This window comes from Terribacillus sp. JSM ZJ617 (assembly GCF_044383785.1).
Taxonomy (GTDB): domain Bacteria; phylum Bacillota; class Bacilli; order Bacillales; family Amphibacillaceae; genus Terribacillus.
The window spans coordinates 804,543-1,025,628 of sequence record NZ_JBISEQ010000002.1 but is presented as its reverse complement, the minus strand read 5'-3'; the positions used below and the strand labels follow the sequence as shown (position 1 = coordinate 1,025,628).

At 43.3% G+C, this 221,086-nt stretch carries 216 protein-coding genes, 2 tRNA genes, 1 rRNA gene, 2 pseudogenes, 1 riboswitch and 6 other annotated features (1 of these 228 running past the window's edge); of the genes and pseudogenes, 170 read left to right on the top strand and 51 right to left on the bottom strand.

Going from position 1 to position 221,086, the window contains the following annotated elements:
- Nucleotides 1–311 precede the first annotated feature (311 nt).
- Both rrf and ACH6C1_RS11500 read left to right on the top strand, forming a co-directional pair.
- Nucleotides 312–424 (top strand): 5S ribosomal RNA (rrf, locus tag ACH6C1_RS11505).
- A gap of 69 nt (nt 425–493) precedes the next feature.
- On the top strand, nt 494–1,015 hold the full coding sequence (locus ACH6C1_RS11500; RefSeq protein ID WP_374077151.1) for a GNAT family N-acetyltransferase: 522 nt from the start codon (nt 494–496) through the stop codon (nt 1,013–1,015).
- 47 nt (nt 1,016–1,062) lie between these two features.
- Here ACH6C1_RS11500 and ACH6C1_RS11495 read toward each other — a convergent pair whose 3' ends face one another.
- A complete protein-coding gene (locus ACH6C1_RS11495; RefSeq protein ID WP_366247431.1) occupies nt 1,063–2,331 on the bottom strand; it encodes a BaiN/RdsA family NAD(P)/FAD-dependent oxidoreductase in 1,269 nt (422 codons plus the stop codon).
- Nucleotides 2,332–2,436: 105 nt separating this feature from the next.
- Between ACH6C1_RS11495 and ACH6C1_RS11490 the strand changes: the two genes are divergently transcribed.
- Both ACH6C1_RS11490 and ACH6C1_RS11485 read left to right on the top strand, forming a co-directional pair.
- A complete protein-coding gene (locus ACH6C1_RS11490) occupies nt 2,437–4,083 on the top strand; it encodes a putative polysaccharide biosynthesis protein (protein WP_374077149.1) in 1,647 nt (548 codons plus the stop codon).
- A gap of 3 nt (nt 4,084–4,086) precedes the next feature.
- A complete protein-coding gene (locus tag ACH6C1_RS11485) occupies nt 4,087–4,809 on the top strand; it encodes a pseudouridine synthase (protein ID WP_374077200.1) in 723 nt (240 codons plus the stop codon).
- A 61-nt stretch (nt 4,810–4,870) separates the two neighbouring features.
- Here the strand turns inward: ACH6C1_RS11485 and ACH6C1_RS11480 are convergent, their stop codons facing one another.
- Nucleotides 4,871–5,089 (bottom strand): DeoR family transcriptional regulator, encoded by a 219-nt coding sequence (locus tag ACH6C1_RS11480; RefSeq protein WP_093879353.1) that lies wholly within the window; start codon nt 5,087–5,089, stop codon nt 4,871–4,873.
- A 168-nt stretch (nt 5,090–5,257) separates the two neighbouring features.
- On the opposite strand from ACH6C1_RS11480, the gene pepV reads away from it, so the two are divergent.
- From pepV to ACH6C1_RS11455, 5 genes are all read left to right on the top strand, one after another.
- Complete coding sequence (gene pepV, locus ACH6C1_RS11475; RefSeq protein ID WP_374077147.1) at nt 5,258–6,673, top strand: dipeptidase PepV; 1,416 nt, start codon at nt 5,258–5,260, stop codon at nt 6,671–6,673.
- Entirely contained in the window at nt 6,673–7,857 is a 1,185-nt protein-coding gene (locus ACH6C1_RS11470; protein ID WP_374077145.1) for an MFS transporter, read from the top strand. Before pepV ends, ACH6C1_RS11470 begins: the two co-directional genes overlap by 1 nt.
- Nucleotides 7,854–8,405, top strand: coding sequence for an RNA 2',3'-cyclic phosphodiesterase (gene thpR, locus ACH6C1_RS11465; RefSeq protein WP_374077143.1), 552 nt, complete (start codon nt 7,854–7,856; stop codon nt 8,403–8,405). The genes ACH6C1_RS11470 and thpR overlap by 4 nt, the downstream gene beginning before the upstream one ends.
- A gap of 6 nt (nt 8,406–8,411) precedes the next feature.
- Nucleotides 8,412–9,323, top strand: a complete 912-nt coding sequence (locus tag ACH6C1_RS11460; protein WP_374077141.1) for an NERD domain-containing protein — start codon at nt 8,412–8,414, stop codon at nt 9,321–9,323.
- Between the two features lie 164 nt (nt 9,324–9,487).
- On the top strand, nt 9,488–10,273 hold the full coding sequence (locus tag ACH6C1_RS11455) for a phosphotransferase family protein (RefSeq protein WP_095224562.1): 786 nt from the start codon (nt 9,488–9,490) through the stop codon (nt 10,271–10,273).
- Here ACH6C1_RS11455 and ACH6C1_RS11450 read toward each other — a convergent pair.
- Complete coding sequence (locus ACH6C1_RS11450; RefSeq protein WP_374077139.1) at nt 10,270–10,554, bottom strand: YtzH-like family protein; 285 nt, start codon at nt 10,552–10,554, stop codon at nt 10,270–10,272. The two genes, ACH6C1_RS11455 and ACH6C1_RS11450, sit on opposite strands and share 4 nt — an antisense overlap.
- Before the next feature lie 86 nt (nt 10,555–10,640).
- Here ACH6C1_RS11450 and trmB point away from each other — a divergent pair, with 86 nt between their 5' ends.
- Together trmB and ACH6C1_RS11440 are read left to right on the top strand one after the other, a co-directional pair.
- Nucleotides 10,641–11,279: a tRNA (guanosine(46)-N7)-methyltransferase TrmB gene (gene trmB, locus ACH6C1_RS11445; RefSeq protein WP_374077137.1), complete on the top strand. Its 639-nt coding sequence runs from the start codon at nt 10,641–10,643 to the stop codon at nt 11,277–11,279.
- A gap of 514 nt (nt 11,280–11,793) precedes the next feature.
- Nucleotides 11,794–12,102, top strand: a pseudogene (locus tag ACH6C1_RS11440) (family 4 glycosyl hydrolase); the annotation flags it as partial.
- An 89-nt stretch (nt 12,103–12,191) separates the two neighbouring features.
- Here ACH6C1_RS11440 and ACH6C1_RS11435 read toward each other — a convergent pair.
- On the bottom strand, nt 12,192–12,509 hold the full coding sequence (locus ACH6C1_RS11435) for a PepSY domain-containing protein (RefSeq protein WP_038562329.1): 318 nt from the start codon (nt 12,507–12,509) through the stop codon (nt 12,192–12,194).
- A gap of 143 nt (nt 12,510–12,652) precedes the next feature.
- Here ACH6C1_RS11435 and ACH6C1_RS11430 point away from each other — a divergent pair, with 143 nt between their 5' ends.
- Both ACH6C1_RS11430 and ACH6C1_RS11425 read left to right on the top strand, forming a co-directional pair.
- Entirely contained in the window at nt 12,653–13,720 is a 1,068-nt protein-coding gene (locus tag ACH6C1_RS11430; RefSeq protein WP_374077135.1) for a M42 family metallopeptidase, read from the top strand.
- A gap of 25 nt (nt 13,721–13,745) precedes the next feature.
- The gene (locus ACH6C1_RS11425; protein WP_374077133.1) at nt 13,746–14,273 is read left to right on the top strand and encodes a DUF84 family protein; all 528 of its coding nucleotides are present in this window, start codon (nt 13,746–13,748) and stop codon (nt 14,271–14,273) included.
- Nucleotides 14,274–14,291: 18 nt separating this feature from the next.
- Here the strand turns inward: ACH6C1_RS11425 and ACH6C1_RS11420 are convergent, their stop codons facing one another.
- On the bottom strand, nt 14,292–16,451 hold the full coding sequence (locus ACH6C1_RS11420) for a methyl-accepting chemotaxis protein (protein ID WP_374077131.1): 2,160 nt from the start codon (nt 16,449–16,451) through the stop codon (nt 14,292–14,294).
- Between the two features lie 243 nt (nt 16,452–16,694).
- Between ACH6C1_RS11420 and ACH6C1_RS11415 the strand changes: the two genes are divergently transcribed.
- The 9 genes from ACH6C1_RS11415 (at nt 16,695) to ACH6C1_RS11375 (ending at nt 24,687) form a co-directional block, all read left to right on the top strand.
- Nucleotides 16,695–17,012: a thioredoxin family protein gene (locus tag ACH6C1_RS11415; protein WP_366247419.1), complete on the top strand. Its 318-nt coding sequence runs from the start codon at nt 16,695–16,697 to the stop codon at nt 17,010–17,012.
- Between the two features lie 18 nt (nt 17,013–17,030).
- Complete coding sequence (locus ACH6C1_RS11410) at nt 17,031–17,852, top strand: DUF1444 domain-containing protein (RefSeq protein ID WP_374077129.1); 822 nt, start codon at nt 17,031–17,033, stop codon at nt 17,850–17,852.
- A 1-nt stretch (nt 17,853) separates the two neighbouring features.
- Nucleotides 17,854–18,453 carry a YtpR family tRNA-binding protein gene (gene ytpR, locus ACH6C1_RS11405; RefSeq protein ID WP_374077127.1) on the top strand — a complete coding sequence of 200 codons (600 nt, stop codon included), beginning with the start codon at nt 17,854–17,856 and terminating at the stop codon, nt 18,451–18,453.
- A gap of 178 nt (nt 18,454–18,631) precedes the next feature.
- Nucleotides 18,632–21,346 carry a DNA translocase FtsK gene (locus tag ACH6C1_RS11400; protein WP_374077125.1) on the top strand — a complete coding sequence of 905 codons (2,715 nt, stop codon included), beginning with the start codon at nt 18,632–18,634 and terminating at the stop codon, nt 21,344–21,346.
- 243 nt (nt 21,347–21,589) lie between these two features.
- Nucleotides 21,590–22,894: a UDP-N-acetylmuramate--L-alanine ligase gene (gene murC, locus ACH6C1_RS11395; RefSeq protein ID WP_095224571.1), complete on the top strand. Its 1,305-nt coding sequence runs from the start codon at nt 21,590–21,592 to the stop codon at nt 22,892–22,894.
- A gap of 163 nt (nt 22,895–23,057) precedes the next feature.
- Nucleotides 23,058–23,540, top strand: coding sequence for a DUF948 domain-containing protein (locus tag ACH6C1_RS11390; RefSeq protein ID WP_084160718.1), 483 nt, complete (start codon nt 23,058–23,060; stop codon nt 23,538–23,540).
- Nucleotides 23,541–23,570: 30 nt separating this feature from the next.
- Nucleotides 23,571–24,005, top strand: coding sequence for a YtxH domain-containing protein (locus ACH6C1_RS11385; RefSeq protein ID WP_095224573.1), 435 nt, complete (start codon nt 23,571–23,573; stop codon nt 24,003–24,005).
- Between the two features lie 62 nt (nt 24,006–24,067).
- Nucleotides 24,068–24,403 (top strand): bacillithiol system redox-active protein YtxJ, encoded by a 336-nt coding sequence (gene ytxJ / locus ACH6C1_RS11380; RefSeq protein WP_366247414.1) that lies wholly within the window; start codon nt 24,068–24,070, stop codon nt 24,401–24,403.
- Between the two features lie 11 nt (nt 24,404–24,414).
- Entirely contained in the window at nt 24,415–24,687 is a 273-nt protein-coding gene (locus ACH6C1_RS11375; RefSeq protein ID WP_374077122.1) for a YrhK family protein, read from the top strand.
- A 30-nt stretch (nt 24,688–24,717) separates the two neighbouring features.
- On the opposite strand, the gene ACH6C1_RS11370 is transcribed toward ACH6C1_RS11375, so the two are convergent.
- Complete coding sequence (locus tag ACH6C1_RS11370; RefSeq protein ID WP_374077120.1) at nt 24,718–26,841, bottom strand: cell division protein FtsA; 2,124 nt, start codon at nt 26,839–26,841, stop codon at nt 24,718–24,720.
- 168 nt (nt 26,842–27,009) lie between these two features.
- Between ACH6C1_RS11370 and ACH6C1_RS11365 the strand changes: the two genes are divergently transcribed.
- The gene (locus ACH6C1_RS11365) at nt 27,010–28,104 is read left to right on the top strand and encodes a bifunctional 3-deoxy-7-phosphoheptulonate synthase/chorismate mutase (protein ID WP_366247411.1); all 1,095 of its coding nucleotides are present in this window, start codon (nt 27,010–27,012) and stop codon (nt 28,102–28,104) included.
- A 171-nt stretch (nt 28,105–28,275) separates the two neighbouring features.
- Nucleotides 28,276–29,271 carry a catabolite control protein A gene (gene ccpA / locus ACH6C1_RS11360; protein ID WP_095224578.1) on the top strand — a complete coding sequence of 332 codons (996 nt, stop codon included), beginning with the start codon at nt 28,276–28,278 and terminating at the stop codon, nt 29,269–29,271.
- Between the two features lie 34 nt (nt 29,272–29,305).
- Here ccpA and ACH6C1_RS11355 read toward each other — a convergent pair whose 3' ends face one another.
- Entirely contained in the window at nt 29,306–32,014 is a 2,709-nt protein-coding gene (locus tag ACH6C1_RS11355) for a transglycosylase domain-containing protein (protein ID WP_374077117.1), read from the bottom strand.
- Nucleotides 32,015–32,133: 119 nt separating this feature from the next.
- Nucleotides 32,134–32,339, top strand: a binding site (T-box leader).
- 51 nt (nt 32,340–32,390) lie between these two features.
- Between ACH6C1_RS11355 and tyrS the strand changes: the two genes are divergently transcribed.
- The 11 genes from tyrS (at nt 32,391) to ACH6C1_RS11300 (ending at nt 42,616) form a co-directional block, all read left to right on the top strand.
- Nucleotides 32,391–33,668 (top strand): tyrosine--tRNA ligase, encoded by a 1,278-nt coding sequence (gene tyrS / locus ACH6C1_RS11350; protein ID WP_374077115.1) that lies wholly within the window; start codon nt 32,391–32,393, stop codon nt 33,666–33,668.
- Nucleotides 33,669–33,792: 124 nt separating this feature from the next.
- On the top strand, nt 33,793–34,302 hold the full coding sequence (locus ACH6C1_RS11345) for a general stress protein (protein WP_374077113.1): 510 nt from the start codon (nt 33,793–33,795) through the stop codon (nt 34,300–34,302).
- A 177-nt stretch (nt 34,303–34,479) separates the two neighbouring features.
- Nucleotides 34,480–36,564 (top strand): BglG family transcription antiterminator, encoded by a 2,085-nt coding sequence (locus ACH6C1_RS11340; RefSeq protein WP_374077112.1) that lies wholly within the window; start codon nt 34,480–34,482, stop codon nt 36,562–36,564.
- Complete coding sequence (locus tag ACH6C1_RS11335; protein WP_374077110.1) at nt 36,557–37,045, top strand: PTS sugar transporter subunit IIA; 489 nt, start codon at nt 36,557–36,559, stop codon at nt 37,043–37,045. The genes ACH6C1_RS11340 and ACH6C1_RS11335 overlap by 8 nt, the downstream gene beginning before the upstream one ends.
- Nucleotides 37,045–37,329 carry a PTS sugar transporter subunit IIB gene (locus ACH6C1_RS11330; RefSeq protein ID WP_038562271.1) on the top strand — a complete coding sequence of 95 codons (285 nt, stop codon included), beginning with the start codon at nt 37,045–37,047 and terminating at the stop codon, nt 37,327–37,329. Before ACH6C1_RS11335 ends, ACH6C1_RS11330 begins: the two co-directional genes overlap by 1 nt.
- A gap of 63 nt (nt 37,330–37,392) precedes the next feature.
- Complete coding sequence (locus ACH6C1_RS11325; protein WP_038565897.1) at nt 37,393–38,652, top strand: galactitol-specific PTS transporter subunit IIC; 1,260 nt, start codon at nt 37,393–37,395, stop codon at nt 38,650–38,652.
- Nucleotides 38,653–38,672: 20 nt separating this feature from the next.
- Nucleotides 38,673–39,710 carry a zinc-binding dehydrogenase gene (locus tag ACH6C1_RS11320; RefSeq protein ID WP_366247405.1) on the top strand — a complete coding sequence of 346 codons (1,038 nt, stop codon included), beginning with the start codon at nt 38,673–38,675 and terminating at the stop codon, nt 39,708–39,710.
- A 7-nt stretch (nt 39,711–39,717) separates the two neighbouring features.
- Entirely contained in the window at nt 39,718–40,389 is a 672-nt protein-coding gene (gene deoC, locus ACH6C1_RS11315) for a deoxyribose-phosphate aldolase (RefSeq protein ID WP_374077107.1), read from the top strand.
- Between the two features lie 15 nt (nt 40,390–40,404).
- On the top strand, nt 40,405–40,551 hold the full coding sequence (locus ACH6C1_RS11310; protein ID WP_374077105.1) for a hypothetical protein: 147 nt from the start codon (nt 40,405–40,407) through the stop codon (nt 40,549–40,551).
- 15 nt (nt 40,552–40,566) lie between these two features.
- Nucleotides 40,567–41,610, top strand: a complete 1,044-nt coding sequence (locus ACH6C1_RS11305) for a galactitol-1-phosphate 5-dehydrogenase (RefSeq protein WP_374077103.1) — start codon at nt 40,567–40,569, stop codon at nt 41,608–41,610.
- A 139-nt stretch (nt 41,611–41,749) separates the two neighbouring features.
- Nucleotides 41,750–42,616 carry a DUF2382 domain-containing protein gene (locus ACH6C1_RS11300; protein ID WP_374077101.1) on the top strand — a complete coding sequence of 289 codons (867 nt, stop codon included), beginning with the start codon at nt 41,750–41,752 and terminating at the stop codon, nt 42,614–42,616.
- 40 nt (nt 42,617–42,656) lie between these two features.
- Here ACH6C1_RS11300 and ACH6C1_RS11295 read toward each other — a convergent pair whose 3' ends face one another.
- The gene (locus ACH6C1_RS11295; protein ID WP_095224587.1) at nt 42,657–43,520 is read right to left on the bottom strand and encodes a manganese catalase family protein; all 864 of its coding nucleotides are present in this window, start codon (nt 43,518–43,520) and stop codon (nt 42,657–42,659) included.
- A gap of 185 nt (nt 43,521–43,705) precedes the next feature.
- On the opposite strand from ACH6C1_RS11295, the gene ACH6C1_RS11290 reads away from it, so the two are divergent.
- A complete protein-coding gene (locus tag ACH6C1_RS11290) occupies nt 43,706–44,542 on the top strand; it encodes an STAS domain-containing protein (RefSeq protein WP_374077099.1) in 837 nt (278 codons plus the stop codon).
- 128 nt (nt 44,543–44,670) lie between these two features.
- Nucleotides 44,671–45,420 (top strand): SDR family NAD(P)-dependent oxidoreductase, encoded by a 750-nt coding sequence (locus tag ACH6C1_RS11285; protein ID WP_095224589.1) that lies wholly within the window; start codon nt 44,671–44,673, stop codon nt 45,418–45,420.
- A 100-nt stretch (nt 45,421–45,520) separates the two neighbouring features.
- Here the strand turns inward: ACH6C1_RS11285 and rpsD are convergent, their stop codons facing one another.
- Entirely contained in the window at nt 45,521–46,123 is a 603-nt protein-coding gene (gene rpsD / locus ACH6C1_RS11280; RefSeq protein ID WP_095224590.1) for a 30S ribosomal protein S4, read from the bottom strand.
- 387 nt (nt 46,124–46,510) lie between these two features.
- Between rpsD and ACH6C1_RS11275 the strand changes: the two genes are divergently transcribed.
- Nucleotides 46,511–48,337 (top strand): sensor domain-containing diguanylate cyclase, encoded by a 1,827-nt coding sequence (locus tag ACH6C1_RS11275; RefSeq protein WP_374077096.1) that lies wholly within the window; start codon nt 46,511–46,513, stop codon nt 48,335–48,337.
- 36 nt (nt 48,338–48,373) lie between these two features.
- Here ACH6C1_RS11275 and ACH6C1_RS11270 read toward each other — a convergent pair whose 3' ends face one another.
- On the bottom strand, nt 48,374–48,859 hold the full coding sequence (locus ACH6C1_RS11270) for a GAF domain-containing protein (protein ID WP_374077094.1): 486 nt from the start codon (nt 48,857–48,859) through the stop codon (nt 48,374–48,376).
- Between the two features lie 120 nt (nt 48,860–48,979).
- Between ACH6C1_RS11270 and refZ the strand changes: the two genes are divergently transcribed.
- From refZ to ACH6C1_RS11225, 9 genes are all read left to right on the top strand, one after another.
- The gene (refZ, locus tag ACH6C1_RS11265) at nt 48,980–49,618 is read left to right on the top strand and encodes a forespore capture DNA-binding protein RefZ (RefSeq protein WP_095224593.1); all 639 of its coding nucleotides are present in this window, start codon (nt 48,980–48,982) and stop codon (nt 49,616–49,618) included.
- A 155-nt stretch (nt 49,619–49,773) separates the two neighbouring features.
- Entirely contained in the window at nt 49,774–51,465 is a 1,692-nt protein-coding gene (gene ezrA / locus ACH6C1_RS11260) for a septation ring formation regulator EzrA (RefSeq protein WP_374077092.1), read from the top strand.
- Nucleotides 51,466–51,548: 83 nt separating this feature from the next.
- A complete protein-coding gene (locus ACH6C1_RS11255; RefSeq protein WP_374077090.1) occupies nt 51,549–52,688 on the top strand; it encodes a cysteine desulfurase family protein in 1,140 nt (379 codons plus the stop codon).
- 4 nt (nt 52,689–52,692) lie between these two features.
- Nucleotides 52,693–53,892 carry a tRNA uracil 4-sulfurtransferase ThiI gene (gene thiI, locus ACH6C1_RS11250; RefSeq protein ID WP_374077087.1) on the top strand — a complete coding sequence of 400 codons (1,200 nt, stop codon included), beginning with the start codon at nt 52,693–52,695 and terminating at the stop codon, nt 53,890–53,892.
- A gap of 75 nt (nt 53,893–53,967) precedes the next feature.
- The gene (locus tag ACH6C1_RS11245; protein WP_374077085.1) at nt 53,968–54,162 is read left to right on the top strand and encodes an alpha/beta-type small acid-soluble spore protein; all 195 of its coding nucleotides are present in this window, start codon (nt 53,968–53,970) and stop codon (nt 54,160–54,162) included.
- A gap of 99 nt (nt 54,163–54,261) precedes the next feature.
- Nucleotides 54,262–54,795 carry a DUF2953 domain-containing protein gene (locus ACH6C1_RS11240; protein ID WP_374077083.1) on the top strand — a complete coding sequence of 178 codons (534 nt, stop codon included), beginning with the start codon at nt 54,262–54,264 and terminating at the stop codon, nt 54,793–54,795.
- A gap of 10 nt (nt 54,796–54,805) precedes the next feature.
- A complete protein-coding gene (gene ytfJ / locus ACH6C1_RS11235) occupies nt 54,806–55,243 on the top strand; it encodes a GerW family sporulation protein (RefSeq protein WP_095224598.1) in 438 nt (145 codons plus the stop codon).
- Nucleotides 55,244–55,353: 110 nt separating this feature from the next.
- On the top strand, nt 55,354–56,952 hold the full coding sequence (gene dcuS / locus ACH6C1_RS11230; protein ID WP_374077080.1) for a DcuS/MalK family sensor histidine kinase: 1,599 nt from the start codon (nt 55,354–55,356) through the stop codon (nt 56,950–56,952).
- Complete coding sequence (locus tag ACH6C1_RS11225; RefSeq protein ID WP_366247393.1) at nt 56,945–57,652, top strand: response regulator; 708 nt, start codon at nt 56,945–56,947, stop codon at nt 57,650–57,652. The genes dcuS and ACH6C1_RS11225 overlap by 8 nt, the downstream gene beginning before the upstream one ends.
- A gap of 31 nt (nt 57,653–57,683) precedes the next feature.
- On the opposite strand, the gene ACH6C1_RS11220 is transcribed toward ACH6C1_RS11225, so the two are convergent.
- Entirely contained in the window at nt 57,684–58,658 is a 975-nt protein-coding gene (locus ACH6C1_RS11220; RefSeq protein WP_374077078.1) for an NAD(P)-dependent alcohol dehydrogenase, read from the bottom strand.
- 233 nt (nt 58,659–58,891) lie between these two features.
- Here ACH6C1_RS11220 and ACH6C1_RS11215 point away from each other — a divergent pair, with 233 nt between their 5' ends.
- The 4 genes from ACH6C1_RS11215 to ald all read left to right on the top strand — a co-directional run bounded on the left by ACH6C1_RS11215 (nt 58,892) and on the right by ald (nt 63,913).
- On the top strand, nt 58,892–60,256 hold the full coding sequence (locus tag ACH6C1_RS11215) for a 2-hydroxycarboxylate transporter family protein (RefSeq protein ID WP_374077077.1): 1,365 nt from the start codon (nt 58,892–58,894) through the stop codon (nt 60,254–60,256).
- A 113-nt stretch (nt 60,257–60,369) separates the two neighbouring features.
- Entirely contained in the window at nt 60,370–61,365 is a 996-nt protein-coding gene (locus tag ACH6C1_RS11210; protein ID WP_374077075.1) for a class I SAM-dependent methyltransferase, read from the top strand.
- Nucleotides 61,366–61,470: 105 nt separating this feature from the next.
- A complete protein-coding gene (locus ACH6C1_RS11205; protein ID WP_095224614.1) occupies nt 61,471–62,670 on the top strand; it encodes an acetate kinase in 1,200 nt (399 codons plus the stop codon).
- A gap of 124 nt (nt 62,671–62,794) precedes the next feature.
- Nucleotides 62,795–63,913, top strand: coding sequence for an alanine dehydrogenase (gene ald / locus ACH6C1_RS11200; RefSeq protein ID WP_374077073.1), 1,119 nt, complete (start codon nt 62,795–62,797; stop codon nt 63,911–63,913).
- Between the two features lie 35 nt (nt 63,914–63,948).
- Here ald and ACH6C1_RS11195 read toward each other — a convergent pair whose 3' ends face one another.
- Nucleotides 63,949–65,046, bottom strand: a complete 1,098-nt coding sequence (locus ACH6C1_RS11195) for a M24 family metallopeptidase (RefSeq protein WP_374077071.1) — start codon at nt 65,044–65,046, stop codon at nt 63,949–63,951.
- A gap of 102 nt (nt 65,047–65,148) precedes the next feature.
- Here ACH6C1_RS11195 and ACH6C1_RS11190 point away from each other — a divergent pair, with 102 nt between their 5' ends.
- The 3 genes from ACH6C1_RS11190 to ACH6C1_RS11180 all read left to right on the top strand — a co-directional run bounded on the left by ACH6C1_RS11190 (nt 65,149) and on the right by ACH6C1_RS11180 (nt 68,289).
- Nucleotides 65,149–65,826 (top strand): metal-dependent hydrolase, encoded by a 678-nt coding sequence (locus ACH6C1_RS11190; RefSeq protein WP_095224606.1) that lies wholly within the window; start codon nt 65,149–65,151, stop codon nt 65,824–65,826.
- A gap of 180 nt (nt 65,827–66,006) precedes the next feature.
- On the top strand, nt 66,007–67,323 hold the full coding sequence (locus tag ACH6C1_RS11185) for a DRTGG domain-containing protein (protein WP_095224607.1): 1,317 nt from the start codon (nt 66,007–66,009) through the stop codon (nt 67,321–67,323).
- A 21-nt stretch (nt 67,324–67,344) separates the two neighbouring features.
- Complete coding sequence (locus ACH6C1_RS11180; protein WP_374077068.1) at nt 67,345–68,289, top strand: DHH family phosphoesterase; 945 nt, start codon at nt 67,345–67,347, stop codon at nt 68,287–68,289.
- Here the strand turns inward: ACH6C1_RS11180 and ytrI are convergent.
- The gene (ytrI, locus tag ACH6C1_RS11175; protein ID WP_374077066.1) at nt 68,286–68,789 is read right to left on the bottom strand and encodes a sporulation membrane protein YtrI; all 504 of its coding nucleotides are present in this window, start codon (nt 68,787–68,789) and stop codon (nt 68,286–68,288) included. The two genes, ACH6C1_RS11180 and ytrI, sit on opposite strands and share 4 nt — an antisense overlap.
- Nucleotides 68,789–69,121 carry a sporulation membrane protein YtrH gene (gene ytrH / locus ACH6C1_RS11170; RefSeq protein WP_038562204.1) on the bottom strand — a complete coding sequence of 111 codons (333 nt, stop codon included), beginning with the start codon at nt 69,119–69,121 and terminating at the stop codon, nt 68,789–68,791. The genes ytrI and ytrH overlap by 1 nt, the downstream gene beginning before the upstream one ends.
- Before the next feature lie 126 nt (nt 69,122–69,247).
- On the opposite strand from ytrH, the gene dnaE reads away from it, so the two are divergent.
- From dnaE to ACH6C1_RS11135, 7 genes are all read left to right on the top strand, one after another.
- The gene (dnaE, locus tag ACH6C1_RS11165; protein WP_374077063.1) at nt 69,248–72,520 is read left to right on the top strand and encodes a DNA polymerase III subunit alpha; all 3,273 of its coding nucleotides are present in this window, start codon (nt 69,248–69,250) and stop codon (nt 72,518–72,520) included.
- A 98-nt stretch (nt 72,521–72,618) separates the two neighbouring features.
- Complete coding sequence (gene ystJ, locus ACH6C1_RS11160; RefSeq protein ID WP_374077061.1) at nt 72,619–73,857, top strand: NADP-dependent malic enzyme; 1,239 nt, start codon at nt 72,619–72,621, stop codon at nt 73,855–73,857.
- A 153-nt stretch (nt 73,858–74,010) separates the two neighbouring features.
- Nucleotides 74,011–74,868, top strand: coding sequence for an acetyl-CoA carboxylase, carboxyltransferase subunit beta (accD, locus tag ACH6C1_RS11155; protein WP_095222156.1), 858 nt, complete (start codon nt 74,011–74,013; stop codon nt 74,866–74,868).
- Nucleotides 74,865–75,818, top strand: coding sequence for an acetyl-CoA carboxylase carboxyl transferase subunit alpha (gene accA, locus ACH6C1_RS11150; protein ID WP_374077059.1), 954 nt, complete (start codon nt 74,865–74,867; stop codon nt 75,816–75,818). Before accD ends, accA begins: the two co-directional genes overlap by 4 nt.
- Before the next feature lie 185 nt (nt 75,819–76,003).
- Nucleotides 76,004–76,963 carry a 6-phosphofructokinase gene (gene pfkA, locus ACH6C1_RS11145; protein WP_095222160.1) on the top strand — a complete coding sequence of 320 codons (960 nt, stop codon included), beginning with the start codon at nt 76,004–76,006 and terminating at the stop codon, nt 76,961–76,963.
- 33 nt (nt 76,964–76,996) lie between these two features.
- Entirely contained in the window at nt 76,997–78,757 is a 1,761-nt protein-coding gene (pyk, locus tag ACH6C1_RS11140; RefSeq protein ID WP_374077057.1) for a pyruvate kinase, read from the top strand.
- A 100-nt stretch (nt 78,758–78,857) separates the two neighbouring features.
- Nucleotides 78,858–79,250 (top strand): FxsA family protein, encoded by a 393-nt coding sequence (locus tag ACH6C1_RS11135; RefSeq protein ID WP_374077055.1) that lies wholly within the window; start codon nt 78,858–78,860, stop codon nt 79,248–79,250.
- Here the strand turns inward: ACH6C1_RS11135 and ytvI are convergent.
- Nucleotides 79,247–80,365, bottom strand: a complete 1,119-nt coding sequence (gene ytvI, locus ACH6C1_RS11130) for a sporulation integral membrane protein YtvI (protein ID WP_366247379.1) — start codon at nt 80,363–80,365, stop codon at nt 79,247–79,249. The two genes, ACH6C1_RS11135 and ytvI, sit on opposite strands and share 4 nt — an antisense overlap.
- Before the next feature lie 49 nt (nt 80,366–80,414).
- On the opposite strand from ytvI, the gene ACH6C1_RS11125 reads away from it, so the two are divergent.
- The 17 genes from ACH6C1_RS11125 to thrS all read left to right on the top strand — a co-directional run bounded on the left by ACH6C1_RS11125 (nt 80,415) and on the right by thrS (nt 100,170).
- Nucleotides 80,415–80,879 carry a DUF441 domain-containing protein gene (locus ACH6C1_RS11125; protein WP_374077053.1) on the top strand — a complete coding sequence of 155 codons (465 nt, stop codon included), beginning with the start codon at nt 80,415–80,417 and terminating at the stop codon, nt 80,877–80,879.
- 173 nt (nt 80,880–81,052) lie between these two features.
- Nucleotides 81,053–82,171: a citrate synthase gene (gene citZ / locus ACH6C1_RS11120; protein ID WP_374077051.1), complete on the top strand. Its 1,119-nt coding sequence runs from the start codon at nt 81,053–81,055 to the stop codon at nt 82,169–82,171.
- 73 nt (nt 82,172–82,244) lie between these two features.
- On the top strand, nt 82,245–83,516 hold the full coding sequence (gene icd, locus ACH6C1_RS11115) for an NADP-dependent isocitrate dehydrogenase (RefSeq protein ID WP_374077049.1): 1,272 nt from the start codon (nt 82,245–82,247) through the stop codon (nt 83,514–83,516).
- Nucleotides 83,517–83,537: 21 nt separating this feature from the next.
- A complete protein-coding gene (gene mdh / locus ACH6C1_RS11110; protein WP_374077047.1) occupies nt 83,538–84,476 on the top strand; it encodes a malate dehydrogenase in 939 nt (312 codons plus the stop codon).
- Nucleotides 84,477–84,608: 132 nt separating this feature from the next.
- Nucleotides 84,609–85,304 carry a response regulator transcription factor gene (locus ACH6C1_RS11105; RefSeq protein WP_095222174.1) on the top strand — a complete coding sequence of 232 codons (696 nt, stop codon included), beginning with the start codon at nt 84,609–84,611 and terminating at the stop codon, nt 85,302–85,304.
- Nucleotides 85,304–86,677 (top strand): two-component system histidine kinase PnpS, encoded by a 1,374-nt coding sequence (gene pnpS / locus ACH6C1_RS11100; protein ID WP_095222176.1) that lies wholly within the window; start codon nt 85,304–85,306, stop codon nt 86,675–86,677. Before ACH6C1_RS11105 ends, pnpS begins: the two co-directional genes overlap by 1 nt.
- 91 nt (nt 86,678–86,768) lie before the next feature.
- Nucleotides 86,769–89,405: a DNA polymerase I gene (gene polA, locus ACH6C1_RS11095; RefSeq protein ID WP_374077044.1), complete on the top strand. Its 2,637-nt coding sequence runs from the start codon at nt 86,769–86,771 to the stop codon at nt 89,403–89,405.
- 21 nt (nt 89,406–89,426) lie between these two features.
- Nucleotides 89,427–90,251 (top strand): DNA-formamidopyrimidine glycosylase, encoded by an 825-nt coding sequence (gene mutM, locus ACH6C1_RS11090; protein ID WP_374077042.1) that lies wholly within the window; start codon nt 89,427–89,429, stop codon nt 90,249–90,251.
- A gap of 23 nt (nt 90,252–90,274) precedes the next feature.
- Nucleotides 90,275–90,871, top strand: coding sequence for a dephospho-CoA kinase (coaE, locus tag ACH6C1_RS11085; protein WP_374077197.1), 597 nt, complete (start codon nt 90,275–90,277; stop codon nt 90,869–90,871).
- Nucleotides 90,872–90,969: 98 nt separating this feature from the next.
- Nucleotides 90,970–92,001: a glyceraldehyde-3-phosphate dehydrogenase gene (locus tag ACH6C1_RS11080; protein ID WP_374077040.1), complete on the top strand. Its 1,032-nt coding sequence runs from the start codon at nt 90,970–90,972 to the stop codon at nt 91,999–92,001.
- Between the two features lie 235 nt (nt 92,002–92,236).
- Nucleotides 92,237–92,611: an adenosylmethionine decarboxylase gene (gene speD, locus ACH6C1_RS11075; protein ID WP_374077038.1), complete on the top strand. Its 375-nt coding sequence runs from the start codon at nt 92,237–92,239 to the stop codon at nt 92,609–92,611.
- Nucleotides 92,612–92,784: 173 nt separating this feature from the next.
- Nucleotides 92,785–94,020, top strand: coding sequence for a beta-ketoacyl-ACP synthase II (fabF, locus tag ACH6C1_RS11070; protein ID WP_374077036.1), 1,236 nt, complete (start codon nt 92,785–92,787; stop codon nt 94,018–94,020).
- A 142-nt stretch (nt 94,021–94,162) separates the two neighbouring features.
- Nucleotides 94,163–94,627 carry a transcriptional regulator NrdR gene (gene nrdR / locus ACH6C1_RS11065; RefSeq protein WP_374077034.1) on the top strand — a complete coding sequence of 155 codons (465 nt, stop codon included), beginning with the start codon at nt 94,163–94,165 and terminating at the stop codon, nt 94,625–94,627.
- Between the two features lie 29 nt (nt 94,628–94,656).
- On the top strand, nt 94,657–96,021 hold the full coding sequence (locus ACH6C1_RS11060; protein ID WP_374077032.1) for a replication initiation and membrane attachment family protein: 1,365 nt from the start codon (nt 94,657–94,659) through the stop codon (nt 96,019–96,021).
- Nucleotides 96,022–96,046: 25 nt separating this feature from the next.
- The gene (gene dnaI, locus ACH6C1_RS11055) at nt 96,047–96,982 is read left to right on the top strand and encodes a primosomal protein DnaI (protein WP_374077030.1); all 936 of its coding nucleotides are present in this window, start codon (nt 96,047–96,049) and stop codon (nt 96,980–96,982) included.
- Nucleotides 96,983–97,092: 110 nt separating this feature from the next.
- Nucleotides 97,093–97,902 (top strand): sporulation protein YtxC, encoded by an 810-nt coding sequence (ytxC, locus tag ACH6C1_RS11050; protein ID WP_374077195.1) that lies wholly within the window; start codon nt 97,093–97,095, stop codon nt 97,900–97,902.
- Between the two features lie 321 nt (nt 97,903–98,223).
- Nucleotides 98,224–100,170, top strand: coding sequence for a threonine--tRNA ligase (thrS, locus tag ACH6C1_RS11045; RefSeq protein WP_374077028.1), 1,947 nt, complete (start codon nt 98,224–98,226; stop codon nt 100,168–100,170).
- Between the two features lie 122 nt (nt 100,171–100,292).
- On the opposite strand, the gene ACH6C1_RS11040 is transcribed toward thrS, so the two are convergent.
- A complete protein-coding gene (locus ACH6C1_RS11040) occupies nt 100,293–100,784 on the bottom strand; it encodes a DUF1648 domain-containing protein (RefSeq protein ID WP_374077026.1) in 492 nt (163 codons plus the stop codon).
- A gap of 189 nt (nt 100,785–100,973) precedes the next feature.
- Nucleotides 100,974–101,094 (top strand) — a sequence feature (ribosomal protein L20 leader region).
- A gap of 79 nt (nt 101,095–101,173) precedes the next feature.
- On the opposite strand from ACH6C1_RS11040, the gene infC reads away from it, so the two are divergent.
- The 5 genes from infC (at nt 101,174) to ACH6C1_RS11015 (ending at nt 103,282) form a co-directional block, all read left to right on the top strand.
- Entirely contained in the window at nt 101,174–101,698 is a 525-nt protein-coding gene (gene infC / locus ACH6C1_RS11035) for a translation initiation factor IF-3 (protein ID WP_095222198.1), read from the top strand.
- A gap of 26 nt (nt 101,699–101,724) precedes the next feature.
- Nucleotides 101,725–101,919, top strand: a complete 195-nt coding sequence (gene rpmI / locus ACH6C1_RS11030) for a 50S ribosomal protein L35 (protein ID WP_095222200.1) — start codon at nt 101,725–101,727, stop codon at nt 101,917–101,919.
- Nucleotides 101,920–101,958: 39 nt separating this feature from the next.
- Nucleotides 101,959–102,315, top strand: coding sequence for a 50S ribosomal protein L20 (gene rplT / locus ACH6C1_RS11025; RefSeq protein ID WP_095222202.1), 357 nt, complete (start codon nt 101,959–101,961; stop codon nt 102,313–102,315).
- 55 nt (nt 102,316–102,370) lie between these two features.
- Nucleotides 102,371–102,631 carry a DUF1294 domain-containing protein gene (locus ACH6C1_RS11020; protein ID WP_095222204.1) on the top strand — a complete coding sequence of 87 codons (261 nt, stop codon included), beginning with the start codon at nt 102,371–102,373 and terminating at the stop codon, nt 102,629–102,631.
- Between the two features lie 78 nt (nt 102,632–102,709).
- A complete protein-coding gene (locus ACH6C1_RS11015) occupies nt 102,710–103,282 on the top strand; it encodes a TVP38/TMEM64 family protein (protein ID WP_366247366.1) in 573 nt (190 codons plus the stop codon).
- A 33-nt stretch (nt 103,283–103,315) separates the two neighbouring features.
- On the opposite strand, the gene ACH6C1_RS11010 is transcribed toward ACH6C1_RS11015, so the two are convergent.
- A complete protein-coding gene (locus tag ACH6C1_RS11010; protein WP_374077022.1) occupies nt 103,316–103,690 on the bottom strand; it encodes a sigma-w pathway protein ysdB in 375 nt (124 codons plus the stop codon).
- A gap of 113 nt (nt 103,691–103,803) precedes the next feature.
- Between ACH6C1_RS11010 and ACH6C1_RS11005 the strand changes: the two genes are divergently transcribed.
- Both ACH6C1_RS11005 and ACH6C1_RS11000 read left to right on the top strand, forming a co-directional pair.
- Nucleotides 103,804–104,292: a dUTP diphosphatase gene (locus ACH6C1_RS11005; protein ID WP_374077020.1), complete on the top strand. Its 489-nt coding sequence runs from the start codon at nt 103,804–103,806 to the stop codon at nt 104,290–104,292.
- An 18-nt stretch (nt 104,293–104,310) separates the two neighbouring features.
- Nucleotides 104,311–105,390: a M42 family metallopeptidase gene (locus ACH6C1_RS11000; protein ID WP_374077018.1), complete on the top strand. Its 1,080-nt coding sequence runs from the start codon at nt 104,311–104,313 to the stop codon at nt 105,388–105,390.
- A 34-nt stretch (nt 105,391–105,424) separates the two neighbouring features.
- On the opposite strand, the gene ACH6C1_RS10995 is transcribed toward ACH6C1_RS11000, so the two are convergent.
- Entirely contained in the window at nt 105,425–106,042 is a 618-nt protein-coding gene (locus tag ACH6C1_RS10995) for a lytic transglycosylase domain-containing protein (RefSeq protein ID WP_286160688.1), read from the bottom strand.
- Between the two features lie 81 nt (nt 106,043–106,123).
- On the bottom strand, nt 106,124–106,336 hold the full coding sequence (gene sspI / locus ACH6C1_RS10990; protein WP_095222213.1) for a small acid-soluble spore protein SspI: 213 nt from the start codon (nt 106,334–106,336) through the stop codon (nt 106,124–106,126).
- Nucleotides 106,337–106,431: 95 nt separating this feature from the next.
- Here sspI and ACH6C1_RS10985 point away from each other — a divergent pair, with 95 nt between their 5' ends.
- From ACH6C1_RS10985 to ACH6C1_RS10970, 4 genes are all read left to right on the top strand, one after another.
- Complete coding sequence (locus ACH6C1_RS10985) at nt 106,432–107,172, top strand: TrmH family RNA methyltransferase (RefSeq protein WP_366247361.1); 741 nt, start codon at nt 106,432–106,434, stop codon at nt 107,170–107,172.
- Nucleotides 107,173–107,509: 337 nt separating this feature from the next.
- A complete protein-coding gene (pheS, locus tag ACH6C1_RS10980; RefSeq protein ID WP_374077015.1) occupies nt 107,510–108,544 on the top strand; it encodes a phenylalanine--tRNA ligase subunit alpha in 1,035 nt (344 codons plus the stop codon).
- 15 nt (nt 108,545–108,559) lie between these two features.
- Nucleotides 108,560–110,986, top strand: a complete 2,427-nt coding sequence (pheT, locus tag ACH6C1_RS10975) for a phenylalanine--tRNA ligase subunit beta (RefSeq protein ID WP_374077013.1) — start codon at nt 108,560–108,562, stop codon at nt 110,984–110,986.
- A 161-nt stretch (nt 110,987–111,147) separates the two neighbouring features.
- A complete protein-coding gene (locus ACH6C1_RS10970; protein ID WP_374077011.1) occupies nt 111,148–111,453 on the top strand; it encodes an HNH endonuclease in 306 nt (101 codons plus the stop codon).
- On the opposite strand, the gene rnhC is transcribed toward ACH6C1_RS10970, so the two are convergent.
- Nucleotides 111,450–112,442, bottom strand: a complete 993-nt coding sequence (rnhC, locus tag ACH6C1_RS10965; RefSeq protein ID WP_374077009.1) for a ribonuclease HIII — start codon at nt 112,440–112,442, stop codon at nt 111,450–111,452. The genes ACH6C1_RS10970 and rnhC overlap by 4 nt on opposite strands.
- 117 nt (nt 112,443–112,559) lie before the next feature.
- On the opposite strand from rnhC, the gene zapA reads away from it, so the two are divergent.
- The 8 genes from zapA (at nt 112,560) to ACH6C1_RS10925 (ending at nt 121,037) form a co-directional block, all read left to right on the top strand.
- Complete coding sequence (gene zapA / locus ACH6C1_RS10960; protein ID WP_038562093.1) at nt 112,560–112,835, top strand: cell division protein ZapA; 276 nt, start codon at nt 112,560–112,562, stop codon at nt 112,833–112,835.
- The gene (locus ACH6C1_RS10955; protein WP_095222221.1) at nt 112,828–113,394 is read left to right on the top strand and encodes a CvpA family protein; all 567 of its coding nucleotides are present in this window, start codon (nt 112,828–112,830) and stop codon (nt 113,392–113,394) included. The genes zapA and ACH6C1_RS10955 overlap by 8 nt, the downstream gene beginning before the upstream one ends.
- 64 nt (nt 113,395–113,458) lie before the next feature.
- Entirely contained in the window at nt 113,459–115,174 is a 1,716-nt protein-coding gene (gene polX / locus ACH6C1_RS10950; protein ID WP_366247355.1) for a DNA polymerase/3'-5' exonuclease PolX, read from the top strand.
- Nucleotides 115,175–115,198: 24 nt separating this feature from the next.
- Entirely contained in the window at nt 115,199–117,541 is a 2,343-nt protein-coding gene (locus tag ACH6C1_RS10945; protein ID WP_374077006.1) for an endonuclease MutS2, read from the top strand.
- A gap of 20 nt (nt 117,542–117,561) precedes the next feature.
- Complete coding sequence (locus ACH6C1_RS10940; protein ID WP_038562084.1) at nt 117,562–117,966, top strand: DUF350 domain-containing protein; 405 nt, start codon at nt 117,562–117,564, stop codon at nt 117,964–117,966.
- 99 nt (nt 117,967–118,065) lie between these two features.
- Nucleotides 118,066–118,380, top strand: a complete 315-nt coding sequence (gene trxA, locus ACH6C1_RS10935; protein WP_038562082.1) for a thioredoxin — start codon at nt 118,066–118,068, stop codon at nt 118,378–118,380.
- Between the two features lie 79 nt (nt 118,381–118,459).
- Nucleotides 118,460–120,274: an excinuclease ABC subunit UvrC gene (gene uvrC / locus ACH6C1_RS10930; RefSeq protein ID WP_374077003.1), complete on the top strand. Its 1,815-nt coding sequence runs from the start codon at nt 118,460–118,462 to the stop codon at nt 120,272–120,274.
- A gap of 340 nt (nt 120,275–120,614) precedes the next feature.
- Nucleotides 120,615–121,037: a YxiJ family protein gene (locus ACH6C1_RS10925; protein WP_374077001.1), complete on the top strand. Its 423-nt coding sequence runs from the start codon at nt 120,615–120,617 to the stop codon at nt 121,035–121,037.
- A gap of 86 nt (nt 121,038–121,123) precedes the next feature.
- Here the strand turns inward: ACH6C1_RS10925 and ACH6C1_RS10920 are convergent, their stop codons facing one another.
- Nucleotides 121,124–121,567, bottom strand: a complete 444-nt coding sequence (locus ACH6C1_RS10920; protein ID WP_095222226.1) for a YslB family protein — start codon at nt 121,565–121,567, stop codon at nt 121,124–121,126.
- Between the two features lie 319 nt (nt 121,568–121,886).
- Between ACH6C1_RS10920 and ACH6C1_RS10915 the strand changes: the two genes are divergently transcribed.
- Genes ACH6C1_RS10915 through sdhB form a run of 3 tightly spaced genes read left to right on the top strand, consistent with a single transcriptional unit; the run spans nt 121,887 to nt 125,085 of the window.
- Complete coding sequence (locus ACH6C1_RS10915) at nt 121,887–122,507, top strand: succinate dehydrogenase cytochrome b558 subunit (protein WP_095222227.1); 621 nt, start codon at nt 121,887–121,889, stop codon at nt 122,505–122,507.
- Nucleotides 122,508–122,539: 32 nt separating this feature from the next.
- On the top strand, nt 122,540–124,309 hold the full coding sequence (gene sdhA / locus ACH6C1_RS10910) for a succinate dehydrogenase flavoprotein subunit (protein ID WP_095222228.1): 1,770 nt from the start codon (nt 122,540–122,542) through the stop codon (nt 124,307–124,309).
- A complete protein-coding gene (gene sdhB, locus ACH6C1_RS10905; RefSeq protein ID WP_095222229.1) occupies nt 124,309–125,085 on the top strand; it encodes a succinate dehydrogenase iron-sulfur subunit in 777 nt (258 codons plus the stop codon). Before sdhA ends, sdhB begins: the two co-directional genes overlap by 1 nt.
- A 36-nt stretch (nt 125,086–125,121) precedes the next feature.
- Here the strand turns inward: sdhB and ACH6C1_RS10900 are convergent, their stop codons facing one another.
- Together ACH6C1_RS10900 and ACH6C1_RS10895 are read right to left on the bottom strand one after the other, a co-directional pair.
- The gene (locus tag ACH6C1_RS10900; protein WP_374076997.1) at nt 125,122–125,652 is read right to left on the bottom strand and encodes a TetR/AcrR family transcriptional regulator; all 531 of its coding nucleotides are present in this window, start codon (nt 125,650–125,652) and stop codon (nt 125,122–125,124) included.
- On the bottom strand, nt 125,645–126,352 hold the full coding sequence (locus ACH6C1_RS10895) for an MBL fold metallo-hydrolase (RefSeq protein WP_374076995.1): 708 nt from the start codon (nt 126,350–126,352) through the stop codon (nt 125,645–125,647). Before ACH6C1_RS10895 ends, ACH6C1_RS10900 begins: the two co-directional genes overlap by 8 nt.
- 188 nt (nt 126,353–126,540) lie before the next feature.
- Here ACH6C1_RS10895 and ACH6C1_RS10890 point away from each other — a divergent pair, with 188 nt between their 5' ends.
- Nucleotides 126,541–127,239, top strand: coding sequence for a Type 1 glutamine amidotransferase-like domain-containing protein (locus ACH6C1_RS10890; protein ID WP_374076993.1), 699 nt, complete (start codon nt 126,541–126,543; stop codon nt 127,237–127,239).
- A 9-nt stretch (nt 127,240–127,248) separates the two neighbouring features.
- Here ACH6C1_RS10890 and ACH6C1_RS10885 read toward each other — a convergent pair whose 3' ends face one another.
- The 4 genes from ACH6C1_RS10885 to ACH6C1_RS10870 form a co-directional block, all read right to left on the bottom strand.
- Complete coding sequence (locus ACH6C1_RS10885; protein ID WP_374076991.1) at nt 127,249–127,416, bottom strand: hypothetical protein; 168 nt, start codon at nt 127,414–127,416, stop codon at nt 127,249–127,251.
- A 167-nt stretch (nt 127,417–127,583) separates the two neighbouring features.
- Nucleotides 127,584–128,036 (bottom strand): DinB family protein, encoded by a 453-nt coding sequence (locus tag ACH6C1_RS10880; RefSeq protein WP_374076989.1) that lies wholly within the window; start codon nt 128,034–128,036, stop codon nt 127,584–127,586.
- A gap of 109 nt (nt 128,037–128,145) precedes the next feature.
- The gene (locus tag ACH6C1_RS10875; protein ID WP_374076987.1) at nt 128,146–128,889 is read right to left on the bottom strand and encodes a thermonuclease family protein; all 744 of its coding nucleotides are present in this window, start codon (nt 128,887–128,889) and stop codon (nt 128,146–128,148) included.
- Between the two features lie 102 nt (nt 128,890–128,991).
- Entirely contained in the window at nt 128,992–130,470 is a 1,479-nt protein-coding gene (locus ACH6C1_RS10870) for an aldehyde dehydrogenase family protein (protein ID WP_374076985.1), read from the bottom strand.
- 123 nt (nt 130,471–130,593) lie between these two features.
- Between ACH6C1_RS10870 and ACH6C1_RS10865 the strand changes: the two genes are divergently transcribed.
- On the top strand, nt 130,594–131,346 hold the full coding sequence (locus ACH6C1_RS10865; RefSeq protein ID WP_374076983.1) for an SDR family oxidoreductase: 753 nt from the start codon (nt 130,594–130,596) through the stop codon (nt 131,344–131,346).
- 44 nt (nt 131,347–131,390) lie between these two features.
- On the opposite strand, the gene ACH6C1_RS10860 is transcribed toward ACH6C1_RS10865, so the two are convergent.
- The 5 genes from ACH6C1_RS10860 to ACH6C1_RS10840 all read right to left on the bottom strand — a co-directional run bounded on the left by ACH6C1_RS10860 (nt 131,391) and on the right by ACH6C1_RS10840 (nt 134,546).
- Complete coding sequence (locus ACH6C1_RS10860; RefSeq protein WP_374076981.1) at nt 131,391–132,236, bottom strand: STAS domain-containing protein; 846 nt, start codon at nt 132,234–132,236, stop codon at nt 131,391–131,393.
- Nucleotides 132,237–132,507: 271 nt separating this feature from the next.
- Entirely contained in the window at nt 132,508–133,113 is a 606-nt protein-coding gene (locus ACH6C1_RS10855; protein WP_374076979.1) for an ABC-2 transporter permease, read from the bottom strand.
- Nucleotides 133,106–133,972 (bottom strand): ABC transporter ATP-binding protein, encoded by an 867-nt coding sequence (locus tag ACH6C1_RS10850; protein WP_374076977.1) that lies wholly within the window; start codon nt 133,970–133,972, stop codon nt 133,106–133,108. The genes ACH6C1_RS10855 and ACH6C1_RS10850 overlap by 8 nt, the downstream gene beginning before the upstream one ends.
- A 5-nt stretch (nt 133,973–133,977) precedes the next feature.
- Nucleotides 133,978–134,349, bottom strand: a complete 372-nt coding sequence (locus ACH6C1_RS10845; protein ID WP_374076975.1) for a GntR family transcriptional regulator — start codon at nt 134,347–134,349, stop codon at nt 133,978–133,980.
- The gene (locus tag ACH6C1_RS10840) at nt 134,337–134,546 is read right to left on the bottom strand and encodes a hypothetical protein (protein WP_374077193.1); all 210 of its coding nucleotides are present in this window, start codon (nt 134,544–134,546) and stop codon (nt 134,337–134,339) included. The genes ACH6C1_RS10845 and ACH6C1_RS10840 overlap by 13 nt, the downstream gene beginning before the upstream one ends.
- A gap of 477 nt (nt 134,547–135,023) precedes the next feature.
- Between ACH6C1_RS10840 and ACH6C1_RS10835 the strand changes: the two genes are divergently transcribed.
- The 3 genes and pseudogenes from ACH6C1_RS10835 to ACH6C1_RS10825 all read left to right on the top strand — a co-directional run bounded on the left by ACH6C1_RS10835 (nt 135,024) and on the right by ACH6C1_RS10825 (nt 137,292).
- Nucleotides 135,024–135,920 carry a PhzF family phenazine biosynthesis protein gene (locus tag ACH6C1_RS10835; RefSeq protein WP_374076972.1) on the top strand — a complete coding sequence of 299 codons (897 nt, stop codon included), beginning with the start codon at nt 135,024–135,026 and terminating at the stop codon, nt 135,918–135,920.
- A gap of 73 nt (nt 135,921–135,993) precedes the next feature.
- Nucleotides 135,994–136,896: an aminoglycoside phosphotransferase family protein gene (locus ACH6C1_RS10830; RefSeq protein WP_374076970.1), complete on the top strand. Its 903-nt coding sequence runs from the start codon at nt 135,994–135,996 to the stop codon at nt 136,894–136,896.
- Nucleotides 136,897–137,099: 203 nt separating this feature from the next.
- A pseudogene (locus ACH6C1_RS10825) lies at nt 137,100–137,292 on the top strand (LuxR C-terminal-related transcriptional regulator).
- 196 nt (nt 137,293–137,488) lie between these two features.
- Here ACH6C1_RS10825 and ACH6C1_RS10820 read toward each other — a convergent pair.
- From ACH6C1_RS10820 to ACH6C1_RS10800, 5 genes are all read right to left on the bottom strand, one after another.
- Entirely contained in the window at nt 137,489–138,337 is an 849-nt protein-coding gene (locus tag ACH6C1_RS10820) for an STAS domain-containing protein (protein ID WP_374076968.1), read from the bottom strand.
- A 130-nt stretch (nt 138,338–138,467) separates the two neighbouring features.
- Nucleotides 138,468–138,713, bottom strand: coding sequence for a hypothetical protein (locus ACH6C1_RS10815; RefSeq protein WP_374076966.1), 246 nt, complete (start codon nt 138,711–138,713; stop codon nt 138,468–138,470).
- Nucleotides 138,703–138,885 (bottom strand): hypothetical protein, encoded by a 183-nt coding sequence (locus ACH6C1_RS10810; RefSeq protein WP_374076964.1) that lies wholly within the window; start codon nt 138,883–138,885, stop codon nt 138,703–138,705. Before ACH6C1_RS10810 ends, ACH6C1_RS10815 begins: the two co-directional genes overlap by 11 nt.
- 332 nt (nt 138,886–139,217) lie before the next feature.
- A complete protein-coding gene (locus ACH6C1_RS10805; RefSeq protein ID WP_374076962.1) occupies nt 139,218–139,631 on the bottom strand; it encodes a DUF5412 family protein in 414 nt (137 codons plus the stop codon).
- Between the two features lie 38 nt (nt 139,632–139,669).
- Nucleotides 139,670–140,491, bottom strand: coding sequence for a polymorphic toxin type 44 domain-containing protein (locus ACH6C1_RS10800; protein ID WP_374076960.1), 822 nt, complete (start codon nt 140,489–140,491; stop codon nt 139,670–139,672).
- A gap of 345 nt (nt 140,492–140,836) precedes the next feature.
- Here ACH6C1_RS10800 and ACH6C1_RS10795 point away from each other — a divergent pair, with 345 nt between their 5' ends.
- From ACH6C1_RS10795 to ACH6C1_RS10715, 17 genes are all read left to right on the top strand, one after another.
- On the top strand, nt 140,837–141,268 hold the full coding sequence (locus ACH6C1_RS10795) for an ASCH domain-containing protein (protein ID WP_374076958.1): 432 nt from the start codon (nt 140,837–140,839) through the stop codon (nt 141,266–141,268).
- Between the two features lie 536 nt (nt 141,269–141,804).
- On the top strand, nt 141,805–142,029 hold the full coding sequence (locus ACH6C1_RS10790; protein WP_366247326.1) for a helix-turn-helix domain-containing protein: 225 nt from the start codon (nt 141,805–141,807) through the stop codon (nt 142,027–142,029).
- Nucleotides 142,030–142,241: 212 nt separating this feature from the next.
- Nucleotides 142,242–143,645 carry a M24 family metallopeptidase gene (locus tag ACH6C1_RS10785; RefSeq protein WP_374076955.1) on the top strand — a complete coding sequence of 468 codons (1,404 nt, stop codon included), beginning with the start codon at nt 142,242–142,244 and terminating at the stop codon, nt 143,643–143,645.
- A gap of 210 nt (nt 143,646–143,855) precedes the next feature.
- A complete protein-coding gene (locus ACH6C1_RS10780; protein WP_374076953.1) occupies nt 143,856–144,215 on the top strand; it encodes a hypothetical protein in 360 nt (119 codons plus the stop codon).
- Between the two features lie 448 nt (nt 144,216–144,663).
- Nucleotides 144,664–145,110, top strand: a complete 447-nt coding sequence (locus ACH6C1_RS10775) for a hypothetical protein (protein ID WP_374076951.1) — start codon at nt 144,664–144,666, stop codon at nt 145,108–145,110.
- Between the two features lie 152 nt (nt 145,111–145,262).
- Nucleotides 145,263–146,744: a potassium/proton antiporter gene (locus ACH6C1_RS10770; RefSeq protein WP_374076949.1), complete on the top strand. Its 1,482-nt coding sequence runs from the start codon at nt 145,263–145,265 to the stop codon at nt 146,742–146,744.
- A 12-nt stretch (nt 146,745–146,756) separates the two neighbouring features.
- Nucleotides 146,757–147,242: a MarR family winged helix-turn-helix transcriptional regulator gene (locus ACH6C1_RS10765; protein WP_366247320.1), complete on the top strand. Its 486-nt coding sequence runs from the start codon at nt 146,757–146,759 to the stop codon at nt 147,240–147,242.
- Between the two features lie 2 nt (nt 147,243–147,244).
- Nucleotides 147,245–148,060: a glutamate racemase gene (gene racE / locus ACH6C1_RS10760; protein WP_374076947.1), complete on the top strand. Its 816-nt coding sequence runs from the start codon at nt 147,245–147,247 to the stop codon at nt 148,058–148,060.
- Nucleotides 148,061–148,132: 72 nt separating this feature from the next.
- The gene (locus ACH6C1_RS10755; protein ID WP_095222258.1) at nt 148,133–149,269 is read left to right on the top strand and encodes a GerMN domain-containing protein; all 1,137 of its coding nucleotides are present in this window, start codon (nt 148,133–148,135) and stop codon (nt 149,267–149,269) included.
- Between the two features lie 340 nt (nt 149,270–149,609).
- Nucleotides 149,610–150,011 (top strand): RrF2 family transcriptional regulator, encoded by a 402-nt coding sequence (locus ACH6C1_RS10750; protein ID WP_374076945.1) that lies wholly within the window; start codon nt 149,610–149,612, stop codon nt 150,009–150,011.
- 68 nt (nt 150,012–150,079) lie between these two features.
- Nucleotides 150,080–150,985: an NAD(P)/FAD-dependent oxidoreductase gene (locus tag ACH6C1_RS10745; protein WP_374076943.1), complete on the top strand. Its 906-nt coding sequence runs from the start codon at nt 150,080–150,082 to the stop codon at nt 150,983–150,985.
- Between the two features lie 123 nt (nt 150,986–151,108).
- Nucleotides 151,109–151,708 (top strand): XTP/dITP diphosphatase, encoded by a 600-nt coding sequence (locus ACH6C1_RS10740; protein WP_374076941.1) that lies wholly within the window; start codon nt 151,109–151,111, stop codon nt 151,706–151,708.
- 9 nt (nt 151,709–151,717) lie between these two features.
- Nucleotides 151,718–152,230, top strand: coding sequence for a metallophosphoesterase family protein (locus ACH6C1_RS10735; RefSeq protein ID WP_374076939.1), 513 nt, complete (start codon nt 151,718–151,720; stop codon nt 152,228–152,230).
- Nucleotides 152,231–152,318: 88 nt separating this feature from the next.
- Complete coding sequence (locus ACH6C1_RS10730) at nt 152,319–152,873, top strand: DUF420 domain-containing protein (RefSeq protein WP_374076937.1); 555 nt, start codon at nt 152,319–152,321, stop codon at nt 152,871–152,873.
- Between the two features lie 121 nt (nt 152,874–152,994).
- Nucleotides 152,995–153,068, top strand: a tRNA-Gly gene (locus ACH6C1_RS10725).
- A gap of 1 nt (nt 153,069) precedes the next feature.
- Nucleotides 153,070–153,143: transfer RNA gene (locus ACH6C1_RS10720), tRNA-Arg, on the top strand.
- 24 nt (nt 153,144–153,167) lie between these two features.
- Nucleotides 153,168–153,329 carry a peptidoglycan-binding domain-containing protein gene (locus ACH6C1_RS10715; protein WP_374076935.1) on the top strand — a complete coding sequence of 54 codons (162 nt, stop codon included), beginning with the start codon at nt 153,168–153,170 and terminating at the stop codon, nt 153,327–153,329.
- Nucleotides 153,330–153,636: 307 nt separating this feature from the next.
- Here the strand turns inward: ACH6C1_RS10715 and ACH6C1_RS10710 are convergent, their stop codons facing one another.
- Nucleotides 153,637–153,852: a hypothetical protein gene (locus ACH6C1_RS10710; RefSeq protein ID WP_374076933.1), complete on the bottom strand. Its 216-nt coding sequence runs from the start codon at nt 153,850–153,852 to the stop codon at nt 153,637–153,639.
- A gap of 84 nt (nt 153,853–153,936) precedes the next feature.
- Here ACH6C1_RS10710 and ACH6C1_RS10705 point away from each other — a divergent pair, with 84 nt between their 5' ends.
- On the top strand, nt 153,937–154,677 hold the full coding sequence (locus ACH6C1_RS10705) for a hypothetical protein (RefSeq protein WP_374076931.1): 741 nt from the start codon (nt 153,937–153,939) through the stop codon (nt 154,675–154,677).
- A 14-nt stretch (nt 154,678–154,691) separates the two neighbouring features.
- Here ACH6C1_RS10705 and ACH6C1_RS10700 read toward each other — a convergent pair whose 3' ends face one another.
- The 3 genes from ACH6C1_RS10700 to ACH6C1_RS10690 all read right to left on the bottom strand — a co-directional run bounded on the left by ACH6C1_RS10700 (nt 154,692) and on the right by ACH6C1_RS10690 (nt 156,584).
- Nucleotides 154,692–155,390, bottom strand: coding sequence for a hypothetical protein (locus ACH6C1_RS10700; protein ID WP_374076929.1), 699 nt, complete (start codon nt 155,388–155,390; stop codon nt 154,692–154,694).
- Nucleotides 155,391–155,453: 63 nt separating this feature from the next.
- Nucleotides 155,454–155,666 (bottom strand): hypothetical protein, encoded by a 213-nt coding sequence (locus ACH6C1_RS10695; RefSeq protein ID WP_374076927.1) that lies wholly within the window; start codon nt 155,664–155,666, stop codon nt 155,454–155,456.
- A gap of 99 nt (nt 155,667–155,765) precedes the next feature.
- Nucleotides 155,766–156,584 carry a YiiX/YebB-like N1pC/P60 family cysteine hydrolase gene (locus ACH6C1_RS10690; protein WP_374076925.1) on the bottom strand — a complete coding sequence of 273 codons (819 nt, stop codon included), beginning with the start codon at nt 156,582–156,584 and terminating at the stop codon, nt 155,766–155,768.
- 86 nt (nt 156,585–156,670) lie between these two features.
- On the opposite strand from ACH6C1_RS10690, the gene ACH6C1_RS10685 reads away from it, so the two are divergent.
- The 3 genes from ACH6C1_RS10685 (at nt 156,671) to ACH6C1_RS10675 (ending at nt 158,382) form a co-directional block, all read left to right on the top strand.
- Nucleotides 156,671–157,030, top strand: coding sequence for a DUF3139 domain-containing protein (locus tag ACH6C1_RS10685; protein WP_374076923.1), 360 nt, complete (start codon nt 156,671–156,673; stop codon nt 157,028–157,030).
- Between the two features lie 333 nt (nt 157,031–157,363).
- The gene (locus ACH6C1_RS10680) at nt 157,364–157,882 is read left to right on the top strand and encodes a hypothetical protein (RefSeq protein WP_374076921.1); all 519 of its coding nucleotides are present in this window, start codon (nt 157,364–157,366) and stop codon (nt 157,880–157,882) included.
- A 20-nt stretch (nt 157,883–157,902) separates the two neighbouring features.
- Nucleotides 157,903–158,382, top strand: coding sequence for a hypothetical protein (locus ACH6C1_RS10675; RefSeq protein WP_374076919.1), 480 nt, complete (start codon nt 157,903–157,905; stop codon nt 158,380–158,382).
- 611 nt (nt 158,383–158,993) lie between these two features.
- Here ACH6C1_RS10675 and ACH6C1_RS10670 read toward each other — a convergent pair.
- The gene (locus ACH6C1_RS10670) at nt 158,994–160,007 is read right to left on the bottom strand and encodes a LacI family DNA-binding transcriptional regulator (protein ID WP_374076917.1); all 1,014 of its coding nucleotides are present in this window, start codon (nt 160,005–160,007) and stop codon (nt 158,994–158,996) included.
- Nucleotides 160,008–161,257: 1,250 nt separating this feature from the next.
- Between ACH6C1_RS10670 and ACH6C1_RS10665 the strand changes: the two genes are divergently transcribed.
- The 24 genes from ACH6C1_RS10665 (at nt 161,258) to yihA (ending at nt 187,570) form a co-directional block, all read left to right on the top strand.
- Nucleotides 161,258–162,451, top strand: a complete 1,194-nt coding sequence (locus ACH6C1_RS10665; protein WP_374076915.1) for an MFS transporter — start codon at nt 161,258–161,260, stop codon at nt 162,449–162,451.
- A 71-nt stretch (nt 162,452–162,522) separates the two neighbouring features.
- Nucleotides 162,523–163,275 (top strand): type I 3-dehydroquinate dehydratase, encoded by a 753-nt coding sequence (aroD, locus tag ACH6C1_RS10660; protein ID WP_374076913.1) that lies wholly within the window; start codon nt 162,523–162,525, stop codon nt 163,273–163,275.
- Between the two features lie 103 nt (nt 163,276–163,378).
- Nucleotides 163,379–164,275 carry a quinate/shikimate dehydrogenase gene (locus ACH6C1_RS10655; RefSeq protein ID WP_374076911.1) on the top strand — a complete coding sequence of 299 codons (897 nt, stop codon included), beginning with the start codon at nt 163,379–163,381 and terminating at the stop codon, nt 164,273–164,275.
- Nucleotides 164,276–164,529: 254 nt separating this feature from the next.
- Nucleotides 164,530–165,738, top strand: a complete 1,209-nt coding sequence (locus ACH6C1_RS10650; protein WP_374076909.1) for an MFS transporter — start codon at nt 164,530–164,532, stop codon at nt 165,736–165,738.
- 244 nt (nt 165,739–165,982) lie between these two features.
- Nucleotides 165,983–167,260 carry an ABC transporter substrate-binding protein gene (locus tag ACH6C1_RS10645; protein ID WP_374076907.1) on the top strand — a complete coding sequence of 426 codons (1,278 nt, stop codon included), beginning with the start codon at nt 165,983–165,985 and terminating at the stop codon, nt 167,258–167,260.
- A gap of 77 nt (nt 167,261–167,337) precedes the next feature.
- On the top strand, nt 167,338–168,231 hold the full coding sequence (locus tag ACH6C1_RS10640) for a carbohydrate ABC transporter permease (RefSeq protein WP_374076905.1): 894 nt from the start codon (nt 167,338–167,340) through the stop codon (nt 168,229–168,231).
- Nucleotide 168,232: 1 nt separating this feature from the next.
- Entirely contained in the window at nt 168,233–169,072 is an 840-nt protein-coding gene (locus ACH6C1_RS10635) for a carbohydrate ABC transporter permease (protein ID WP_374076903.1), read from the top strand.
- A 15-nt stretch (nt 169,073–169,087) separates the two neighbouring features.
- Nucleotides 169,088–169,726, top strand: coding sequence for a YesL family protein (locus ACH6C1_RS10630; protein WP_374076901.1), 639 nt, complete (start codon nt 169,088–169,090; stop codon nt 169,724–169,726).
- Nucleotides 169,727–169,751: 25 nt separating this feature from the next.
- Complete coding sequence (locus tag ACH6C1_RS10625; RefSeq protein ID WP_374076899.1) at nt 169,752–171,032, top strand: Gfo/Idh/MocA family protein; 1,281 nt, start codon at nt 169,752–169,754, stop codon at nt 171,030–171,032.
- A gap of 24 nt (nt 171,033–171,056) precedes the next feature.
- Nucleotides 171,057–171,836, top strand: coding sequence for an SDR family oxidoreductase (locus ACH6C1_RS10620; protein ID WP_374076897.1), 780 nt, complete (start codon nt 171,057–171,059; stop codon nt 171,834–171,836).
- 86 nt (nt 171,837–171,922) lie between these two features.
- A complete protein-coding gene (locus tag ACH6C1_RS10615) occupies nt 171,923–172,753 on the top strand; it encodes an amidohydrolase family protein (protein WP_374076895.1) in 831 nt (276 codons plus the stop codon).
- Between the two features lie 97 nt (nt 172,754–172,850).
- The gene (locus tag ACH6C1_RS10610; RefSeq protein ID WP_374076893.1) at nt 172,851–174,629 is read left to right on the top strand and encodes a cache domain-containing sensor histidine kinase; all 1,779 of its coding nucleotides are present in this window, start codon (nt 172,851–172,853) and stop codon (nt 174,627–174,629) included.
- On the top strand, nt 174,604–175,356 hold the full coding sequence (locus ACH6C1_RS10605) for a response regulator transcription factor (protein WP_374076891.1): 753 nt from the start codon (nt 174,604–174,606) through the stop codon (nt 175,354–175,356). The genes ACH6C1_RS10610 and ACH6C1_RS10605 overlap by 26 nt, the downstream gene beginning before the upstream one ends.
- A gap of 31 nt (nt 175,357–175,387) precedes the next feature.
- A complete protein-coding gene (locus ACH6C1_RS10600) occupies nt 175,388–175,987 on the top strand; it encodes an SGNH/GDSL hydrolase family protein (protein WP_374076889.1) in 600 nt (199 codons plus the stop codon).
- A gap of 135 nt (nt 175,988–176,122) precedes the next feature.
- Entirely contained in the window at nt 176,123–176,563 is a 441-nt protein-coding gene (locus ACH6C1_RS10595) for a cell wall hydrolase (protein ID WP_374076887.1), read from the top strand.
- 137 nt (nt 176,564–176,700) lie between these two features.
- The gene (locus ACH6C1_RS10590; RefSeq protein WP_374076885.1) at nt 176,701–177,561 is read left to right on the top strand and encodes a nuclease-related domain-containing protein; all 861 of its coding nucleotides are present in this window, start codon (nt 176,701–176,703) and stop codon (nt 177,559–177,561) included.
- 104 nt (nt 177,562–177,665) lie between these two features.
- Nucleotides 177,666–177,752, top strand: a riboswitch (SAM riboswitch).
- An 85-nt stretch (nt 177,753–177,837) separates the two neighbouring features.
- Entirely contained in the window at nt 177,838–178,575 is a 738-nt protein-coding gene (locus ACH6C1_RS10585; RefSeq protein WP_374076880.1) for a cyclase family protein, read from the top strand.
- Nucleotides 178,576–178,649: 74 nt separating this feature from the next.
- A complete protein-coding gene (locus tag ACH6C1_RS10580; RefSeq protein WP_374076878.1) occupies nt 178,650–179,816 on the top strand; it encodes a glycosyl hydrolase family 28-related protein in 1,167 nt (388 codons plus the stop codon).
- Between the two features lie 108 nt (nt 179,817–179,924).
- Nucleotides 179,925–180,272, top strand: a complete 348-nt coding sequence (locus ACH6C1_RS10575) for a hypothetical protein (protein WP_374076876.1) — start codon at nt 179,925–179,927, stop codon at nt 180,270–180,272.
- A gap of 140 nt (nt 180,273–180,412) precedes the next feature.
- Nucleotides 180,413–181,396 carry a tetratricopeptide repeat protein gene (locus ACH6C1_RS10570; protein WP_374076874.1) on the top strand — a complete coding sequence of 328 codons (984 nt, stop codon included), beginning with the start codon at nt 180,413–180,415 and terminating at the stop codon, nt 181,394–181,396.
- 144 nt (nt 181,397–181,540) lie between these two features.
- Nucleotides 181,541–182,830: a trigger factor gene (gene tig / locus ACH6C1_RS10565; protein ID WP_366247292.1), complete on the top strand. Its 1,290-nt coding sequence runs from the start codon at nt 181,541–181,543 to the stop codon at nt 182,828–182,830.
- A 401-nt stretch (nt 182,831–183,231) separates the two neighbouring features.
- Nucleotides 183,232–184,509 carry an ATP-dependent protease ATP-binding subunit ClpX gene (gene clpX / locus ACH6C1_RS10560; protein ID WP_095222345.1) on the top strand — a complete coding sequence of 426 codons (1,278 nt, stop codon included), beginning with the start codon at nt 183,232–183,234 and terminating at the stop codon, nt 184,507–184,509.
- Between the two features lie 159 nt (nt 184,510–184,668).
- Complete coding sequence (lon, locus tag ACH6C1_RS10555; RefSeq protein ID WP_095222346.1) at nt 184,669–187,002, top strand: endopeptidase La; 2,334 nt, start codon at nt 184,669–184,671, stop codon at nt 187,000–187,002.
- A complete protein-coding gene (gene yihA / locus ACH6C1_RS10550; protein ID WP_095222347.1) occupies nt 186,989–187,570 on the top strand; it encodes a ribosome biogenesis GTP-binding protein YihA/YsxC in 582 nt (193 codons plus the stop codon). The genes lon and yihA overlap by 14 nt, the downstream gene beginning before the upstream one ends.
- A gap of 31 nt (nt 187,571–187,601) precedes the next feature.
- On the opposite strand, the gene ACH6C1_RS10545 is transcribed toward yihA, so the two are convergent.
- Entirely contained in the window at nt 187,602–188,084 is a 483-nt protein-coding gene (locus ACH6C1_RS10545) for a LiaI-LiaF-like domain-containing protein (protein WP_374076870.1), read from the bottom strand.
- Between the two features lie 230 nt (nt 188,085–188,314).
- Here ACH6C1_RS10545 and hemA point away from each other — a divergent pair, with 230 nt between their 5' ends.
- The 8 genes from hemA (at nt 188,315) to ACH6C1_RS10505 (ending at nt 198,008) form a co-directional block, all read left to right on the top strand.
- Complete coding sequence (gene hemA / locus ACH6C1_RS10540) at nt 188,315–189,670, top strand: glutamyl-tRNA reductase (protein WP_095222349.1); 1,356 nt, start codon at nt 188,315–188,317, stop codon at nt 189,668–189,670.
- 16 nt (nt 189,671–189,686) lie between these two features.
- Complete coding sequence (locus ACH6C1_RS10535) at nt 189,687–190,511, top strand: cytochrome C assembly family protein (RefSeq protein ID WP_374076868.1); 825 nt, start codon at nt 189,687–189,689, stop codon at nt 190,509–190,511.
- A gap of 26 nt (nt 190,512–190,537) precedes the next feature.
- A complete protein-coding gene (gene hemC, locus ACH6C1_RS10530) occupies nt 190,538–191,470 on the top strand; it encodes a hydroxymethylbilane synthase (protein ID WP_095222351.1) in 933 nt (310 codons plus the stop codon).
- Nucleotides 191,467–192,252 (top strand): uroporphyrinogen-III synthase, encoded by a 786-nt coding sequence (locus ACH6C1_RS10525; protein ID WP_374076865.1) that lies wholly within the window; start codon nt 191,467–191,469, stop codon nt 192,250–192,252. The genes hemC and ACH6C1_RS10525 overlap by 4 nt, the downstream gene beginning before the upstream one ends.
- The gene (gene hemB, locus ACH6C1_RS10520; RefSeq protein ID WP_374076863.1) at nt 192,249–193,232 is read left to right on the top strand and encodes a porphobilinogen synthase; all 984 of its coding nucleotides are present in this window, start codon (nt 192,249–192,251) and stop codon (nt 193,230–193,232) included. Before ACH6C1_RS10525 ends, hemB begins: the two co-directional genes overlap by 4 nt.
- Before the next feature lie 16 nt (nt 193,233–193,248).
- On the top strand, nt 193,249–194,541 hold the full coding sequence (gene hemL, locus ACH6C1_RS10515) for a glutamate-1-semialdehyde 2,1-aminomutase (protein WP_374076861.1): 1,293 nt from the start codon (nt 193,249–193,251) through the stop codon (nt 194,539–194,541).
- A gap of 129 nt (nt 194,542–194,670) precedes the next feature.
- Nucleotides 194,671–196,971: a LysM peptidoglycan-binding domain-containing protein gene (locus ACH6C1_RS10510; RefSeq protein ID WP_374076859.1), complete on the top strand. Its 2,301-nt coding sequence runs from the start codon at nt 194,671–194,673 to the stop codon at nt 196,969–196,971.
- A gap of 23 nt (nt 196,972–196,994) precedes the next feature.
- Nucleotides 196,995–198,008, top strand: a complete 1,014-nt coding sequence (locus tag ACH6C1_RS10505; protein ID WP_374076857.1) for a hypothetical protein — start codon at nt 196,995–196,997, stop codon at nt 198,006–198,008.
- On the opposite strand, the gene ACH6C1_RS10500 is transcribed toward ACH6C1_RS10505, so the two are convergent.
- On the bottom strand, nt 198,009–198,197 hold the full coding sequence (locus ACH6C1_RS10500; protein ID WP_095222360.1) for a hypothetical protein: 189 nt from the start codon (nt 198,195–198,197) through the stop codon (nt 198,009–198,011).
- Nucleotides 198,198–198,320: 123 nt separating this feature from the next.
- Nucleotides 198,321–198,562: a binding site (T-box leader), on the top strand.
- A 51-nt stretch (nt 198,563–198,613) separates the two neighbouring features.
- Between ACH6C1_RS10500 and ACH6C1_RS10495 the strand changes: the two genes are divergently transcribed.
- Both ACH6C1_RS10495 and ACH6C1_RS10490 read left to right on the top strand, forming a co-directional pair.
- Nucleotides 198,614–201,268 (top strand): valine--tRNA ligase, encoded by a 2,655-nt coding sequence (locus ACH6C1_RS10495; protein ID WP_374077191.1) that lies wholly within the window; start codon nt 198,614–198,616, stop codon nt 201,266–201,268.
- Between the two features lie 63 nt (nt 201,269–201,331).
- Nucleotides 201,332–201,898 carry a GNAT family N-acetyltransferase gene (locus ACH6C1_RS10490; protein ID WP_374076855.1) on the top strand — a complete coding sequence of 189 codons (567 nt, stop codon included), beginning with the start codon at nt 201,332–201,334 and terminating at the stop codon, nt 201,896–201,898.
- A 168-nt stretch (nt 201,899–202,066) separates the two neighbouring features.
- Here the strand turns inward: ACH6C1_RS10490 and ACH6C1_RS10485 are convergent, their stop codons facing one another.
- The 5 genes from ACH6C1_RS10485 to ACH6C1_RS10465 form a co-directional block, all read right to left on the bottom strand.
- Complete coding sequence (locus ACH6C1_RS10485; RefSeq protein WP_374076853.1) at nt 202,067–202,963, bottom strand: glycine betaine ABC transporter substrate-binding protein; 897 nt, start codon at nt 202,961–202,963, stop codon at nt 202,067–202,069.
- A gap of 19 nt (nt 202,964–202,982) precedes the next feature.
- Nucleotides 202,983–203,732 (bottom strand): ABC transporter permease, encoded by a 750-nt coding sequence (locus ACH6C1_RS10480; protein ID WP_095222363.1) that lies wholly within the window; start codon nt 203,730–203,732, stop codon nt 202,983–202,985.
- A gap of 13 nt (nt 203,733–203,745) precedes the next feature.
- The gene (locus ACH6C1_RS10475; protein ID WP_374076851.1) at nt 203,746–204,717 is read right to left on the bottom strand and encodes an ABC transporter ATP-binding protein; all 972 of its coding nucleotides are present in this window, start codon (nt 204,715–204,717) and stop codon (nt 203,746–203,748) included.
- Between the two features lie 13 nt (nt 204,718–204,730).
- Nucleotides 204,731–205,282: an ABC transporter permease gene (locus tag ACH6C1_RS10470; protein WP_437112192.1), complete on the bottom strand. Its 552-nt coding sequence runs from the start codon at nt 205,280–205,282 to the stop codon at nt 204,731–204,733.
- 423 nt (nt 205,283–205,705) lie between these two features.
- Complete coding sequence (locus ACH6C1_RS10465) at nt 205,706–206,206, bottom strand: CarD family transcriptional regulator (RefSeq protein WP_176465678.1); 501 nt, start codon at nt 206,204–206,206, stop codon at nt 205,706–205,708.
- 273 nt (nt 206,207–206,479) lie between these two features.
- Nucleotides 206,480–206,705, top strand: a binding site (T-box leader).
- Nucleotides 206,706–206,749: 44 nt separating this feature from the next.
- Nucleotides 206,750–206,975: a binding site (T-box leader), on the top strand.
- Nucleotides 206,976–207,015: 40 nt separating this feature from the next.
- Nucleotides 207,016–207,240 (top strand) — a binding site (T-box leader).
- A gap of 123 nt (nt 207,241–207,363) precedes the next feature.
- Between ACH6C1_RS10465 and ACH6C1_RS10460 the strand changes: the two genes are divergently transcribed.
- The 7 genes from ACH6C1_RS10460 (at nt 207,364) to ACH6C1_RS10430 (ending at nt 215,421) form a co-directional block, all read left to right on the top strand.
- Nucleotides 207,364–208,728: an amino acid permease gene (locus tag ACH6C1_RS10460; protein ID WP_374076848.1), complete on the top strand. Its 1,365-nt coding sequence runs from the start codon at nt 207,364–207,366 to the stop codon at nt 208,726–208,728.
- Nucleotides 208,729–209,017: 289 nt separating this feature from the next.
- Nucleotides 209,018–210,064, top strand: a complete 1,047-nt coding sequence (locus tag ACH6C1_RS10455) for an iron-siderophore ABC transporter substrate-binding protein (RefSeq protein ID WP_374076846.1) — start codon at nt 209,018–209,020, stop codon at nt 210,062–210,064.
- A gap of 49 nt (nt 210,065–210,113) precedes the next feature.
- The gene (locus ACH6C1_RS10450) at nt 210,114–211,085 is read left to right on the top strand and encodes a FecCD family ABC transporter permease (RefSeq protein ID WP_374077189.1); all 972 of its coding nucleotides are present in this window, start codon (nt 210,114–210,116) and stop codon (nt 211,083–211,085) included.
- The gene (locus tag ACH6C1_RS10445) at nt 211,082–212,113 is read left to right on the top strand and encodes a FecCD family ABC transporter permease (protein ID WP_374076844.1); all 1,032 of its coding nucleotides are present in this window, start codon (nt 211,082–211,084) and stop codon (nt 212,111–212,113) included. Before ACH6C1_RS10450 ends, ACH6C1_RS10445 begins: the two co-directional genes overlap by 4 nt.
- Nucleotides 212,113–212,922, top strand: a complete 810-nt coding sequence (locus ACH6C1_RS10440; protein WP_374077187.1) for an ABC transporter ATP-binding protein — start codon at nt 212,113–212,115, stop codon at nt 212,920–212,922. The genes ACH6C1_RS10445 and ACH6C1_RS10440 overlap by 1 nt, the downstream gene beginning before the upstream one ends.
- A gap of 177 nt (nt 212,923–213,099) precedes the next feature.
- Entirely contained in the window at nt 213,100–214,164 is a 1,065-nt protein-coding gene (locus ACH6C1_RS10435; protein ID WP_374076842.1) for a CdaR family transcriptional regulator, read from the top strand.
- 114 nt (nt 214,165–214,278) lie between these two features.
- Complete coding sequence (locus tag ACH6C1_RS10430) at nt 214,279–215,421, top strand: glycerate kinase (RefSeq protein WP_374076840.1); 1,143 nt, start codon at nt 214,279–214,281, stop codon at nt 215,419–215,421.
- Nucleotides 215,422–215,497: 76 nt separating this feature from the next.
- Here the strand turns inward: ACH6C1_RS10430 and ACH6C1_RS10425 are convergent, their stop codons facing one another.
- The gene (locus ACH6C1_RS10425) at nt 215,498–216,862 is read right to left on the bottom strand and encodes a citrate:proton symporter (protein ID WP_374076838.1); all 1,365 of its coding nucleotides are present in this window, start codon (nt 216,860–216,862) and stop codon (nt 215,498–215,500) included.
- Nucleotides 216,863–217,475: 613 nt separating this feature from the next.
- Between ACH6C1_RS10425 and ACH6C1_RS10420 the strand changes: the two genes are divergently transcribed.
- Together ACH6C1_RS10420 and ACH6C1_RS10415 are read left to right on the top strand one after the other, a co-directional pair.
- Nucleotides 217,476–218,573, top strand: coding sequence for a tartrate dehydrogenase (locus ACH6C1_RS10420; RefSeq protein ID WP_374076836.1), 1,098 nt, complete (start codon nt 217,476–217,478; stop codon nt 218,571–218,573).
- 136 nt (nt 218,574–218,709) lie between these two features.
- The gene (locus tag ACH6C1_RS10415; protein ID WP_374076834.1) at nt 218,710–219,459 is read left to right on the top strand and encodes a GntR family transcriptional regulator; all 750 of its coding nucleotides are present in this window, start codon (nt 218,710–218,712) and stop codon (nt 219,457–219,459) included.
- Between the two features lie 108 nt (nt 219,460–219,567).
- On the opposite strand, the gene ACH6C1_RS10410 is transcribed toward ACH6C1_RS10415, so the two are convergent.
- A complete protein-coding gene (locus tag ACH6C1_RS10410; protein ID WP_374076832.1) occupies nt 219,568–220,458 on the bottom strand; it encodes an AraC family transcriptional regulator in 891 nt (296 codons plus the stop codon).
- A 104-nt stretch (nt 220,459–220,562) separates the two neighbouring features.
- Between ACH6C1_RS10410 and ACH6C1_RS10405 the strand changes: the two genes are divergently transcribed.
- Nucleotides 220,563–221,086, top strand: partial view of a DMT family transporter gene (locus ACH6C1_RS10405; protein ID WP_374076830.1) — the 5' portion only. 376 nt of this gene lie beyond the right edge of the window; only the first 524 of its 900 coding nucleotides appear in the window; the start codon lies at nt 220,563–220,565; its stop codon lies beyond the right edge, outside the window.

The following is a 221,086-nucleotide window of genomic DNA, read 5'->3' as shown; positions in this document are numbered from 1 at the left end:
TGAGGTAGATAGGTTCGAGGTGGAAGCGTGGTGACACGTGCAGCTGACGAATACTAATCGATCGAGGACTTAACTAAAACGAAAAGCGGAGGGAACCGCTTAGAAACGCAGGTATAAGTGAGAGGCCGGAAAGGGTGGTTTTACCCTTGCAGGGCTATCGCTTAGGCTGGAGTTTCTGGTTCCCGGAGCTGGATCTGACGAGTAAGTCAACGCCAAAGTCCAAGCACTCCGGTGCTTGGCCGCATGAAATGTCTGGCAGGACATGTTTCTTATCTAGTTTTGAGGGTTCATTCAATTGAATTCTTGCATTGTCTGGTGGTAATAGTGAAGAGGTCACACCTGTTCCCATGCCGAACACAGCAGTTAAGCTCTTCAGCGCCGATGGTAGTTGGGTTCGCCCTGTGAGAGTAGGACACTGCCAGGCAAGATGAAATCCCTGATCCTTATTGATTAGGGATTTTTTGCTGTAGAAAAGGGGATGGAGGGATGAGAGATGATTCAAAGAGATATTACCATCCGGGAAGCAGAGTTAAAAGATGCCGAAGCTTTAGCCTGGCTGAGAGTGAGAACAGATGGTGAAACAGAATATATGGATAGGGAAGAAGGAGAGGGCTATCTATATCCAGAAGATTTTGAAGAATTGATCTTGAAGGATCGAAAGGAAATGACCAATTTATGTCTTGTTGCTTGTGACAAAGAAAAAGTAATCGGTTATTGCAGATGTGAAGGAAATAGTTTGAAACGGCTATCACATCAAGTTACATTCGGAATTGCTATATTGAAAGAGTATTGGGGATGCGGTCTAGGCAGACAAATGCTTGAGAGGCTTATTGCGTGGTCGGAAAATCAAGGAATACATAAAATCAATTTATCAGTTCTTGCATCAAATGATAGAGCCATTCGTTTGTACGAAAAATACGGTTTTAAGACCGAAGGCTGCTTGAAAGATGATAAAAAATTAAGTGACGGCAAATATCATGATACTATACTCATGGCCAGGTTATCGAACAAGTAAATATATCAATAGCAAAAACCCTCCACCGAAAGATGGAGGGTTTTATTTTAATTTGTAACAGAAGCAGCTTCCCAAGCTGCATGCATACCAGCTACTCTGCCAGTCACCATGGCAGAGGTTATGTTATAACCTCCGGTATATCCATGAATATCCAGGATTTCTCCGCAGAAATATAATCCATGCATAAACTTAGATTGCATCGTTGTCGGTACAACTTCCTTTACAGAAACGCCTCCTCCAGTAACGAAGGCCTTTTCTATAGGCTGTGAACCATTTACAGGGAAAGTAAAGCCTTTGATCAAGCTGACGAACTGTTGCACATTTTCCCGGGAAATATTTGCTGCTTTCGTATCCGGAACTATTGCAGCTTGTTCTAATAGAAAATCCAGATACCGCTCGGGTACGATACCTTTCACTAGATTGCGGAAAGCCTTTTTAGGCTGATCCTCCAACAATTTAGTAATATCTTCCGTCAGCATATGTGCTTTCTTATCAGGAATTGCGTCAATATGAATATGGACTTCGTTCCTGCCTTTCATCAGCTCTTTTACAACATACTGCGAGCAGCGCAAAACAGCTGGACCCGAAATACCAAAGTGCGTAAAAAGCATGTCCATCTGATGTGTGATAATTGCTTTTCCCTTCTCGTTCAGTACACTGACCGCTACATCCCGCAGAGCAAGACCTTGCAGCTGTTTTTGCTTAATGAAGGCTGCTGAGGAAAGCAGAGGCACTTCAGTTGGATACAGAGTTGTAATAGTATGTCCTGCTTTCTTAGCCCATGCATAACCGTCTCCTGTACTTCCTGTATGTGGTACTGCTTTTCCGCCGACAGCAACAATAACAGCACCTGTGCTGATTTTTTCACCGTCTTTTAAGATTATCTCATGCCCATGGTCACCATAATGAATCGCTTTTACAGGTGTTTCTGTCCGGACACGGACGTGAAGTGTATCTAATCGATTGAGCAAGGCTTGTACAACAGACTTAGCTGAATTACTTACCGGAAACATGCGTCCATGGTCTTCTTCCTTCAATTTCACTCCAAGATTCTCGAAAAAATCAATGATATCGTAATTGTCAAAGATAGAAAATGCACTATACAAGAATTTTCCGTTACCAGGAATGTGCTTAATTACTTCATCTTGTGGCAGTCTATTCGTAACGTTGCATCTTCCGCCTCCAGAGATCGCAAGTTTGTTGCCAAGTTTCTTTCCTTTATCAATCAAAAGTGTGGCAGCTCCATGCTCGGCTGCCGAAATGGCCGCCATTAGTCCGGATGGACCTCCGCCGATCACTACTACATCGTAATTCATACTTGTTCTTCCTTTCTGCTGATGGGATCCAAAGGAATTCTTCCATCAGGTCTACTTTATGATAAAATAGATTCATTGGATTTTAAAGAGGAGTTAGGTGAAATAATGGCTTTGTCGACAATGATTCGCGGGACATTGCTGCTGACAGCAGCTACATTCCTGTCGAAGTTACTCGGGATCATCTATGTTATCCCGTTCAATGCACTGGTAGGTGCGTCTGGGGGAGCTTTATTCAATTTTGCATATACCCCTTATAATATATTGATTAGTATCTCCACAATAGGTATTCCGTTGGGTGTATCGAAATTCGTTTCTAAGTATAATGGCCTCGGCGATTATAGGACAAGCCAGCGAGTCTTCAAGACGGGTTTCACCATTATGGGTGTGACAGGTGTCGTGGCATTCCTCATCATGTACTTTGGTGCAGATTGGATTGCGCAGTGGAGTGTAGGTGATGGAAAGTCTGGTTTTACGACAGAAACGGTTGCTTATGTTATTAAGCTAGTCAGCTTCGCCAATCTCATCATACCTGCAATGAGTATCGTCAGAGGGTTCTTCCAAGGGAATCAATCCATGGGTCCTTCTGCGATTTCCACTGTTGTGGAGCAAATTGCTCGTATTGTATTCCTATTGCTTAGTGTCTATCTTGCCCTGCATGTCTTCAATGAAAACATCGCAGTAGCAGTTGGATATGCTACATTCGCGGCATTTGTTGGAGCACTGGCTTCCTGCGCAGTGCTCTACGTCTATTGGCGTGCCCGCAAACCGCATCTCGAACTGATGATGAGACAGCAAACAGTTCGTCCAGCACCTATGTCGGATAGGACAATCATCAAAGAATTGCTTAGCTATGCAGGACCATTCGTCGTAACAGGGATTGCAACATCGCTGTATCAGTTCATCGATCAGTTTACGGTGCCGCGTGCATTGGAAGCTATCGGACAGGGTGATGTGGCTGTTGATATTTTCGGGGTAATCAACTTTTATGGTCAAAAGATCATCACTATTCCGATGACATTGTCGATCGGGTTGTCTTTGGCAGCCGTACCAGCCATTACGCGTGCATTTTTCGCCGATGATCGCAAATTATATTTACAGCAAATCAACCAGTCATTACAAATTGTTCTTTTCTTGATTTTGCCTGCGAGCATCGGAATTGCATTACTGGGCAGCGAAGCTTATACAGCATTCTACGGTACAGAAGCAGTCCTAAATCCAGATATAGACGCAGGAACACTCATGGTCTGGTACGCACCAGTAGCGCTGTTATTTGCTTTATTCACGACAACGTCATCCATTTTGCAGGGTATAAATGAACAGCGATTTTCCGTCATCAGTTTGACAGCAGGATTATTAGTGAAGATATTCTTCAATATTCCGCTTGTGCATGCGTTCGGAGCAAAAGGTGCCATCATTGGAACGGCTTTGGCAGTTGGTATTGCGACGGTATTGAATTTCCTTAAAATGAAGCATGTACTAAAATTTCCAATTCGTCAGCTTACCAAACGTACAATCCTGATTGTGATTTTTACAGCTATCATGGCGGTTGTCGTACTGCTCACTAAGTATTTGCTGGGATTCGCGATTTCGTTCCGGGATGGACAAATTGCGTCAGCTGTTATCATTCTTGTTTGTGCATTGGCTGGAGGAGCGGTTTATATGATTCTTTCGTATAAGTCTACGTTGCTCGAACGTGTACTCGGTAATCGGATTGGGTTCTTGGATCGTCTAATGAGAAGGAAGAAGGGTTAAATGATGAGAATGGATAAGCTGCTTGCCAATATGGGATATGGCAGCAGAAAAGAAGTGAAGACACTCCTTAAACAAGGAGCAATTACAGTGAATGGCTCCCCAGTCAAATCACCATCTATCCACGTGGATGTAAAAAAAGACATTGTACAAGTGAATGGGGAAACCGTCGAATACAGAGAATTCATCTATCTGATGATGCATAAGCCGCCAGGTCTGGTTTCGGCTACAGAAGATAAAAGAGATGAAACAGTTGTTGATATCCTGCAGCAGGAGGATCGGATATTCGAACCGTTTCCGGTCGGCAGATTGGATAAGGATACAGAAGGCCTGCTGCTATTGACGAATGATGGAACGCTTGCCCACCAGCTTTTATCTCCGAAGAAACATGTACCGAAACTTTACTATGCACGAATCGAAGGAGAGGTCACAGAGGAAACGATCAAGCAATTCCATCAAGGCGTGACACTTGATGACGGGTATGTGACGAAGCCTGCTATTCTGCAAATACTGGAGGCTGGTCCGATTTCAGAAATCGAAGTTACCATAACGGAAGGAAAGTTTCATCAGATCAAGCGCATGTTTGAGTCTGTGGGGATGGAGGTTGTCTATTTGAAGCGTCTGCGCATGGGCAGCCTTGCACTGGATGAAGATCTGGAGCTAGGTGAATACAGGGAACTTTCTGATGAAGAGCTAAGCAATCTGATACAGGATACAAAAAAAAGCTGATCTGCGTACAGATCAGCTTGCCTTAAGATAGGTAGGTATTACATAGGTTGTACGATTTGAATCAAGAGATTTTGACTTTTTTTGAGGTTGTTGACCAAACCCCCCGATGAGGACTTTGTACTAAACCGTTATACTCCAGCACGTTTAAATCGCGCTGTACCGTACGGTCCGTAATACCAAATTCTTCAGCCAATTCAGTAGTAGAAACTGTGTCCCTTTCCTTAATGTAAAGATAGACAGCTTTTACACGGTTTAGCATTCGGGATGTTGATTGATTCAAAAAACCACTCCTTAGTTTTACATAAGAATCGGTGGTGCTCTAAATCTCTTTCTACCCGTATTTTACAATAATTAAGCAAAGATGGCTAGGAGATAGGTTTAATTTTCTGTTAATTCTATTCTTAACAAGTAAATAAAATTATTGATAAGAAAATAGGAGGAGAAGGAAATGGAAAAAATCAATTGGTATGAGAAGGCATCTGCTTATAAGGATGACTATGTAGAAGTGCTGAAAGGTCTTGTATCTATTCCGAGTGTATATGATGAATCGACAAAAACGGACAAGCAGCCTTTTGGCGGAAAGATCGACGAAGCACTCCAGTATATATTGCAAGTAGGAAAGAACAATGGATTCCTTACTAAATATGTCGATGGCTATGCAGGTCATATCGAGTATGGGCAAGGAAAGGGCTTAGTAGGCGTACTTGGTCATTTGGATGTGGTTCCTGCTGATGGGGAATGGACACATGGAGCATTCAACCCGACGCTGGCTGAAGATCATCTATTCGGCAGAGGAACATTGGATGATAAGGGGCCCGTTGTAGCAGCTTATTTTGCGATTAAATTGCTGAAAGATTCAGGTTACGAGCCGAAGAAGCGTATCCGTCTGATTCTGGGAACCGATGAAGAGCGCGATTGGCAATGCATGACGTATTACTTCCAGCATGAAGAAATGCCGGATACCGGCTTTACACCAGATGCCGACTTTCCACTTATCTACGCAGAAAAAGGTATCATCGATGGCTATATCTCGCTTCCTCCTGCAGCAGCACAAAGTGACATGCTTCGACTTGACCGTTTTGAGGGAGGAAAAGCTCTGAATATGGTTCCAGGACTTGCGGAGGCGCTTCTTTCCGGAGAAAGCTTGGAAAAGGTTGAAGAAGCTTTCAAGGCCTTCCTTGCTGCAGAAGGGTACAGTGGTAAAGCTGAAGCCAAAGAAAATGCTATTCTACTAAGCCTAACCGGCAAAGCAGCTCATGGCTCTACACCTGAAAAAGGTATCAATGCAGTAGTGGCCTTGGCCAAATTCTTAGTGACCCTTCCATTCCACGGTAATATGACAGACAAGCTAAGCTGGCTTATAGAAAAATTCGGAGATTATAATGGCAATGGCATTGATTTGGGACTGGCAGATGATGTATCAGGTCCGTTGACACTCAATCTTGGGGAATTCAGCATGAAAGATGCGGAGGCGTGGAAAATTGGCGTCAACATCCGTTATCCAGTTACATCTGAATATGATACGGTCACTTCTAAATTGTTTGAACAGCTTGCAGAAGCAGGTGCCGGATTCCAGGAAACTTCTCACTTGGCTTCATTATATGTGGAAAAGGATGATCCGCTAGTTGAGACATTGCTCGATGTATATCGTCGCCAAACAGGTGATCAAACCGATATCTTGGCAATCGGCGGCGGCACCTATGCACGAGCAATGAAAAAAGGTGTGGCATTCGGTCCACTGTTCCCAGGCGGATCAGACAGCGCCCATCAGCAGGATGAGCACATCTTAGTTGAAGATATGCTTCGTTCCATCGCCATTTATGCAGAAGCACTATATTTGCTGACAAAGGATGAGAGCGAGTAATGCAAGCAACGACTAAACAGACCTACAGATCTTTTCAGTACTTTTATTTAGCAGCTTTTCTTTCCAATGGATCATTGTTTCCGCTGCTTGCTGTTTTTCTCCAGGAAGAAAAACAATTGGATCCTGTGCTTGTTGGTCTGATAGTAGCGGCAATTCCATTGGTTAATACGGTAATGGAGCCTGTCTGGGGGCTGCTTAGCGATTATACCCAGAAACCATTGCGTCTCTTGGCGGCAGCATTAGCTGCTGCAGCGGCGCTGGCAATCATTTATTTATTTTATGATCATTATGCATTGCTGCTGATCGGAATGCTGGCTATTGCCGTATTCCAAGCAGCTGTTATTCCTTTGTCCGACAGTATGGCGTTGAGCTTTGTTGAGCAGCACAAGCTTGTTTACGGGAACATCCGTCTATGGGGAGCTATAGGATTCGCGGTTGCTTCCTTCCTGTTAGGATACATAGCAGATTTCGCAGGTACAGTGGATGTCATTTTCATAGCATACGGTTTGTTTCTGCTTCTTGCACTGCCAGCATTGCGTAAATTTCCGCGGCAAGGTTATGACATAGCCAGAGTGTCAATGAAAGAAGGATTACGTACACTAAGGAAAAATAAACCATTCATGTTGTTCCTTGCATCTAATTTCCTTATATTCGGCCCAATTCTCGCAAATAATTTCTATTTTGGGACATTCATTTTAGCGGCTGGAGGAACACTAAGCGCTGTCGGCATCGCTTTCTTCCTGGGAGCAGGCAGTGAAGCGCCGTTCATGAAACTGGCTCATCGGATAATTCGGAAGATGAGCATTCTGCATGTTGTCATATTAAGTGCAGCTGTATCAGGTGCAAGATGGATTTTGTATATGTTCGACCCATCTCTTACTGTTATCTTCATTACAACCATTGTCCAGGGATTGTCGATCGGACTCTATGTGCCAGCTGCCTTGCTTTACATCAGAAGTACTGCGCCATCATCTGTACAAGCTACTGCCATTGCGCTTTATTCCGCAGTCGGTACAGGATTGGGTAATGCGCTGTTCAACCTGATGGGCGGGATGATACTGGAGATAGCAACTGTTTACCACATGTATGCATTGTTTGCTGCAACGACTTTCATTGGTGTGGGTATTTTGTTTACCGTGAAGAGAATGATGGGTACTGCTAAAGGGAAAAGAGGAGTAGCATGAGTGCACATTATTTCATTGGTATAGGTTCTGATGAATCTATTCAGGCAGCATTGGCTGAATGGCAAGAAGAGTTGAAAGCGTATGTTCCAATGAAGCTATGGCCAAGGCCGGAGGAATTGCATATTACACTTCAATTCCTGGGGCCTACAACAGATGAACAGCTGGATAAGATAAAGTCAGCTTGGCAGAAGCAGGATTTTGGTAAAGCTTTTTCCTTGGAAGTAGCCGGTGTGGACACATTCGGCAGTCCAAAGCAGCCTCGTGTTGTATGGGCTGGGGTAAAACCATTTGATCCGCTCCAAGCACTGTATCAGCAAGTGACTGCAAGTACAATGACAGCTGGATTCCAGCGTGAGAACCGACCGTATCGGCCGCATATAACACTCGGGAAGAAATGGGGATCGGGCAAGGTGGAGGGTCCGCTTCCGCTTCTGGATAAACATTTGACCGTACCATTCTTTGTGGATAAGGTAACACTTTACCGTATCGAACCGGGTAAACGACCGAAATACGTTCCAGTACTGGTCAAAGATTTGGAAAAGGAGTGAACCTATGTGGCGCAATTGATCAAGCTGCATGAATATATATCCCGTTATGAACAGCATCCTTACCGATATCCTGGACAATTCATCAAATTGAAAAAAGAGAATTGGGAGAAAATGCACAGGGAATGGGAGCAGCAGCAAGCTGCTCCTGCTTCCTTTATTACAGACGAAGCAAAGGAAGAAGAACAAAAGAAATCGTGGTATCATGTATTCCGTAAAAAAGAGGAAGATGTGGAACAGCCGAACCCTGCTCCCGCATACGTGGCTCCCACAGAAAAGATCCTCAAGCAGGATTTCTTGGAAGAGCTGTTTGATTTTCAGCTAAAGTGGGCTACAAGCACGCTTGGGGAATTTTCTTTCTTTGATCAAAAATTTAAAAAAGATCCGGTTCTCAGATACTTTCTGAAGCGATTTCCTGACACTTTCTTTGTAATGTATAAGCCTGTTTTTGAAGTAAAGCAGACCACAATGGAGGCAGAAACGATTTTAATCCATCCTTTGGGCATAGAGATCATTTCCGTTCTGGAGGACAAGCCGGATGTATTGTTTTGGGCTAGTGAGGAACGAACATGGAAGCGGGAATCCAAGGGGCAGTTTTCTACTTTCCTCAATCCAATGCTATCGTTGAATAGAACAGAAAAGCTGGTACAAGGTATCCTCAGAAAATATGATATCGATCTTCCTGTTCAAAAGGTAGTCTTGAGCAGGGAAAATCAAATTCGATTTGCAAGCGAGCCAAGAAACACACAGTTTATCGGCAGTCAAAAGCATACAGCTTGGCTGATGGCCAAGCGGGAGGAGCAGTTAGCTCTTAAACATGTGCAGCTTCGTGCCAGTGAAGTGCTGCTGGACCACGCATATACGAAGGCTGTAGCCCGTCCGGAATGGGAAGAGGAAGAAAAGGAAGAATTTTTTAGTTAAATAAACGGTTTTATAGTCCTATCGTATTGATAAAACCATAGAAAATGTTGTAATCTTAAGTATGTCTGTCGAATTTGTTCGGGAATGTACTTGCCTTGTGTCACGCTGGGCTTGTTTACAGCTAGTAATGCAAAGCGATTGCACTAGGAAAGTAGGAATGAACGGTGAATTGGTTAGAACACATACTGGGAAATGAGTGGAAGATTGCTCCTGCCGGCGGTGTAACCGGAGAAGCATATTATGCAAAAAGCGGAGAGAGGCAGCTGTTTCTAAAGCGCAATTCTTCTCCTTTTTTGGCTGTACTTTCAGCAGAAGGGATTGTGCCGAAGCTGGTATGGACAAAAAGGATGGAAAACGGGGATGTCATTACGGCTCAGGAATGGCTGATGGGACGCGGTCTGACCTTCTCGGAAATGAGCGATCCTCGAGTGGCAAAGCTACTTAGCAAAATCCATCATTCCTCCGAGATGCTGAACTTGCTGATGCGTATGGGTAAGAAGCCGCTTCAGCCAGAGACGAAAATGGAAGAGCTGCGGGAGAAAGCAGCTGGCTTCCAAAATCGGCTGCCTGCTTTAAAACAGGTGCTTGCAAGTATGGAGCAATTCTTACCTGAGATGCCAGATCAGCTATTGGCAGTCTGTCATTTTGATATTGATCATAATAATTGGATGATAAGCCAGCATAATGAGCTGTATCTCGTAGACTGGGACAGTGCTCTCATTGCGGACCCGGCAGCTGACATTGGAATGCTGCTTAGGAAGTACGTTCCATATCCTGACTGGGAAGAATGGATGAAAGCATACGGCAAGCCGCTGAATGATGCACTTTTAAAACGTATTTATTGGTATGAAGCTGCCCGTATCATCATGTCGCTCCGCGATGACAACATGGAACGCAAAAGTATAGAATTAGGACAGCTGCTTACGGAAGTGCATCAGCTGTCCTGCTAGCCTTGAAAGCTGTTGATGGTCTCTACCCAATCCTCGAGCTGTTCTCTGTTCGATGTGATGTGCGCATTGATATCTGCAGCTTTTTCACCGGCAGAACTGTACGAATGGATACCGGGAAGCAAAGCAAGAAGCTCTTGCTGATCGGTTGATTTATTAGATAAAATAGAACGTGCCAGGCGGGATATTTGCTCGTATTCGGATTTGCTGCCGCAGCAGGATTCGCAATGTTCGCTAAGTATATCCCGAAGAAGGCTAAGTTGGTTTTCAACGGAAAGTGACATCGATTTTCCCCTCCTTCCTGAGCATAGCGTGTGCGTTTTGGCATCAAACTATGCAGGCGGGCTGGACAGAAATAGGAGTGAGACATATGCGTGTGCGCCATAAACCCTGGGCAGACGATTATTTAAAAGAAAACGATCATATCGTGGTACAAGAACCGAAAAATTATAAAGGCAAATGGAGAGAGCTATTCGGTAACGATAAGCCGCTGCATGTTGAGATTGGATCTGGCAAAGGGCAGTTCATCACTGGCATGGCAGCCCAGCATCCGGAATACAATTTCATCGGAATTGAACTAGCGAAAAGCATTATTGTGACAGCTGTAGAAAAAGCAGCTGAAGCAGATCTTCCGAATGTAAGACTATTGAATGAAAATGCAGCTGATTTCCGTGAGTTATTTGAAGTGAATGAAGTGGATAGCATTTATCTGAATTTCTCTGATCCTTGGCCGAAGAATAAGCATGAAAAGCGTCGCTTAACATATAGAAGCTTTTTGGAGCAATATGAATCAGTATTAAAAAATGACGGAGAAGTGGTCTTCAAGACGGATAATCAGAAGCTATTTGAGTATAGTTTGTCTAGTTTCTCCCGATACGGCATGATTCTGCAGGAAGTGAAGCTTGATTTGCATGCAGAGAACGATCCGTTAAATGTGAAAACAGAATATGAGGAGAAATTCTCTTCACGCGGCTACCGCATCTATCGCAGTGTCGCTACATTCAAATAAAAAACTTGGCTTTATTTAAGTAGGGTGTAGAAAATAAGTTACTATATATTGCCAGTTGGCTGGCTTGAGGACGGTCTATTACCGAACTCAAGCCAGCTTTTTAAATTGTGAATAACATAATTAAGCTGCAATAAGGATTAGGTCGATTGTTTGAAATCATAACCATATACCAATAAAAATATCCCGGAAGTTTGGTTCAGACTTCCGGGATATTTTTATGTAGTGTAATGCTCTTTGCTCATATTTTTTTGCTCCCAGGCAAAGATGTCGCTGCGTACCTTTATGCTAATATTCTCCAGCGACCGATTCAAAAGTTAGACTGTTTACTTATGTGATGGGTGGAATGAATTCAGGTTCGGCTATGTATGTATATATGATGATTCAATTTGTAGTCAAGGGTTGTATACGACTGTCTTGGAAAGTAACAATCCGAATCCCACATTAGGTAAGGGAAGAAATTAATTATACAAAGGTCATCATATAAGAAGGGAGTGGAGAGAGTGGGCTTGCGTTTATCGGAGCTGGCAGCAATGGCTTCACGCTTACATTATTACGGGATATTTTAGCTGGATCTGCTTTTAAAGACATCGAAATTACTTTTACAGATATTGATGCAAATAATTTGAGTATGTTGACAGATCTATGTCAGCGGGACATCAATGAAAACGGATTATCGATTAAGATTCAGTCAACTCTTAATCGCAGAGAAGCCTTGAAAGAAGCACGTTATATTATTTCTTTTTTTCGTATTGGCGGGTTAGAGGGATTTGAACAGGAGGATATTAACATTCCTTTGCGTTATGGGGTCGATCAATGTGTGGGGTAAGGGTCAGAAAAGCCTATTTTCATTCAAAAAGTTCACAAAAAAAACCCCAAACGTTAAGTTACTAACTTTTGGGGTGCGGCTTTTTATTAGGATGCTGATTCGACAGCGTCGATAACAGATCCAGTTTCTGCATCTACGAAGAATTCGTATTGAGCAGGTTTTCCGTCAATCGTACGGGAGATACCGCCACGGTAAACAGTATACGTGAGGCCGTGCTTCACTTTTTCTTCCGGTTTCATATAGATCCAAGATCCACTGATCGGACCCTCTTTCTTGAACGCTTCTTTAGCGAATTTCAATGCTTTTTCCGGAGTCACTTTCTGTTGTTTCGCAATCTGCTTCTGGATCAAGTATCCAGCCGCAAGGCCAGCACCTACGATTGCTACTGTTTTCTTTACGCCCATTTTGGTCACCTCTTCAACTTAAGTTATGTTCTATTATATCTTATTACCTTAGAAATATAAAACGAAACAACCTTTATGGCATGTTGAGGAGCAATAGTTTACAATAGATATACAATAGTCTGACAAAAAGGGAGTACATATGCATGAACCAAAAAACATTGGATTTATTTAAACAATTGACAGAGCTGCAGGCAGCGCCAGGTAACGAACAGCTGATGCGTGCTTTTATGAAGGAAAGGCTGAAGCCTTATGCGGATGAGATCATCCAGGATAAGCTTGGCGGTATTTTTGGTGTAAAGAAAGGCAGTGGACCTAAGGTAATGGCTGCCGGACATATGGATGAGGTCGGTTTCATGGTCACAGGTATTACACCCAATGGTCTGCTTCGTTTTCAGACCTTAGGCGGCTGGTGGAGTCAAGTTTTGCTTGCACAGCGCGTGCAGGTAATGACGGACGAAGGACCGATTCCGGGTGTCATCAGCTCTACACCTCCCCATTTGTTAACGCCTGAGCAGCGTAGTAAGCCTGCCAGCATCGACAGTATGCTGATTGATATCGGCGCAGATGATGAGCGTGATGCATATGAGCTTGGTGTGAAGCTGGGACAGCAAATTCTGCCGTACATGCCGTTTACACCAATGGCAAATGAGAAGAAGATTTTGGCCAAGGCTTGGGATAATCGTTATGGCTGTGGATTGGCGCTGGAATTAATGGAAGAAGTGGCTGGGGAAACATTGCCGAACCAGTTGTATGCTGGTGCGACGGTTCAGGAAGAAGTCGGTCTTCGCGGTGCCCAAGTAGCTGCAAATATGATCAAGCCTGATATTTTCTATGCGATGGATGCTTCACCTGCTAATGATGTCAGCGGAGACAAGCAAGCCTTCGGTCATTTGGGGCAGGGAGCCTTGCTTCGTATTTTTGACGGCACCATGATCATGAATCGTAATATGCGTGAATTCATTCTTGATACTGCTGAATCCAATAATATCAACTACCAATACTATGTTGGCAAAGGCGGAACGGATGCCGGACGTGTCCATTTAGCACACGAAGGTGTTCCATCAGCTGTAATCGGGATAGTTTCCCGCTATGTCCACACAAGTGCAAGCATCATTCATGTTGATGATTATGCAGCTGCAAAAGAGCTTCTGATCAAGCTTGTACGGGCGACGGATCAGTCGACAGTGGATCTTATTACTTCGAACGATTGATCTCGTCGGAAAGGAAGCGCAACTGATGAAAATGATAGTCGGATCTAAAAATCCCGCCAAAGTTCAGGCCGTTTCAGCAGTTTTCGGAGCTCGGTGGGAGCTTGAAAGTGCAGAGGTTGAATCCGGCGTGAGCGAACAGCCGATGAGCGATGAAGAGACACGCCAAGGAGCAATCCAACGTGCGATAGCATGCAGCAAGCTGGAAGGAGCAGCTGCTGGTATCGGTTTGGAGGGCGGCGTCACAAAGATGGATGACGGTCTGTATATATGTAACTGGGGTGCTTTAGCAGTCGGGGACAAGGTATGGAGCGCGAGCGGTGCAAAACTGCTTTTGCCTGACTTCATCGCCGAACCAGTGCTTGCAGGCGGAGAACTGGGACCAGTTATGCGGACATTCACAAGCAGGCAGGATATCTCGACAACAGAAGGAGCGGTCGGCGTCTTTACCAATGGGCATATGTCCCGCTCTGCTATGTTTGAGCATATTTGTATGCTCTTGAAAGGGCAATATAGCTTTTATGAGATAAATAAAAAGAAGGAAGTGGAATTTTAATATCCGCTTCCTTCTTTTTTATGACGTCTTTTTATATTCGGGCGAATCATCTTTATCATCACCGATGACAGGGGAATCCTGCTGATCTGCTTCGAAAAGCTCGTCAGCAATGCCTTCTGTTTCGGTGGCATCTGTTACAGTGGATTCGGATGTATTTGAATCTGCTACTCCGCTGGATTCAGCTGGATTATCCGAAGCATAGGCGAATTCGAATTGAGCTACCTCGACAGCCAATTCCTTTGCCAGCTGCTGCAGCTGGGCGGCTGCGTTTGTCAGGATATCAATCGATGCGGCCTGCGTATCACTTGAGGAAGCTACTTCCTGAGCTGTTGCGGCTGCTTCATCGGCAATCTGGTTGATATGGCCAAGCATGCTCGCAACAGTATCATTACTTGCAGCGACTTCTGAAACAGAAGCAGAAATGTCCTTCATTTTCGAATTACCTTGCTGAAGCTGTTTATGAATTCGATCAAATGCATTCGTCGTTTGTTCAACACTTGATGCTTGGACTTGCTGATAAGCATCAAAGGCTTTAGCTTCTTCTGCCAAATTGGTCATCTGCTGATTCATTGTGCCAACAAGCCTGTGGATCTGCTGTGCTTCTTGTTTGGAGCGTTCTGCCAGCTTCTTCACTTCATCTGCTACTACAGCAAATCCTCGGCCATGCTCACCTGCACGAGCGGATTCGATAGCAGCATTCAGCGCGAGCAGGTTTGTGCTTTCTGAAATCTCTTCAATTGTTTGGACGATGGAGCGAATTTGGTTTGCCTGCTGTACAGCACTTTGGATTTCTTCTGTCAGTTTTTGAGCGAGCGTCAAGAAGCTATCAGAGGTTTCATGCAGTTTTTGCATCTGATTGATACCATTGCTTCCTTCCCGCTCTGCTTGTTTCATCGCCTGACTGACCAGTGCTGTTTCATCCTTCATCATTGTAATAGCCTGGCGTACCTTGTCCAGCATCATATTACTTTCCTCGAGTTGGGCAGCCTGCGCCTGCGCGCCGCCAGCCACCTGACCGATAGCTTGGTTCACTTCTTCATATTGAGCTGCTGTCTGCTGGGAAGCTGCAGCCAGATACGAAGAGGAGTCATCCAATACTTCGGATGCTTCTTTCACTTTAATCATGGATTGCTCCATTTTTCCTGCCATCTGATTAAATGTATCACCCAAATCTGCCATCTCGTCCTTTGTGGTAATTGGTACACGGTAAGCCAGATTACCATTTCCGATAATTTCGGTAGCTTCTTTTAGCTGACGTATTGATTTTGCGATGGCGCGGATTAACGGCCAGCCGATACAAAGTACGAGCAGGAAACTAAGAATGATGACAGCAAGCAGGACAATGCCAAGAATGGTAGAAGTCCTTTCGTTTGACTGTTTCAAATTGTCAGTTTGTTCGATAGCTGTTTCGCCCACACTGTCCACAGTCGTTGTGACTTCCAAAGCTGCTGTTTCGAAATTCGCTGCCAGCTCAGTTGCCTGGGTGCGTGTGTTCGAAAGGGTGGACATGGCTGATGTGTATTTCAAAAGACTGGAGTTTATCTCACTAACCGCGTCACTATCCAAATCGGATTCGGAAATCGCTGTCTTGAATGCATCTACTGCTCCATCGAATGCATCTTTATCTGGAGCAGCACCATTTGAAGGCTGGATGATACCTTGCTCGCTCCGCGTAACGTTCTCCAAAGCAGCAGAGACATCATTTCCTGCATTTTCGGCAAGGCTGCGAAAATTCTTCGAGGCATCACTTATGATCTTTCGCAGTCCTTCATCGGAAGTGTAGCCGATTGTTTCATTCATACTCGCGACTTTTTCGAGTTCCTTTTCATAGGAAGCTGCACCTTCCTTGATTTGCGTGAAGTACGCTTGCAAATCTTTTTCATCCTGGTATTTTTCTTCATATGTAGAAGCTTGTTTTTCAATGCCGGCTATAGCGCCTAGTACAGCTTCGGCGTTGGATACAGAAGGCTGGGCAAAGTATGTCTGTTGCTTCTCCAGAGTATCGAGCATATCATCCTTGATATACTGACTGGACACATAGGCTTCTTGGTATCGCTGCGTTTCCTCTGACATTTGATTCTGTTGGTAGAAATAATAAAAACTGAATGCTCCAAGTGCCAGAATACTTGCCAGTGAAGAGAACATAATCAAGCGGATTCTCTGTCGAATGGTGTGCATATATTTCCCCCTCATGCTTTTGTGTGCTCCTTTTCATTATAGGTATAACATCCCATTTTTACAATAAATTAATAAAAGTTTGATAATTTAACTGATTGATTCGACCCATATTTGCTGCCAGACCCTAACATTCCTATGTATAAATGGAAAGCAGCTTGATAAATGACAGCTGCTGCGCAGTATATTCGCTTTTGGTTCAGTGCTTTGATAAAATGGAGAAAAGATTAATGGGGGCATTTAAAATTGAAAAATCTAGAATCAGAAGCACAACTAAAAGAAGTACTTCAAAACGGCAAAACAATCTTGATGTTTTCTGCTGACTGGTGTCCAGACTGCCGAATCATCGAGCCGGAACTGCCGGAAATCGAAGCAAAATACAGCGAATTCGAATTCATTCATGTAGACCGTGACCAGTTCATCGATGTTTGTCAGCAATATGACGTATTCGGTATTCCGAGTTTCGTTGCCTTCAACCAGGATGAAGAAATCGGACGATTCGTATCGAAGGATCGTAAGTCTAAAGAGGAAATCGAGTCTTTCATCGAATCCTTACCGCAATAATTGCAAGGAGCATAGCTTATGAAAATGACGGCTTTGAAAATGAAGAAAAAACTGGAGGAGCGTTTGCAGGATCCTTCCTGGCGCACTTCGTATGATCGGGATAAAAGTAAATTCCGAGTAGAATGGCAGGATACGAACGAAGGCGTGACGCTGGCGCTTCCTAATATTATTGCAAAATATGAGACACGAGGCGAAAAAGCGCTGGATGAACTCGAACAGCATGTCAAAGAAGCTTTGCGTGTCATGCATGAAGAGCAGCATTTGGAAGGGAATGAACAGCATGTCTTTCCAGTGATACGAGCCACTTCATTCCCTTCGGAAACGAAAGCCGGACTGAAGATGGCATATTCGGAGCATACGGCTGAAACGAGAATCTATTACGCACTTGACCTTGGTAAATCGTACCGCCTCATTGACGAACAAATGATGGAAGAGCAAGGCTGGACCATCGAACGTCTTCGGGAAATTGCAGCATTTAACGCTAGAAGTCTTTCCACAGAATTGAAAGAAGACAGGGTTGCGGGGAATTCCTTTTACTTTATTGCGACGCAGGATGGCTACGATGCCAGCCGCATACTGAACGAGTCTCTGCTGGAAGGATTCCGTGCCAATGCAAAGGGAGATGTCCTTGTTGCTGTTCCTCACCAGGATGTGCTGATTTTGGCGGATATTGAAAATAAGACTGGTTATGATATATTAGCACAGGTAACCATGAAATATTTCGCAGAAGGCCGCGTACCAATTACATCTTTACCATTCATTTATGAAGAAAAGAAATTAGAGCCAGTTTTCATTATGGCTCGCAATAGACCGGAGTCTGCCAAGGGAGAGGAAAAGTAAGATGCAAGCATTCTATAACAAGCAAGGAATCGGTGACGTATTGCTGCTCGCCATTAAGCAAGGAGACCGTCATTCCATTAAAGAAGAGAGATTCGGAGATGTTGTCCGTATTACAGATAAGGATGAGCTAGTCGGTTATAATATCTTCCGCGCTTCCGAATACTTGAAAATCACAACAGCTGGCAAGGTGCAGGTGGATGAGGATTTCGCGGGCAAGATTCGTGATATTTTCAGTCAGAACAACTTGGAAGATACGTTTGAGGTAGATCTCACACCTAAATTCGTTGTCGGCTTTGTTAAGGAAAAAGAAAAGCATAGCAACGCTGATAAATTAAGTGTCTGCCAAGTCGACCTTGGTGATGAAACAGTACAAATCGTTTGTGGTGCACCAAATGTAGATGCAGGCCAAAAAGTGGTCGTTGCGAAAGTGGGCGCAATCATGCCAAGCGGTTTGGAAATCAAAGCCGGCAATTTACGAGGTGAAGATAGTTTTGGTATGATCTGCTCCCAAAAAGAGCTAGGTCTGCCGAATGCACCGGAAGAAAAAGGAATTTATGTGCTGGATGATTCCTATAAAGTTGGCCAGGTATTTGAGTTTTAATAGGGAAATGAACACCGGATACAAACGTATCCGGTGTTTTTTTAGGTAAATGGAACGGAAATGGCGAGTAACCGCCATATTTTTTAAGTTTTGATGGAATGTTTTTAGGGTAAAGCTATTCACGGTTTGTGAAAACCTGCTAAAATGAAGATATTATACTGAAAAAGGAAGATTTACTATGTGGGAGCGTCTTAAGCAAGCTCTAAGCAACTTTTTTATGACCGAAGTAGTAGTGGAAGAAGAACCAGAGCTGAAATCACGGAACGCTTCTGAACAGAAAGTACAGAAACAGTATCAGACAAATCAGCAGCCACAAGCAAAAATGGCTTATACATACCCTAAGGAACGCGCTTTCCGGTTTCCAATGATACCGGACGAGTCTGGAAGTGCAAAACCGCCAGCCTCAAATGTGCGTCCAGTACGTCATCGAGCCCAACCAGATACAAAGATACCAGAAAAGCGGCAGCCTCGTCAGCCTGAAAAACCGAAAATGCAAGAACGGCCTTCCAGTGCAAACTGGCAGCGCCATCCAGAAATAAAGAATCCGGTACCAAAGGAAGAAAAGAAACCCTTCCAGCCGACAGAAGTCCCATCCCCTGTATACGGTTTCCGCAAGCGGAAAGAAGAGGTCGCTGATATTGTAACATTGGCTTCTATTCAAGACCGAGCAGATTGGAAAAGAATCGCAGCATCTGCTAATACGGTCAATCCTGAAGTACAGGAAGAAAAAAAGTTCGATATTCATGTTGAACAGGCTCCAGTGGAAGATATAACGCTTGAAAAGCCTGTAATAGAACGTAAAGAAAAAACGGACATTGCGGCAGCAGAATTAACTAAAGAATCATTTATAGAAGATGCAGATACGAGCGTTGCAGAGGAAGAGATGATCGAGGAGATATCTGTTCCTGAAACAACGGAAAACCATCAAGCTGAACCTATTCAGCTTGATGAGTCAGCTAGCATAGAAGAGACTGGTTTGGACCGATCGGCCGTTATAGAGGAAACTGCTTCGAATGAAGCAGAAGATGACTTAACAGAAAAGGTTGATCCGGATCAATCGATTAATAGGATAGAAGAGACTCGTGTGCCGGACTTAGCAGAGGATAGCACAGATATGCACACTGCGAATGATCCGACAGCAGAAGAAGCTGTTCCGGACGAAGTAGCATCTATTGCAGCAGAAAATAATACGTCTAGCCATGATTCTGAAATGATCAGCGAGTCTATTGCGCAGCCTGATACTTTTGATGTTGAAACAGTACAATCATCAAAACAAACAGATGAAAAAGAAGTGGTGCAAGCGGAGGAGAGCACGGAAACAACAAATTCCCAAATTCGCGAAACTGGCAGTACAGTGAGAAAATCAGTACCTTTCAACGTGTTCATGACACCAAGAGATAAACGAAATCATCAGCAGGTGCCCACTCGCAAGGAGCCGGAGAAAACGGAGCCTGTTGTACAGGATATCCCGCAGCAGACAGAACCGAGCTTTGCCAAACCTCCGATGCATCTTCTGAATGATCCTGTCGAACAGACGATCGAAAATGATGCTTGGGTCGACCAGCAAAGTCAGCTTTTAGAGACTACTTTGGAACATTTCAACGTAAATGCTCACGTAGTCAATGCAATGCAAGGCCCATCAGTCACACGTTTTGAGGTTCAGCCTGATCTTGGAGTCAAGGTTAGTAAAATCAAGAGCCTGACAGATGATATCAAGCTGAACATGGCAGCCAAGGACATCCGGATGGAAGCACCGATTCCAGGGAAGAATGCCATCGGAATTGAAGTGCCGAATGCCGTATCGAAGCAAGTCGGCTTACAGGAAATACTGGAGACCGAGGATTTTCAGGGAAACAGCTCGCCGCTTTCAGTCGGCTTAGGCTTGAATATTTCCGGCAATCCGATTGTGACGAACCTGCAGAAGATGCCGCACGGTCTAATAGCTGGAGCAACAGGTTCCGGAAAAAGTGTATGTATCAATACTATTCTGCTAAGTCTATTGTATAAGGCGAATCATAAGCAGGTGAAATTCCTGCTGATTGATCCGAAGATGGTGGAGCTTGCTCCTTACAATGACCTGCCTCATCTAGTCTCACCAGTTATTACCGACACTAAAGCAGCTACTGCAGCCTTGAAATGGGCGGTAAATGAAATGGAAGAACGCTACATGAAGTTCGTCGGCGAAGGAGTCCGCGATATCGGTCGTTACAATGAGAAACTCGATAAGCAAGGACGTTATGCTGATAAGATGCCATATTTGGTCATCGTCATCGACGAACTGGCTGATCTGATGATGGTAGCTCCCCAGGATGTTGAAGATTCCATCTGCCGGATTGCCCAAAAAGCGCGGGCAGCCGGAATCCATCTGCTGCTGGCGACACAGCGTCCGTCCGTGGATGTTATTACAGGCTTGATCAAAGCCAATATCCCGACACGAATTGCTTTCAGTGTTTCTTCTGCAATCGATTCCCGGACAATCATCGACAATAATGGTGCAGAGAAATTGCTTGGTAAAGGTGATATGCTCTTCATCGAAAATGGAGCACGGCAAGCTCAGCGTATCCAAGGTGCGTTTGTTTCTGATGAAGAGATCGAACGGGTTGTGCAGTATGTGAAACAGACAGCACCGCCTGAGTATCTTTTCCAGCATGAGGATCTGCTTGAGCGACGAGAGTCCGAGGAGGACGAAGACGAGTTGTATCGGGATGCAGTCGAGTTTGTTATCGAGCACAATAGTGCGAGTGCAAGCTTACTGCAGCGCCGTTTCAAGATCGGTTACAATCGTGCTGCCAGATTGATTGATCATATGGAGATGAGAGGTGTCATCTCCGAACAGAAAGGGAGCAAGCCGCGTGACGTACTCGTCTCGCTGGCTCAGCTTCAAGCGGAATGAATGACAGCCTGGATGTTGTCCTATGGACCGTCCAGGCTGTATTGTTATCCGAGACACCAATAAAGGGTGCTATGTATATACTGTAAAAAGCGTAACAGGAGAGATTCTGCATTTATAAAATACCGACAAAATGCTATACTGTTGCTAGTATGCTTTTTTTCATGTATATGTGACACACAACGCTTTACATACTTATACTAACACCATACAAAAGCGATATATTACTATGTGGAGGTTCCTATTATGACAACTTACCATTTCGTTGGTATTAAAGGATCTGGTATGAGTGCATTGGCGCAGATCCTGCATGATGCAGGTGAGAAAGTCCAAGGCTCCGATGTGGAGAAAGTTTTCTTCACGGATCAGGCTCTGAAAGATAAAAACATTACAATCTTGCCATTTACTAAAGATAATATCAAACCTAATCTGACGATTATTGCAGGGAATGCGTTCTCTGATGAACACGAGGAAATCGTGGAAGCCAAACGACTTGGTCTTCCGATCTACCGCTACCATGATTTCCTAGGTGCATATGCTGATAAATTTCGCAGTATAGCAGTTACCGGAGCACATGGTAAAACATCTACTACAGGTCTCCTGGCGTATACACTGAAACAGTCTCACCCTATTTCCTATTTGATCGGAGATGGAACTGGAAGCGGACAGCCGAAGAGTGACTACTTTGTTTTTGAGGCATGTGAATATCGCCGCCACTTCCTGGCTTACAAGCCGGATTATGCAGTAATGCTGAATATCGATTTCGATCATCCTGATTATTTCCAGAATATCGAGGACGTTTTCCAGGCTTTTCAGCAATTAGCTGATCAAGTGAAGCACGGTATCATTGCTTGCGGTGATGATCCATATTTGCGTGACCTTCAAGCAAATGTCCCAGTTCATTATTATGGATTTGATGCTTCTAATACGTACCAAGCCAAGAATGTACATGAAGAGCCGAATGGCACGACATTCGACGTATATATAGAAGGCAGCTTCTACCATACGTTTACTATTCCTGGATACGGGAACCACCAAGTTCTTAATGCACTGGCAGTGACAGCAGTATGTCATCAGGAAGGTATGACACCTGATCAAATCAAGGAAATGTATGGTTTCACAGGTGTGAAACGACGCTTCTCTGAGAAGAAAGCCGGCAGCCAAGTATTGGTGGATGACTATGCTCATCATCCGAAGGAGATCGAAGTAACAATCGAATCTGCTCAAAAGAAATACCCAGATAAGCAGATTGTTGCGGTATTCCAGCCTCATACCTTCTCAAGGACAAAGACTTTCCTGCAAGAGTTTGCAGATAGTCTGAAAAATGCAGATGTCGTTTATCTTTGTGATATTTTTGGCTCTGCACGGGAAGCAAAAGGAAATTTGACTATCCAGGACCTCCAGGAGCTTATACCAGGCTGTGAGGTGCTGCAGCTTGAAGATGTAAACGTACTTAAGCAGTATGAAGACAGTGTCCTGCTTTTCATGGGAGCCGGTGACATACAGAAATTCCAGGCTCGCTATGAAGAGTCGTTGCAAGCTGTCCAATAATCCATTACACTTAAAAAAGGGAGTAATACTCCCTTTTTTTATTTATACTTTTATGTTTAACGACGTACACCAGGGGAATAACGTAGTTAGACGAAGGAGTATAAAGCATGAGATGTGCTTCAACTACTCATACTACATACCAAGAAGGAGCTGACTAATCATTATGGAAATTCTAGGGTACATCGCTGCATTGATTGCAGCAATCGCATTCGCAGTCTTAGTAATCTACCTCGCAAAAACATTGAAAGCTGCTTCACGCACACTAAATGATGTAGCAAGCACATTGGAAGGTGTCGAAAAGCAAATGCAGGGTATTACGAGCGAAACAGCAGAACTGCTCAGCAAGACAAATCACCTTGCAGAAGACATCGGAGAGAAAGCGCAGAAGCTTAACACTCTTGTTGACGGAATTGAAGGCATCGGTGATACAGTACACAGCCTCAACAATTCTATTCGCAATGTGTCCAACAAAGTGGCTCTATCAGCAGAACAGCATACAGAACAAACTGGCCAAGTACTAAAATGGGGCTCAGTTATACTTGACTTATGGAAGAAAAAGAAGCAGAATGAAGCAAATGAGGTCGCCTCTGTACCTGCAGTGCAGCCAACAGAGCAGCCGCTACCAGTAAAAGAAACATCCCATTAAACCAAGCGACGCGATAGGAGGCAATGCAGTATGTCAACGAAAAAGACGAACGGAAGAGATTTTCTGATTGGTTCGATCATCGGCAGCGTAGTAGGAGCTGTGACAGCTCTAGTTCTTGCACCTAAATCCGGTAAAGAACTACGCAGTGATATTACGGAACAAGCTAGCTCCCTGAAAGGGCGCGCGGGCGAAATGAAAACACAGTACAGTGAAAAAGGTGCACAATGGAAAGATGTTGTCACTGAGAAATCCCGTGTAGTAGCTGATAAGGTGAAAGAATCCTCTCAGACTGTACAGGACAAAGTCAAGAATCTAACATCCAAAGACCAAGCAGATGACACAGCTTCAAACGATAAGGAAGCAGAAGATGCAGCGGAAGAAGTAGCACGCGCAATCGAGGAAGCTGCAAGGGAATTGGAAATGGAACAGCAAAAATCCACGATTGAACGTAATAAGGATCTTTAATTATATGACTCCTAAGCATCTTGCTTAGGAGTCTGTTTATTTCCGAAGGGAGTTTTGACAAAATGGAAGCAAAAGTAATTCAAAGCCAAGAGGAATTTCAGGATGTATTGAACAGGGATGCATCATTTTACGTGCTCAAGCATAGTCTGACTTGCCCGATCAGTGCAAGGGCAAAGCAGGAATATGACCGATACAGTCTTGATACTCAGATACCGATGTACACGTTATATGTCCAAGAAGCACGGGATTTATCCAACACGATTGCAGACCGCTATGAGGTGAGACACGAATCTCCGCAGGCATTGCTTTTTGCAAATAATCAAGTTATCTGGCATACATCACACCATGACATTACAGAGACCGTTTTACGGGAACAGGAAAAAAGATTCAATCAATAGGTGGGTTATACATGAAACATGAACACAAATCGGGTAAAAATGAAGAAGTTCTCCGAGTGGGTGAATATGGTATCTTTTTCAAGCGTCCATATCAGATTCTGTACATGCTGAATGATTTTCTTATCGGTATAATTTTTCTTGTAGGCAGTTTTTTCTTTTTATATGAATCTCTCAAGACGGCAGGCTGCTGGCTTTTTGCAGCAGGCAGTTTGCTTCTCTTGATTCGTCCGGCGATCCGTCTTGTCCACGATATTCACTATAAACGTTATAGTAAAAATCACTAAAAAGCTGTACGCTATTGCGTACAGCTTTTTTTAAGTAGTCAGCTCGATTTTATCGTGTGGAGACAAAGCATCATGGAAGGAGGCTTTGTCTCCATTTTTTAATAATTGGAAGTTCCCGCTGATCTTTGTCAAATCTATATCAACAAAGCGAAAAATGTCCTGGATGATGAATTGATCTGTAGCTACACGCATTTGAAGTCGAGTACCACTTGGAATCCGCTCTTCCTGTTCCACCGGCTTATCTCCAATATATAGCTGTGCAGCTGGAGGTGTAAGCTTAAGTGTTTTTCCGTTGAATTCAACTGTCAAGGTCGCTTGGTTTTCCGTTTGCAGATGAGAAAGCAGCTCAGAGGCAGTAGGCAATCTGCGTTCACGGATGCGGATGCTATCTCCATCTTTCACCTGATCACGTAATCGGGCTGGAATTTCATTAATGGTAAACACCTGACTGAACGAGTCAATGGATACAAGCTTATCATTTATGTAGACGTCATATTCCGTGTCATCCGGCAAAGCTGGCAAAGGAAGCTGCTGTTCATGCAAGAAGCGTTCTACAGTTGTTGTTCGCTGTATGTTTACTTCATCCCTGTCTTTGAGGTGATGCGCAGGATGGACGGGCTGGCCATTTACAAGCAGCTGCTGTTTCACCTGATAAGCTTTTCCATTATAAAAGACTGTAATCGGGTCTAAATCTCCCGTAATATCACTTACAGTCACTTGCGGCGGCGAGCCATCTACTCCAGCTTCTACATCCAGCTTGTCTCCATCCTGGATCGGTGAATCAAGATTTGCAGGCTGTTGGTTGAGCCTTATATCTGGCGCTTGTCCTAGTGTGCCAGAAAGGGTTAGCGGCTTTCCTTGGAAAGTGATCATACTGGCACCCCCCGGTTTCCCATAAAGACGCGCTACTTGAATCCCGGCTGCCAGCAATGCATCACCTATTGTCAGTTTTTTCATGTCAAATAGACGTATGACGCGTCCGTTAACCTGTATGCTTACATAATGGACAGGATTTTGTTTTGCAGCTAAGGCAATGCCAATCGGAGTAATGAACGCAGGACCTGATGGTACATTATCTGTTTTCGCAAGCTGCTGTATTGCTTCTGTTCCTCGAATAGCGACTCTATTCTCTGGTAATTCAAGCTGTCTTGCCAAGTGTGCAGCCAGTCCTGGTGTCTGGCTTCCGCCACCGACGAGCATGACGGCTTTTGGTGCGACTGCATTCAACTGAATGATCGATCCTGCAATTGCTTCTGCAAGCTGATCCACCGCATGCCCTACGTCCTGTTTGACTTGTTCTGCTTCCAGCTGCTGTTCGAAGCCGAGTATATCCATTGTTGTGATAGTGCCTTTTTCAGCCCAATCACGTTTTGCAGCTTCGGCTACATGGAAATCAAGCAAATAATGATCACTTATTGCTTCTGTGATTTCATCACCTGCTTTTGGAACCATACCATAAGCAGTAATTGTTCCTTCATTCGTAATGGCAATGTCGCTCGTACCAGCGCCGATATCAATTAATGCCACATTCAAACGACGCATAGATGGTGGGATTAAGACGCTGATTGCAGCTATTGGCTCCAATGTAAGAGCATCCATCTCCAAATCACTGCGTTTCAAAGCTGATATCAAAGATTCCACAACGACCTTCGGCAGGAAGGTGGCAATAATCTCTACACTTGCTTCATTGCCTTGCTGATCTATGAGCGATCCAATTTCCTGCTCATCGAGCTGATAATACAGAACAGAGTAACCGACACAATAATAATCGGTACTCTTATCTTTTGATTGGGCGATTTCATATTGTGCCTGCTGTACAGCACTCAGCTCCAGATGCTGCACTTGCTCTTTATCCAAAACTCCTCGTTCCGCTATCGAATGCTGTATCTTGGTGCGTTTTGTCTGCAGCGAACGACCTGCAGCTGCGACACATACTTTATGCAGATGCCCATGTTTTTCCTCAAGTTTATGTTTCACTTCCGAGATAACTTGTGCGACAGCTACAACATCATGGATCTGGCCATCAAGCATGGAACGCTCATCATGTTCAACCAGCTCGTAATCTATCAATGTATAAACACCAGCATCTTCTTCTAGAAGCATGCCGACAACGGATCTAGTTCCAATATCCAAAGCGAAAATTCTTTCCTTCAAAACGATATTCCTTTCTGCATTGAACTCTTAGCTTCACTGAACGCGAAGCCTGATGACACTCCTACGTATTATTCTACACTATTTGTGGATGACAGCGCGTAAACTTTTAGCTATAATGATTGCTAATTACCTGAGCTGGATATACTAGATAGAGAGTGGGAGAGAGCGATGAATATGGATGAATTAACGGTATTGCGACAGAAATTGGATGAAGTGAACCTTGAGCTGCTTGCTTTGATAAACGAACGAGGCAAACTTGTTCAGGAAATTGGCGAAGTGAAGAAAAAACAAGGCACGAAGCGCTTTGATCCGGTACGGGAAAGAGATATGCTGAATGTCATTTCCGATAACAATAAAGGGCCATTCCAGGATGCTACACTTCAGCATTTGTTCAAGGAAATTTTCAAAGCAAGCCTTGAACTGCAGGAGGATGAGATGCATAAGGCACTGCTTGTATCACGGCGCCGCAAACCAGAAAACACCGTTATTACCATCAAAGGCACGAAAATCGGGGATGGAGAGCCGCAGTTCGTTTTCGGGCCATGTTCTGTGGAGAGCTATCAGCAAACAGCCAAAGTTGCCGAATCGTTGCAGGAGAAGGGCCTGAAGCTTCTGCGTGGCGGGGCTTTCAAGCCGCGTACGTCACCTTATGATTTTCAAGGATTGGGTGAAGAAGGACTTCGGATATTGAAAAAGATTGCCGATACTTATGATTTGGCTGTCATCAGTGAGATTGTAGCACCCGAGGATATCGAAAAAGCAGCCGAGTATTTGGATGTCATCCAGATTGGCGCCCGGAATATGCAGAACTTCGAGCTCCTGAAAGCAGCTGGGGATATAAAGAAACCGATTCTCTTAAAACGCGGCATGAGTTCTACCATTTCTGAGTTCATACATGCAGCAGAATATATCAGCTCCCGCGGAAATAATGACATTATCCTTTGTGAACGAGGTATCCGCACGTATGAGACTGCAACAAGGAACACGTTGGACATTACTGCTGTACCGATTCTGAAACAAGAAACGCATCTTCCGGTAATGGTTGACGTCACGCATTCCACTGGCCGGCGTGATTTGCTGCTTCCGGCAGCAAAAGCAGCTCTAGCAATCGGAGCTGACGGTATCATGGCAGAGGTTCATCCAGATCCGGCGGTTGCCCTTTCTGATGCAGCCCAGCAAATGGATTTACCGCGCTTTGATGCATTTTATCGTGATCTTATTGCCCATAGCAGCTATGCCAGTCGTGTCCCTTCCGGAAATTGACAGCTGGTATCATAGCAATCCTATAGTATCAAGGGTTTTTTGAATCTCTTTCTACTGAAATGTTCTAAACTCTGGTATAATGGGTAAAGAATATGTGAATAAACATACAAATTGTTATTATCATCTTTAGGTGATTGGAATCGTGTAAGGTATATAGGAGGAAATGACACAATGAATGTAACCATATACGACGTTGCCCGCGAAGCGAACGTATCGATGGCAACTGTCTCCCGTGTGGTAAACGGCAACCCGAACGTAAAACCTGCAACTCGGAAAAAGGTACTTAGCACAATTGAACAGCTAGGTTATCGTCCGAATGCAGTAGCTAGGGGGCTTGCAAGCAAACGAACTACAACAGTCGGAGCAATTATACCGGATATCTCCAGTATTTTCTTCTCCGAGCTTGCGCGCGGGATCGAAGATATTGCAACCATGTATAAATACAATATGATCCTGAGCAATTCCGATCAAAACCCGGACAAAGAATTGACACTCTTCAACAGCATGCTGGAGAAACAAGTGGACGGTATCGTCTTTATGGGCGGTAAGATCAGCGATGAGCTGCTGCAGCAGTTCGATAAATCCCCTGTACCAATCGTCATTGCAGCAACTGGGCAAGGAACAGGCGAAATACCAACTGTCGCTATCGACTATGAACAAGCAGCTTATGAAGCCACTAAATTGCTTGTCGATCACAATCATAAGCATCCTGCATTCGTTGCAGGAACGGCAGAAGCTGAAACGAATAACCAAAAATACAAAGGTTATCTTCGCGCTGTAACGGAAAATAATGGCGAAGTGAAACAGGAGTACATCGTAAAAGCTAACAATACGTACAATTCCGGTCTTGAAGCTGCGAAACAGCTGGCAGACTTGGCAGATCGTCCTTCTGCTGTATTCGTATCTTCTGATGAAATGGCGCTTGGTGTCATCCATGGCTTCCAGGATAATGGTTTGCGTGTACCAGAGGATATTGAAGTGGTAGGGTATGACAATACAAGACTTGCAACGATGGTCCGTCCGACACTTTCCACCGTTGTGCAGCCTACTTACGATATCGGTGCGGTAGCAATGCGTCTATTGACCAAACTTATGAATAAAGAGGAAGTATCAGAAAAAAACGTTATCCTTCCTCATCGCATCATCGAACGAAATTCCACAAAATAAAAACTAGCGTATCCAATCGGATACGCTAGTTTTTTTATAGGGTAATTGTTTCGGATTCTTTGTCGTCCTTGCCAACAGCTTTGATTTGATAAGTGGAATCAGTGTCAGGAAGATTAAACGAGGATTGATCGCTGAACCCGATCTGCTTGAAATCATTTCCCTGCTTTTGCAGAATGCGATATCCTTTCACGTCATCAGTCTTTGACTGCGTCCACGTTAGCTTGTTCTCTGCTTTTGAGACATTTGTTGGCGGAAGCGGTGCACCGGAACTGGTCTTCACAGTGCCATTTGCATCATCCGATTTTTTTGCAGTGCTGCCGCTTGCAGCAGTTCCAATGAGTTTTTGGACTTTCTCATTGTTAGGGAAGAGCTGTTCGATGCTTACTCCCTGTAATTCGTTCTCTTTTACAAAATCAGGGTTGAGAACGATTTTACCGTTTTGTTTAATCAAGCTGTCATCTGCTTTAGCTGGTACATGATTTTTATCGAACAGATCGGTTTTAACCATTCCGGCTTGCTTACAAAGATCAGTTGGTTTCCCGCCGCCAATTGCGCAATAAGACGCCTTCGTCAATCCATCTGGCTGCTTGAATGATTGGCTTGGAGCCATCAGTTCGGGATCGATTTTGGTTGCACTGTTCACTAACTGTGTCCAAAGCAGCTGATTTCGCTGGCTGTATCCCATTCCTGATGTTTGAATGGAATCTTGTTTATCATAACCCATCCATACACCGACAGTAACATTCGGATTGGTAGCAACGAACCAGGAATCATGATAATCCTGGGATGTACCAGTTTTACCTGCCCAGTCGACATTCTTATTGGAGAGCTGTGATTTAGCATAGGTTGCTGTTCCGCTATCAAGAACGCCGCGCATCATATCCAGCATTAAATAATTCGTCTGCGGGCTGAATACTTTATTCGACTTGGACTCATGCTTGTATACTTCCTTGCCGTCCTTTGTCGTGATAGATTCAATCATATAAGCATCTGTGAATTCTCCGTTGTTACCAAATGTTGCATAGGCGTTTACGTTTTCCTCGACTGTTGTACCATAGTCCAAGCCGCCCAAGGAAGCAGCAAGTTGAGAGTGATCTCCTTCGGTCAAAGTTGTGATTCCCATGTTCTCTAAGTACTTGCTGGCAGGATCCAGGTTGACTATCGATTTATAGGCTTTAGCTGCAGGTACATTATAAGATTCCTCCAATGCTTTTCGTGCAGTCACAAGTCCATGGTATACACCACCGTAGTTTCCAGGATTCCATGTTTTTGACTGGCCTGGTACAGTGAATTTCTTACTTAAGTCACCCATTACACTCCCCGGCTGCAAAGTACCTTCTTCCATTGCTGGAGCATATACAAGCAGCGGTTTCATCGTACTGCCGTTTGAGCGCTTCGTATCAGTTGCATGATTGACTTGGTTTTTCTCATAATCACGTCCGCCGACAAAACTTAGTATTTTACCAGTGTTATTTTCAATCATGATGGATCCAGCTTCAATAGGCTCGGAAACAGTTTCTGTTTTCCCGTCACTATTCGTCCGTTCCACCCAGTGATCAGGCTGATAATACGCATAGTCTTTCGCTATTTTCTGCTGCGCCACATACATATCTTTATTGATTGTCGTATGGATTTGGTAACCTTTTTGGCGAATATCTCGTTCTGCTTTTTCAAGATAATCGTTTTTCAGGTCATTATCTTTGTTCAAGTCTTCTTCGGAATGGCCATCCTGTTCAGCGAGCTGAATCGCAATAATATCTGCGGCACGCTGCTCGACCTCGGTAGTCAAATAGCCATAGTCGTCGTCGGATGCAGGCTTCGCTTCTGCAAAATCTTTCGTTATATCATAATCAATTGCTTCGTCATATTCGTTCTGGTTGATATAGCCTTCATCCAGCATCCGGTTAAGCACTTGCTTCATCCTGTTCAAACCCGGCTGAAGGGCAGTTTCTTCCTTTATCTCTCCGCTGTTCGTAAACGGTGAATAAGCCGTCGGACTTTGCGGCAATCCTGCTAAGAAAGCAGCTTGAGGCAAGGAGAGGTCTTTTGCATCCACACCGAAGATACCTTGAGCGGCTGTCTGTACGCCGGCAATATTATGCCCGGAAAGATTCCTTCCGAACGGAACGATATTCATGTAAGCTTCCAGAATCTCATCCTTATTCATCACTTTTTCCAGGCGCATCGCCAGAATGATTTCCTTCGCTTTCCGTTCAAAGGATACTTCGTTGGTCAGTATCTGATTTTTGACAAGCTGCTGTGTCAGCGTACTGCCACCGGTTTTTGTTTCTGAATTCGTCGCTTCCTGCATCAGTGCACGGAGAATGGATTTCGGCACAACACCATCATGCGTTTCAAAATTATCATCCTCCGTTGCGATTATTCCATTGATGACATATGGAGAAATGTCATCCAGCTTCACATCTTCACGATAAAGGTCAGTTTTGATATTGCCGAGGAAAACATTATCAGCAAAGAAGATGGAAGAGGTCTCCTCGTAATTGTAGATATCTTCTTTCATAGAGTCATAGGAACGAACAGGCTCATTTTTCACAAGTGATGCAAAATAACCTGCACCGGCCCCAGCAGCAAAGAAAATTCCGACGCCAGCTATAAGCAGGAAAAAGAGGAATAAGTTCCAGATGACGTCATATGTGATACGAGAATTCCGCTGAATTCGGCCTGCTTTCCAAGCTTCCGCAATTCTTTTGCTAATTCTCGTCCATATTGCTTTGATTTGCATATTTCACCCCCGAATTGGTTTGTCTATTATACCATAATAGTCAATTTTCGTAGTGAGTCCAAAATCCGTGTTGCATTTTAATCAAGCATATGGTAATAATGTAGGAACAGTCATTATAAAATATTGCGTTGAAGGTTATAGTAGCGGAACGATTCCCTGTTGCAGAGAGCTGACGGCCGGTGCGAGTCAGTATACAGTTGTTTTGCCAATTACAAGCTGGAGCTTCTCCTGTTCAAGCAGGGGACGGATGTATATCCGTTAGCAAACCGAGTGGCAGTTTACACTGCAACAAGGGTGGTACCGCGAGTTATTCCTCGTCCCTTTTTTTAGGGATGGGGTTTTTTTTATTCTCAAATGTGAGTGAGGAGTGGTCAATATGTCTATTTTACAGGATTTGAAAGACAGAGGTCTGGTTCAGCAGACGAGTGATGATGCAGGATTGGAGAAGCATCTATCCAGCCAGCAGGTAAGTTTGTACTGTGGGTTTGACCCAACAGCCGACAGCTTGCATATCGGACATCTTGTTCCTATGCTTATGCTGAAACGATTCCAGCAAGCAGGTCACCGTCCGATAGCGCTAATCGGCGGAGGCACAGGAATGATCGGGGATCCAAGCGGACGTTCTGATGAACGCAACTTAAATGATGCTGCAACAGTAGAAAGCTTCAGCCAAGGTATCCAGAAACAGCTTGCCAGCATTTTGAACTTTGATGAAGGGGAAAATGCTGCCAAAGCAGTGAATAATGCAGACTGGCTCGGTGCTATGAGCATCATTGATTTCCTTCGCGATATCGGGAAACATTTTGGAGTCAATTATATGCTGGCGAAAGATTCAGTCGAGTCCAGATTGGCAAATGGTATTTCCTTTACCGAATTCACGTATATGATCTTACAATCCTTGGATTACCTGCGCTTGTACGAAAAAGAAAATGTGACGCTGCAAATTGGCGGAAGTGATCAATGGGGGAATATAACAGCTGGAATGGAATTGATCCGCCGGACTCACGCTGGCAATAATGAAGAAGAGCAGGATAAGGCATTTGCCCTAACTGTTCCGCTTATTACGAAAGCTGACGGGACAAAGTTCGGTAAAACAGCTGGGGGAGCTGTGTGGCTAAGCCCAGAACGTACAACTCCTTATGAATTCTACCAATTCTGGTTCAACACAGATGATCGCGATGTAATCAAGTTCATGAAATATTTCACTTTCATGTCCCTTGAGGAAATAGCAACGTATGAACAAAGCGTGGAAAATGAGCCGGAAAAACGTCTTGCTCAAACGAAGCTGGCGGAAGAGATGACAACGCTTGTACATGGTAAAGAAGCATTGGAGCAGGCAATCAAGATTTCACAGGCTTTATTCAGCGGAGATATTGCTTCCCTGAATGGTGCTGAAATCGAACAAGGTTTCAAGGATGTCCCGTCTCATACGGCAGCCGACGAAGACAAACCGCTTGTTGATATGTTAGTGGAAGCAGGAATCTCCTCTTCAAAACGCCAGGCAAGGGAAGATATCTCTAATGGTGCAATCCGAATCAACGGAGAAAAAGAAGAAGACGTATCCCGTGTTCTTACAAAATCGGATCGAATCGACGAACGATTCATCATCATCCGCCGCGGAAAGAAAAAGTATACATTATTGAAGTTTGCTTAATATGAAGAGCACTGTTCCAGCCGGGCAGTGCTTTTTATGTTTCATTAGAAGAGGAGCGGGAATGTAATAACCATCTAGTGCTTTCGTATTTACCAGAACGTAAATTAAATAGGAGGCAAAAATAATGGTTAATACAAATACAATCGAAACATTCATCAATGAGAGCGATGCAATTGTACGAGTAAATGAATTGATCTCTGCTGGCGTACCGGAAGAGGATATCACGGTCATTGTAGATAGAAAACCTGATAATAGTATTCTAGGAAATAAGAGAGATGTTCATTATAAGGAAGCAAATGGTTCCTTTGGCACAAAATTCGCGTCCTTCTTTTCCAGTGAAGATCCAGAAGAGAAAGTCCTGAAGAACCTGAGTCTTTCAGAAACGGAGAAAGACCGTTATGCTGATGAACTAAAAGCAGGGAAAGTATTGCTGTATGCAGAAAATAAACCTGTAAACCCTACTGCTGCTGCCAGCACAGCAACTCCAAAAGATCGAAGTGACCATGCAACAGAAGGAGAAAAAGGCTTGACGGCAGATGGTCTATATGCAACCGACAAACCAAATGACGGTTTGCATGCAGAACCAAATACAAACGATCAGAACGCAAATGAACTGAATAGAACGAGAAGATAGTATCATTTAAAGGCTTCATCAGTGCTTAGGTGCTGATGAAGCCTTTTTATGTGCAATCAAATCATATAAAGATGGGGTTCCGTCTCATGCTGTACATTCATTCTCCCATTGATGATAATGAAAGCGCATACACAAATGTGGGACGCATGCTAAGCTATTTATAGAAAGGAGGATTTGATGAATCTTAATGAACGTAACGCAGCTATCCTGGATGCTTTACTCAGTAATCCAAGTGTATCGAGTAACTTAATTGAAAAAAGATTCGACCTTTCAAAAAGACAGTTAGGCTACACCATTAATAAGATCAATAGCTGGCTCAAACAAATGGGCTTGCCGTTGATCGAGAGAACTTCACAAGGCTATTTCCTTATCGACGAAAAAGTATTTACAACGCTAAACCTTGTGAAGGAGTCTGTTGAGCAAAGTCATTCTTCCATATTGTCTGTCCGTCAACGTATGCATCTGCTTCTTTGTATGCTGGTAAGTAAGGACGACCTTTCACTGGATTATTTTTCTATTTCGTTGGATATCAGCAGAAATACAATTCTTCGAGATTTAAGAAGCCTGCAGAAGCAGCTTGAACCCTTCCAATTACAAATTCGATATTCACGAAAGCAAGGCTACCATATAGAGGGCAATGAAATGCAGATTCGGAAGGCTTTGATGTCCACTCTGATGGAACTGATCGGGACGGACGGTGGACTTTCCATTTTGATGGATGTTTTAGAATTGGAAGAAAATTGCTTGTATGACTTCCGCAGTAGAATTGAACAGGTAGAGCAAAAACTATCTATCAAATTCACAGATGAGAAAATGAAGACGATGCCAATTACATTATTCTTGATTCTAGAGCGGATTCGAAAAGGTAAGTGCTTAACTGATTCTCCTATTAGTAATAAGGAATTGGCAGGTACGAAAGAATATCAAGCTGCGGAGGAATTATTATTTGATCAGGAAGGGTTGCCAGAAGCAGAGAGACTTTTTATCACACTCCATCTGTTGTCTGCCAATGTGATAACAACTCATATGGAAGCGGCGGATACATTTCCAGACCTATATCCAGCTGTGGATAGTATGCTCAGTCTTTTTGAGAAAGTAGCTTGTATCCGTGTTCAGGAAAGGAAACAGTTGCTTCATAAATTGATGCAGCATATAAAGCCAGCCTATTACCGAATCAAATATCATCTTACAGACACTACGCCTGTTCCAGGTGTATTGAGTGGAGAGTTTCGAGCTTTGCATCAACTGGTTAAACGGTCTCTTGAACCATTGGAGCTCTTTATCCATAGTGAAATACCAGAGAATGAGCAATTATATATTACATTACTTATCGGGGGGTGGATTAGGCAGCAGGGAGAAAGCATCGGTGAAAAGGTGAAAGCAATAGTCGTGTGTCCGCATGGTGTTTCTGTATCCAAGCTGATGTTCCATGAATTGAGTGGCTTATTCCCAGAATTCATATTCCTGGATAGCATGTCTGTTCGCGAATTCACTATATACGATCTCGAATATGATCTTGTTTTTTCTCCGGTATTACTGGAAACTTCACGAAAGCTGTTCATTACGAAAACAATGATGGATGCTCATGAGAAAAGACTTCTCCGGAAACAGGTTCTTTCCTATATCCACGGCTTTATTTCGAAAGAAGTGAGATCAAGTGACATTATGCAAATCATTAAAAATCATTCAATAGTGAAAGACGAGCAAGCATTGGAAGAGGAACTTCACGCATATCTCAGCCAAGTGGATCAGCATGTGGTTCCAACAACACCCGAAGAAACGCAGCCTCTGCAGCTCAGTGACTTTCTTACAGATAGGCATTTGAAAATGACATATCAATTAGGATCGTGGGAAGATGCTGTTCGATCTTGTGCCAATATCTTGCTTGATAAAGGAATTATCGAAGAAAGATATATAGATGCCATGATTAAGGGCTGTGAAGAAGATCCGTATATCGTGATCGGACCTGGCATAGCTATCCCGCATGCTTCACCAGATGATGGTGTCGTCCGTACTGGAATGAGCCTGTTGAAGATCAAAAATGGCGTCCAGTATTTGAATCATCGTATCCATATTATCGTAGTCATCGCGGCTAAGGATAAGAAGGAGCATATTCATGCACTAATGCAGCTGATGAAGCTATCAAAGTCCGAAGCTGATATGAAAGCTTTGATAAATGGTACCACCATACCGGAGATGAAGCGGATCATTCAACAATATTCCGATGACATAGTAAAGGAGAAGGAGTTCCATTATGGCTGATTTTTATCTGGATGAGAATTTAGTATTCCTGCAAGCAGCAGGTACGCGAGAAGAGATATTACGAGAAATGGCAGAAAACCTTGTTAAAGAGGAACTCGTCAAAACTAGCTTTGTGACTGGAGTTATTGAGAGGGAGAAGGAATTTCCAACAGGGCTGCCGACTTCATCCTCTCTATCAGTAGCTATTCCGCATACGGACATTGAGCATGTAAAAAAGGATGCAATTAGCATCGCCCTATTGAAGGAACCTGTTGCCTTCCGAGTGATGGGGGAAGCTTCCATGGATACACCTGTGAGCATCATTTTCATGCTGGCGATGAAGCAGTCGCATGCACAGCTGACATTATTAAGAGATTTGATGGACTTTCTCCAAAATGAAACGACGCTGCAAGCATTGTTTGATTCCAAAACAAAAGAAGATGTAGTCAATCTGATAGATAGGAAGCTTAGCTTGTCTGCCAGTAAAGGAGGTGACAGATAATGGCCAAAAAACAAGTATTGGTTGCCTGTGGTGCTGGTATTGCCACTTCAACTGTCGTGAATAGTGCGATTGAAGAGATGGCGAAAGAGAATAAGATTGATGTTAACCTGATCCAAATTAAAATTGCCGAAGTGAATACTTATGTGGATACGGCAGATTTACTAGTAACCACTGCCATGGTAAAAACAGCTTATCCATTCCCAGTGATCAATGCACGCTCATTCTTGACAGGAATCGGTTTGGAAGAAACGAAGGAAGAGATCTTAAAAGAACTGAAAAAATGAAAAGTGGGAGTCGGTTCCAATCTAACTGGGATCGACCTCATTTTCAAGAAGTGGGGCTGAATGATGGATACATTTGTGAATTTTTTACAAGGATTTCTTGATTTGGGTGCTACCGTAATACTGCCGGTAGCAATCTTTCTTCTGGGACTTTTATTCGGTCAGAAGCCAGGGAAGGCATTCCGTTCTGGGCTTACAATCGGAGTCGCTTTTGTCGGTATATTCCTCGTCGTCGACTTGCTGACGCTGAACCTAGGACCTGCTGCACAGCAGATGGTTGATCGTTTGGGAGTGGATCTTAATGTAATCGATGTTGGATGGCCAGCCACTTCTTCCATAGCCTGGGCATCTGTCGTGGCCGCATTTATTATACCGCTTGGCCTTGTTGTCAATGTCATCATGCTCGTAACGAAGACGACAAAAACCATGAACGTGGATATTTGGAATTATTGGCACTATACATTTATGGCCGCAGTTGTATATACCGTTTCTGGAAGTGTAGTGCAAGGGCTTATCGCAGCTGTCATTTTTCAGATTGTCTGTTTGAAAGTGGCTGATTGGACGCAGCCAATGGTAGAGGAGTTCTATGAGATGCCAGGCGTGACTGTTGCGACAGGCAGTACGATTTCTTATGCTCCGGGGATACTCATTGTTAAGCTGATAGAGAAGATACCAGGCTTGAATAAGATACATGCCGATCCTGAAACGATTCAAAAGAGATTCGGTATTTTCGGGGACTCGATGGTAATTGGATTATTATTAGGCGCTGCTATAGGTGCGTTAGCGGGTTATGGAGTTGGAGATATTATTGAAATCGGAATGGCAATGGCTGCTGTCATGGTTTTGATGCCCCGAATGGTGAAAATTCTTATGGAAGGGCTGATGCCAGTATCAGAGTCTGCCAGGAACTGGCTAAGTAAGCGATTCGGTAACAGTGAAATTAATATTGGGCTGGATGCAGCAGTATTATTGGGGCATCCAGCAGTCATCTCGACCGCTCTGATCTTAACGCCAATTACCGTTCTGCTGGCGGTTATCCTGCCTGGAAATGCCGTTTTGCCTTTTGCGGATTTGGCCACTATACCATTTATCGTTGCTTTCATCGTTGGAGCAGCCAAAGGAAACATTATCCATTCTGTAATAACTGGTACAATCATGATTGCCTTATCTCTGTATATGGCCACAGATATAGCTCCTATTTTCACAGACATGACAACTGCTGCCAATATTGAAATGCCAGAAGGCTCGGCGATGGTATCTAGCATTGATCAGGGAGGCAACTTAGTCAACTGGATTATATGGAAGGTTTTCGCAATATTCAATTAATGAATTAGGAGGATCTCTACATGCATGCTTTAGTGAAAAAGGAGTTAGGCTTTGGCAACCTTATCATTGAAAATAAACCAGAGCCTTACCCAGAAGATGATCAAGTGAAAATAAAAGTAACTTATGCTGGTATATGCGGATCTGATATCCACACGTATGAAGGAAGCTACCGAGTAGCTGCTCCTGTCACATTAGGACATGAATTTGCTGGCGTCGTAGTCGATGTTGGGAGTAATGTCAGCCATCTGAAGCCAGGAGATCGGGTTACTTCCGAGACGACTTTCTATATATGCGGGCAATGCAGCTATTGCCAGCAGAAGGATTATAACTTATGCAAGTATCGAAAAGGACTTGGAACACAGCAGGATGGCGGCTTTGCAACCTATGTAATTGCAAGGGCTGAAAGCATCCACCATATTCCGGATAATGTTGATGATCAGTCAGCGGCAATGACAGAAGCGCTCGCGTGCACGCATCATGCAGTAGCTAAAACAACGATTAGACCAAATGACATTGTAGTCGTTATAGGACCAGGGCCTATTGGTCTTTTGACCGCGCAAGTTGCTAAAAGCAAAGGGGCTACGGTACTTATCACCGGCTTGTCATCTGATACAGTTCGGTTGGAAAAAGCAAAGGAGCTTGGAATTGACTATGTGATCAACGTACAGGAAGAATCGCTGGAAGAGATTATTTCAGGACTTACAGATGGATATGGAGCGGATGTCGTTTTTGAATGTTCAGGTGCGATTCCAGCTGCGCGTCAGGGGTTGTCACTTCTTCGAAAAAAGGGACAATACGCTCAAGTAGGTTTGTTTGCCGAGGCAGCCATTCCGTTTGATATGGAGCAGGTTATTCAAAAGGAATTGAAGATAATTGGCAGCAGGAGCCAGAAGCCCGCTGACTGGGAACCTTCGCTGCATCTGATGGAGAGCGGTGCCGTGGATGCAGCTGCGCTTGTCACCCACATTTTCGATATAACAGAATGGGAGAAGGCTTATCAATTAATCAAATCGGGAGAAGCAATTAAAGTCCTTCTGACACCAACGAAAGAAAGGTGAAAAATGGATGGAAAAAGAAAAGCTGATTGAGTTGATCGATTACACACTGCTGTCTCCAGTTGCCAGTAAAGAGATTATAAAAACATTTTGTCTAGAAGCGATAACTCATGGATTCCGGACAGTCTTTGTAAATCCATGGTATGTCCCCTATGCTTATACAATCCTGTCACCCCATGGAATTAAAGTAGGAGCACCAATTGGCTTTTCGCTAGGCGGTGCCACTACAAGAGTTAAAGTAGAAGAAACGAAAGCGGCTATTGAAGATGGAGCTTCGGAAATCGATATGCTTGTGAACCTGGGAGCGGTGAAGTCCAGGGAATTCAATGCTGTTTATCAGGATATCGATGCTGTGGTAAGAGCTGCGGGAGGATTGACAACGAAGGTCATCCTCGAGACCTCTTTGTTAAACCTAGCTGAGAAACGAGAGGTGACGGAAATTGTCATGGCAGCAGGAGCGGATTTTGTTAAAACGGCGACCGGATTCAACGGTGGAGGTGCGACAGTAGAGGATATTGAACTTTTATCCAACACCTCACAAGGTAAGATAGGTGTAAAGGCTGCGGGAGGTATTAGAACCTATGAAGAAGCAGTCAAAATGATTGAGGCAGGTGCAACGCGGATCGGTGCAAGCGGGGCTGTAGCAATAATACAGAACAGAAAATCAAAAGCCGACTACTAATTTGGAGGTGTAAAGATGGTAGATATGATGCTTGATTTTATGCTCGGATCCTTGAGGGAAGTAAGTGCCTTCTATTTTGCACATCAGTTGATTTTTAATGGCCTAATTATAGGTGGCGTATGCCTGAAACTGTTCACAAAGAAGAGAATGAAGCAGACATAAAAGGATGGGACATGAATGAAGACGCTGAATCTGTATGGAGTTGAAGATATACGGTTTGAACAATCTCCGCGCCCAACGATTGAAGCGGAAAACGATGTAATCATAAAAATCACTGCTGCAGGTATTTGCGGTTCCGATCTGTCGCGTTATAAAAAGCTTGGTCCCTATAGAGCTGGTATGACATTCGGTCACGAATTCTCAGGGGTGGTGGAGGAAACGGGAGCGGCTGTCACTAATGTAAAAAGAGGAGATAGAGTGGCTGCCTGTCCGACACATGCATGTGGAAACTGCTGCTATTGCAAGAGCGGTCAACCTTCGCGATGTGAGGATTTAATGGTCATCGGATCCAAGGTACCTGGTGCTTTTGCAGAGTATGTGAAGTTACCAGCTGTGCATGTCATACCACTTCCTACTGAAGTGAATGATGAGACGGCAGCACTTATTGAGCCTGCTGCTGTTGTAGCTCATGGTTTCTATCGGACACAAATCAAACCTGGAGCAACTGTTGCTGTAATGGGAGCGGGAAGTATCGGGCTGCTTGCGATACAATGGGCTAGAATCTTTGGAGCGAAGACAGTCATTGCCATCGATATCGATAAAAGAAAATTGGATATTGCTTTAGAAATTGGTGCCGATTATGTGATTGATGGGTCGGCAGCTGAACCTCATGAAGCGATACTGGCATACACAGATGGAACTGGAGTTGACCTGGCAATCGAATCAGCCGGTTCACCAGTGACATCTGCACAAGTATTATCACTTCCTAAAAAAGGCGGAGAGATTGTCTATTTGGGTATCCCATACGCTGATATACGAATTGAGAGATTTTATTTTGAGAAAATCGTCAGAAATGAGCTTACCATTCATGGCTCTTGGAATGCTTTATCTGCTCCATTTCCAGGTCAAGAGTGGACAAATGCTATTCATTACATGAAAACTGGCCAAATAAATGGAGAGAAAATGATAAGTCATCACATACCTTTAAGTGAAGGTCCTGCAATTTTTAAGCAGCTTACCGATCGAAGTATTGATGCCGTGAAGGTGCTATTTCATCCGTAATATAACTAAGAAGATGTATGAGAATACATCTTCTTTTTTGTACAATGAGGTCTGATAATTAGGGGGCATGTTTATAAAATGCTATGCCGGGAATACAAAAAACATGAAACACTTCAAAACAATTTAGGAGGCATACAACATGTTAGCACAAAATAAAATCGAAACCTTCCAAAATGAAAATGATGTGATCGTAAGAGTGAACGAATTGAAATCCAAAGGTATTCAAGAAAACAAAGTAACAGTAATAACAGACAAGAAACCTGAATCCTCTATTCTGGCTGACAGATTGAGCGTGAACTATAAGGAGGCTAAAGGTTCCTTTGGCGATAAGGTATCTGCTTTGTTTTCCGGAGATGATCCAGAGGAGAAGGCATTAGAGGATCTTAACTTGAACCAAAAAGAAACTGACCGTTATGTGGATGAATTGAAGAGCGGGAAAATCCTGTTGTTTGTTCATCCCTCAGCACAACAAAAATTGCAGGGAGATGCCTCAGCAACAAATAGTGACACATTAAGAGCACAAGAAAAAAATACAACACCTGGAAATAACACAACACAAACTGGCAATACTGCTTTTGCGGATTTGAATAGCGGTAAAACAGGACAACCTAATGCATCCCAGACAGAACAAATGGAATTGCATGAAGAGGTAGTCGATGTTGATACGAATACAGTGAAATCCGGTGAGGTTAATATTGATAAACGTACGGTGACGGATCAAGAAGAATTTGAGGTTCCTGTAACAAAACAGGAAGTGAGTATCGAACGCCGCCCAGTCAATAAAGTAAGTGAGCGAGGGAAAACAGCTGGAGCTTACACAGAAAAAGATGAAATTCATGTGCCGGTATTCGAAGAAAAAGTAGATGTGGATAAGAAAGACGTCATTAAAGAAGAGATTGTCGTCAATAAGAAAGACGTCAAAGATAATGTCCATGTACGTGAAAACGTAAGACGTGAAGAAGCAGAGATTAAAGATACTACAAATAAAAATAATGGTCTAAAATAATCAAAAAGCTCACCAGTATATGCTGGTGAGCTTTTTTGTCTTATCGATTCAAGTCACTTATTCCGGTGCTATGCTCATTTGGAAGTTCCGGCAATTCAGGTACAGGGAAGCCAGCTGGCGGTTGGGAAACTGAGAATTCCCCGCCATTTCTGCTAGGTACGGTTCCCTGGATAATTTCTGCAATACGGGTTTGATCAAGACGGAAATTGAATTGTGTATTATGGAAGCCCATATCTACGAATTTTTTACATTCAGGATATTTGTTGATGTCATAATTCGGCACCGGTAAGATTCTGCCCCAATCCACACCTAGTGTTTCCAATGCTTTTGCAAAAGCGTTCTGGTGTGCATTATCCCGAACGATAAGGAAAGCTAAAGTTTCCCGGAACGTTGCATTGGAACTCATTTCATATATACGTGTCTTCTGCAAAACGCCAGTTGATTCCAGCACGACGTTATTCAGCAGGTCAGCAATCAAGTTGCCATGGTTGTAAACCCATGAGCCATTCCATGGATTACCTGCCGCATCAAATGGAATAGAAGACTGTGCACCGATAATATAGTGATGCGGGTTTACGTTAGGCGTCTGTTCGATTGGACCATCAAGTGGAGCTCCATCGGGCGCAGTGTTTCCTGCTCCGCCTTCACCAGACTCGTCCAGCAAGGCATTGATTGTATTTTGCACCAGCTCAACGTGAGCTATTTCTTCCAGGAAGATACCGCGCAGAAGATCACGGAACTGTTTCTGTTTTCCTCGGAAGTTCGAGCTTTGGAAGAAGAATTGCATCATAGTGCGCATTTCTCCATAATGACCGCCTAGGATTTCCTGCAATACTTTCGCAGCAGCGGGATCTGGCTTATCCGGTTTGATGATATTGATTAATTCCTCTTTGTAATAATACATTGAAGAGCACCTCAACTTCCTGTCGATTTAATCTTATTGTCCTCTGTCATGTTTCCCATTATTCATCTCAACTTAGGAAAATGGTATTATTTTTCCTTTATATCATCTGTTCTGTATAGATTTACATCAAAAAAAGATGCTATAGTAAAATGTGTTTAGATTACTTAGAAATAAGGGGCAGAGAAATGCTATATCAACAGGAGTTACATCAGCACTATCTGGAAAATATAGATCACATAGTAGAGAAGTGGTACGCTGCAGCTGACAAATCGAGCGGCGTATATTCGGTAACAGATCCGGACGCAATTGCACAGCTGAAAGCACAGAATAGAGGATTTCACGAGCAATTTTGTGAAGTTTTGAATCAGGATTCCAATGTTTCGTGTGATGCATTTGAGGATTGGATCGTTTCTATTGCCAAGGATGATCGGCACTTGGATACACCGATTGAAGCAATCATTAATGAATTTTATCGCAATCAGGCATTGTATCTTGAGGTTCTTCGGGAATTCTGCAAGGAGAAGAAAGTAGATGCACAGACAGCTTTGGATTATTATCAGAAAATAACCGATTCGTTTAATCAGGTGATCGTCTGGTTCATCAGTGAAAATGCAAAGCAATCTGAGTTCAAATTACAGGCTCAGCAGGATATGATACTGGAGCTTAGCACACCTGTCATTTCATTGACACCTACTGTGGCGCTATTGCCGCTTGTAGGAGAAATCGATACGAATCGAGCTCAGTATATGATGGATAACGTACTGCATAGCTGCTCGAAGCTGGGAGTCGATCATCTATTCATTGATATGTCGGGTGTCGTCGTTATCGACACAATGGTGGCCCAGCGGATTTTCTCTATTATCGAATCGTTGAAGCTGCTCGGAGTAGAGACTATCATTTCCGGTATGCGTCCTGAAATCGCCCAAACTTCCACCCAGCTAGGCATTCCGTTCAACCAGCTGAAGACGACGCATTCCTTGAAGAATGCAGTAGAGAAGATTATGCTGCAGAAAATAAAGTGATTGAAAAAAGAGCACTTCTAAAGTGCTCTTATTTTTTCGACAAAAGTCGACTTTCTTCATAATTTCAGGAGAAAGTAGTACAATAGTATTTGTATAGTTCAAACTATCTACTATCGGAGGGGTTACATATGAGTAAAGTAGCAATCATTACAGGGGCAGGCAGCGGTTTAGGCCAAGCTACGGCTGTACGACTTGCGGAAGAAGGCGTGAATATTGCCGTGGTTGACGTAAGTGAAAAAGGTGCTGGCGAGACTGTTGAATTAGTGAAACAAGCTGGAGCAGAAGCAATTTTCATCCAAGCAGATGTTTCCAAAGAAGCAGATGTTAAGAATTATGTAGATAAAACTGTCGAGCATTTCGGTTCTATCGATTACTTCTTCAATAATGCCGGGATTTCAGGAAGCGGTAAATATTTCTTGGATTCTGATGTTGCAGAAATTGAACGCATCGTTGCGATCAATTTGCTAGGTGCACTTTATGGTGTCCGTTATGTAGCAGAAGTAATGGTGAAAAATGGCGGAGGATCAATCGTTAATACATCATCCAGTGCTGGTGTAATCGGTCAGGACTCTGTTGTGACGTATGCAGCGACAAAACATGCGATTGTCGGCATGACCAAAAGCTTGGTTGCGGAATATGCGAAGGATGGTTTGCGTGTAAACGCAATAGCGCCAGGTCCTACAGAAACGAAGATGGTGGCAGAGTTTTATGCTGCCAATCCGAAAATGAAAGAAAATGCGACTGGCGGTATCCCGCAGAAACGTCTTGGAACACCGGAAGAAGTAGCAGAACTTGTTACATTCCTTCTTACTTCTAAAGCACAGTACATCAATGGGGAAGTTATCCGTATTGATGGCGGTTTTACGAATACGAAATAATTTTGTTAAAGAGGAGACGTCTTGCTTATAGTAAGGCGTCTTTTTTATACATAAAAAAACTCCGGAGATGCCTAAAGGCAATCCGGAGTCTTTCAAGCAATTAACGGGAGTAGAACTCTACGATAAGTGCTTCGTTGATTTCAGCTGGAAGCTCAGAACGCTCTGGGTAACGAGAGTAAGTTCCTTGCAAGCTGTTTGCATCGAATGTCAAGTAATCTGGTACGAAGTTATTCGCTTCAACAGAACTAGCAATGATATCAAGTTTAAGTGATTTCTCACGAACACCGATAACTTGACCAGGTTTTACGCGGTAAGATGGGATATCTACGCGTTTGCCGTCTACAGTGATGTGGCCGTGGCCAACGATCTGACGAGCTTGTCTGCGAGTACGAGCCAAGCCTAGACGGAATACAAGGTTATCAAGACGAGACTCAAGAAGTGTCATGAAGTTCTCACCATGGATACCTTTCATTTTACCAGCTTCCTCGAATGCACGACGGAATTGGCGCTCGTTCATGTTGTACATGTAACGAAGTTTTTGTTTCTCAGCTTGCTGCAAACCGTATTCGGATTGCTTTCTGCGTTGGTTTGGACCGTGTTGTCCTGGTGGGTAAGGGCGTTTGTCAAGCTCTTTACCTGTTCCGCTTAGGGAGATACCAAGACGACGGGATTTTTTCCATAATGGACCTGTATAACGTGCCATGGATAAATTCCACCTTTATTATTTTATTTGCATAAAATAAAAACAGAGTGTGCTCGAATCACCTGTTGATTATGTTTTCATGTACCATCGCTCCGACAGCAGAGAGTTACACGATACACCTTCTGAAACAAGGAGAAACGAAGATTCGTCTCTTAGTACACCTTGCCAAGAAAGGAACAAAATCAGACAAATGGGAGTTCACATAGGCCGCCATTTATTTTACACAAAGAGTATTATAAGCTTTCTGTCTGGTTAAAGTCAAGGCAATTAGACAAAGGAGATATTATGAATATGATTGTAAGTAAAAAGAACTAGGATATCAATTGAGAATTGAGTCTATTATCTTATATAATAGAATAAAACTACCAAAATGTAGGGGAGATGCAAATGGAGCGGCTAACTGACAGCAATCTTGAACAAGCAAAGCTTTATTTCTACCAGCTCCTCGTATCGGGAGAAAGCTATAGTTACAGAGAGATACTTGCGCTTATGACCGAAAATATGAAGAATCTCCTGCAGGCAGACAGTGTGGCGCTATATTTATATGATGAATGGCAGCAGCAATTGGACCGAATAAGCTATGCCGGGCCGAGGCAGAGCGGATTCCGTCTATCTATTGGCTATATTCGCCAGGGTGTTTGCATACCTGATATGTTAAGGGAATTCCCGCATGTATTGGATAGAGTCTTACCCCTACATCGTCCGAATGAGGAAGTCATCGGATTTCTGTATATCGGGGGAGGCGGAGAAAAGATTCCTGATTGCAGGGAACTTGCCTGGGAAATCGGGAGTTATGTTACGCACCTTATCCGTACGTTTCAAGCGAAAGAAGATGAAAAGCATACTGTACAATTATATGAAGCAACCACAAATCTGCATGCTTCTATTGATATGCATGATGTGCTGAGAGTGTTGATCACGACTTTGCAGCGCACTTATCCGCAATTTGTTTATGCACTTTTACTCGCCCAAGATTATCATGGTGATACAGATTTGCCAATCAAAAATTTGGTTTATGATTATTCTGTCCATGAAGCCAGTACGCGGGCATATATGACAGGTGAAGTGCAAATGGAAGCGAGTGCAAATGGAGAAGTGGTCAATCGGTATGTGCCTTTGAACGGCAAGCAGGGTATATATGGTGTATTGCATATCTCGGTTCCCGCAGCTATTGCATATACAAAAGCGGATCATAGTTTTATTACGAAGCTAGCTGATTCGGCAGGGAATGCACTTGAGAATGCCAGATTGTATCAACACTCCAAGAAACTGATAAGTGATCTGCAGCTAATTAATGAAACATCGAAGAAAATGAATGCCAACTTGCGTCTATCAGATACAATCAGTTTAATGCATCAGCAAATTCGAGATACGTTCGGCGGGGAAGAAATTGGATTCATTCTATATAGAGGAGATCAAGACGCAGGTGACATTTTGAATGGCAGTACAGGTTTTTTCTTTGAAAAAAATTCCCGGGTTTTCCTGGAATGGATTGCACAGCATTGTCGGAATGGACAAGGGGAAGCGATGTTTTTCAGCAACTTCCAGGAACGATATCCGAATGTGCCGCTTCCTTATCGGTCTTTACTGGCGATTCCGATGGTAAGATCGGAACAGCTGCAAGGTGTAGTGCTTGTACTTCATCGCAACCCTAGCTTTTTCACTTTTGAATCATTCCGTTTGATCGAATCACTTGTGCAGCATTCTTCGTTGTCGATAGTCAATTCCATGCTTCGTGAGAGACTTGAGAATTTGGTCATTACAGACTATCTTACGAATCTATTTTCAAGAAGTTATCTGGATGAACGGATGCGTGAGCATATACAGGAAGATGCGCAAGGCGGCTTTATCCTGATTGATGTGGATGACTTCAAAAAAGTGAATGATACGTATGGGCATAATACGGGTGATTATCTCCTGATCCAAGTGGCCAATCTTATCAAGGATTTGCTCGGCCCGTCAGATGTGGCAGCAAGATGGGGCGGAGAAGAGCTGGCAATCTACCTGCCGCATGCGTCTTTTGATCAGACAATAAAGAAGGCAGAAAGAATCGTTCAAAGTATTGCGGGCTCGACACGTCCTGCAGTTACGGTTTCCTGCGGGGTATCTACATGGACAGATGAAGATCGTCCAGCCGTACATAACCTGTTCTCCAGAGCGGACCGTAAGCTTTATGATGCAAAAAGGCTCGGAAAAAACAGATATTGCATCTAAATGAAAAAAACAGCTTCCTTTAGCGGAAGCTGTTTTTTATTCAGTCAAATGCTTGACGAGAACTTCGATGAATTTTTCTAAGTATTTCTGATCTGTTTCGTCGAATCGATTTTTGGACGGACTATCGATATCAAGCACTCCGTAAGATTTGCCATTTACAACGATAGGAACAACGATTTCGGACTGGCTTGCTGCGTCACATGCGATGTGACCAGGGAATTGATGTACATCGGCTACTAGCTGTGTTTTATTTTCTGCTACAGCTGTTCCGCATACACCTTTACCAATTTTAATTCGTACACACGCCGGAAGGCCTTGGAATGGACCTAGAATCAATTCTTCTCCTTTATGAAGATAAAAACCGACCCAGTTCACATCATCCAAAAACTGATTCAAAAGAGCAGAGGCGTTTGCCAGATGAGCGATTTCGTCTTCTTCGCCAGTAAGCAACGCATCAAGCTGTTTGACGAGCAATTCATAGTCCTTTTCACGGGAACCGCTATAAGCCTTTGTTTCGAACATATTCATTTCCCCCATATTATTAATTTCTGTAATTCGACAGAAGGCGCGAGATTTGGCGAGCGAAAGTTGCAGGTATGCCTCTTTCGCTGTCGTATACAACAGATAAAGGAGCTGAGAAGATTGAAAAAAAATGACACGAAACAAAAAGTGATGGACGCCGCTTGTCAATTGTTCTACACAAAAGGCTACCATGGGACATCCGTCCGCGATATTGCGGGAAAAGCTTCGGTCAATGTCTCCTTGATCAACTATTATTATAAGAGCAAGCAAGGACTTCTGGAAGCATCCGTCGTGCTGTATTACGAAGAATATCTTGCTGTGCTGGAGAAAATAGCCCAAAAACGCGGGCAGGACTCTTCCAGTACCTATCTGAAACAATTAATTGAAGCAATTATACATTATAAGCTCTCGCGGAATCAATTCACGGGTTTCATCCAAAGGGAGCTCATGCTGGATTCTGTCTTTGTCAGGGAAATGGCGGTGACGTATCTTGCGAAGGAGAATCATACGCTGAAGCAAGCCTTCCGTGATTACTTGGAAGCCAGTGGGATACGTGAAAGGGAAGGAGTATATCTTTACATGCAGCTTTCCGGTATGCTGTCTGCGCCATTTACGATGAACAAAGAAATGAAAGGAATGCTGCTGACAGAGGAGTCACGCCGCTATTTTTGCAGCATGTACACGTCAAGTATCCATCATTGGATCGATACGTTGACAACGGTTTCTTCCGCTGCGCTCCGTGCAGTATCCGCCAATTGATGCATTACCAGGGGAAAAACATGGAAAATACCAGAGAAATTTGAAAAAATTTAGCCATATTTGCGGTTTACATGGTATCATATTAGTATTAAAAATAGATAACGATTATTAGGGTATTACTCCTTTTTCCCGAGTATTGGTTAGGAGGCTGGACATTGCCGTACATCATCGGAGGTATTATTTTAATCATCGCCCTGATCATCTTGGGCTTGATTATGAGAAAGCGAGTTTATGATGAAGTGGACCGGCTTGAGAGCTGGAAAATGGATATATCGAACCGCAACGTATCGGAAGAATTAGCGAAAGTGAAAGCGTTGAACCTGTCTGGAGAAACACAGGAAAAATTCGAATCGTGGAAGGAACGCTGGGATCATATCGTAACCAAAGAGCTTCCAGATACAGAAGAGGCTCTTTTTGATGCGGAGGAAGGTGCTGACCGCTATCGTTTCAAAAAAGCGAAACAGCATCTGCAGCAAGTGGAAGTGACACTTTCCCGAGTGGAGGATAAGATTGAAGCTATGTTCCGTGAGCTGGACGAGCTGCTTGCATCGGAAGAAGAAGCTCGCAAGCAGGCAGAGGCTTTACAGCCTGTACTGCAGACGCTGAAGCGTACGATTTCGCAGCATCGCCACCAATTCGGAAAAGCAGATGTGCGTTTTGAGACAGCGATTGCTGAGCAAATCACACAGCTGGCTACCTATCATTCACTCATCGAATCTGGTAACTACTTCGAAGCTAACCAACTCATTACAGATGTGAAAATGAAAACAGAGTCCCTGGAAGCTGAGATTGAGGCATTTCCTCAAGTGTACAAGCAGGTGAAGCAAGACCTGCCGGCGCAAGTCACGGATTTGCTGGGCGGTATCCGCGAGATGAAGCAAGATGGCTACCGGATCCATCATCTAGGTTTCGAAGACGAGCTGAAGGCTGAGAAGGAACGTTTGGATCTTCTGATCAAACAGCTGGAAGCGGGCGATGCAGAAGAGACGAATTTGGTTATACCTGCTTTGGAAAACCGCATTAAAGAGATGTATCAACTGCTGGAGAACGAGGCTGTTGCCAAGAATTATGTCGATTCCAAATTCGAGCAATACGTCAATGCTGTCGAGAAGAAAACAGAGTCCTATATCAAGACAAAAGAAGAAGTTGACCTGCTTCGGGAATCTTATTTCTTTACTGACAATGATGTCGAATTCCATCTGAAGCTCGAAACAAAGATCTCCAGACTCGTCAAACAGCTTGAGACGCTGCAGCAAGAGGTCGATGATGAGCTCGTATCACATGCGAAGCTGAAGGAAGAGCTGGAAGCGGGCTTCCGTGAACTGAGTGCCATAGAAGAGGAACACGAGGCAATCCGTGAAAAGATCAAGACATTGCGTAAAGATGAATTGGAAGCTAAAGAGAAAATTGCTGACATGCGGCAGAAGCTGTACGATGTGAATCGGAAATTGCAAAAGAGCAATATTCCTGGTGTACCGCAGGATGTTTGGCAGATGGTCGAAGAGAGTCAGGAGAAAACCTCCCGCACAATGGAAGTTCTCGAAGCACATCCGTTAGATATGGCTGAGGTCCGTACACATCTGCAGCAGGCAGAGGAAGTCACCAATAAGACTATTGAACAAATTGAGCATTTACTTGAACAAGCTTATTTGGCAGAAGTAGTGATTCAGTATTCCAATCGTTACCGCAGCCAATATCCGATGCTTGCTGCCGAAATGGCAGAATCAGAGAAGCTTTTCCGTGAATATCAATACGAACAAGCCTTGGAACGGGCTGCACGTGCATTACAAGATATAGAGCCAAAAGCGCTGGAACGCTTGGAAAAACATATCAAGGTTCCCAGCTGATACATAAAGCAATCCCTTGCCACATGCGAGGGATTGCTTTATTTTAGTAAAAGACAGTTTTTGAACAGAGGGGAGACGGATATATGATTTACTTTGATAACAGTGCAACAACGAAGCCGCACCCTGACGTGCTTGTCAGTTACACAGAGGCAGCACAAGCGTATTTCGCCAATCCTTCTTCTCTGCACCGATTGGGCGGCAGTGCAGAACAGCTGTTGACTGCATGCCGGAAACAAGCTGCACAGCTTTTACATGTCGGGGAAAATGAGGTTTTTTTCACATCAGGCGGAACGGAAGGAAATAACCTGGCAATTAAAGGAACGGCATTTCAGAAAAAACGTATAGGGAATCATATTATTACGACGACCGTGGAACATCCTTCTGTCTTGGAGACTTGTGCGGAATTGGAGAACCAGGGCTTTAAGGTAACGTACATTGATGTGGATAAGTACGGTTATGTGACAGCTGAGAAGATAAAAGCGGCCATAACAGATCAGACCATCCTTGTAAGTGTGATGCATGTGAATAATGAACTTGGCACCATCCAGCCAATTAAGACAATTGGCCAGATGCTGACCGAATTTCCTGCTATCACTTTCCACGTCGACCATGTCCAAGGAGCCGGGAAAGTATCACTCAATCTCAAAGAGAGTCATATTCATCTTTGTACGCTATCAGCTCATAAATTTCATGGAGTGAAAGGCAGCGGTATACTGTATAAAGCTGCTGATACACGTATAGCTGCTCAGATGTCCGGGGGAGGACAGGAACAGGCACTTCGCTCCGGAACCGAAAATGTACCTGGAATAACGGCTATGGTTAAAGCACTGCGGTTGGCGATGGAAGAGCTGCAGACCCATCCTGCTAAACTTTTTGAATTGAGGGAGCGACTTTGGGCTGGACTGGAAAGAATGGAGGGCGTTGTACTTCATTCTCCTCCTGCTGGTGCTCCGCATATCATGAACTTTTCTGTTCCCGGATTGAAGCCGGAAGTATTGGTGCATGCTCTTGGTGAAAAGGATATTTATGTATCGACAAAATCAGCGTGCTCTTCCAAAAACAGCGACGCGAGTGCGGTGCTGCTCGCTTGCGGGGTGCCGGATGCGCAGGCGGAATCTGCTATCCGTGTGAGTTTTTCTTATGATAATACACAGCAAGAAGTCGACTATTTCTTGGAGATACTTGAAAAGACATTAACACAATTAAAGAAAGTGATGAGGTAAGCTTATGCAGTATGATCATATATTGATACGTTATGGAGAAATGGCACTAAAAGGAAAGAATCGTAAGCATTTCACCAAACAACTGGAATATAATGTGAAGGACCAAATCAGATCTTACCCGAAAGCGAAAGTAGAACGTACTCGCGACCGGATGTATATTCATCTTCATGGGGAAGATCATGAACCGATCGTAGAAGCATGCCGGCATATATTCGGCATCCATAGCTTCAGTTTGGCTATCCGGACGGAAAATGAAGAGCAGGCAATCAAACAAGCTGCATTGCAGCTACTGCTCGATAATCCAGCAGGAACGACATTCAAAATCTCTTGCCGACGAACAAACAAACGATTCCCGATTGATTCACAGGAGATGAATCAGCGTATCGGTGCGTACGTTCTTCAGAACAGTGAGGGCTATCCTGTTGATGTAAGGAAACCTGGTGTGGACATCATGGTGGAGATTCGCGAGCGAGCAACTTATGTAACTGGCCAAAAAATCAAGGGGCCGGGCGGCTTGCCAGCAGGCAGTTCAGGCAAAACTCTATTAATGCTATCAGGCGGTATCGACAGTCCTGTCGCAGGATATCTGGCTATGAAGCGCGGTGTCGAAATCGAAGCAATCCATTTCCATTCACCGCCTTATACAAATGAACGTGCAAAACAGAAAGTGATCGACTTAGCACAAACATTATCGAAATTCGGTGCTAAAGTGAAGATTCATGTTGTTCCATTCACAGATTTACAGGTGAAGGTGCATCAAGAAATACCCTTTGGCTATAGCATGACAGTCATGCGTCGGATGATGCTGCGTATCAGTGAACGAATTGCGGAAAAAAACGGTATCATGTCGCTTACTTCCGGAGAAAGCCTTGGTCAAGTCGCGAGTCAGACGATGGAAAGTATGTTTGCAATCAACGAAGTGACGAATTATCCGATACTTCGTCCATTGATAACAATGGACAAGTCTGACATCATCGATATTGCAAAACAAATCGATACCTATGAAATTTCAACTCGCCCATATGATGACTGCTGTACAGTATTTGTACCAGAGGCACCAAAAACAAAGCCTCGCCGTGAAAAGGTCCATCTGTATGAAGGCACAATCGACTTCTCGGCTGAATTCGAACGAGCTATCGAAGGAACAGAGATTATCACTGCATTGCCAGAAGAAGATAAAGCGCCTTTCGCTGATTTATTGTAAGAACTTCCCATATAAAAAATCCGTATGTTAATCTCCTTGTCAGCGCATGCTACTTGTACAAGGAGGTGACACAAAATGGCTAACAACAACTCAAGCAACCAGCTAGTAGTACCTCAAGCGCAACAAGCACTAGATCAAATGAAATATGAAATCGCACAAGAATTCGGTGTACAGCTTGGCGGAAGCGAAACTTCTCGTGCCAACGGATCTGTTGGAGGAGAAATCACTAAACGTCTTGTACGCACAGCACAAGAGCAATTAAGCAGATAATTTCATAAGTATGGCATAAAGGGGCAGCGTTCGCTGCTCCTTTTCTGTGTAAAAATAAAGAGAATTGCTCATCCTATGCTGTGAGAGGGGCTGGAGAATATGTGGATAGCCATATTTGCGGTTTGTTTGCTGCTATTGATCACAATGGCTCTGGCAGCTAAAGTGACGATACATATTCGTTATGATAAGAATCATTGGCATATTCAAATTCTGGTTTTCGGTATACGTGTGCATAAGCGTCAAATTAAACAGCAATCATCTATTGAACACACGTCCACCGATGATATGAAGCAGCAGCTGAACAATTTCATTACAGATCTGCAAAGAATTTGGAAGTCCTTTCCCTATTTGCGGCAGATTACGAAAAGTGCAGAGCTGCAGAAATTCCGCTGGCATACGACGATCGGTATGTCTGATGCAGCTGCTACAGGCACAATTGTTGGTTTGGTGTGGGCTTTAAAAGGAATAGCCAATCAGATAATCCGATCGAATTTCCAAACCAAACAACCTTTCGACATCCAAGTGCAGCCGATTTTTCAAGCTTCCTTCTTTGATACGAGCTTTCAATGCATAGTGTCTATTCGTACCGGGAAAGCTATGCAGGCTATTATATCCAATGCCAGAGGAAGATAGGAGGAGCAATATGGCAGATCATCCGATTCAAGGCTTAATGAAAACCGCTATGGAAAACCTGAAAGAAATGATCGATGTCAATACGATTGTCGGCGATCCGGTGGAAACACCGGATGGAAGCATCATCTTGACTGTATCTCGTGTTGGTTTTGGTTTTGCAGCAGGAGGAAGCGAGTTTGACGCTGCTTCCGAAGGTAAGAGTGATCAAAAGGAATTGCCTTTTGGTGGGGGAAGCGGCGGCGGTGTTTCCATCACCCCGATAGCCTTTCTCATCGTAGGTCATAAAGGTGTCAAGATGATTCATCTGGATGAACAGACACATTTATATGAAAAGCTGATTGAAGCAGCACCGGCTGCAGTGGAGAAAATCCAAGAAATGCTCAAGCAGAATCCGAAGCAGAAAAAGCAGCAAAAATCGCAACGATTCGATGACGAGACGATATATTGACTAAAAGGCCGCCTGTTGGTGGTTTTTTTAGTTTATAATCCGGCATTATTCCGCTATAATTTAAAGATACTGAGCTTGAAACGGGAAAGCGAAAAGAGAGAAGGTTATACTTGAAACAGAAGATAAATCTGCGGACGCAGATGACTGCACTGGTATTCATAGTCGTAATTCTGGCTGTGACGACGACATTCGTCATGATTGGAATTGAGACGAGTAATAATATCAAATCCCAGGAACGGGAACGTGTACTGCAAACAGCTAAGCTGATAGCGGTGGATCCAGTCGTCGTAAAAGCAGCAGATGAGCAAGATTCTGAGACGCTGCAGAAGTTTACCACGCAGGCCATGGGAATTACAGATGCAGATTTTGTCGTAGTGATGAATATGGATAGCATTCGGCTGAGTCACCCGGATCCGGATGAGATCGGAAAACGATTTGCCGGCGGAGATGAAACTCCGGCTATACAAGGGAAAGAATTTGTCTCGAAAGCAAAAGGGACGCTTGGGCTAAGTTTGCGGGCATTTGCCCCAATTTACAATGAACAAGGACAGCAAGTCGGAGTTGTTGCTGTCGGAATAACGATGAATGAGCTGAATGAGATCATTCGTAACAACCGTTTGCCATTATATTTGGCTACGATACTTAGTTTAGTTATTGGTCTGATCGGAGCTGTCCTGCTGGCACGGAAAATAAAGCAGATCATGCATGGGATGGAACCTGACGAGATTGCTGCTCTTTTGAGTGAGCGGATTGCAATGCTGGAATCGATCAAAGACGGGATGTTGGCTGTCGATACAAATGGGAAAATTCAAATGGTCAACAAAGAAGGAAAAAGATTGCTGGAAGAGATGGGGATCAAAGGAGAGCTGAAGAATCGTCACGTCGATGATGTGCTTCCAGTTACGAAGCTTCATCATGTCATAGCATGGAATAAACCGTTGATTGGCCGTCAGGTCGAGCATAATGGATTGACGCTGGTGATGAATGAAATCCCAATTCAAATCAAAGGAAAAACCGAAGGGGCGATTGCGACTTTTCTCGATCGTACTGAATATAACCATTTAAACGAGAAGCTGACGGATACAATGCTGTACGCGGACGCTTTAAGAGCGCAGACACATGATTTCATGAACAAGCTGCATGTGATTCTTGGTTTATTGGAATTGGAAGATTACGATCAGCTGGAGCGCTATGTGAAAAACGTCGCCGGTAAAGAGAGATCTGCTACGATTGCCATGATTCATCATCTTAAGAATCCTATCCTGGCCGGTTTTCTGCTTGGGAAGAAAAGCTATATGGCGGAAAATGGTGTCCAGCTGGAAGTGGATTGCAGAGATACAATACCGAATACATCTGAAAAGATGAATCAGATGCTCATTACCATTCTAGGTAATTTAATGAACAATGCAGTGGATGCTGTCGATCAGCAGCCAGAGAAGCGCGTCCAGCTTTCCATGAAGTATAGCGATGGACAGCTTTTCTTAGAGCTGACAGACACAGGAAAAGGTATCAGTAAAGAGCAGCAGGAGAAAATATTCACACAAGGCTATTCCACAAAAGGAAACGACCGCGGTTTTGGCCTATATCAAGTGGAAGACTATGTGCAGAAGCTGGGCGGCTATCTTGTCTTGACAAGCGAGCCAGGCGAAGGAACCACCTTCAGCGTCCAGCTGCCGTATGATACACAGGAGGATGTAACAAATGATTAAAGTACTGATCGTGGAAGACGATCCGATGGTTAGCGAATTGAACAAACGCTATGTTAAACAAATGAGCGGATTTGCAGCAGTCGGAGCGGCTCAGAATTATAAAGAAGCACTTGATTTCATTCAACAGAATGAAGTCGACCTTCTTCTTTTGGATGTATATATGAAAGGTAAGAACGGAATAGAATTACTTAAAGAGATTCGTAAACGCGACCAGAAAGTGGATGCTATCATCATCTCTGCAGCAAGCGAGAAACCGATGATTCGCGAAGCGCTGCAATATGGGGCTGTCGATTACTTAATTAAGCCTTTCGAATTCGACCGCTTCCAGAATGCTTTAAGCGGCTATCGAAAACGTCAGCTTATCTTCAGCAACAAAGAAGAGATGACGCAGCAGGAATTAGACAGCCAGCTTCTGCAGCTGCCTGAACAGGAGCAAATGATGCAGCTGCCGAAAGGTCTGACAAGAAGTACCCTTAAGGTCGTTTGGAACAGTATCCTGACTTTCCGTTATAATTTCTTCACGACGGAGGATATCGCAAAAGAAACGGAAATGTCGCAAGTATCCGTACGGAAATATTTGAAGTTCCTGGAGGATGTGCAGCTGCTCGAAGTGGAAATGCATTACGGCAGCATTGGACGACCAGTCTTTAAATATCGTGTTAACGCAAATACCTCCCATCATATCAGTCAATATATCTGACAAAAAAAGAAGCCTTTTTATAGGCTTCTTTTTAATTAGGAATTGTGATGATAACCTTACCGTATGCGTGGTGCTGATCGAGATAAGTGAAGGCCTCTTTACATTCTTGGAATGGATATACTCGATCCACTAAGGGACGGACTTTATCTTCTTCTATTAGATTTGTCAGCTCTGCCAAGTCCTCTGTATTATGTTTTTTTAGGAAGTTACCCAGCTTTTTACTGCTTGCCAACGTGAAGATGGGGCCAAGCAGCATCGCTTCGAACATTTGGGCAACAGATCCACCAACCATCACGTACACGCCATTCTTGTTAAGTAATTTCTTATAGGTAGCAAGCGGCTGATAGCCATTTACCGCCACAATTGCGTCAAAGGAGCCGTAATACATGGTTAAATCGGTTTTTTCATACTCCAATATATAATGAGCACCTAATAGCTTCATATTCTCCTTATGCTTCTTACTGCAAACGGCAGTGACGGTTGCTCCAAAAGCTTTGGCGATTTGGACGGCAAAAGTTCCGACACCTCCTGATGAGCCATAAATCATGATGCGATGCCCTGGCTGTAATCGGACTGCATCCCGTAAAGCTTGTAATGCGGTCAAGGAAGCAAGAGGAACAGCTGCTGCTTGAAGATGGGAAAGTTTGGCCGGTTTCAAGGCCAGTGCCTCCTCTGGAACAGAAGCATATTCAGCCAGCGTGCCGAATCCATAATTGGACAAATCAGCATATACTTCATCGCCTGGTTTAAAGCGTTTTACTTGTTTGCCGACAGCTTTCACGACACCTGAAATATCGCTGCCAGGTATGATATGCTTCGGTTTCCATAACCCATATGCAAAACGAGCGAGAAAGGGTTTGCCCTTCAGCAGTACTAAATTAGCTTGGTTGAGTGAGACGGCATGTACTTTAATAAGCAGTTCATCGTCTTTGGGTACTGGATCAGGGACTTCTTCAGATTGGAGTACAGCAGGAGAACCGTAACGCCGCGTCGTTATTGCCTTCATTATCAGCAACTCCTTTGTTTATCACGCTATTGTATTCCGGTATTGCAGCTTACATGCCAGAAAAACTGGTTAGAAAAGGTATGTATCCGCCATGTCTCAACTAGGAATGCTAAGAAAACTTGCATGTCGTTTTTTAATTACAAAAGTTATATTATATTTAGTTTAGTTAAAAAATAACACAGTTAATTTTGGTTAAATTAGAATAGTCGTATCTACTTAGGGGGTGCATTACTATGGAAATGAAATCGCATACAAGCGATCCTCAATCCAACAACCAAAAGCCATCAGGCTTTAACAAAATTATGGAATGGAAAGTCGGTGTTATGCCGCTTCCGGTGTATATCGTATTAGCAATTATCGTTCTTATTGCAGCATACACCAACCAATTGCCTACTGACATGATCGGCGGCTTCGCAGTCATCATGGTGCTAGGTGTGCTGCTAGGGGATATCGGTCAGCGCATACCTTACTTCAACAGCATCGGAGGACCAGCAATTCTATCCTTGTTCGTCCCATCCATGCTTGTATTCTTTGGTACATTGAGTTCTTCAACTTTGGAAGCAGTCGATCAGCTGATGACATCAGACGGATCCAACTTCCTTTACTTCTACATCGCGTGTTTGGTTGTAGGTAGTATTCTTGGTATGAACCGGACAGTCCTTATCCAAGGCTTCATCCGTATGTTCATCCCATTGGTAACTGGTACGATTGCGGCAGTAACAGTTGGTACTTTAGTGGGTATGCTGTTTGGTTACAGCATGCATCATACTTTCTTCTATATTGTTGTACCAATTATCGCTGGTGGTATCGGTGAAGGTATCCTTCCATTGTCTGCTGGTTATGCAGGTGTTCTTGGCGGAGATGCTTCAACTTATATCTCTCAATTGGTTCCAGCTGCTATCATCGGTAACGTTTGTGCCATCATCATCGCTGGACTAATGAAGAAACTCGGTGAAAAACGCCCAGAGCTTGCAGGACATGATAAACTAGTTCGCTCCAACAAGGGCGATAAAGTATTGGAAGCTGCAAAAGAAAGCTCAACTAAAGCAATCGACTTCAGTTTGATGGGAGCGGGTCTCCTTGTTGCAATGAGTTTGTTCGTTCTTGGACGAGTTGTCGAGCATTGGATTCATGTAGTGGCTGGCTTCACACTTTCCGGCGCAATCATCATGATCATTGCTGCAACAATCATCAAGTCTGGTAACTTGTTGCCTGCGAAGCTTCAAACTGGTGCACAGCAATTGTACAAATTCGTATCTACTGCGTTTACTTGGCCTTTAATGGTTGGTTTGGGTATTGTCTTCATTCCGCTTGAAGATGTAGCAAGTGTCTTCACGATCGGATTCGCAGTAACATGTGCATCCGTTGTAATCGCAATGGCTGCTACTGGTTACTTTGTAGGTAAATTGATGAATATGTATCCTGTTGAAGCTTGTATCGTTACAGCTTGCCACAGCGGTCTTGGCGGTACTGGGGACGTTGCGATCCTTTCTGCATCCGGCCGTATGGCGTTGATGCCGTTCGCGCAGATCTCCACTCGTCTTGGTGGTGCTGCTACGGTTATCGGTGCAACAGCATTGATGCATTTCTTCGGCTAAAAAGCAAAGCTCAGCTTCGGCTGGGCTTTTTGCTTGCAGCAGAGCCTGTTCTCGCTTCTGTCCGCTGCTTTTGATACAATAAGGCAGATGCAGAGAAATGGAGGAAAAGATACGTGGAACAACAGAATGTCGAAAAGGTTTACCAAGCACTTGACCAAATGGCCGAGGCATTGGAAACACGTGAAAACATACCTTATCTTGATGCACTTGGTGCAGCAATGGAATATATATTGGATCGCGATACAGAAATTACGGAACAGCCATTATTAAAACAGCAGCTGGAGAAGCACGCGGCTGTTTTCGATGGCCAAAGCTATAAAAAAGAGGAGATCCGTAAAGGTATCCAGCTGTCTATCCTAAAAGGTATGAAAGGTGCAACCCAGCAGCAGCACATGCTGACACCTGATACTGTTGCGATGCTAATCGGTTACTTGACGAATAAACTTGTTGGGGAAAATGAAGATTTCCGTATATTCGATCCAGCTGTAGGTACAGGTAATCTGCTTACGGCAGTTTTGAATCAAGTAGAGAGGGAAGGGCATGCTTACGGCAGTGATGTGGATCCGACATTGATTCAGCTTGCTGTCATGAATGCCAATATGCAGCAAAGGCAAATTGAATTTTTCCATCAAGACAGCCTGCGGCCATTCCTTCTCGAGCCAGTCGATTTGGTTGTGAGTGATTTGCCAGTCGGTTATTACCCTGATGATATGCAAGCGGCACAATTTGAACTAAAAGCGGAAGAGGGGCATTCTTACTCCCACCATCTGTTCATTGAACAGAGCCTTCATTATACGAAGGAAGGCGGTTATCTGCTATTTGTTGTGCCGAACTTCTTGTTTGAAAGTGATCAAGCTCGTTCGCTGCATACATTCCTGCAGCAGCATGCACATATCGTCGGATTACTCCAATTTCCTGAGAGCATGTTCAAAAATGAATCCCAAGCGAAAAGTGTTTTGATTCTGCAGAAAAAGGGGACGCTAACTAAAGCGCCGAAGCAAGCATTGCTCGTACAGCTTCCGTCCTTCAAGAATCCAAATGCGATGGCAAATGTCCTGAAACAGATCAACGATTGGTTCGATAATGAGCTATCTGGTTTAAAAAACTAAAAAAATTAATGAAAACTAAAACAAGTCCTCGACATATCTTGCAATGAGCTTGTCGAGACAGGTAAAATAGGGAAGTACGTAAAAGTTTACAAGGGGCTGAACATGTTGAGTAATATTTTAGCAATCAACGCTGGTAGTTCTTCACTAAAATTCCAGCTAATCCACATGCCTGAGGAAGATGTAAAGGCAGTGGGTCTCGTAGAACGTATCGGACTGAATGATTCCATCTTCACTATCAAATTCAATGGTGAAAAAGATGAAACAACTAAAGATATTGAAAATCATGAAGAAGCAGTAAAAATGTTGCTTGAAAAGCTGACTTCCACTGGCGTCATTTCTTCCTTGGATGAAATCGACGGTGTTGGCCACCGTGTTGTACACGGCGGAGAGAAATTCAGTGACTCTGTTCTTATCACAGACCAAGTGATGGAAGAGATTGCAGAAGTATCTGAGCTAGCACCATTACACAACCCAGCAAACTTAACAGGAATCCGTGCATTCAAGGAAATTCTGCCGAACATTCCGGCTGTTGCCGTTTTCGATACAGCTTTCCATCAAACAATGCCACCTGAGTCTTATCTATACAGTCTTCCATATGACTATTATGAAAAATACGGCATCCGTAAATATGGTTTCCACGGAACAAGCCATAAATACGTATCCCAGCGTGCTGCTGAATTGATGGACCGACCAGTTGAACAGCTTCGTTTGATCTCTTGCCACCTTGGTAACGGAGCAAGTATTGCTGCTATCGAAGGCGGAAAATCAGTTGATACATCCATGGGCTTCACACCACTAGCTGGTGTAACGATGGGTACACGCTCTGGTAATATCGACCCTGCACTTATTCCATTCATCATGCGTAAAACAGGCAAAACAGCTGATGAAGTATTGCATGTATTGAACAAAGAGAGCGGAATGCTTGCGCTATCTGGTTTCTCCAGTGACTTGCGTGACATTGAAAGCAAATCTGAAGCAGGCGATGAGCGTGCAGAGCTTGCACTTGATGTCTTTGCAGAAAGAATCCACAAATACCTTGGTTCTTATGCTGCGCGTATGAGCGGAGTAGACGCAATCATCTTCACTGCTGGTGTAGGTGAAAATAGTACGACTGTTCGTGAACGTGTCCTTAAAGGACTGGAATTCATGGGTGTCTATTATGATCCATCCTTGAATAATGTACGCGGGAAAGAACAATTCCTAACTTATCCGCACTCTCCAGTGAAGGTAATTGTTATCCCAACAAACGAAGAAGTTATGATTGCAAGAGACACAGTCCGCCTTTCTGAAACTGTAACAAAATAATTTAGCAGAAAAGCTAGTCCCAGACCTAATGGGACTGGCTTTTTTTGCGTTTTCATAAGCGGAAACAATGGTATACTTGGGACGAAAGCTAAGTCTTGTTACATATGAAATGGAGGCAAGCAGAATGAAGATTGGCGTACCGAAGGAAATTAAGAATAACGAAAACCGAGTTGCTATGGCACCATCTGGCGTGACACTGTTGCATGAAGCAGGACATGACGTGTACATCGAGACAGGTGCAGGGCTCGGATCAGGCTTTACAGATGAACAATATGAGCAAGCTGGTGCTGTTATTGTCCCGACTGCGGCGGATGTCTGGAGTAAGGAAATGGTTATGAAAGTTAAGGAGCCGCTTCCGGAAGAATACGGTTATTTCTATGAAGGTCTCATTCTTTTCACATATTTGCACCTCGCAGCAGAAGGGTCGTTGACGAATGCTTTGATCGAGAAGAAGGTCGTCGCTATCGCTTATGAAACAGTTCAGCTGGAGGATCGCTCCCTGCCGCTTCTTACACCGATGAGTGAAGTCGCTGGCCGCATGGCATCCCAAATCGGTGCGCAATTCCTGGAAAAGCCGTATGGCGGCAGCGGTATCTTAATGTCTGGAATACCAGGAGTCAAGCGAGGTAAAGTCACGATTATTGGCGGCGGTGTTGTTGGAACCAATGCAGCAAAAATCGCCGTGGGTCTTGGTGCGGATGTCACGATTGTCGATTTGAGTCCGCAGCGTCTGCGTGAGCTTGACGATTTGTTCGGCAGCTCAATCAATACGGTTGTTTCCAATCCGCTTAATATCGCGGAGGCCGTAAAAGAATCGGATTTAGTTATTGGAGCTGTTCTCATACCGGGTGCCAAAGCGCCGAAGCTGGTGACTGAAGAGATGATTGCCAGCATGAAGCCAGGATCTGTTGTCGTCGATGTCGCAATTGACCAGGGAGGTATTTTTGCGACATCTGATAAAATTACGACACATGATAACCCTACGTACACCAAGCATGATGTGCTGCATTACGCAGTTGCCAATATGCCGGGTGCAGTTCCGCGTACCTCAACGATCGGGCTGACAAATGTAACCGTTCCTTATGCATTACAGCTTGCGAATAAAGGATATCAGCAAGCTTGTCTGAACAATCCATCGCTAGCAAAAGGAATCAACACATTGGATGGTTTTGTGACGTATCAGGCAGTAGCGGAAGCCCATGATCTAACGTTTGAAGCAGCTGACAAACTGCTGCAGAGATAAAAAAGAGCATCTGCCCTAAAGCAGATGCTCTTTTTTTAGTCGATAATTTGAAGATCGCGTGGATAAGCTGTAAGCACATCCGGACCGTTCTTTGTAAGGAAAATATCATCCTCGATACGTACGCCGCCGACCCCAGGTAAATAAATACCAGGCTCGATGGTATAGCACATGCCTTCCTGTAATGCTTGTGTATTGTTACTGGACAATGATGGAAATTCATGTACGCCGATTCCCAATCCGTGTCCGACACGGTGCGTAAAATACTCGCCATAGCCAGCCTGTTCGATATGGCCGCGGGCAGCTCTATCAATTTCTGAGATGGCAGTTCCTGCACGTGATGCTGCTGTCGCTTTTTCGAGCGCGATTCGCACAGTATCATGGATATGCTGCTGATCAGCTGTTACCTGCTTATAAGCAACAGTCCGGGTAATATCTGAGCAGTAGCCTTCGAAGATGACGCCTAAATCGAATAAAACGAGATCTCCTGGTGCAATCTGTTTGCCGTCCGGAGTTCCGTGCGGAGAGGCGGTCTTCGCACCGGACAAAACGGTTGTCGCAAATGACATGCTCGTTACTCCTTCTTGCTTCAATGCGTATTCAAGCTCCGCTGTAATCTGCAATTCACTCTTTCCGGCTGCGATTGCCTCGATGCCTTTCTTGACGCCGAAATCAGCAAGGACCGCTGCTTGTTTCAACAATGTGTATTCTTTTTTGTCTTTGATGTTGCGTTGATTATGCAGGAGTTCCGTTGCATTCGTAAATGCCGTATCTGGCAGAATATGCTGCAGCATCTCTAAACGCATTACGGACATATGATCCTTTTCAATTCCCATGGAAGCTGGAATACGGCCTCGTTCTTTCAAGTAATCCTTGAACAGCTGCCAGACATCCTCATGGTCGTGGTATGTAAGCATTTCTTCTTTCCAGCCGGCTTGTAGGGCGTCTTCTTTTTCCATTGCCGGAAGGATCAGCAGTGGTGCATCCTTTTGATCTGCAAAAACAGCAACGAGTCGTTCATGCGGATCTGTATAATAATTGCTCACATAATACACGTTCTCCATGGAGGTGATGAACACGCTGTCTGCCTGGTCACCTTTTAGCTGGTTTAATAATGTATCGATTCTGTGTTGCATGGTAAAACCTCCTTTCCCACAGTATAGCAAAAAACGTATTGCGTTTCTTCCGTATATAACTGTGGTAAACTAAATGCGAAAAAATGAAAAGGGGCTGTAAACGTGAAAATCTCATTCCACGGACAAGCTGTAGTACAGATTGTTACCGAAAAGCATACGATATTAATCGACCCGTTCATCACTGGAAATGCTACATGTGATTTGAATGCAGACGATGTGCAGCCAGATGTGATTCTGCTGACACACGGCCACAATGACCATGTCGGAGATACAATCTCGATAGCTAAAAGAACCGGTGCGCTAGTGGTAGCGCCGAACGAATTGGCAGTCTACTTGGAAGGCAAAGGATTGAACACACATCCAATGGGAATCGGCGGTGCACATGAATTTGAATTTGGACGTGTAAAGCTGACTCAAGCATTTCACAGCAGTGCTATTACAGATGAAGATGGCACCCACTACATGGGAATGCCTACAGGGATTCTGTTCACTGCTGAAGGAAAGACAATCTATCACGCAGGTGATACAGGTTTGTTCTCGGATATGAAACTTATTGGAGATACGAACTCCATTGACGTTGCTTTGCTACCTATTGGAGATAATTTCACAATGGGTCCAGAGGATGCGCTGATTGCTGCTGAGTGGGTAAAGGCCAAACAAGTCGTTCCGATTCATTACAATACATTCCCATTGATTGAACAGGATGGCGCGGCATTTGCTGAAAAAGTGAAACCTGGTCAAGGTGTCCACCTTGAGCCTGGTCAATCCATTACAATCTAAAGAAAACAGCATCCTGTGATAGGATGCTGTTTTTATCTGTTATAGTGATTTGAATGATTTTAGAATGTTATTTTCTAAGATAAACAGCAATTTATCTTCTTAAATTGAAACCTTCACCTAAAAACTGTACAATAACAATAGATAAAAAAAGACTAGTACAGATAAGGACACGGTGAACGAATGTCGACAAAACACGATCAGATTATTAAATATATTGAGAACCTTCCGGTTGGCGGGAAGATATCCGTACGTGCAATTGCCAAGGAATTGAATGTAAGTGAAGGAACCGCTTACCGTGCTATCAAAGAGGCGGAGAATAAAGGGCTGGTCAGTACAATCGAGCGTGTCGGTACTGTAAGGATCGAAACAAAGATCAAGGATAATTTCGATCGCTTATCTTTTGCGGAAATTATTGGGATCGTGGATGGGCAAGTGCTTGGAGGCAGGGATGGCTTGCATAAAACGCTTAATAAATTCGTTATCGGTGCGATGGAACTTGATGCTATGATGCGCTATACCCAAAAGGATGCTCTGCTCATCGTCGGTAACCGTATTGAAGCGCATGAACTGGCAATCAAGGAAGGGGCGGCTGTGCTCATAACCGGTGGATTTGACACGGATGACCGTATTAAGCGTTTGGCAGATGAGAAGGAGCTTCCTGTCATCTCGACGAGCTATGATACATTTACGGTTGCAGAACTGATTAACCGAGCGATTTATGATCAGATGATCAAGAAAGAGATCATTGTAGTAGAGGATATTTACACACCAATGCAGCATACATATCATTTGCAGGAAACGGATACGCTTGAAAGATGGTATACGTTCAATGCGGAAACGACTCATACACGTTATCCAGTAACTAATGCTGCCCAAAAGGTAACAGGAATGGTCACCTCAAAGGATATCATCAATAAAGACAGACAGCTGTCGGTTGTAAAGGCAATGACAAAGAATCCGCTTACCGTTCAGAAGCATACGACCCTCGCATATGCTGCTCATATGATGGTTTGGGAAGGTATCGAGATTATTCCGGTTGTCGATCAGCAGCATAAACTGCAGGGTTTGATTTCCAGGCAGGATGTTTTAAAAGCGCTTCAGCAGATCCAGCTGCAGCCGCAAATCGGTGAAACAATTGAGGATTTGGTAACGAGAGAGATAGATTTGCTGGAAGATGAGGCGCCAGACATCGTATTCCAAGGGAAAGTGACTCCGCAGATGACAAATCAGCTTGGCAGTCTTTCTACCGGGGTTCTGACAACGTTTGTCACGGAAGCAAGCCGACGTTTTGTCCGGAAGATGAAGAAGGGGGATATGGTAGTCGATAATATATCCGTCTATTTCCTGCGTCCCATTCAGCTGGACAGCACGATCCTCATCAAGCCGCGAATACTGGAAGTTGGTCGGAAGCTGGCGAAAATGGATGTGGAAGTGTATAGTAACAAGAAAACATTAGTTGCAAAAGCACTGCTTATGGCACAGTTATTGGATCGCTGAGGCAGATACATAGAGGGGGATATGATGCACGATAAAATCCTGGAAAGAATTAAAGAATATGAAACAATCATCATTCAGCGCCATGTCCGGCCGGATCCGGATGCGTATGGCTCACAGGTCGGATTGAGTGAAATCATAAAGGCATCATTTCCAAATAAACAGGTATGGGTTGTAGGTGATGCTGATCCATCACTGACATTCCTGGCAGAGATGGATACAATAGCTGACAGCGTATTCGAGCAAGCGCTTGTCATTATTTGCGATGCTGCTAATCAGCCGCGTATTTCTGACCAGCGGTATAAGCTAGCCAAAGAAATCATCAAGATAGATCATCATCCGGAAGTGGATCGATATGGAGATATTCAGTGGGTTGTTCCTACAGCCAGTTCAACAAGTGAAATGATTTACGAATTGTATACAGCGCATCCAGAGCTTCAGCTGACGACTCGGGGCGCAATGTTATTATATGCTGGTATTGTCGGTGACACGGGACGTTTCCTATTCCCCTCAACAAGCGAGAAGACATTCCACTATGCTGGTGAATTGATTAAGCATCCCTTTGACCGGACGGTGCTTTATGAAAAACTGTATGCTTCGAGGCTTGGTGTCGCCAGACTTCAGGGATATATCCTCCAGCAACTGGAATTGCATGAAACCGGTGTTTGTGCAATCCGTATTACAAAGGATATTCTTGCATCCTACGGAGTGACTTCTTTGGAAACAAGTCAGCTTGTCGGCACAATAGCCAGTATAGAAGGCGTCAAAGCATGGCTGTTTTTCGTTGAAGAAGAAGAACAGATTCGAGTGCGGATCCGGTCGAAAGGGCCTGTGATCAATGGGTTGGCCGGGAAATACAATGGCGGCGGTCATGCGTTTGCTTCTGGTGCTACGGTGTACAGCTGGGATGAAGCTGCCAGACTCGAGCGGGATTTGCAAGATATTTGCCGTCAGTTTGAATCAAACTAACTGTCTGTCTCCACTGTCACTGTCAAGTAGAGGATCTCGGAAATGATCAGCTGCTTGACAGCGACTTTATACCGAAATCCATCCAGTTCATAAACCTTATTTTCAATCGCGCCTAGCAATAGAGGGGTGCTTTGGACAGCTCCATTAACACTGCGGCCGATCATATGGCGTGCTTCTTCCTTAATCGCTTCCTTTAGTTCATGCTCAATCAATTTGTCCAGCTCCAGGCTGTCATCTGGTTCAATAGCAACCGTGATTTCATCAATAAGAAGACCTTCCTGCTGCAGTTCATTCATTTCTTCATTGTTGTCCTTCAGTACTTCGATATCCCGTTCCAAGTCGTGTATCGTGCCTTCCATTTCTACTTTTTCCTTCACCCAGTCTTCAAATAATGTGCCATACATGAACAGATAGACAAAATAGGAAATGATTCCCCCAAGGAAAAATCCGACCAAAAAGCGCTGCCACCCAGTCTGCTTATAAATCGGCGGTATGTGCATTAGGAGACATCCTCCTGGATGAACCAGCCGATGATCAAGAGTGCGGTTTTTACTCCTCCCATCGCAGCGATGATGATAAGAATTTGTTTGATGACATCAAAAGTCGCCCCTTGATAGATACCTTTTTCGAAATTAGTAATGGCATCGAATGTTCCGCCGATTGCCGCAATGATAGCCCAGATCCGAATACCGCTGGAAATACGCTTGATGGCGGTGAGTGGTGGTTCTCCAGTAGCAAAAGCACCAATACTGCCGATGAAACAGCCCCCGATCATAACGCCGAGGGCAATGAAATAACAATGCATCATTGAAATGATAACTCGTTCTTCCATGCTGAAACTCCTTTTCAAAGTCTTTTTCTACCCTATGGCAGCGCGGGACAAGTTATGTTAGTCATTTCAATGTCTGCAAGATTTCGTATATAATGGAGAGAGTGTAAAAAAGGACGGTAATGATGTATGGAGTTCTCGCATCTGCAAATCAGAAGCAGTTATAGCTTCTATCAGAGTACAATTAAAATTCCTCAATTAGTGAAGAAAGCCAAGGAAGCAGGTTTTGAAGCTTTGGCCCTGACGGATGACGTGGTAATGTACGGTGTTGTGCCGTTTTATCAGGCTTGTTTAGAGGCAGGCATAAAACCGATTATCGGAATCCATGTTCCAGTCGAGGCAGAAGGGCAAGTGATGAAAGTTCTCTTGCTTGCAGAAAATGATACTGGATATCAGCAGCTAGTAGAATTAAGCACATACTTGCAAACGAATGAAACAAATCATTTGCCAATTGCATCATTGGAAGCATATGCGAATGGAGTCATTGCGATTATTCCGACGCACACATTGATACAGCTTCAGATCGATCCATGGCGATCCATATTTGGTGAACGGCTGTATGCTGGTATCAGTCCGGAAGAAGTGCGTTACCTGGATGACCAGACCTTGACCAATTGGCAGCAGCAATACAATCTTCGATTCGCGGCAACTGGAGACGTGCGCTATGTGCAGGAAGATGATATCGATGCATATCATTGTTTGCTTGCAATTGAAGAAGGAGCAACCTGGGAGCCGCTGGTGCATGATGTACAACCGATGCATCATTTGCGTACGGGGGCAGAGATGGAACGGCTTTCCGATAGTGAATTATGGCGGGAAGCGTTGACTGAGGCCGGCTCCATCGCTGAGCGATGCACGATTCAGCTGCAGCTTGGCGGTCGCCATTTACCTGCATACCCAGTCCCTCAAGAAGAACAAGCTGATACATATTTGAGCCAACTATGCAGTATTCGGCTTCAGGAGCTGTATGGGGATAGGAAGGATGCAAGAGATCGGCTGACATATGAGCTGAACGTAATAAAGGAAATGGGCTTTAGTGATTATTTCCTTATTGTTTGGGATTTCGTCCGATATGCAAAGGAACACGGCATCCGTGTCGGTCCCGGCCGCGGATCAGCCGCCGGTTCGCTCGTTGCCTATGTACTGGGCATTACAGCGGTGGATCCATTAGCTTATGGTCTTTTATTCGAACGTTTCCTCAATCCGGAACGAATCTCGATGCCGGATATTGATATTGACTTCTCTGACTACCGCAGGGATGAGGTCATCCGCTATGTACGGGATAAATATGGAGCAGACCATGTAGCACAAATCATAACATTCGGTACCTTTGCAGCCCGCTCCCTTTTGAGAGAGCTCATTAAAACGATGGAGATACCGCAGGCAGATGCTGCTTACTTACTTAAGATGATTCCGAATAACGCAGCATCATTGTCTGCTGGTTTAAAGGCTTCGGAAGAACTTACTGCCTATGTAAAAGAATCCGAGCAGCTGAAGCGGTTATTCCGAATCGGCGTCAAGCTCGAGGGATTGCCGCGGCATGCATCGACGCATGCCGCTGGTGTCGTCATCAGTGCCGACCCGCTCGTGAAAACAGTTCCACTCGCTTCAGGGCATGACGAGGTGGCATTGACACAATTTTCCATGAAGGAGCTGGAGCAGCTTGGTCTTTTGAAAATGGATTTCCTTGGATTGCGAAACCTGACTCTGATGGATTATGTTCTAAACAGCTTGCCGAAACAACCAGATATAGAATCGATTCCGCTGGATGACGAAATGACTTTCCGTTTATTCCGGGAAGGACGCACAAATGGTGTGTTCCAATTTGAATCAAGCGGTATGAAGCAAGTGCTGCGTCAGCTGAAGCCGTCATCATTTGAAGACATTGTCGCTGTCAATGCGTTGTACCGACCAGGTCCGATGAGTTATATCCCCGTCTTTGTCCGTCGTAAACACGGGGAAGAAGCTGTCGGCTATCCGCATGAAAGGCTTGCGCCGATTCTGGAGAAGACATATGGTGTTCTTGTATATCAGGAACAAATCATGCAAATAGCAGCCTCCATGGCTGGCTATAAGCTAGGGGAAGCGGATTTACTGCGCAGAGCTGTTAGCAAAAAAGATGCTGAGGTACTGGAAAAAGAAGAAAGCCGCTTTCTTACAGGCTGTATAGAAAATGGATACACTACCGATACTGCCAAGGAAGTATTTTCCTGGATCGTGAAGTTCGCCAACTACGGATTCAACCGCAGTCATGCAGTCGCATACAGCTACCTGGCCTATCAGCTGGCTTACTTAAAAGCGCATTTTCCTGCTAACTTTTTTGCTGAATTGATGAGTGGCGCAGCGAATCAGCCAGATAAGATTCGGCAGTATATCCGCGAAGCATCCGAGAGCGGAATAAAGGTCTTAGCTCCTTCCATCAATAAAAGCTTTGGCAGGTATACAGTGGAAAACAGAAATATTAGAATGGGCTTGCTGACAATCAAAGGTATCGGTGCCCAAGTGGTACGCCAGATTATTGATGCCAGGAAAGATGGACCATTCAAGCATCTTTTCGATTTCTGCATTCGAGTGTCCATCAGTAAGTCTGCACTGGAGCAGCTCATATTAGCCGGGGCTTTCGATACTATGCATAATAACAGAGCTGCAGTATTAGCCACGATTGATAAAGCAATCGAGCAGGCAGAATTGTTCAGGGAATTATACGATCAGCCATCGCTGCTTGGAGAAGTCGAATTTGAGGCCACCTATGAGAAGCAGGAGCCTTTTTCATCAATGACCACTCTAAAGCATGAAAAAGAAGTGCTTGGTTTGTATATTTCCAGTCATCCGCTCGCAAGCTATCGGGGGGATCTCCGCAGCAGCGGTTATATCGCAGTTCAGCAGCTCGAAGCACTGCCGGCTAAGAAGAAGGTACGATTGGCCGCTGTTGTGCTCCAGCAGCGGACGATCCGGACAAAAAAAGGACAGCCCATGGCATTCCTGACACTTGGAGATGAGACTGGTGAGGTCGAAGCCGTCGTATTTCCTGATTTGCATCGGCAAATCGGTCGTTTTCTGGAAGAGGAGAAACTGCTCGATCTAGTAGGGAAGATCGAGGAAAGAAATGGCGAAAGACAGCTTATCCTGCAAGATGGCCAGCTCTTCCAGGAAGACAAGCTCGAGACTGGTAAGGAACGGCTATTCATCCGCTACGATACTATCGCTGAAGAAGAAGTTCTCGATATTGTCCGCGATTGTGCCGCGCAATATCCCGGAAATGTACCTGTCATCGTTGTACACAAGGATACTCGGAAAAGCTATCAGCTGTCTGGTTCGTATCACCTCGAGCTAAGCCAGAAAAGCCTGGGTATCTTAAGGAAACATTTCGGAAAAGAAAACGTTGCCGTGTCAGGGCAGTGATGATCTGATTAACTTTCTTTACACCATGGTGGGATATGCCTATAATGTATAGTCGTCTGTACCGATCAAGTTATAAATTACACAAAGGATGATAAAATATGTCCAATTTAAGAGAAGATGCTCTGAAAATACACCGAGAAAATAAAGGGAAACTGACGATGAAGTCGAAGATTCCTGTCCGTAATGCAACGGATTTGAGCCTTGCTTATTCCCCTGGTGTAGCTGAACCTTGTAAAGAAATCCACCAAAACAAGGATGACGTATACGAATACACAATGAAAGGCAACATGGTTGCAGTTGTCAGTGACGGCTCTGCCGTGCTTGGCCTTGGAAACATCGGTCCAGAAGCATCTCTTCCGGTAATGGAAGGAAAATCTGTCCTATTCCAAAGCTTCGCAGGTGTTGACAGCTTCCCGATCGTGCTTGACACAAATGACGTGGACGAAATCGTTCGCACCGTGAAGTTGATGGCACCAACATTCGGCGGCGTGAACCTAGAGGACATCTCCGCTCCTCGCTGCTTCGAAATCGAAGAGCGCTTGAAAGCGGAAACGGATATTCCAGTATTCCATGATGATCAGCATGGTACTGCAATCGTAACGGTTGCTGGTTTGCTGAACGCATTGAAATTGGTTGGCAAAAGCTTCGATAACATCAAAGTGGTAGCTAACGGTGCTGGCGCTGCAGGTATCGCAATCATCGAATTGCTGCACAGCCTTGGTGTAAACAACGTCATCATGTGTGATTCCAAAGGAATGATCTACGAAGGTCGTCCAGAAGGCATGAACAAAATGAAAGACCGTGTAGCGAAAATCACGAACCGTGATCGTCAGGAAGGCAGCCTGTCTGATGCGATCAAGGATGCTGACGTGTTCATCGGTGTATCTTTGGCAAACCTATTATCCAAAGATGACGTTCGCACAATGGCAAAAGATCCAATCATCTTCGCAATGGCGAACCCAGATCCGGAAATCCTGCCAGCTGATGCAAAAGAAGCAGGTGCCCGCGTTATCGGTACCGGCCGCTCTGACTTCCCGAACCAGGTGAACAACGTCCTTGCTTTTCCTGGTATCTTCCGTGGTGCCCTTGACGTTCGCGCAACTGGCATCAACGAAGAGATGAAGATTGCAGCTGCGAAAGCGATCGCTGAATTGATCGACGAAAGCGATTTGAACGAAGATTACGTTATCCCAGCTCCATTCGATCCGCGCGTTGCTCCAGCTGTTGCGAAAGCAGTAGCAAAAGCAGCGATGGATACTGGCGTCAACCGCATTACAGTTGATCCAGAAGAAGTAGCTGAGAAGACGCGTCAGCTTACACTCATCGACGAAGACTGACATGCAACCTGCACAGGCAGACGTTTCCATTGTTGGAAAATGTCTGCCTGGCGCGGGTTTTGTGTATTTACATAGATGAATTTAACGCGCACTCACATGGAAATGATGGTACAATAAATAGTTAGATGCGTTTGTTCAAAAGGAGGAATTACCTTGCTTAAAGATTTTTTTAGCAAGAAGAAACATGCTTCTAAGCCGAGTGAAGAGGCGAAGCAGGATATTCCTGAAGGACTCATGCTCAAATGCTCGGATTGTGGAAAGATCTACTACCGGGAAGAGATGAGAAAGCAATTGAATGTGTGTCCGAACTGCGGCCACCATCATCAATTGCCTTCTGACGAGCGAATTAACAACTTGTTCGACGAAGGTTCATTTATGGAATATGATACAGACTTAAAAACAGGCAATCCGCTTGGATTCCCAAGCTATACGCAGAAGTTGGAGAAAGACCAGCTGAAGACAGGCTTAAAGGAAGCAGTCGTAACTGGTGAAGGTACGATAAACGGTTTCCGTACGGCCTTTGCTGTCATGGACTCTCGCTTCCGAATGGCAAGCATGGGTTCTGTCGCCGGGGAAAAGATTGCTCGTGCAATTGAAAATGCACGTAAAGCGAACATTCCGTTCATCATTTTCACAGCATCTGGCGGCGCCAGAATGCAGGAGGGCGCTTTAAGCCTTATGCAGATGGCCAAGACATCTGCTGCTGTCCAGCGTTTCCGTGATGCTGGCGGACTGATGATTTCTGTCATGACGAATCCTACATATGGAGGAGTTTCTGCAAGTTTTGCGTCGCTCGGGGATTATAACTTTGCCGAGCCTGGAGCACTAATCGGCTTTGCAGGAAGACGCGTTGTAGAAGAAACAATTCGTGAAAAGCTTCCAGAGGACTTCCAGACCGCGGAATTCCTATTGGCTCATGGGCAGCTGGACGATGTTATCAATCGCCATGATATGAAAAAATACCTGACCACGATCCTCGATATTCATCAAGCAGGAGGAAACGTATCATGAAACAAGTATTGGAATTCGAGAAGCCAGTCATCGCTCTGCGTGAAAAGATTGCAGAACTGAAGACATTCACGAAGGAGAGCGACCTGGATTTAACGGAAGAAATCGTTAAGCTGGAGACGCGGCTTGAAAAGCTGGAAAATGATATTTATACGAATCTGAAGCCTTGGGATCGTGTGCAAATGGCACGACATGCTGAGCGTCCGACGACACTTGATTATGTGGAGCAGCTTTTCACTGATTTCCTGGAGTTCCATGGAGATCGTTACTATGGAGATGATGCTGCAATAGTTGCAGGTATCGCCAAGTACAAAGGTCGCCCAGTAACCATCGTAGGACATCAGCGCGGTAAAACGACGAAAGAAAACATCCGCCGTAATTTCGGAATGCCGCATCCGGAAGGTTTCCGGAAAGCAGCCCGTCATATGCAGCAGGCTGCTAAATTTGGCCGTCCGATCATTTGCTTCATCGATACAAAGGGTGCATTCCCGGGTCGAGCAGCAGAAGAACGCGGACAAAGTGAAGCAATTGCCCGTAACCTTATGGAAATGTCCGGCTTTGAAGTACCGATCATATGCATCGTTATCGGAGAAGGCGGAAGCGGCGGCGCATTGGCTCTTGGTGTCGGTGATCGTCTGCTTATGCTGGAGAATTCCACGTTCTCTGTTATTTCACCAGAAGGTGCAGCGTCCATCCTGTGGAAAGACGGCGGGAAAGCGAAGGAAGCAGCAGAAAAACTCAAGATTACAGCACCTGACTTGAAAGAACTCGGTGTTATCGATGACATTATTCCGGAAATCCGCGGCGGTGCACATCGGGATCTCCCGGCGCAAGCAGAGCTTGTGGATCAGGCAATTGCCGAGCATCTTTCTCAATTGGAAAAATTGGACAAGCAAGTATTACTGGAACAAAGATGGGAAAAATATAGTAATATTGGTTCGTTTGCTGAATAAGCACTCGTACAACTGACTTCATCTTCCGCTTCTGTAAACGATTTACATAGGCTTTTTTGCGGAATTCTTTCTCTTACTTTTTTTAATAAGAAAATTATATGTTTTTATTTGATAATAAGCTGGATAAGGATTATCTTTGAGAGGGTATAAAAGTTCTATAATCGAAATTGCTTAGAGGTGAGCGCATGAAAAAGATAGGTGTTCTAACAAGCGGAGGAGATTCTCCAGGCATGAACGCGGCAATCCGTTCTGTAGTAAGAAAGGCTATTTATCATGATTTGGAAGTGTATGGTATATATAACGGCTATCAGGGTTTGATTGATGGAAATATCAAACAACTGGATCTTGGATCAGTCGGCGATATCATTCAGCGCGGCGGTACGGTGCTCCATACGGCACGCTGTGAAGCATTCAAGACAGATGAAGGACAGAATAAAGGTATCGAGCAGCTGAAGCGTTTTGGCATCGAGGGACTTGTTGTCATTGGCGGTGACGGTTCATTCCGTGGAGCAGAGAAGCTGACGCAAAAAGGTTATCCATGCATTGGTGTACCAGGAACGATCGATAACGATATTCCAGGTACAGACTTTACCATTGGTTTTGATACAGCACTAAACACAGTTATCGAAGCAATTGATAAAGTGCGCGATACTGCTACGAGCCACGAGCGCACGTACGTAGTCGAGGTAATGGGGCGTCATGCAGGCGATATTGCCCTGTGGGCAGGTCTTGCTGATGGAGCTGAAAGTATTCTCATTCCAGAACAGCCAACAGACTTCAATGACGTAATCGAGCGTCTGAAGCGCGGTCAGGAACGCGGAAAGAAACATAGTATCATCATCGTTGCAGAAGGAGTCGGCAGTGGTTTTGAGTTCGGCAAACGCATCGAGGAAGCAACGAATATGGATACACGAGTAACTATTTTGGGCCATGTGCAAAGGGGCGGATCGCCTACAGCGAATGATCGCGTGCTTGCAAGCCGTCTAGGCGCACACGCTGTTGATCTTCTGCTTGAAGGCAAATCCGGACGCATGGTAGGAATTCAAAATAATAAACTTGTAGATCATGACATTCTGGAAATTTTAGACCAGAGACACGAAATCGATCTGGATATGTATAAGCTATCCCAGGAATTATCGATTTAATAGATGTTGCACTACTGAAGGAGGATTCTCATAATGAGAAAAACAAAAATCGTATGTACAATTGGACCAGCTTCTGAGTCCGTAGAAACACTAGTTCAGCTAATCGAAGAAGGCATGAATGTTGCACGCCTTAACTTCTCTCACGGAGATTTCGAGGAGCATGGCGCCCGTATCAAGAATATCCGCGAAGCATCAAAACGCACTGGCAAAACAGTAGCTATCCTTTTGGATACAAAGGGACCTGAAATTCGTACTGGTGTTCTGCAAGGCGGCGAAGCGAACATCGAAAAAGGCGACGAAATCTTTGTCAGCATGACTGAGCTGGAAGGTACTAAAGAGAGATTCTCCGTAACGTATCCGGGCTTGATCAATGATGTTCATGTCGGCTCGAAGTTTCTATTGGATGACGGCTTGATCGAATTGGAAGTACTGGACATCGATAAAGCGAATAATGAAATCAAAACAAAAGCATTGAACTCCGGATTGCTTAAAAACAAAAAAGGTGTCAATGTGCCAGGTGTCAGCGTGAATCTTCCGGGTATTACAGACAAAGATGCAAGCGACATCCAGTTCGGTATCGAACAAGGCATTGATTTCATCGCTGCTTCCTTCGTAAGACGCCCATCTGATGTATTGGAGATCCGCGAATTGCTTGAGAAGCATGAAGCTGGTCATATCCAAATCATCCCGAAAATCGAAAACCAGGAAGGCTTTGACAACCTGGATTCCATTTTGCAGGTGAGTGACGGCCTAATGGTTGCACGTGGTGACCTTGGCGTTGAAATCCCGGCAGAAGATGTACCATTGGCACAAAAAGAGATGATCAAGCAATGTAACATCGCTGGTAAACCAGTTATCACTGCAACACAGATGCTGGACAGCATGCAGCGCAATCCGCGTCCGACACGTGCAGAGGCATCTGACGTTGCGAATGCGATTTTTGATGGCACAGATGCAATCATGCTTTCTGGTGAAACAGCTGCTGGTAACTACCCTGTCGAGGCTGTTCGCACGATGAACAATATCGCTCGCAAAGCAGAGACTGCACTTGACCATAAAGCGATTCTCGATGATCGTTCCAAAGCAAGTGATATGACAATTACAGATGCAATCAGCCAATCTGTTGGCCATACTGCCATCAACTTGAGTGTCAGCGCAATCGTTACAGCTACTTCAAGCGGTTATACTGCTAAGATGATATCCAAGTATCGTCCAAAAGCTCCTATCGTAGCAGTTACATTCGATGAAGCGACAAACCGCAGACTGGCACTTGTATGGGGTGTACAAGCAGTTACAGGTGAACGTGTGGAATCCACGGATGATATGCTTGATCTTGCAGTGGATACAGGATTATCTACTGAATTGTTCAAGCGTGGAGACCGTATCATCATCGCTGCAGGTGTACCTGTGGGAGAAACTGGTACAACCAACTTGATGAAAGTACATGTTATCGGTGATATCCTTGCAAAAGGTCAAGGAATCGGAAAAGGCAGTGTCTACGGCAAAGCTATCGTTGCAAAGGATGCAGAAGAAGCGCAGCGTCTTCTTCTGCCAGGAGATATTCTCGTAACGTACGGAACAGACAAAGACATGATGCCAGCCATTGAGAAAGCTGGCGGTCTTATTGTAGAAGAAGGCGGTTTGACATCCCACGCAGCGGTTGTCGGCTTGAGCCTAGGTATCCCGGTCGTAGTTGGTGTAGCGGAAGCAACAACAAAAATCTCCAATGGCGCACTTGTAACAGTTGATGCAGCCAAAGGTGATATTTACGACGGTCATGCAAGTGTTCTTTAAGATATAAGTGAGACTAGGAGAGGGGATGAGACCCTCTCCTTTTTTCATTTTAAAAGGCTGTGGTACACTTGAATCATTCTAAGTTAATGGAGCGTTGTCTATGAAAAAAGCGTTACTTTTCCTTTTCATCTTGTTCCCGGCCATTGAAATAACATTTTTCATCTGGGCAGGTATGGAAATCGGTTTTCTATGGCTTTTCCTTCTTATCGTGGCAACAGGTCTGCTTGGAGTAGCTTTGGCACGCCGCGAAGGAATCCAAACATATAGGAGGGCAAGGGAGCAAATGCAAAAAGGCCAGCCGCCGACAGATGAAGTTCTTAACGGTATTTGCATTCTGATTGGTGGATTCCTTTTACTGCTTCCCGGCTTTTTCAGTGATTTTATAGGTATTTTATTTTTATTGCCATTTACCCGAAAAAGACTTCGGTACTGGGTGCAGGCGCTGCTCATGCGACTTATAGCGAAAAATACGATTCGTGTTTATCGCCGTTAAGTCTGGTTGCCAGATTTTATATATTGCCAGAGGACACGCAGAACACCAGTATGATAAAGCGTATGGAGGATGACTAACAGTACCGGGCCCGCAAGCAGGCCGATAAAGCCCAACAGCTGGAATCCGGCAAAGACAGCAATCAATGTAGCGAGTGGATTGAGCCCGATCTGGACCGATAATAGATTGGGTTCCATCAGCTGCCGCTGCAGCACAATTACAAGATAAAGCACAGCCAGTCCGATCGTCAAAGAGAAATTGCCGCTCAAAAAGCTGTACAGAATCCAAGGTACGAAGACAATTCCTGTTCCAAGGTAAGGCACAATATCAACCAGTGAAATGAAAAAAGCCGTAGCAATCGGATGCTCAATGCGAAGTACAGCAAAACCGATACACATGATCACGAATGTTAAACTCAAGAGCAAAGCCTGTGCTTTCAGGAATCCGAAGCATGCTTTTTTAAGTCCTTTGCCTACTTGTTTGGCGGAAGAGAGCAATAGTGAAGGTAGAAATCTATTTAAAAATGCAGAGATTTTTTCCCAGTCCTTACAGATGAAAAAGGTGCCTAGCAAGGCAAAAATACAAACACTTATATAGAGAGGTGCCTTGCCGAGCAACATAGGAACAGCCTCCAGTGCAACCTGAATGCCTTCTCCAAGTGTTGCAGACAGATGCTGAATGACTGCTTGCAGATTCTCATCAAGTGCCTTTTGCTGATCAGGATTCAATTCCTGTTGAAAAGACATCAATCGCTCATAATATGGCACAATATAAAGCTCCGCCAGTTTTTGTACATAACCTATAAAATCAGTGAAATGCACGGGTACAGTCTTAGCCAGATAAGCTGCACCTTGGGCAATTTCATTTACTGCCAACGCAAGGCCAGCAAGGCAGAAACCTAAAAATATCAATAGAATAAGTGCAACTGCCGCTGTCCTGTTCAAGGCTGTCTTCCGTTCGATCAGACGTACTGCCGGGTTCATCAGAATAGCAAGGATGACGGAAATGATAAATGGATATACATAAGGAGCGGCCAGCAGAATGAGAGCGATACTGCCCGCTATCGATCCAAGGACGATACATAATCGCAGCAACTGGTGAAGTGTTGTCATTTGCATGAGCTCACATCCTTTCATTTTCGAGTGAAATAAGTTTGGAGGAAAAATTTTGTTAAACACATCATCATTATTTTTAGTAATCATTCTTATATTAGGAATCATCGGAAAAAATCAATCCATCACGATTGCCGCATATGTCCTGCTCGGCATTAAGATACTGCAGCTGGATGACAAGGTGTTCCCTTTTTTAGCTTCCAAAGGGTTAAGTATCGGAATCACCGTCCTTACAATTGCAGTACTTGTCCCAATTGCAAGCGGAGAAATTGGGTTCAAAGATTTATATGCAAGTGTGAAATCATATTATGCCTGGGTAGCATTGGCAGCTGGGATTCTTGTTGCGGTTTTAGGTAAATACGGCGTCAACCTCATGTCTTCAGATCCGCAGGTGACAGTGGCGCTTGTAATCGGCACAATCCTTGCTGTTGTGCTATTAAACGGTGTCGCGGTAGGTCCGCTGATAGGTGCGGGAATCGCTTATATGGTATTTCAGATTGTCGGACTATTTACTAAATAACGAAAAATTGATATTATTCCAATAATAAAGAAAACAAAAAAATTAAAACGTTTTCATTTCACAAATAGTTATATTATGTTTATAATGAAAGTGCTTCACTCAAATATCTAGCAACTTGAAGTTTTTATTACACATGTTATGGATTTGACTTTTACTAAAGGGGAGAGATTAACATGGCAGTAGTTAAGGGGCTTGAAGGTGTTGTAGCGGCAGAATCAAAGATCAGCTCGATTATCGACGATCAACTGACTTATGCTGGCTATAGCATCGATGATCTTGCTAGTAATTCCAGTTTCGAGGAAGTAATTTATTTATTATGGCATGATGAGCTGCCGACTGAGGAGCAGCTTGCACAGCTAAAAGGGGAATTGGCTGCGCAAGCTAAGCTTCCAGAACCGGTTATCGATCACTTGAAATCCTGTGATTTGAAAGCGGTTCATCCAATGGCTGCACTTCGCACTGCTGTTTCACTGCTTGGTTTGTACGATGAGGATGCAGAAGTGAATACACCAGAAGCGAACGCTAAGAAGGCAATCCGTCTTCAGGCACAGATTGCAACATTAGTTGCTACTTTTTCCCGTATCCGTTCCGGTCAGGAACCAGTAACACCGCGGGAAGATTACAGCTATGCTGCGAATTTCCTGTATATGTTCAACGGGAAGGAACCAAGTGCCATTGAGATTGAAGCGATGAATAAGGCACTTGTGCTTCACGCTGACCATGAATTGAATGCATCTACATTTACTGCACGTGTATGTGTCGGTACATTGTCTGATATGTATTCAGGTCTTACAGCAGCAATTGGTGCATTGAAAGGCCCGCTTCATGGAGGAGCAAACGAGGCAGTTATGGAGATGTTGTTCGACATTGGTGAAATTGACAATGTAGAACCGTATCTTGAAAAGAAATTTGCAAACAAAGAGAAGATCATGGGTATGGGGCACCGTGTCTATAAATCTGGTGATCCGCGTGCAAAATTCCTGAAAGAAATGTCCCGTGAACTGACAGAGATATCCGGTCAGACAAAATGGTATGAAATGAGCGTAAAAGTAGAAGACATCGTCAAGCGGGAGAAAAACCTTCCGGCAAACGTTGATTTCTATTCTGCTACATGCTATTACAGCTTGGGAATCGATCATGATCTTTATACACCGATCTTCACAGTGAGCCGTTTCTCAGGATGGATCGCACATATCCTCGAACAGTATGCAGACAACCGTCTGATCCGTCCGCGGGCAGAATATGTCGGGGAAACACATCGTACGTATACACCATTAGAAGAAAGAGTCTAATATTTTTACAACCATAGAGGAAAATATTTGCTAAACTGATAGAGTATCAGATTTTATTTAGGAGGAATCGAACATGGCTGAAGCAAACAAAATCACAGTAACAAACGGAGCGCTGCAAGTACCAGACCGTCCGGTCATCCCTTTCATCGAAGGAGATGGAACAGGTCCTGATATTTGGGCTGCCGCAAGCCGTGTACTCGAGGCTGCTGTAGATAAGGCTTACAAAGGCGAGAAGTCCATTGAGTGGAAAGAAGTTTATGCAGGTCAGAAAGCATTCGATAAGACAGGCGAATGGCTCCCGGAAGAAACACTTGATGTAATCCGCGAATATAAGATTGCCATCAAGGGTCCATTGACAACGCCGGTTGGCGGCGGTATCCGTTCATTGAACGTAGCGCTAAGACAAGAGCTTGATTTGTTTACTTGCTTACGTCCGGTCCGCTACTTTAAAGGTGTTCCTTCACCAGTGAAGAGGCCTGAGGATACGGATATGGTCATTTTCCGCGAGAATACGGAAGATATCTATGCTGGTATCGAATGGCAGAAGGGTTCACCGGAAGTGAAAAAAGTCATCGATTTCCTTGAGAATGAAATGGGAGTACATAATATTCGCTTCCCTGAAACATCTGGTATCGGCATTAAGCCTGTATCGGAAGAAGGAACGCAGCGACTGGTGCGCGCAGCAATTGACTACGCAATCCAAGAAAACAGAAAAAGTGTGACACTGGTTCATAAAGGCAACATCATGAAATTCACCGAAGGAGCCTTCAAGAACTGGGGTTATGAACTTGCTGAAGCTGAATACGGCGACAAAGTATTCACATGGCAGCAGTATGATAAGATTGCCGAAGACCAAGGCCGTGAAGCTGCCGACAAAGCACAGCAGGAAGCAGAAGCAGCTGGTAAGATTGTTATCAAAGATGCGATTGCAGATATCTTCCTTCAGCAGATCCTGACTCGCCCTGCGGAATTTGATGTAGTAGCGACGATGAACCTGAATGGAGATTACATTTCTGATGCTCTTGCTGCACAAGTTGGCGGTATCGGTATCGCTCCAGGAGCGAATATCAACTACGAAACAGGTCACGCCATCTTTGAAGCGACTCATGGTACAGCACCGAAGTACGCTGGCCTGGATAAAGTGAACCCATCTTCTGTCATCCTTTCCGGAGTGCTATTGCTTGAGCACCTTGGCTGGAGAGAAGCAGCTGATTTAATCACAAAAGCTATGGACAAGACGATTGCTTCCAAAGTTGTCACATATGATTTCGCACGCTTGATGGATGGGGCAACAGAAGTGAAGACGTCCGAGTTCGGTGATGAATTGATCAAAAATATGGACTAATGTGTCGAAGGAGGAAACATCATGGCAATCAAACGCAGAAAAGTATCCGTAATCGGTAGTGGTTTTACAGGAGCTACAACAGCATTCCTGATCGCACAGAAAGAGCTTGCGGATGTCGTACTAGTCGACATTCCGGACATGGAGGATCCAACCAAGGGTAAAGCCTTGGATATGCTGGAGGCATCTCCGGTGCAGGGCTTCGATGCACACGTGAAAGGCACTTCAGACTATGCTGACACGAAGGATTCCGATGTGGTTGTCATCACTGCGGGTATCGCTCGTAAGCCTGGAATGAGCCGCGATGATCTTGTGAACACAAACAGCAAGATCATGAAATCTGTTACTGAACAAGTTGTGAAGTATTCTCCGGAAAGCATCATTGTCGTATTGACCAACCCGGTTGATGCAATGACATACACAGTATACAAAACATCCGGTTTCCCGCGTAATCGTGTAATCGGGCAGTCCGGTGTCCTTGATACAGCTCGTTTCCGTACATTTGTAGCGGAAGAGCTTAACCTTTCCATCAAGGATATCACTGGCTTTGTTCTTGGCGGACATGGAGACGACATGGTCCCGCTTATCCGTTATTCCTATGCTGGCGGAATTCCGCTTGAGACATTGATTCCGGAAGATCGCCTCAATGCGATTGTGGAACGTACACGAAAAGGCGGCGGTGAAATCGTCAATCTGCTCGGTAACGGCAGTGCGTATTACGCACCGGCGGCATCCCTGCTCGTGATGGTAGAAGCTATCCTGAAAGATCAGCGCCGTGTTATTCCTTCCATTGCTTATCTGGAAGGTGAATATGGCTACAACGATCTATTCCTTGGCGTTCCGACAATCATCGGCGGCAATGGCTTGGAGGACATCATCCAGCTGGAGCTGACAGATGACGAAAAATCACAGCTTGATAAATCCGTTGAATCTGTACGTAAAGTCATGACTGTGTTGCAATAAATTTAGAAAACCTATCCTACTTTTAGGATAGGTTTTTTTATATTTACAAACTCTTAACAGAGAAAGCGAATTGGCATGGTTCACTTTACAGTTGGAAAACGGTATGATGTTGCATAGAGGGGGCTAGTATCCATGGCACAAAAAGTACTTATTGTTGATGATGAAGAATCCATCGTAACTTTATTGCAATTCAATATAGAAAGAGCTGGGTTCGAAACGGAAACAGCCTTCGATGGCTTAACAGGACTGCAGAAGGCGCTGCAGAATACATATGATATGATCGTGCTCGATCTGATGCTTCCGGAGCTGGATGGAACAGAAGTGTGCAAGCAGCTGCGGCAGAAGCAGATTGATACGCCGATTCTTATGCTGACTGCTCGGGATGAGGAGTTGGACAAGGTTCTTGGTCTTGAGCTAGGCGCGGATGATTATCTGACAAAGCCTTTCAGCCCGAAAGAGGTAGTTGCACGGATCAAAGCTATTTTACGACGCACGAATAAAAGTGATAATTATATGGAAAGCGGCGAAATCAAGATTGCAGGCTTGTCCATTTTCCCAGATCAATACGAAGCGTCCATAAATGGAGAATCCTTGAGCTTCACCCGCAAGGAATTTGAACTTTTACTCTATCTTTCAAAAAATAAGGGGCGTGTCATGTCACGAGATCAGCTGCTGAGCTCTGTCTGGAATTATGACTTCGTCGGAGATACGCGTATCGTGGATGTACATATCAGTCATTTGCGCGAAAAAATTGAACCTGATTCCAAACATCCTGTCTATATCAAGACGATTCGCGGCTTGGGCTATAAGATGGAGGAGCCGCAATAATGCGTCGCAGTTCTTATGGGATTGCCGTTTATGGATCGCTCATCCTGCTGATCTTTGCGGCAATCGGTTTTATCCTTATGCAAATCACTTCTGAGTGGTTTATTCTTTGGAGCGCCCTGCTGATCGGTGCAGCATTGATCATTTCGGTGCTATATCGACTGCAGGAACGCTATATCAAGCCTGTTTCTATGACTGCTGAGGTGGCAGAGGAGCTGGTGAAAGGAAATTATAAGGCAAGGAATTACGAGAATTTCTATGGAGATGCCGGACGCTTGATTCGCTCCGTGAACCAGATTGCGCGCAATCTGCATGAGCTCGAGCTCTTGGAGAAGATGCAGGAAGATCAGCTTGAAACGGTGATCGATAACATGGAAAGCGGTCTGATGCTAGTCGATGAACGCGGATATGTGCATCTGGTCAACAGGAAGTTCCTTTCCGTATTCGGAGGCAAGGACAAGGATTATATCGGTCACGTATATCATGACACCATATCCCAAACCAATATCCATCATGTTGTTTCGGAGGCCTTTCTTTATGAAGAGAAGGTTCGTGATGCTTTCACACTGCAGCGCGAAAAGGAAAAGCGCTTCTTCGAGATTGTCGCTGCACCTATATTCAATGACTCCTACGATCTGAAGGGCGCTGTACTCGTTTTTTACGAGATTACAGATTTGAAGCGTGTGGAGGAGATGCGGAAGGATTTCGTGGCCAATGTGTCGCATGAACTGAAAACGCCGCTCACATCCATCCGTGGTTTTTCCGAAACATTGCTTGAAGAAGGGGCTTTGGATGATAAGGAGCTCACAGAGCGCTTTATTACGATTATCAACAATGAAAGTCAGCGCCTTCAGGCATTGGTGAAGGATTTACTAGAGCTTTCCCGTCTGGAGAAAGAAGAACTGCAGATGCGGATGGAGAGGCTCGACTTTAGCAGTATGGTTGATACCATCATGCCTATGATAGATCAGCATGCAGCCAATAAGAATATCGAAGTGGAACTGGAGCTTCCTGGCAGTGTTATCATGCGCGGAGACGAAGACCGCCTGAAGCAGCTTGTCATCAATTTACTGAATAATGCTGTGAACTATACACCGTCAAATGGCAAGGTGAAGCTGAAGGTAACACAATCGAATGATGCTGTGTTTGCCGAGATAACAGATACTGGTATTGGAATTCCGGAAGATTCACTAGATCGAGTTTTCGAGCGTTTTTACCGCGTCGATAAAGCTCGCAGCCGAAATACTGGCGGAACCGGACTAGGTCTCGCAATCGTCAAGCATGTTGTCGAGGCGCATGGCGGAACGATAACAGTAAGCAGTGAAGTGAATAAAGGAACTACTTTTTCTATTCGATTACCAAAGGCTCTTGGTTAAGATCGTCCACTGGACGATCTTTTTTGTTTCAGCAAGGAAACATGGTAAACTAATGAAAAGAGACAGGAACGATGATAAAGGAGTTTGATGTATGACGAATAAATTGGTATTGATCGATGGAAACAGCATCGCTTATCGTGCGTTTTTTGCACTGCCGCTGTTGAATAATGATAAAGGTATCCATACAAATGCTATCTATGGATTCACTACAATGCTTTTCCGTATTTTAGAGAATGAAAAACCGACGCATTTGCTAGTAGCCTTTGATGCTGGGAAGACGACTTTCCGTCATGAAACGTATAAAGAATACAAAGGCGGCCGTCAGAAGACACCATCTGAATTATCGGAGCAATTCCCGCTGCTGCGTGAATTGCTGGATGCATTCTCTATTAAGCATTATCAGCTGAATCAATATGAGGCGGATGATATCATCGGTACATTGACTAAGCAAGCAGAAGCGGAAGATTACGAGATTAAAGTCATTTCCGGGGACAAGGATTTATTGCAGCTTGTCAGTGATAAGACGACTATTCAGCTTACAAGAAAAGGTATCAGTGAAATTGATTCCTATACACCGGACTTTTTATTGGAAAACATGGAGGTCACACCTGATCAGATTATCGATATGAAAGCGCTCATGGGAGATAGCTCCGACAATATACCAGGAGTTCCCGGTGTTGGTCAAAAGACTGCTGTCAAATTGCTGAAGCAGTTCCAAACGCTCGATCGTATTTACGAACAGCTGGATGATGTATCAGGTAAAAGCATCAAGCAGAAGCTGACGGATAATAAAGAATCGGCATTCATGAGCCGGGAGCTCGCAACTATTGAAACGAAAGCGCCAATTGAAGTGAGTCTTGAAGAAATTAATTATGATGGATTTCAGCCTGCAGCAGTAAGTACGATATTTAAAGATCTCGGCTTCCAGTCGCTGCTTGGGAGACTCGGTGAAGAAGGTGCACCAGAGGAAGTATCGCAAGAGCTGGCGCCGTTGGATGTAACAATCGTGGATAACATCACGGAGGACCTGTTCACTGGAGAAGATGCACTCGTCGTCGAGATGCTGACTGATAATTATCATACAGCTCAAATCGAAGGCTTTGGTCTTGCTAATGCAAATGGAGCTTATTTCATTCCTTCAGATGTTGCGTACGAATCGGATGTGTTCAAAGCGTGGGCGGAGGACAGTACAAAAGCAAAATGGGTTTTTGATGTCAAACGCTCTGTCGTAGCATTGCTGCATCATGGTATTACGATGGAAAATGCTGATTTTGACTTGTTATTGGCGTCTTACTTGATCAATCCATCTGAAAATCATCACGACATTCCAGCAATCGGGCATCGTTTAGGTAAAAAAGATGTCTTATATGATGAAGAAGTATACGGAAAAGGCGCGAAGATGAAGGTCCCGAACTTGGAAGCCTTTAGTGAGCATCTTGCCAGAAAAGCGATGGTCATATACCAGCTTAAGCCAGAGGCAGAAGCAAAGCTGTCGGAGAACGAGCAGCTTGAATTATTCCGTAACTTAGAACTGCCGCTTGCCACCATCCTCGGAGAAATGGAATACCTAGGTGTGCAGGTCGATGTAGAGCGTATCAAAGAAATGAAAGAAGAACTAGGCGGCAGATTATCGGAAATCGAACAAAAAGTGTACGAGCTTGCTGGCGAAGAATTCAATCTCAATTCACCGAAACAGCTGGGACCGATTCTTTTTGAAAAGCTAGGCTTACCGGTTATCAAGAAAACAAAGACAGGATATTCCACATCTGCAGATGTACTGGAACAGCTTGCGGATCAGCATGAGATCATTCAGCAGCTGCTTTTGTACCGCCAATTAGGAAAGCTTCAGTCTACGTACATTGAAGGGCTTTTGAAAGTAGTGGATAAAGACACGAACAAGATCCATACTCGTTTCAATCAAGCCTTGACGCAGACAGGCCGCTTGAGCTCAACGGAGCCGAACCTGCAGAACATACCGATCCGTCTGGAGGAAGGCCGTAAGATCAGACAGGCCTTTGTTCCGTCCAAGGAGAATTCCGTTATCTTTGCAGCAGACTATTCTCAGATTGAGCTCCGGGTTTTAGCGCATATCGCCCAAGATGAAAAATTGATCGAGGCATTCAATGAAGATATGGATATCCACAGCAGGACAGCAATGGACGTTTTCCATGTCGAAGAGAAAGATATTACCAGCAACATGCGCCGGCAAGCAAAGGCAGTCAATTTTGGTATCGTCTATGGAATCAGTGATTACGGGTTATCCCAAAGTCTCGGTATTACACGTAAGGAAGCGCAGCAGTTCATCGACCGCTATCTCAAGAGCTTCCCTGGTGTAAAAACGTATATGGAAGATATCGTCCAGGATGCCAAACAGAAAGGCTTTGTAACGACGCTCATGAATCGCAGGCGCTATCTGCCGGATCTGACCAGCCGGAACTTCAATGTGCGGAGCTTTGCTGAACGGACAGCGATGAATACTCCGATCCAGGGCAGTGCAGCTGATATCATCAAGAAGGCGATGATTGATTTGGCAGAACGCCTCGAAGCGGAACAGATGGAAGCGAAGCTTTTGCTTTCGGTGCACGATGAGCTGATTCTGGAAGCACCAGAATCGGAACTAGAGAAATTAAAAGAAGTTGTACCTGATGTCATGGAACACGCTGTGGAGCTGGATGTACCGCTGAAAGTGGAATACGCATACGGCAAAACATGGTACGACGCGAAATAAGCACGGAAAGAAGGACAAGGAATGCCGGAATTACCAGAGGTAGAAACAGCAAGAAGGACATTGGAACAGCTCGTCGTCGGCAAGACGATTAAAGATATCACGGTCCGCTGGCATAAAATCATTAAATTCGATGAAGGCGTGGAAGCCTTCATCGAGCGGCTGAAAGGGCAGACGTTTCGTTCAATAGGACGAAAAGGAAAGTTTCTCCTGTTTTACTTGGATGGGGATGTACTTGTGTCCCATTTGCGGATGGAAGGAAAGTTCTCTGTCAAGCCCGAAGAAGAGCCTTCCGACAAGCATACCCACGTTATCTTCCAGCTGACGAATGGCGAACAGCTGCGTTATAACGATGTCCGCAAATTCGGTACGATGCACCTGTTCACTGAGGGGCAGGAAAATGATACGCCTCCGCTTACCTTGGTTGGACCAGAGCCTTTTGATGAAAGCTTCACATTGGATTATTTCAAGGAAAAGGTACAGCGAAGCAGCAGGATGATCAAGAATATTTTGCTGGATCAGACGGTAGTTGCTGGTCTGGGTAATATTTATGTTGATGAGACATTGTTTAAAGCAGGAGTACACCCAGAGCGACGAGGCAGTTCAATGCAAGACATGGAATTGGTTCGTATTCAGCAAGCAGCCGCTGAGACATTGCTGGAAGCAGTCGAAAAAGGCGGCAGCACTATCCGCAGCTATGTGAACAGCCAAGGGAAGATCGGGACGTTCCAGCAGCAGCTGCTCGTATATGGCCAGAACGGCACACCATGCCCGAATTGCGGAAGGGAAATCATCAAGATTAAAGTAGGCGGAAGAGGCACACATATCTGCACTTCCTGTCAGAAGTGAAGGAGGGCTTGATCTTGGGTACTGTGATTGGACTGACTGGCGGTATAGCATCTGGAAAAAGTACTGTGAGCGACTTGTTCAAGGAATATAATATCCCGGTAGTTGATGCGGATATAGTCGCTCGTGAAGTAGTTGAGCCTGGTGAGCCTGCTTTGGCTAGTATCGTTGAAGCATTCGGCAATGATATCCTGCTTGCTGACGGATCACTTGACCGGCAGAAGCTAGGCGGAATCATCTTTCAGGATCAGAAGAAGCGCGAGATTCTCAATGGTATCGTACATCCTGTTGTCAGGGAAAGGATGACAGCTGAGCGAGATCGTCTTAAAGTCGATCATCCAGCCGTTGTCCTTGATATACCATTATTATTTGAAGGCAATCAATTGCATTTAGTTGAAAAGATAGTTGTTGTGCATGTAGATCCGCAAACACAGCTGCAAAGACTGATACAGCGAAATGATTTAACTGAGCAAGCAGCAATGGATCGGATCAACAGTCAAATGTCTTTGGCAGACAAAGCAGCCAGAGCGGATGCAATCATTGATAATAATGGCAGCAGGGAAGAAACGAGAGCGCAGCTGGAGCAGCTTTTAGTATCTTGGAACATTAAGGAAGGAGCCTGACAGAAAGGGCTCCTTTTTTATTCGCATTTATCCTTTAATATGTTATACTAATATCAATAAATCAATATATAGTGTGACACATTAGAGGAGGCAGTATAATGACAACACGTATCGCGATTAATGGATTTGGCAGAATTGGCAGATTGGTTTGCAGACGAGCAATGGAAATGCCTGATTTGGAAATTGTGGCAGTGAATGCTTCTTATCCGGCAGAAACACTGGCCCATCTTCTCCGCTATGACAGTGTGCACGGTAATTTGGATGCTGACATTTCCGCAGAAGCAGGTTCAATTGTTTATGAAGGAAAAACGATACGCGTCATAGGGGAACGGAATCCAGCACAGCTCCCATGGAAAGAACTTGAGGTTGATGTCGTCATCGAAGCAACGGGGAAGTTCTGTTCACAGGAATCAGCATCTCTGCACTTGGATGCAGGTGCGAAAAAGGTTGTCATTACAGCTCCAGGAAAAAATGTGGATGCAACGATCGTGATGGGTGTAAATGATCGGATATATGAAAGTGAATTGCACGATGTCGTTTCCAATGCTTCCTGTACGACGAACTGCCTGGCACCTGTTGTTAAAGTCCTGGATGAACGGTTCACGATTAAAAACGGTCTGATGACGACGGTTCATAGCTTCACGAATGATCAGAAGAATATCGACAATCCACACAAAGATTTGCGCAGAGCCAGAGGCTGTACACAATCGATCATTCCAACGACAACAGGAGCTGCTAAAGCACTCGCGGAAGTACTGCCGCATCTGAAGGGGAAGCTCCACGGCATGGCATTGCGTGTTCCGACTCCAAATGTCTCGCTTGTTGATCTTGTGGTGGATGTGGAAGAATCCGTAACTGCAGAACAAGTCAATGATGCGTTCCGAACAGCGGCAGAAACCGACATGAGAGGTATTATCTCTTATAATGAAGAGCCATTGGTCAGTATCGATTATACGACGACAGCGCAATCGGCTACAATTGATGGTTTATCTACGATCGTTATGGAAGAAAAGAAAATAAAAGTTATTGCTTGGTACGATAATGAATGGGGTTATTCCTGCCGCGTCGTCGATTTGGCACAGCTTGTCGGCAGCAGTCTTCTAAAGGCAGATGGAGCAGAAGTCATCTAAGTAAAACTCCCGCTTTGAATTATTTTGGACGTATGCTTGCCAAACAAGTACAAACACTATATACTACTTTTTGCATGCATTCTTTACTGCATACAAGCATGATGTCAAAACTGTTTTCCTAAAGAATCTATGCAGCAAGTGACTGCTTAAAGGGTTAGGACCTCTTTGGACTAACTTTCCCCCGTGGCAATTCACGCATTTATTTTTTAGGTAAATATTCAAAGGGGGAAACACATTGGATACAATGGGAAGACATGTTATAGCGGAACTATGGGATTGTAATACAGAAAAACTGAACGACATGCAGCTGATCGAGCAGATCTTCGTAGATGCAGCATTGAAATCAGGAGCTGAAGTACGTGAGGTAGCCTTCCACAAATTTGCGCCGCATGGCGTAAGCGGAGTGGTCATCATCTCTGAATCGCATCTGACAATTCACAGTTTTCCGGAACATGGCTATGCCAGCATTGATGTTTACACTTGCGGTAACATCATTGACCCGAACGTAGCGACTGATTATATCATTAACGCGCTTGAAGCTAAAACTTGTGAAAAAGCAGAGCTTCCGCGGGGCATGGGTCCTGTGGCAGTACAGCCTAAATCACATTAATACCAAGATAACCAACCCTGTTCCTTTTAGGAGCAGGGTTTTTTTAATGTTGTATCTCAAGTCGGTAAAATGGCAAGCCTACATAAGGGAAACATAGCTTATGGTCGCATTTTAGTTTCACTTCCGATATAATAGCAGGTACTAATAGTTACTGCTAGAAAGAAGGTATGTTTTTGAATAGACGTGTCGTAGTTACAGGATATGGTGCTGTTACACCGCTTGGCTCGGATGTAGAGACATTCTGGAATAATATTAAAGCTGGGGAATCCGGTATCAAAAAGCTGGATCCGGAGAAATTTGCTGGAATAGCTTCACAAATCGGCGGAACTGCCAGCGGATTTGATCCGGAGCAGTATTTGGACAAAAAAGAAATTGAACGCTATGACTTGTATAGTCAGTTTGCTTACGGTGCTGCTGTACAGGCGATGGAGCAAGCCAATCTGTCAGCGGAGACCGTAAATCCTGAACGTGTCGGTATTTACATCGGTTCTGGTATTGGCGGCGTTAACACAATATTGAACAATCATGCAACGATGCTTGAAAAAGGTCCCAGACGTGTTTCACCATTCATGGTGCCGATGATGATCAGCAACATGGCTGCAGGAATTGTTTCGATCAAGACGGGCTTCAGTGGCCCTAGCTTTGCACCTGTATCTGCTTGTGCAACTGGGAATCATGCAATCGGGGAAGCATTCCTGAATATTAAGCATGGTTATGCGGATGCCATTCTTGCTGGAGGAGCAGAAGCATCTATTACGCCTTTCGCTTATGCCGGATTTACGAAAATGCGGGCAATGAGTACGCAAAATGATACACCTCTAACTGCAAGCTCGCCATTCGATGCAAACCGCGATGGGTTCGTCATGTCAGAAGGTGCGGGTATTCTTGTACTGGAAGAGCTGGAACATGCACAAAAGCGTGGCGCAGTCATCCTTGGCGAAATAGTTGGATACGGGTCGACTACGGATGCGCATCACATTACATCGCCTAACTATCTTGGTCCTGCACGCGCAATGAAGCTGGCGATGCAAATGGCTGACTTAGAGCTTGGGGACGTGGATTACATAAATGCGCACGCCACAAGCACTCCTGAGGGAGATAAAACAGAAACGAAAGCAATCAAGGAAGTATTTGGAGATAACGCAAGTGACTTGCTGATCAGTTCGACAAAATCAATGACTGGGCATCTGTTTGGTGCTGCGGGAGCTGTAGAAGCGATCATCACCTTGAAAGCCCTGCAAGATGGCATTGTACCTCCAACGATTAATTATCGGGATGCTGATCCTGATTGCGATTTGTCTTATGTTCCGAACGAAGCAGTTGAAAAGGAATTGGCAGTTGCTCTGTCGAATGGTTTCGGTTTCGGCGGACATAATGCGGTGCTTGCACTGCAAAAATGGAAAGGGTAGCCCTCGGCTGCCTTTTTTTGTTGGGTCCAAGAACGCTTCGATTTTTCTCTTGAATCATGGTAGAATAGGAAAAAGACGATGCAAAAGTGTCGCAAATGCGCGAAGCCTGTCGAGGTTCGCGAAAGTAATGGGGTGGATCGGCATGAGATGTCCAAACTGCCAATATAAAAGCACAAAAGTACTAGACTCCCGTCCCATCGAGGAAGGGCGTTCCATCCGGCGACGCAGGGAATGCGAAGACTGCGCTTTTCGCTTCACAACGTTCGAACGTATTGAAGCAACACCATTGATTGTTGTTAAAAAAGAAGGAACGCGGGAAGAATTCAGTAAAGAGAAGCTTTTGCGCGGGTTGATCAAGGCGTGTGAAAAACGTCCGGTTGCGCTGGAGCAGATTGAACATATTGTAGCAGAAGTTGAGAAGGAACTGCGTAACAGCGGAACATCTGAAGTACAAAGCAAAGACATAGGCGAGATGGTCATGGAACGTCTGTCTGAAGTGGATGAAGTGGCGTATGTACGTTTCGCATCTGTTTACCGGCAATTCAAGGATATCAGTGTCTTCCTGGAAGAACTGAAGGACTTGATCAAAACCGATAAGAAAGAGTAATAGTTTGCAAGAAGGAAAGGACAGATAGTATGAACAGTCAGCATATCGGGAAACTTCTGCCAGCTGATGGTTATCAGCTCCGGATGAGAGCAGTACTTCCGGAAACATATTCAGCAGCCCTGACGCATCTGTATCAGCCGCTGCTCGGGATACGGGCAGTGACCTTATATCAGACACTGGTCAATGATTATCTCCTGCATCATGGCACATGTGAACCGCAGACCCATCATATGCTTATGACGCTGCTGGACATGCCGATGGATCAATTATATGAAGCAAGACTGCAGCTGGAAGCAATCGGGCTCATCCGGACGTATCAACATCCTGGGGAACAGAATCTGTATACATACGATTTGTATGCACCGTTTACACCAGATGCATTTTTCCAAGATGACATGCTATCCCAGCTGCTGTATCACCAATTAGGAGAAAGCAGATTCCAGCAAATGAAAGCTCTCTTTATTAAAGAAGAAGATTTGCCTGAGACGATGGAGGAAGTTACGGCATCGTTTGAAGCTGTTTTTTCAGCGAAGAATTTGACTAAGCATGCTGTTCAGCCAAGAAAGACAGCCGCAAGGCCGGTTGCGGATGCAAAGCGAGGACCTTCCATTGAAACAGAAGTAGTCGATTTTGACTGGCTTCGCCAATCATTGAAGCAGCGTATGCTAGATCCGGAAGCGATTCTTACTCCTCGAAACCAAAAGCTGCTCGAATCGATGGCTGTCTTGTACAGCCTCACCTCACCGGAACTTGACAAGGCATTGCTTTGGGCTGTCTCGGATGAGCATGAGCTGAATCCGGCAGAATTCAAATCTGCTTGTCACGATTTATTTTTAGCACGTCCAAAAACTAACGACACAAAGGTTATGGAACTTCTGCAAAAGGAATCCAAACAGGAAACGGACAAACAGGCTACCACCAAGCAGGAGCAGCTCATTCAGATACTTGAGACCATATCACCGAAACAGCTATTAGAGGATATATCAGGAAACGGGACAGCAGCTGCTTCAGACTTGAAGGTGATCCGTGACGTCATGTCTGAACAGGGAATGTCACCTGGCATCATGAATGTGCTGGTGTACTATGTGCTGCTCAAATCTGATATGAAGCTGTCGAAAGCATATATGGAGAAGATTGCAGCCCATTGGGCTCGTAAAAAAGTAAGTACAGTAAGAGAAGCGATGGAGCTAGCCAAAAGCAGCAATCAGCCATGGAATACGACAAACAGCACGAACCAGTCGGGGGCAAGAAGGAAAACTTCTGGCCGTGCAGAAGTTGTACCGGAATGGTTCGATCAAAAGGGCAAGGCAGAAGCTCCCAGCGCTGCAGCTGTGCCTGATGCGGATGTAGCGCAATTGCTCAAACAGTTCAATGAAAATAAGCGGCATGTTTGACTGATAGCAGGAAGGGGGTGCACGTATGGAACCCATTCAAGCATCTTTACGGAAATGGATGCAGGAAAACAGTAATTTTAAAGAAAACTTCGAGCGCATGCAGCAGCAGGTAAGACAGGATCCGGAAGTCAAAGCGGTGTTGGAAGCAAATCCGCAGCTGACAGAGCAGGATATCCAGCGGAATCTGATGCGTCTTTACGAATATACAACACAATCAAAGCAATGCCAGGACTGTCCTTCACTTGGGGAATGCCGGAATATCCTTAATGGCTATACGCCGTCGCTTGAGGTGGATGGAAATGTCATCCGTCTGGCATATGATAAATGCCATACCCGCCTTCAGCAGGAGGAACGGGAGAAGCAGCAGTCACGGATCAACAGCTTGTACATGCCAAAGGATATACTGGAAGCGTCGACAGAAATGCTTGATCATGGCGATGCAGAACGTCAGCAGGCAATTTTGAAGACATTGCAGTTCCTGCAGCAGACAGGCGATAGCATTCCTGAAAAAGGCTTGTATTTCTATGGGCCGTTCGGCGTAGGAAAGACCTATTTCCTCGGTGCCATTGCTAACTATCTGGCCGAAAGGAATATTTCCAGTATGCTTATCTATATGCCTGAGTTTGTAAGGGAAATGAAAGCTTCCCTGAAAGATGATTCGGTGAATGAGAAAGTCGAGCTGTTCAAGAAGACCCCAGTGCTCATGCTGGACGATATAGGCGCCGAATCCCAATCTGCCTGGTTCAGGGACGAGATACTCGGTTCCATCCTTCATTACCGTATGATGGAAAGGCTGCCAGTCTTCTTTACGTCCAACTATTCCATTGCCCAGCTGGAGCAGCAGATTGCCACGACTAATCGGGGTGATGTGGAACGAGTGAAAGCGGGAAGAATCATGGAGCGTATTAAGCGTGTTGCCACCGAAGTACCGTTGTTCGGCAAAAATAGAAGAAACGATTGATCAGAAAGACAAGCCTGAGAACGGCTTGTCTTTTTTTCAACTCATATTTCCATTCTCCGCCCATATAATGTAACAGTTGATAGTGGCGAGGGTGGTTGATATTGCGTAAAGTGTTTATCAAATCAAAAAAAGAAATGGATACATTCTGTTCGTGCCTGGCTATGCTGGAGGGAACGAAACAGGTGTACGTGGATGAAGATGACCGTTGGGGCTATGAAGCGACAATTCATGATGGCTATCACCGGCGGATTGCAATCGCCTTAGTAGAAACGTTTCTTCATCATCGAGAGACAGAATGGATCGAGCAAATTGTGAAAGAAGTCTATTATTATAAGGACGAAGAAGCGATAAAACGTATAGCAGAATTAACACATACGATTCTCGTAGGAGACATGTATGAAGAAGCAAAAGAGCCGAGTTTGCCTCGACAGCAAATCACTCAGAGTTTCCAAGAAATTGCTGCCAAGCACATCAGGATTTTCTATGACGCTGTCATCCAATTCCGCAGCACTGCATACAGAGAAGCATTGATGGACGTAGTCGGTGAAGCGATAGATGAGTACAAGCGTGAAGAAGAATATCAGCTATACGTGGAATCTCTGCGGGAATATGTTGGCAAAAAGCCAATAGGAATGGAAGCGGTCCATGTCATACAAGGACGTGATTTCTCCTTCTACAAGGAAGACGGAACCTGCTATTCTGCTGAGGAAATCCATTCGCTTGCTGAGGAAGAACCGCTGTTCCTGGCTGGTATCGGCAAACCAGAAAAAAATTTGACACCGTTGATTGCCATGTCACCACGGCGAATTTACTTGTATGGTGACTACCCATCTGAACCGAAGACACTGACTGTCATCAATATTTTCCAGGAAAGAGCCACATACCTTCCTTTACATCAATTTCCTTTCTCCATGTTTTAGCATGTCCTTGCATTTTCCCGATTCAGCGCTTATACTTACCTTATATGAAAAAGCGACAATAAAGGACATGATAGTAAAATCCGTTTGCACTGAAGAGAGGGGAGCCTAGGCTGGAAGCTTCCTGCATACGCTTTGCTGTTACCACCTTTTACAGCTCTGTCGGGGGACGAAAGAAAACCGGCAGCGTCTTATCTGCGTTACAGATTCTTGAGCCGGTATTATTACCGGGAATTAGGGTGGAACCACGAGACAAACGCTCGTCCCTTTGCACAAACTTTGTGCAAAGGGGCGGGCTTTTTTATAATTTAGGAGGAAAGAACAATGGCAGATGTATTAGAAATCATTTTCCCGGATGGAGCAAAGAAAGAGTTCCCTGCTGGAACAACTGGCGAAGATATCGCAGGTTCCATTTCATCAGGTTTGAAGAAGCAGGCTATCGCAGTCAATGTTGACGGCGTTGCATATGATCTGCGTACACCGCTTCCTAATGGCGGTGCAATCGAAATCGTAACACTTAAGCAGGAGCAAGGTGTGGAAATTATGCGCCACTCTGCTGCGCATTTGCTTGCACAGGCAGTAAAACGCTTGTACGGCAAAGTGCAATTCGGTGTAGGTCCCGTAATTGAAAATGGCTTCTATTATGATATGGAGCTGGAGGCTAGCATCACACCGGAGGATCTTCCGAAGATTGAAAAAGAGATGCAGCGAATCGTTGATGCCAACCTTCCGATCATCCGCAAAGTTGTCAGCCGTGATGAAGCGAAAGCGATGTTCTCTGAAATTGGCGATGAGTTGAAATTGGAATTGATCGATGCCATTCCAGAGGATCAGGATGTAACAATCTACGAGCAAGGCGAATTCTTCGATCTTTGCCGAGGTATCCACGTACCATCTACAGGTAAAATCAAAGTGTTCAAGCTGCTTAGCATTTCAGGGGCCTACTGGAGAGGTAACAGTGACAACCAAATGCTGCAGCGTATTTATGGTACTGCTTTTGAAAAGAAAAATGAATTGGATCATCATTTGAAAATGCTTGAGGAAGCAAAAGAACGTGACCATCGTAAACTAGGAAAAGAATTGGAATTGTTCACAGTATCCCAGAAAGTCGGACAAGGTCTGCCGCTTTGGCTGCCAAAAGGTGCGACAATCCGCCGTACGATTGAACGCTACATCGTCGACTTGGAAGAAAAACTTGGCTATGATCATGTGTATACTCCAGTCCTGGGCAGTGTAGAGCTTTATAAAACCAGCGGACACTGGGACCATTACAAAGATGATATGTTCCCGCCGATGGAAATGGATAATGAAGACCTTGTACTTCGTCCGATGAACTGCCCGCACCATATGATGGTATATAAAAATGAATTGCACAGCTACCGCAGCCTGCCGATCCGTATCGCAGAGCTCGGAACAATGCATCGCCATGAAATGTCTGGTGCTCTTGCTGGCTTGCAGCGTGTTCGTGCGATGACATTGAATGATGCACATATTTTCGCGCGTCCGGATCAATTGAAAGATGAGTTCATCCGCGTTGTGAAACTTGTACAAGCTGTGTACAAAGACTTCGGTATCGATGATTATTCCTTCCGTCTTTCTTATCGTGATCCTGAAGACAAAGAAAAATATGTTGACAATGATGCAATGTGGGATAAAGCACAAGCGATGCTGAAAGAAACAATGGAAGATCTTGAACTTGACTATGTGGAAGCAGAAGGCGAAGCGGCATTCTATGGTCCGAAGCTGGACGTCCAGGTGAAGACTGCGCTTGGTAAAGATGAAACATTGTCTACTGTTCAATTGGACTTCCACTTGCCAGAGCGTTTTGATTTGACTTATATCGGTGAAGATGGTAAAGAACATCGTCCAGTCGTTATCCACCGTGGTGTTGTATCGACTATGGAACGTTTCGTTGCTTTCTTGATCGAAGAGTACAAAGGTGCCTTCCCAACATGGCTTGCACCAGTCCAAGCGAAAATCATCCCGGTTTCTCCTGAAGCACACTTGGCATACGCACGCCAAGTAGAGGATGCTTTGCGTATGGAAGGTATCCGTGTACAAGTGGATGAGCGTGACGAAAAGATGGGTTATAAGATCCGCGAAGCACAAGTACAGAAGATTCCGTTCCAGATTGTCGTCGGTGACCAGGAAGTGAGCGATCAAGCCGTAAACATCCGCCGTTATGGAGAGAAACAATCTGAAACGAAAGATCTGAAAGCTTTCGTTGCGGATATAAAAGAAGAAGTAGCTCAGCGCATACTGCGTAAATAACAGAAAAAATCCTTTCATCACTAAATTGGTGGAAGGATTTTTTTGTTTGCTAAGGTATATGAAGCGACTAAATAGACATAGAGGATTCGGCCATGACACTTTCCTGATATGTTTGATAGAGTTCACTTTATTTTACGCTGCTTCAACATACCCTCTACGATAGGATATAAAGCAGCGAGCAAGATGATGATCAATATCCAGGCGTGACCTTCATCAATCCAGCCTAAAGCGATCATACTGAATTCCAATTCAATGAAGCAAAAGACCAGTACACAAATATTCTTCACCTTATTGAGCATTTTTCGGCTAAGCTGATAAAATGCTGCAGCGTTATCTTCATTCAGTCGTTTCGGGTAATTGTGTATATGAGGATACTTCCCCAATTGGTGTAAAAGGGTGAACATAATGATACTGAGTGCCGGGAGGAGAAGCAGGCTTTCTTTTGCCGCCCAGTCGTCAACGTGACCAGTCAGACCCATGTGGAGAGGCACTTGTTCAGGGAGCTGCCTCCAGATTATGATCAAGAAAAGGACGGTAGCAATATATCCGCTGATTCCGATGATATCCCAGACTTTTTCGCCGCGGGTTTTCGGTATGTTGAGCTGTTTTTGCATATATTTATCACCCCTTAGTTTATGTACGGAACAGTGGGGGAATAAGTTCCAGCTATATTATTTTAAAAGGGGAGGTTGTCAGCATCTGAAGAATATGTTACATTAGTTGAGCAGGATTACTGGGCTTCAATATGATTGACAGCATTCATCAGCTATGATAAGATTGTAAAAGTGAAATAAATATTGATCTGAGACAAGCAGAAGTACCCACTTCTCACCTGATTGACGCCGCTTGGCAGTTGGCAGGTACGAAAACAGTGTTCTAGGACAAATGTGGGTGCCGTATGCGTACCGGCATTTTTTTTATGCTTTTTTACAACCATGTTTAACTGATAAGCGGCGGATATCTTGTCCCCGATCATAAGTTTCCCAAAATATCCTGGAGGTGGATGATTATTAGCAAAGATACGAATATCAATGAGAAAATTCGCGCACGTGAGGTTCGACTCATTGATTCAAACGGTGACCAGCTTGGCGTAAAATCCCGTCAAGAAGCATTAGAAATCGCACAAACAAGAAATCTTGATTTGGTGCTTGTGGCTGCAAACGCAAAACCACCCGTGTGCCGGATTATGGATTATGGTAAATTCCGCTTCGAGCAACAGAAGAAAGAAAAAGAAGCGCGTAAAAACCAGAAAATAATCAACGTAAAAGAAGTTCGTTTGAGCCCTGGTATTGAGGATCATGACTTCAACACGAAGCTTCGCAACGCGCGCAAGTTTCTTGAAAAAGGCGATAAAGTAAAGGCTTCTGTTCGTTTCCGCGGACGTGCCATTACGCATAAAGAATTAGGCCAAGAAGTTCTCGAAAAGCTAGCTGGAGAGTGCAAGGATGTTGCAACGGTTGAAATGAAACCGAAAATGGAAGGCCGCAGCATGTTCCTAATGCTTGCTCCTATAGCTGAGAAACAGTAAGCCGAAGGATATAAGGAGGAAATACGATGCCAAAAATGAAAACCCACAAAGGGTCCGCTAAACGTTTCAAGAAAACAGGTACTGGAAAAGTAGTTCGTAACCACGGTTACACAAGCCACTTGGCTGCTAATAAATCTACTAAACAGAAACGTAAACTTCGTAAAGATGCACTTGTTTCTGCTGGTGACTTCAAACGTATCAAACAAATGCTACCTAAATAATAAAATTAAAGATTTTTTTGTCCTATAGGAGGGAATACTATGCCACGTGTAAAAGGTGGAACAGTAACGCGTCAGCGTCGTAAACGCGTTCTTAAGCTAGCTAAAGGTTATTATGGTGCGAAACACGCACTATTCAAAACTGCAAAACAACAAGTAATCAAATCCGGTCAGTACGCATACCGTGACCGCAGACAGAAAAAACGTGACTTCCGTAAACTTTGGATCGCACGTATCAATGCTGCTGCACGTATGAACGAACTTTCTTACAGCCGTTTGATGCACGGTCTTAAACTTGCTGGTATCGAAGTAAACCGTAAAATGCTTTCAGAGCTTGCAATCTCTGACGAAAAAGCATTTGCGCAACTTGCTACTAAAGCAAAAGACGCATTGAAATAAGTCAAAAAGCCGCTATCCTTTGATAGCGGCTTTTTGTATAGAAAGGGGTAGGAATATGTGGCTGGTCATTAGTCTCTATCTGCTGGTTATCAATATCCTGCTTTTCAGCTGGATGGGAATAGATAAACAAAGAGCAAAGAAGCACGAGTGGCGCATAAGTGAAAGAAGGCTGTGGATCACAGCAATCATCGGGGGCGCCCTAGGCGGCTGGCTCGGGATGCAAGCATTTCGACATAAAACGAAGCATACCGCGTTCGTTATCGGCTTTCCTTGCCTTGTCGCCATGCATGTCCTGCTTATTCTTTATTTGCTGTAAGATAAATGCTGTGTGCTTGTCATAAAGGCTCGTCTCCTGTCATATATATTAGAGACATCTGAGAGGGAGTGAGCAGCAATGGACCAGGTTGGCGTAAGTCTCTTGACGGTCGTCGCGACAGGCGGCTTGTTTGCACCGCTTTTGTTCATCCTCCTGTACCTGCTTCGACCTGCTTTATTTCTGCCTGTCGTTTTCCTATGTATCTCTGGAGGGATCCTGTTTGGTGCTGTTGCCGGTACAATATTGTCTATTATCGGCATTACCGCATCCAGTATGCTGTTTTATGGTGTAGCCCAGCGTTTCCCACGGTCTGCAAACAGGATTCTCATGCTGAAACAAAAGCTGATTGGCAGGCACACGAGCTTTACAACGGGTCAAGTCGCCTTAATGCGGCTAGTGCCATTTATTCACTTCCACATCTTAAGCGTCTGCTTGATGGAAACCAACCGCAGTTGGAGGTCATATGGGAAAGCCTCGTTTCTATCAAGTATCCCGCTTGCCGCTGCCTATTCTTTTGCTGGGACATGGCTGCGCTACTTGCCGCCAGCAGCGATAGCTGGAGTCTTGGTCGTCCTTCTGGTATGTATTTATCTGATGCGGAAAAAGGAATTTACAATCAAATGGGAAGAATTTTTCAAGGAAAGTGCATAAAACACTGGCGCTTCTATAAGCTCCAGTGCTTTATCATATTTCTGTCAGGACGAGCTCCTTTATCGGATGCTTCCATTCAATTGAAGCATAAGGAAAATGGCTCAGGATGCATTCTTCCATCTTATATAAATCATTTCGGGAAAATCCGGTCAATCGATCCGGCTGTACAGCATTCATCACGACCTTGGTCACTTCAATGCTGTCTTCCCTTGGCTGGAGATACTTCTTACCAATCATCCGATAGCCGCGATAGCTTAATGAGAAATAATGATCATACTGTTCGCGGTATTCCACTTCCTCTGCATTGAGGTGTGAGGCATCATTGACTTGGTTTTTCCTTGCTTTCATGACGGTGTAGAACAAAAGAATTGCTGCACCTGCCAGCAACAGGAGAAAAAGAATCTTCATAGCGAGCAGGCCTCCTTTACTTTTTGTATAGATACGATTACGCTAAAGAAGAAGTTTCATCCGTTTTACTATACCCCCACTACATAGGAATAACGCAAGAAGGAGTCTTATATATGGATTACGAATATCTATTCAATAAACAGCGGGAGCTGGATGCTTACATCGAAGACAAGCTGGAATCAACCGATCGTGACGATCTTTTCCGCAAGAAAATAGTAGCGCTTCAGGTTGAAATCGGGGAATTGGCCAATGAAACCCGCTGCTTCAAATTCTGGAGCAGAAAAGGTCCAAGCGAGCAAAGTGTCATCTTAGAGGAATATGTGGATGGTCTGCATTTCATTTTGTCACTTGGACTTGATAAAGGTCTTACATATGCCGCTGGTCCGTTAGCTGCAACCGAAATGGATCAAACCGATGCATTTTTGGAATTGTACCGTAGCATCGGTGCCTTTTACAGCGAACCAGTACAGGGAATGTATGAAAAGCTTTTCCAAAGCTTCCTGCAGCTAGGCAGGCAGCTAGGATTCACGGAAGCTTCGATACTGGAGGCTTACCAGCAAAAAAACGAAGTGAATCATACAAGACAGGACGAAGGCTATTAAACGGAGGAGGACTGCATTATGAATGACAAATTGAATATGCTGAAAAGTTTGACTGATGCACCAGGTGTTTCTGGAGATGAGGCAGGTATCCGCAAGGTAATGCGTGAATATATATCCCCATTTGCCGATGAGGTAACAACAGATAATCTCGGCAGTTTGATTGCCATGCAAAAAGGCAGTAAGGCAGATGGTCCGAAAGTGATGGTTGCCGGTCATCTCGATGAGATCGGCTTTATGGTGACACGTATTGATGCAAATGGTTATCTGTACTTCCAGACGCTCGGCGGCTGGTGGAGCCAAGTCATGCTGGCACAGCGTGTAACTGTTCATACGAGAAAGGGTGAGCTTGTCGGCATCATCGGTTCCAAGCCGCCGCATCTGCTTTCACTTGAAAAACGGAAAAAACCGGCTTCTATAGAGGAAATGTTCATTGATATCGGTGCAAGCAACAAGGAAGAAGCAGAAGAATTCGGTGTTCGTCCTGGTGATTCGGTTGTGCCTTATTTCGAGTTTACGAAGATGAAGAATGAAAAACTGCTGCTAGCGAAAGCTTGGGATAATCGCATAGGCTGTGCAGTAGCCATTGATATTTTGAAGAATTTGCATGATACCGACAAGGAAGCGACTGTCTATGGTGTCGGTACTGTTCAAGAAGAAGTAAGAAGACGAGGTGCTACTACTTCTGCCAATAAAATCGGACCGGATATTGCTTTTGCAGTCGATACAGGTATTGCAGGTGACACTCCAGGCATCAGCGACAGGGAAGCAACAGGCAAGCTAGGAGCTGGACCGCAGATCGTTTTATATGACGCTGCACACATTGCCCATATAGGTCTGCGTGATCTTGTAATCGAAACAGCAGAAGAGCTGAAGATTCCTTATCAGTACGACACAATCAAAGGCGGAGCAACGGATGCGGGCAGTATTCATCTGACGGGCAATGGTGTCCCTGCATTGACAATCGGTATTCCGACGCGCTATATCCATACACATGCGGCCATGCTGCATGAAGATGATTATGATAATACCGTGAAACTCCTGACTGCGGTTATCCAGAAATTGGACAAAGAAACAGTCGAGAAAATCACTTATAGCTAAATAAAAAACCAGCTTCCACGCGGAAGCTGGTTTTTTATGCTAGGTAGCTGCCCATTATCTTTCGGACATAATTCGTCGTTTCATTGAATGGCGGAATGCCATTATATTTATCGACATTTCCCGGGCCGGCGTTATACGCTGCCAAAGCTAGGCTGGTGTTGCCGTCATAGCGGTCCAGCATCTGTTTTAAATATTTTGTGCCTGCCATCACGTTCTGCTCGGGATCGAAGCTGTTGGTCACCCCGAGTCCAGCTGCTGTAGCTGGCATAAGCTGCATAAGACCTTGTGCACCTACGCCGCTTTCAGCCAATGGATCGAAGTTAGACTCCATCTGAATGACAGAGCGGATGAGTTTCTCATCGACTCCGTATCTGGAAGCAGCATCAGAGATGATACCATCAATCGTCTCGTTACCAGAACTCTTGGCAGTACTATCTGTAACAGATTGAACAGAGGGTACGTTTTGCGTTTGAGTCATGGAACTGAGCGTTACATAAGGATTCAGTCTAACCGAAGAACCGGTATCCATTGTCTGCATAAGCAGATCGCTGAAAGACTGACTGGTACTTGACGTCGGCGAAAAGGCTGCCCGTTGCTGATAAGATGCGAGCATCGTCGGACTAAGTGTGGAAAGCAGATAAGATGTATCCAAAAAACATATCTCCTGTCACATATTGTTAGTCCAATTGTAGCTCAAAAGAACCAGGGGTACAAGACCTATTTCAGCGGAGTTTTAGCCTTGTGTTTGGACGCCCTTAGCTAGTGCATCAACCATTTCCTGCTTCTCCTGATCGCCTGCGTTTTTCCAGATCAATTCGAATAAAACTCCCAATCCAGGAAGAAGAACTTCCCTTCCATCGATGGAATCTGTGATCGTCGCTTGCAGCTGTTCCTCATTGTTGTCCTTGATATTGGCCAAGATAGCACGTCGGATATCTAAATCCATGCATGAGCACCTCCTAAACTTTTTTATAGTTTGACCTCTGTTCGTAAAACTATGTATGATAGAGGATATGTCAAGAAAGAGGAAGTGAACGTGCGTTGATTACATCAACTCAAAATGCCCAGGTGAAACAGTGGCAGAAATTAAAAAGGAAGAAAGAACGGACAAAATCAAATACATTCCTGGTAGAGGGATTCCATCTTACAGAAGAAGCAATCAAAGCTGGCTGGACGATCGACCAGCTTATATTGCGTGAGGAAACGGAACAGCCGGAATGGGCATCGGAATTGGAGCCAGTGCGTGTATCGGACCATGTTTTTAAAGCCATTACGGAGACGGAAACACCGCAGGGGATTGCAGCAGTGGTACAGATGCAGGATAAGAAACTGAAACGGCACAACCGTATCCTTCTATTGGATGCTGTCCAGGATCCCGGTAATTTAGGTACCATCATTCGTACGGCAGATGCAGCCGGGTATGACGCGGTCTACTTGGGAGAGGGTTCGGCTGATCGATATAATGACAAGGTTATCCGTGCTACGCAAGGCTCTATCTTCCATTTACCGGTACTAACTGCTGATTTGGCGCTTCTATTGCCGGAACTGCAGGAAAGCGGGTATACCGTGTGGGCAGCAGCATTGGAAGGTGCTGTCGATTACAGAGATTTGACTGCACCGAAAAAAACAGCATTACTCGTCGGTAATGAAGGGGCAGGAATCGACAAACGGCTTATCGCCCAGAGCGATATGGCTGTAAAGATTCCTATTTTCGGTAAAGCAGAATCACTGAATGTGAGTATTGCTGCGGGTATTTTGCTGTATCACACGGTAAATAGGTAAAAGCGGGTTGCAAGAAGTCCCGGTATTTTCTATAATGAAACAAGATTAATATTGAGATGCGTGGAAAGAGTCAGTAATCCCTGCGGATCGCAACAACAGGAAGGCATGCCTATGACTGAGAGCATGCCGGTTGCGGCAGCGGATGAACCTTCACTCTGGAGCAGGCACCGGGACCTTGTCGATGACAAGTAAAGGTGTATCCGGATTGCTAAATCCGTTATCAAGCTTCAAGTTGGGTATACATGTATACCAACAAGGGTGGTACCGCGAATGAAAGCTCGTCCCTTTTCGGAGGGAGGGGCTTTTTTTATGCTCAAAAATCATAGGAGGCAAAAGCATGAGAGAAAAGCTCGTAGCATTACAAGCAGAAGCCATCGAGAAAGTACAGCTAGCAGACAACCTGCAGAGCTTGCAGGATGTACGTGTCGCTTATTTAGGGAAAAAAGGTCCAATTACAGAAGTACTTCGCGGAATGGGAAAACTATCTCCTGAAGAACGTCCGGTTATTGGTGAATTGGCAAACAAAGTCCGTGAGGCAATTGCGACTGCGTTAGATAATAAAAAGAATCTGCTGGAAGAAGCAGCACTGAATGAACAGCTTCAAAAAGAGGCGATCGATGTCACATTGCCAGGACGACCTGTCAAAACAGGCGGGCCTCATCTTTTGACTAGCATCATTGAAGAAGTGGAAGATCTTTTCCTCGGGATGGGATTTGAGATAAAAGAAGGCCCGGAAGTGGAAACGGATTATTTCAACTTTGAAGCATTGAACCTGCCGCAGGACCACCCTGCACGTGATATGCAGGATAGCTTCTATGTTACAGATAACTTGCTTTTACGCACGCAGACTTCTCCGGTTCAAGCGCGTACGATGCGTGAATACGACGGCAACAAAGCAATCAAAATGATTTGCCCAGGTATTGTGTACCGCCGTGATACAGATGATGCAACGCATTCCCATCAGTTCACCCAAATCGAAGGACTGCTAGTCGACAAAAATGTACGAATGAGTGACTTGAAAGGTGTTCTGCTGGAATTCTCCCGTAAATTGTTCGGAGCCGACCGCGAAATCCGATTGCGTCCAAGCTTCTTCCCGTTCACAGAGCCCTCTGTTGAGGTCGATGTAACATGTAAGGTTTGTGACGGCAAAGGCTGTAACGTGTGTAAGCATACTGGCTGGATCGAAATCTTAGGTGCTGGTATGGTGCATTCCAATGTACTGCGCATGAGCGGCTATGATCCGGAAGAATATTCTGGCTTCGCATTCGGTATGGGTGTTGAGCGGATTGCAATGCTTAAGTACGGTGTTGATGATATCCGTCACTTCTATACAAATGATGTACGATTCCTATCGCAATACCATAAGGCATAACGGGAGGCAAAAACGATGTATGTATCTTTGAATTGGCTGAAGCAATATGTAGACATAGATAATATTACCCCGGAGGAGCTGGCTGAAAGAATCACACGCTCCGGAATTGAAGTAGAAAGTATTGAACGCGTGGCACCAGAAAGCACGAATGTTTTCGTGGGCTACGTGGAGAGCTGTGAACAGCATCCGAATGCTGACAAACTGAATCTGTGCCAAATAAATGTTGGCACAGAGACATACCAGATCATCTGCGGTGCTCCGAATATTGCTCAAGGGCAAAAAATTGCAGCCGCACTGCCAGGAGCACGTCTTCCAGGCGGCGTAAAAATCAAAAAAGCCAAGCTTCGCGGAGTGGAATCCCACGGCATGGTATGCTCGCTGCAGGAGCTTGGCATTGATGAAAAATTCGTACCGAAGGAATACGCAGAAGGAATCTTTGTTTTCCCGGAAGATACGGAAGTTGGTACTCCAGTAGCAGAACTGCTTAACTTGGATGATGTCATCCTGGAGCTTGGTTTGACTCCAAACCGTGCTGATGCAATGAGCATGCTTGGCGTTGCTTATGAAGTGGCAGCTATCCTTGACAAGGAAGTGAAGCAGCCGGAAGAGACGTATCCGACAAGCGGCAGCAAGGCTGCTGACCTTGTATCAGTGAAAGTAGAGGATGGCGAGCTTAACCCATATTACGGCGCGTTCGTCATTGAAGACGTTACAATCGCTCCATCACCGCTTTGGATGCGCAATTACCTAATGGCAGCAGGCATTCGTCCAATCAATAATGTTGTAGATATTACAAACTATGTACTGCTCGTTTACGGACAGCCGCTACACGCATTTGATTATGACAAAGTAGCAACAAAGGAAGTCGTAGTTCGCACTGCAAAAGAGGGCGAAACAATCCAAACACTGGATGATCAGGAGCGCACATTAAAAGGCGATGAAATTGTCATTACAAACGGTGCTGAGACAATCGCGCTCGCTGGTGTGATGGGTGGCGCTAACTCAGAGGTTTCCGATGATACGAAAACGGTATTGCTTGAGGCGGCCTATTTCGATGCACGTGCTATCCGCCGCTCCAGCAAGCATCATAACTTGCGCAGCGAAGCGAGTGCACGCTATGAAAAAGGCATCGACCCGAATCGTGTGGAACGAGCAGGTGCTTATGCAGCTCGTCTTCTTGCTGAGTATGCTGGCGGCAAGGTTGCGCAAGGTATTTTGGCATTCGACGAGCTGGATCGTGAAGAGAAGCAAGTCAAGATCGATACAGCAAGTGTGAATAATCGCCTAGGCACAACAATTTCTGATGAAGAAATCGCGTCCATCCTGACAAGGCTGCAGTTCGGTTTTGAACAGGACAACAGTCAGTTCACTGTGTCTGTACCAACAAGACGCGGGGACATCAGCTTGTTCGAGGATATGCTGGAGGAAATCGCTCGTATTTACGGTTATGATAATATTCCTTATACATTGCCTGAAGGTGAAGCCTTCGCTGGTAAGCTGACGACAAAACAATATTTGAAACGTCAGCTGAAGCAGTACTTGCAAGGTGCCGGACTGATGGAAACTATCACATACTCGCTTACAAGCAAAGCACGCACAGAAATGCTTGTAAGTCCTGATGTATTGGAACAGACAGTGTACCCTGTTAGATTGAAAATGCCGATGAGTGAAGATCACAGTCATTTGCGCCTTAGCATCATTCCAGAGCTTGTTGACACACTTTCCTATAACGTGGCTCGTAAGCAAGAGAACCTAGGCTACTTCGAATTTGGCCGTGTATTCCTGTCCAAAGAAGAACAGATTACCGAGCAGCCGAACGAAACAGCACGTTTAGCAGGTGCTTTGACTGGTACTTGGATGGAACAGCCGTGGCAGCAGGAGAAGAAGCCTGTCGATTTTTATGTAGCGAAAGGAATCGTGGAAGGAATCTTTACACAGCTTGATCTTGTTCCTATTTTCCAGCAATCAGAGGTTGATGGCTACCATCCAGGACGTACGGCAACAGTTACACTTAACGGCAAAGTTGTCGGCGTAGTCGGCCAGCTGCACCCGACAGTTCAAAAATCTTTTGATCTTAAGGAAACATATGTGTTCGATTTGGACATCGCTTATTTGATGGATCAGTATGAAGAAGTACCAAGCTTCCGCACGATTCCGCGTCATCCTTCCGTTACAAGGGATATCGCACTAGTTGTGGATGAAGCAGCACATGCAGGCGACATCCAGCGCACAATCCAGGAAGCAGGCGGAGAGCTTGTTCAGCAAGTGCAGATCTTCGATGTGTATCAAGGCGAGCACATGGAAGCAGGCAAGAAGTCAATTGCCTACACAGTGCTTTACCAGGATCCGACACGCACGCTGACAGATGAAGAAGTAGAAGCATCTTATAACAATATCATCGAAAATGTAAAAGCGAAGCATGATGCAGAATTAAGAAGTTAAATAAAAAGGGGATAGCAGAATCGTGAGATTCTAGCTATCCTCTTTTTCATTGGGTGAATAAAATCATGGGGGAAACGCAAGTGTCGCTTCGTTATTATCGGGAATTATAACGTTAAAAGGCATAATTCCTGTCTATACTGGTAGTAAGCGAGGGGATAGAGATGGCGAAACAGCAAACAGGCAGATGTACGCTCTGCGGCAGGGACGAGGTCACCTTGACAGAGCATCATCTGATCCCGAAGGAAATGGGAGGCACATTTCTGGATACAGCCATGATATGTATTCCATGCCACAAGCAAATCCATGCTTTATATACAAATGAGGAGCTTGCTGCAAGGCTGCCTAGTATCGAAGACTTGCGAGCGGATGAGAAACTTTCCAAATATATCAAATGGATCCGGAAACAGCCTGCGGGAAGGCTTGTTCGGACAAGGAAATCAAACAGCCGCCGCGGATACGGCCGTTAGATATACTTTTCAGCTTTTGCACTATTAGCAAAATGCATTTTCGTAAAGACAGGCAATGCCTGTCGGCCGTGTGTACGGATAAGGCGTCCTGCGGCTTGATCGACAGCAGCACTGGCTCCTTTTGGAATCGTGAAGCCCGCCTGTTTGGACAGTTTATCCATTTCCCTAACAAAGCTAGCTCGGGAAATGATTGATGCAGCAGCAACAGCAAGTGAATGGCTTTCTGCCTTTGTCATAAAGCTTACATTCTGCTGAAGCCTCTCCCCTTCTGTAGCAAGGTGTTTGATATAAGTTGATGGCAGCTGGAATTGGTCAATCAAGATTCCCTCTGGCTTGGTCGGGGCAATCTTGGCCAGCAGTTTCTGAATGGCGTGATGATGCAGCATCGTTTTCATCTTCCCTTGGGACCAGCCGCGCTGCTGGAGTTGATTGTATCTTTCATTGCGCATGACGAGCAGGGAATAGGGAAGGTCAACATGCATCAAATCCTTGGCGATTCGCTGGATTGCATCATCCTTTAATAGCTTGGAATCTTTGACGCCGAGCTCTTTCAGTAGGGCGAACTGGCTTTGGTCTACATACACACTCGCTACCGTAATCGGCCCGAAGAAGTCACCAGTGCCTGCTTCATCTGAACCGATATGGGAAGAAGCGAATAAAGCAGGGGCAGGGGCGAATCTGTGATCATTGACACTTGGTTTCGGGCCCGCGGGTCCTTTTGGAGCAGGATGTTTGAGATCTTTGACACCTGGTTTCGGGCCTGATTTTTTCGGACCAGCTGGTGCACTTCCCCATCTATCCGCTTCCTTTTCAGGCGCTTTACCCTGGAAGAGTACTTTTCCGGATTTGTAAGCGGTAATGGCACAGCTAGGTGTCTTTGCCGAAAAGATGGCTCCTGGAGGTGCTGGTTTCTCATTACGGCTGTATGTTGCTTTCATTTGCTGGATTGTGTCCAGCGGCAATAGTAAAACAATTTGTCCCACGTTCATCTCTCCAATCTGACAATTAGTATAGCACGCCGTTTGTCTATACAGAATAGTTTCCTAAATCGACACCTTCATGTTACTATAAAGACTAGTATTATAAGAGAAGTGAGGGGAGATAACGTGTCCCAATCTGATAAAACACGTGTTACGGTTGAGATACATAACCGGTCCTATACAATCGTCGGACAAGAGCCAGCTCATCGCATGCGGATGGTGGCAAGCCTTGTCGATCAGAAGATGTCGGAGATCCATCAAGCAAATCCGAATCTTGATACCGCGAAATTGGCCGTCCTGACGGCTGTGAATACAACTAACGATTACTTAAAATTGAAAGAAGAGTATGCACAATTGCTAGGCTCTATTACAAGGAAAGAGGCTAGAAAGGATAATGATTGATTTACTTATCATCGCCATGCTCCTGTTCGGCGTACTCGTCGGCTTAAAGCGTGGCTTCATCATGCAGCTGTTCCATTTAGCAAGCTTTGTCGTATCATTCATAGTTGCAGCTATATATTATGATCAGCTCGCACCGAAGCTCGAACTTTGGATTCCGTATCCGGATATATCTTCCGATAGCGCTTGGTCCGATATATTCGGAGCAGTACCGCTCGATCAGGTATTTTACAATGCAATCGCGTTCGCAATTTTGTTCTTTGCGACGAAAATCATCCTGCATATCATCGGATCCATGCTGGATTTCATTGCAGACTTGCCGATTTTGCGCTCTGTGAATAAGCTGCTCGGCGGTGTACTCGGCTTCGTTGAAATCTATCTGCTCGTATTCGTGATATTGTATCTATCGGTATTACTGCCGATCACACCAGTGCAGGAAGCGCTGGACAGGTCAATACTCGCAGCATGGATCGTGGAACATACACCATATATTTCTGGTGAGATCAAGGATCTATGGCTGAATCATGTTGCAAATAAATTACCCACTGAATTGATGGGATGAAATGCTTAACCCTTGCGGCATCGTGCGCAAGGGTTTTCTACCTTGTTTTGAAAGGATGAGAGGTATGGCTATCAATAAAAAGGACGTAGTCAAACTGCTTGAGACAATTGCAATTTATCTTGAGCTAAAAGGGGAAAATACATTCAAGGTGTCCGCTTACCGGAAAGCTGCAGCGGCATTGGAAGCAAATGACCAATCCATAGATGAAATTGAGGATTTCACGTCGCTGAACGGAATCGGAAAGGGTACGGCGGCGGTTATAGAGGAATATATCAAAGACGAACAGTCTGATACATTACGTCAGCTGCAGGAGGAAGTTCCTGAAGGGCTGGTGCCGCTCCTTGATCTGCCTGGTCTTGGAGGCAAAAAGCTGGCTAAGCTGTATCAGGAGCTTGGCGTTATCGATGCGGCTAGCTTGAAAGAAGCTGTGGAATCGGGTAAAGTCGCATCGTTAAGCGGGTTCGGCAAGAAATCTGCCGAAAAGATACTAGATGGCCTTGCAAATGTCGGATCCAGACCAGAACGTATTCCAATTGCAATGATGCTGCCGCTAGCGGAACGTATCGAGTCCTTCCTTGAATCATTAGAAGGAATCGAACAGTTTGCCCGTGCAGGTAGCCTGCGGCGGATGCAGGAAACAGTGAAGGATTTGGATTTCATCATTGCAACCAATGATCCAAAAACTGTTCAAGAGCAGCTGCTTACGATTGACAACTTGAAAGAAGTCATCGCAAAAGGTGACACGAAAGTATCCGTTACCTTGGAAGAAGGCTACGACATCAATGTAGACTTCCGGATGATCGAACCAGCAGCCTTTGCAACGACGCTTCACCATTTCACTGGTTCTGCCGACCATAATGTAGCGCTGCGTCAGCTGGCGAAAAAACGCGGGGAGCGCATCAGTGAATACGGTGTTGAGAATGTAGAAACAGGGGAATTAACTACTTTCCAATCCGAAAAGGAATTTTTCGGTCACTTCGGTTTGTCCTTTATTCCTCCTGAAGTAAGGGAAGCACAAGGCGAACTGGATAGCTTCAAACAAGAAATACCGCTTGTTCAGCTATCAGATATCCAGGGAGATTTGCACATGCACTCAACTTGGAGTGATGGTGCCCAATCGATAGAGCAAATGGCTAAGCAGGCGATGGAGCTTGGCTACTCTTATATAGCAATAACGGATCACTCGAAGTATCTTAAAGTGGCTAATGGTCTGGATGAGAAACGGCTGCGCAAACAAAGGGAAGAAATAGAGCGCATCAATGCGTTGTATCCTGACTTTCACATATTTGCTGGCGTTGAAATGGATATTCTGCCAGATGCTCGTTTGGATTTTGACGATGACTTCCTGCAAGAGATGGATTATGTCATTGGTGCAATTCACTCCAGCTTCTCGCAATCAGCCGATCAAATCAAAGAACGTCTGACAGCAGCGCTTGAGCATCCGAACGTGAATGTCATTGCTCACCCAACCGGCCGTCTCATCGGAAGAAGAGCCGGCTATGCAGCAGATCCGGACTGGCTCATCGAAAAGGCTGCGGAGACAGGTACGGTCATCGAGCTGAACGCCAACCCTAACCGGCTGGATTTATCGTGGACATATTTGAAAAAAGCCCAAGAGCTTGGCGTGAAAATTGCTGTTAATACCGATGCGCATAGTTATGCAACATTATCATTCATGGAAGTCGGTGTGGCGATGGCACGTAAAGGCTGGCTTAAACCAGAGACGGTTATCAATACCTGGTCCAAGCAGCAATTGATGGAGCTTTTTAAGCGCAGCTAACAGCGTAAAAAGTGGGGGGAAAACATGAATAAACGAATATTCCGTGTACTGGAATTCGATAAAATCATTCAGAAGCTAAGTGAACAAGCAGCATCGTCACTTGGCAAAAAAAGAGTCATGAAAATAGAGCCGGCGACGGAGCTTGCAGAAGTAGAACAGCTACAGGCTGAAACGGATGAAGCAGCTTCTGTCATCCGGCTTCGCGGCGGTATACCGCTTGGCGGCATTTATGATATCCATGCAAGCGTCAAGCGTGCAGTGATCGGCGGTATTTTAAATGCGAACGAATGCCTTGACATTGCCAGTACGATTTATGGCGGTAAGAACTTGAAACATTTCATCGATGAGCTGGAAGAACCGGAGATACCGATCATTCGCGGTCTTGTTGATCAGCTTGTATCATTGAGTGATTTGGAACGTCATATCAAGAGTGCAATCGATGATCATGGTCGAGTAATGGATGGTGCCTCCGAACGACTCCGCGGTATCCGTTCCCGCATCCGTACGAACGAAAGCCGAGTGCGGGAAAAGCTTGAATCGTATACTAGATCGAAAAGCAAGATGCTGTCAGATTCCATCATCACAATCCGGAATGACCGCTATGTGCTGCCTGTCAAACAAGAATACCGCGGGGCAATCGGCGGTATCGTCCATGACCAGTCTTCCTCTGGGCAGACTTTATTCATGGAACCACAGGCGGTAGTGGATTTGAACAACCAGCTGCAAGAAGCAAGGGCACAGGAAAAAGCGGAAATTGAACGGATCCTCAAGGAAATCAGTATGCGAGTTGCCGAAGATGAAGCAATTTTGCTGGCGAATATCGAAATCCTTGGTCAAATCGATTTCATTGCAGCACGTGCCAAGCTAGGTGCAGTTATGCGATGCTCTATGCCGAAAATGAATGACAAAGGTATCATTCATTTAAAGCAGGCTAGACATCCGCTGATCGATCCAGAGCAGGTAGTGGCAAATGATATCGATCTTGGAGACGATTACTCTACCATTGTCATCACTGGTCCGAATACTGGTGGTAAGACCGTTACGATCAAAACGATTGGGTTATTTACACTGATGGCCCAATCAGGTCTCCAGGTGCCAGCGCTTGATGGCGGTGAAATGGCAGTCTTCACGGAAGTGTTCGCAGATATCGGTGATGAACAATCCATTGAACAGAGCTTGAGTACGTTCAGCTCTCATATGGTCAATATCGTTGATATCCTGAAGCAAGTGGATCATCAATCACTTGTACTATTTGATGAGCTCGGTGCCGGTACGGATCCGCAGGAAGGTGCGGCACTGGCGATGAGCATACTCGATGAGACGATCAAACGCGGCGCTTCTGTTGTTGCGACGACACATTATCCTGAGCTCAAGGCATACGGCTACAACCGCGACCGCGTGGTGAATGCGAGCGTGGAGTTCGATGTGGAAACATTAAGACCGACATATCGCTTGCTGATCGGTGTTCCTGGCCGCAGTAATGCATTTGAGATTTCCAGACGACTTGGCTTGAAGGAATCCATCATTGATAGTGCCAAGGAATTGATCGGTACCGATTCGAAGAGCGTAGAAAACATGATCGCTTCACTGGAAACATCCCGCAGAGAAGCGGAGCACGATTATGAAACAGCTCGAGCACAGCTTGAAGAAGCAGAAACGCTGAAGCGTGAGTTGGAGAAGCAGTGGCAGGAATTCGATGCCAAGCGTGAGCGCTTGTACCAAAAGGCTGAAGAAAAGGCTGCTAAGGCTGTCGAGCAGGCTAGGGAAGAAGCTGAAGAAATTGTTGCTTCTCTTCGCACAATGAAAAATCAAGCCAGTGTAAAAGAGCATGAAATCATCGAAGCCCGCAAACGACTGGAAGGCGCTTCACCGGAGCTTGCGAAAAAAGGCACAAAAGCAGCACCGCAAACGAAGGAAAACAAGCAGCTTATGCCTGGGGATGAAGTCCTTCTTTTGACATTGGGTCAAAAAGGAACAGTTGTCGAGAAGGTAAGTGACAAAGAATATTTGCTCCAAATTGGAATTATGAAAATAAAAGCGAAACGAAAAGACATCGAATTCGTAAAGAGACAGGACGTATTAAAAGAAAAGCCGGTTGCAACAGTAAAAGGCTCCGCCTATCATGTGAGCACAGAACTGGATTTGCGAGGGGAACGTTACGAGGATGCACTGCGCCGCGTCGAGAAGTATGTGGATGATGCGCTGCTAGCTGGATATCCTCATGTATCCATCATCCATGGTAAAGGAACGGGTGCACTGCGTACAGGTGTGCAGGAATTTGCCAAACGCCACCGAGCAGTGAAGAATTATCGTTCTGGGGGCATGAATGAAGGCGGAACCGGTGTAACCGTGCTTGAATTTCAGTAAACAGCGGGGAGTACGGGGTTATGGAGTCATTTTGGGAAAATACGATCGTCCTGACAGCTGCGCGCTATAGCGTGGCAGTACTGAGCATCATCGTGTTTATGGCTATTTTTGAGCTGGTGACTTCCTATAAGAACTGGGAAGAAATCCGCCGGGGTAATTTATCTGTTGCGATGGCAACAGGCGGTAAGATGTTCGGTATAGCGAATGTGCTTCGCTTCTCCTATGAACATAATGATGGTATCCTCCAGAGCATCATGTGGAGTTCCATTGGTTTTGTTATGCTGCTGATAGGCTATTTCATTTTCGAATTCCTGACGCCGACGTACAAAATCGACACGGAAATCGCTAATGATAACCGTGCGGTCGGATTTATTTCGCTTGTTATTTCAGTGGGATTATCTTATGTTATAGGAGCAAGTATTTAGTGCGATGTTTAGGAATGAACGCTTCTAAGCAAACTAGTAGCGTTACGGACTTCAGCAGTGCTATACTCGATGAAAGCTTTTATTTAGGAGGAATGTAATATGGCAATTGTAAATGCAACTGATTCAAACTTTAATACAGAAACAAGCCAAGGACTTGTCCTTGCTGACTTTTGGGCAACTTGGTGCGGACCTTGTAAAATGATTGCACCTGTATTGGAAGAAATCGACGGAGAAATGAGCGATAAAGTTAAAATCGTGAAACTTGACGTAGATGAAAACCAAGCTACTGCTGGTAAATTCGGCGTAATGAGCATCCCGACATTGCTTCTTTTCAAAGATGGCGAAGTTGTGGATCAAGTAATTGGCTACCAGCCAAAAGAAGCTCTTGTTGAGCTTGTTAACAAACACGCGTAAGCAATAGACATGAGATCCCTTGTTACAACCTTGTAGCAAGGGTTCCTTTATGTAAAGCACTAGAAAAAGGGGAAAGCGAATGAACAAGACGATAACGGATAAACTCGCTGTTCTGCCGCCGCAGCCTGGCTGTTATTTGATGAAGGATAAAAATGGGACGGTCATTTATGTCGGAAAGTCCAAGCTCCTCCGCAACCGGGTCAGATCCTATTTCACCGGTGCGCACGACCGCAAGACACAGCGACTCGTCGCGGAAATTGTGGATTTCGAATATATTGTTACCTCCTCCGAAATTGAAGCACTCATTCTTGAAATGAACCTAATCAAGAAATATGACCCTAAATATAACATCCTCCTGAAGGATGATAAAACATATCCATATTTGAAAATCACAGCAGAAGAACAGCCGCGTTTGCTGGTGACACGAAAAGTGAAAAAAGATAAAGGCAAGTACTTCGGACCATATCCGAACGTAATCGCTGCACGGGAGACAAAGAAGCTGCTGGACAGACTATACCCGCTGCGCAAATGTAATACGATGCCGGACCGCGTCTGCTTGTATTACCACATGCACCAATGTCTTGGTCCTTGTGTTTATCCTGTCTCGCAGGAGACGAACCGTAATATCGTACAGAATATCACGACATTCCTAAACGGGGGACACCATCAGATCAAGAAGGATTTACAGCAGAAGATGCAGGAAGCAGCTCAAGAGCTCGATTTCGAGCGTGCGAAAGAGCTACGCGACCAAATCCAGCATATTGAATCTGTCATGGAGCAGCAGAAGATGACATTGACGGATCAGACAGACCGCGATGTTTTCGGCTTCGCCTACGACAAAGGCTGGATGTGTGTGCAAGTATTCTTCATCCGCCAAGGCAAGCTGATCGAACGCGATGTAAGTATGTTCCCGTTTTTCGATGAACCAGAGGAAACATTCCTTACTTTTGTCGGGCGCTTCTATCTGCACCAAAACCATTTGCTGCCAAAGCAAGTGCTCGTCCCGATCGGTACAAACGTAGAGGGATTGCAGCAGCTTTTGGAAACGGATGTAGCCATTCCATATCGCGGCCGCAAGAAAGAGCTTGTCGAGCTTGCAGGAAAGAATGCTAAAATCGCCATCAAGGAGAAATTCTCACTTATCGAGCGTGATGAGGACCGGACAATCAAGGCGGTTGAATCTCTCGGAGAGAAGCTCAATATAGCGACACCGCACCGTATCGAAGCATTCGATAACTCCAATATCCAAGGAAGCGATCCGGTATCTGCAATGATCGTCTTTACTGATGGACGTCCGGATAAGAAGGAATATCGCAAGTACAAGATACGTGATGTAAAAGGTCCTGATGATTACGATACGATGCGAGAAGTCATTCGCAGGCGATATAAGCGGGTGCTGCAGGATAATTTGCCTTTGCCTGACCTGATTGTCATCGACGGCGGAAAAGGACAAATGAGCGCAGCAATCGAAGTGCTGGAGGACGAACTTGGGCTTGATATACCAGTTTGCGGCCTTGCTAAGGATGACAAGCACAGGACAAGTGAATTGCTGTACGGAACACCGCCAGTCGTTGTAGATTTCGAACGGAACGCCCAAGATTTCTATTTGGTGCAGCGTATCCAGGATGAAGTGCACCGATTCGCCATAAGCTTCCATCGCCAGCTGCGCGGGAAGAGTGCAATCAAATCAAAGCTGGACGATATTCCAGGAGTCGGCGAGAAGCGCAGAAGACTGCTCATGCGTCACTTTAAATCAGTGACAGCAATTCAAGAAGCAAGCGTAGAAGAAATTGCTAAGCTAGGAATTCCGGCACCGACTGCTCAAGTTATTCTGAACCATTTGAATAATCCTGAGGAAGTTGCAGAAGAACAGGAAGATGAAAACCAGGCCTAAGATAGGCCTGGTTTTTTTGTGAGCAATTATTCTTTGATACTTTGTGATCTATGCTATACTCGATTTAACATTAATTACCAAACTGCTGCTGAACACAACTCCAAAAAATCCTTCAAGAGAATGCTCCAAATAAAGCTTTAATAGGATTATTTGCTTCAAAACGAAATGAAGCATCTCATAAAAGATATGATTTTAGAGATTACGCTCCTGAAATGACATGTATGTTTAAATTTATTTCCAGATAAATTAGTACTAGTTACCAAATTTATTATTTAAATGTAACAATAATATTAGACCAAATGAAATGAGGAGATATAGGAAGGATGATAAATATTTTGCCATGACCACGTCATATCATCGACAGCTTGTACGGACTGTTGTGCGGGAAAGATGGACAAAAACGGTTGATGAACTTTTAGCACTTCGTTTAATGAAGCCGTTTCCTAATACGGAATTGCAGCGGATGCTAGTACATAACACAAGGATGGATGAGTTGGATTTAGCAGACTGGAATACGCATTGGATGGAAATCGCAGGAGCTGTATATCATTTGGGAAGAGGTAATCTTCCTGAAAGGCGACAAATCTATTGGTGCAGCTTGAACTTCTTTTTATCTCATCCGGAGTGGGGTAACCAGAACGACATCTTATTAAAAGAATATCCTGTGTTTCATCGTGAATTTATGGAACACGAGCGTGCTAGATTTTATGTATTGTTCTTTTATTATCAATGGAAAGCTGGAAGGAAGTACTTGAATAGATAGTCCTAAACAGCCTGTATAAAGCGTGAGAAGCATTAAAAAATGACGTGCAAGAAACACACGTCATCCTCCATTGTATGTTGTATCCATCAATCTTCCTTAGCAAAATACACATTGAATTGTACATGTTCTTTTTTAGGTACATTTTCGTCTACACATTCACAGGCAAGCTCCTTGATCTGCTCGATGCTTGCTGCGAGGAAGCCTGCTTCCATTCGGTATTCTTTTCCGACTCCGACCTTCCATCTATGTAAGACTGGTGCTCCAGAGAGTTCGAATGTCATTTCTTGTCGTTTCTGTTTGATAAGGCTCAAGTTCCCCCAGCCCATCTGGATGAAGAAGTCCTCAACTTGTTCCATGGATGTCGGGTTTACTTTTCGTGCCAGTTTTTTGCCCATCACATAAAGGATGGAGGAAGCGTCCTCACCTAATAAGTCTGGTAAACTGACAAAACGCAATATATCGTGCCCGGCACCATGAGTGATGAGCTGTTCCATATAATCCTTGTCGAATTCTTGCATTTTCTTTTGCATGCATGTCTTCCTTTCCCGCCTTGTTGCAATTACAAAGTATCTTTACTCACTTTACCATGAAAACTGGGTAAACTGCCAATGTCTTTTGGCTGAATTGACAATGTTTATGAAACTGACAAAATTCATCGTTAATCGATTGATTTATATAAAATAAAAAAAGAGATTAGTAAATTTTTTAAAGCGTTTTCTTGACGCCTAAATTTGATAGTTATACAATAATATTGTTAAGAACGGATTCAGTTTTCAATCGGTTTTATTTTTAATCGAATATGAAAACGCAATCATTCTGTTAATTCAGAGAGCTACTGAGGGGGTACGTATGAACGAGAATCGAGAGTTTTTCTACCGCAGGCTTCATTCGTTGTTAGGAGTGCTTCCAATCGGAATCTTCCTTATCCAGCACTTGGTCATTAACCACTTTGCTGCGTACGGAAGCGGCAGCTTCAATACTGCTGCCGGTTTCATGCACAATCTTCCATTCCGTTTCGTGCTGGAATGGGTCGTGATCTACATACCGATCCTGTATCATGCCATTCTCGGTGTGTACATCGTACTGACAGGCAAGAACAATACGAGAAGATATGGATACTTCCGGAACCTGATGTTTCTGCTGCAGCGGATCACTGGTATCGTGACACTGATATTCATCGCATGGCATGTGTATCAGACTCGCGTTATCACGATCTTCACGCAAGAAACAATTGATTTCGATTTCATGGAAGCGATTTTGACACAGCCATTCTTCTTCTGGTTCTACTTGATTGGCGTCATTTCCACAACGTTCCATTTCGCGAACGGCTTATGGAGCTTCCTGGTTACATGGGGGATCACTGTTTCTCCGCGTTCCCAGCGAATTGCAACATATGCGACGCTGCTTGTGTTCCTAGGCGTAACGTATTTGGGGATACGCTCTTTGCTGGCATTCGGTATGGGCGTATAAGATAGCGGCTTTAAGAGAGGGGACTTAAAGAAATGAGTAAACGAAATATAGTTGTTGTCGGCGGGGGTCTTGCAGGCTTGATGGCAACCATCAAAGCAGCAGAAGCCGGCGTTCATGTAGATTTATTATCCATTGTTCCGGTAAAACGCTCCCACTCCGTTTGTGCACAGGGAGGCATCAACGGAGCGGTCAATACGAAGGGTGAGGGTGACTCCACTTGGGAGCATTTCGATGATACGGTTTACGGTGGTGATTTCCTTGCCAACCAAGGTCCTGTAAAAGGAATGTGCGATGCAGCACCAAGTATTATCCATATGCTCGACCGGATGGGAGTCATGTTCAACCGGACACCGGAGGGACTGCTTGATTTCCGTCGTTTCGGGGGTACGCAATATCACCGGACAGCTTATGCTGGTGCAACGACTGGTCAACAGCTGCTTTATGCACTTGATGAGCAGGTGAGACGCTTTGAAACAGCAGGTTTGGTAACAAAATATGAAGGCTGGGAATTCGTTCATGCCATCATTGATGAGGAAGGTGTCGGACGCGGTATCCTGACACAGAACATCCAATCCCATGAATTGCGCGCGTTAAGGGCAGATGCAGTCATCATGGCGACAGGCGGTCCTGGTATCATCTTCGGAAAATCGACGAACTCCATCATCAACACGGGTTCTGCTGCTGGAGCTTTGTATGAGCAAGGCGCAATTTATGCGAATGGAGAGTTCATTCAGATTCATCCTACAGCCATACCTGGTGACGATAAGCTCCGTCTGATGAGTGAATCCGCCCGCGGAGAAGGCGGTCGTGTTTGGACGTACAAAGATGGTGAGCCTTGGTACTTCCTTGAAGAGAAATACCCAGCGTACGGAAACTTGGTACCACGTGATATTGCAACGCGTGAGATCTTCGATGTATGTGTTAACCAAAAGCTTGGTATTAACGGCGAGAACATGGTTTATCTTGATCTTTCCCATAAGGATCCAAAAGAGCTGGATGTCAAACTGGGCGGTATCATTGAAATTTATGAAAAATTCGCTGGTGATGATCCACGTAAGGTTCCAATGAAGATCTTCCCGGCAGTCCATTATTCTATGGGCGGTCTTTGGATCAGTGATGATCAGATGACAAACATTCCGGGAATCTTTGCAGCTGGAGAATGTGATTACTCCCAGCATGGTGCAAACCGTCTTGGTGCGAACTCCCTTCTGTCCGCAATATACGGCGGAATGGTTGCCGGACCGAATGCAATCAAATATATCGACGGACTGGATAAGCATGCTGATGACATCTCCAGCAAATTATTCGATGATGCACTTGCAAAAGAGCAGGCAAACTTCGATAAGATGATAAGGATGGACGGGAAAGAAAATGCATACAAGCTGCATCGTGAGCTAGGCGAATGGATGACAGATAATGTGACAGTAGTTCGTGAAAACAGCAAATTGCTGAAAACGGATGACAAATTGCAGGAGCTGCAAGAGCGCTGGAACAATATCAACATCCATGATACATCCCTTTGGAGCAACCAAGGTGTCATGTTCACCCGCCAGCTTAAAAACATGCTGCATTTAGCTCGTGTTATGACAATTGGAGCGTATATGCGGAATGAAAGCCGGGGCGCCCATTACAAACCAGAGTTCCCAGAACGTAACGATGAAGAATTCTTGAAGACTACGATGGCTAGATATGATGAATCTTCAAACTCACCAGACATCTATTATGAAGAAGTAGACACTTCCTATATCGTGCCGAGAAAACGTGACTACAGCCAAGCGAAAGCGAAGGAGGCAAAAGCATAATGGAAGCGACGAAAACGAAGCAAGAGACGATAACAATTATTGTGACACGTCAGAATGATCCGAGTAGCGCCCCTTATGAAGAAACCTTCCACGTACCATACCGGGAGAATATGAACGTCATCTCTGCTTTGATGGAGATCCGGAGAAACCCGGTGAATGCGGAAGGCAAGGAAACGACCCCTATCTATTGGGATATGAACTGTCTGGAAGAGGTTTGCGGAGCTTGTTCCATGGTTATCAACGGTACGCCAAGACAGTCTTGTGCGGCACTTATCGATAAACTGGAGCAGCCAATTCGTCTAGAGCCAATGTCTACGTTCCCAATCATCCGTGATTTGGCTGTGGACCGCTCTCAAATGTTCGACAGCCTGAAAAAAGTCAAAGCTTGGGTACCGATTGATGGTACGTACGATCTAGGACCAGGTCCGCGTATGCCAGAGAAGAAACGCCAATGGGCATATGAGCTTTCCAAATGCATGACTTGCGGCGTGTGCTTGGAAGCATGCCCGAACGTAAACGATAAATCAGATTTCATCGGCCCAGCACCGATTTCCCAAGTTCGTTTGTTCAACGCCCATCCTACTGGTGCAATGAATAAAGGGGAACGTCTGGAAGCATTGATGGGTGAAGGCGGTATCGGCAGCTGCGGTAACTCTCAGAACTGTGTTCAGGTCTGCCCGAAAGGTATTCCGTTGACAACATCCATCGCCGAGATGAACCGTGCAACGAATATCCAGTCTTTCAAGAACTTCTTTGGAAGTGACACGAACTACTAAAATAAAAGCCACCAGATCATTATCTGGTGGCTTTGTTTATGATTGTATACCTCGTTCAAATATTCCAACCATATGTTCAAGTGATCTCTCCAAATCAACATCAAGTTTAAATCCAGCATGTTTATTCAAATCAATGAAGCCGTGCAGCATGCTGCGAAATCCTCTGATAGCATGGATCTCTTCTGTTTCCTCTAATGAGAATGCTGTTAAACCATCAGCTATAAGCTGTACAAGCTTTTCACCAACTTCTCCGGTTCCGCCTGGCAGGGAGGAGGCATACAGACCTGGATGAGACGAACCGAAATGGACGTAGGCCTTGGCTAGTGACAATAATGGCTGTGCTGTTTGTTCTGTTCCTTTTAAAGCGTCATACAGTTGAATTTGAGCCATTTCAGCCATTTCATGCTTGATTTCTTCTAAGTTTTTGAAGTGATTATACAAAGAAGGCGGCTTAATAGATAGGGAGCGGGCGATATTTGCCATTGTGACTGCTTCGTATCCTTGTTGTTCTGCTAAGGATATAGCGGTGTCGATAATCATTGTTTTCGTAAGCTGCATTCTAGGCATGTATTCTTTCTCCTTTTTCTGCACGCAGAATAGCTTGTTTCATATGCGCCAGCGGTTCATGAAGCAAATCTCCATGTCCAACAGCTAAGATTTTAGGTTCTAAGTCTGCTAGCTTCTTAGCAGTTTGAACGGAGATTTGTTTATGCCAGGTAGCCCAGCTGGGAAATGGAAACTGCCATCTTAGATCACCCGATACTGCTATTCCGCCTCGGAGCTGAAACGCGTCACCAACAAGAAGGGCACCATCCCGATGGTCGAACAATGCCAGCATACCTGGTGTGTGCCCTGGCGCTGCTATCACTTCAAGTGACCCGACGCGGTTACCTTCGCTTAAGAACCTATCTGGCTTAGTCTTAATATTTTTTGGGTAACCGCCCTTGATGGGATGGCCAGCTTCCATTTTCTTTTCGTTTTGAAGTATATCCCACTCCATCTGAGATAACATGACTTCTGCATCAGGTAAAGCATCTTTCAAGCTGTCTAAAGCGCCAATATGATCTGAATGGGCATGAGTTAATACGATCTTTGTTATCGGTTTACCAATAGTTCGGGCTGTCGAGAGAATAGAAGATGCTGAAGATGCTAGAGCTGCATCGACCAATGTTAGTCCGTCTTCTTCTTCAATTAAATAACAGTTCACCGGGAATAGTCTTGGCATAAAAGTGAGTTGGTATAGATTGTTTTGTTTTGTCATACGCATAAAATTTTCCTCCAAACTAATGGTATTAGTTAAACTATAAACTAATGCCATTAGTTTCGCAAGGATTTATTTCCCATTATATTGAATATACATCTACAGGTTAACTAAACGTACCTTACGTATATAGCTGAGGTTTCCCTTGCCTTGCTGTTGGCCAGGGTATATTGCATGGTAAGGAGGAAAATATAATGAAAAGACAGATTATCGCTCTTGGGGGCGGAGGATTTTCAATGGAACCGGATAATTTAGCGCTTGATCGATATATACTTTCCCAGAGCGCTAAAGACGAGCCGCGTGTTTGTTTCATTCCTACAGCCAGTGGAGATAGTGCGGATTATATCCAACGTTTTTATAAGGCTTTTCAACTACTGCCATGCACGCCTAGTCATCTATCTTTATTTGAGCCGTCGTTTCCAAGTTTGCGTGATTTTGTGATGGAGCAGGATGTCTTGTATGTCGGAGGGGGAAGCACCCGAAATATGCTCGCACTGTGGCGAGAATGGAAGCTGGATAATATATTAGCTGAAGCTTATCAGAATGGAGTCATCTTGGCAGGACTAAGTGCAGGGGCCAATTGCTGGTTTGAAGAGGGGCTCACCGACCCTTTGAACGGGCCGCTCTATACATTAAATGGACTTGGTTTTCTATCAGGCAGTGTTTGTCCTCATTTTGATGGAGAAGCGAAACGCAGACCAAGTTACCTTGAAGCTGTCGGTGAAGGAAGTATGAAAGAAGGTTATGGCGTGGATGATTATGCTGCCATGCATTTCGTGGATGAGGAGCTGAGCCGAGCTGTTAGTTCTCGGAAAGGTGCTGCTGTGTATAAAATAAACAGGCAAGAAGACGGAAGTTCTGAAGAAGCAATTCCGACTGCTTACCTGAATTAGATTCAGCAGTTACATTTCAACAATAAACCAGTGAATATGGGAAGCAGTTTCGGAGATCAGCTGCTTTTTCATCAATTCAGCTTCCTCCAACGTATCGAATAACTTGCACATCATACTGCCTGTCTCTTTCAGGCAGCGAATGTCATCCTTCTCTTCACGCATGATCACATACGCCAATATCCATCCCTCATTTTATAGTTTTCTAAGATGTGTTTAGAAGATTATATATCGAAGAGAATCTGTTGTATAGCAGTTTTCTGTAAAAAATTGATAAAAATAAGGGAAATTATACTAGGTAAATTAAAATAACCTTACAGCTAAAATGCTGCAAGGTTATCTTATACTTAGCGGAAGAAGGGAAGGTCTGTTGCCGCGACTAAACGAGCATAAATGAACAACTGACCTTTGTGATGCAGTTCATGATCATACATAGCTTGAAGATACAGTTCTTTCTTACCTTGCATACCCGGTATCTTCGCTTCGTTTTCCAGTGCCAGTTCTTCATCAGTGATAGTGTCAAAGGCTTGAGCTGTTTCATCTGTAAATTGCTTAACAGCTTGCTTAAGATCTTCCATCGTATGTACTTCAGGGAAATCCGGAGGTGACATAACTTCCGTTTTTACCATATTTACAAACATATTGCTCGAGCCAGCTACATGAAGTACCAGTTCGCGAAGCGTCATTGCATCTTCCCATGGTTTAAAATCCAGATGGCCGTCTTCGATTCGGTCAATCAGTTGGATTAATACATTGCGATGCTGCAGCCAATTTTCTTTCCAGTGTTTTGTTTTACTCATGATGTATGCTCCTTTTATGGTGGTTTCTTATACTATAAACAAAAAAGTTATGTGCTGTCATTTGTTAGAGCCTGTGTGAAATTATAAGTGCTGTTTAATCGTCCATTTATTATTCACAAGCATAATCATCCTTATCCCGGTCAAACTTACGTTGGTAGGCTGGGTGAGTGCTTGGTACACCGTCTGGGTATGTTTTTCTAAGTTCCGTACAATTGGCAAACTGTGTTGATTGAGAAGATTCATTTGATGAGCTGTCTACTGGTGTTTCGGAAGTGTCCTGACTAGTGGCACAGCCGTCGAATCCGCGATCTGTCACGTATCCATTTTGCTGCCAAACTGCTTCATCATCTTTTTTAGCAGTTGCTTGTGCTTTCTCGAAATTATCAAGGTATCTTGTATTTGGCGGGTACACATAAGCTACACGTGCCAATCCTTCTTCCAGTAATGTCTGCTGCACGCTCACTCCATCAGCATATACATAGGCAAGTAAACGACCATACTTGTCCGTTCGTGAACCAACATCGAATTCCAGCTCCAGTTTGTCCGCATCCGCCACTAGTTCTTCATTACGTTTGCTGGCATCCTTTCCATAGGGCTGAACACATTTGTTCGGCGCTTTTGTCTCAGGAGTATCTACAAGCAAGTAGCGGACAGTTTCTTCTTGCCCGTTGTAGTTCACTTTGATTGTGTCGCCATCCACTATTCGGATTAATGAAACTTCTACTTTGTCAGTTGTACCTGACGTGATCGTGGGTTTGGATTTCGTATCGGTCTGTTCTGTTTGTATTACACCGCAGCCACTAATTAACAGCAGTATAATGGTCAGCCAAACAATATGGTTTATTTTTCTCATGATGTACGATAACTCCTTCTAGCTGCATTATATTTATAATAAGAGGGAAGATATCGTTTCACAAGGGCAAAAAGCAGGGCATCGGATAGATGCCCTGCTTTTTTATTCTGGTATATAAGGAAGATCCAATGCATCCGGCATATTGATGACATGTGTTTCGGCGTATGCAAGCAAGCCTTCTTTGCCATACTCGCGGCCAATGCCGGATTGTTTTACACCGCCAAATGGAAAGCGAACGTCCAAGCCTTGGATGGCAGCAGTATTGATCATCGTCGTTCCAGCTTGAATCCGCTTAGCTACTTTAACCGCATGCTCTTGCTTGCCCCAAACCGAACTAGTCAGGCCATAAATGCTTTTGTTGGCAAGATGAATCGCATGCTCATCATCCTTGAACGGTAAGATGGGGACAGTCGGACCAAACTGTTCTTGTTCGACAATCGGATCATCATAATCCGCACCAAGCACAAGCGTTGGCTGCATAAAGTATCCTTGTTTGAATAGATCTTCGTCCATTATTTTACCGAGTTTGATGACTTCAGCCCCTTTTTGTTTGCTGTCATCAATCAGACCCTGGACAAATTCCATCTGCTTTTTATTATTTACCGGACCAATCGTAACGTCTTCGGCGAAGGGATCCCCAACGCGAATCCACTTATCAGCAGCTTCCTGATATTTTTCGATAAAAGAATCGTAAATAGACTCATGTACGTAAACACGCTTGGCAATCATGCAAATCTGGCCTGCTGTCAGGAAGTTTGAAACGACAATCCGGCGCATTGCTTTTTCATCATTCACATCAAAGTCTTCCAGTACAACGGCAGCGTCATTGCCGCCTAGCTCCAATGTCATATGCTTGATTGTATCGGCCGCTGCTTTCATAATGTGCTTTGCCGTTTCTGTTCCGCCAGTGAATGCAATTTTGGCTACTTTCGGGTTGGAAGTCAGTTCGACGCCAACTTCAGCTTCGCCATGCACAAGATTCAAAACGCCTGCTGGAAACTCGCCTGCAATTATCTCGGCAACTCTGCTGACAGCCAGTGGGGCAAGAGGGCTTGGCTTCAGGACCATCGTATTGCCTGCAAGCAAGGCGGGCGCAATCTTGATAGTTGAGAGCGAAATTGGATAGTTCCAAGGAGAAATAGCACTGATCACCCCGATTGCATCACGAGCTATGATTGTTTTACCGCCATCATGCTCGTTCACTTCATCTTGAAGTACTTCCATGACATTATCACAGGCAAACTCCATCCACATCAGGGACACAGCGATTTCGCCCTTCGCATCATATAATGCTTTCCCATGTTCCCTGGATAGGAGAGCTGCAATGTCTGATGCGTTATCTTTTATCTTTTGGATAGCTCGGCGCATGCGCGAGATTCGATCCTCGAATGAAGATTGCCGCCACTCGGTGAACGCTTGATCAGCGGCATCAATTGCCTGGATTGTTTCGTCTTTCGTATTGAGCGGGGCGTAGCCAACCACTTCTTCAGGGTTAGCCGGGTTTTCTCTGGGAGCTTGTTTTTCGGCTTTATGCTTTTTTCCATTAATGATGCTATCAATCACAATTGGTTCCACAGACATGTCAAGCACTCCGTTTCTATTGATTTGGTTTTACTATACCCAAAAGAGAGGACAATCATTATACGCAGCGGTTATCCGTGGAATGCTATGGGGTAGTTATATTAGCAACAGGAGGTCATATATATGGATTTAAAGGGTAATAAAATATTGATTACCGGCGGAGCATCCGGTATTGGCTTTGCTTTTGCGGAACGTTTTTTGCAGGCTGGCAATGAAATGATTGTATGCGGCAGAAGGGAAAGCAAGCTGCAGGAAGCAAGGGATAAGCATCCGGAACTGATTACACGTGTAAGTGATGTTACGGTTGAATCCGAGCGAACTGCGCTATTTGAATGGATAAAACAAGAGCATCCAGATGTAAATGTACTAGTCAATAATGCAGGAATCCAGCAGCGCTTCAATGTTTTAGAAACTAATGCAGTGAATGACTGGGCATATTTCAATCAAGAAATATCAGCCAATGTTGAAGCACCATTCCATCTATCGATGCTGTTTGCACCGTTCTTTGCTTCCAGCGGGAAGAAAGCAGCCATTATAAATGTGACCTCAGGTCTTGCATTCACGCCAATGGCCATAGCACCAATCTATTCGGCAACAAAAGCCGCATTGCATTCCTTCACGATGAGTCTGCGCTTGCAGCTTGCTGAAACGGAAGTGGAAGTGATTGAAGTGGCTCCGCCAGCTGTAAACACAGATCTGGGAGGAGCAGGCATCCATACCTTCGGAGAACCAGTCGATGCGTTTGCTGAAGGGATATTCAAAGGGCTGGCCGAAGGTAAGGAAGAAATAGGGTACGGTACTTCAGCCAAGGCCTTGCGAATGTCACGTGATGAAATTGATGAAGCAGTAAAGAATATATATAGCAGGGTGAAGTAAAGAGAAGAAGAGCTGATCACAAGGACCAGCTCTTTTTTGATGATTTATTTCAATTTACCGTATCCAAGATGATACAAGGCATTTTTTAGATTCGATACTGTAGTTATCGACTTGAAATCTAAACCAAGTGAGACCATCGTCTGTGCGATTTCTGGACGGATTCCCGTAATGATGGTTTTAATCCCGCTTACCCGAAGGGATTGAACAATTTGAACAATCTGATTGGCCACCATCGTATCGATCATCAATACGCCAGAAACATCCAAGACTAGGTGATCCAATTCCAAAGCATTGCCTTGTGTCAATGCAGTCTCCATGATCAATTTAGCCCGATGTGTGTCGATCTCGCCGACAATGGGTATAACAGCTAATCCTTCATAAATTGGAACTACCGGCACTGACAATTCTTCCAGCGCACTATAGGCAATGCTGACCATCTTCTTATTATGTTTCTCAAACTGTCTTCCAATTTCAAAGCTGACTACCTCCAGCATTGGATCGATGATTTTTGATACATCCAGCATGGTAATCGCAGCAAAATGCCGCTCCTCCAGTTCAACCGTGAATATATCCCAAATAACACTGCGGAAGCTGGAAACGTATTGCAACGTAGCAGTCAAGGAAACATTCATCTCCGTAGCCGCTTGTCCGGCCCACGATCCCCAAGCCAAAAAGTTTTTTTCCACTTCTTCTTTGTTATCTTCAGCAAAAAGGATGGCACCGATATTAGATACAAGTCTAGCATTGAATTTGGATAATTGCTCTTTCGGAAGAGATAAGATACGAAGCTCTTTATTTAATGTCGAATCGAGGTTTAGAAGTACAGATTCGGCAATAATATCCTGGTTCTTCTGTATCTTCTCCCCTATATATCTCAATTCGTCTTTCATACTGATGTCCCCTTTTATGTTGTGTACTACTTTAAGAATAATCTAAGAGCGAGTGGAATGGAAGTTATAAGTGGTATAAATAATACTCCTTTTATTAGAAATTACCGCCAACTATCTTCATCTGAAATTAGTATGTACATCTGCGATTTGTCTTATTAGGTACCACCTTGAGGGAGTGGTTAAACAGAAAAAATAATAAGAAATAAACGTATCCCAGTATAACTCGAATACGCTCATAGTTTCTATCCCTTATAGTTTTAAGCTTGGCTATCTATAACACTTTTCGCTGGTATATAAAAGTAGTAAATCCCCACGATGTACCATAGGCAGCCATGACGATTAGAGTCACTCCTATGTATACTGTCGGCATAGATAAACCAATAAGAAATTCAGTTATGGCAGGCAGATGTTCAGCCAAAAATAACACGATGCGAGGACCTAGGATGGCTGAAAGGATAAAGCTAAATAAAACAATGGAAGAAATATACCCCTGTTTGAAGATATAGAATAATGGAAATACCAGTGAAACAAATAGTAGAAACAAGCTGATACTAATAGAGATATCAGTGAATGAAAAAGACTTCTTAAAAATGAGAAGTATTACACTTGTTAATCCAGTTCCTAATAACATATACACAATAGCACCTATATAGCGTGATGCAATAATTTCTTTTCGTGTATACGGCAAGGAATTCAATAAGAAATTCGTCTCGGTTTTCTCATCGTAAACATAAGTATTTATCGGAACATAAATACTTGCAAACAGAAAAATAAAAGCAGGATGTACATTCATGATAATAAAGAACAAGATGGCAGGTATTAAAAGAAGTAGCTGCCTTTTCTGCAGGATAACATCACGTCTGATTAAATTAAACATGCTGTAAACCTCCTTTTACGTGAAACATAATATCTTCAAGAGTAGCTTGCTCAATAATCACATTGCTGCCGAAAATCTGTTCTACCGCATGAACATTATCAGTTAATGCTTCGAAACCTGCAGAAGAGCGATTTATGTGTAGGAAGTCTTTTTCAGTGTCTCGATCTAGAAGCTCTGTTCTCCCTTTAATTAGTGCATAATTATCCGTTACGTCATGAATAGATTGATTGAATACTATTCTTCCTTTGTGTATGAACGCTATGTAATCTGCGATGCGATTCAAATCTGTGGTGATATGAGTGGAGAAGAAGATGGTACGATTGCCGTCCAGCATCAATTCCTGTAAAAGGCCAAGCAGTTCTCGTCTGAAGATAGGGTCTAAGCCAGCAGTCGGCTCATCCATGATGATAAGTTCTGCATGATGGGACAAGGCGAGCGCTAGGGAGGCCTTCATCTGCATCCCTTTGGAGAAATGTTTGATCGATTTATTTAGCGGAAGCTCGAATTGTTCAACATACTGCAAGAATTGAGCATTATCCCAGTTTTTGTAGGCAGGGGCGACAATCCGTTTTATATCTTTCAAATTCATTCCTTCAAAGAATACATTGCCATCGTATACAAAGCCAATACGTTCTTTAATTGCTTTCTCATGCGTCTTGTAGTCCAAACCAAACAGCTTCACTTCTCCGCTATCCGGAATTAACAGATTCATCATCATCTTTATCGTCGTAGACTTTCCAGCACCATTTGCACCGATAAAGCCATGAACAAAGCCGCGCTTAACTTTCAAATCAACATTTTTAACGGAGAAATCTTTAAAATTCTTCGATACATTTTTTAATTCAACTACATTTTCCATCTCTGTCACTCCTCATATAATAGCTTCAATATCTGCTGCAGCTCATCAAGGGAAAGCCCGATTTCTCGGCTATTTGTTATTACAGCACTCAGCTGTTCCTCGATGACTTTCAGTTTTTTCTCTTTTATAACTTCTAAATTTTGCTCTGCAACAAAGGACCCTTTTCCAACGATCGAGTAGATAAACCCTGCTTTCTCTAATTCCTCATAGGCCCGTTTCGTCGTGATAACACTTATTTGTAAATCCTTTGCGAGCTTACGCATGGAAGGTATTGCTGTTCCTTCCTCTAGCTCACCTGATAAAATGGACGATTTAATTTGATTCGTAATTTGTTCATAAATCGGCTCCTTTGAACTGTTGGAAATTATGATTTGCATGTGATCCCTCTTATTCTATTTTTGGAGATAAGTCTCTCGATGATTTCTGAGATTGCCACAATAAGTAGTGCAACGATGTGGACAGTCATGATCATATTGAAGTATGGGTAGGTGTAAGGTGTTACCCATTCGGTGGAAAGTGATGAGTCTAGGATACTTCTGAACATTCTAGGAATAAAGCTATCTCTATCGTTTATTCTCGGTTCCCAGGACGTAACATCGATCAGTATAAAAATTACCTGTTATCAAGTAGGAAGATACCGAGGATGGTTATCCAGCGCCGCAACGGAGTTAAAGTTAGGGCTTTTTCCGTGCCATTCATTTTAAGTAGCCTCCTTTTAATGTTTTGTGGAATACCTAATATTGTATATGTTATATGTATACAATATATACAAAGATAAGGGTGGATGCAACCATTATTGTAAATATAAGGAGAATAATTAGAGGTTAATTTGTTCCATTGCGATTTATTTAAGAGCTCTTACAAGTCTTCAGCCTTTGGCACATAGGCTTCTCTATAATTAAATTAATAGATTTAATAGTGCTTTTAATAGATTGATAGGTAAGTTAAAATTTAATATATTCAGAAAAATCATCCAATATAGTATGAATGAGAGAAGAAGTGAATCAATTCCTGATGAAGTATAAATAATTTTAGTTAGGGTGGATATATCATGAAATCAGTGACGGTTTATCATTATGATGCATTTAGTAAAGAACCTAATAAGGGAAATCCTGCTGGTGTAGTGTTAAATGGAGATGAATTGACAGATGCTGAAATGCAAGAGGTAGCTACCAAAGTGGGGTTTAATGAGACAGCTTTTTTGATTGAATCCGATGCAGCTGACTTTAAAATACGGTTTTTCACACCGGGTCATGAGATGAATTTATGTGGTCATGGAACAATGGCAACTGTTTATGCTATGAAGGAAAAAGGGTTATTAGGAGATGAAGCAGTTATAACAATTGAAACAAAAGCTGGTATTCTTCCAATTAAAATAAACTCCTCAGGTGATGAAAATTCTATAACCATGAAACAAGCTGCTCCAAAATTCAAAGATTTCAATGGCTCCAAGGAAGCTTTAGCAAACGCAATAGGACTAAGAGAAACAGATTTTCGTACGGATCTGCCAATCCTTTACGGAAGTACCGGTACTTGGACGTTGTTAATACCAATAAATGAACTTGATGCTTTTCAACGTATGAAACCGAATAATAAGCTCTTTCCTCAAATCCTGAAAGAGCTACCTAAATCATCCTTGCATCCTTTTTGTCTGGAAACTTTTGATTCCAAAGCTGATATGCATGCTAGACACTTCTCATCACCGTATTCGGGGACCATGGAGGATGCGGTAACTGGTACTGCATCCGGGGTAATGGGAGCATATTATGCGGAGTACATAAATAAAAAGTTTGTTGAACCTCTAAACCTTATAGTGGAGCAAGGACACGAAATTGGAAGAGATGGCCGGGTAGCAGTACAGGTTTCAAAAGGAAACGATTTGCTGGATGTTGAGATCACTGGAAATGCGGTTTATATAAAGAAAATGCAGGTTTTGTTAGGAGATTGACAGTCTTTGAAAATAGTGCAGCATCAACTGATTGGTATGTTTCACTTTTAAGTATTCTCAAGGAGGGTGAGCAATGGATAAGCGTATAAGAAACTTAATTTCACACTTAAATAATGCAAAAGAAATTGTGGAATTAAGGAAAGGCTATTCAGATGATCAAAAGTATGTTATTGATCAAAAGTATCTTTTAAGGATATTTCCTATACAAGAAGCAGCTAGAAGGCACAATGAACTCTTATCTCTGAATAAGCTCCATGAGTTATCAAAATATGTTCCAGAAGGATTGGAGTTTGGAGAAATTAAGGATCTTCAGAAAGCTTATATGGTCTTAACATTTCTCCCAGGAGTTGATGCAGAGGAAGGATTAAGCAAACTTACAGAAAAGGAACAATATGCTGCAGGAGTCTCTGCGGGAAGAGAATTGAAAAAGCTTCATACTATATCGGCTCCATTAAACCAACCGTCCTGGGAGCAAGTTAAGTCTGCTAAGATTAACAAATACATGCTGGAACTGGAGAAATTAGCTCTCGATCAAAGCATAATGGACAGCCTCCAAAGGTATATCAATTCAAATCTTTACTTATTGAAAGACAGACCAAACAAATTCCAACATGACGACTTTCATCCCTCTAATCTTTTAATACATAATAATATCTTCTCAGGGATAATTGATTTTCAAAGGATGGACTGGGGTGACCCGATACATGATTTGCAAAAACTAGGGTTCTTTTCGAAGCAAGTGAGTATTGCATTCACCAAAGGAATAGTGGATGGTTATCATGACGGGCAACTCATAGACGATTCGTTTTGGAAACTATATTCCTTTTATAGTGCTGTTCATATTGTGTCAGCGCTGGTATGGGGAAAGAAAAGAAGCCAAAGTCAATTTGATTTGCTTCTTAAATATTCACTTGATGTTCTGAAAGATCACGACAGCTTTAGATGCATTATTCCTAAATGGTATAGCAGAACATAAGTGATGCTTGCAACAAGAGGGAAAGAGAGCGACCCTCATGATCTGGATTATGCTCCTAATATAAACCCTTTCGTTACTCCTCCACCAACAATCGTTAACAATTCGCGAATTCCGGTCACCCTCCGTCTCTGGTTTACATAAGCTACTGGACTAAATAAATACCTGACGCAGCAACCCTGAAGAGAGCAAGGAGGGGTTAACTTTTGAAGGATAATGACTACAGGCCAAAACTATTACTCACCAAACGAGAAAAAGAAGTCCGAACTATTGGTTCAAGATAAGACAACCAAGGAAATCGCGCAAGATCTGTTTATTTCAGAAAAAACAGTGCGGAACCACATATCGAATACGGTGCAGACCATTTGCGAACAATTCAATACTTGTACCTTTACATAATTAGAAACAACTGGGTTAAAGGGGATTCCCAAGATGTTGGGAAGGGGAGCGGGGTGGTGTAATGAACGGTTACATCATATTGCAAAAAAAGAAGAGGGCCCGAGTTGGCCCTCTAAATTGTTTTAGGATCTTATAGGTTCTTAATATTAGCTTAAATTCATTCCTGATTCTATACATAGCTAGAAAGGAAAACAGTTTAATCTCTTATTTTCCCATAACCTAAATGTAAAAGAGCTTGTCTTAAATTAGAAAAAGTAGTAATCGATTTAAAATCTAGACCTAATGAAACCATCGTTTGCGCAATTTCTGGTCTAATACCCGTGATGATAGTAGTAATACCACTTAACTTAAGTGTTTTAACAATATTGAAAATCTGATCAGCTACCATTGTATCAATCATGAGTACACCCGATACATCAATGATCAAACAATCTAATTGCAGATGGTTGCCTTGCTCTAATGCAGTCTCCATGATCAGCTTGGCCCTATAGGTATCTATTTCTCCGATAATAGGAAGAACTGCTACACCTTCGTAAATAGGAACAACTGGAACTGAAAGCTCCTCTAATGCACTATAAGCAATGTCCATCATTTTTTTGTTATATAATTCATATTCTTCTCCTATAGCGAAACTAATCTTTTCAAGCATAGGATCGATTATTTTTGAAACATCTAGCATGGTTATAGCAGCAAAATGTCGCTGTACCAATTCTTCAGTGAAGATCTCCCAGATAACTGATCGGAAGCTAGAGACAAACTGTAAAGTTGCTGTTAGAGAGATATTCTTATGGGTAGCAAATTCAGCTGCATTTTTAGCCCAGTTAAGTAAATTTTGTTGAACCTCATATGGGTCCTCTTCAACAAATAATAAAGCACCTATGTTATTAATTAAATCAACATTAAAAGCATGTAACTTGTCGTTTGGAAAGGATAGAATTTTCAACTCCGTTTTTAAATTCTCATCTAAGGAGTCAATAACAGAGTCTGCAATTATTTCTTTATTAGCCCTGATTTTATCCCCAATGTACTTTAATTCATCCTTCATAATCAACTAATCCCCTTTTAAAGACGTAAACTAAGCATAAACCACTTCCTAGTCAGATGATAGTAATACGAGTAATAAGATTGATTAAGGAATTTTACAAATAAAAGAAGAGAGCATACTTGCTCTCCTCTTAAAGACTTTCCAAAGCCTCTTTGTATTTGTTGAATTCTTCTTCCTCCATATCACCGTTCACCTGAACCAAAATGTTTTTATGCTTCGCGGTCCAGGAGAATAACATGGCACTTTCTTCGCCCATGGAGTCATAGTAATCCTTCATCTCATCTAGATCAGCTTCATCTTCATAGCTGATGATACGAGCATTACAATCGCTGCAGACTTGAGGGACTGTTACACGGATGCCTTCTTTAGATTTCATTGGACCAATCATCCTTTGTCATTTCAGTAGGGTTCTCAGCTTCAAGGCCGGCGTCCTGGAAGGCTGCAACAGCATCATCAGGGGTAATCTCCTTAAATCCAGATGACGCGTTAGAACATGCGCTGACGAAGATGACGAGAAACAGAGCGAGGGGGAAAATCAGCTTTTTCATAAAACAACCTTCTTTTAAATTAGATAAATTACGAGAGATAAGTTGGAAAAGTTTCTGCTGAAAATTGACAAATGCAAAACAGATATTTAGATTGTTAATGGAAATATGCTCGTGTTAAAAAGGATTTAATAACTTTATGATAAAGTTGAATTAGGGATAAAAGATATATACTAAAGGTGAGCTGGCCATTATTTATGATGTATTGAAAAGCATAGTAGCAAATTAGGTCATATTAAATTAGGATAACGAACTAGGTAAGTCTATCTAAAAATCTTAGAGAAAATTAAAGGGACTGGAATTTACCAGTCCCTGAAATGTACATGCGTGCTTATTTAGTTCTCACTATGATCTTGCCAGTTGTAGTAAGTATCTTTATCCAGTACATCTATTATCTTACCATTTACATTAATAGTATCTTCATCTAACCAGATTACTTCAGGTGTCTCGCTATCAGAGTGTATCTCCCAATATACTGTCTCTTCCTTTAATTGGTTTTGATTTGAAGCATTTGAGGAAATGCTAACTGCTTGCTGTATAGGGGTTGTTGCGTTACCATTTTCATCAATTAATCTTATCTCTGCAACATAGTTATTGTTAGGTGATTCAATGGTTGAAACAACTTGTCCTTTTCCATTTAGATCATTTAGATTTACATCAATAAGGTTATATAAAATAATTCCTCCGATAAGCAAGATCACAACAACTGGTAAAACGATAGCTAATAACCAGAATTTAAGTCTTTTCATAGTTTTCTCCTCTAATTTTATATTAACATATGACTATTTTAGAATCTTACACCATTTTTATAGGAACTTATTCCATCTTTAATTGCTGAAGTATCACTAGGATCATCAAAATAAGATTTCCAGAATTTTACGCTAGAAGTTCTAGATTTAATTTGATAAGCACCTGCAGCGGATTTTAAGACTGTATCTGAATAACCTACTGCTTTCCCCATATAGCCGTAGTGGAAATTACCAATATATTCTCCATTTTTTAGTTTTCCTCTAAATGTATATTTAGCACTTGTCCCTAAATATTTTCTTTGTTTCAAATCCCATGCTCCACCGGATTTAACTAGTGATACCCACATTCCTGCTCTGTATGCTTCACCAGGTGCATTCGGTTTAAGTCCTTTTGTCATTTTCTTATATTGTGCATTAATTGAGTTTGCAAGTTTTAAATTTTTTCTAAAATAACCTTTGACTATAGTACCTGTTGAAGTAGAAGAAGCTCTCATCACTGATACTTGGGACTGTTCTTCAAGTTCTTCATTTTCTTCTTCAATAACCCTTACAGTTTCGTCTACTGCTTTTTGGATAGCCTCTTCCATCTCAGGTGTCATAGATTCATTGTCTTCTAATTCATTAGCACCTAAGCCGTCTAAGTCGGAAATTAATTCATCGCCAATCTCATCAATATTATCTTCGGAGTCTAAAGTAGCATCATCACTTTCATATGTAGGCGAATCAGCATCAATTATTAATACTGTTGGTAATGTTTCAGTTTTAGTACCATGATTTTCTTCTGCTAGTACACTAGACTTTGGACTAATTAAAGAAGCCAAATACATTATTGTGATAGTTAAACATAAAACTTTTCTCATAATTTCCTCCAATAGTCTTATATAAATAATACATGTAAGTCGGCCGACTTACACAATTTACCTTATGAGTGTGTTTTAGGTGTGTCCTATATGAAAATATACCCATTTTTTTGTCGGAACAAATAAACTAAACTACTAATTTTGTGTTAAACAAAAACAGACCTACAAAAGTAGATTTGTTGCCCTAAGTAATTTATCTAAGTTACATCATACCGCCCATAATGTACATGCCACCCATGTTCGAATTGAATCTCTGAGAACTGATATTTTGCCTTTTGCTCATAATATTCCTTTAAAGGGACACTCTATAATTAAAATACACTTCTATAGGTTGGAGGCTGTAAAATGAAGGTTTTATCAATGATCCAGCCGTGGGCAAGCCTTTTTGTCCTTAGAGAGGCAACATATGAAACAAGGTCATGGAGAACGAACTATCGGGGGCCACTTGCCATTCACACAAGTAAAAAAATAGATAAAGACTCCTCTAACCATATAGCCATAAAGTCGTTGCTTGGTAAGCACGGATATACACCAGAGAATCTTCCAACTGGCCAAATCATTGCTGTATGCAAACTTGTAGATTGTTTGAAGATAATTGAAAACAATGAGACGTGGGCAATTCTGGAAGATGGTCGAATGGTATCAGGGAATGACTATTTTGTGGGTGACTTTACAGTGGGAGGTTATGCTTGGGTAGTTGAAGATATGCAGATGCTGGATGAATTTATTCCGGCAAAGGGTCAGCTAGGATTATGGGAGCATGCTTTAATTTTATAGGAGCTGGTATTAGCAGAGGACCAAAGAAAAAAGTGATAAATATGGGTGAAGAGTATTGAGCATAAAAAGCGCCAAACCCGGTGTTTGACGTTTTCTTACGCTCTATATCATTCGCAAGATCTCAAGGATCTTCTTGCAATACGTTTGCTTAAGGTTCGAACATAACATTAATAATTTTACCGGCGATATAGTAGCTATCCGTTAGTCTAATATGTTCTGAATTAGGTTGAGATTCTTCTCTAATATTAGTGAATTTTGTACTTAAAATTTCCCCAGAGACTTAACAATAAGAGACTTTACATGTTTGTAAGCGAGACGCTGCAAATCGAGAGTTAATTAACCCTTCTGATATCAAGTGGCCTCTTCATAGATAGTTCGTTTATGAAATTTAAATACTCAATACCGTAACTCCTCCGCCAACAATCGTTAACAATTCGCGAATTCCGGTCACCCTCCGTCTCTGGTTTACATAAGCTACATGGACTAAATAAATACCTGACGCAGCAACCCTGAAGAGAGCAAGGAGGGGTTAACTTTTGAAGGATAATGACTACAGGCCAAAACAATTACTCACCAAACGAGAAAAAGAAGTCTTTGAACTATTGGTTCAAGATAAGACAACCAAGGAAATCGCGCAAGATCTGTTTATTTCAGAAAAAACAGTGCGGAACCACATATCGAATACGATGCAGAAACTGGGAGTAAAGGGACGGTCTCAGGCTGTAGTGGAGCTCCTTCGCATGGGGGAACTGAAGCTCTGACAGGCACGAGCTCTGCCTGTTGACTGACATAGCTGTTGTAAGCGGATAGAGAGTACTGGCTTGCTGTGACGGCTATTAAAACCGACTGTGATGGTCGGTTTTTTTGTTTCTGCAAAAAAAAGTTCGAACATAAAACATTTGCTGAATCACTAACGCATACTTGTGTAAATCGCTTACAATGTTATTAAGATGCATAAACGAAGGAGATTGTCATGATGAACTATATAGAGAGAATCAGCTATAAAGAAGTGCCTGCACCTGCCGATACAACGGCAGCGAAATCAGTGGATCTAATTGATGAAACGATGCAGCTTCACAAGGAGAAAATGATTGAGCAGATGAATGACGCAGAACTAGACGTTCTTCTTGTTTATGGCGACCGTGAACACGGCACTAACTTTGGGTATCTAACAGGTTTCGAACCAAGGTTTGAGGAAGCGCTCTTGGTTTTACATAGCGACGGGCAGGCTTATTTATTATTAGGTAATGAATCTCTTCGAATGAACCAATACAGCCGTATAGAAGCAGAAGCTATCCATGTACCGCATTTTTCTCTTCCTAATCAGCCGATGCCGACTGAAAAAACATTTACAGAACTCATTGCATCCGCAGGTGTCAGAGAAGGTATGCGCGTTGGTATAGCGGGATGGAAAATGTTTACGAGTCCTAATGAAGATAATCAACAGCTGTTTGATACGCCATATTTCATCGTTAATGCTGTCAAAGAACTTGTAAAAGATATAGGTACTGTTATCAATGCCACTTCATTATTCATTCATCCAGGTACGGGTGCACGTATTTTAATGAATGCAAACGAAATAGCTCATTATGAATTTGGAGCATCACTTGCATCGTCCCGAATTTTACGAGTGCTTGATCAATTAGAACCTGGAAAAACAGAGATGGAGCTTGCAGATGGACTAGCTGCCTATGGACAGCCGAATAATGTCCAGACGATTTGTGCTACGGGTGATCGCTTTACGAACGCAGTAGTGGCTCCAAGAGCAAAGAAAGTAGAAGTAGGTGATAAGTTTTCAGTCACAGTAGGTTACAGAGGGGGTCTTACTAACCGCTCCGCGTATGTTGTATCATCTGCTGAAGAACTTCCTGAGGATGTATCTGATTATATAGATGCAATTGCTAAGCCTTATTACGCAGCAAGTGTTGCTTGGTATGAGAATGTTAGAATTGGTATGACAGGTGGAGATATGTATGAATTAATTGAATCTGTCCTGCCTAAATCAAGATATGGATGGAAGCTTAACCCGGGTCATTTGACGGCTGGTGAAGAATGGATGTCTTCTCCTATGTATCCCAATTCAGAAATCAAACTTGTCAGCGGCATGATGCTCCAGATGGATATTATCCCTAGTATTCCAGGATACGGCGGAGCGAATGCGGAAGATGGTATTGTCCTGGCGGACGAAGAACTACGTGCAGAGTTGTCTGAACGCTATCCAGAACTATGGGGAAGAATCCAACAACGCAGAGAGTATATGATCCATACGCTTGGTATCAAACTACATCCGGAAGTTCTTCCGATGTCTACAATAAATGGTTATTACCGCCCCTATTTATTAAATAAGAAGTATGCATTTGCAGTAAAAAAACAGTAGTTATTTAAGTCTTCTATTAAGAACTTTCTAAAAAGGAAGTTCTTTTTAATTTGTATTTTATTGCTCAGGACCAGATAGAATTATAGTGAGAAACATATCACTTTTTTACTGTAGGGGTTAAAGAAAATGAATTTATGTTATCCTGTAAATTCAAGAAAATTTTATCTGGTAGGAACTGCTATTTATTTCTTTTTAAGGAGTGAAGTACTAATGAATGAAATAACGATCGACAATAGTATTGCAATTAATATCTTTATAGGCGTAATTATTGTATTGATAGCAGCCGTAGTAATTGCTTTAATAGCGATCCGTAAGAAGAAACGGGATGAAGATCAAGGTCATATGCAATCTAAAAATCACGCCCAATCCAAGAGTAAATCAGATAGTGATGGAAACTCGACCTTATATACGCATACGCCATTGATGGGCGCGGATTCAGACAATGATAGCAATCACAAACGATACCACGACACAGATATAAGTTCCCAGTCCTATGATTCCGGTCCAAGCAGTCCTTCCTATGATGGTGGAGGTTCTGATGGCGGTGGGGGCGGAGGAGGAGGAGAATAACTACATATTGTTTTCCCCTCTATATTAAAACCGGCTAACGTGCCGGTTTTTTTGATTTGCTTTTTTATTGCTGATTTTTGTACTGCGGGTACGATCGGTGAAAATCCTACCGACCAAAAGTACGTAGCCCCAGGGTTCTTCGTAATCTTAGTGATAAGGGGGATCTGTTTCTTATTGGATTGATAACTTCATTTAAAATGCCATCTGAGCAATTCCATGTTTTTGCTCTTGTTATGATTTGGATATCCATACCGCTTGGATTTGCAATCGGGCTGTAATGGGCTGAAACAGCCAATGAAATGAATTGAGTGCAAGCATTTTGTATTTAATAAGTTATGGTTGATTGATAATGTATCATGTTTTATTACGAATCTTGATTCAGATTTTTCTTACAAATGCAGGTATCCCTCCAAATCTGTCGAAACTGTTCAGAAAAGGAGGGTTTTCCATGGAAATTGTGAAAAGTCCGTCTGTCGCTCCAGTCATTTCGTCGCTGCCGAGTTTGCAGCAGCAGATTTACAAGGATGTTCGAGAAGCTTTCGTTAGGGTTACCGAAGCAGGGGAATATTATATGGCTGAGGAAGATGATGAGATTGTGATGATGCCGTTCGCCGAGATGCATCACTTGACGCTCACCGAAGTAGCTGCATATTATAGCGGGGCGGAGTGCAGCATTGCACAATTTCAGGCAGCAAAGCTTGGAAGCTCTCCGCCAGCGGATTTTGAGAAGTGGGCGATGAAGAAGGGAAATACGGTTGTCAGCCGATACGATAATGTTCAGAATTGCATAATGGTCAGCATCAATGGGTGCAAAACCATACCTTATCATGAATTACCGCTTTCCTCCTTCTCTGAGTTGTTTCGATCGTATACATTCAGTTCTTTGTTCAAATAAATAGTAGTAAAAAGCCGACTCTCATGAGTCGGTTTTTTGATATGGTCAGCTTTGGCGAGGGCTAATTACATGCAGTACAGCGTTTTTAACTGTATCATTAAGGATAGGATAGAAAAGTCAGATATCGATCGACACCTTGTAGGGGGATGTTCATGCACGATTATATGGTAACGAATCAATTCATTTTTCTCTTCGCGCTGCTGCTTGTTGTGAGTGTAGTGGTGACGAAGTTTTCGACGAGGCTGGGTGTCCCGGCACTTGTCTTGTTCATCGCGGTCGGAATGATTGTCGGAAGTGATGGTTTTGGACTTGTTTATTTTGATAATGCCCATTTGGCAGAGGCAATTGGTATCTTTGCGCTGATTGTCATTTTATTTGAAGGTGGTCTTCATGCGAATTGGCATTCGATGAAGCCGGCACTTGCTCCGGCAATCACCATGGCGACAGTAGGGGTGCTGCTGACAGCAGCAATCGTCGCTGTTGCTGCGCACTATATCTTCGATTTGACATGGCTTGAATCTGTTTTGATTGGATCGATCGTTGGTTCGACCGATGCAGCTGCAGTTTTCTCTGTCTTGAAAGGGCAGAATGTCAAAGAAAAGCTTGCTGCGACATTAGAGGCGGAATCAGGTACGAATGATCCGATGGCTATGTTCCTGACAATCACTTGTATTGAACTAATCAGCGGCCATGGCTCGAGCGTGCTTTCCATGATCGGCAGCTTTATATGGGAAATGGGAGCAGGAGCAGCGATGGGGCTGCTGATCGGATTCATAGCTGTCACTGCGATCAATCGGATCAATCTCGATACAAGTGGTCTTTATCCGCTATTCGCGCTCTCATTCGCTCTGGTGAGCTACGGATTGACATCTATTATTCATGCTTCTGGACTATTGGCGGTTTATGTCAGCGCCCTTTATATCGGGAATGCTGAAATCACGTATCGTCGTTCCATTATTCGGTTCAATGAGGGTTTTGGCTGGCTTATGCAGATTTGTATGTTCGTCTTGCTTGGGTTGTTTGTTTTCCCTTCCGAATTGTTTACACCGAGTCTGATGATCAAAGGATTCTTGCTGTCGCTCGTACTGATTTTCTTGGCACGGCCGCTCGCAACGTTCCTGTCGCTGATTCGTTTTAAGTATTCTGCAAAAGAGAAACTGTTCATTTCCTGGGCAGGCCTGAAAGGTGCCGTACCAATCGTGCTGGCACTCTTCCCGCTCATTGCAGGTATCGAAAACAGTCAGCTCATCTTTAATGCCGTTTTCTTCGTCGTCCTCTTATCAACTGTTCTGCAGGGCTCGACGGTCACGGCACTTGCGGCCAAGCTTAAATTGGTGGAACCGCCGACAACGAATGAAATTGAGACACTTGAATTGATCAGTATAGGACGGAACAATCTCGAGATGGTAGAATATAAACCAACGGAACTGAATGAGATTTCCGGCAAACGGCTGGAGGATCTCAGCTTTCCTGAGACGACGTTGATCAATGCCATACTCCGGAGCGGTGAGATAATCTCACCAAACGGACAGACCGTCATCAAAGCAGGTGACACACTGTATATCATGGTTTCCTTACAATTTAAAAAACAACTTGCAAAATATCTGCGCAGGAATAAACTAACGGAAAAATAGCAGGAGGAATGAATGGTGCACGACACACTGACAGCTGAAAGAATTGCAGCGATCGAAAAAGAGCTGCGACATATTGCCGCAATCATCAAGCAAAAAGGACGTGAGATCCTCCTGCAGTATCCGATTACGGCACCGCAGTTCGTCGCGCTGCAATGGCTGGCGGACAAAGGAGATATGACGACTGGCGACCTTTCCCAGACAATCAGGCTTGCGATCAGTACGACGACTGATATCGTAGACAGGCTCGAGAAGAATGAGCTTGTAAAACGCGTGCGTGATGAAAAGGACCGACGCATCGTACGAGTGCATATCCTGGAAAAGGGAGAACTGATCATCTCGGAAGTGATTAAAAAGCGTCAAGCATATCTGCAAGAGCTGCTGGAAACTTTTTCTTTGGAAGAGGCAGACCAGCTGCAGTTGCTCTTACATAAGTTACACGGTAAAATGAATGATTACGAACAGCTAGAGGCTAAAACAGAGAAGAAAAAGAGGAGATAAACGTGGATTATCCGATTGGTGTCATCGATTCAGGAGTAGGCGGCTTGACCGTTGCAAGGGAGCTGATGCGTCAGCTGCCGAAGGAAAACCTTATCTATGTCGGGGATACACTGCGCTGTCCATACGGTCCCAGACCGGAAGAAGAAGTGGTGGAATTTACATGGGACATGGTGAATTTCCTCCTGGAAAAGAACATCAAGATGCTCGTCATCGCCTGCAATACAGCGACAGCTTTTACATTGGAAGAGCTGAAGCAGAAGCTTGATATCCCGGTTGTTGGTGTTATTGAGCCAGGCGCACGTGCAGCTATCAAGACGACAAAAACAAATCATATCGGTGTACTCGGTACAGAAGGCACGATCCGCAGCCATGCGTACCGTAAGGCACTTAAAAATATCAATAGTGAGCTAGAAATCGAAGGGCTCGCTTGTCCGACATTCGTTCCGATGGTGGAAAAAGGTGTTGTGTCCGGCCCATTGGCTCGTCAGGTCGTGCAAGACGCATTGACTCCATTAAAGGATTGGAAAGCGATGGACACACTCATCCTTGGGTGCACGCATTATCCGATCATCAAACCAGTGATTGAAGAAGTGATCGGTGAATCGGTGGAAGTGATCAGTTCCGGAGACGAGACAGCTCGTGAAGTAAGTGCGATTCTCGGCTTCAAACGAAAGCTCTATGAAGGAGATCGTCCTGTGAATCATCAATTCTTTGCATCTGGAGATACGCATCTTTTCATGAAGATAGCAAATATGTGGCTGCAGCGTCCGGTTAATGAAGTTGGACGTATCCAGCTCGGCAGCAAACAGTCTATTTAAATAAAGATGGTCTAAAACCTTTGATGGCTCGTATACATGATAGTACAAACCATCAAGGGGGAAGAAGTGCGTATGAACAAAAAGATTGCAGGTCTTTTCACTAGCGTAATAGGCCTTTCCATTTTATTGGCCGGATGCTCCTTGAAAGGAGAACAGGCTGTGGATGAAGTGGACGTGCCGCAGGATACAACTTATGTGGACGAGCTGGAGAAAAATGCGCTTGAGCCTGGCGCAGCAGAAGCACCAGCCGAAGGGGAAACACCGGCTGAAGGAGAAGCACCAGCAGAGGGTGAGGAAGAAAAGCCTGAAGAGGGTGCTAAAGAAGGCGAATCCGCTACTGCAAAACGTCAGCTGTTTCTGATGGATGCCAATGGAATGGTCGTACCGATGACATTTGAACTGCCGCAGACAAATGAAGTAGCCAAAGAAACATTGGAATACCTCGTAAAGGATGGTCCAGTGACGGACATGCTTCCTAACGGCTTCCAAGCAGTATTGCCAGCAGGAACAACCATCAATGGAATCGATGCACAGGAAGACGGCACACTGATCGTTGACTTCTCAAAGGAATTCAACGAATACGAAGCAGCCAGTGAGAAGAAGATTCTCGAATCCATCACGTACACATTGACACAGTTTGAGAATGTGAAAAATGTAGCTATCCGCGTAGAAGGACAAGACCTGGCAAAAATGCCGGTTGATGGAACGCCTATCGGGAAAAGCTATTCCCGTGCGGATGGCATCAACTTGATGGATAATGGCATCACTACGGTGAACAGCCAATCTGTCACGCTCTACTTCCCGGCAGAAGCAGTAGATGGCACACCTTATGAAGTGCCGGTCACAGAGCGAATGAACAGCAATGCAGAAAACAGCTATGAAGAGATCGTGAATGCATTGATTGATGGACCAGCCATGGACAGCAATTTGTCCAACGTCTTCAACACAGGCTCTGCACTAGCTTCAGAGCCAACACTGAAAGATGGCGTCCTCAATTTGGAATTCAATAAAGAAGTATTGAGCAACGTGGATGAAGCCGCGATTACAGACCAGCTTATGGAAACACTTGTCATGAGCTTGACAGAGCTTGAGGAAGTCGAAGCTGTTTCCGTGAAAGTAGAAGGTGTGGAAGAAGTGTTCAACGAGCATGGTGAAGCATACGCTGAGCCTGTCTCAAGAGAACAGTACGTGCCAGCAGAAAAATTGTAAAATAAAAAAGCCCGGTCATTTGACCGGGCTTTTTTATTGCAGGGAAAAGGATGTTTTCTGTTGATATCAGTTGGGAGGGATGTATACATATTTTGATGACCGGATTATCCAAGGGGAACAAACGATGTTCCATCAGAAAAAGTGGAGCAACTAAGAAGCAGTTGGGGTAATAGTACCATCCTGGCAGGATGATTTCGAATCAATTGTTGGTTGCAAACATTGTCGATTTGGTAGTTAATCATCTCATCGCGATCGGGAAATCGATAAGCAGTTATCGTTTGACAGGTAAAGTCTAAGTAGTTATCATAGATACGTAAAGTCTATGATTGGAGTGCGGCAAATGAAATTCACCAAAGCGACGAATTACGCTCTGCATACGATGCTCTATTTAGCCAAAGAAGGAGCGAGTCAGCAGCCGATCGGAGTACAGCAGCTTGCCGATCATCAGCAGGTTTCACCGACTTATTTGTCTAAGATACTCACCAAGCTGGTGAAAGAAGGCCTTATTTCATCTTCTTCGGGAGCAAATGGTGGATATAAACTCAGAAACGGATGGCAGCAACTTTCTTTTTTTGATATTATCCAAGCGATAGAAGGGAAAGCCTCGATCTTTGAATGCAGCTTGCATGATGAGCCTGCTTGTGTCGTGAAGCGAGTAATGGAAAAAGCAGAGGAGCAGATGGAGCAGGAGCTTCGTCAGACAACTATAGCGTCATTGCTGGAGGGTAAAAGCAGCGAATAAATGCTGTTTTTTCTTTCGTACAATCATAGACATTATAAGTCTTTTAAATCTGTGAAGGAGTGTGGACAATGGAAAAATGGGATTGCGGTATAGTTGGCGGCGGTGCAGCAGGGATGAGTGCAGCTCTTCAACTTGTGAGAGCCAGAAAGAATGTGATTATTTTTGATAATGATACCAACCGTAACCAGGTGACTCAGGAATCTCATGGATTCTTAACGAGAGATGGTATCACACCAGCTCAATTCAGGGAAGAAGCCAGACGTGATCTGGCAAAATATCCGAATGTCACATTTGTTTCAGCTGAAGTGACTCTAATCAAGCAAAAGGACGCAGCTAGTTTTGTGATAGAAACACATGACAGCCCTTACTTAATAAAAAAGGTATTACTGGCGACCGGTATTAAAGAATCTTTCCCGGCAATCCCTTCCATTGCTTCATTTTATGGTAAGAGCATTTTCTCCTGCCCATATTGCGACGGGTATGAACGAAAAGATGAGCCGCTGATTCTGTTTGCTGAAACAGAGTCTGGTATTCGCCATATGGGGAAATTGCTGCTGAACTGGACAGGGGATCTTGTCCTTGCATCAAATGGATATGAACTTGATCAAAATACTTTTACTTTGTTCGAAAAGCATGGGGTAATAATCGAGGAGGCAAAGATAGTGGATCTTGTTGGAGAGAATGGGATCCTAAAAGAAGTTGTCTTTGAAAACGATAATCGAATGAAAAGGACAGGTGGCTTTGTTGTCCCGGAATTCGTCCGAAAAGACAGACTGGCTGCCGGTTTGGGGTGCTCATTTGATGAACAAGGCAGACTGATGGTGAACGAATTCGGACAAACAAGCGTGCCGCATATCTATGCCGCTGGTGAATATGTAAATCAAGCACCTTCTTCTCTTTTGCTGGCAGCAGCTGACGGTGCAAGAGTGGCGGCAAATATGAATATGCACTTTGTTGAGTCCCGTTTTAGCTGATCTTTGAAAAACATTGAAAGGCGAGCTATACTTTAATAGAAGCTCGCCTTTTTACATACATATTAATATTTAGGTACTATCTAGGGTAATAGACATACATACGATTTGAATGGAGTGATTACAATGGATAAAATCATCATCGCAACAAAAAACGCAGGAAAACTGAAGGAATTCAAAGCCTTTTTCGGAGAATACGATATTACAGCTTACGGACTTGATGAATTATCAGAGCAATTCGATGATATCGAAGAAACAGGCACGACATTCGAAGAAAATGCAGCACTGAAGGCAGAAACAATGGCAGGCCACTTGCAAGTTCCTGTACTCGCAGATGATTCTGGTCTGGAAATTGATGCACTCGAAGGACGTCCGGGCGTCTACTCAGCTCGTTATGCCGGAGAAGAAAAAAGTGATCAAGCAAATATGGATAAAGTTCTGGAAGAGCTGAAAGGAGTACCGAAAGAGGAGCGTACAGCTCGATTCGTTTGTGTATTGGCACTTGCACAGCCGGGTGAGGAAACATTCTATGCGAGAGGGCATGTGGAAGGTACGATCACGGAAGAACCAAGCGGCGAACATGGCTTTGGCTACGATCCCGTCTTTCAGCCAGAAGGCTATAATAAAACGATGGCCGAGCTAATGCCGGAAGAGAAGAATCAGATTAGCCACCGGAAACAGGCAATGGTTCATTTGGAAAAATGGCTGAATGACCAAGCGAAGTGAGGAGATAGGATGAAGATACTGATAACGAGCGATAGCCATGGATTGACAGCAGAAGTAAGCAAGCTGAAGCAGCGACATGAGGATGAAGTTGCAGCATATATTCACTGTGGTGATTCTGAATTGCCTTTCGATGCCCCAGAGATGGAAGGCTATTATAGAGTTGCTGGAAACTGTGATTATGACAGTGCTTATCCAGAAGTGGAGGAGTTGACAGCATCTGAACTGCCGATTCTTATTACGCATGGTCATCTTTATGGAGTGAAATCGAGTCTCCGATCATTGGAGAAGCTGGCAGCTGAGAGAGAAGCCAAGATTGTTTGCTACGGCCATTCACATGTAGCTAGAGCGGACGTAATTGATGGCAGGCTGTATATCAATCCTGGCAGCATCCGCTTGCCTAAGCAGTCGCCATATCCGACATATTGCATTTTGTCCTACGAAGATGGAATTGCAACGGTTCGATACTATACATTAGGTGGCGAAGAAGTACCGGAACTGGAAAAATCCGTTACTTTCAAGTAAGCTCGGACAAAAAATTGTAACGTTTCTATTGCCGAATCACCTCACACTTACGTTATACTAGTGTTTGAATGAATTGAGGTGATTTTGTATGAATGAAGCCGATTTCGGTTACAAACCAAATCATAAAAAACGCAATTATCGTCCGCTAGTTATTTGGCTGACCATCATTATAGATGGATTGGTTGTCGTACTGAGCGGCTTACCGCCTGTCGAAGGCTTTGACCTATTCGACGTACACATCCTGCCAATGCTGAACGCTATCTTCAACAGCTTTACGTTCATCTTCCTGCTGTTGGCACTGATCTTCATCATGAAGAAGAATATCATCTGGCATAAGCGCTTCATCTATTCAGCTTTTGTCACAACAACACTATTCTTGATTTCTTATGTAGCTTATCACTATCTGGCAGGAGATTCATCATTCGGAGGCGAAGGTATCATCCGTCCGATTTATTTCTTTATCCTGATCACTCACATCGTGCTGGCAGCAGTCATCGTACCGCTGGCCCTTGCATCGATTACACGTGCTTGGAATATGGACGTGCCAAGGCACCGAAAAATTGCCCGCTGGACAATGCCATTATGGCTTTATGTCAGCCTTACAGGCGTCATCGTTTACCTGATGATCCGCCCGTATTATTAAGGAATATTGCTCCGGGAAACCGGAGCAATTCTTAATTTCAAAATAACTGTTGACTATCCATTGATTATCATGTAGAATAAATCTTGTCCTTAAGAGAGGACAGCATACATAATTGAAACACGCGGGTGTAGTTTAGTGGTAAAACCTCAGCCTTCCAAGCTGATGTCGAGGGTTCGATTCCCTTCACCCGCTCCATGTCCCAATAGCTCAGCTGGATAGAGCAACAGCCTTCTAAGCTGTGGGTCGGGGGTTCGAATCCCTCTTGGGACGCTAACAAAAAAGACGCTAGAGACCTTGATACATAAGGATTCTGGCGTCTTTTATTTTGTTGTCGAACCCCTGGGACGGTATCTTTGGTTCGGAACAGAAGCAGCAATTAAATCATTCCAGAAGAGCAAAGGAATTGCTTCCGATAGTGTAGCAGGACCTAACACATACGAGAAGTTCTTTAAGTAAAACAAAATCCCCTCCAATAATGGAGGGGATTTTTTATTTGTGATTCGACGGAGTATGAGGAGAATCTCTTCTCTAATATCTTGTTCATTTACAAATAGATTATACAAAAAAATCCTCAAGCGAGGATAAGTAAAAGGAGTCATACATTGCTGGCATACAGCATTGTATGCAAAAAAATATCGATGTGTAAAAAAAGAGGCCTAAACAGGCCCCAGTTCTTCCGACTCAAATGAGCGAAAGAGGTGATATATCAGTATACTTCATGACCGGAATTTGTATGCACTTTCCTTAATTGGAGGGGCTTTTTTCATATTACTCTACCTTTAAAAACAAAAAACAGAATTAAGCTTATTGGCAAAGCTATAAAGGCAGAAAAGAACCCAAATAAAGCTGGCACTATGATTCCTACAACAATACAAGTGAGAATCCCAATAGTAATATTTTTTGTTCCCCGTAAAACTATTAAACTAATTAATAAAGTCACTAAGGTACCTAAAACAATCGCAAAAATATCCGTAAGCATAATTACTCATTTTCCTTCCTTTCGATAACATAGATGGTAATATATGTTATCGTGTTTTTATACCAAATAAAGGGAGATGAGAAGTTGAAGAAAGTAGTTACTGTGTTGGTTGCCCTCGTTTTGACTGTGTTGGTGTTTAATCCTCCTGTATCGGCTGAAGAAGGAATTAACTTGTCTGAGAAAGATTATAACAAAATTAGCCAAAAGATGAAAGAAGATGGGTCTTCTCAAGAAGACATTGATAAGGTTATTGCCAAGTTAAAAAATGGTGACACACTAGATGCAGATAAACCTAGTAATCAAAACAAAGCACATTTCTCCTTGTCTTCAACATTCGATGAAGAGAAAGATAGTACAACCGCAGTAACAGATAAAGAGCAAGAGAAAACTATCAGATATGATGACGGTTCATATGTAAAGGTTGAAATTATCGAAGAACCCAGTCTTAGTGATGGTCAATTTTCAACAATGGCTACTAAAAAGACAGTAACTGCAAAAGGGTCAAGTATTTGGGGGTCTGCTTCATATAAGGCGGATGTTTACATTGATACACGTTCAGGAGGAACGAATTACATTGGAAAAGTATGGGGATATGATATTAATACCCTATTAGGAACGTACTCTGATCCTAATTTGAAGATTACAACAAAGTCTGAGCAAAGAAGTAAAGGAATTACAGCAAAATCACGCTTACGTTATACATGGAATAGTTCAACAAGTTTATCCTCTAAAACATACTACCTTAAATTGCATACAGGGGATAAAATTAATGATCGATACGGAATCTGGGTCGACTTCACCAATGGAACTGCATCATACAAATAAAAACAAACCCCTCCTTAATTGGAGGGGCTTTTTTTAGCTTCAATCATTTTTTGATGTCTTGCTCTAATTAATTTCTTTAATTTGTCGCAAACATTTAGAAATTCAATAGCTAAATTAGCATGGATTTCTTCATTTCCTGAGATAACGGAATCGTATGTTTTATGTAATCTTTTTATAACCGTGTAATCCTCTTGGTCAATAATCTTATTTAATAACAAAGTTGCAAATGCCTCATCATAATTATTTACGTTATTGTATAAAGGGGCAATTTCCATTGCAGTTAGACTCAAATCTGTCCAGGCACCTCTAACAGATAAGGCTGCATCCTTATAGCTAAAAACGCCGTTATCATCGATATGTAATATGCTATCGACAAGACCTTTTAATTTAATATCATTCGAGAGCTTTTTTGAAGAATATATTGTATCTTTGATTTTTCTTCGTTCTATTTGTAATCTTTGCACCTCATCATTAGTTGATTCAACTTGATCAGTAAACTTTGTATCAGTTTCATCTATTGTTTTACCTATTTTTTCATCTAAGCGCTCTGAATCAATTTCTAGAAGTTCTGCTTTGAACCCAGGTGCTTCAATATTTTTTAACCTATTCAACAAACCTTTGATTTGATTCTTTAACAAAAGGAACATCACAAAAATAAGCATGGGCCATATTAGACTTTTGACTAAGGCAGCTATAAATTCGTATGTATTCATTTTTTCCCCCATAGAAAATATTGTGTTTAAATTATACATTTATTTCCTAGGGATTAACACATCTTATTTCACTGTATAGTGGTTACCAAAAATAAGAGCTGCATGGTCCATATACATTTCCTCGAACATTTCTCTTTCTTCATCTGTAAACTTCAGAAATCTGTGATCCCATCCTAAAGCCCTTTCCATGTCATAACCTTCCTCATTAGCAATGAAATCATAAACAACCTTCTGTCTAACTAACAGATACTCTGAATACATGTGTGGTCTAATCACTTTATCTCCTCCTATTTACTTATATAATCAAGCAAACAAATGAAAAGGTGATTAATTTTAAAAAATACCCTGCCTACTAAGGAGGGTACAGTGTTAGCATTAATTAGCCCATTGATGTTCTTTAATAATTCTTGCTGGCTTATAAGTTGGAGTAAACTGAGTTCTAAGTGCATATGGACCTACAAATCTTGAAGAAGGTACGTTTACAACTTTCTTAGAACCAGTTCCGAAGTAGTATGCCTGCCAAACTACTTTTGAACAATAAGTAGGGTTTGTTTTATAAATATCATTTGTAATTTTGTATGTTGGTTTTCTGTTTTTATCCCAATAATTAGCTTTTGCCCAACGTGCGGCTTCTACAGCAACTGACTGTGTTTTAACTCGATATACATTGGTTTTTTTGTACTTCTTTCTCCAATCGCTAACTGAAGTCCGAACCATAGTTTTACCTTTACCTCGAATTTCAAGAATGTATCCATTGCCAATAGCAATTCCTGCATGCCCTGAAACACCAGATCCGTTTTGTGTGTCATTAGTAATTAAGATATCACCTGGTGATGAAACATAACCTTTGAGTGATGTTGAAGCAGCCAACGCTGAAATCTTTCCTGCTTCTGTCTTAGTGTTATCAACTGGATTTTCAAATGATTCTTCAAAGGCATTAACAACAGCTTCATATGTATCATTCTCACCATACATACCCTCAGCTTTATACTTATTAAATTCCTCCTCTGTTAATGTTTGTACTTTTTGATTTGCTACTTGTTCTTCTGTTTCTTCTAAATCTATAATCTCTGAAGAAACAACTTCTTTTGATAGCTTAGTATCCTCTTCAGCGGATGCTTTACTTGGGGCGAAAAATGTCATAAGAGAAAACAAAATTGCCACGGTACTTAACAAACAAATAATTTTCTTCACAATTACACTCCTTTTTATGTTATAAATTAACAATAGCATAATTTACCATAACCGGATACTAAAAAAAGGAAGAAGTGTTAATTTTTATGAAGAAATTGTTGTTGATCCTGATCACATTAATTGTTGTAATAGGAGCTGGTACCTGGGTAGCATTCACATTCTATGGATCGCCATTTGAAAAGAATAAAGCTGAAGAGAAAATGGATGAGCAATTAGTCAACTTAGGGATTGGAGATGAAGATATTGCTGGTAGAGAAATAGAATACAATAAAAAGTTTGGAAAATATGAGATAGATATTGAGTATAAAGGTGAAGAAAATCTAACATATACTTACTTATATCGAAGTGACTTGGATAGAGTTCTCTTAATTGAAATCTATGATGATCAAAAACAAGAGACCGTTAGAGAAGGCGAACATGATTCAACTTTAAATTACAGTGTATAAAAAAAGAGAAGACTAGCACTAGTCTTCTCTTTTCATTTACCACACATAGCAGTTGTATCATTCTTAATTATTCGAAGAACTTAAAAGTGAATTTGTTCCACCATTAGAAACTGAATCCCAAGTTAGTGCTTTTTCAACTTCAAAAGCTGACATTGCTGAAGCCGAAAAAGAAATAATGAAGCAATTAACCAAGGATTTAAAACTGTAGAATTATCTTCTGAAGTTAGTCCTGGATGGAGTGAGGATAACAGTGGTGGATTCTCTACTATGGGTGCGGGGGATACAAGGTATAAGGTTCTAAAGGTTGATCGTATTTGGCAACGAAGAGGTGGAATGAAAGGTCAGAATTCTAATTGTGGCCCTGCAACTGGTGCAATGATAATTGATTATTACCATGATCATTTAGGTTTCAACGTGAGAGATAATGCATATTACGGTAGTTGGGCCGCCTTATCTAATCATTTGCGGATAGACATGGGAACACTTGCCGGAGGAACTACTTTGCGAGGGTATGCTGCTGGGATGTACAATCATGTGTTGCATACAAGTAGCGGATCTGCTTGGTCAAGTAAATACGTACCGGATGCTGTAGGAACAACAGCTCAGACTCAGTATATTGGTGCAATTAATAGTGCTGATCCAGCCGGTTTCAAATTTGATTTGTTTGTATCCTCCGGAACTGAATTTAAATACCACTTTGTAGCAGGCATTGGCTATGATAGGAACGGAAGTTTTACAGGAGATCTTCATGTAGGCTATAAGAATCCTGATGGCGGCGAGAATAATAATGGAACTCATTGGTTTGATTGGACAGCAAATGACGATGATATGGGATTCGCTTATCTTAAATAATAAAAAGAGCGGTGAAACATTTGACAAAAAACAGAAAAAATACTTTAGTTCTCGTTCTTTCAATATTGGTCTGTATGATTTCATTTTTAATCATAAACTTATTGAATTTTGACGTCCCTGAGAATGGAAACCGATCAGGAAATGGTAATCTAGCTGTAGCTGGTTATCCATTTGCAATTGCATCAGCTATCTCTATTTTGATATTTGGTTCTCTGCTATGTATAAAGCTTTTGCGAAGATTGAGTAGAGTATGGTCTATAGTTTCTTTACTCATATTTATCACAATTCAAGTATTGTTATATGAGGGATTTGAAAACCATTTTTATAAAAAAATCGATTATCTTGGTGGCGGACCAAAAGAACTCAGTTCATTCATTATCGACATGGGTTGGGTAAATACCTACACAAATGATATGTATTTTAATGTTTATTCTTTCTTTACCGTATTAGTTCTTCCGATAATAATTTCATCATTAATCAGATTAATAAAGAAGGCTTAAATAGATCTGCGGACTACATTTAAATATGTAGTCCGCTTAATTTTTTTAAAGGATTAGCACTAAAAGGATAAATGGGGCTGATTTGGGGCTAGAATTGGTTGCCCCAGCCCCAAAAACATCTGAACAGTTAGCCACAAACCCTATTACTATGCGATTTATACTTAATTGTTCGATCGCATTCCTACCTGTTCCCATAGAGACCTACAGCCTTCTAAGCTGTGGGTCGGGGGTTCGAATCCCTCTTGGGACGCTAACGAGAAAAGCGCTGGAAACCTGGAAGAAAAAGGTTTCTAGCGCTTTTTCTATTGTTGAAGGACCGTTGGGCAAGATTAGTTAAACAAAAAGTATATACAAACTTAGTCGTTTCCCACATGTATCTTTACGTAAAAAATAAAAGTGATGATTTTCTGTTTTTAGTACAGGTAACAGAATAAAAAAGGCGCTAGAATTCCTAATATAAAGGTTTCCAGCGCCTTTTTACGTAATAGCGTTATTTTGAACCAATTCCTTTTTCTACAATGCTGAAGGCTGTATTCTAACTGGAATCTGTCACTACTTTTAAAAGAAGATGCAGGGGGGATATGTCCCAAAAGATTCCAGCCCAATGCAGTTTACGCAGATTCTCGAACAATCAACTCTGGCTCCAGGATTAGACGCTGCTGCTCATGGCTATCGTTTGACATTTGCTGGAGTAAAAGCTTTGCGGCTTCTACACCTGTACGCCTAGGAAATGAAGAAACCGTAGTTAACGGGGGATGATAGACATCTGATTCAGGAATATTATCAAATCCTACTATATCTATGTCCTGCCCGGGAGTAAATCCTTCCATTCTTAACCCTTGCATCACTCCGAAGGCAACTAAGTCATTAAAACAAAAAATAGCCGTTGGAGGATCAGGATTACGAAGAACTTGCAATACAGCATCTAACCCACCTTCTCGGGTAGGAGGACTGTCTACAACCAAGTTATTGTCAATGATCAATCCCGCGTTATCATGGGCATACTGATATCCGTCCATACGTTCGATCCAGGTCGAGGATGTTCGAACGCCCCCTAAAAATGCGATCCTTTTATGTCCCTTATCTATTAAGTGATTAGTAGCCATCAGGGACCCTTTCCTATAGTTTATGCCAACATAGTCACTTTTAACTTCCGGTAATTCTCTGACAGCAAGAACCATTGGTGTGTTCATCTGGTTTAACCGATTAACTGTTTCTGCATTACTCCCTGAGACAGGATCGAGAATTAACCCACCGACTCTATGTTCCAACATGGTAGAAAGGAGATGGTCTTGCTTGGCAAGAGAATCAAAAGACGTTCCCAATAACACCGTATATCCAACTTCTTCTAGTGTTTCGTGTACACCTACCAAAAATTCAGAAATGAACTTATTTGAAATATCGGTGATAATCACACCCACTGTATTAGAGCTTTGTGACCTTAGATTTGCAGCGACCCTGTCGTATACATATCCTAATTCTTTCATTGAATTCATCACTATTTTTCGTGTTTTATCAGATATTCTGGGATTGTTACGAACAACAAGGGAAGCGGTGGCAGTTGATACTCCAGCATGCTTTGCGACCTCTTGTAATGTGACTCGCTTTTTTTTAGGATGTTTCATTGTTGAATCACCATCTTGAATAGAATTTTAATTTCTTAAAAGAAAACTAATTGTCGCAAATCATGCATTTCATATTATTTTTCCTTTGATAAGACGCAGGATTTCTCCAATAATGTTTCTCTCTTTATAGTACCTTTTTTTCATATAACCTACAATAACGGGCCATTTCATTGCAGGATAGGTTAAGATTTTTTGCAGTAACTTTTATTCTTTCTATGTATGAGTTATGTCCTCTAAATTTATAATTTAACTGAAGTCTGAAAACAATATTTATGTAATTGATACCTGTCAAGCGTATTGTGAAAAAAATCACAATTGTAATACAGTGAAGTCATAGGTTTGACACAATATTAGTGTAGCAGTATAATGGCTGAGGCGCACTTATTTTAGTTTATTTTCTGCGCAGATTAATAGAAAAATAAGTGGAATTGATAGGGTAAAAAAAGTTTTAGCGTACTTTTCAATATGATGAGGTATACGTAATTACGGCACCTTATAATTTCAATGCCAACATGCATTTTTTTCAAGTAATAACTTAAAAAAGTGTTATAAAAGAAAAGAATTTATTGCAGCATATGTAGAAGGTTATTCAACATGGATGATATTGAACATATTACTATGACTGCAAGAGTTGTCACTATGATCCCAATATAGTACGAAGGCCAAACATGAGAATTACCTTGCACAATTAGTAGAACGATATACCAAATTAAAATGTGGTATAGACACTGCTGTAGTTGTCATCATAATCTCCATATATTGAGAAGCCAATGAATGAATTGGGTTATTTTACGCATATAGTAGAACGATATACCAAATAAAAGATGCGGTATATATACAGTTGTGGCGGTCACTGTGACTCTAGTTCCAATCTAATGCGAAGGTCAAATATGTGAGGTAACTTGCGCTATTAGTAGAACGATATACTAAATTAAACGATGTGGTATAGATACAGTTGTAATTGTCACTGTGACTCTAGTTCCAAACTAATGCAAAGTCCAAATGTGTGAAGTACCTTACACATTTAGTAGAACGATATACCAATCTGCGTTATGTAACCGCATGATTGTATGGAGAACTTTAAAGTTAAAGCCCAATTAAATATATGAAGTGGTTACTGATGATACACATCCAAGGAATTAATTAATCAGTGTTTATTGAGAGGAAGTGATAGATGAAAAGGTTGGAGGGGCGCACAAATATACTAATTTAATGTTTATTTTTTTATAGAGGGGATGGAGGATTTTTTTATGAAAAGTCCATATATAACAGCTGCTGGTGGGATGTATCTTAACTTTTTCATTTTAGGCATGGTTAATATAATATTTGCATCAAATATGAGCAGTTTAACAGAACAATTAAATACAAGTACTTCAGGAATAAGTCTTCTTTTATCTGCTTTCGGAATTGGGAAGCTTCTTACTTACGCTTTAAACGGATTTCTATCAGACAAATTAGGCAGAAAACCATTAGTTGCTTTTTCAAGTATCTTAATGGCCATATTCTTAATCGGATTTCCTATGGCGCCTAATTATCAAATAGCCTTTGTTTTGGCCGTTTTGATGGGAATTGCAAACTCAGCGATGGATTCAGGCACATATCCAGCCCTTACTGAGTCTTTTCCAAAGTCTGCAGGAACAGCGAATGTTCTAGCAAAAGCATCTAATTCTATTGGGGCAATCCTGCTTCCAATACTTATTACTTTTTTAGCTACTAATAATATGAGCTATAAATTTTCATTTTATATTCCTGCAATTGTAACAGTTATTGCGTTGGTCTTAATCCTTATTGCACGATTTCCGAACCATAAAAATGCAGAATCTGATAATGGAAGTACGAAACAATCTGTGGAAAACGTATTTTTATCTCAACCGAAATTTTGGGTGGAAGGACTTGCCCTTATCGTTATTGGCTTTACCTCTTTAGGACTAATCATGATCGCGCCATTGTGGCTGCCTACTTTAGGACAAGAAGTATTAGGCATGACTGATACGGAGTCCGTAACAATGCTTAGCTATTATAGTACAGGAGCTTTTGTTTCTGTTATTTTGCTAGCTGTTGCACTGAAAAAGGTTCGCCCTGTGACAATTATGGTTGTTTATCCGATTATTACTGTTATTTCTTTGATTGTTCTCTTATCAGTAAATTCATTAAGTGTAGCAATCATCAGTGCTTTCTTTGTCGGTTTATCTATTTCTGGAGTACTGCAGTTAGCCATTACGGTAATCACGCAATTATTCTGGCAGAAGAAAGGCACGATGACGGGGATCATTTCAACATCGGGCAGTATAGCAGTTATTTCCTTACCGGCTTTAACCGGTGTGATGGCTGATACGACTAGCATTACTGCGATTATCTGGCTTGAGGTGGCCATTGCTGTAGTAGAAATTTTGGCTGCACTAGTAGTGATGTATCGATTTAATATATTAATAAGGAGTCATTAAAAAGCAAACGGTCTAGATTTAATAGGATTAAAAATATCTAGAAATAAAGATTTTAGTAGGAGGATCACTTAGTGAATACAGTAACAATTAAAAACACCACAATTGGAGAAGGTACTCCAAAAATTATTGTTCCACTAGTAGCGACTAAAGAAGAACAAATACTTCAAGAAGTTGAAACGGTGAAATTATCGAAGCCGGATATTGTTGAGTGGCGAGTAGATTGCTATGAGCACGTCGAAAACTTAGAAGCTGTTTCAAATATGATTACAAAACTTAGAAAGGTTTTGCCAGATACACTTCTTCTTTTCACTTTTAGAAGTTTTAAAGAAGGTGGCAATAAAGAAATTTCAGATCATTATTATTTTGAATTGCTGCACACAGCTATTCAAACAAAGCAAATAGATCTTGTTGATGTTGAGTTGTTTTTTGCAGAATCCGAGGTAAAAGCAACAGTGAAGTTAGCGAAAGAAAATGGCGTTTATGTCATCATGTGTAATCACGATTTTCACAAGACCCCGCCTAAAGAAGAAATAATTTACCGTCTTCGCAAAATGCAAGAGTTTGGTGCTGACATACCGAAAATCGCTGTTATGCCCCAAAGCGCAGAGGATGTTCTAACTTTATTAGAGGCGACAAATGCAATGAAAACGATGTATGCGGATCGACCGTTTATTACTATGTCCATGTCTGGGACAGGTCTTGTTAGCCGCTTAGCTGGAGCAGTATTTGGTTCGGCTTGTACATTTGGTGCCGGCATAGAAGCATCTGCACCAGGTCAAATTCCAGTTGATCAATTAAGAAATGTTTTAGAAGTAATTAGTTAAACCCAGTAAGTTAGTATGGTTATTCTTACTTATTTGATTGTGAAGTAAGGTTATTCAATATAAATGAAACTTTTTATAGATAATTTATAAGGGAGATTTTAATATGGAAAACTTAGAAAAAAACTTAGAAAAAATTGATGGAAAAACAAAATTAGTTGGATTACTTGCTACACCAATCGGACACAGTCTATCACCGAGAATGCATAATTTAGGATATACATTAAAAGGTTTGAATTACGCATATCTTGCATTTGAAGTGGGCAATGAAACGTTGGAAAAAGCTGTAGAAGGGATGAAAGCTCTTGATGTGGCTGGTTTCAATGTATCTATGCCAAATAAAATGGAAGTTATTAAATATCTAGATGAATTAGATGAGAGTGCTAAGTATATTGGAGCTGTCAATACGGTCGTCAATAGAGATGGAAAATTAATTGGTTATAATACTGATGGAAAAGGCTATGTAAACAACCTTAAAGAACATGGGGTTGATTTACAAGGGAAGAAGGTAACGCTAGTAGGGTCAGGTGGAGCAGCTACACCAATTGCCGTTGAATTAGCGCTTGCTGGAATTTCTGAAATTAGTATCTTTGCCCGTAATGATCAATATTTCCACCAAGCTGAATTGAATGCTGGGAAAATCAACAATGACATGAAGGATTATAATGTAAAAGCAAACATTTTTCCACTAGAGGATAAAGAGGCATTTCGTCGTGAAGTAGCAGAAAGTGCAATACTTGCAAATGGGACAAGTCTAGGTATGAAGCCTTTAGATCATTTAAGTATACTGGATGATAATTTAGATGTATTACGTAAAGATTTAATCGTGACTGATGTTGTTTATAACCCAGCGAAATCTAAATTATTAGCTCAGGCAGAAGAAGCTGGTGCAACTATTATTAATGGATTGGGAATGATGTTAGGACAAGGGGCATTAGGATTTAAACTATTTACTGGGGAAGAAATGCCAAAAAATGAAATTAAAAAAATTATGTTTGAATAAAAAGTACTCTAAATATATGTAAATTAACTTAGATTGTAGATAATAAATAAGGTTGCTTTATCGCTTTATAATGTGAATGCTATACGTCACATTTAATTTATGAATGAAGAATCAGGGCTAAGAAAAACAGGAGGCTACTCTATGTTTTTCTTAGTTTTTTTAGGGATTCTTTTATCAATATTAAAATCACTTTTTACTGTATTTTTCTATGGGGAGAACAATTGCAGGGTGTTTCACAGTATGGGGGGAAACAAATGAAATATCAGTACTTTATATCGGCCTTTGGGATGTATATTAACTACTTTTTATTAGGTATGGTAAATATTATCCTAGCTTCGAATATGTCTTCTTTAACAATTCAGTTAGATACAGATGCTACTGGTGTCAGTTATTTAATTGCAGCGATAGGTATAGGAAGGTTGCTAACATACAGCATAGCAGGGGCATTGTCAGATAGAATCGGTAGGAAACCTTTAATCATCTTTTCCGCAATTGCGATGGTCGTCTTCTTAGTTGGAATTCCATTTTCACCTAATTACGGAATAGCGATTGTGTTAGCATTGTTTGCAGGTATTTCGAACTCTGCTATGGATGCTGGAACTTATCCAGCTCTCACTGAGATGTTTCCTAAATCCGCTAGTTCAGCAAGTGTCATGATAAAAGGTTTTGTATCGCTTGGAGCTACCTTTCTGCCATATATCATTTTAATCCTATCCGAAAGTAATCTGTTTTATGGCATTTCTTTTTTAATACCAGCAGTAATTTACATTGTTAATATGATTTTTTTGATTTTTGTTATACCAAAGACTCAAACTGAACAAGCAAGGAAAGATGAGCATCCTCAAGTAAGCCAGTTTTTAACCGAACCTAAATTTTGGAAAGAAGGCCTTGCTCTTATTATTATAGGTTTTACATCAACCGCATTATTAACAGTTTCACAAATTTGGTTGCCTAGCTATGGTCAAGAAGTTGCAGGGATGTCTGCATCCAATTCAGTCGAATTGTTGAGTTATTATAGTATCGGTTCTCTAATTTCAGTACTCTTTTTGTCTATGCTGTTAAAAAATATTCTAAAGCCTGTAACGGTGATTTTACTTTACCCAATCATCACTTTGATTGCTGTCACTGTTATACTGTGCTACCATACTCCACTTGTTTTAAGTATAACGTGCTTTTTCCTGGGATTTTCGACAGCAGGAATCTTACAGCTGGCTATTTCAATGATGACACAGCTTTTCTGGAAGAGAAAGGGGGCAGTTACAGGGTTTGTATCCACTGCCTCTAGTATAGCAAGTGTTGTTTTACCTGCAGCAACTGGACTAATAGCTAAAAATGGTGATATGGAACATATCTTTATTTTTGATAGTGTTGTGGCATCTATCGGTATTGTCGCTGCAGCGTTTCTATATTATCGTTATCAAAAGCTGACTAAACCGCAGCTGAGGAACCAACATGTGAGATAAGTAAGATACTTCGAGGCTTTGAACCAGCTCGAAGTTTTTTTATTTAAAGAAATGTAATGATAAGTGGAAATGTCATGATTACAAAGAAGTCTCTAATATACCGTTGAAGAAGATCACCGAAAAATTGAGACTAATTTTCACGTTTTTTTAAACATTTACCCCTGTTTTCTATATACCACTAATTCCCAACCATCTGGTAAAATCATAAATGTAATCGCTTACATTAAGCCTGGGGGGATTGGATATGAAAAGAAAATCGCTTCTGTTGGTTTTTGGAATGATTTTGGTTTTATTGCTTGCTGCTTGCAGCAATGAAGGAAGCAGCTCTGGTTCGGATGACGGGAAGGTGAAGCTGCGGATTGCGTGGTGGGGCGATCAGCCGCGAAATGATTATACGACGAAGGTTATTGAGATGTATGAGGAACAAAATCCTAATGTGCAAATCGATGCGGAGTATGCGAGCTGGGATGATTATTGGCAGAAGCTTTCTCCTCAAGCGGCAGCAAATGAATTGCCGGATATCGTTCAAATGGACGTTTCCTACCTTGCACAATATGCGCAAGGAAATAAATTGGCTGATCTGACGCCGTTTTTAGGTGATCAAATCGACACGAGTAATATGACAGAGGATTACGTGAATGGCGGAAAAATAGATGACGGTATCTATGGAATGAACACGGGAGTAAACGCGGTTGGATTCCATTACAATCCGGAGTTGTTGGAAGAACTAGGTCTTGGAAGTGAAATTCCGGAAGACTGGACGTGGGATGATTATAAGAGCATGTCTGACAAAGCAGTGGCACAAGGAGTATATTTCGATACGCATCTAAGACCTGATGTATTCTTCGATTACTACCTTCGCAGCCAAGGTGCTCGTCTGTATGCAGAGGATGGCAGCGGCTTAGGTTATGAGGACGATAAATTATTCGTGGATTACTGGAGCATGATCGCAGAGCAAGTGGAAAAAGGAGCTACTCCGACGCCTGATACGCTTGCACAGATTACAGGGATTGAAGATGATCCAGTTGTGAAAGGAGAGGCAATCGGGATCTTCCAATGGTCCAATCAGTTTGTTGGATTGAAGCAGGTGGCAGAAAAGCCGCTGGAGATCGCGCCAATGCCTGGACCAGGAACCTCTGATGGACTTTATTTGAAGCCTGGTATGTTCTTCTCTGTATCACAGAACTCCGAGCAGAAAGAAGCTGCTGCTGACTTCTTGGATTTCTTTATGAACGATGTAGAAGCGAATAAATTGATTCTCGGCGACCGTGGTGTACCAGGATCTTCAGAAGTAAAAGACGCGTTGAAGGATGAAGTTTCCGAAGCTCAGAAGCAAGTCTTTGAATATGTGGAATGGGCTGAAACAAACAGTTCTCCAATGGGATCTCCAGATCCAGCTGGTGCCGGAGAGGTCATTGAATTACTGGAAACGTTAGCAGAACAAATCAGTTATGGTCAGCTTGCTCCTGAAGAAGCTGCTGAAAGCTTCAGAACGCAAGCAGAAGGCATGCTTGGACAATAGGAGAAAAGATAGTCAAAACGGCAGCTGAGCAGCTGTCGTTTTGATTACACCTGCAAAAAAGGAGAGGAGTAAAGTCATTGAGCTCACGTTTAAGAAGCAATTTGTGGGGATATCTTTTCATTGGACCGTTCATCATCGGCTTTTTAGCCTTTACGATCGTACCCATGCTAGCTTCCTTATATTTTTCATTTACAGAGTACGGTTTATTTGATGCCCCAAAATGGATCGGCTTTGAGAACTATATAAAAATGTTCACGGAAGACCCCCGCTATATCAATTCATTGAAAGTCACCATCATTTACGTATTCGCTGGCGTCCCATTGCGGCTTGCTTTTGCCTTACTGGTGGCCATGCTGTTGAATGTCGGATCACGAGCTGTCGGCTGGTACCGGACGCTCTATTATTTGCCTTCCCTTATCGGCGGAAGTGTTGCAGTCGCAATCATGTGGCGCAATATCTTTGGTGATGATGGAATAGTGAATATAGCTCTTAAGAGTATGGGGATTGATTCGATTCGCTGGTTTGGTGAACCAACAGCGGCATTGTGGATGCTGATTTTTCTTTCCATCTGGCAGTTTGGGTCATCGATGCTGATCTTCCTGGCTGGTTTGAAGTCCATTCCGGCAAGCTTTTATGAAGCTGCCAGTGTGGATGGGGCAAACTTCTTCCAGAAATTCTTCCGCATCACATTGCCGATGCTTAGCCCTGTTTTGCTGTTCAACATCATCATGCAGACAATCTCTGCTTTTATGACCTTTGTTCCTGCCTTCATCATTTCCAAAGGGACTGGTGGTCCATTGGATGGTACACTTCTTTATTCTCTGTACTTGTTCAAGCAAGGATTTGAGTACTTCAATATGGGCTATGCGTCGGCGATGGCTTGGGTCATGCTGCTTATTGTAGCCATTTTGACTGGAATCATCTTCTTGACGTCCAAGTATTGGGTGCATTACGAGTCGGAGGGGAAGTAGAATGACTAAAAAACGACCTCGTTATTATCTCTATCACATTCTTGTTGGAGGCTTTGCCATCCTATTGCTTTACCCGGTCATTTGGCTGTTTGTCAGCTCTTTCAAAGAGAGTGGCGATATTTTCATTACCGCTGGATCACTTATTCCGAATCCCTTTACTTTACTGAATTACGCGCAAGGGTGGGAAGGATTTGGCGGATACGGTTTTGGTACGTTTATAAAAAATACGCTTGTTTTTGTTTTATGGATGCTGCTTGGTCATTTGATTTCTTGTTCACTAATTGCATTTGGTTTTGCCAGACTTAAGTTCGTCGGACGAGGTTTTTGGTTCATGATCATGCTCGTTACATTGATGCTGCCGTATGAAGTCGTCATGATTCCGCAGTACATCATTTTCTCTGAGCTTGGCTGGCTGAATTCATTGAAACCATTAGTTGTCCCAGCATTTTTTGGACACCCATTCTTCATCTTCCTGCTTGTCCAGTTCATCCGAACCATCCCGAGGGAACTGGATGAGGCAGCGACAATCGATGGGGCTAATACATTCCAAATCTTCTACAAGGTGATCCTGCCGCTTATCGTTCCTGCTTTGGCAACAACGGCAATTTTCACTTTCTATTGGACATGGGATAACTTGCTTGGACCGGTGCTTTATTTAAACAGTCCGGAGAAATATACCGTCTCGATGGCGCTGAACATGTTCTTGAGTAATGAAACGGTATCCAACTGGGGAGCGATGTTCGCCATGTCGATTGTCACACTCGTACCAGTGTTTGTCATATTCTTCATCTTCCAGCGCTATGTCGTGGAAGGGATCAGTACGACAGGTCTAAAGGGATAGAGAGGAGAAGGTTTTATGGCTGCTATAAATAAAGGTCTGGAATGGATCACAAGAATGGCATATGTAAATATTCTATGGCTCGTTTTCTTACTGCCGGGGCTTGTGGTCTTCGGGGTTTTCCCAGCTACCACTGCCCTGCTGCATGTGATAAACCAATGGCTGCAAGGAAAAACGGATTTTCCTATATTCCAAACCTTTTTACAGACGTATAAAAAGGAGTTCATGAACAGCAATAAATTGGGATATATCTACGTGCTGCTGGGATATATCCTCTATCTGGACTTCCTCTTCTTAACATCTGCTGCAAATGCCGCTTTGTACTTCACGATTCCGTACCTTATTATTACGTCCATTGCTTTTTCAGCGAGTTTGTATGCGTTCCCGATGCTCGTACATTACGATATGAAGCCGTTTCAAATCGTGAAGCGTTCTTTCTTCATCATGATGCTGAACCCGAGTCAAACGTTTGTCATGCTTATCGGTACAATTGGAGTAGGTTCGATTTTATGGTATTTCCAGGGTCTGGCGTTATTTTTCAGCTTCAGTATTCTTGCATTGATCGTGATGATGCCAGCTGCAAAAGCATTTGAAAGAACCGAAAAGAAATCATCCAAACTCCTGGCCAGGGACATCAACTCCGTACCAGCGAACTGAGATCACAACAATGGGAGGTTATGCTATGAAAAGGTATGTGCTCGTGGGAATAGGCGGCCGGGCGGAATTTTATTATGGAGCTATGGCAAGGGATTTTAAAGAAACATGTGCACTAGCTGCTTTTTGTGACATAAACGAAACAAGGATGGCTTACGCAAACAAGCTGCTGCAGGAAAGATACCAGCATGCTGCAATACCAGCATATCCTGCAGCGGACTTTGAAAAGATGATACAGCAGGTAAAGCCAGATATCGTCATTGTCACGACTATTGATCGAACGCATCACACGTATATCATCAGGGCATTGGAGCTTGGTTGTGATGTTATTACAGAAAAACCAATGACGACGGATGAAAATAAGTGTCAGGAGATTTTGGATGCTATAGACCGGACAGGAAGAGAAGTTCGTGTGACATTCAATTACCGTTACGCTCCGCATAATACAAAAATAAAGGAATTGATCAGCTCTGGTGTCATCGGAGAAGTGAATTCGGTGCATTTTGAATGGGCGCTGGATACGACGCATGGTGCCGATTATTTCCGTCGATGGCATCGCGACAAACGAAATAGCGGCGGCCTGCTCGTTCACAAGTCTACTCACCACTTTGACTTGGTGAACTTCTGGCTGGATACAACGCCTGAGCGTGTGTACGCTTCTGGCGATCTGCTTTTCTACGGAAGGGAAAATGCCGAGCAAAGAGGGGAAACAAAGTTCTATCAGCGAGCTTATCAAAGTGAACAAGCAAAAAACGATCCATTCGCTCTTGACTTGGAAAACAATGACCATCTGAAAGCGATGTACCTTGATGCGGAGAAAGAAGATGGTTATCAAAGGGATCAAAGTGTTTTTGGTGATGGAATAAGTATCGAGGATACTTTAGGTGTGCTGGTGAACTATAAAAGTAAAGCAATCCTGACATACAGCTTGAATGCCTACTTGCCTTGGGAAGGTTTTATCGTCTCCTTTAATGGAACAAAAGGGAGAATCGATGCGCGCATTATAGAGAAGTCCTATGTAAATTCGGGAGGAAGCAAAGCTGAGGAAGGTCAGCTGGAGCAATTATCAATCGTCGTCAGTCCTATGTTCGATATTCCATATGAGGTACAGGTGGATAATGGAATCGGAGGACACGGCGGAGGAGATACGCTGCTGCTGGAAGATTTATTCGGTAATCCAAAGCCAGACCCATTCAACCGCGCAGCTTCCCACATAGACGGAGCAATGTCCATTATGACCGGCATTGCAGGTAATCATTCCTTAAAATCAGGAAATGCAGTGAACATAAAAGAATTGATAGATCTATAAAAACGGTTTGCTTGAATGGAGGATATGTTGGTGGAGAAGACGGCCATCATTTCTGGCGGAGCCTCTGGAATCGGAAAGGCAGCTGCACTGAAGCTTGCCGATGCCGGTTTCCGGGTTTGCCTGCTGGATGTGAATGAAGCAAAATTGCGAGAAGTTAAATCGGAGATGGAAGAAAAGAAATTCAAGGTAATTACCATCCCCTGTAATATGTCCGACTACAATCAAGTTGGGGCAGCTGCTATAACAATGATGGAGCAGTGGGGAAGGATCGATGCAGTATTCGCCAATGCCGGAATAGTTGGTGAGACATCATCGATTGAGTCGATGAGTGTGGACAACTGGAACCAGGTTCTCAGCATCAATTTGAACGGTACATTCTTCCTCGTGAAAGCAGCTATTCCTTACATGAAGCAGCAAGGCGGGAGCATCATCATTACAAGCTCCGTCAGTGGAAACAGAGTCTTTTCTCAAGCCGGATTCTCAGCTTACTCCACCTCTAAAGCAGCACAAGCAGCATTCGCTAAAATGGCCGCATTGGAGCTGGCAAAATACCATATCCGTGTAAATGTCATCTGCCCCGGCGGAATAGAAACTAATTTCAGTGAGTCGATAAAACGATCTCCTGATTTGGATGAAATCAAAGTGCCGGTTGAATTTCCGGAAGGAAGCAAGCCATTGGATAAACGATCTGGTAAGCCTGAGGAAGTAGCAGATTTGGTGAAGTTTTTAGCTTCTGATGAATCTAGTCATATTACAGGAACGGAAATATTTATAGATGGAGCAGAGTCCTTATTGATTGGATAAGATATCTGATTTGCGACAAACACCATGAGCTAAGTCATGGTGTTTGTCTGGCATTTCGAGGTCACTAATGAAAGGAGAGTAGATATATGATCATAGATGCTCACCAACATTTCTGGCACAAAACGCATGCCGAAGTTGATTACGGACCTGGCAGCAGAAGCCGCTCTTATTTACCTGAAGATTTAGGACCCATTCTACATGAACGAAACATAAACAAAACGATAGCTGTGCAAGCTTCACCCACAATAGAAGAAAATGAGTTTCTGTTGGAAATAGCTAATACAAGAAAAGAAGTAATCGGAGTTGTAGGCTGGGTTGAATTGAATAATGCCCATGCTGTAGATACATTGGCTGCCTATAAAAAAGATCCTTATTTTGTAGGAATCCGGCCAATGATTCAAGATTTGCCTTCAGAGTGGCTGTTACAAAATACGGTGATCCGTAACCTTAGCAAGTTAGCCGATGAGGGTTTTCCAATTGATTTACAGGCAAACCCAAGACATTTACCTGCAATTATTAAGCTGCTAGAAAAGCTGCCTCATATACACTGTGTCATAGACCATATAGCAAAACCTCCTATCGATAGCGGACAAATGGAGCCGTGGGCCAGTCATATGCGGAAAATTGCGGAATACCCTAATATCATGTGTAAGGTGTCTGGTCTTGTTCCAGAAAAAGTCGGTGCCAGCTGGACAACTGAAAGTATTTCTCCTTATGCGAAGCTCGTTTTAGATGCCTTCGGACTAAATCGGATTTTGTTCGGCAGCGATTGGCCGGTATGTTTGAAGTCTGCTTCATACTCAGAGGTTGTCCAGCTGTTTGAGGATACAGTGACAAGTCAATTATCAGCTGGCGATAAGGAAAATGTATATTTCCATAATGCAAAACGGTTTTATAAATTAGAAGATATGATGTGAAGTTACTCGAAAATATAGAGGATATCATTTCAAGTGTAGAGAAATTACATTGTTAATAGTGAATTCTTAGCTTGGATGTATGAGAGGGAGTGGCAGCATGAAAAAACTCAAAAGCTTATTTTCCAATCTGAAGATGAAATATAAACTAGTTTGCTTACTCTCTCTCATTCTTATTTCTTTTAGTATAGGTGGATTGGTCCTCCTGCAATATGCCCTTGTTACATACAACGATGAGATCCATCGTCAGTCTGCGCAGTCATTGAAGGTATCGTCTGCTTTGATCGAAAACGAGATCGAAAAAATGAAAGGGTTTTCATACAGATTATCTACTGATCCTTACCTGCAGTCTTATCTCTACAACCTAAAAGAAACGGACGATGATTATGAGGCATATCTAATCGGAGTCACGATTAAAAAGAGGCTCGTTGACTTAGGTGCCTTCGAAGACTCGATAGATTCGATTCAGCTGTACGATACGACGGATCGAGGCTATAGTGCAGGAAACCGTGTCATTACAATCGGGAATGAACGGCTGCTTCAATATAAACAAGGGACGAATCAAAAGGATGGAGGGGCTGAATGGTTTGCGCCTGATAGACACGACAAATCGTTTGTCGTGGCACGGGAAGTAAATGCTTATCCAGATCTTTCGTTCGAGAGACTGGGCATGATCGTTGTGCGATTTGATATGCAGGATATTGTCTCTTCTTTTGAGAGAAGTCTGGATGACAAAGAGATGAAGCTGCTGATCTCCGATTCAGATGGAAAAATTATCTTCCCGCAGGAAACGACGAAGAAGGATACTTTTTTAATGGCCAGTGTGCAAGGCAGCGATGGATATCAGGTAGTGAATTATGATGCTGATAGATATTTTGTGACGTATTCTTCAGCTGCTTATACAAACTGGACGTATATGATAGCCTCTCCCTACAATCAATTATTCCATGCAGTAACGTTAGTGAAAAGTACAGTATTAACGATCTATCTCCTGTTATTTGTGATGCTGCTGTTCCTTGGCATTCGCTTCATTAAAGGAATTATCAATCCGATCGAGGCATTGAATAGAAAGATGAAAAGAGTGCAAAAAGGGGAGGTCGAGGACTTTAAGGTGGAGAGTCACGTCAGGTTCTCAAAGGATGAAGCAGGTCAGATGCATGAAAACTTCAATAAAATGATGAACCAGATCCATTCATTGATTGAAGAAAATTATAAGAAGCAGCTCGTGATCAAAGATGCGGAATTCAAAACACTCCAGGCACAAATTAATCCTCACTTTTTATATAACACATTGGAATCGATCAATTGGTCGGCAAGACTAGGTAAACATCAGGAGACGTCACGTATGGCAACGTCACTTGGCTTTATTTTACGCTCGTCATTGGAAACGAAAGAAGCTCTCATTCCGCTTGCTGATGAACTGGAGATTGTGAATCACTATATCACGATTCAATCGTATCGTTTCCAGGAACGTCTGCGTTTTCACACCGATATTCCTGACTATCTTCTCTCTTGCAAGGTACCTAAATTCAGTCTTCAGCCTTTGGTTGAAAATGCAATAAGATATGGCTTGCAGGAGGTTATTGGTGTTTGTACGATAACAATTGAAGCAATGCAGGAAGGGGAAAATACGTTTATTTCCGTAACAGATGACGGACCTGGAATGGAAAAGGAACTCATTAATAAACTAGTAAGCGGGCATTACCGGCCAAAAGGTACTGGCTTGGGCATCAGAAATATAGATAATCGACTAAAGATCTTGTTTGGTCCGCTATACGGAATTCAAGTGCTGAGTGAACCAGACGCGGGAACGAAAATCTTGCTGAAGATCCCTTATGAAGGAGGAAGTGATAGTGTTCAAAGTTCTGCTGGTAGATGATGAGCCGATGCTTCTGGAAGGAATATCTTCTATTGTAGAATGGGAACAGCAGGGAACTGTCTTACATGGTACCGCCAGAAATGGATTGGAAGCGTTGGACTTTATTAAAGAAAAGACTCCAGACATCGTGATTACCGATATCACCATGCCTGGTCTGGATGGAATGGGACTGATCGAACAAGGGAGAATAATCTCTCCTTTGATCAAATGGATACTGCTTTCCGGTTATAACGAATTTGAATATGCTCAAAAAGCGATGCGATTTGGTGTGAAACATTACCTGCTGAAGCCATCTAGCGAAGAAGATATCCATGAAGCTTTAGAAGAAGTCGTCCAAGAACTGGCGGAAGAGAATAAGGAAAAAATGACTGGCAGCCACGCAGAAAAATCTACCAGCTATTCTGCCGTCGTAAATAAAATAATTGCCAGCATAAGAGAGAATATTGAAAACCCTGATCTATCTTTACAATGGATAGCCAATGAAGTCTTATATATGAACACAGATTACCTGGGGAAATTATTCAAGAAAGAAGTAGGAGAGAAATTTTCTGCTTATGTAATGAAAAGCAAAATTGATAAAGCAGTAGAAATTATGGGTAGTCAGAAGGATATCAAAGTTTTCGAACTTGCAGAGCAATTAGGATATGGAAATAATCCGCAATATTTCAGTCAAATTTTTAAGAAAAGTAAAGGATGCAGCCCGACTGACTGGATAAAAAACAGGTAAGCAGGCTGGTAATTAAAAAGGAGGTTTCTAGATGAGTCAAAAATGGGTTTTTATCGGAGACAGTATAACCGAATGCGGAAGGTTCGAGGATCCTCAAGACATTGGCGATGGTTATGTAAAAATGATTCAGGATGAACTGAAGCAGAAAAAAGAGGTTGAAATCGCCAATAGAGGAGTAGGAGGCAACCGAGTTACCGATTTGGCGGCAAGATGGGAGGAAGATGTGCTCTCATTAAAGCCTGACTTAATTTCTGTTTCAATTGGAATCAATGACGTATGGAGACAGCTGGATCAGCCTCAAATGGAGCAGGTTTATCCGGATGAATTCAGAGAAGTCTTCGATAAGATCCTGGCTGAAACAAAACATACTGGTGCGGAGCTCTACCTTATGGAGCCGACCATTATCGAGGAAAATAATGAATCAAAAGGAAATCAAATGTTGATTCCTTATGTAGAAATTGTAAGGGAATTGGCTGCAAAGTATGGCGCGAGACTCGTCCCGACTCATACCGCCTTTTTGCAAACGGCGCAAACGGATTTGACAACAGACGGTGTGCATATGACGGACGCCGGTAATAGACTGATGGCTGATACGTGGCTGGAAGCCTATTTTGCAGCAGAACATAATTGATTTTATCTGGTCCTATAGAAAACACTGGTGTGGAATGGGAGAAAAAATGAATTTTCCACACATATGACTAAGCCCTCCTCTAATACAATGACATGAAAGCGGGTCTTTTTCATACGCTGTATGTGGGGTGATAACATGGCGAGAGTACAATACAATAGTTCGGACATTGATTTGATGGCTAGAATGATGCGTGCAGAAGCCGAAGGGGAAGGGCAGCTGGGAATGCTGTTTGTAGGGAATGTCATTGTAAATCGTGCTGTAGCTGATTGTTTGGATTTTGCAGATGTAAGATCGATTAACGATGTTATTTTCCAAATACAAGGCGGGAATTACTCATTTGAGGCTGTTCAGAAAGGAAATGTGTTTTACCAGCGAGCACGTGAGCAGGAAAGAAGATTGGCAGAAAGGAATCTGAAATCCTGGAGACAACAGCCTGCTGCGTACGCGCTTTGGTATTTTAACCCGTATGCACCATGCCCTCCGACATGGTACGGTCAGCCTTTTGCGGGTCAATTTAAAGACCATTGTTTTTATGAGCCGCAGGCTGGGACGTGTGACAGTGTTTATATGGGTTAACATGAATTGTGAAAAAGGGAATAACCTTATTATAAGGTGTTCCTTTTTTATTTATCTAATTTAATACATATTATTACATTTAAACTATGGTAAGGTTATCCTATTATATTATATTTTTTACAACTGCAGATTTGAATGTGGTAATTGAAAAGAGGCTGATTAAACTGTTTCAAAAGTTGTTTGGTAAAAAATCTAAGTCACAGAAATCAAATGTAAAATCGGAAAAACCTAAAACAGAATCAAAAGCAAAGAAACCTAAAATAAATTCAACCAGAATTGGCGAACTTGGAGAGTACAAAATCAATATACAGCTTGATCAGCTTCCTAAGGACAGCCGTTATTTAAGTGACGTATTAATCCTTAATTCTCGTGCTAAATCAGGATATTCACAAATTGATCACTTCATTTTTACCTCTAGGGCGATATTTGTAGTTGAAACAAAAAATTACGCCGGAACAATATATGGTGATCGAAATAGAGAAAAGTGGAGTGTGAATGGAAAGTTTCCGATGATGAATCCTTTTCATCAAAATTATGGACATGTCCAAGCACTAAAATCGATTCTATCACTAGAAGAGGACACGAATATTGTTTCCATTGTCTCATTTACTAGAAGATGTACGTTTAAAGTGAATGAAGAACTGAGAAAAGTTCAATCGAATGATCTCATCGTTTATGATACGGAATTATCGGAGTACATAAACAGAAAAATGAATGTTTTAAGAGTACAGAGCAATTCTCCTATATTCTCTGATGAAGATATTTCACGTATGCACAGTATATTAAGTGAAAAGAACATAAAGGATCCTAATATTAGAAAAGAGCATATTGAAGCGTTGAAACAGAAGAAACATAAAGAGACATCTGCTGTACAGTCTACCAATGCCAAATGTTACATCTGTAATGTCGCAGTCTCTAAAAAGGTAGAGTCCTTCTGTAAGGCTAATCACAATCGATTTAGCGGGAATGTCTATTGTTATGAACATCAAAGAGGATAGTGGGCTCGAGCAATGATAGCAGTCGCCAAATATATAACTAGCTATAGTTAATTTTCTTGAACTGTTAAGCGGTTTTACTATATAGTATTAGTTAACAGAATATTCTCTTATCAAGAGAGGCGGAGGGACTGGCCCAATGAAGCTTCAGCAACAGACTATATGTACTGTGCTAATTCCAGACTAGATAAGAATCGGACTACATAATGTAGCAAACCTCTTCTTATTTAGGAGAGGTTTTTTGTGTTCTCTTAAACTAATTATATGAGGTGAGAGTTTATGTCAAACGAATTGAGTAAAGCGTTGGAAGTATTAAGAGAAAAGAAGTGGGTGGATCTGACGCATACATTTGGTCCTGAGTCTCCGCATTTCTCGGCATTCAATTCTGCAATGTTCGAAACACTATTCTCCCATGAAGATGGCTTCTTCGCCCAGAGCTTTACTTTTCCGGGACAATACGGTACGCATCTGGATGCACCGATCCACTTTGTGCGGGATACACGATATTTAGAAGAACTCGATCTGAAAGAATTGGTATTACCGCTTGTTGTAATTGATAAATCCAAAGAAGCTGCTGCAAATCATGACTATTCACTGTCTGTGGATGATATTCTGACGTTTGAATCAGAATATGGCAAGATTGAGCCTGGCACGTTTGTTGCTTTACGCACGGACTGGAGCAAGCGCTGGCCAAATCAGCAACAGATGGATAATAAAGATGAACAGGGAAACAGTCATTCCCCTGGCTGGTCACTGGATAGTCTGAAATTCCTGTATGAAGAACGTAATATCAAAGCGGTAGGACATGAGACATTTGATACGGATGCAGCAGTCGATTTTCAGAAAAACGGTGCGTTGCTTGGTGAATATTATGTGCTGGAACAGGATTCCTATCAAGTGGAGCTGCTGACGAACTTGGATCAGCTGCCAGAAAAAGGTGCGTTCATCTTTAATATCGTTCCGAAAGCAGGAAAAGCGTCAGGATTTCCTGTTCGTTCATTTGCGGTCTTGCCATAAAGTTGCTCTCCATATGATTAAGCCGTTTCCAATTCGGTTAATGGATAAAATACTCACGAAATGGAGGCGGCAGGATGGATAAGGAACAAAAGTTACCAGCTGTTTTCAGTCAACTGGCAGAAAAGCTTCGAGACATAAGCCGAACAAGCAATCATTTAGATGAATTGTTAAAGTCAGCTTATACAGTAGTAGCAACCGATCACCCGCTGGTCAGAGCGGATGGAAGACATGATGATGCAAAAGGTATTCAGCAGCTGTTGAACTTGGCTGATCGAAAGAAGGGCATACATATTGTCTTTCCGCCAGGACTTTACACACTGCGACGTCCTTTACGTCTCAAGCCAAACACGTTCTTTGAGGCGGATGATAATTCTATATTCCGAAAAAAGCATCATGGACCGATGCTGCTAAATTTACGCAGGCGGAATCGAATGCGTTCTTATAGCGGCAATGGCAATCTGATCATTCGAGGCGGAACGTGGGATGCAAACTACCCAGCCTACCGTGGAGGCACTAGCTTTGTGCTGGCGCATGCGGAGAATGTGATTATCGAACAGCTGCGGCTGGTGGAACATGGCGGAGGGCATGCAATCGAATTGAATGCTGTACGTAATATCGAAGTGCGCCATTGTCAGTTCCTCGGCTATGATGACCGTGGGGGAAAGCGCACATACAGTGAAGCAATTCAGCTTGATTTAGCTAAAGCACGCAGGGTTTTCCCGTGGGGAGGATCTGTGTTCGACCACACAACATGTCAGGATATTTGGGTTCATCACAATAGTTTTGGGCCGTCTGAGACAAAAGGAAGCTGGGGAAGGGCTATTGGATCACACTCTGCAACAGCAGACAGATGGCATGAACGTATTTTCGTGACAGACAATGTAATGAAGGAAACGCTCCAATGGGCTGTCCGTGCTTATTCATGGCGGAATGTTGTTCTTTACAATAATCGAATAGAATCATGTGGTGGTGGGATTGCTATTCATCCAAATCATGTAGACGGCAGAAATGACACGGACAGCAAGAACCGTCCTACTGGGCGCAGCAACCCTATCAAGAATTTCCTGGTCATACAGAACACCATCTGCGGCGGCGGAAATTATGCCTCAGCGATAAGGCTGAAAGGTGATGAGCAGTCACCTATAACTGGTGCATACCTGCGTGGTAATCATGTGGAATCTTATCCCGGAAGAGGGGTTCTTGTTACAGGTACAGCGGACGAACAGAGCCGCTCCTTCTAGGCAGTCACCTCGATTATAATAGTTAATTAAATGTAAGTTTTCTGTATATTATGGAGAAAATATGCATATGGGAGTCGATACATGCTACACTTTTGTTGGAGGTGGCCTATGTATTTAGATGAGACGAAACGTTATCGGTTTATTGGATCCGTTCCTTTCGGGAAATACTTCATGGTCCGCATCTATGACCTGGAACTGCAGCAGGAATATACATTATCTGATCGGCTTCTGAGTCAATATACAGATAAGCCCTTGAAGGAATTTTACCTTCAGATCAAGCGTAATATCTATGACCAGGAAGGTGATGAAAGTGGTACGGCCTCTGAGCTGGGTGATATGCAGCAGCGGTTGTTTGATTTTCTCGATGAAGTAGAGGAAGACGATGCTACACCTCTCCGCATGGACAATGTTATACCCTTCAGAAGACCTCGGTCTGAGGATCCCCAAGAAAAGTAGGGAATAGTATTAAGAGGCTGTGGATGCACGGATTCACAGCTTTTTGCCATTTTTAAGTTGCAATCTGCGTTTTCTTTGTTACATTTAAGGGTATAGCTGTTATTGGGTCTCTAACTGAAAATCTAATGAGGATGTTGCCGATGGATAAAGAGAATAATGTTGTCCTGTTCCCGGGTCTGAAGACGCGGCTGGAGCGGGAAGGGATGAAGGAGCTGCAGGAGAAGAATTATACCGATGCAATTGGGAAGTTTGAACAGCTTCTCGATTATGGTTACCGTCAGCCGGAAATTCTGACTGGGCGCCTGATATGTTTAATGGAGCTGGGCAGACATGAAGAGGCGGAAGAGATGTCCTTGCAGCTGCTGGCTGCCAGGGATAAGGATTACCTGCAATACTTACATATTCATTTGACACTGCTGTTCCAGCTTGGGCGCTACGACGAAGTAGTGGAGCTGCTGGACGAGGTGTATGCAACAGAGAAAATACCGGCACCGCTTAAGACATCGTTTGACCAGCTGCAGAAGGTAAGCCGTAAAATGGCAGAAGATAAGAATCAAACGACTGCAGATCAGCTTATACATAATTTCGAAAAAGCACGCAAAGACCAGGATGCTGCCCTTCAATGGCAGCTCATCCAGAAATGCCATTCGTTTGATGTCAGTCCGCATGTACAGAAGATGGAAGCATTCCTGCTTGATGAGGAATCAGATCCAGTTGTACAGACTGCCGTACTGGAGTGGCTAGTCAAGCAGGAAATCGAATTCCCAGTCACGATACATAAGATGAAAGAAACGATGACAGTTGTCCCGGAAAAGCTGGCAACGGTCGATAAATCGGAAGGGATGGAACAGGTACTGCAGCATTTGCATCTTCTTGAGCAGCAGAATCCATCACTTTACGACCTGGTGTATAAGCTATTGCAACGTTATATGTATGTACGATATCCAATGGTTCCATCAGAAGAAGACGGTGCTGTTCTGGCTGCTGCGCTTCAGAAGCTGGCAAGCAGTTATCTGCAAATCGATCAGCCCGCTGTTACCGAAAAGGAAGCACAGAGAATCGCTTCCATGATGGAAGAGATCATTACATTGGAAGCGAAATATCTGACTGTCGCCGAGGAATGACAGAGTTCGTATCGTTAGTGTTGAAAGCGACTATGAATATGTTATAATAAGATGGTTGTAAACCAGTACTAGTTAATAACTTATATTATGCTAGAATTGAGAACGATTAACATGTAACAAACGATAGATGTTGGAGGGAATATTATGTCAGCAAAATTCGAAAGAACAGAAGGCAAGAACGAGGGTATTTTAACAATCACCCTATCTCCTGAGGAATTGGACGCAGCGCTTGATCAAGCGTTTCAAAAAGTAGTTAAACAAGTTCAGGTACCAGGTTTCCGTAAAGGAAGAGTACCACGTAAAATCTTCGAACAACGCTTCGGTGTAGAATCTTTGTACCAAGATGCGATTGATATCGTTCTTCCAGGTGCTTACATGAACGCTGTTGAAGAAACTGGCATCGAGCCTGTTGCACAGCCGGATGTAGATCTTGAGCAGATCGAACAAGGCAAAGAGCTTATCTTCAAAGCTACTGTAACTGTTAAACCAGAAGTAGAGCTTGGCGACTACAAAGGTCTTGAAGTAGAAGCAGAAGATACTACTGTAACTGACGAAGATGTTGAAAAAGAAATCGATGCACTTCGCAACAGACAAGCTGAATTGGTTGTCAAAGAAGAAGGAACTGCAGCAGAAGGCGACACAGTCGTTATCGATTTTGAAGGTTTCGTTGATGGCGAAGCATTCGAAGGCGGCAAAGCAGAAAACCATTCCTTGGAAATCGGTTCTGGCAGCTTCATCCCTGGATTCGAAGAACAGCTAGTAGGTAAAGAATCCGGCAGTGAGTCCGATATCAACGTGACATTCCCTGAAGAATATCATGCTGCGGAGCTTGCTGGTAAAGAAGCAGTCTTCAAAGTGAAAATCCATGAAATCAAAGCAAAGGAACTTCCTGAGCTTGATGATGAATTCGCAAAAGACGTAGACGAAGAAGTAGAATCTTTGGATGCGCTTCGTGAAAAAACGAAAAACCGTCTACAAGAAGAAAAAACAAATGCAGCGGAAAACAACAAACGTGAGCAGCTGATCAACCTTGCTACTGATAACGCGAAAGTTGACGTTCCAGATGCAATGGTAGATACAGAGCTGGATCGCATGGTTCGTGAATTCGAACAACGCCTTCAAATGCAAGGCATGACTCTTGAAATGTACTCTCAGTTCTCCGGTCAGGACGAAGCTGCACTTCGCGAGCAAATGAAAGAAGATGCTGGCAAACGTGTGAAAACGAACTTGACACTTGAAGCGATCGCGCAAGCTGAAAACGTTGAAGTAACAGACGAAGACGTTAACGCTGAGCTTGAAAAAATGGCTGAAATGTACCAAACAGACAAAGAGCAATTGACTCAAATGCTTGGCGGCAACACAGACGCTATCAAAGATGATCTGAAGTTCCAAAAAGCTATCGATGTATTGGTAGACAACAGCAAAACTGCATAAGACATAATAGAAAAACAAGGCAGCAATCACTGTGCCTTGTTTTTCTAAAAATAAAACGTATTTTCAGAAGGTATTGTTAACCCTTCTGTGGAATTACGTGCATGAACGGCATTTTCGTTTACATATACTACATACATATGATTTGACTTTTACAAAAAAAACTCCATAATAAAACGTACCTCTTTTTTCGCGTATGCAGAATTTGCCAAATTGATTTGGAGAGAAATCTTCCTTTGCAGGGTTTACCTGCGTTCATTTAGCTAATACTGTTGGAAAAAGTGTTTTGCTTTTTAATACTGCTGTTATCTGATATGATTGGCTAAAGGAAGGCTGGGCGCATCCAGAATGTGTTTGATCTTTCGAGATATCATATATAGATATTACATTCGAGGGGTGAAATGATGTTTAAATTTAATGAAGAAAAAGGGCAGCTTAAATGCTCCTTCTGCGGCAAAAGCCAAGACCAAGTACGTAAATTAGTAGCCGGACCAGGCGTCTATATATGTGATGAGTGCATCGATTTGTGCACTGAAATCGTGGAAGAGGAACTTGGAAACGAAGAAGAAGTTGAGTTCAAAGAAATTCCGAAGCCACAGGAAATCCGCGATATCCTAAACGATTACGTCATCGGACAGGATAAAGCGAAGAAAAATCTTGCTGTAGCGGTTTACAACCACTACAAGCGTATCAATTCCGGTAAGAGCTCAGATGATGTGGAATTGTCTAAGAGTAATATTGCCATGATCGGACCGACTGGTAGTGGTAAGACATTACTAGCTCAAACATTGGCGCGTATCCTGAACGTACCATTTGCGATTGCGGATGCAACTTCTTTAACAGAAGCAGGTTACGTTGGGGAAGATGTAGAGAACATCTTGCTTAAATTGATTCAAGCTGCTGACTACGATGTTGAAAAAGCTGAAAAAGGTATCATTTACATCGATGAGATCGATAAAGTAGCACGTAAATCCGAAAACCCATCCATCACTCGTGATGTTTCCGGTGAAGGTGTGCAGCAGGCACTTCTTAAAATCCTGGAAGGTACGGTGGCAAGCGTTCCGCCACAAGGCGGCCGTAAGCATCCGCATCAAGAATTCATCCAGATTGATACGACAAACGTCCTATTCATCTGTGGTGGTGCCTTCGATGGAATCGAGCAAATCATCAAACGCCGTCTTGGCAACAAGGTTATCGGTTTTGGTGCTAATGAAGGCAACCAAACACTCGATAAAGGCGAGTATCTTTCCAAAGTATTGCCGGAGGATCTATTGAAATTCGGTTTGATTCCAGAATTCATCGGCCGTCTGCCTGTTATCGGCAGCCTGGAGCCGCTTGATGAGGAAGCTTTGGTTGAAATTTTGACTAAACCTAAAAATGCATTGGTGAAACAATATCAGAAGCTCTTCCAGATGGACCAGGTTGAATTGGTTATCGAGGAAGATGCACTTAGTGAGATTGCCAAATTGGCTATCGAACGTAAAACTGGTGCACGGGGTCTGCGCTCCATCATGGAAGGTATCATGCTTGACGTTATGTATGAGCTTCCATCCCGTGATGATATCAAGCAATGCATCATAACAAAAGATACAGTACTGCTTGAGAATGGCCGTCCGAAGTTTGTACTGCATGATGGTACCGTAACAGATGAGAATCAGCAATCTCCGAAAGAGAGTGCATAATCTTTATCTGACAAGCAGATGATCATGTACAGCAAATCCCTTGTTACAGTTGGTGGCAAGGGATTTTTTTCTTGATTTTCACAAAGTATGGGTACAGTACTGTGGATGTGTATATACTTTAAGAAGAACTGAAGAAGACAGACATTTGGAGGTGTCACGATGGAAAAAGAGAAGACACTGGTAACGCCTCTTTTACCCTTAAGGGGTTTGCTAATTTTTCCGACGATGGTTCTACATTTGGATGTAGGCAGGGAAAAATCCGTTCATGCATTGGAACGAGCGATGCTTGAAGGAGAAACAATCTTTTTGGCTGCGCAAAAAGAAGTGGATTTGGATGAACCTACAGAAGAGGAAATCCATCATATAGGTACGGTAGCAAAAGTCAATCAGATGATGAAGCTTCCGAATGGGACGATGCGTGTATTGGTAGAAGGATTATACCGTGCTGAAATCATCCGCTTCCTGGAGGATGACAAGCAGTTCATGGTTGAAATCAAAGAAAGACCAGACATGCATGGTACGAAAAATGAGGAAGAAGCATTGATGCGTGCGCTTTTGGAGCAGTTTGAGCAATACATAAAGGTTTCAAAGAAAATTGGTCAAGAGACGTTTGCTACCTTGACGGATATTACGGAACCGGGACGCATGGCAGACATGATAACCTCTCATCTGACACTGCGATTGGATGACAAGCAGGAGATTCTTGAGATGCAAGATGTGAAAGAACGTCTGCGTCATATCATCACGATCATTACGAATGAGCGGGAAGTGCTGGATCTTGAGAAGAAAATCGGTCTACGCGTCAAACAATCAGTCGAGAAGACACAAAAAGAATATTATTTGCGCGAGCAAATGAAGGCGATCCAGAAGGAGCTTGGTGATCGCGATGGCAAGTCCGGAGAGATTGAGCAGTTCCGGGCTGATATCGAAGCCTCCGATATGACAGATCATATGAAGGAAGTCGCTGAAAAGGAATTGCGCCGCTATGAGCGTGTACCGCAGAGCTCTGCAGAAAGCTCTGTTATTCGCAATTATTTGGAATGGCTGATTGCTTTGCCTTGGAAGAAGCAGACAGAAGATAATCTGGATATTCCTCATGCTGAAGAGACACTTAACGAAGATCATTACGGCCTGGATAAAGTGAAGGAACGGATATTGGAATATTTGGCCGTTCAAAAACTGACTAATTCCTTGAAAGGTCCGATTCTGTGCCTTGCTGGGCCTCCAGGGGTCGGGAAGACATCCTTGGCTACAAGCATTGCTAAAGCAATCAATCGGAAATTTGTCCGTATTTCATTGGGCGGCGTGCGAGATGAAGCGGAAATCCGGGGACATCGCCGGACATATGTCGGCGCGATGCCAGGACGAATTATGCAAGGTATGCGCCGGGCTGGAACGACGAATCCAATCTTTCTTCTTGATGAAATCGATAAGATGTCCAATGACTTCCGAGGCGATCCATCATCAGCTATGCTCGAAGTGCTTGATCCGGAACAAAACAGCTCATTCAGTGATCATTTCATCGAAGAGACGTACGATCTTTCCAATGTCATGTTCATTGCAACAGCGAATAACTTAGGGTCAATCCCAGGACCGCTTCTAGACCGGATGGAGATCATCAGCATTGCTGGTTATACAGAAGTGGAAAAGCTGCATATTGCCAAAGAACATCTGCTGCCGAAGCAGATCAAAGAAAATGGCCTGAAAAAAGGCAACATTCTCGTGAAGGATGAAGCACTGGAACATATCGTCCGTCGTTATACAAGAGAAGCTGGGGTACGCGGTTTGGAGCGGCAGCTGGCAGCAGTTTGCCGTAAAGTTGCTCGTATCATTGTTTCCGAAGATAAGAAACGGGTGACAGTAAGCGCGAAGAAAGTGGAAGAATTGCTTGGACGTCCACGGTTCCGGTATGGTTTAATGGAAGAGGAGAATCAAGTTGGCGCAGCGACAGGTCTTGCTTATACGACTGCTGGCGGAGATACATTATCAATAGAAGTCTCCTTGTCTCCAGGTAAAGGGAAACTGACCCTTACCGGGAAGCTAGGTGATGTTATGAAGGAATCAGCTCAGGCTGCATTCAGCTATATCCGTTCCAATGCCGAAGAACTCGGCGTTGATCCATCGTTCCATGAGCACTATGATATCCATATCCATGTGCCGGAAGGAGCAACACCGAAGGATGGTCCATCTGCTGGTATTACGATCGCCACTGCCTTGACGAGTGCACTGACTGGCAGACCGGTACGGAAGGAAGTCGGGATGACAGGTGAAATCACCCTTCGCGGACGTGTCCTGCCGATCGGCGGACTGAAGGAGAAGAGCTTGAGTGCTCACCGGGCAGGTATTACAACAATCCTCTTCCCAGCTGATAATGACAGGGATTTGGAAGAGATACCGGATACAATCAAGCAAGACATGACGTTTATTAAAGTCAGCCATCTTGATGAGGTATTAAAATACGCATTGGTGGAAGATAAACATGAAAGTAACTGAAGCAGAAATAGTAATCAGCGCGGTATCGAAAAAGCAATATCCGGAGACACATATGCCGGAGATTGCTTTAGCTGGCCGCTCGAATGTAGGAAAATCATCTTTTATCAATAAGATGATCAACCGGAAGAACTTGGTCCGCACATCCCAGAAGCCGGGGAAGACGCAGACATTGAATTTTTATAAAATCAATGATCGCTTCCATTTCGTGGATGTGCCAGGCTATGGCTATGCCAAGGTCTCGAAGAAGGAACGTAATGCTTGGGGCAAAATGCTGGAGGAATACTTCACGGAGCGTGAAAACCTGAAGGCGGTTGTACTGCTTGTCGATATTCGGCATGAACCGACGAAGGATGACGTAACGATGTATGATTTCTTGAAGCATTATGAATTGCCGGTTGTTGTAGTTGCAACGAAGCTGGATAAGATTCCGAAAGGGAAACGTGTACAGCATATCAAGCGGGCTGCAGATAAATTGCAGCTGTTACAAGAAGATATCATCCTTCCATTTTCCTCTGAAACAGGTGAAGGAAAAGAGGAAGCATGGGGAGTATTGAAACAATTCCTATGAAAAATAACCGTACAAGCCTAGGCTTGTACGGTTATTTTTTTCGGAAAAGAAGATAAGCACCAGCGAGGATGAGCAGAACCGGCCAATAATTACTTATAAAGCCTGCTGTCCTATCGAGCCATCCAAACCAGGCAGGCTGCTGAGGTGCTGCTATGGCAAATACGCCAAGAGCAAGCAGCAAGATTGCCAATACATAACCTTTTTTCGTTTTAAGTGCCGCAATGAACAAAGCAGCGCCGGCTAAGAAGGGATAAGCTCCCCAACTATCGGTCCAGAAGCTGTAGTGCCTCAGTCCATGGAAATGAATACCCAATCCTAGAATAAAGTATCCGGCGAATAAGTTTTTATGATCTTTCGTAAGATAAGCATGCAATAATAGTGCGGCGCCAATGATGATCAATAAAGTCGGCCACGAATAAAAGTCGACAAACAAGGGTACTCGTAACTGGCGTAACAGGAAATAAGCTCCGATCCCTAGTAAAAGGAATCCCGCAAAAGCATTTTTCTTCGTCATAACATCTCTCCACATAATAATTATTATTAAATAAGATTAAATCGTTGATTATCATGACTAGCTGTGTTAACTTGTTATATGTACTTATGAAATCATTCACAAACATTCAAATAAACACACACTCTATCCTAACACAATTGTTTACGATTCTGTTCACAAATTTGAATAGGACAGAAATACCATAGTGTTATACTAGTAAGAGCGACAGGTTTTCAAGGGGGAAAAAGGGAATGTACATGTTAGTTGCTGGAATCAATTATCGCACAGCCCCGATTGAAATAAGAGAAAAACTAAGTTTCAAGGAAGAAGAGCTTGGCTTAGCGATGCAAGCACTCTCCAACCAGAAAAGCATGCTCGAGAACGTCATTGTTTCGACATGCAACCGCACGGAGATCTATGCAGTGGTCGACCAGATGCATACTGGCCGCTATTATATAAAGAAATTCTTGTCTGAATGGTTCGGCATCGAAAAAGACGAGATTGCATCTTATCTTACATTTCACGAGGACGAAAGAGCTGTGGAGCATCTGTTCAAGGTAGCGAGCGGACTGGACTCCATGGTTGTAGGGGAAACTCAGATCCTTGGTCAGCTGAAAAGGGCTTTCCAAAAAGCACAGGAGCTGCATACATCCGGAACGATTTATAATGAATTGTTCAAACAGGCTGTTACCGTAGCGAAACGTGCGCATACAGAGACAGGAATCGGAGAAAATGCTGTCTCTGTCAGCTATGCAGCGGTTGAGTTGTCCAAGAAGATCTTCGGTGATATCTCTTCTAAACGAATCGTCATCCTAGGCGCTGGTAAAATGGGGGAACTGGCAGCAAAGAATTTGCACGGTTCAGGCGTCAAAGATGTTACGGTAGTCAATCGGACGAAAGAAAAGGCAGAACAGCTGGCAGCTTTGTTCAATGGCAAAGCAGCTGGTTGGGATGAACTGGACAGTGCTTTGCATGATGCAGATATTGTCATCAGCTCTACAGGTGCACCAGGATATGTACTCGATAAGGAAATGCTTCAAGCCGTTCACAAGGAACGCAAAGGCCAGCCATTATTCTTAGTCGATATTGCTGTACCGCGTGATATTAATCCAGACGTGGATGAATTGGAAAGCACGTTCTTATATGATATCGATGACTTGCAGGATGTTGTCGATGCAAACCTGGCTGCACGTCAGGAAGCGGTTGAGAAAATCGAAATCATGATCGAAGGCGGCATCGTTGACTTCAAAGTATGGCTGCAGACATTAGGTGTTGTGCCAGTCATCTCTGAGCTTCGCCGTAAAGCAGCATCTATCCAGGCTGAGACTATGAAGAGTTTGGAACGGAAGCTGCCTGACCTTAGCGAACGTGATATGCGAGTGCTGAACAAGCACACGAAAAGTATCATCAATCAGCTGCTCAAACAGCCGATTACGCAGGCAAAAGAGCTTGCCGGCCGCGAGAACAGCGAAGAACTGATTCAGCAGTTCGCAGAGATCTTTGGAATCGAAAAAGCGGTGCTGGATAAACAGAATAATCTTATCAAACTGGAGCGCACAGAGTCACATAAGCTTCAGTCTGTACCAAGTGCTTCCACAACCAGATAAAAAGAAGGGCTTATAGATGCAGGTACCCGCTTATCTTTATGAAATCATTTTACTTCTATATGCAGCCAGCATTTTCAGCTATTTTATCGATTTTATACAAAAGAATCGGAAGGCGAATGTTTTCGCCTTCCGTTTGCTTACTTTGGTATGGTTCTTCCAGAGCCTTTTTTTATTGCAGGAAATGATTGCGCATGCCGGGTTGCCGGTAAAGGACGTTTATGAAGGGTTATACTTCTATGCATGGGTCCTCGTGTCGCTTTCCTTATTCATCAACCGCATCTACAAAGTCGATTTTCTCACCTTCTTCTTGAATGTGGTCGGCTTTTTTATGATGTTATTATATATTGCAAGCTCAGCTTATGAGCGGCAATGGACGCAGACGATTCCTTTTATGGATGAAGTGCTGATCGCACATATTACGCTGGCTATTCTGGCGTATGGATTTTTCACCCTGTCCTTTGTCTTCGCTGTTATGTACTTATTTCAATTCCAGCTTCTGAAGCGGAAAAAAGGATATAGATGGTGGACAAGGCTTGGTGACTTGGGCAAGCTAGAAACATATATCTTCACTTCCATCACAATCGGGACGCCTTTATTATTGCTATCCATTGTGATGGGGATTGTATGGGCTTATACGACAACAGCCGTCTTCTATTGGTATGATTGGAAAACAATCGGTTCGCTGACGGTGCTTGCCGTCTATGCAATTTATCTGTTCCTGCGTTTGGCAAGAGGTGTCAGGGGGAAAGGGCTGGCAATGTATACTATTGCAGCCTTTCTGATCCTCATCATCAATTTCTTCTTGCTTAGCACGTATTCATCATTTCATTTTACTGGGTAAATCCGAAGTTCCTTAGGAGGAGAGCAATGCGAAAAATTATCGTTGGTTCAAGAAAAAGTAATTTGGCACTCACACAGACAAAGTGGGTTATCGAGCAATTGAAACAAGCTGGAGCGCCATATGAATTCGAAATCAAGAAAATCGAAACAAAGGGAGACAAAATCCTGGACGTTACACTTTCAAAGGTTGGAGGAAAAGGGTTGTTCGTCAAGGAAATAGAGCAAGCTATGTATGATGAGGAAATCGATATGGCCGTACATAGCATGAAGGATATGCCATCCGAGCTTCCTGTCGGTCTGACGATTGCAAGTGTTCCAGTTCGGGAGGACTACCGGGATGCATTTATTTCAAAGAATAACGTTTCCTTGAGAGAATTGCCGGAGGGAGCGATTGTCGGAACAAGCAGCCTGCGTCGCGCATCACAGATTCTTGCGATTCGACCGGATATCGAAATCAAACCAATACGCGGAAACATCGACACGCGCCTGAAAAAGCTTGAAAACGAAGATTTTGATGCGATTGTTCTAGCTGCTGCTGGTTTGAAGCGGATGGGATGGAGTGATGACATCGTTACTGAATTCCTTGAAACAGACCTTTGCCTGCCAGCTATCGGCCAAGGCGCACTTGCCATCGAGTGCCGTGATACAGATATGGAATTGATTGAGCTTTTGGCGAAGATCAACGATTCTTACACACAGCAGACGGTAGCTGCTGAACGTACTTTCCTTTATTTGATGAACGGAAGCTGCCAAGTACCGATTGCCGGAGTAGCCCATATGGAAGAAGACGATGTTGTCTTGACAGCTTTGATAGCTTCTGCTGACGGGAAACAAGTATTCAAAGAAGAAGTGCGTGGAGCTGATCCACAGGAAGTCGGTAAGCTTGCCGCTGAAAGGATGCAGGAACAAGGCGCGCAGGACATCATCACCAAAGCGATTCAGGAGTCGGAATCCAATTGAGCCGGCTGCCGGCCGTGAAGGTGCTCGTAACGCGCCCGAAGCAGCAGGCTGTCCGATTAGCTGAACAGCTGGATCAAGCAGGCGCAAGACCAATTATGGTGCCTTTACTGACATTTCGAACGAGGACAAATACAGAAAATCAAATGCTTAGCCAGCAAGCTGATCGCTTTGACTGGCTGTTCTTCTCCAGCATGAATGGAGTAGAGCACTTCCATGCACTGGTGAGCAAGTATTCCAATATGGAGAACTGGAAGCTTTGCCATATTGCTGCAGTCGGACAAAAGACTGCTGAGGCTGTAGAAAGAGTGCTTGGCAGGAAGGCAGATTTAGTGCCGGCTGCTTATACCGCAGATTGCTTAGCGGAAACTTTCAGCGCAATATATGATCCTTCTAGCCGGATACTGCTTATACAAGGGAATTTATCAAGGCCGGCATTAGCAAACGGATTGAGACAGAATGGCTATGACTTCGAGAAAATGGTCGTCTATGATACGGTAGAAGAGAGATGTAACCAAGAGCTTCTGAATATGGTCCTGCAAAAGGACAAACCGGAAGTATTGACGTTTACAAGTCCATCGTCGATCGAGGCCTTTCTTTCTTTTATTTCCCAGCCTGAAGTGGAAAAGGATCAGTTGGATAAACCTTGTCTCGTCATTGGACCGACAACAGAGGAAGCTGCCAAGCGGCATGGCTTCCGGAATATTTTGCTGCCTGCTCAGTACACGGCAGAAGCAATGATCGATGCGTTATTACATTACTATGAACAAAGGACAGGTGAATGACAATGGCAGAATTCAAACGCCACCACCGTTTGCGTACATCAGCAAACATGCGGGCATTAGTAAGAGAAACAGAAGTAACAGTGGATGACTTGATTTACCCAGTTTTCGTTGTTGAGGGCGAAAATGTACGTAATGAGGTTTCCTCCATGCCAGGTGTATTCCAGCTGTCTTTAGATAATTTATCAGCTGAAATGAAGGAAGTAAGCGAATTAGGCATCAAATCGGTGCTGTTTTTCGGTATACCTGCTGAAAAAGATGAAGTCGGAACTGGTGCTTTCCATGACCACGGCATCGTACAGCGTGCAATCAGCCAGACTAAACAGGAAGTCCCTGAGCTCCTTTTGATTGCTGATACTTGCCTTTGCGAATATACATCCCATGGACACTGCGGCATCGTGCATGACGGAATAATCGATAATGATGAATCATTAGGCTATTTAGTAGATACTGCAGTGAGCCAGGCAAAAGCAGGAGCTGATATCATTGCCCCTTCTAATATGATGGACGGCTATGTACAAGCCATCCGCAAGGGACTGGATGAAGCCGGCTTTACGAACATTCCGATTATGGCTTATTCTGTCAAATACGCCTCTGCTTTTTACGGTCCATTCCGCGAAGCAGCTGAAGGCGCGCCGCAATTCGGGGACCGCAAAACGTATCAAATGGATCCTTCAAACAGAAGAGAAGCACTGCGCGAAGCAACATCTGATATTGAAGAAAATGCAGACTTCCTTATCGTGAAACCAGCTCTTGCTTACTTGGATATCATCCGTGATGTGCGTAATCAATTCAATGCTCCGATCGTTGCATACAATGTCAGCGGCGAATACAGCATGGTAAAAGCTGCAGCTTTGAACGGCTGGATCGATGAGAAAGCAATTGTTATGGAAAAAATGATCGGCATGAAACGTGCGGGTGCTGATTTGATCATGACTTACTTTGCGAAAGATGTCGCAAGATGGCTGAAGGAAGATAACTGAACGAGGAGGAATTCAGATGAAAAGCTTTGAAAAGTCGATAGCAGCATTCGAAGAAGCGAAACAGCATATGCCAGGCGGAGTTAATTCCCCGGTTCGTGCATTCCGTTCCGTAGGGATGGATCCTATTTTCATGGATAGCGGTAAGGGTTCAAAAATTACAGATATCGATGGCAATACGTACATCGACTATGTCCTAAGCTGGGGACCTCTCATTTTGGGACATGCCGATGACCGAGTTGTGGAAGGTCTGAAGAAAATCACGGAGAAAGGGACAAGCTTCGGTGCGCCGACTGTGATGGAGAACAAGATGGCAGCTTTGGTGAAAGAGCGGATTCCATCGATGGATATCGTTCGCATGGTCAACTCCGGTACAGAAGCGACAATGAGTGCCCTTCGTTTGGCACGTGGATTCACTGGACGTGACAAGATCCTGAAATTCGTCGGCAGCTATCATGGCCATGGAGATTCCCTCTTGATCAAAGCAGGTTCTGGTGTGGCGACACTTGGACTTCCTGATAGCCCGGGTGTACCAGAAACAATTGCCCGTAATACGATTACCGTACCGTACAACGATCTGGAAAGCGTTCAATATGCTTTTGAACAGTATGGAGATGATATTGCAGCTGTTATTGCTGAGCCAGTCTGCGGGAATATGGGTGTTGTCCCGCCTCAGCCAGGATTCCTTGAAGGACTTCGTGACATCACAAAGCAGCATGGCGCTTTGCTCATTTTCGATGAAGTCATGACTGGTTTCCGAGTCGGCTATCATTCTGCGCAAGGTCACTTCGGCGTTGAACCAGACTTGACTTGCCTTGGTAAAATCATCGGCGGTGGTCTTCCTGTCGGTGCCTATGGCGGCCGTAAGGAAATCATGGATCGTGTTGCTCCAGCGGGTGATATTTACCAAGCAGGAACACTTTCAGGAAATCCGCTTGCGATGACTGCTGGTTACGAAACATTGGCAGCAATGGATAAAGCGGCGTATGAGCGCATCAATGCGCACGCTGACCGTCTTGCAGAAGGATACAAAGCAGCTGCAGAGGAATTCGTAATTCCGTTACAAGTGAATCGTGCCGGTTCGATGGTGGGTGTCTTCTTTACGGATACTCCTGTCATCAACTTTGACACAGCGAAGACATCCAATTTGGATCACTTCTCCATGTACTATCGGGAAATGATCGAAGCTGGCATCTTCCTGCCTCCTTCTCAATTCGAGGGGCTGTTCTTATCAGCTGCTCATACGGATGAAGATATTGAAGCTACAATCGAAGCAGCAAGACAGGCATTCAAGAAAATAGCAGCATCTTAAACGTAAAAGCCCAAGCATATGCTTGGGCTTTTTTTCATGAGGACAAAGGATTTTCTTTACATATGTGATTGGGTGTAAGCATAGGTTTTAGTACAGAGGAACGCTTAAATCTTGGAAGGAGGATTCCACATGTCTTCAAATGAGACAACACCTTTTATGTTTGATATACAAGAATCACTCAGTTTCCGTGCCGACGCACAGTTGCAAGATTTAATTGGAATCGCATTGGAGCCGGAGATCAGTATCCAGGAGTTTGAGCATGAAATTTCTGTTCGAGGTGTCATCGAACTTACAGGTGAATATTACCCTCTTCAGGAGGTTGTCGAAGGAAGTGCAGTCGCTGTCAGCCCTGGTACAAGAGAAATGGAAAACGTCGAGAAACAGGAAGCAGGAACGAATACATTTTATCATCGTTTCCCGGTTGAAATATCTGTTCCGAAAAATCGTATCAAGCAGCTGAATGACGTGTATGTCACAATTGACAACTTTGATTATGAAGTTCCTGGCAGTAATGTGCTTGAACTCCATGCGACGGTTGCCATTTACGGTGTCTTGGAAGAGAGAAGACAATCGCAGCCACAAGCACCGCAGCAGCCTTATTTCCCTCCTGCAGCATTCCCGCAAGGAGAACAGGCAAAATCTTATACAGACGAAATTGCAAATCAGATCGAAGCCCAAGCACGTGATGATCAGGAATATGAGCAGCAAGGCTATCAGTTTGCGAAAGAAGAACCAGCTGCAAGTAAGCTGGAAGAATCAACAGCAGATGCAAGAGAAGAACATGGTACGGAGGAGCAAGGGTATCAGTTTTCTCAAGATGTAAATGCAGCGGAAGAAGAGGTAGAAGTGAATCGAGAGGAAACAGAAGCAGATGTTTCCGCGGAACAGGAAACCGAGGAACAAGGGTATCAGTTGTCTCAAGAGGAGTATGCAGGGGAAGAAGAAATAGAAGTGAACCGAGAGGAAACAGAAGCAGATAGCAGTGACAATCAAGAGCCTGAGGTGCAAGGGTATAAGTTTGCTAAGGGAAAAGCGGAGTCACCAGAGGTAGAAGCGCAAGCAGAAGCACGTGAAGAACAAAATGCTGAGGTGCAGAGCTACCAATTTGCTCAAAAATATGTGGAGTCGACAGAGGTAGAAGCGCAAGCAGAAGCACGTGAGGAACAAGATATTGAGAAGCAGAGCTACCAGTTTGCTCAGGAATATGTGGAGTCGACAGAGGTAGAAGCGCAAGCAGAAGCACGTGAAGAACAAAATGCTGAGGTGAAGAGCTACCAGTCTGCTCAAGAATATGTGGAGTCGAAAGAGCCAGAAGCGCAAACAGAAGCTCGTGAGGAAAAAGAAGCCAAAGCGCAGGGCTATGAGTTTTCTAAGGAATATACTGAAAATGAGATAGAAGCTGAATTAAAAGCAGAAACCCGCGATCAGAAGACAGAGGATCAAAGTATCTCTTTTGCACAGCATTATACAGAACAAACGCCATCACAGGCAGAAACAGTACTGGAGGCTTCAGCTGCTCCAGCAGATTATACAGAACAACCTCCTGCTGATGAGGAGGAACAGGAAGAACCTCAGGCTTATGCACAAGAGCGGGCACCTGCATCACCAAGGGTTAATATTCAAGCGGAGAAGACAGCTCCGCAATCACGCGAAGAAGCAGTTTATAAATCAGAAGAACAACAGTACGTTCAAAATGACTATCAGATTCCAGCAGCTGGCAAGCTGCCAGAAGAATTCTTCGTGCTGCCTGATGAGCTGGAGGATGCTTATCAAGCGGCTGATTTCCGACAGGCGCTTGATCAGGATGATGACGTATATTATCTGGATCGGGAACTGCCTCATGAAGAACCAGCCGAAGCACCGGATTTCACCTTTACGTATCAAGCAAAGCAAACAGAAGAAGCACCTCCTGAGCCAATCAGATTCGAAGCACCTCCTCTTTTGACCCCAGAAGAGGATGACAGATGGAAATATAAAGAGACGAAGACATTCAGTGAGTTTTTCGGCAGTAAGCCAGTCGAGCCTACGGAAGTGCCGCAAGCAGATATAACTGCAGAAGAGATTGATACGGAAGGATCATACGAGGATGCTTATAAGGACGTATCTCTGCAGTCAGTCCCAATCAATCAGGAACTGCAGCCGGAGGATTTGCAGGAAGTGGCTGAAGCAGACGAAGTGACAGAAACAAAAGAAGCAGCAGCTGACCGAAGTGACAGCAGCAATTTCCTTGTCCACATGTTTGGTGCTAGGGAAGAAACATATACGAAGGTCCGTGTCTGCATCGTTCAGGAGCGGGACACATTGGAGAAGATTGCGAATCGATATGATGTGCCTGTCAGTACAATTGCCAGCTCCAATAATCTGGAAGAAGAAACAGTATCGGAAGGTCAGCTGCTAGTCATTCCGCAGCGTCGTCCAAGAAAGAATTAATAAAAATGAACGGGGTGTGCTAGATGGAAAATATCGATCGAATACTAGCTGCCTATGGCATCACGCCAGCCTCGGTTCAAGCTATTACCAGCCGCCTGTCTAAAGTGCAAACGCACCAGGCGGCTTTTGCTTTAAAAAGGTCATCCCTCCATCCGGAGCGGCTCGACCGCTGGCTGATGGTCGTCCAAGGCAAGCACAATTTTTATCGGGAAGGTGTTCCGCCGGTCTATCAAACATTGCAGGAGAATTTCTATGTAGTGGATGAAGGGGAAGTGTATTATCTGATGCCATGGCTGGAGCGGCATCGAACAGATGAACCAGATCATCCTTATGAGATGCTGTTCACTACTCTTGGGAAGATACATGCCTCCTCCAGCAAACGGTATCCAATAGATTATGAAGCGTATGCATTGGCCATTCGGAAGCAGAAAGAAAAGCTCCAGCAGGATAGGGAGGAGCTGCTCGGTGTGGTGGAGCGTTTCGAATCCCAAACATACATGGGGGTTGTGCCCTTGCTCGTTTGCACGCATTATAAGGATTTGGAGCATGTATCTGCAATGCTGGATAAATGGTATGACCATTATGATGCAGATCTTAAAGCAGATCCCGAGATGGAGCATAGTGTTTTGCATGGCAGCTTACGACCTTCCCATATACAGGATGGCAGTCCGCTGCATTTGCTGAATTGGGAAAAGACCAAGCTCGGCAATCCTAGCTTGGACCTGGCTGCTTACTATAAGGAAGAATGGCGTTTTGTCGATAGCAATGTAATAAATGCACCATTTTATTTGCATACGTATGAAGAGCATCGGCAAATGAAAAAAAATGAAGAGAGCCTGTTCATGCTGCATTTGCTTCATCCGGGCCGTTATTTGCAGCAGGTCAGAGAGTATGTAAGTGCTCCGCAAAAGGCGGATACCCCTGCTGTCGTATTGGAATTGACCCAGACGCATCGGCAGCTGATACAGGCTCTCCAGGCACAATCCTATTTTCAGGATCTGCGGGATCAGGAAGAACAGGAAGGCGCAGAGGCTTGATTAGATTGATTTTGTCTGGAAGCTGAAATAAAGGGCGATCAAGCCGCCAAGTATAAGGATATCCAAAATCGATGGAAACAAGAGCGTTCTGATGAACTGGAAGACGATCAGTGGAATTACCGCCTTCTCGGTGACATTGACCCAATACTTGAGGAACCCCGGCATGTTGTTGCGGTTGAATTTACTCATTTGTCATCCCTCCTATAAGCAGTATATGAACGGGAAAAGCTAGGCGTTTACCCTTTTTTGAAAAAAATATGCCTCTTCATTGACTTTTTTACTGTCAAGTGGATACAATAAGCTATACATGATACAAATGCTTTGACAGGGAAGAGTATAGTGTAAGGGTCCATACTAGAGAGGGAAGCAAACTGGTGGAAGTTTCCTGGATACCTGCAGTAGAAGGTCGCCCTGTATGCAGCGACCCCGAATGTGACTTTTTAGTCAGTAGGGGGAGCCGGTGAAGAGCCGTTATCTCCCTCGAGTGTGCGACACGTATAAGCAGTGTCGTAAATGAAGGTGGTACCACGGAAATAACCCTTTTCGTCCTTTTGGATGAGAAGGGTTTTTATATGTCACCAAAAGCATTGAAGGAGGAACCAGGCATGACAACAGACAAATCACAAGAAACGAACTCGCTGCCATCCAAATACGATCCGGCCAGCATCGAAGCAGGCCGCTACCAATTCTGGCTTGATGGCAAATATTTCGAAGCAACCGGGGATGAAAGCAAAGAGCCATATTCCATCGTCATTCCGCCGCCAAACGTAACAGGTAAGCTGCACTTAGGGCACGCTTGGGATACAACATTACAAGATATCCTGACACGTATGAAACGTATGCAAGGCTATGATGTGCTTTGGCTTCCAGGAATGGACCATGCCGGTATCGCGACACAGGCAAAAGTAGATGCGAAACTGCGCGAACAGGGCATCAACCGCTACGATCTTGGCCGCGAAGGCTTCTTAGAGAAGAGCTGGGAATGGAAAGAAGAATATGCAAACTTCATCCGCAAGCAATGGTCGAAGATGGGACTTGGCCTTGACTATTCACGTGAGCGATTCACATTGGATGAAGGGCTATCTGAAGCAGTTAAGGAAGTATTCGTTACATTGTATGAAAAAGGTTTGCTCTACCGTGGCGAGTATATCATCAACTGGGATCCGGCAGCTAAAACGGCTCTTTCTGATATTGAAGTAATCCATAAGGACGTACAAGGACACTTTTATCATTTGCGTTACCCGCTTGCTGATGGAACAGGACATATCGAAATTGCGACTACTCGTCCAGAAACATTCCTAGGGGATACGGCAGTAGCTGTACATCCGGATGATGAGCGCTACCAGCACTTGATTGGTAAAACGGTCATCCTTCCGGAAGTAAATCGTGAAATTCCGATTGTGGCCGATGATTACGTTGACATGGAATTCGGTTCCGGAGCTGTGAAAATCACTCCTGCCCATGACCCGAATGACTTTGAAGTAGGTAACCGCCACAATCTTGAACGCATCCTTGTTATGAATGAGGATGGCAGCATGAATGAAAATGCTGGAAAATATAATGGCTTAGATCGTTTTGAAGCACGTAAGCAAATTGTGAAGGATCTGCAGGAGCAAGGCATCCTATTCAAAATCGAAGATCATATGCATAGCGTTGGTCATTCCGAGCGCAGCGGTGCAGTGGTAGAACCTTATCTATCCACACAATGGTTCGTAAACATGGAGCCATTAGCTAAACAAGCTTTGGAATTGCAAGCAGGCGAAGACAAAATCAACTTCGTACCAGAACGATTCGAAAGAACCTATTCATACTGGATGGAAAACATCCGTGACTGGTGTGTTTCCCGTCAGCTATGGTGGGGACATCGTATTCCAGCTTGGTATCATAAAGAAACAGGTGAAGTGTATGTTGGCAAAGAAGCGCCGGCAGACATCGAGAACTGGGAGCAAGATCAAGACGTACTCGATACATGGTTCTCTTCCGCATTATGGCCGTTTTCCACAATGGATTGGCCGAACACGGAAGCAGCTGATTTCAAACGCTACTTCCCGACTGATGTACTCGTAACTGGATATGATATCATTGCCTTCTGGGTAAGCCGGATGATCTTCCAATCCAAAGAGTTCACAGGCGAACGTCCATTCAAGGATGTACTCATTCACGGTCTTGTACGTGACGGAGAAGGTCGTAAGATGAGTAAATCACTTGGCAACGGTGTTGATCCGATGGATGTTATCGAGAAGTATGGTGCAGACTCCTTGCGCTACTTCCTATCTACTGGTTCATCACCAGGTCAGGATCTGCGCTTCCAGTGGGAGAAAGTTGAGTCTACTTGGAACTTTGCCAACAAAATCTGGAACGCTTCCCGATTCGCTTTGATGAATATGGAAGGCTTACAGTACAGCGACATTGATTTGTCCAAAGAGAAGAGTCTTGCAGATAAATGGATTCTTACTCGCCTGAACGAAACAATTGAAGCTGTCACATATAATGCTGAGAAATATGAATTCGGAGAAGCTGGACGTCATTTGTACAACTTCATCTGGGATGATGTATGTGACTGGTATATCGAAATGGCGAAGCTTCCGCTGTATGGCGAAGATGAGGCTGCGAAGCAAATGACACGTTCTGTGCTTGCACATGTACTGGATCAGACAATGCGCATGCTGCATCCATTCATGCCATTCATCACAGAGGAAATCTGGCAGCAGCTTCCGCATGAAGGGGAATCCATCACGGTTGCCGCATGGCCGACAGTCAACAAAGAGTTGCATGATGAACAAGCAGCAGAAGAGATGAAACGTTTGGTTAGCATCATCCGCTCTGTTCGGAACATCCGTGCAGAAGTGGATACACCGATGTCCAAACAAATCCAGCTGCTTATCCAAGCAGAAGACAATACAATCGAAGCAGAACTTAAGGCACAGCAGCACTATATCGAGCGCTTCTGTAATCCAAGTGAGCTGACGATTGCAACAAGTATTCAAGCACCAGATAAAGCGATGTCAGCTGTTCTTACTGGCGTTGAGCTTTACTTGCCGCTTGAAGGCTTGATCGATATCTCTAAAGAAATCGAACGCTTGGAGAAAGAACTCGACAAATGGACAAAAGAAGTCGATCGTGTTGTGAAGAAGCTTTCCAACCAAGGCTTCATCAGCAAGGCACCAGAAAAGATCGTCGAAGAGGAACGTGCTAAGCAAGCAGATTATGAAGATAAACGCGCACGCGTACAGCAGCGCATCAACGAACTAAAAGGCTAAACACACCACAAGACGCACTAGAATTTTGCTAGTGCGTCTTTTTTACATAAGGAGAGGAATACAATGCTGACATTCCAGAAGCTAGAAACCGAACGGATAGTATTGGATGAAGTGAAGATGCAGGATGCTCCATACGTATTTGCTGCTTTGTCCGACCGCAGTGTAACAAAGTTCTACGGCATGGAGCCGCTCCAATCCATTGAAGAAGCAGAGCGAGTCATTTCCTCTTTCCGATGCGGCTTGCAAGAGGGACGGGTAATTCGGTGGGGCATGTATTGTAAGGAAGCAGGACGATTTCTTGGAACAATCGGTCTGCATCAAGTAAACCGCAGCAACCGACGAGCGGAAATCGGGTACGAATTGCATCCGGACCATTGGAAGAAAGGATTTGCTAGTGAAGCAATGAAAGCAGTTCTGGGTTATTGCTTTGAACAACTCGACCTGCTGCGTGTCGGGGCTATGGTCTACCCGGAGAATACGGCATCAGCATCCCTTGTGGAGAAGCATGGTTTCAAGCGAGAAGGGCTTTTGCGCAGTTATTATTATCATGGTGGCAAAACATATGATGCAACTGTATATGCATTGCTGCAAGAAGATTGGAAGAAAGCTCGGGATAGCTCTGCAAGCTAATATGCTTGTTTCAATCGATTTTTAAGGCAGGTTCCAATGCTTCGAATCTATGTGACAAATAGAAGTGTAAAAAGGCCTGCGTTCTATACAGAACGCGGGCCTTTTTGTTTGTATTATCATTCACTTGTTTCAGTTGATTTACATGTCAATGACATGCCGTACGTAATATCAGTCTTTGAGTAAATTCGCCTCAAGGAAATCCTTGGCTACACGTTCTACACTTTTTTGTTCAATATCCACTTGATAGTTCAATTCCCGTAAGGAATCCGCGTTCAGTGCATTCTGGAGCGGCTCAAGTAACTCTGTTAATTCGGGGTGCTCATCCAATGTGTCTTGATTGATGGAGGCAGCCAGATTGTAAGAAGGGAAGAATGCCTGATCATCTTCAAGAATCTTTAAATCCAGTGATTTGATTTGCGGATCGGTGGAAAACCCTTCGGTCACATCGATTTCATCATTATTCAGCGCGGAATAGTAAAGACCAATCTCCATTTCCCGGATGTTGGTATCAGGAACCTGGAAGCCGTAATGCTCCTCCAAACCCGGCAACCCATCCTGACGATTAGCAAATTCGGTTTCCATCCCAAAGCTGAGTTCTTCTGGGTTATCCTCGACATAAGCAGCCAAATCACTGATTGTATCAATGCCCAGCTCATCCGCTTTCTCTTGTTTCATTGCCAGTACATAGACGTTATTGGCATCGGTTAAGTTTGTCCAGGCCACACCGTTTTCCTTATCCAGCTCTTGAATGGTTTCCATCGCTTCATTTTTATCGACGACCGGATCCACACCTAGATAGGATACTAGCGCAGTACCTACATATTCCCAAGTCATGTCTACTTGCTGCGTTTCAATTGCTTGGCGCATCGCGGAAGAACCGAGATTCTGGATTTCTTCCACGTTATACCCGTTATCCTCCAATATGAAGGTTGTCATCTTGGCTAGAAGCAGCTGCTCGGTAAAGGTCTTAGCTCCGACAGTGATATTTTTCCCGCCGGGACTACAGGAGCTTAGAACAAGCAATAAAGCTGCTAATAAGGCAAATAGGGATAATCGTTTTTTCATAAACTCTGGTATCCTTTCTTTACGCATTTTGTGCTTTTTTGGCTAGACGGAGACCTTTTGGCACCAAAGCAAATTGCAGCCATTTGAACAAATAATCAATCAGGATGGCAAGCAAGGTGACAGGTACCGCTCCAGACATCAGGAAGGCATTGTCAAATAGACGGATACCAGTGAAAATCCACACGCCGAGACCTCCTGCACCGACTAAATAAGCAAGTGCAGCGGTTCCGATATTGATGACCAATGCTGTCCGTACGCCAGCAATAATCGAAGTGAGTGCATTCGGCAGCTCGATCTTCCAAAGGATTTGAGCATTTGTCAGGCCCATCCCTTTTGCTGCATCGATCATGTCATCATTAACGGAATCCAGGCCAGCAATCGTATTCTGCAAAATTGGCAGCAGGGAATAAACGAAAAGGGCAACGACAGCTGCACTGATTCCAATCCCTAGAAAGCCCATAGCCAGGGCAAGCACTGCCAGACTCGGGATTGTTTGTCCAAGATTGGCAATTCCTACAATCAGCCATTCTGATTTGCGGAATTTAGGTCTGGTCACAAAAATACCTAGCGGTACTGCAAGCAGCACAGCGGCAGCACCAGAAAGCAGCACGATTGTGATATGCTCACCAAGCAGACGTAAGAAGGTATCTGGCTGTTCAGCTATTTTGCTGAACATATTATTGGTGAAAGCCCACACAAAAAAGGCAATGAGCAGGGCCCAGAAGACAACCTTGATAATCAAGGCAATTGTTTTGTTTGTCCGTTCCATGAATACAGCCCCCTCAGACGTTCTCCTTGATCTCACGGTGCAGGAACTGCTCGATCAAGTCCAAAGTGATACTTCCTTTGCTTGTACCATTGTCGTTTTCTACAATCAGCTGATCTGCTTCTTGATTTAAAAGCTTCGATATAGCCACTCGCAAGGAGAGGTTCTCATTGATATTTTGAAAGTCAGGAGATTCAAAGACTGGTTTTAGTGACAAAGCGTTTGCCAAGTCTTTCACTGTGTATAGACTCATGCTTTTAAGCACACGGTCTTGCCCGACGAATTCAGCAACAAAGCTGTTGGCAGGCCTGTTCAGCATCTTGGCTGGATCCGCGTATTGCATCATCTTGCCGCCTTTGAGCAGGGCAATTTTATCTGCCATCTTGACCGCTTCGTCAATGTCATGGCTGACAAACAGGATCGTTTTCTTTAGCTCTTTTTGAATTTGCAGGAATTCTTCCTGGAGATGGGTGCGGATGATCGGATCCAATGCTCCGAATGGTTCATCCATTAGCATGACCGGCGGATCGGCAGCTAATGCACGGGCTACACCAACACGCTGCTGCTGCCCTCCGGAAAGCTCATGCGGAAATCGTTTTCGATATTGGTCAGGATTCAGACCGACCAGCTCCATTAATGTATTGAAACGGTCGCGCATCTTTTTGCGGTCCCAGCCGAGAAGGTTAGGAACAATCATGGCGTTATCTTCAATATTCATATTCGGGAACAAGCCATTCGATTGAATGACATAACCGATGTTCCGACGCATCTCTATTTTATTGGAATGTCGGACGCTCTTGCCGTTTAGCATGATATCACCATCTGTAATACTCTCCAGCTGGTTCACCATACGAAGTAAAGTCGTCTTTCCGCAGCCGGAAGGACCCAGCATGATGACCAGTTCGCCTTGCTCAACTGTAAAATTCATATTTTCGATTGCTTTGACGTTGCCGTTGTATATTTTTGTCACGTCGTTGAAATGTATCATATTTTCACCCTTATTATTTTTTTACACCCTTTGGCGTAAACAGATTTTCGATCAAGCGCAAGAACAAATCAGCAATCAATGCCAAAACCGCAACCGCGATTGCACCTGCAAGGATCATTGTGTTATTGGTACGCAGAATCCCTTGATAGATGATGCCGCCAAGGCCTCCTGCGCCGATTAGCGTAGCAATGGCACCGACACCGATATTCAGTACCGTTGCAGTACGGATACCAGCCATGATTAAAGGCATGGCATTTGGGAGCTCGACTTTATAAAGGCGTTGAAAGGTTGTCAGACCAATCCCTTTTGCTGCATCACGTATATCGGGATCGACATTGCTGATCGCCGTGTACGTATTCCGGATGATCGGCAGCTGTGAGTACAGTACAAGAGCGATAATAGCTGGCAACGTACCTATTCCTTCGTTGATGAGTGAAAGGACTGGAATCATGATTCCAAATAAAGCGAGACTTGGAATAGTCATCATGATAGAAGCAATTTGGAGAATGGTGGAGGCTGCGTATTTATTGACGGAACAATAAATACCTAATGGTACACCGATCACGATAGCGATGATAATTGCTAAACCAACAAGCTTGATGTGATCCCATGTGTATCCAAGTATAAATGTGAAATTACTGATGAAATATTCGATTAAAGCGGTAATGGGAGAGCACCTCCTGTTTTTTTGTCATGCAAAAGCTCTTGTCAGACTTTTGCTATCAACTTATACCCAATTAATTGAGCATCCTAACATGAAAAATTAACCAGTTAAAGCTGCGATCAACGTATGGCACAAAGTATGGAGTAAAAAAGGGTAGCTTTTGAGGGTGGCTAGCCATCAGTTAAGAAGGCTGAAATTAAAATTTGCGCTAATACAAGGGTATTCCGTATACTCGTTGATTAAAAAAGAACCTCCACGGATTATCCGTGGAGGTTCTTTTTAGTGACTTTAATGTAATTGAGGGAATTACATTGATACAGGATGTCACCTAAAATTAGGTGCATCAATATTAAAACGTTCTTCAACTAAAGATTTTACATCAGAAGAGGCTTGATCATATGAAATATTCTTTATTTCTTGAATCTCTCCAATAAGAAACTCTTCTGCATTTTTATATACTTTTTTGTCTGATTGAGATAAACGGCCATCCGTTGTATGGAAGTGCATTAGATCTCTTATTATCTGACTGATTTCTAACGTAGTACCTAATTTCATCTTACTGTCCAAGACTTTAGATCGTTCACTTACTGAAGAAGGCAAAGGAACACCATTGTCATAGAAATCTAATTTTACTTGCTCTAATTGTTCTAAAGAAATGATTGGGCGTAGACCATTCTGGTTTTCGCTTTGACTCGGTACAAACACATGTAACTTTTTATAAGGAAAGAATATTTTGAAATACTCTCTTTCCCTCATAATTTCTGTTGATTCTATGGTCCCTGTTCCGTGAAAAGGATAGAATACACTATCTCCGCCTTTAAGCAAATTAACAATCTCCCTTCAAAGATACTTCTATTATAACACAAACTGGTCCGGAGCATTTTTTGCTTGCAGGATTATTGTTTAGTGGGGTCATCTTCTTTATTCAAAATGTATGGGTAAGCTCAATGATTAAGCGGTTAAAATTATACAAGGTAAATATTGCTGTTACTGCTAATGAGCATTGTCTTTGGATTATATGTGAGCTGAATGAAATAAAATAACAAAAAAAGTGTTGATTTTTTGTAATGTTTCCTGTAGGATACTCATTATATTAATAATTGAGCGTTGAACGGATTACAGTAATGTGTGTTCTCCCTGTTAAAGAGAGCTGACGGTTGGTGCAAGTCAGTGCAAAGAACAGCATGAATTACAGTCCAGGAGCATCTTCTTCGAACCGGTTGGTGAGGGGAAGACGGTTTATAGCCGTTATGATGAAATGAGAGATTGACATAATAGCCGTGTCAATAATTAGGGTGGTACCGCGTAAAATCACGTCCCTGCTGATAAACTTCAGCAGGGATTTTTTGTTTTGAAAGCTAAATATAATGATAAGTGATGAATGGATTGAAGTAGTGTATGTTCTCCCTGATACAGAGAGCTGACGGATGGTGCGAGTCAGTATAAAGAACAGCATGAATTACGATCCAGGAGCTTTCTTCCTCGAACCGGCTGGTGAGGGGAAGACGGTTTATAGCCGTTATGAGGAATGAGATATTGACATAGCTTATATGTCGATAATTAGGGTGGTACCGCGTAAAATCACGTCCCTGCTGATAAACTTCAGCAGGGATTTTTTGTTTTAAATAGCTAAATAACAAGCATTGAATGGATTGAAGTAGTGTATGTTCTCCCTGATACAGAGAGCTGACGGATGGTGCAAGTCAGTATAAAGAACAGCATGAATTACGATCCAGGAGCTTTCTTCTTCGAACCGGCTGGTGAGGGGAAGACGGTTTATAGCCGTTATCTTAAATGAGAGATTGATATAGTTTATATGTCGATAATTAGGGTGGTACCGCGTAAATCACGTCCCTGCTGATACATTTCAGCAGGGATTTTTTGTTTGGTTGGACAGTTAAGGAGGTGGTTAACCATGGATGATGACTATTATTATACAAAATTAATCAGAACTGGATTTGATATAGAAAGAGGAGAAGAAGATGAGTCAGAATGGTTTGCGGAAAGAGCTTTTACCTAGGCACGTACAGTTTTTAGCATTAGCGGGTATGATCGGTACCGGTATTTTCAAAGGAAGTGGTGAGACATTAGGGATTGCAGGGCCTGGTGTAGTCGTTTCTTACTTATTGGGCGGGGCCCTGCTGCTGATAGTAATGGTTGCTTTAGCTGAAATGGCCGTCGTGTATCCGAATCATAATGTCCAGCACTTAGTTCATAAGGCATTTGGCTTTCATATATCCTTCATTGTTGGATGGCTGTACTGGATTAACTGGACACTTGTTACCGTTGTAGAAATACTAGCCGCAGGCTCATTCTTGCAGTTTTGGTTTTCCAATACGCCGCTTTGGCTGTTAAGTGCAATTTGTGCAGCACTTATCATTGGAATAAACAGCCTACAAGTTAAATTCTACGGAGAAATGGAATTTTGGTTTGCTAGTATTAAGATTATTGCTCTTGTACTATTTATCCTATTAGGCGGTGCAGTGCTGCTAGGTTTGACGGATTTTGCCCCAGATACACCAACACAGCATCTATTCGGCCATGGCGGCTTCTTCCCGAATGGCATGCAAGGAGTATTTGCTGCCTGCTTGATAGTCATGTTTTCCTTCGGGGGATCTGAGTTAATCGGGGTAGCGATTTCTGAAACAAAAGATGTGAAGAAGGTTTTGCCTAAAGTGATCAAAGGCGTCGTTTGGCGAGTATTGCTGTTTTACATTCTGCCAATCACAATCATTGCGGGACTAATTCCTTGGAACCAGGTCGCTGGAACAGAAAGTCCATTCATTCAAGTAATGGATGCAATCGGCATACCAGGCGTTGCGCACGTAATGAATTTCATACTTTTGACCGCAGTTTTATCTGCTGCTAACTCTGGTATGTTTGCCACTTCCAGAACGATGTTTTCACTGGCTGAAAAAGGTGAAGCACCAAAACTATTAACGAAGACTTCTAAATCAGGTGCACCGATCAATGCTATATCTTTAAATGGTGTGCTATTGTTGGTAGGTGCAGGACTTGCTTATTTTGCGCCTGAAAGTATCATTGGAACGATGATGACAATTCCTGGCTTCACTATGCTGCTGCTATGGCTTAGTATTTGTGCAGCGCAGCTGAAATTGCGTCCGGAATATGCAGATATGCCGCATTTCAGAATGAAGCTGTTTCCTGCGACGACAATTGTCGGGATTGCAGGGCTGGGAATCATTCTGATAGGTTCGACATTCAGTAAAGGGATTTCAGTAGGAACGGTTGTATGTTTTACAGCATTAGCAGTCCTGACCGTATTGGCAGTAATTATGGGTCGGAAAAGAAAAGAAAAAGAAACCGAATTAAAAAATGCTCAATGAAATTAAATAGACAAGGCCGAAAGAGTCACTACAAGTGGCTCTTTTTTCAATGAATGAAAGCGGAAATTTATCAAGGTGAAACACAATACGTCAATTTTCTCCAAATAGTCTAAAAAGTAGTAAAAAAGCCTTGATTAATCAATATAACTAATTGTATATTGATAATGAGAACCAATATCAATTAGAAAGGGCTACCCGTTATATACTGATTCTTGAAGAGAGTTCCTAACTTAAGCAATACAGTTCAGCACAAATAGATATCTTACATAAAAAAGGGGAGAAATAACAAATGGTCAAAAAGCATAAATCGATATTAAAAATAGCAATCTTTTCTGCCTTGTTCCTATTAGTACTTTCAGCGTGTTCAAGTCAGTCAAACACGGAGGAAAATTCATCTGGCGGAGATTCTGCTTCCACTGAAGGTTATCCGATCACGATTGAGCATGCCTTCGGGGAAACTGTTATCGAATCTAAGCCTGAGCGAGTAGCAACTGTTCAATGGGGTAACCAGGATGTTGCGCTTGCACTTGGTGTTGTGCCAGTAGGTTTTTCCGCAGCAAACTTCGGTGTGCAAGATGACAGCGGTCTCCTTCCTTGGACTGCTGAGAAATTAGAAGAATTAGGCGAAAGTGATCCTAATGTCTTTCAAGATACAGATGGACTGGATTTTGAGGCAATAGCAGACTCAGCTCCAGATGTCATTCTTGCGGCTTATTCAGGTTTGACAGAAGAGGATTATAATACATTAAGCGAAATTGCGCCTGTGGTTGCTTACCCGACTTCTCCTTGGACGACGTCTTGGCGTGATCAAGTTACGATGAACGCAAAAGGTATGGGAATGGAAGAAGAAGGCGAGCAGCTTATTGCGGATACCGAGAGTACAATTGAAGAAAAAGTAAATGATCATCCTGAAATCAAAGGTAAAAAAGTTGCTTGGGTCAACTTCACTGCAACCGATTTATCCGAGTTCCATCTATATACACCAGCTGATTCCCGAGTTGCTTTCTTAGAAGAGTTGGGAATGGAATATCCGGAAAGTATCTCTGAATTGATCGAAGATGATGCTGCCTACTCGCTAAACTTGAGTGCGGAGAATGCAGACGTCCTTAATGATGCAGATATCATAATTGGATACGGTGATGACAGTACGTACGAAGCAGTTAAAAATGATGCACGTCTAGGACAAATTAAAGCGATTCAAAACGGTTCTGTCGTATTTATCGCTAATAACTCCGATCTAGCAGCAGCGGGAACTCCAAATCCGCTTGCAATCGAGTATACCATCGATAATTATGTTACTCAGATCGATGATGCGTTAAGTAACAATGAACAGTAATGTAGCAAAAAGACCAGTGGGACATAAACGTAGCTACTATGCAATCATCATGTTCGTCTTCTTCATACTGCTATGTGTAAGTGTAGTAGCTTCACTGGTTTTCGGATCAAGATCTGTGACGATGGATGACTTAATGGCAGGATTGTTATTATCCAGCTCGGATTCTTACGCTGCAGCTGTTGTCAGTGAAAGGATACCGCGAACGGTGTTTAGTTTGCTTTGCGGGGGAGCGCTAGGTGTGTCTGGCGCTCTCATGCAAGCGGTGACCCGCAATCCACTGGCGGATCCCAGTATACTAGGGGTTAATACAGGTGCATCGTTATTTGTCGTAATAGGTATAGCATTTTTTAATATCAGCACAGCTGGTCAGTATATTTGGCTTTCTATATTGGGAGCAATCCTTACGGCTATCATCGTATATGGAATTGGTTCAATGGGGCGTACTGGCAATACGCCTCTTAAGCTTGTACTGGCTGGCGCAGCAACCAGTGCCATACTATCTTCCCTTATCAGTGCTATCATGCTGCCTAGATCTTTTGTGATGGATCAGTTCAGGTTTTGGCAAGTGGGCAGTGTGGGTGCTGCAAATTGGGATTTCATCGTAATATTTTTACCTTTTTTGGTTTCAGGGATCCTGCTGGCATTTATAATGGCACCCTCACTTAATGCTTTGCTGCTTGGAGACGAAATTGCAACTGGACAAGGAGTCCGCACGGGATTGCTGACATTGGTTTCAGCCTTTACCGGCGTCATCTTGTGCGGTGCGGTAACAGCATTAGCTGGTCCTATTGGGTTTATTGGTCTGCTGGCGACGCATTTGATGCGGCTCATCTTTGGGCCTGATCTGCGCCTTATCATCCCCATGTCAGCTATTTCGGGGGCAGCTATACTAACAATTGCTGATGTACTTGGCAGATTAATAGGGAGTCCTGGTGAAGTGGAAGCCGGGATTATTACTGCTTTTATTGGTGCTCCTGTATTGATACTGCTCGCAACTAAACTGAAAGTGCGGTCACTATGATAAATAGCTCAACTACTATTATTAAACAAGGCAGACAACGTCGATTCAGAAAATGGCTGATCATTAACATCCTGCTTGCAGCACTTGCTGTTGGACTTTGTATGGCCATGCTTCTATTGGGTAATACAATATACCCGATTACAGAGGTTTTTCAAGTGTTAATGGGTGAGAGAATCCCAGGTGCTTATTTTGCCGTTAATACGATAAGGCTCCCCAGAATGATAGCAGGTCTTTTTGCGGGCCTGGCTTTTGGAATGGGAGGACATATATTCCAAACAATGCTGCGTAATCCGCTCGCTAATCCGGATGTACTGGGGATTACCACTGGATCAAGTGCAGCAGCTTTGTTCAGTATACTTATTTTTCAAACGAGCAACACAGTTGTCTCTTTAGCTTCAGTAATAGCGGGACTGGTTACTGTCTTACTCATTTACGTGCTGTCATCAGGCAGTCATTTCTCCATTGGCAGGCTTATCTTGATAGGAATTGGTATTCAAGCTGCTCTTAGTGCTGTCATTTCCTATCTATTAATGGTTGGAAGTCAACAAGATTTGCCTGCTGCACTTCGTTGGCTAAGCGGGAGCCTGAATGGAGCTAAGATGGAGACATTATATCCGCTTATTTGTACAGTAGTGATTCTCGCTCCACTTTTAATTGTTTTAGGAAAGCATTTGGACATATTGGAGCTTGGGGAAGAGTCAGCGCTATCACTTGGACTGAGTACAAACAAAATAAGGCTGCTTCTCATAGTGGGTGCTGTTCTTATGATTGCTTTTGCAACTGCTACTACAGGCCCAATAGCATTCGTAGCTTTCCTTGCAGGGCCGATTGCAAAAAGACTAGTGGGAACCGGATTCTCAAATGTTCTGCCTGCTGGTCTTATTGGCATCAACCTGGTTCTTGGAGCAGATTTGATAGGGCAATTTGCTTTTGAGGTCAGATATCCAGTTGGTATAATAACAGGATTGGTTGGGGCACCTTATCTGCTTTATTTACTAATTAGGATGAATCGGAAGGGATATTTATGATGAAATCACATCACAAACTCCAAACGGAGCAAATTGCTGCAGGTTATGAAAATAAAAAGATTCTCCATGGGATTGATGTAGAAATTCCAAACAATCAGATTAACGTCATTATTGGGCCTAACGCATGCGGCAAATCGACATTGCTAAAGACGATGGCAAGACTGATCAAGCCAATAGCAGGAGAAGTCATTTTAGACGGAAAATCAATTCACAAGATCCCTCCAAAGAAACTCGCAAAAGTATTAGGTGTGCTGCCTCAGTCACCGATTGCACCGGAAGGTATTTCAGTAGCAGACTTAGTCGGCAGAGGCAGATTCCCGCATCAATCATTGTTAAGCGGATGGTCGGAAAAGGATTATCAAGCGGTCGAGGAAGCAATGGACATGGACATGATGGGAATCACTGAGCTTGCCAACAGACATATAGATGAATTGTCAGGCGGCCAAAGACAGCGCGTTTGGATTGCTATGGCATTGGCTCAGCAGACAGATATATTGTTCCTGGATGAACCAACAACGTTTCTCGATATCACGTATCAAGTTGAGATTCTGGACTTGCTTACCGATCTAAATAGAAGATTTGGGACGACGATTGTGATGGTTCTTCATGATATCAATCTAGCTGCTCGCTATGCAGATTATATCTTTGCACTGCGTAAAGGAGAATTAATAGCAGAAGGACGGCCATCTGATATCATTACAGATGAATTGATCAAAGAGATATTCGAACTTGACTGTACTGTTATTGAGGATCCGGTGTCTAAGTCTCCTATGATTGTGCCGCGTGGACGTTATCACGTATTTAGTTAGTATTCGGAATTGTAGTATACGTAAATGTTATCTTAAGGCGACCATATCATGGTTGCCTTTTTCTTTAAGCAGAAAACCTATATTAACTATATATTTTGAATGTATAATTAAAATTATCTAAAGCATTTTCATAAAGTGTTAAACTGACTGAACACTCTATAAAAAAGGAAGATACAAATGAAAGAGAATTTTAAAATCACCTATTCTCTGGCACAAATGATTGTGGATGCGGCAAAAGAAGTGATAGGTAATGATATTAATCTTATAAACTTAGATGGGATGATAATAGCCAGTACGGATGTTGAACGAATTGGTTCTATTCATTCTGGTGCATTTGATGTTTTGGAGAAGAAAAGCGTTATAGAAGTTTCAGAAGAGAATACTTACAAAGGTACTAGAAAAGGCATTAACTACCCAATTATGGTGGATGGAAATATGCTTGGTGTTATAGGAATATCAGGAAATCCCGAAGAGTGCAAGTCGTTGGGTTTCCTTTTGACGAAGATTACAGAAGTGATGATAAAGGAACAAATGATGGAAAAATCCGTGCGCTCATTAGACGAAATGCGCTCCGCAATTGTTCGTAAGCTGATTTTTGAAGAGGAAGCAGAAAATATACTGATGAATGATCATTTACTTCAAATGCATTATGCTTTAGAAGAAAGAGCGTTTGTCTCAATCATCCGTATACATGAATTAGCTAATACTTCATCTAGCAGGTTGGAAAAGATTTTGTTGGGTTATGATATAAATCTTTATACATATTCATTTCCTAATCAATACATAGTGATTGTTAACGAATCACAGTACAGTACGGTTCAGCAATTAAGTGGAAGGAATGTAGAATTTTCAATCGGTATAGGAAGCATCAAAACCCTAGATGAACTTGGGAAATCTTTTGCTCATGCGAAACTTGCTTTGAAGTATGCTCTTGAAAGAGAAGTAGCAGTGTGTGAATACACAAAACTGGATTTAGAAATGGTTATAGAGAATATTGACGTTCATATCAGGAAAGATTACACGGAAAAATTGATCGGCGATCTTTCGGAAGAGGAAATAAGCCTATTGCGTACCTATTATAATAATAATCTTTCCTTAAAGAAGACAGCGGAGGAATTATACATCCATAAGAACACGCTGCAGTATAGGCTTGAGAAAATCTCGGATATAACAGGGTTAAACCCGAGGGACTATCATGATTCCGTAAAGCTTTATATAGCTCTTTTACTTCAAACATTATAGTTTGAAGTTTTTTGTTATGAAGAACAAGATTGATTTTTATCTCCTGGTATCTAGACCATTACATTTCAAACTTTCTTTTTCTATAGTTAACAGTAATAAAAGGAGGGGTTGAGTTTGAAGATTCTAATCGCTATTGATTCATTCAAAGGCAGTGTTTCCTCAAAAGAAGGTAGTGAAGCCATTGCATTGGGAGTGAAGGACGTTTATCCTGAAGCGGAAATTTTGAGCCTTCCATTGGCAGATGGAGGAGAAGGTACGATAGAAGCCTTGGTTCAAGCTACTGAAGGTAATATAGTTGAGAAAGAAGTTATAGGCCCTTTAAGAAATAAGGTGACTGCTAAATACGGTATATTAAGTGACAAAAGAACTGCTGTTATAGAAGTGGCAGAAGCTTGCGGTTTGCCCTTGGTTCCATATAACCAGCGAAACCCTCTTATTACTACATCATATGGTGTCGGGGAACTTATTCTAGATGCATTGGATAATGGGTGCCGGAAGTTTGTAATCGGATTGGGTGGAAGTGCAACAAATGATGGTGGTGTGGGGATGCTCCGAGCTTTGGGATTCCGTTTCCTCAATAAACATGGTGAAGAGGTTGGAATAGATGGGAAAGCATTGATTGAAGTTCGTAAAATTGATTTGGCACGTATAGATAATAGATTGAAGGAATGTGAATTTAAAGTTGCTTGTGATGTGAATAATCCACTTTGCGGTCCAAAGGGAGCGAGCTATATTTTTGGGCCTCAAAAAGGAGCTACTACTCAAATGGTGGAAGAGCTAGACAAAGGACTTAAACACTTTGCCGATATTGTCTTTCAAGAGCTAGGTAAAGATATCCACAATAAACCTGGTACAGGTGCGGCTGGAGGATTAGGGGCTGCATGTTTGGGTTTCTTGAATGCAACTTTAAAGTCTGGTATTGATTTAATACTGGAAACATTAGAAATGGAAAAGTATTTGCACAATGCAAATTTTGTCATTACTGGAGAAGGGAAGCTGGATGGACAGACTTCAATGGGGAAAGCGCCTTTAGGCATTGCTCAGCTGGCAAGTGAATTCAAAATTCCAGTTCTGGCATTGGCTGGCGGAGTCACGGAAGAAACAGCGGTATTGAATGAACTTGGTGTTACCTCTTATTTTTCCATTGTAAATGCTCCGATGGAACTGGAGGAGGCGATGGATTCGAAGGTTACGTATAATAATCTAAGAGTTACGACGAATCAGCTATTCCGTTTGATTAAATCAGTAGATGCCTGATTGAATAATTAACATACAAAAAAGCGACAGGGGAAACTAATTGCTTGCTGTCGCTTTCTATTATTATAAGGAATTTCTAGATTGGTAAGGAACCAGTTAAGATGTAGGTGGCTAAATAAATGAAAATGATCGGCCATGCATAGATAATATATTTTTTCTGGAAATCGATAAAGTTTGTTTCAGTAGAAGCAACCAACATATAAAGAGCTGGGATGACTGGGGAGATAAGTCGGAATGCCTGACCTACCATGGATGCAACTGCTGCTTCATTGGCTGTTATACCGTACTGTGCCATAACATCAGCCATTACTCCGGCAATTCCGAAATAGAATGCGTCTTGGGGGAGAAATGTTATCGCAGGTGCAGATATCAAAGCATAGATAGGCGCCATATTCGAGCCTAGCGATTCAGGAATGATAGCTGTAATGGACATCGCCAATGCGGTCGACATACCGCTTCCTGTTAAGACGCCAGAGAAAACACCAGCAGCCAATGTTGCCAAAGCCGGAGCTAATGAATCAGCCGCTAAGTCATCTAGCCTTTGATTGATAAGCTTTGCTGATCTGTAGTTTACCGTAAGAGCAATTGCTGCTCCTATACCAAATAAAACACCACCGTGAGCTATATCCATTACGAGCATTATTAGTATGATAAGCGTTAAAACCAAATTGAAATAAAAAAGTTCAGGTCGCTTTAATTCAGGATCTTTGAGGCGGATCGCATTCAGCATCTCCTGCATATCTTCTGGAGAAATATCTTTAGCAGTTTTAGGGTCAAAGTTTAATCTTTTTCTTTCCTTGAGCCCGATAAAATAAGCCATCCCGATAGCAAATATTTCAGCAATGATCATCCCAGGCAATAAATCCGCAAACAGTTCACTAATATTCACTCCCATAGCTGTACTAGCAGCTATTGTAGGACCTCCCCATGGCAGCTGATTAAAAATGCCGATAGGAGTGACGATAATGATAGCCAAGTAGATCAGCTTGATATTCATTTGCTTATAAAGCTGAAGGAACGCAGCAACACAAATGATGATAGTAGTGGTAGTATCTCCGTTCATTGTAACTACGGTTGCTGTTAAAACGGTAGCTATTGTAACTTTTAATGGATCACCTTTTGCTTTCTTAATGAAAAATTCGCACAAAGGATCAAATAAACCAACATTAAGCATGACGCCGAAGTACAATACAGCGAAAAGAATCACAATGGCAGGGGAAATTACACCCATCGATACTTCTCCAGTTTCTTCATCGACACTAAATAAGATACCATCCTTGATCCAATCAAACAGATCCAGAAAGGAAGCGCCAGTTACAAAGGTTGTAATGGCTCCGAAGATAAAGGGTACAATCGTTAAAGCGCCAAAAACAGTTAATTTATTCTTGGAGAGAAGTACAATGAAAACGATAATCATCGCTAATGCTAGGAATGTCAACATACGAACCATCTCCTGTAGAAATCAAATTATTTGGACCATTGAACATAAGTACAGTAATCATTGAACTTTAAAAACGCTTCGACAGATCCACGGCAGCTCGATTCAAAATACAAATCCAACGTAATTCAGTTTTCTAAGGTGACCAACCTTCAGTGGAAATAGAATGACATTTGAAAGCGCATACATATTAGTGCGCTCTAATTGAGAGGCTAGAGTTTGTGTTATATAAAAAAGTCAATCTTAATGAAGCGCATTTAAATTAATCCACCTCCAAATTCAGATAAAAACAGATTGAGTGATCATGTGGTCATTTCATTTAACTTAAACGAATTGTATATTAATGTATACATAAATGTCAATTGAATATCTCGAGATTTATTCTTAAATAAATGCATCCATATCTAAGATGAGTGTAAAAAACTCTTTAAAACAATAATTAGATTTATGGAAATATGTATTTTTAAAGATTGATTATACAATTATAACTCATATTAATTTTCAAATGATCAAAAAATCATTGACATTAACGTATACGTTATCTAGTATATGAATTATTAAGATGCAAGTCATTCCAATTGCCTGAAAAAGTTGTATAAACAAGGAGGAAGAACAAATGAGTGAAACAAAGAAATTTCGTTTAGCGGTGATTCCTGGTGATGGCATAGGTACGGAAGTGGTAGGAGCAGGTCTCCGTGTAATTAATAATTTGGCAGAAGCATCAAACGGTAAGTTTAAATTTGAAAGCGATTTCTTTCCTTGGGGTTGTGAATATTACCTAGAGAATGGGAAGATGATGGAAGATGACGGCGTTGAAAGACTAAGAGGGTACGATGCCATTTATTTTGGTGCTGTTGGATTTCCTGGTGTGCCAGATCATATTAGCTTATGGGGATTACGTTTAGCAATCTGCCAAGGCTTTGATCAGTGGGCTAATATCCGTCCTATTGAATTTCTGCCTGGTGTTCCAAGAAGGCTAAATCATCCGGATGTTGATTCTCTTAACTGGATTTTAATCAGAGAAAACTCCGAGGGTGAATATTCAGGTATAGGCGGTCGTAATTTCTCTGGACGAGGTCCTGGAAAAGAAGTTGCTGTACAGTCCGCATTATTCACAGAGCACGGCTGTGAGCGAATTATCCGATATGCCTTTGATCTGGCTCGTACGCGTAAAAGAAAAAAAGTAACGAGTATCACAAAAAGTAACGCGCAACAATATGGGATGGTACTTTGGGATGAAGTGTTTGCACGTGTGAGTAAAGATTATCCTGACGTAGAGACAGACCAATGGTTAGTTGATGCAGCAGCGGCGCAATTTGTATTGAAACCAGAGGAGCTAGAAGTAGTAGTCGCTTCCAATTTATTCGCTGATATTCTATCAGATTTAGGCAGCGCTCTTGCAGGAAGCTTGGGATTAGCTGCCAGTGCAAATATTAATCCTGAAGGAAATACCCCTAGTATGTTCGAGTCAGTCCACGGCTCTGCACCTGACATCGCGGGTCAAGGTATATCCAACCCAATCGGTGCAATTGGAAGTGCTGCACTAATGCTGGAACACCTAGGTTTAAAAGAGGAAGCAGAACTTATCAATAAAGCAATTGCAGAAACGACACGCCAAGGAATTCTTACTCGAGACCTTGGAGGTTCATACAACACAGATGAGATAACGGATGCTATTATAGAGAACCTTTCTAAAGTGAAAGCAGAAATTTAAGAAGAAAAGGCTGTGGGTTTCTCAAAAATCCACAGCCTTTTCTTCTTAAATTGAAATATAATTTGAGATGATTCTAATTAGGGTTAATGATATATTTTAAACAACACGAACAATCATAATGGAATAGGTGACAAATATGAAAAAGAATCCAACTGAAAAAGATAAAGAAGATTCCTTAAATGTTACAAGTATCGAGAAGGAAATATCACTCCTCATCAATAATATCAATGGCCTTGATGAATACCGTTTGCCGCAAAGAGCCTATCAGATTGTTCGGCTATCTATCCGCGATTTAATTCTTCGTCCTGGAACAACAATATTGGAAAGAGAAATGGCTGAAGTATTGCAGATGAGTCGTACTCCAGTTAGAGAAGCGCTTGTACGTCTTGAAACAGAAGGCATGGTGAGGCTGGTTCCTAGGCGGGGATTCATAGTAAAGCCGATTGAGTCAGAAGATCTCAAACAGATTTATGAAATTGTAGAAACGCTAGATGGTCTAGCGGTAAGCCTAGCTACTGAAAAGGTTGGTGAAGCAGAGATAAGCGAACTGGAAGGTCTGATTGAACAGCAGGAACAGGCGCTAGAGCAAAATAATCTGAAGCAATGGGCAATATTAGATGATGAGTTTCATCATTTAATTATCGATTATGCGAAAAACAAACGACTTAGAGCCGTTATAGATACGCATTCAGATCAACTATACAGAGCGCGTTTATTAACTGTTGACTACCGTCCACTACCTTTTCACTCAATAGTTGAGCATAAGGCGATCATTGCATGTATGAGGGCTAAAGACGGTAATGCAGCGAGTGTTTTAATGCAATCACACAGGAATCGTGCACGTAATGAAATACTCGGAGTGGTAGAAAATCAAACACAAAACTAATGTACAACTCACAATGATATCACCAAAAGAGGAAAAAACCTGTAAATATACAGGTTTTTTGTGTTTCTTTTTTTTCTCAAAAGCGAAACAATAACAGTTTTATGGTAGTTATAATAGCTGCTTCTTTTCTTTCTTATATGCCAGTGGTGTCATACCAACAGACTCGCGAAATTTAGCAATAAAATAGCTAGTACTATTAAAGCCTACTTGATAACCCACATCCGTGACACTTGTATTTGGATCCTGCAGCAGGAGCAGGCTTCTTTTAATACGATAATCCATTACATAACTCAAAGGGGATTGTTTCACTATTCGCTGGAAATATCGACAGGTTTCGGAACGGCTTAATTGACCGGCTTTTGCGATATCAGATAAAGTTATTCTCTCATTAAAATGAGCATGAATATAAATAAGCATTTGTTTCATGCGCTGATTCTTTACTATTTCTGTTTCTTTGTGTTCCAATGGTATTCCGTTCATGATTAAGTTTTGCCATATGAAATTAAGGTGATGGAGGACACTTATCTCAAAATAAGGTGATTTTTGCTCGATTAATTGGTGGATTTCCATCACGGCCCTTAAAATGTTTTTGTCCCAATCTCCATCTGTTCCTATCTTTACATAAGCCAGATTTGTCGCTTGGATATAGGGATGCACATATTTAGCGTGCAGGTCCTGTGTTAGCAGTGTGAGGGGCGAAGCATTTAAGCATATATAAACACAGTCTGATGCAGTTTGATCATCTGCTCTGTGCAGACAGCCGCTATTTATAAAAATTCCTTCCCCTTTTTGAACGACCACTTCCTCTTCATTTATCTGAAAAAAAGCCTTGCCGTTCGTAACCAGCACAAATTGAATCTCATTATGCCAATGAAGTGGAATATGTCCATGTACATTTTGTTTAATGGTTGTCTCATAACATGCTACAGGCAATTGAACTGTTTTGTGCTGAGTTAATTCTTCTAATTGCGGAGTGATCAAGAAATCTCTGATTTGCATGCTGTTACCTCAATATAGTTATAATTTTATATACAAATTTAGTATTAAATTGCTGTTCTTTTATTTATGATGACACTATTGTAACAGAATGAGGAGGTTATCAGGTGAAAGATAGTCGCGTGTTAGGTATAGTCTTAGTGCTCACCGGAGCTACTTTATGGGGTGTTTCTGGAACGGTAGCTCAATTTCTATTCCAGGTGAAAGGATTCAGTACGGAGTGGCTTACAGTGGCAAGACTTCTTGTTGCAGGAGTCATCTTATTGACGATTGCTTATATAAAAGAAGGGGAAAAAGTATGGGGGGTCTGGACAAGTAAAAATGGTGCGCTACGTATTATTTTATTTGGGATACTAGGAATGCTTGCAGTACAGTATACATACTTTGCCGCAATTGAACACGGTAACGCAGCGACCGCAACCATTCTTCAGTATTTAGCGCCAGCACTCATCACATGTTATTTGGCTTTGCGATCAAGACGTCTGCCATCATTTACAATTATTATATCTGTCGTAATAGCTATTATAGGTACATTTCTTTTAGTTACAGGAGCTAACCTTCAATCTCTTTCCGTGTCAGGGTGGGCCGTATTTTGGGGCGTTGCTTCAGCATTTGCTTTGAGTTTTTATAC

Excerpts from the sequence above, each read along its gene's own strand:
- ACH6C1_RS10920 (WP_095222226.1), bottom strand. The coding sequence starts at position 121,567 with ATGCAAAAGAAAATGCAAGAATTCGACAAGGATTATATGGAACAGCTC.
- ACH6C1_RS11105 (WP_095222174.1), top strand. The coding sequence starts at position 84,609 with ATGGCACAAAAAGTACTTATTGTTGATGATGAAGAATCCATCGTAACT.
- ACH6C1_RS11430 (WP_374077135.1), top strand. The coding sequence starts at position 12,653 with ATGAACCAAAAAACATTGGATTTATTTAAACAATTGACAGAGCTGCAG.
- ACH6C1_RS11355 (WP_374077117.1), bottom strand. The coding sequence starts at position 32,014 with ATGCAAATCAAAGCAATATGGACGAGAATTAGCAAAAGAATTGCGGAA.
- ACH6C1_RS11225 (WP_366247393.1), top strand. The coding sequence starts at position 56,945 with ATGATTAAAGTACTGATCGTGGAAGACGATCCGATGGTTAGCGAATTG.
- ACH6C1_RS10835 (WP_374076972.1), top strand. The coding sequence starts at position 135,024 with ATGAAATCAGTGACGGTTTATCATTATGATGCATTTAGTAAAGAACCT.
- ACH6C1_RS11255 (WP_374077090.1), top strand. The coding sequence starts at position 51,549 with ATGATTTACTTTGATAACAGTGCAACAACGAAGCCGCACCCTGACGTG.
- ACH6C1_RS10450 (WP_374077189.1), top strand. The coding sequence starts at position 210,114 with ATGTTCGTCTTCTTCATACTGCTATGTGTAAGTGTAGTAGCTTCACTG.
- ACH6C1_RS11195 (WP_374077071.1), bottom strand. The coding sequence starts at position 65,046 with ATGCAACACAGAATCGATACATTATTAAACCAGCTAAAAGGTGACCAG.
- ACH6C1_RS10495 (WP_374077191.1), top strand. The coding sequence starts at position 198,614 with ATGACAACAGACAAATCACAAGAAACGAACTCGCTGCCATCCAAATAC.
- ACH6C1_RS10635 (WP_374076903.1), top strand. The coding sequence starts at position 168,233 with ATGACTAAAAAACGACCTCGTTATTATCTCTATCACATTCTTGTTGGA.
- rpsD (WP_095224590.1), bottom strand. The coding sequence starts at position 46,123 with ATGGCACGTTATACAGGTCCATTATGGAAAAAATCCCGTCGTCTTGGT.
- ACH6C1_RS10895 (WP_374076995.1), bottom strand. The coding sequence starts at position 126,352 with ATGCGTATGACAAAACAAAACAATCTATACCAACTCACTTTTATGCCA.
- ytxJ (WP_366247414.1), top strand. The coding sequence starts at position 24,068 with ATGGAAGCAAAAGTAATTCAAAGCCAAGAGGAATTTCAGGATGTATTG.
- mdh (WP_374077047.1), top strand. The coding sequence starts at position 83,538 with ATGGCAATCAAACGCAGAAAAGTATCCGTAATCGGTAGTGGTTTTACA.
- pfkA (WP_095222160.1), top strand. The coding sequence starts at position 76,004 with ATGAAAAAGATAGGTGTTCTAACAAGCGGAGGAGATTCTCCAGGCATG.
- sspI (WP_095222213.1), bottom strand. The coding sequence starts at position 106,336 with ATGGATTTAGATATCCGACGTGCTATCTTGGCCAATATCAAGGACAAC.
- ACH6C1_RS10805 (WP_374076962.1), bottom strand. The coding sequence starts at position 139,631 with ATGAAAAGACTTAAATTCTGGTTATTAGCTATCGTTTTACCAGTTGTT.
- ACH6C1_RS10570 (WP_374076874.1), top strand. The coding sequence starts at position 180,413 with ATGGATAAAGAGAATAATGTTGTCCTGTTCCCGGGTCTGAAGACGCGG.
- pepV (WP_374077147.1), top strand. The coding sequence starts at position 5,258 with ATGGAAAAAATCAATTGGTATGAGAAGGCATCTGCTTATAAGGATGAC.
- polA (WP_374077044.1), top strand. The coding sequence starts at position 86,769 with ATGACGAATAAATTGGTATTGATCGATGGAAACAGCATCGCTTATCGT.
- citZ (WP_374077051.1), top strand. The coding sequence starts at position 81,053 with ATGGCAGTAGTTAAGGGGCTTGAAGGTGTTGTAGCGGCAGAATCAAAG.
- ACH6C1_RS10795 (WP_374076958.1), top strand. The coding sequence starts at position 140,837 with ATGAAGGTTTTATCAATGATCCAGCCGTGGGCAAGCCTTTTTGTCCTT.
- ACH6C1_RS10845 (WP_374076975.1), bottom strand. The coding sequence starts at position 134,349 with ATGCAAATCATAATTTCCAACAGTTCAAAGGAGCCGATTTATGAACAA.
- ACH6C1_RS11080 (WP_374077040.1), top strand. The coding sequence starts at position 90,970 with ATGACAACACGTATCGCGATTAATGGATTTGGCAGAATTGGCAGATTG.
- ACH6C1_RS10745 (WP_374076943.1), top strand. The coding sequence starts at position 150,080 with ATGGAAAAATGGGATTGCGGTATAGTTGGCGGCGGTGCAGCAGGGATG.
- ACH6C1_RS10765 (WP_366247320.1), top strand. The coding sequence starts at position 146,757 with ATGGTGCACGACACACTGACAGCTGAAAGAATTGCAGCGATCGAAAAA.
- ACH6C1_RS11330 (WP_038562271.1), top strand. The coding sequence starts at position 37,045 with ATGGCCAAAAAACAAGTATTGGTTGCCTGTGGTGCTGGTATTGCCACT.
- ACH6C1_RS10655 (WP_374076911.1), top strand. The coding sequence starts at position 163,379 with ATGGAAAACTTAGAAAAAAACTTAGAAAAAATTGATGGAAAAACAAAA.
- ytvI (WP_366247379.1), bottom strand. The coding sequence starts at position 80,365 with ATGCAAATGACAACACTTCACCAGTTGCTGCGATTATGTATCGTCCTT.
- sdhB (WP_095222229.1), top strand. The coding sequence starts at position 124,309 with ATGGAAGCGACGAAAACGAAGCAAGAGACGATAACAATTATTGTGACA.
- ACH6C1_RS10735 (WP_374076939.1), top strand. The coding sequence starts at position 151,718 with ATGAAGATACTGATAACGAGCGATAGCCATGGATTGACAGCAGAAGTA.
- tig (WP_366247292.1), top strand. The coding sequence starts at position 181,541 with ATGTCAGCAAAATTCGAAAGAACAGAAGGCAAGAACGAGGGTATTTTA.
- ccpA (WP_095224578.1), top strand. The coding sequence starts at position 28,276 with ATGAATGTAACCATATACGACGTTGCCCGCGAAGCGAACGTATCGATG.
- ACH6C1_RS11320 (WP_366247405.1), top strand. The coding sequence starts at position 38,673 with ATGCATGCTTTAGTGAAAAAGGAGTTAGGCTTTGGCAACCTTATCATT.
- ACH6C1_RS10915 (WP_095222227.1), top strand. The coding sequence starts at position 121,887 with ATGAACGAGAATCGAGAGTTTTTCTACCGCAGGCTTCATTCGTTGTTA.
- ACH6C1_RS11325 (WP_038565897.1), top strand. The coding sequence starts at position 37,393 with ATGGATACATTTGTGAATTTTTTACAAGGATTTCTTGATTTGGGTGCT.
- ACH6C1_RS10940 (WP_038562084.1), top strand. The coding sequence starts at position 117,562 with ATGGAGTCATTTTGGGAAAATACGATCGTCCTGACAGCTGCGCGCTAT.
- ACH6C1_RS11410 (WP_374077129.1), top strand. The coding sequence starts at position 17,031 with ATGAAAATGACGGCTTTGAAAATGAAGAAAAAACTGGAGGAGCGTTTG.
- ytpR (WP_374077127.1), top strand. The coding sequence starts at position 17,854 with ATGCAAGCATTCTATAACAAGCAAGGAATCGGTGACGTATTGCTGCTC.
- ACH6C1_RS10785 (WP_374076955.1), top strand. The coding sequence starts at position 142,242 with ATGATGAACTATATAGAGAGAATCAGCTATAAAGAAGTGCCTGCACCT.
- ald (WP_374077073.1), top strand. The coding sequence starts at position 62,795 with ATGAAGATTGGCGTACCGAAGGAAATTAAGAATAACGAAAACCGAGTT.
- ACH6C1_RS11015 (WP_366247366.1), top strand. The coding sequence starts at position 102,710 with ATGGACCAGGTTGGCGTAAGTCTCTTGACGGTCGTCGCGACAGGCGGC.
- sdhA (WP_095222228.1), top strand. The coding sequence starts at position 122,540 with ATGAGTAAACGAAATATAGTTGTTGTCGGCGGGGGTCTTGCAGGCTTG.
- ACH6C1_RS11305 (WP_374077103.1), top strand. The coding sequence starts at position 40,567 with ATGAAGACGCTGAATCTGTATGGAGTTGAAGATATACGGTTTGAACAA.
- ACH6C1_RS10435 (WP_374076842.1), top strand. The coding sequence starts at position 213,100 with ATGAAAGAGAATTTTAAAATCACCTATTCTCTGGCACAAATGATTGTG.
- ACH6C1_RS10650 (WP_374076909.1), top strand. The coding sequence starts at position 164,530 with ATGAAATATCAGTACTTTATATCGGCCTTTGGGATGTATATTAACTAC.
- ACH6C1_RS10600 (WP_374076889.1), top strand. The coding sequence starts at position 175,388 with ATGAGTCAAAAATGGGTTTTTATCGGAGACAGTATAACCGAATGCGGA.
- infC (WP_095222198.1), top strand. The coding sequence starts at position 101,174 with ATGATTATTAGCAAAGATACGAATATCAATGAGAAAATTCGCGCACGT.
- ACH6C1_RS11270 (WP_374077094.1), bottom strand. The coding sequence starts at position 48,859 with ATGTTCGAAACAAAGGCTTATAGCGGTTCCCGTGAAAAGGACTATGAA.
- ACH6C1_RS10620 (WP_374076897.1), top strand. The coding sequence starts at position 171,057 with ATGTTGGTGGAGAAGACGGCCATCATTTCTGGCGGAGCCTCTGGAATC.
- ACH6C1_RS10410 (WP_374076832.1), bottom strand. The coding sequence starts at position 220,458 with ATGCAAATCAGAGATTTCTTGATCACTCCGCAATTAGAAGAATTAACT.
- ACH6C1_RS10945 (WP_374077006.1), top strand. The coding sequence starts at position 115,199 with ATGAATAAACGAATATTCCGTGTACTGGAATTCGATAAAATCATTCAG.
- ACH6C1_RS11275 (WP_374077096.1), top strand. The coding sequence starts at position 46,511 with ATGGAGCGGCTAACTGACAGCAATCTTGAACAAGCAAAGCTTTATTTC.
- ACH6C1_RS10750 (WP_374076945.1), top strand. The coding sequence starts at position 149,610 with ATGAAATTCACCAAAGCGACGAATTACGCTCTGCATACGATGCTCTAT.
- murC (WP_095224571.1), top strand. The coding sequence starts at position 21,590 with ATGACAACTTACCATTTCGTTGGTATTAAAGGATCTGGTATGAGTGCA.
- ACH6C1_RS10770 (WP_374076949.1), top strand. The coding sequence starts at position 145,263 with ATGCACGATTATATGGTAACGAATCAATTCATTTTTCTCTTCGCGCTG.
- ACH6C1_RS11345 (WP_374077113.1), top strand. The coding sequence starts at position 33,793 with ATGGTTAATACAAATACAATCGAAACATTCATCAATGAGAGCGATGCA.
- ACH6C1_RS10925 (WP_374077001.1), top strand. The coding sequence starts at position 120,615 with ATGACCACGTCATATCATCGACAGCTTGTACGGACTGTTGTGCGGGAA.
- ACH6C1_RS11000 (WP_374077018.1), top strand. The coding sequence starts at position 104,311 with ATGAATGACAAATTGAATATGCTGAAAAGTTTGACTGATGCACCAGGT.
- trmB (WP_374077137.1), top strand. The coding sequence starts at position 10,641 with ATGCGTGTGCGCCATAAACCCTGGGCAGACGATTATTTAAAAGAAAAC.
- ACH6C1_RS10490 (WP_374076855.1), top strand. The coding sequence starts at position 201,332 with ATGCTGACATTCCAGAAGCTAGAAACCGAACGGATAGTATTGGATGAA.
- lon (WP_095222346.1), top strand. The coding sequence starts at position 184,669 with ATGGAAAAAGAGAAGACACTGGTAACGCCTCTTTTACCCTTAAGGGGT.
- ACH6C1_RS10420 (WP_374076836.1), top strand. The coding sequence starts at position 217,476 with ATGAGTGAAACAAAGAAATTTCGTTTAGCGGTGATTCCTGGTGATGGC.
- ACH6C1_RS11010 (WP_374077022.1), bottom strand. The coding sequence starts at position 103,690 with ATGAAGATTCTTTTTCTCCTGTTGCTGGCAGGTGCAGCAATTCTTTTG.
- ACH6C1_RS10615 (WP_374076895.1), top strand. The coding sequence starts at position 171,923 with ATGATCATAGATGCTCACCAACATTTCTGGCACAAAACGCATGCCGAA.
- ACH6C1_RS10700 (WP_374076929.1), bottom strand. The coding sequence starts at position 155,390 with ATGAATACATACGAATTTATAGCTGCCTTAGTCAAAAGTCTAATATGG.
- ACH6C1_RS10485 (WP_374076853.1), bottom strand. The coding sequence starts at position 202,963 with ATGAAAAAACGATTATCCCTATTTGCCTTATTAGCAGCTTTATTGCTT.
- ACH6C1_RS10755 (WP_095222258.1), top strand. The coding sequence starts at position 148,133 with ATGAACAAAAAGATTGCAGGTCTTTTCACTAGCGTAATAGGCCTTTCC.
- icd (WP_374077049.1), top strand. The coding sequence starts at position 82,245 with ATGGCTGAAGCAAACAAAATCACAGTAACAAACGGAGCGCTGCAAGTA.
- ACH6C1_RS11180 (WP_374077068.1), top strand. The coding sequence starts at position 67,345 with ATGATGCACGATAAAATCCTGGAAAGAATTAAAGAATATGAAACAATC.
- ACH6C1_RS11220 (WP_374077078.1), bottom strand. The coding sequence starts at position 58,658 with ATGAAGGCAATAACGACGCGGCGTTACGGTTCTCCTGCTGTACTCCAA.
- uvrC (WP_374077003.1), top strand. The coding sequence starts at position 118,460 with ATGAACAAGACGATAACGGATAAACTCGCTGTTCTGCCGCCGCAGCCT.
- ACH6C1_RS10510 (WP_374076859.1), top strand. The coding sequence starts at position 194,671 with ATGTCTTCAAATGAGACAACACCTTTTATGTTTGATATACAAGAATCA.
- thpR (WP_374077143.1), top strand. The coding sequence starts at position 7,854 with ATGAGTGCACATTATTTCATTGGTATAGGTTCTGATGAATCTATTCAG.
- tyrS (WP_374077115.1), top strand. The coding sequence starts at position 32,391 with ATGTCTATTTTACAGGATTTGAAAGACAGAGGTCTGGTTCAGCAGACG.
- pheT (WP_374077013.1), top strand. The coding sequence starts at position 108,560 with ATGTATGTATCTTTGAATTGGCTGAAGCAATATGTAGACATAGATAAT.
- ACH6C1_RS10440 (WP_374077187.1), top strand. The coding sequence starts at position 212,113 with ATGAAATCACATCACAAACTCCAAACGGAGCAAATTGCTGCAGGTTAT.
- ACH6C1_RS10775 (WP_374076951.1), top strand. The coding sequence starts at position 144,664 with ATGGAAATTGTGAAAAGTCCGTCTGTCGCTCCAGTCATTTCGTCGCTG.
- ACH6C1_RS11450 (WP_374077139.1), bottom strand. The coding sequence starts at position 10,554 with ATGTCACTTTCCGTTGAAAACCAACTTAGCCTTCTTCGGGATATACTT.
- ACH6C1_RS11040 (WP_374077026.1), bottom strand. The coding sequence starts at position 100,784 with ATGCAAAAACAGCTCAACATACCGAAAACCCGCGGCGAAAAAGTCTGG.
- ACH6C1_RS10830 (WP_374076970.1), top strand. The coding sequence starts at position 135,994 with ATGGATAAGCGTATAAGAAACTTAATTTCACACTTAAATAATGCAAAA.
- ACH6C1_RS10860 (WP_374076981.1), bottom strand. The coding sequence starts at position 132,236 with ATGAAAGACGAATTGAGATATATAGGGGAGAAGATACAGAAGAACCAG.
- polX (WP_366247355.1), top strand. The coding sequence starts at position 113,459 with ATGGCTATCAATAAAAAGGACGTAGTCAAACTGCTTGAGACAATTGCA.
- hemB (WP_374076863.1), top strand. The coding sequence starts at position 192,249 with ATGACAATGGCAGAATTCAAACGCCACCACCGTTTGCGTACATCAGCA.
- ACH6C1_RS11020 (WP_095222204.1), top strand. The coding sequence starts at position 102,371 with ATGTGGCTGGTCATTAGTCTCTATCTGCTGGTTATCAATATCCTGCTT.
- ACH6C1_RS11400 (WP_374077125.1), top strand. The coding sequence starts at position 18,632 with ATGTGGGAGCGTCTTAAGCAAGCTCTAAGCAACTTTTTTATGACCGAA.
- dnaE (WP_374077063.1), top strand. The coding sequence starts at position 69,248 with ATGGAGTTCTCGCATCTGCAAATCAGAAGCAGTTATAGCTTCTATCAG.
- ACH6C1_RS10475 (WP_374076851.1), bottom strand. The coding sequence starts at position 204,717 with ATGATACATTTCAACGACGTGACAAAAATATACAACGGCAACGTCAAA.
- ACH6C1_RS11470 (WP_374077145.1), top strand. The coding sequence starts at position 6,673 with ATGCAAGCAACGACTAAACAGACCTACAGATCTTTTCAGTACTTTTAT.
- ACH6C1_RS10685 (WP_374076923.1), top strand. The coding sequence starts at position 156,671 with ATGAAGAAATTGTTGTTGATCCTGATCACATTAATTGTTGTAATAGGA.
- ACH6C1_RS11425 (WP_374077133.1), top strand. The coding sequence starts at position 13,746 with ATGAAAATGATAGTCGGATCTAAAAATCCCGCCAAAGTTCAGGCCGTT.
- ACH6C1_RS10955 (WP_095222221.1), top strand. The coding sequence starts at position 112,828 with ATGATTGATTTACTTATCATCGCCATGCTCCTGTTCGGCGTACTCGTC.
- hemA (WP_095222349.1), top strand. The coding sequence starts at position 188,315 with ATGTACATGTTAGTTGCTGGAATCAATTATCGCACAGCCCCGATTGAA.
- ACH6C1_RS10455 (WP_374076846.1), top strand. The coding sequence starts at position 209,018 with ATGGTCAAAAAGCATAAATCGATATTAAAAATAGCAATCTTTTCTGCC.
- ACH6C1_RS11215 (WP_374077077.1), top strand. The coding sequence starts at position 58,892 with ATGGAAATGAAATCGCATACAAGCGATCCTCAATCCAACAACCAAAAG.
- ACH6C1_RS10740 (WP_374076941.1), top strand. The coding sequence starts at position 151,109 with ATGGATAAAATCATCATCGCAACAAAAAACGCAGGAAAACTGAAGGAA.
- ytrH (WP_038562204.1), bottom strand. The coding sequence starts at position 69,121 with ATGGAAGAACGAGTTATCATTTCAATGATGCATTGTTATTTCATTGCC.
- ACH6C1_RS11295 (WP_095224587.1), bottom strand. The coding sequence starts at position 43,520 with ATGTATTATTACAAAGAGGAATTAATCAATATCATCAAACCGGATAAG.
- ACH6C1_RS10855 (WP_374076979.1), bottom strand. The coding sequence starts at position 133,113 with ATGTTTAATTTAATCAGACGTGATGTTATCCTGCAGAAAAGGCAGCTA.
- ACH6C1_RS11495 (WP_366247431.1), bottom strand. The coding sequence starts at position 2,331 with ATGAATTACGATGTAGTAGTGATCGGCGGAGGTCCATCCGGACTAATG.
- ACH6C1_RS10575 (WP_374076876.1), top strand. The coding sequence starts at position 179,925 with ATGTATTTAGATGAGACGAAACGTTATCGGTTTATTGGATCCGTTCCT.
- accA (WP_374077059.1), top strand. The coding sequence starts at position 74,865 with ATGAAACAAGTATTGGAATTCGAGAAGCCAGTCATCGCTCTGCGTGAA.
- clpX (WP_095222345.1), top strand. The coding sequence starts at position 183,232 with ATGTTTAAATTTAATGAAGAAAAAGGGCAGCTTAAATGCTCCTTCTGC.
- ACH6C1_RS11340 (WP_374077112.1), top strand. The coding sequence starts at position 34,480 with ATGAATCTTAATGAACGTAACGCAGCTATCCTGGATGCTTTACTCAGT.
- ACH6C1_RS11435 (WP_038562329.1), bottom strand. The coding sequence starts at position 12,509 with ATGGGCGTAAAGAAAACAGTAGCAATCGTAGGTGCTGGCCTTGCGGCT.
- rplT (WP_095222202.1), top strand. The coding sequence starts at position 101,959 with ATGCCACGTGTAAAAGGTGGAACAGTAACGCGTCAGCGTCGTAAACGC.
- ACH6C1_RS10875 (WP_374076987.1), bottom strand. The coding sequence starts at position 128,889 with ATGAGAAAAATAAACCATATTGTTTGGCTGACCATTATACTGCTGTTA.
- ACH6C1_RS11005 (WP_374077020.1), top strand. The coding sequence starts at position 103,804 with ATGGATTACGAATATCTATTCAATAAACAGCGGGAGCTGGATGCTTAC.
- ACH6C1_RS10645 (WP_374076907.1), top strand. The coding sequence starts at position 165,983 with ATGAAAAGAAAATCGCTTCTGTTGGTTTTTGGAATGATTTTGGTTTTA.
- ACH6C1_RS11375 (WP_374077122.1), top strand. The coding sequence starts at position 24,415 with ATGAAACATGAACACAAATCGGGTAAAAATGAAGAAGTTCTCCGAGTG.
- ACH6C1_RS10625 (WP_374076899.1), top strand. The coding sequence starts at position 169,752 with ATGAAAAGGTATGTGCTCGTGGGAATAGGCGGCCGGGCGGAATTTTAT.
- ACH6C1_RS10820 (WP_374076968.1), bottom strand. The coding sequence starts at position 138,337 with ATGAAGGATGAATTAAAGTACATTGGGGATAAAATCAGGGCTAATAAA.
- ACH6C1_RS10710 (WP_374076933.1), bottom strand. The coding sequence starts at position 153,852 with ATGCTTACGGATATTTTTGCGATTGTTTTAGGTACCTTAGTGACTTTA.
- ACH6C1_RS10870 (WP_374076985.1), bottom strand. The coding sequence starts at position 130,470 with ATGTCTGTGGAACCAATTGTGATTGATAGCATCATTAATGGAAAAAAG.
- ACH6C1_RS10460 (WP_374076848.1), top strand. The coding sequence starts at position 207,364 with ATGAGTCAGAATGGTTTGCGGAAAGAGCTTTTACCTAGGCACGTACAG.
- dnaI (WP_374077030.1), top strand. The coding sequence starts at position 96,047 with ATGGAACCCATTCAAGCATCTTTACGGAAATGGATGCAGGAAAACAGT.
- trxA (WP_038562082.1), top strand. The coding sequence starts at position 118,066 with ATGGCAATTGTAAATGCAACTGATTCAAACTTTAATACAGAAACAAGC.
- ACH6C1_RS10480 (WP_095222363.1), bottom strand. The coding sequence starts at position 203,732 with ATGGAACGGACAAACAAAACAATTGCCTTGATTATCAAGGTTGTCTTC.
- ACH6C1_RS10585 (WP_374076880.1), top strand. The coding sequence starts at position 177,838 with ATGTCAAACGAATTGAGTAAAGCGTTGGAAGTATTAAGAGAAAAGAAG.
- pyk (WP_374077057.1), top strand. The coding sequence starts at position 76,997 with ATGAGAAAAACAAAAATCGTATGTACAATTGGACCAGCTTCTGAGTCC.
- ACH6C1_RS10680 (WP_374076921.1), top strand. The coding sequence starts at position 157,364 with ATGAAAGGTCAGAATTCTAATTGTGGCCCTGCAACTGGTGCAATGATA.
- ACH6C1_RS10880 (WP_374076989.1), bottom strand. The coding sequence starts at position 128,036 with ATGAGTAAAACAAAACACTGGAAAGAAAATTGGCTGCAGCATCGCAAT.
- ACH6C1_RS11335 (WP_374077110.1), top strand. The coding sequence starts at position 36,557 with ATGGCTGATTTTTATCTGGATGAGAATTTAGTATTCCTGCAAGCAGCA.
- ACH6C1_RS11485 (WP_374077200.1), top strand. The coding sequence starts at position 4,087 with ATGAGAATGGATAAGCTGCTTGCCAATATGGGATATGGCAGCAGAAAA.
- ACH6C1_RS10580 (WP_374076878.1), top strand. The coding sequence starts at position 178,650 with ATGGATAAGGAACAAAAGTTACCAGCTGTTTTCAGTCAACTGGCAGAA.
- pnpS (WP_095222176.1), top strand. The coding sequence starts at position 85,304 with ATGCGTCGCAGTTCTTATGGGATTGCCGTTTATGGATCGCTCATCCTG.
- ACH6C1_RS11490 (WP_374077149.1), top strand. The coding sequence starts at position 2,437 with ATGGCTTTGTCGACAATGATTCGCGGGACATTGCTGCTGACAGCAGCT.
- rpmI (WP_095222200.1), top strand. The coding sequence starts at position 101,725 with ATGCCAAAAATGAAAACCCACAAAGGGTCCGCTAAACGTTTCAAGAAA.
- ACH6C1_RS11245 (WP_374077085.1), top strand. The coding sequence starts at position 53,968 with ATGGCTAACAACAACTCAAGCAACCAGCTAGTAGTACCTCAAGCGCAA.
- ytfJ (WP_095224598.1), top strand. The coding sequence starts at position 54,806 with ATGGCAGATCATCCGATTCAAGGCTTAATGAAAACCGCTATGGAAAAC.
- ACH6C1_RS10865 (WP_374076983.1), top strand. The coding sequence starts at position 130,594 with ATGGATTTAAAGGGTAATAAAATATTGATTACCGGCGGAGCATCCGGT.
- ACH6C1_RS11390 (WP_084160718.1), top strand. The coding sequence starts at position 23,058 with ATGGAAATTCTAGGGTACATCGCTGCATTGATTGCAGCAATCGCATTC.
- ACH6C1_RS10505 (WP_374076857.1), top strand. The coding sequence starts at position 196,995 with ATGGAAAATATCGATCGAATACTAGCTGCCTATGGCATCACGCCAGCC.
- ACH6C1_RS10415 (WP_374076834.1), top strand. The coding sequence starts at position 218,710 with ATGAAAAAGAATCCAACTGAAAAAGATAAAGAAGATTCCTTAAATGTT.
- ACH6C1_RS11185 (WP_095224607.1), top strand. The coding sequence starts at position 66,007 with ATGTCGACAAAACACGATCAGATTATTAAATATATTGAGAACCTTCCG.
- ACH6C1_RS10535 (WP_374076868.1), top strand. The coding sequence starts at position 189,687 with ATGCAGGTACCCGCTTATCTTTATGAAATCATTTTACTTCTATATGCA.
- ACH6C1_RS10665 (WP_374076915.1), top strand. The coding sequence starts at position 161,258 with ATGAAAAGTCCATATATAACAGCTGCTGGTGGGATGTATCTTAACTTT.
- hemC (WP_095222351.1), top strand. The coding sequence starts at position 190,538 with ATGCGAAAAATTATCGTTGGTTCAAGAAAAAGTAATTTGGCACTCACA.
- ACH6C1_RS11240 (WP_374077083.1), top strand. The coding sequence starts at position 54,262 with ATGTGGATAGCCATATTTGCGGTTTGTTTGCTGCTATTGATCACAATG.
- ACH6C1_RS10815 (WP_374076966.1), bottom strand. The coding sequence starts at position 138,713 with ATGAAATCTAAAGAAGGCATCCGTGTAACAGTCCCTCAAGTCTGCAGC.
- pheS (WP_374077015.1), top strand. The coding sequence starts at position 107,510 with ATGAGAGAAAAGCTCGTAGCATTACAAGCAGAAGCCATCGAGAAAGTA.
- ystJ (WP_374077061.1), top strand. The coding sequence starts at position 72,619 with ATGTCCAATTTAAGAGAAGATGCTCTGAAAATACACCGAGAAAATAAA.
- ACH6C1_RS11060 (WP_374077032.1), top strand. The coding sequence starts at position 94,657 with ATGAACAGTCAGCATATCGGGAAACTTCTGCCAGCTGATGGTTATCAG.
- ACH6C1_RS10595 (WP_374076887.1), top strand. The coding sequence starts at position 176,123 with ATGGCGAGAGTACAATACAATAGTTCGGACATTGATTTGATGGCTAGA.
- mutM (WP_374077042.1), top strand. The coding sequence starts at position 89,427 with ATGCCGGAATTACCAGAGGTAGAAACAGCAAGAAGGACATTGGAACAG.
- thiI (WP_374077087.1), top strand. The coding sequence starts at position 52,693 with ATGCAGTATGATCATATATTGATACGTTATGGAGAAATGGCACTAAAA.
- ACH6C1_RS10630 (WP_374076901.1), top strand. The coding sequence starts at position 169,088 with ATGGCTGCTATAAATAAAGGTCTGGAATGGATCACAAGAATGGCATAT.
- ACH6C1_RS11285 (WP_095224589.1), top strand. The coding sequence starts at position 44,671 with ATGAGTAAAGTAGCAATCATTACAGGGGCAGGCAGCGGTTTAGGCCAA.
- ACH6C1_RS11290 (WP_374077099.1), top strand. The coding sequence starts at position 43,706 with ATGCTATATCAACAGGAGTTACATCAGCACTATCTGGAAAATATAGAT.
- ACH6C1_RS11365 (WP_366247411.1), top strand. The coding sequence starts at position 27,010 with ATGAATATGGATGAATTAACGGTATTGCGACAGAAATTGGATGAAGTG.
- ACH6C1_RS10800 (WP_374076960.1), bottom strand. The coding sequence starts at position 140,491 with ATGAGAAAAGTTTTATGTTTAACTATCACAATAATGTATTTGGCTTCT.
- ACH6C1_RS10445 (WP_374076844.1), top strand. The coding sequence starts at position 211,082 with ATGATAAATAGCTCAACTACTATTATTAAACAAGGCAGACAACGTCGA.
- ACH6C1_RS10730 (WP_374076937.1), top strand. The coding sequence starts at position 152,319 with ATGAATGAAGCCGATTTCGGTTACAAACCAAATCATAAAAAACGCAAT.
- ACH6C1_RS11135 (WP_374077055.1), top strand. The coding sequence starts at position 78,858 with ATGAAAAAAGCGTTACTTTTCCTTTTCATCTTGTTCCCGGCCATTGAA.
- ACH6C1_RS10890 (WP_374076993.1), top strand. The coding sequence starts at position 126,541 with ATGAAAAGACAGATTATCGCTCTTGGGGGCGGAGGATTTTCAATGGAA.
- ACH6C1_RS11310 (WP_374077105.1), top strand. The coding sequence starts at position 40,405 with ATGGTAGATATGATGCTTGATTTTATGCTCGGATCCTTGAGGGAAGTA.
- ACH6C1_RS11385 (WP_095224573.1), top strand. The coding sequence starts at position 23,571 with ATGTCAACGAAAAAGACGAACGGAAGAGATTTTCTGATTGGTTCGATC.
- hemL (WP_374076861.1), top strand. The coding sequence starts at position 193,249 with ATGAAAAGCTTTGAAAAGTCGATAGCAGCATTCGAAGAAGCGAAACAG.
- ACH6C1_RS10900 (WP_374076997.1), bottom strand. The coding sequence starts at position 125,652 with ATGCCTAGAATGCAGCTTACGAAAACAATGATTATCGACACCGCTATA.
- ACH6C1_RS10970 (WP_374077011.1), top strand. The coding sequence starts at position 111,148 with ATGGCGAAACAGCAAACAGGCAGATGTACGCTCTGCGGCAGGGACGAG.
- ACH6C1_RS10500 (WP_095222360.1), bottom strand. The coding sequence starts at position 198,197 with ATGAGTAAATTCAACCGCAACAACATGCCGGGGTTCCTCAAGTATTGG.
- ACH6C1_RS11420 (WP_374077131.1), bottom strand. The coding sequence starts at position 16,451 with ATGCACACCATTCGACAGAGAATCCGCTTGATTATGTTCTCTTCACTG.
- ACH6C1_RS10610 (WP_374076893.1), top strand. The coding sequence starts at position 172,851 with ATGAAAAAACTCAAAAGCTTATTTTCCAATCTGAAGATGAAATATAAA.
- ACH6C1_RS10670 (WP_374076917.1), bottom strand. The coding sequence starts at position 160,007 with ATGAAACATCCTAAAAAAAAGCGAGTCACATTACAAGAGGTCGCAAAG.
- ACH6C1_RS11300 (WP_374077101.1), top strand. The coding sequence starts at position 41,750 with ATGTTAGCACAAAATAAAATCGAAACCTTCCAAAATGAAAATGATGTG.
- nrdR (WP_374077034.1), top strand. The coding sequence starts at position 94,163 with ATGAGATGTCCAAACTGCCAATATAAAAGCACAAAAGTACTAGACTCC.
- ACH6C1_RS10545 (WP_374076870.1), bottom strand. The coding sequence starts at position 188,084 with ATGACGAAGAAAAATGCTTTTGCGGGATTCCTTTTACTAGGGATCGGA.
- rnhC (WP_374077009.1), bottom strand. The coding sequence starts at position 112,442 with ATGAACGTGGGACAAATTGTTTTACTATTGCCGCTGGACACAATCCAG.
- ACH6C1_RS10425 (WP_374076838.1), bottom strand. The coding sequence starts at position 216,862 with ATGTTGACATTCCTAGCATTAGCGATGATTATCGTTTTCATTGTACTT.
- ACH6C1_RS10810 (WP_374076964.1), bottom strand. The coding sequence starts at position 138,885 with ATGAAAAAGCTGATTTTCCCCCTCGCTCTGTTTCTCGTCATCTTCGTC.
- thrS (WP_374077028.1), top strand. The coding sequence starts at position 98,224 with ATGGCAGATGTATTAGAAATCATTTTCCCGGATGGAGCAAAGAAAGAG.
- deoC (WP_374077107.1), top strand. The coding sequence starts at position 39,718 with ATGGAAAAAGAAAAGCTGATTGAGTTGATCGATTACACACTGCTGTCT.
- ytrI (WP_374077066.1), bottom strand. The coding sequence starts at position 68,789 with ATGCACATACCGCCGATTTATAAGCAGACTGGGTGGCAGCGCTTTTTG.
- yihA (WP_095222347.1), top strand. The coding sequence starts at position 186,989 with ATGAAAGTAACTGAAGCAGAAATAGTAATCAGCGCGGTATCGAAAAAG.
- ACH6C1_RS10780 (WP_374076953.1), top strand. The coding sequence starts at position 143,856 with ATGAATGAAATAACGATCGACAATAGTATTGCAATTAATATCTTTATA.
- ACH6C1_RS11500 (WP_374077151.1), top strand. The coding sequence starts at position 494 with ATGATTCAAAGAGATATTACCATCCGGGAAGCAGAGTTAAAAGATGCC.
- ACH6C1_RS10850 (WP_374076977.1), bottom strand. The coding sequence starts at position 133,972 with ATGGAAAATGTAGTTGAATTAAAAAATGTATCGAAGAATTTTAAAGAT.